This window comes from Mesorhizobium bavaricum (assembly GCF_056781655.1).
In genome coordinates this window covers 3,739,788-3,964,586 of record NZ_CM165566.1, presented here as the reverse complement: position 1 = coordinate 3,964,586, position 224,799 = coordinate 3,739,788, and the positions used below count along the sequence as shown (strand labels likewise).

Genomic DNA, 224,799 nt, shown 5'->3' with positions numbered 1-224,799 from the left:
TTGGCGTCCATACTCTTCCTTGCCGCGGGCGGTGCGGCCTGTCCCATCGCCGAGCCTTTTGGCGCGTGTCCCGAGACAAGATCGAGGTGCGCCGGGTTTATGGCGGGAAATGGGCAATTTCCTTGGCCTGACTTCTAGCGCAGGGGTTGTTCAGAAAGTGTTGCCAAAACGTCACAATCGCACGAGGCCAAAGCGGTGCGGCTTATATGCAACGCGGCTTGGATGCTCAGACACCCGGGCCACAGTCGCTCAACGAAAAAGGCCGGGCATTGCCCGGCCTTTTCATTCGACTTTCCAGAGGCTTAGAACTTGATCTTAAGGCCGCCCGAAATCGCCGTGACCAGATCGTTGCCGAAGTCGTAGCTGACTTCCTCGCCGGCCACATAGCCGTTCTCACCAGCCACCGTTCCCGAGTGGCCGCTGGTCAGCACGCCGATCGCGCCGGCCAGACGAACCTCGATGTTGGGCTTGGGCGTGTAGGCGACGCCGCCGCCCACGGTCCAGGTATCGGTCTGTGAGCCGTAGCCATGCGAAGTGCCGCGATCCCAGGAAAGCTGGCCAGCCGCACTCCACTCATCGTTGAACTTGTGGCCGATGCCGCCGGTGACGGTCCAGCCGTCACGATACATCAGGTCCAGCGAGGTGATCTGGCCTGAATGCAGGGCATCGCCGGTAACGCATAGCGCAGAGGGAGTGCCCTGGACGCAAATCGGAACACTCTGCAGCAGGCTCCAGTTGACCCACTTGAGCGAGCCGAAGGCGAGCCAGCCGGGCGCAATGCCTGACTGCAACTTCAGTTCGACCGTGTCCGGCATGTACTGCGTTGAGCCATAGATCGGCAGCACTGGCATGCCAACATGCGTCAGGTCCAGCGTGCCCGAGATATTGTCGAGCTTGACCCGCGAATTGTAGACGAGGCTGGCGCGCAGCGCGATCTCGGGGATTTCATAGGCAAGGCCGGCGCGCCAGCCCCAGCCAGTGCCCTTGAGATCAACACGACCGGTTCCCTGGAAACCCGGCACGAGCGGCGACACAAGGTCTTCCTTGAAGCCATAGACTTCCTGGTAGTAGACACCACCGATGAAGCGAAGCTGACCTTTACCGGCATCCATCTTGTAGGAACAGGTGCCGGCGTAGTTGTTGCTCTTGATGTCGGTTTCCATGTTGGACTCGGCACCGGCCCACAGACCCGGATTCGTGTGCGCGCCCCAAGGCTGGGAATAGTCGAACATACAGTCGACGCCTTTGACGAGCTCCGCCTTGGCGCCGATGCGCGGCACCCAGTAGCTCTTGCTGTCCTTTGCCGTGCTGCCCAGGAACGTCAAATCGCCGTCGCTTGGGTCGGTGTCCACGGCATTCTTGAGTTTGCGTTGCGGCATCACGAAGGTCGATTCGGCTTCCGTAGCGAAAGGTGCCGGATCAAACAGCAGGTCGATGTCGTAGCCGCCGCGCTCAATGCCGCCGGCATGCGCCGAGTTCATCGCCGTCCCGATCAAAGCCAGCGAAAAGCACCCCGCCCCCAGCAGTGCTTTCAGTCGCAAAATAGTCATGAATGTCCTCCCCGAATTCGAGTGCAGCCAGCTAGAACCAATTCAGGTTAACGGTGCAATAACGAATTTATGGGGCGTACATGTACATGTTTGCCAAGCGCATTTTCGACATAATGCAGCCGCTGCCGTTAGGCCGAAAAACACCCTCTGGCGCGTGTGTCGCCCTCAAAACGGGAGAAAAGCCAGCCTAAAGGGCTCAAAAAAAGCAGGTTTTGGGGTTCCAGGGCCCCATTGTTACATTATGGCAACAATGGGGCCAAAACTTTCCGTTTACGTCAAAATTAACGCAGCGGAATGCCTATTTTCGAGGCAAAAAACCCCGATTTCGAGACGGATCAAGCCCCACGAATCTTCCCTTCAACCCGCGTCGCGAACCCTGGTCAACGCCACCGACAGCCTGTCTTGCGCATCGCGATATTCGGTGAGCTTTTCACGCTCTGCATCGACGATTTCGGCCGGCGCGCTGGCGACGAATCTTTCGTTCGACAGCTTCTTGTGCAGGCGCGCGATTTCCTCGGTGACCTTGGCCAGTTCCTTCTGCAGCCGGGCCGCCTCGGCGGCGAGATCGATCAGGCTGCCAAGCGGCAGGCAGATCGTCGCCTCGTTGAGCACGATCTGCGCCGAGCCTTTTGGGGCGACATCGGCGAGCGAGATGTCGCCGACCCGCGCCAGCCGCTTGATCGCCGAGTCCTCGCGAACCAGCCGTTCGCGTGTCACGTCGTTGGCGCCGACCACGACGAGCGGCGCGATTGCCGCCGGCGGCACGTTCATCTCCGAGCGCACCGACCGGATGCCGGAGACGAGGTCGACCAGCCAGTTGATGTCGGCGGCGGCGTCAGCGTCCTCGAAGTCCGGCGCCGGCCATGCGGCATGACACAGCAGCGACGGCCGCTCCTTGCCTTCGCCAGCGGTCTGCGCCCACAGTTCTTCGGTCATGAACGGCATCATCGGATGCAAGAGCTTGTAGATCTCGTCGAGCACGAAGGCGACGCAGGCGCGGCTTTCGGCCTTGGCCGCCTCGTCCGTGCCCATGAACACCGGCTTCAGCAGTTCCAGATACCAGTCGCAGAACAGGTTCCAGACGAAGCGGTAGGCTGCGCCCGCCGCCTCGTTGAAGCGGTATGAGGTGATGCCGTCGGTGATCTCGCGCGCAGCCCGCGTCAGTTCGGTGAGGATCCAGCGATTGACCGCCAGCTTGGCGTCGTTCAGCCAGAAATCGTCATTGCGCGCGACCTCGTTCATCTCGGCAAAACGCGTCGCATTCCACAGTTTGGTGCCGAAATTGCGATAGCCGGCGATGCGCGCCGGGTCGAGTTTCACGTCGCGGCCTTGCGCCGCCATCACCGTCAGGGTGAAGCGCAAGGCATCCGCGCCGTATTCGTCGATCAGGTCGAGCGGATCGATGACGTTGCCTTTCGACTTCGACATCTTCTGCCCGTTCTTGTCGCGCACCAGCGCATGGACATAGACGGTGTGGAACGGCTCCTCGTCCATGAAATGCAGGCCCATCATCATCATGCGGGCGACCCAGAAGAAGATGATGTCGAAACCGGTGACCAGCACGTCGGTCTGGTAATACGTCTTCAGTTCGGGCGTCTCATCAGGCCAGCCCAATGTCGAGAACGGCCACAGCGCAGAGGAGAACCATGTGTCGAGCACGTCCTCGTCGCGGGCCAGGATCTCGCCCGGCTTGAAATTCTCGAGCTTGTCCTCGACCCAGGCCTTCCACGGTCCTTCGAGCGCCAGATAATATTCGATCGCAGCACCCAGCGCCTCTTCCTCGGTCTTCTCGACAAAGACGCGTCCGTCCGGCCCGTACCAGGCCGGAATCTGGTGACCCCACCACAGCTGGCGCGAGATGCACCAGGGCTGGATGTTTTCCATCCAGTCGAAATAGGTCTTTTCCCAGTTCTTCGGCACGAAATTCGTGCGGCCTTCACGCACCGAGGCGATCGCCGGTTTGGCGAGCTCAGCAGCATTGGCATACCACTGCTCGGTCAGAAACGGCTCGATCGGCACGCCGCCGCGGTCGCCATGCGGCACCGCGTGGCGATGCGGCTCGACCTTTTCCAGGAAGCCGCCTTCTTCCATCAGCTCGACGATCTTCTTGCGCGCGACGAAGCGGTCGAGGCCGTCGAGTTCATCCCAGACCGCCTCGCGCTCCGGCGTCACCTCGAGACCGGCAAGGAAATCCTCATTGTCCTTGAGGCTTACTGCCGCCTCGACGGTGAGGATGTTGATTGCCGGCAGCTTGTGGCGCTTGCCGACCTCGAAGTCGTTGAAGTCATGCGCCGGCGTGATCTTGACCGCGCCGGAGCCTTTCTCCGGATCGGAGTACTCATCCGCCACCACCGGTATCTTGCGGCCAACGATCGGCAGAACGATGTTCTTGCCGACCAGATGCCGGAAACGCTCGTCGTCCGGGTGCACGGCGACGGCCGTGTCGCCCAGCATCGTCTCGGGGCGTGTCGTCGCCACGGTGATGAAGGTTTTTGGGTTCTCCGGATCGAAGACCTGGCCCTCGATGGGATAGCGGAAATGCCAGAGATTGCCGTTGACCTCCTGCTGCTCGACCTCGAGATCGGAGATCGCGGTGAGCAGCTTGGGATCCCAGTTCACCAGCCGCTTGTCCTTGTAGATCAGCCCTTCCTTGTAGAGCGTGACGAACACTTCGAGGACGGCCTTGGACAGGCCCTCGTCCATTGTGAAGCGCTCGCGTGACCAGTCGGCCGAGGCGCCGAGGCGCTTCAGCTGATTGAAGATAGCGCCGCCGGATTCGGCCTTCCACTCCCACACTTTTTCGATGAACTGCTCACGCGTCAGGTCGCGGCGGTGGATCTGCTTTTCCATCAACTGGCGTTCGACCACCATCTGGGTGGCGATGCCGGCATGGTCCATGCCCGGCTGCCAGAGCACATTCTTGCCACGCATGCGCTCGAAGCGCACCAATATGTCCTGCAGCGTGTTGTTGAGCGCGTGGCCCATATGCAGCGAGCCGGTCACATTCGGCGGCGGGATGACGATGGTGAAGGCTTCCGCCCCCTCCTCGGCCCCGGCACCGGCGCGAAACGCGTCGGCCTCCTCCCAGACTTTGGCGATCTTCGGCTCGACGGTTTTTGCGTCGTAGGTCTTTTCAAGCATGGGAAAATGGTCCGCGCTGTCGGGATTTTTGCTGGTCCGGTGTAAATCGGAAGGTTTTGATCAAGTCAACCGCAAGGGCTGCCTCGGGTCACTACAGGCAAATAGGCGTGGCCCTGTTCATTTCAACGTAAGGCCGTGTCCGCACCCGGCACAAAACTTCGCCCTCGGCGTGCGGTATCGCTTTGCGCAGGCCGGGCAGCCAGGGTGGCGGTCGGAGTGGCGAACACGCAGGAGCCGAGATGTACGGCCGAGTGTGGCTCCGATGCATTCGCGACAGCGGTCGGTAGCCGGATACCTGATTTCTTTCCAAAGGCCATTCTTGGAAACGAACCGCCGACGCGAACTGATCCTGCCAACAGAAACGCCGCCTCACCGGCGGCGTTTCAAGGTTGATGGATATGCCGATATCGGAGGCTACTGCGCCCCGCGCGCCACGCGCTCGATTTCCTCGCGCACCAGCCTTTCGACCAGTGTCGGCAGATTGTTGTCGAGCCAATCCTGCAGCATCGGCCTCAGCATCTCTTCGGCCATTTCGTCAAATGTCTTCTTGCTGCGGCTGGCAAACGCATCGGAAAGCTCACCAAAGGCGGCGGCAACCTGCCGGCCGGTGTGCTCGGAGACGATTGCCGGACGCGGCGAATCGCTGGCGGCCACCGGTCGCACCACGCTTGCGTCTGGACGAGACGGCTCGACGGCTGCTTTCTCTGTCGGCTCGTCCGTTGGCGTCTCCACCGGCGGCAGGGCGACTGGCTTGAGTACCTCGCCCTTGTCCGGCACCGCCCTCGCCTGCTCGCCAACCGCGGCGATCTCGCGCCGCCAATCGGCAACGGGAGCATCGGCTAGAGGGCCTGCTGCCGGCGCGTCGGCCGTGGCCGGCAAGGTCGGCTCTGCGGTAACCCGGGCGCTGACCTCTGCAAGTGTCATGGATGGCTTTGCCGGAGCGGAATCGGGGCGCACCGGCGTTTCCATGCGCGCAATCACCGGCTCGGCGGCCGGCAATTGTGCCTGGACTTCCGCCAGCGTAATGGGCTTCTTGATCTCGGGGGCGGCATGCAGGTCGGCACGGAATGCCTCGACGTCGGCAACTGGGTCGGCGCTCGACGCCGGCTCCAGATCCTGGCGCAGCTCATCGGCGTCGCCCGGCTGCTTGCGGCCGCCGTCGCTGTCCTCGATGATCCTCCTGATGGAAGCCAGTATCTCTTCCATGGAAGGTTCGCGCTGTGCGCTGCTTGCCGTTGCCATCGTCACATCCGCCGCCCTTGTGACCCCTGTGGAGTTCCGCCCGGCAAAGCCGGAACGAATCATGACGACAGCGTAACCGACGGATCGCCGCACGAGAATCCCCAATCTGGGGACTTGTGGGATTTCAACAGATTAGAGCGCGATCCCGAACCAGGGTCAGCGAAACCAAAAGGCATACCAGAGCTGGAAGACGGAACTCCGAGCCGAACGCCGTCAGCGGCCGTCCGGCGTGCGCAGTCCGTACCACTTGTCCTTGACCGCGTTGTAGTGCTCTTCAGGCCTGTATTTCGTCACCTGCAAGCCGAGGCGGTCGACGGACAGGCGGCCGGTCGCCTGCAGGATGGCATAGCTCGCCACCACCACGTCATGTTCAAAGCTGGCCTGGTTGATCTCGGCGGTGATGACCGTCGCCTGTGCGTTGAGGACATCAAGCGTGGTGCGCTGGCCGACATTGCGTTCTTCGATGACGCCGCTCAGCGCAAGTTTCGCGGCCTCGATCACTTGCCTGTTGGCGGTGACTTGTTGCTGCGCGGCGGTGTACTCGGTCCAGGCGGCGGTCACCTGTTGCCGCACCAGGTCGCGGTTGACGTCGACCTCGATGCGAGCCTGGCTGAGCGATTCCTTGTCCTGGCGAACGATCGCCGAGGTACGGCCACCGGAATAGATCGGGATGCTCAGCGTTGCCCCGATACTGGCCGAATTGGTCGTACCGTCCTGCGTCGCGAAGGCGCCCGGCACGGTGTTGCGATAAGCGCTCGACACACCCGCGCTTGCGGAGAGCTGCGGCAGCAGCGCGCCTTCGGCCGACTTCACCGAAAACGCGGCGGCGTCGACCAGATGCTGGGTGGCAAGGATGGCGGGGTGCTCGTTCGCGGCCACCCCGACGGCGGCGGCGAGGCTCGACGGCAACAGCTTTCCCACCGGCGAAGCGGCTTTGAGCTTGCCGGGTTCGTCGCCGACGATCTGGCGGTAGCTCGCCGCACTTGACAGCGCCTGCGCCCGGGCGGCGCTCAGCGATGCCACAGCGGCAGCCCGCGAAGCGTCGGCCTGCGCGACATCGGTACGCGTGCCTTCACCAACCTCGAAGCGCGAACGCGCGGCGCGCGCCGTTTCGGTCAGGAATTGCAGGTTCTGCTCGGTCAGCACGGCGATCTGGCGGTCGCGAATCACGTTCATATACGCTTGGGCCGCGCTGAACAGGGTGTTCTCTTCCGTGTTGCGCAGGTTCTCGACCTGGGCACGGACTTGCGCTTCGGCGGCAGCGACATTGTTCCTGGTCTGAAAGCCGTCGAACAGCGTCTGATTGATCTGGACGCCAAAATTGCCGGTGGTCAGCGCCACGCTCTGGTTCGTGCCGTTAACGTGGCTGCTCGAGTAATCGATGTCCGCCGAGCCATTGATGGTCGGGCGCCAGCCCGACTTGGCGATGGCGACGCCCTCATCGGTGACACGGACGCCGGCGCGGGCCGAATTCAGCGTGGAGTTGTACTGATAGGCCTTTGCAAGGGCACCAAGGATGGTTTCCGCCGAGGCCGAGAAGGGAGAAAGCGCGGTCGCGGAAACGAGGACGGCGGCGAAAAGACTCTTGCGTAAAGGCAGGACCATGTATCCCTCATTCGTTTTCCATGGGAACCACGCCGCGCCAGCTTCTCCTCTGAGAGCCGGTGCCGCGTGTTCGATGTTCCCTGCTGCTCAGCCCCAAAGCACCCCCAGTTTGCGGATCAGCAACGATTTCAAATGCAAGCGACCATGACAACGCCGATCCTGCAAGGCAAAATCATTCAGAATTCGAAGGCACGGATACGTTCAAATCCCGGTAGTGGCTTAATTGCCGCATTAAACGCGCGTCTTCCGGTTACAACCCCCCCTGCTTTAAAAAAAAGTCGGGCCACGCCGGAATTGCCCTGCCCTTCGACGGCGACGAGTTGGCCGCCTTCGGCAAGCTGGTCGAGCAGCGGCGCCGGCACGTCCGCGACGCTGCCGCCGATGAAGATGACGTCATAAGGCGCCTGGGCGGCATGCCCTTGCGACAAGGTCCCCTGGACAACGGTCACATTGCCGCAGCCCAGCGACGAAAGCGTCGATCTGGCCGTTTCGGCCAGCGCCGAATCGCTTTCCAGCGCCACCACGGACTTGGCCAGCCGAGACAGGATGGCCGAGGCATAGCCAGTGCCGCAGCCTACATCGAGCGCCGAATTGGCCGGGCTGATCTCGGCCAGTTGGATAAGCTTGGCCAGCGGCGAGGCTTCCATGAGATAGCGCGCGCCGTCCGCGCCGGCGGCAATGCGGATATCCTCATCGATATAGGCGAGATCGCGCTGGTCGACGCCGACAAAGGCCTCGCGCGGCACGACAAGCATTGCGTCGAGCAGTGGCGCGCTGGTCACGTCGGTGGTGCGGACCTGACCATCGACCATCTTGACGCGAAGCTCGGAGAAATCAGCGCTCATGTTCCAACCAATCCGCTTGCCGCGCCAGAACCGCGGTTCATTACGATCGGAACTTCAGGCCCCAGCGCTGCTGCGCGGGGCCCGGGCATTGGAGGCCTCGCCCGGAATCGAACCGGGGTGCAAGGATTTGCAGTCCTCTGCGTAACCACTCCGCCACGAGGCCTCGTTGCTCCCGGCGTTCCACCCGGTTCCAATAGGTTGCGGCGAAAATGCCGTCAAGCGGCCACCGTGCATTCCGGACGGTTTCCTCTGCGCCAATCCGGGCAGCATCCCGTCAAATCGTCGGGGAGGACCTCACGGCGATACATTAGCGGATTGTTAAGCATGGCTCGCGCTCGGATGAAACCCATCCACGGCCCATACGTTCAGCACGGCGGGAGGCTAGCCATGCGTCCGACAATGGCGGCAAAAGACAAGAATGCGGCGTCCGGCCTGTCGCTGCCGCAGTGCGAAGAGCTTTTGCGCTATGCCATCGACCGCCTGTGTATCGGGAGTGCGAGCAGCCTGTCGCCGCACGACCGGGCGAAGCTCGCCTCAGCCGCGGCGATTCTCAAGCAGATCCGCGAAGCGTTGGAAGAGCACGCCGGCCGCTGAGCCCCTGCGCTATCGGCCCTCAATCCGGCCGGCGGCGCCGTTCCCACCAGACGACAAAACGGCGCCGGTGGCGGCGGACCAGGGCAAATTCATAGGACAGCACCAGCAATCCGAGCGGAACCATCCAGAAGCCGAGGATCGGCAGGAAACCGAGGATGCCGCCGATGGTCAGCACGATGCCGATGGTGATTCTGAGCCCGCGCGAGCGCGGCATCTTGAATTCACGTCCGAAAACCGAGATTTTCCGCGCCGGCATCTGATTGTCTTGTACTGTCATCGTCTCGAGATTGACCCGTTTTCACCGCTCAGGAACATCATGAACCAAAGCCGCAGCCGCGCTTTCGGTTCCGTACCCCTGCCAAGACGGCTAATATGAGGACATCCGCCAACGATTGCGAGAAACGCCTGAGCGAAAAAGCCTCGAAAAAATACGAAATGCTTCTTTGCAAAGCGGAAAAGGGTTTGCTATAGGCTGCGCCACTCACATGAGAGCGTCTGTTCCCCGGTAGCTCAGTGGTAGAGCAACCGGCTGTTAACCGGTTGGTCGCTGGTTCGAATCCGGCCCGGGGAGCCAATCTTTTCAAGGTGTTCAGAGTTTTCAGAAACAGCCGAAAATTGGCTGATCTACAGCATATCTACACAACTCGACTTCGCTAGGCCCGACTACGCGGGAATCGCTCGAAGGAGAGAAATCACCATGGAACGCGTTTTTGATAAGTTGATCGCGCTGCAGCAGACGCAGCCGAGATGGATCTGGCGCGCAGTCGCGGCGGGCTGGGCACTTCGCCTAGCCCGCAATCTGATGACGGGTCTCGCTATTGGCCTCGGGATAGCAATGGGCCGAGCGCTCGCCGGCTAAGCGGACCCCGGATGCGTCCAGCCCTCGGCCTCCAAGAAAAAAGACCGGCAATTTGCCGGTCTGAGCAGCAGATGGATTAGGGGAAAGCTGTTTCAGTGCGGCTCCCGTGAAACAAATCACGCCCGCAATCAAGTGGTGGGATGAAATAGCCGCATAAAATCAGGCTGTTACAGCAGACGTTCCCCGTGAAAACCCTTCAGCAGCGCCGGGATATGGCGACGAGGTGGTTGACGTGATCGGTTTGCGTGTCCCACCGCCCGCCATGCATCGCCGTCAGCTGATCGTTCAAAAGGTCGGCCGCTGCGGCGACGGCTTCGGCCGAGCCGGACTTCTTTTGCAGCGCGAACTCCTCGGCAGCGTCGAGCAGCGCGCTGATCCGGATACGCAGGCGTCTAGCGGCCTCCGGCGCCACGCGTTCAAGGGCATCGAGGCGCGCGTCGATGCTGGTCAACTTCATATTGTTCCCGTCGGGAACATTAACATGAGTGGCAGCATGGGCGATCGAACCGACAACGGAGAGCGCAGTGGCAGCGCCGAAGCCTGCGAGAAGGTTGCGGCGGTTCATGAGTGCCTCCTAACCATCACGAACTCAACCAGATGATCTATTTGCACGCGCCAATCGCCACCATGAAGCGCTGCCATACCTTCGGCGAGCCTCTCTGCGCTGATCTGGATTTTCCGGGCCGCCTCAACGCCTGCTTCGGTCTGCGATTTGATAGACGCGATAGTTTTTGGCAAGCCTTCGGCGCCTGCCCGAACATGGATTTCCGGCATTGTATTTGCTCCTGTTGTCGCGTTATGCGAGGCCGAGCGCTCATCCATGTTTGCAGCTCCCAACATGCAAATCACGCGAGATCAGCACGAACGTCTCGTCGTGGTCGACCACGATATTCCAATCGCCGCCGTGCACCTCTCTCATGATGCCGGCTATTTCGGCGCATGCCCGATCCAGTTGACCGGCGGCGGGCGGCAGCGCGGCCAGGGCACCAAACAAGGCGCGACGGGAAAATCTACCGATAATGTGGCTTTCCTCGGTGGCGGGCAAAGCTTCGCCGGCCGCCGGAACAGGGATGTTCGGCATTTGCTTTTCTCCATATAACGGTTTACGTTATGGATAACGCTAATCGTTACATATTTAATAGTCAAACGATTTTCGTTATGGGCAACGCTTAACGTTAGGATGAGCATGACACCGGCACAAAGCCGCGCAGCCAGGGGACTGGTTGATCTCTCGCAGCAGGAACTTGCCAACGCGGCGAGAGTCGGGCTCTCGACTGTTCGAAATTTCGAAGCAGGCCGATCGGTTCCCGTCGCCAACAATCTGGCTGCCATGAGGTCAGCGCTCGAATCGGCAGGCGTGATCTTCGTCGACGAGAATGGCGAAGGACCCGGCGTGCGATTGAGGAAGGGCAAGGCGTGACCGCCAAGACCAAGAACGGCAAGCCGGTGACACTGGACGAGATCGAGGCCGGCCTTGATCTCGTCGCCCGGCGGATGGAAAAGGCCGGCCGCGCCGAACTCTATCTGCCGATTTGGCGTGCACTGGTGCGCGAACGCGACAAGCGCGTCGGCGCTGAAACAATTTTTGCCGCCGCGAGAGCCCGACTATCAGGCTAGCAGCTGGCACCGTGAAGAAGCGCTGGCTTGAGGATTTTGCTCGGCAATCTGATGGACATCACAAGGGAACGGCGCGGTTCGATCGAGCATTCTATGTCCCGAGCCAGGTCTTGAAGTTGGCCACCAGCGCATCACGTTGAGGCGCTGTTGGGACTGTCGCCCCGAAGGTCGCCGCTTCGAACACCTTGCCGTTCATCAGGTAGCCATTGCCTCCCATGGTGAAGGCGAAAGCCGTGCTGATGCCGCCCGTTGTTGCAGTTGAGTATTCCGTCCCGCCATTAACCCGAAGGTAGACGAAACTGCCATCAAACCGCCACTCCGCAACGTAGGCCGTACCGACAGTGATTTCCGCGCTTGAAGCAGCGTATAGGGTAGTGCCGTTGAAAAGGTCGGCGTGAATCGTCTCGGGCGTGCCCGTGGTGTTCTGAAGATTGAGACCAAACTGAGCGTTGGAACATCCAAGGATCAGGTGATTGTGCGACGCGTTTGCGTCGTTCTGGGTGATCGCATCGGCGAGGAAGCTGGCGATCATGTAGCCGCCGGTTGACGTGATAAAATTGAGGCATTGACCCCCGAACAGGGTCATACTGGAACCATTAAAGTCCGCGCTGTTCCGATTATTCGGTCCCGCCAGGGTTGGGATCGGTTGCGCGGGGCCGGATGCGACGTCTAGGTTGCGGGCATTGCCGGTCTGGTCTTTGAGACTGTTTACACCGGTTGCGGTCGTGTAGCGCGTTCCGCCGATAAATGAGGTCAGGAGATCACGGCCCATCGACCAGGCAGCGGTCGGAGAAAGACCATCGAGCGCAAGGGCGGATGATCCACCGCCTGCCGCGCGCCTGGCGCCAAAGCCAGTCAGCTGATTGACCATGAGCATGATTAATCGTCCTTCAGCGCGTCGATGACGTAGAGCACGACGACACCGTGCAGCCTGGCGTCGATGGCCATGGTGTCGGACCCGTTGGCGGGATCTCGATGGATGCGGAACTGCACCAGATCACCGACCGCCGGAGAACCGGCTATGGTGATCGCCGAGCTCTCAGCGCCCTCGTACTTCATGTTCGTGGTGCCGCCCGTGTCGGTCACCACCTGGGCGGTTCCGAACGCGACATCGAGCGTGTCACCGTCCGAGATCGCAACAGCATCGAGGCCCCAGGCGACACCAAAATTCGTTGTCGTCGCGGCGTGTGACCAGACCGGAATGAAGGTCACCGTCCCTTCGTTCCAGCTCTTCGGCATCCGGATATCGAACTGCGCGAATTCCTGGGTCGAGGCATCGAAATCGAGCGTCGACACCATGTTCTTGTTCGACGACATTTCGGCTGTGCCCGCGGCCGCACCATTCGTCGTACGCGGGATCATCGCGGCGGCGGGCATCCAGATGGTTTGCTTGTTGATGTCGACCGCGACGTCATCAGCATTGACGACGATGCCTGTGCCGGCGCCCACCGCCAACGTTCTATCGGCAGAAAGATTTCCACCGCCGGTGAGGCCACCGCCGGAGATGATTTGCCGTGAGCTGGTGACGCCGGAGATCGAGATCGACGTGAAGGCGATTGCCGTCGTGTTGAGCGTGCCGCCGACGTTCGACGTGCAGAGCCAGAGCGTGTCGGCGTTGGCGGTGCCTTCCTCGACCGCCTGGAGGCTTCCAGGGTGCTCGTCGTAGGTGTCGAACTCGGTGGACCTGGCCGGCGAGACGCCGACGACATAGATGCCGTTCTGCTCCGGCGCCGACTGATCCTTGACTAACACCAGGTCGCCGGTGACGAGCGACACGCCGTCGAGCGTGTCGCCGTTGTTCAGCGCCGTCGCGATGGTGACGTTGGCCGTGGTGGCGACGCGGACCCTACCGCGCTTGCCCAGATTGAGCGCCAGGCCATCGACATAGGTCTTCGTCGCCTTCTCGGTGGCGACCTTGGCGTCGGAATTGGCGGCGAACGTGCCATCGGTCGAGATCGCGGCGCCGCTGTCCTTGATCAGCTTTCCGGTGGTCGTGTTGAACAGCGCTATGTTGTTGTTGACAGCGCTGGCCGGGCCGACGACGTCGCCGGCACCGCTACTGCTGCTGACCAGCGTCCATGTCCCGCCGGCATCGTAGTAGTAGAAGGCGTCTTCGTCGGCGGCATAGGCCTGCATGCCAGGCAGCGCGGGAATGAATTGCCATGAGCTATTGCAGAAGTTGGCGACCGCTTTGCCATGGCCGGTCCAGGTGCCCGTCGGCGAAGCGCCAAGCACGTATTGATCACCCTCGGCGGGTGAGCCGGGCGGTGAGGTATCGCCGATGGAGACGCAGCCGAACAGCGCGGCGCCGGCCTCGAGCTTGGAGATCGCCTCGTTGACCGTGACCGATCGGTTATTCTGCGACGACGCCATGAACGTGATGCCTAGGCGGTTTGAAATCGTCATCGGCTCGTCTCCGGCTTAGACAGTCCCGGAAACCAGATTGGTGCATGGCGCTTGGACGATGGTTTCGCTTCTGGTTTTGCGTCGGTCATCAATTCAAACCTTCTGCTTGGAGGAGAGACGGGCCGGGCAAGCAGGCGCCGGAAGCTGCGGCTATGAAGGCCATTTAGGCAATCCCTTCGGGGGCGGATGTCATTGCAGCCTCGTCGACGGTGCTTGAGGCGCGGCCAAGCGCCTGACTGCAGCCATGATGACAAAATCGATTTCATAACCTGCGAGGCGACGCCCGATCTTGGCCTCGACCTGCAATGCCACGTCTAGGATGGTGAGCTTTACCTGTTCAGTTATCTCAACGCCGCCGATCGTCATGCCACCGGCCTCGACGGTGCTTGGCGGCGGACGCGCGGCTTGGCGGCGGCCTCAAGTGTGGCGAGCCTGTCAGCCAGTTCGAGATGCCGACGGTATTCCGCGGTGCGCATAACGCTGATTGTTGCGGCAAGACCGCCTAGAACGTCGGCCATGGTGTCGACGGTTACGCCTTTCTTTAGGACAGCCACAGCACGCATCAATTCCTGCACTGATTGGTGCCTGTAGGAAAAATCAGCGTCATCGAGGGATAGCCTCTCGCCCTTCCGCCGGATGATGTCCGCATGGCGGATGATCGCGTGCGCTTCGTTCAACTCCGCCGTGTCGCTCATTCGCCTGTTCCATTCAGGGGCCTCGGGAAGCTTGCCAAATAGCGGTCGAGGTCGAACTCCGCCTCCTCAGCGGCGGGCCTTACCGCTTCACGCGGGCGCGACATAATCTCACGAGCCTTTGCGAGGACGCGGGCGCGGCGGGCCTCGGGATCCTCATCGCTTATGGATTGCTCTCCTCGCGATAAAGGCTCCGCCGCGCCGGCTCTCCCCTCCGGCACGAATGCCGCCGTCGGCGAGGCATAAAAGCCGCAAACGTGGCGACGTGTTTGCTCGGTCATGGCGGCTCACCAGGTCAGAACTTGCGCCCAGGCCACCGCGCTCGGCCGGCGAGGCGCAAAGGCCACATCAGCGAGCAAGCGCATGGCGATGGAGTCGGTCTGCCAGTAGGAACGGACCGGAGCGGCCACCGTTGCCGGCGAGCCGGGCGTGCTGATTGGCAGCGGGTCATCGCTCATGTGGATCGTCGCCGCCTCGGATACATCGAGGCTGAAGTCGTCGCCGAAACCGTGCGCCCATGACAGCGGGTCGATCGCGATGATATCGGTGTCTGCGACGGCAAGGCTCGGAACGAATGTCAGTTCTCGGTTGAGGTCTGGCGCCTTGATCTTGATGCGCCCAGCGCGCTTCGGCGACACGATGAAAACCACCTGGCCGGATCCCGCAGCGGTGACGGCATCGGACAGCGCTGCGAGATCGTATTCCATCGCCAGCCGATCGCCGCCTGCAAAGCCGCTCAGCGCCGAAACGCCATGCAGCATCCCGGCGTGTGTCTCGGCGTCGCCCGCCGCGGTGCTGAAATAGGCGCCGTCCAGCGTCGCAGCTGCATCCTCGCGGATCAACTGCCGTACCACGGCATCGCCGTTGGCGCGCTTGGCCAGATCGAGGCTGAGGCCGACGATGAAGCCGAACTTGCGCGGGTCGAGTTCGCAGTCGTCGTTTACCACGTACTTGCGGACCGGAATCGGATTACCCTCGCCGACCCAGGTCACCTCCGTCGACGGGGCACCCTCGCGCGCCGGCAGCTTCATCGTCCGCGCGGTGCCGAGCCGAACTTGAAGGCCCTGCGAAATAATCTGAGCCGCAGCCGAGAGCGGCGCCAGCGTGGCGAGGAAATCGCCGACGAGGTTCTGAGAAAGTTCCGCAGCCCAGCCACTGCCCGTGGTCGTACCGAGAGGAGCAGCGCCGCGCTCAACGATCTGTGAGACGATCTTATCGTCTGCATAGATCATCTTGGCGACGCCTTCGCGCTCGTACTTGTGAGGATGGGTTTGCGCGCGGGCCAGGGCAAAAAGTGATTTTTCAATGGCCGATGACCGCTGGCGGTCAGGCATGGAAATGAGGGCTTTCACTTGAGGGTTCTCCAAAATTATCAGGTCGGCGAATCATCGCAGATTTGAGAAAGGCGCGGCGTCACGCGTGACGCGGCCTGTGGATATCCACCACGGTCCAATCCTCCACGACAGCCTTCGTCGCGGGGATACATCGAGGCTGAAGTCGTCGCCGAAACCGTGCGCCCATGACAGCGGGTCGATCGCGATGATATCGGTGTCTGCGACGGCAAGGCTCGGAACGAATGTCAGTTCTCGGTTGAGGTCTGGCGCCTTGATCTTGATGCGCCCAGCGCGCTTCGGCGACACGATGAAAACCACCTGGCCGGATCCCGCAGCGGTGACGGCATCGGACAGCGCTGCGAGATCGTATTCCATCGCCAGCCGATCGCCGCCTGCAAAGCCGCTCAGCGCCGAAACGCCATGCAGCATCCCGGCGTGTGTCTCGGCGTCGCCCGCCGCGGTGCTGAAATAGGCGCCGTCCAGCGTCGCAGCTGCATCCTCGCGGATCAACTGCCGTACCACGGCATCGCCGTTGGCGCGCTTGGCCAGATCGAGGCTGAGGCCGACGATGAAGCCGAACTTGCGCGGGTCGAGTTCGCAGTCGTCGTTTACCACGTACTTGCGGACCGGAATCGGATTACCCTCGCCGACCCAGGTCACCTCCGTCGACGGGGCACCCTCGCGCGCCGGCAGCTTCATCGTCCGCGCGGTGCCGAGCCGAACTTGAAGGCCCTGCGAAATAATCTGAGCCGCAGCCGAGAGCGGCGCCAGCGTGGCGAGGAAATCGCCGACGAGGTTCTGAGAAAGTTCCGCAGCCCAGCCACTGCCCGTGGTCGTACCGAGAGGAGCAGCGCCGCGCTCAACGATCTGTGAGACGATCTTATCGTCTGCATAGATCATCTTGGCGACGCCTTCGCGCTCGTACTTGTGAGGATGGGTTTGCGCGCGGGCCAGGGCAAAAAGTGATTTTTCAATGGCCGATGACCGCTGGCGGTCAGGCATGGAAATGAGGGCTTTCACTTGAGGGTTCTCCAAAATTATCAGGTCGGCGAATCATCGCAGATTTGAGAAAGGCGCGGCGTCACGCGTGACGCGGCCTGTGGATATCCACCACGGTCCAATCCTCCACGACAGCCTTCGTCGCGGCACTGATCGCGTCACGATCGTCGGCCAGGTGCAACTGGAGGCGGCCGCTGCCGACCAGCACTGCGGTGAGGTTCGCTTCGTCGGTCCAAAACTCGATGTGCACCAAGCCGGCGGCTGCACGCTCGCGGCGGCGCCGCTGCCGATCGGCAGTGCCCCTTTCCGCTGCAACTCGCTTCAGCCGCTTGCCCACGTCACTCTTCGCCAGGCACGATTGCTGAAAATGTGAAGTCGCGGCTAATGCCGAGCCGCTCGAATTCCCCGGCCGCCGCCCTGGCCCTCAGGTCCTCGAGCTCCGCCTTCGCAGCCGCGTTATAGGCGTTCGAATACCGTCGCCGGGCCTCCCGTCGGCAAGCTTCGCTGCATCGCGTCGACGGCTTCCGCCGCCCGGCCTGCACCGCCTCGAAGGCCTTGCCGCAGACCGTGCAGGTGACAGTGACTAGCCGCCGAGGAACCGTCGGAAATAAATGATCGTTGGCCCCCGGTTGCGTCATGTGGATTTGTCTTTTCAGCAATCTTTTCAACGCTTTATCGATTGGCATGTCCGGCTCCTTGGCCACATCTGGAATCGTGCCGGTCAAGAAAAAAAACCTCCGAATGAGCCCCAAGCGAATGGAATAAAAACCGATCACGCCGAGCGCTTTGTCGACCTCGACCACCATCGGTTCAAGCCCGCCGACCACATCATCGAAGGTCGCGAACTTGCGCCAGCTAAGCCGGGAATACAGGCTCCCAGGGCCAGAGATTGCCAGCACTGCCGATCCGTCGACGGCGGCGGCAAAGATCTTGCTTCGGATGGCATGCAGTCGACCGTCATCCAGGCCGATGTATGCTCCATCCGCCACGATGGAGGCGGTATCGGGTGCCGCGTAGCAAAGGATCGCTGTCATGGCTGCCGCTGTCTTTGAATCTCGGCCGGCGTCATGCGCGAATGAGCGGCGGCGAGCAGGTCGCGGGCGGGGAGTTGCTGGTTCATCGCGCCGAGCCCGACCCGTATCTGCGGGCGTGGCGGCTCTCTTTTCCGGCCACGCAATGGATGATCCCCGCAGCCTGAGCTGTGTAGATGGGAAGCGGCTTTTCGTTCTTCAGTTCGTTTTCGAACCACTCGCGACCAAAGAACCCACGCTTCGCATAGATGTCGACAATTTGCCGATTGCTGCGTTCGATGTTCCGCGCATACCGATCATATTTCTCGGCGGTCCAACGATCCCGCTCGGCATCCGGCGGCGCCTCTATTTCGACTCCGTGGATCAGGATCGTGGACTTGGGATGAGCCAGCCGTAGGTCACCCGCCATCAAAATCAGCGATGCACCCGATGCACATACCTCGCCTGCCGTTACGGTCACGAAACCCGGACAGGCGCGAATCGCATGATAGATTTTCATCGATTCACTGAAGCCGCCGCCGTTGCTGTCGATGTCGATCTCGACAAACTGTGCGTCTGAATTTTCTCTGAGCGCGGCTTCGACGCTTTTGGCAAAAATACCCATGCCGGTCTTTTGATCCCGCTGGCCGATCGGCCCTTCGAGACCCATCCAAAGCGTGTCACCTCGCCGGATCGCGACTGGGGCGGTTGCTGCCAGCCGAGCCATGGTGCGCCGCGCCGCAGCGAGCCGGGGGCGTTTCATGGTCATCGCACCGCCCTAAACCGCAGTTTAGCGCTTCCGTCCGGCGAGGACTCGATCTCGACGATGACGTCGCGATACCCGGCCGCGACGGCGTTCGCGGCTGCCTCCGAAATTCCCGCGACGGTCGGCGCCAGAGCAGGAACGGATGATCCGGCTTTCCGCATGGCTTCGAGCGCGACAGACGCTGCCTGGCGACGTGGTCGGTCTTCAATCACTTGCAGCGAGCGGTCGGTCATGTGTTTAGCCCCCTCAGCAACAGGGCGCCGGCCATTTGGTCGGCGCCCTGCACGATGTTGAGCCCTTGGTGCTGAGGAACACGACAGCGCTGGTACTCGCGACGTTCACCGCCCTTGGCCTGAGCACGAATGCCCGGCCGGCCCAGGAGAGCGGCTATCTGCTTTCGGACGAGTCGCATCCACGCCCTCAATGATCGGCCGGCCGGGGATTTCATTTTCTAGCGCCCTCCAGCCAACTGCTGCCGAAGATGTCGAACCGTCAACAGCACCGCCTCCGAATGCTGCGCGGCCAGCGGCGCGGTAAGTCCATTCTGGATGGCGAAGCGGTGGATATCGGCAAGGGCGGTAGCGGCGAGCTCGACGAGCGCGATCGCGTCGGACATCTCGCCAGCTAATGCAGCTACAGGAAGCGCGACCCGCTCCATGAATTTCGGCTGGTAGGCCGCCCGCGCGTCATCGAGTGCCTGCCGAGCCTTGTTTGCATTCACGGTGAGGCGATCGACCTCGGCCTGCAGCTCGACCGATACTGCCCTGGGTTTCTGGAACCCAGCGGCGAAATCGGCCTTCTGGGACCGGTCCAATTGTTCCATGGCCTTGGCGCGATCGCCGCGGGCGCTGCGGTAAAGGGTTGCCGCGGCCTGGACGGATGCCGACGTCCCTAGCCGAAGCGAATCGCGTGCCGCCTCGATGCGGACCGCGATAGGGTTCGGATCAGCGTCGGCGGTCGGTTTGGAGTACATCATCTAGCGTCGGCTCCTCGGTTTCGCGAGTGCTACCACAATCGATTCCGTCGATTCGGTAACGCGTTACCGCCGCCTCGACGAACTCCTCGATCGCCGCCGCGATGGCGACCAGGTTCTTATCGTCCCAAGCCTTGAGGCGCTCGGTCTCGATCAGCCAATCGGCCAGTGCATCAAGATCCTTGATTTTGACTTTAAGGAGCGCTCCACCGCCGCCATAGAGCTCATCGTGGCGCCGCTTCCTCTCCTTCGGCGACAGAGCCATCGCCATCACTGGCGAGAACCAGGCGCCGCCGGCCACGGGGATCTCGGCGGGGTCGAACGGCGGCGGAGATTTGCGAGCGCGCGCGGTCATTCTGCCGACCCCAGTCCGAGCCGAGCGGCGGCTCGCAGCAACGGCGCGATGATTGAACGGCTCGCCGTCAGACATCGAAATCGGTCCCGTCCTTCGGCAGGGGGCGTCCGTCGCGGCCGATGCCGAACCGCTCCAGGTCGCCCGCAGCGGCCCTCGCCCTAAGGTCCTCTAGCTCCGCCTTGGCAGCGGCGTTGTAAGCGTTGGAATACCGGCGACGGGCCTCCTTTCGGCAGGCCTCACTGCATCTCGTCGACGGCTTCCGCCGGCCAGCCTGAACCGTCTCGAATTCCTTGTCGCAAACCGTGCAGGTGACCTTGACCAGCCTTCGCGGGACCTTGTGAAATAAATGGTCACGCGAACCCGGTTGCGTCAGGTTTCTCTGCCGTTTCATCAACATTTTCAAAGCCTTATCGAATGTCATGTCGGGCTCCTTGGTCACACTTCTCCGGAATCGGGCCGGTCAAGAAAAAAAACCCTCGCTGAGCCCCAAGCGGTTGGAGGCCCCATGACACGCCAGACATTTGACCCTCCCCCCTCCCTTCATGGCTTTGCCACTTTGCTGGCTTCGTCGCCGAAGATCTCGGGGTAGAGGTGGGGATTCGATAGCTGGAACTTTGTCGGCTGCTTCACTGCTGGTCTCACTGGCGCGGCGGCCGTCGTCAATGCAGCCTTAGGCCGCTCGTCGGGAAGTACCTTCCACTTCTGGTCGCCGAGGTATGTGGCAAAGCAGCAGATCAGCGTGCGGCCCGCCGACCTGTTCGTTTTCACAAACCGGCTGATTTCGCTGCCAGCCTCAATGCGATCTTCAGGCGAAAGCGCCAGCCAAGCTTTCAACGCATCTTGGCGACTGTCCGCAAAGCCTGTCGGCCAAGCACGTAGTGCACGCTCGAATTCTTTTTCGTCGTCTCGCGCGCTCTCTCTCTCAGTTCGTTTAACAGGGGTCGTTAACATTGGTGCCCGCTCATGCGTGGGCACCCCCTGCCCATCCAGGGTGGGCACCCCTGCCCGCTGGTGGGCACCCCCCTTTGAGGCAACTTCTGCGGCGACATCGTTCTCTTCAGGAACGAGATCGGTACTATAATTCGCGTCCGGCCGGTCGAGCACCACGCGATATTCGTGCGCTGCGTCTGCACCTGTGTCGCGGACAATGGTGCGATGCTGCAGGTACCCTGCCGCCACGAGGCGAGCGATCGAGCGCTGCACCGTGGCGCGTCCGCATCGCAACTCCCTTGCCATTTTGACCTGCGACCGACAGCACCACCCCCGATTGTCGGTATGGCGCCCAAACAGGGCCAGGAGCTGCAGGTCGCGCCCTTCTAGCAACGGGTCGGTGACCGCATCTGCAGGGATGATCGACAGTCGCGGCCGGCCAAGGCTCATGCTCGCCGCCCATTGGCTTCGCGGATGGCGGTAACAGCCTCGTGTGGCGTCAGCCCGAAGCGGCTTCTAAGCGCAGGAATGATCGGATGCTCGCAGCTAGAGGCGTTCGCCCGATACCACGCCGCCGCGACCTCAATTGCGGCGTTCGACTGGTGGCAAAGGCCGGTCGATTGACCGGCATCCGCTATCATGGCTGCACCCATCCGGTGAGGACGGCGACCACGAAGAGAATGGCGGCGCCTGCGACGAGGAGCGGAATGGCGCGCATTTAGGCCGCGACCTGGTCGCGCTCGGCGACCGCTTTTTCGATCACCGCGACGAGTTCAGCACGACGCCAACGATTTGTTGCCTCGCCGATCTTGATCGGCTTCGGGTATCGGCCCGAGTTCACACCGCGCCATAGCGTGCTGCGATGAATGGGGGATTGCTCACCGCCCAAGATGCGGCATGCCATCGGCTCGTCGACGAGTTCGGGAACGCTTTCCATCTTCTCTGCCTCACTTCGTTTCGTTGTGATGCGAGAAGGTTCGACGATTTTGGCAGGCTAAACCAAGGGCAAAACCTGCACATAAAACCGCCGATTTTATTTGTCTATTTTGCCCTTGACATAAGGATTGCCCGCCGTGGCTGCCGCTGCGATCAGTTGACCTGCTGAAGCATCATCTATTTGACCGGCGCGACGCAGGTGTATCCCCAGTTCTTTTTCTGTGAAGATGATCAGCGGATTGACGGCAAAGCAAAGGAACCGCGCGGCGGGGCTCCCAGTCTTCCCACGACCCGCCGGCTTGCCGCTCCACCACTCCCAGCGTCCCACTGCGAAGCTGACGAACTCTATAAATTCGGGCATATGGTGCGAGGCGAATTCATCGGCGCGATGGATGATCGCATTCATTTGCTCGGCAAGTTCCGCCTTTGCGATAATCTCCTGCAGGGCATTCGATGTCGCGCGCGGATCGAGCTCAAGCAGCAGCGCAAACGATCCTGGCGAAAGATTTGGGCGGTTGAGATCCGTTTTCAGACGCCGAGCGTCCTTTGCAATGCGGCGAATAATTTCCAGGTCTTGCTTCTGTGGTCTCCTGCCGCCGCGCGCGAGTTGCTCCAGGCAGGCGTTGGCCTGCAAAGTGAGCTGCGATGCAATCCACCTGCCCATCGTACCGCGAATGTCGTCCCGGTCGGCCAATTTGCGCTGTTTGCTCCATTCGTGAAGGTCGTTGGCAGCGGTCGGAACCGGGATCTGTGCCGCAAGCGCCTGCTGCTGTTGCTGATCATAGGAAAAGGTCCGCGCCGCGCTCATGCCCGGGCCTTCCGCGCCAGCGGCACAACCTTTGCATCGGCGTCAATTATCCCTCGCAATCGTTCGGCCCAAAGCTGCAGCGCCTCGCGCTTTTCGCGGGCATAGTCATACCTGGCGTACACGCGACTAGTGATCGACGCCTTCGTCGCAGAAATGTGGTTGAGCACGTGGCCGATGACAAACGGGGAAATTCCGACCTCTTCCATGTGCGTGGCAGCAGTGCGCCGCAGGTCGTGGGGCGTCCAGGGTGAGACACCCATGATGGTTGTGACGTTGCGTTTCGTTGCCTCCTCGCGCTTGACGGCTTTTGGCACAGAAGCGCCAGTGACAGCCACGCGCCCGCCTGGTGCGGGAAAGACGAATGGCGGCAGTTGCCTGTCCTTCCGTTCGGCCAATGCGGCCGCGTCATCCAGTTGCGCCGCGATGATCTCAATTGCCATGTCGGAAAGCGGCACCACATGCTCGCGCTTGTTCTTGGCCCGGGCCGGCGGGATCGTCCAGATGTGCCGATCGAGATCCAGCTCGTCGCGGACCATGCCGGAAATCTCCCCGACGCGCTGCCCGGTGACGAGGCAAAGGCGAAGAATGCGCCGGGTCGATTCCCTCATATCGGCGTCGAGTAACGCCTTCCACATGGTCTTTATCTCGTCGGCGGAAAGGACGCGGTCCCGCTCTGTCGTTTCGGTCGGCCGGCGCATGCCTTCCACAAGGTTGCTATCGAGGTCACCGCGGCCTCGCGCCCACCTGATCATTGCTCGAACATCTTCGAAGATCCGATTGGCCTCTACGTGGGCGCCGCGGTCCTTGACGGCGTCAATGCACTTGGTGATATCGCGCCGGTGCAGTTCAGCGAGTTTGATGGTGCCGATCAGGTCTGTGACGTTCTTCCGAAGCCGGCGAGCGATCTCACCGCCGGACCGTTTCGTAGAGGCCTGCCGGGCAACATAGTTTTCGACGAGATCCGCGACGGTCTGCGAGGCGGCCAGAGCCTTTTTCTCGGCAATCGGGTCGACACCATCGCCGACCTTGGCGCGTGTATCCTTGGCCCTCTGCCGTGCCCCTTTCTCGCTTCCGAGCGGCACCTCGGGATAGGTCCCCAACTTGAGCCATTGGCGCTTCGCTGGAGGTCCGTACACGGCATACCAGGAGCGTTGGCCGCCGCTTGAAACGCGAAGGACAAGGCCCTTTACGATGGTGTCGAAATAGTCGGTCTTGCGACCTGACAGCGATTTGGCTGACTGACAGAATTTGTCGGTGAGTTCGACGGTCGGCATTGCGTCCCCCGAGAAACCGGTTCGGCTTGATCTACAGCATGATCTACACAAAACCCTGCGCTTTGTCGATACACCACGCGACAAGCGGCGACGACGTGCGCCGACAGGAGCCTTGCCAAGCAACGGTTTCGGCTGTATCAGTGTGTCGCAAGTCGACGCGTGAAGATGCTTAGGAAAACCTCTGTTAACCGGTTGGTCGCTGGTTCGAATCCGGCCCGGGGAGCCAACATTTCTAAACACTTAGCGATGCAGCGAAAACGCCGATTTTGGTGATAGGTACGCTTGGCATGTTTGCCATGCGCAGGAATCACGCGGCCGAACGCAAATCTCGGAAGGATCGGAGAAAAGCTCGCACCGGCGAGTTGGCCTGCACTGTTGCCAGCAATGTAGGTTCGTCAGCCATGCACAACACACACCATGAATCCCGGAGCGTCACCCTGAACGAATTCTTGCTTTCCAAATCCTTCCTGCGACTATCGGTGGGTCCGTGCGACATGGAGGCGACATAGGAGGATATGCGAGGAGCGCTTTTCGGTGTCGTTGTGGTTGCTGCCTTGGCCGGTTGCTCGAACAGCGAGCCTCGGTATCAAGTCCGATCGCGGCCTATATGAATCCGGGCCAGCCGCAGCCGACAACCCTCTTGCTTGACAGACAGACCGCTCAGACTTGGTTCTTGGTCGCGCACCGCCACCGGTTAAATCACATGGTTGCCTCTTGTTGCACCAATGATGTTGAAATGAGGTTCTTCCGCGCCGTGGCGTTGGTTTCAGTCTTGGCCGGCTGCGCGCCCAAGGCTGACGACTCCGTCATCTACACGCTCTACAGAAGCTCCGCTGCCGCCGAAATGCGGATCCATGTGGCAACCTTCGATGCGATGGAGGCAGAGGCCTACAACCGCGAGAATTGTCAAGTTGCAGCCGTTCTGTTTCAGGCGCAACCGGGTGTCGTTGTCCATTATTGGTGCGAGAAAGGGCGATACAGAAAATAGAGAAGCCCGCCACATGAGGCAGCGGGCTCGAAAGTTGGCAGTATCTCCCCCGCCGTCTGCACCGGCGCGACCAAGACGCGGATTGAAGGCAATCCCGATCCGGTGCATGTCAGCACGTCGCATATCGAGCGCGCCAATCTCACGATGCGCATGGCCAATCGCCGCTTCACGCGCCTCACCAATGCGTTCTCAAAGAAGTTTGAAAACCATGTCCACATGGTCGCGATCTACGCGGTTTGGTACACCTTCATCACAAGACGCTGAAAATGACGCCAGCAATGGCCGCTGGCGTTTCCGCCACGCTCTGGTCAATGGACGATCTTTGCGAGAAGATGGATGCAGTTACGCCGAAGCCGGGGCCGCGCGGCCCTTACAAAACGAAAGCCGTCGCCTGATGCCTATAAAAGATAGCACTGGGAGGACCGCGTGAAACGCGCGTTACTATTTGGGCTCGCGGCCCAGCTAATCTTCATTGGCGCGATCTTTCTATTTTTTGATGATCTAATGCTGCCAATGACGCGGTCTCCGGTCATTGGCATTGTCGCATTGGGTTTGGGCGTCGCGAGCGCATTTTTCGCTTGGAGGGCGACCCCTCATTCGTCATGGCTGGTCAAAATCGGGATGTGGATTGCCGGCTTCCTTGCCATCTACGTGGTAATCCCCGTCATCGAAGTCGTCGCCGTGCTGATCATTCCGCTTATTTCAGACTGAGACACTACCCGAAAGTTTGAACCATTCCGCAGTGTCAGCATTGAAGCTATATTACGTCGCGGAGGCGAAGGGCGATGGATACGGTAACGTCTGCCATTATGGTGCTGTTGTCGTGCAGTCCCGATTTGATGCTATGCCGAGCGCCGGCAGCAAAGCCCATGGTCTTTTCGACCACGTCCCAATGCGAAGAAGCGCTGGCCGATCAGATATCGAGAGTTCCGCACGCTGGTCAAAAAACGGTTGGACGTTGCCAGGTGATCAGAGATGAGAAGGATGTCACGAAGTGGGGCGTCTCGCCGAATGGCGAGCTATTTTACGCCAGCGCGACGGACGTGATCGGGACAGTAGCCTCGACTGCAACCGCTGCCCCTGCAAAGAGCGGACCTGCGACAGTGCGCGTCACGCGTGGTAACGGTTCCGGCGCGGTGACCACGTCGTACACAGTCCTTAGCACCGGCTCAAAGTAAACGAGAGAAAAGCCCGTCACCATAAGGCAGCGGGCCATTGGTCAGGGGTGATCAGGAATTCTTATCGCCGTTTGGAATTGGTGCCGGTGCCTCTCTCACATCTCGCGGTGGCGGATCGACGTGTTCAGGCTCCGGCGACGATTCCTTTTCGGGACGACGGCCTGGTGTTTTCTTTGGGTCGGGGCTCGGCGGTTCTTTGATCTTGTTTGGCATCTCCATGTCCTCTCATCCCCTGAAACCGGATCGCTACTGTCTTGGTTCCCATAGCGCAGCCAAAAAGGCCGCCAAACGTGATGCAGCTCGTGCCGAGCCCTCGGCCGCGCGCTCGCCTTGATCGGGGGATAATGGCATGGGGGAAGATCGTAATTGTAGCAAGGCAATGGCCGACCTCGCTGCTATGCGAGCACGAGCGATATAAGAGCAGCCCGATCTTGAGGCTGCGCGGGGCTGCCGGTCCAAATGATCGATGAGGAAGCGATACGGACGGGAATGATTAAGCCAAAGGGTTTCGCGATTACACCATAGGCCAGCGCAATGACGCTGTTCACAACACAACGACAAGCGGTCGATTCCTTAGGGATGTCGCCACTCCAAAAGCCCGTCGCAGGTCGCTCCCGTGGCGGGCTTTTCAGGGTTTGGGGCTGGATTGCGGGCTTCCCGCATAGGCGAGGCCTCATGGGTCCAACCCTGTTGCGAAAGCTATTGCGATCGACCTCTCCGCGAAAACAGTTCGGCAGTGATTTCGTCTCTGTCCCCACCATGCCTGGCGATCATGGCCAGCGCTTCCTGGCGGCCAATGTTGCCGAGCTTCATGAGGTACGGAACCTCGAACGTTCTCTTGTTGAGGCGCCATTCTGGCACGTACCTCGTTGCTGCTTTTCGCGCTGTTGTTCCATCTTGACGCATCATTTTGACTCCTCTCCCTGATATGATGATGCCGTCGCGAATTCCGTGCCACGTCCCGCTTCGGAAGGGTATTCGAGGTTACATCTTTCGGCGGTAGCGCTTCATGCGCACGCGCTCTGGCCCTTGCATTGGAGGGAGCGCATGCTTCGCGCCAGCCAGGACAGCGTCCCCTCGAAGCCAGACTGGTCAGGCCCGGCGGCCGCCGCTGCTAGTCCCCTGGCAAATCGCTGTTGGCTCTTGCCGCCGATCTCCTTCGGTATCGCCAGCGCCTTGGACTTATCCTTGGGGTGAGAGCACCGTGCGCCAATGTTGTGTCCGGCTTAGGTCCGGCTGGCATACTTCACCTTGCCCCACTGGCTGCATTGAGGACACGAAGGACGGAGATAGGCCAACTTGTCGCCCGGAATATTTCCGGAACTGGTGATCGTCAGGCTACCGCCATTGAAACCCTCCAAGCTGTAGGATTCCCAGGTGCCGCTGAGGGGCTGATCGTCTTCTCGTAGCTTCAAATACCCGGTGCGACCGCATTCGCAAACCAGCTTTTCCCGTAAGACTGTTGAGAGCACTTAGGACTGACCTTGCGATGCGGCAAACAAGCCTGATACTACCATGAGCATCTTAAGCTTGCCGCCATTCATTGTGATGATTGCGGATAACGCTATCGGATAGCTATCGAAAGTCGGTTTCCATTCGCGATTACAGGCGGGATTTTCTTACGGGCACGCGGGGTCTTCTTATCGTCAGGCGAGCTTTTGTTACCGGAAGCGACTTGGTTTTGGCGACAGCCAAGCTTTTCTCTCTTTCCCTCTCTAGTTCCAACAAGCTGATGTACTCCGTATCAAAGGCCTCACTGTTCTTCCGGTCCTGGCTCCTGAGATAGAAATACGGCAGCGCAAATGCCAAAATCATGACTATGCCGATCGCACCTGCCATGTGACTGCTGCCGACAATCCAACAAAAAACAGCAACCACGCTGCCAGCTATCGCCGCCCCGGCCACACTTGCCCAGAAAGGATCATATTTAGGCGGCGGAGCAACAGAGTCTGCCCGTCGTCTGGCCTCGAAGCTAATGCGTGCAGCATCCAATCTGACAATTCCCGATATCGATTGCACTTTAGCAATTTCTGATGACACGGCAAAGCGCGCGCCATCGTCCAAAAGGCTGTATTCCGACAACTCTAGCGAGAGCGCTATAATTCAACACTCGGCGTCGTTTCCCTCAAAGCGCCGCCGGTAAAGGCTCGGCGCCCTTCTGGTTCGTTCAGTGTCAAAAGCAGGGCGCCGGGCTGCTTAGCCAGCGCTCCCCAGCCGTAGCCCGCACCGGTCCCGTCCCGGGCCATTGAATGAACGGCCTGCGATTTCTCGGATAGATTTTGGGAGAAGCGGCTTGACGATGCACTTATGGAGCGCCTCCGCTGCCTTCAGAACGCGCTTGATCTCAGCCTCTGAAAGTTGCCTGGCCCAGCTTTACTCCGCAGGTGTGTCTTCGGGCGGCGGCGTCAAAACTGTGATGTCCATTCTGGCGATCTTCGATGCGGCGGTGCCCTGCGAGTTAGAATCTGTGTCGCCCGTTTCTGCAACCATTGCCTTGGCGCGATGTCCTACGCTGTCGGCGCTTTTGCCCGGCGCAAATCCTTCGCCTGTTTCTGGCTTTGCCGCTTTCAATTGAGTTTCCGGTACCTGCCGATGCTGACTTGCAATAACCGAAACCATCGATCCCTCCTTTGGTGAGGCGCCATGGTATCTGGCATGGCTGTTGCGAGACTTACCATGCTGCGCTCAATGCCTTGCGCACGGCGGCGGCAAGGTTCCCGTCTGCTGCCCATTGCCGCAATGAGTACATCTTTCGGCGGTAGACCCTCATGCGGATGCGCTCTGGCTCTTGCATCACAGTGAGCGCATGTTTCGGCTCAGCCAGCACAGCGCCTCCTCGAGCCTTACTGGTCAGGCCCAGCGGCAACCGCTGTTAGTCCCCTAGCAAGTTGCTGGGCCGCCTGCCCCGGCAGAAGAAACGCGGCTCCCTTGCAGGTCTGTCAAAATTCTCATCCCGGCCTTGGCCGTCGTTTCGACTGGGGCCATTGCCCACGAGTGGTATACGGGGAAGACGGATCCCGTCACAGGCTTCGGCTGCTGCGGAGGGTCGGAGTGCGCACCGATCCCGGTATCTGAAGTCACCATGTATCCCCCGCGCAATCCAGCTGGGCAGCTCGATCCCTTGCGTTCCTTCATTCATGCTTCGAGAACATTAGCATTGGCGCATATATTTGCCAGCCGCGCCGTCCCCTCAAGCCCGCCGGTCAGACCCACGCTTTGATTAGGGAATTCGCCGGCAGCGACGACATCTGAGTTGCTTGGAATTGTAAGTAGCCAGCGCTACCGGACGCAAAAGAAATGGCCGGTGCGGGTAGATGCTTGGGTGAAGCGCGCCGCACCGGCCACTGCGATTGCGGGAAAAGCCCCCGCGCTGATAAGCTTATAACATATTAGAAGTCGCGCAATTAAGACTGAAGTCCTTGGTTTGCCGGCCCTAAAGACCCGCTTTCGCGGTGTGCGGACTTCGCGCAAAAACGACCGGCCATCTGCGTGATGACAGCACAAGAGTGAGCCACGACATCGTCACACAGCGGGTGTTGCGATCCCCTCGAGCGCGATGATTCTGGTGCTGGCGCAACGCTTGCGGATGTCGATAAGGCGGGCGTATTCCGGCGAATTGTACCAGCCCATCAATGACGCCATGTCGGGGAATTCGATAATAACCAAACGGTGTGGCTCCCAATCACCTTCAAGAACCTTGGTCGCACCGCCACGACCCAGGTATCGCCCACCGTAACGCTCCTCGGTGGCCGGCACATCCCGCCGGTATTCCTCGAACACCGCCGCGTCTTTTATGTCTACATCCGCGATCAGATAGGCGGCCATTTGTGCTCCTCCCTCTCAGCAGCGGCCGAACCTTTGCGCTCCGAGCTTTAGCCCCAGAGGCCACCCCGGATCGCCGCATGCTCCGCTCGCCCTGAGCGCGCCATCGCCCCCAGCAATGTTGGGAGTGGCGATTTCCGCTTCCTGCCCCCTACCCATTGTGACACCCCCCTTAGTCGAACGGCTTATATTAGCAGTCTCTTGACTAACGGGCCAGCAGCGTCAGAATCCTGTGCTTGGCGCGGCAGATCAATACCGGTGACAGGTTGCCGATCAGCGTCACCGTGGGCAAGCATATCGAATGGCGAGACGGTGGGGCAGATGGCTGGCAAAGAGGTGATCGCGGTCAAAGACTGGGCTTGCGCCATGAGTGACGAGCGCGGCCGTGTGGTCCTGACCATCAACCCGACTGAGGGCGAGTCAATCTTCGTTTTGATGACAATTTTCCAGGCAGCAAAAATGGCCCAGGAACTGCGGTCGCCGAAACTCGTCCACCTATCCCCTCAATGACACCAAGCGCCGGCACGAAGCCAACACAAGGGTGAAGGCTGCGGTAGCGCGGTTCATCCCGGCCGGATGGCCAGGCAGGATATCGGCACTATTAAACTCGCCAGGCGGCCTCACTCCACCCGGGTAAGAAGCGCGCGCCCTCCGAAATATGCGTCCGCATTCTGGATGACCAATTGTCCCATCGCCAAACGCGTCTCGTAGGTAAAGCTGCCGATATGAGGGGTGAGGACGACATTTTCCAGCCTCAGCAATTCCGCCGGTACGTTGGGCTCGTCGGCAAACACGTCGAGCGCCGCGGCGCCCAGACTGTTCGACTCGAGCGCTGCAACGAGGGCAGCCTCGTCCACGACGCTTCCGCGCGACACATTCACCAGCAAGCCGCCGGGACCAAGAGCATCGAGCACTCTGCGGTCGATCAAGCGAAACGTGCCTGCACCGCCCGGCACCGCAATGAACAGCACCTCGCAATACGCCGCGAGGGAAACCGGATCGGGAAAATACCGGTACGCGATGTCGCTCGCCGGCCTGGACTTGCAATAGGCGATCTCGGCGTCGAACACGGCGAGGCGCCTGGCGATGGCTTTTCCGATCCGCCCCATACCGACAATGCCGACCTTGCGGCCCCTTGCGCTCAGCGGAAGCCGCGACTGCAGCGGTGCCGACCATTGTCCCGCGCGTACCGCACGATCACCTGCCGCGATCAGGCGAGTTGCCGCGAGGAACAGCCCGATGGCGAGATCGGCGACGTCGTCGGTGAGAACGTCTGGCGTATTGGTCACGCTGATGCCCCGTCGGCGGACGGTCGCAAAGTCTATGGCATCGACACCCACACCGTACACGGTGATGAGTTCGAGCGCGGGCAAGCTGTCGATGAGGCGCGCATCGGCTCCGCGACCGCCGGTGGTTACCAGGCCGCGGATGGTATGGCCGTGTTCTCCAACCAGCGCTTCTAGTCCCGGGCTCTCGAAAGCGTTGTAGCACGTGAACCGGGCGCTGAGTTCAGCCATGGCGGCCGCGGGCTCGAGCTTCGACAGCACAAGGATTTCGGGAGCACGTCCAGGAGCGTTGGCCGGTTGCGAAGTATCGTGCGTCTGCATTGCAGCGTCCAGGACGTAAGAGGGCCGATCAGATGATCGCGAATGGCGTGCCGGGCGATCCGGTCGCCCCCACGATCGGCACCGGCGCGAACACATAGGCGAATTCGCTGATCCCGGTCGCCGCGATGGCATCGAGCGCAAGGCCTTCGTGCAGGTGGATGCCATGCTGCATGATCAAGTGCTGATGGCAGGGGTGGAACACATCCGGATCGACCGGCGGCACCACGTCCACGGCAAAATTGTCGGCTCCAACCAGTGATGGCTGGAACGGCGCTAGCCATTCAGCGGCCGCCAGCCCGAGGCCGGGCGCGCCGTCGTAGAAGGTCGCCGCCTCGGTCCGGAAGCGGCTGCCGTGCCCCGTACGCACCAGGATTGCGTCGCCGGGAGTCAGCGCCGCCTCGCTGAGGCCTTGCCGCTCAAGGCAGGCCTTGAGATCGGCGACGGTGATCTCCTCACCTGGATCGAGCACGCGCTGCTTGAGCGCCTGCACATCGAACAGGATGCCGCGGGTGAAGAAGATGGGGGCATTCTCGATCCCGAGCCGGCGCAGGCCGTAGGGCGACCAGATTTCGGAAAGCGGGGTGCCGTTGTAGAAGAGGATGTTGCCGTGATCGGACGCATCGCCGACTTGCCGGCCGAGATGGCCGAGCGCGTCCATGTGCGTGCCGATCTGGCCAATCTCGGTCGTCAGGAACTCGTCGTTCCAGACGGTTCGGCTGCGGGCGCCGTGCGGGCCGCCGGTCGGCCCGCCAGGCATGCGCAGGCCAAAGATGCGCCCCGGCGCGAGCGGGATCTGGGCATCGTAGCGATGACCGAGGGAAACGATCTCTCCCGTTCTGACCAAGGCGAGCGCCTCCATCACCTTGTGTGCCCCCTGCAGATTGCCGTTGCCGCGCTGGTCGTCCGCGCCCCAGCGCGAGGGGTACCAGTGCGCACCAAGCGCGGGACTGCTGTCGGCGGGTCCGTCGGATGGGTTGCCAGTCATTTGCTTACTCCCTCGGCAGGTGTGGCCGGCACATCGGTGCCGCTTCGCGCCGCGGCGTCGGCGGCAGTGCCAGCCACGGTCCGACGCTTGCTGGCGGTGACGGCCAGCCCCACCGCGATGATCAGCGTTGCGCCGTTGAACAGGGACTCGACGAAGAACGGGGCCCCCAGTTGGTTGAGACCGGCAACGGTGACGGCGAGCACCGCCACTGCGAGCACGGTGCCCCAAACGTTGACGCGGCCCGGCTTGATGGCTGTGGCACCCAGCAGCGCAGCCGTGAAGGCCGGAAGCAGGTATTCCTGGCCCACGGAGCTCTGGCCAACCTGCAACTGCGACTGCAGCACGATGCCGGCAAAGGCCGAGAGCACGCCGGCGGCGACGAGGGCCCCGGTGACGTATTTCTTTTCCGAGATACCGTTGAGCTGGGCGGCGCGCGGGTTCATGCCGAGGACATAGACGAAGCGGCCGACGGGCAGGAATTCGAGCACGATCCAGAGAATGATGGTGATGACCAGGACGTAGACCGCCGGCAGCGGTACGCCATAGACGACGCCGGACAGCGCGAGGAAGGAATCGGGCAGGTTCGCCAGCACCTGCTGACCGCCAGTGTACCACTGGTTTATGCCGAGCAAAACGGTACCCGTACCCAGCGTGGCGATGAAGCTGTCGATGCCGACCACGGTGACCAATATGCCGTTGATCAGGCCCACCAGTGCCCCGAGCAGCAGGATCAGCACCACGACCGCCGGCCAAGGAATGCCCATGCCCTGGAGCCCGATCGCCAGCACCTGGGCGATGCCGAGGACGAAGGCGACCGACAGGTCGAAGCGGTTGGCGGCGATGGGGATCATCGCAGCGAGCGCCACGATGGCCTGGATCGATTTGCTGCCGGCGAGCGCCTGAAAGTTGAAATAGGTGAGGAAAGTGTCGGGCTTGAGCACCGAGAACAGGGCGATGAGGGCAACGAGGACAATCAGCAGCCCCCATACCGAAACGAACCGGGTGGCCCGCGCCATCGCGCTTCCGCGCTGGGGAAGTTGTGCAGTCATGCTGTAGCCTCAAACGTTTCGGCGCCGGCTGCCAGTGCAGTCAGGCGTGACACCGTCAACTGGTCGCGAGGTATTTCGGCCGCCACCCGCCCGCGATTGAACACAAGCGCCCGGTGACACACCTTGGCTATCTCCTCGAAATCCGACGAGACCAGCAGCACTGCCATGCCCTTGGCGAGTGACCTCTGCATCAGAGCGTAGATCTCGGCTTTCGAGCCGACGTCGACGCCTGTCGTCGGTTCTTCGAGAATGAGCAGATCGACCGCCCCCTCCAGCCAGCGGGCAACGATGACTTTCTGCTGGTTGCCGCCGCTCAGCGTCGCGATGGCACGTTCCGGATCGGACGGGCGGATCGAGTAGCGGGCAACGACGGCGGCAGAACGGGCCCGCTCTCCCGCCGGATCGATCCAGCCTGAGGGCTTCATTCCGGTCAAGGTAGGGTTGAGGTAGAGGTTCTCGCGCACGCTGAGCGAGGCGGCCATGCTTTCCTCGCCGCGCTTGCTCGAGATGAACCCGATGCCGGCTGCCATTGCCTGCTCGGCGGTGGCCGGCGCGATCAAGCGACCGCCCAGGGTCACCGTCCCGGCATCGATCGGTCGATCGCCGAACAGAGCGCGGGCGATCGTGTCATGGCCGGCACCGCGCAGGCCGACCAGCCCGAGCGTCTCCCCGGCGGTCACGGAAAAGCTCACGGGCCCGGCGGGGCCAGACTGCAGCTCCGACACCGCGAGCAGCGGACGGACGGACGCAGGCGGTGGAGCGAGTTCGGTTTCGACCAGCTCCCGGCCGACGATCATCGCGACCAGCCGGTCGGGCACGGTATCCCTTACCTCGGCAGTCGCGACCTTGCGTCCGTCACGCAGCACCGTCACACGGTCGGCAATGCGAAACACCTCATCCAGGCGGTGCGAAACATAGATAATGCCGAGCCCGTTCGTCCTGAGGCGGGCGAGCGCCCCGAAAAGCCGGCCGACGTCGGCCTCTGGCAGGGACGCCGTCGGCTCGTCCAGCACCAGTACGTCGCAGCGGGTGGCCAGGGCGCGGGCGATCGCCACGATCGATTTTTCGGCGGCCGTCAGCGTTCCAACCCGAGCCTCGGGATCGATGTCGCTGGCCATTGCCGTCAGTGCCCGGCGCGCGGCCCGGTCGGTTTCGCGCCAGTCGATCAAGTAGCGGCGGCGGGAATAGCCGGCGGCGATCGCGACATTCTCGCCGACGCTCATGGTGTCCACGAGCCCGAGGTCCTGATGGATGAAGTTGATCGGCAGCCGCTCGCTGATGGGGTCTGCCAGGCGGCCTGCGATCCGGATGTCACCGCTGAGCGGTGGGTAAACGCCGGCAAGAATCTTGATCAGCGTCGATTTGCCGGCGCCATTCTGACCGAGCAGGGCGTGGATTTCGCCACGCCGCAGGTCGAAATCGACTCCGTCGAGTGCGAGCGTTCCGGTAAACGCCTTTGAAAGACCGGTGATTGAAAGCACCGGTTCGTCGCCCCGGTTTGGCGGGGATGGCTCAAACGGCATGTGCGGTACTCAGGCTGGCCGCGCGAACCTGCGGTCCGCGCCCGAAGAACTAGGAGGCGTCGTCCGGAGGAACGACGCCTCGCTTGTCGTTGCGGAGCAGTCTACTTGACGCCCCAGTTGCTCAGATAGTGTTCCTTGTAGCCGTTCGACGGCACGAAGTTGTTCTTGTCGCCGCCTTCCTTTTCGACGTTTTGCGGCGTCACCAGATAAGGCGGCTGCACGAAGCCGCTTGGCGCCTGCTTGTTGAAGGCGCGGTTGAACTCGTCGACCGCCTGATAGGCCTGCAGCTCGATGGGCTCGGATACCGTCACGGTCTGGTAAGTGCCCTTGCGGATTCGGTCATAGGCTGACCGGTTGCCGTCCGCGCCGACCAATTTGACGTCAGCCGCCTTAAGCCCGCCCGTCCGCAGCACCGGCACGGCGAAGTCGAAGTCGTTGTCACCCACGGACGTGATGTAAAGCGGCGTCCCGAAACGCTGAATCCAGCTCGTGGTCAGCTGCGGCATCCGTTGAGCCGCTTCGGAGGCCGGCGAGTTCGCATATTCGACGACCTGACAGGTCGTGCACTTGGCTATCTGGTCGCGCGTCGCCTTCGATTTGGTCTCGGCGATCTGGTACTCGTTGTGGGTCAGCACGACGACCTTTGCCTTCCCGTCGCTGTCGGCGATCGCCCAGTCAGCTTCGGCCGCGCCGATCTCGCGCGGATCTTCCTGGATGTTCACGAACAGTCCGAGATCAGGCTGCGGTCCGGGCAGCGAGGCGGCATGCATGCCGATCACCGTGATACCGGCCTTGTTGGCTGCTGCGATTGGATCCTTGAGGCTCGCCGCGTCGGCAAAGATCGCAATGCCGTTTGGCTTCAGCGCGATCGCCTGGTTGAACCCGGAGAGCCAGCTGGTCGGGCTGCCCTTGCCGTCGATAACGGTTACATCCCAGCCGAGCTTGGCTCCGGCTTCCTTCATGAACTGTCCATAGAGGTGCGAGATGTCATTCTGCTCGTCACCCGACAGAAACACCAGCTTCATGCCCTTGGCGGGAGCGGGCGCGCTGGTCGGCCCTTCCCAGGTGGTCTGCGGGCCGGCATATTTGGCGACCGCCGCCTTTGCATTCGCCACGGCGTCATCGGCGTGAGCCAGGCCGGCGAATCCCACTGCCTGCAGCGCCAGGAGGGCAACCCCTCCCCACCGCAGTGCCGGACCGCCTCGTCCAAAGCGCTTATGCATTTCGTTCTCCATCCCGTTGAACACCACCTGAGCACAGGGAAGCGATCCCGTGGGTGGTACCGGCACAACAATTGCAAATCTCCACACGGTACGCAACAACTTTTGCATCGATCTAAAAGCTTGACCGCAACCAAACCGGGTTCTATTGATCCAAAGGCGACCTTGTGCGATGGAAATTTATGGATCGATCCAAGACAATTCGAAAGGAAGGCCGCCTCTCGCCTTCTGCCAGCGCCGAGCAGCGCGTGACCCTCAGCGACATTGCGAAATTCGCCAACGTATCGCGGTCGACCGTGTCGCTGGTGCTCCGCGAGAGCCCGCTTGTGGCGGAGATGACGCGGGTCCGCGTGCTCGAGGCGATTGCCGACCTCGGCTACGTTTACAATCGAGGGGCTGCCTCGATGCGCTCGGGCCGCTCGCAGACGGTGGGGCTGGTCGTTGCCGAAATCACCAACCCCTTCTACGCCGAACTCACTGCCGGCATCGAGCGCGTGCTCGAGGAAGCAGGGCTGCTGACCTTCCTCGCGAACACCAATGACAGCACCGAGCGACAATCGCGCTTCATCCAGCGCATGCGCGAACAGGGCGCCGACGGCATCATCCTCAGCCCCGCCGAGGGAACCGACCGCAAGGTCATCGAGGAATTGCAGCGCTCGCGTGTACCGGTGGTGCAAATCCTCAGGCAGGTCGCCGGCACCGTGACGGATTACGTCGGCGCCGACTACCGACTCGGCACCGAACTCGCGACCGAGCATCTCATCGAGCGCGGACACACGAGGATCGCCTTCATCGGCGCCGACCGGCAGACCTCGGCTTCGGCCGAGCGCTTGACCGGGTTCACCAGCGCTCTCCGCCGGCACGGGCTGAATCCGGCCCATGTCATGCCCTGCCCGTCTTTGCGGGTTGAGGCCGCCGAGAGGGTCATGGCCCTGCTGGCCGGTCCCAATCGGCCGACGGCGCTACTCTGCCACAACGACGTCATCGCCCATGGTGCGCTCAGCGCGCTCTACCGACTCGACCTGGAACCGGGCCGCGACGTGGCCGTGATCGGGTTCGACAATGTCGCCGAATCGGCGATCAGTCGGCCGCCGCTGACCACGATTGCGGTCGGTACCAGCCATATCGGAGAGGTGGCCGCCCATCGACTGCTGCAGCGCATCGCTCATCCGACGGCAACGCCCGAACGGATCATCCTGCCACCGCGCCTCGTCATCAGGGCCACATGAGCAGCGAACCGGACGGACTTCCGCGCTGGCCGGTCACGCTGCTGACCGGCATGCTCGGCAGCGGCAAGACGACTTTGCTCCGACACATTCTCCTTGACCCGGCCATGCGCGGCACTGCCGTGCTCATCAACGAGATTGGCGAGATCGGGATAGATCATCACCTGATCGAAAGGATCGATGGCGAAACGGTCCTGATGCGCAGCGGCTGCCTGTGCTGCACCATGCGCGCCGACCTGCCGCAAAGCCTCAACGCCTTGCGGCGCCGCTGGCTGGGCGACGATCGCCTGGATCTGCGACGCGTGGTGATCGAGACAACCGGGCTGGCCGTGCCCGGGCCGATCTTGCGCGAGCTTGCGACGAACCCGCTGGTTGCCAGCGACTTCCCGCTCTCTTCGGTGGTTGCGACGGTCGATGCCCAGCACGCCTTGCGCCAGACCCGTTCCCGGGAGGAAGCCCGCCAGCAAATCGCCGTGGCCGATATCGTCGTCCTCACCAAAACCGACCTCGCGAACAAGGCGGCAGCAGCAGCCGTTCGCCGTGAAGTCGCGGGCCTCAATCCGCGCGCGCCTGTCATCGCTGTGACGTCAGGTGTCGTGGATGCAAAGCGTCTCATTGCCGACCATGATCGCAAGGAAGAAGACATCCGAGCGTGGGCCGCTGTCGATGGCACTCCCGCTCCGCTTCGCCATGTGACACATGCGCCGCACGCCGGCATCGGCACCCTGTCGCTCGAAGCCCGGGATCCGATCGCCTGGAGCGCACTCACCGCCTTCCTATCCGGCCTTGTGGGCGAATTCGCGCCAACCCTTCTGCGCTTCAAGGGCATTCTCAACGTGCTGGGGTCGGACTTGCCGGTGGTCGTGCACGGGGTCCATGATGCCTTCTACCCCGCCGAAACGCTGGAGGCTTGGCCGACGCAAGACCGCAATTCGCGTCTGGTCCTCATCCTCGACCGGATGGCCCGGCAGCGCGAGAAACTCTCCCGCCTGATAGGGTCGAGCGGTATCAACTGGTCCATCGCCGGTTGACTCGGCACAAGGGCAGCCGGCCGAAACGTCAGACTGCAAGATTGGCGACGCCCTCGAAGGCATGCTGGGCGCCTGCCCCTTGTGCGGGCTCGCAAATATGGTGGCGTACCCGGCCATTGAACAACTTCAGCAATTCGGCTGTGACGCCCCGGCTGACGGTCCGAACTTCCGACTGCAGCGACATGTGCAGTGTCGCCAAGTCCGGATAGTGGAAAGAGAGGACCAAGGGGCAGGACGGCACTCCGTCGTCATGCTCGACCTCGAACGAGACCGTAACGTTCTGGCATCCCGGAAACTTCGTCCAGAGTGGAATCAGACGCTCGTGGACGATGCTCCTGAACTCGGCCTCCCGGCCCGGGTGGATGGTACCTTCGAAGAACGCGTAACGAACCGTCATGCTGCTGCAGCCCCATGGACATTGCCCGCCGGCCGCCAAACCGCCAGGCCCGCCATCCGGGACAGGCCAGTCCTGCGAAGCGCAATCAAGGCACGCAGTAGCTTCTATCGCCCCCTTTGCCCGCCTGACAAGCCGGCGCCCGGTTCACGTTGACCGATGCGCACAAGTTCGCGCAAAGCCACCGGTCCGCTCGGCTCTGCCCTTGCTCGTCCGACCACGCTTCCGCATCCTCAGGCGCGCGTAGTGCCATTCTCCAGGCTACCAAAATGGCGTGCCGGTGGCGGCTGATCAGCACTTCGCCCTTGGCCTGACCCGCAACCCATTTCGATGATTCCGACCAGTGCGCGAACAAACGCAACCATATCGTTTGCCGTGATGGCTGCCTCGTCCGGACTTTGCCCAATGTGCTCGGCGGCTGCGCAACATGAGAGGCGAATGAGATCGTAGTGTAGATCCCTTTCATCCTCCGGCAACGCCGCCAATTTCATGGCTCGGCGATGAATCAACCGCAGCAATTGTTCGAGAGCTGTTCCGACACTCATGCGTTGGCCCCGCATCTGCTCAAGCGTCCCGCCGCTCCAACGGCGTGCATTGGAGCGTCGATGAGGAGGTGCTTCCTGTGGAAAGGCTGCATCACAGCCGTTAATATATCGTTTCTTGCTAATATAATGGGCTTCGCAGAAGCCGCTCTGCACAGGCCGGGCGGCGCCCGACGCCGTGGGGTTCACTGAACACACGGCCCCAAGGACGCGAAAGCAGGATCTCTTTTCATCGGTCACGCCGGCATGACCTGCGTCCATTTGCTGGCAGCCTTGCGAGGAAATCCTGCAGCGAGGCACGCCACCAATCTTGCTCGCCGCGCAGATATTTGACACCGGCGGTTAGGCCAGGCTTGACCAGGTTGAGTCGCGGGCCCTGGTTTCCCTACGTTCCCTGCCCTTCAGCACGCTTGATGTTGGCTGACCGACCGTTTCGGCTTCGGCTTCGGCTTCGGCTTCGGCTTGATTTCCTCTATCCGGACCTTGTCACCGATCTCCTTGGCCAGGTCGAAGGCTTTGGCTTTGTCGTTCGTTGACAGCACCGTGCGCCAATGCGGCTTCTCGAACACGCTGACGATGTAGGTTGTCATGGGTTTGTTCCTGCCGTTCGACACTCCATTATCTGCGTATTTGCTAAATTAGACAACGCTACTAGATAGCGTTCCACCGACCCGCGGAGGCGCCGTGGTGACCGACCTGTTGATGAGGATGACGTTCCAAAATCCAGCGGCGGCATCGTGAAAGACGGCGTGTGCCCCAGGCAAGCGATCACGAAGCGGTGACGGCCGTAACGAAGGCTCGGCAGGCTGCGAAGATTGGACGTGAGCGCCGCGCAAAGCATTTGCGGCGCCATCGGCCGCAGCTTCGGCGCGGATCTGCCAATCTTTCAAGGAATCCACGATCATGTTGAATAGACGTACTTTCTCCACCGCGCTTTTCGCCGGGGTGGCCACGAGCATACTGGCCGGCTCCGGCAAGACGCGGGCCCAGACGGAGCCCAAGGTTCGCAATGTCGTCCTGGTCCATGGCGCCTATGCGGATGGCTCGTGCTGGTCAGGGGTGGTTGGCCTGCTGCAGCAGGCTGGCTTCAACGCAACCGTCGTCCAGCACCCGCTGACCACGCTGGAGGCGGGCGTCGAGGCGACGCGCCGTGCGATCGCGCTCCAGGATGGTCCGACGATACTTGTCGGACACTCCTTTGCCGGCATGATCGTCACCGAGGCCGGGATGGATCCAAAGGTTTCCTCGCTCGTCTATGTCGCGGCGCGCGCTCCGGATGCGGGCGAAGATTACACGGCGCTTGCGAAGACTTTTGCAGCACCCCCCGCCTCCGCCGGCCTTGTCTGGACCGCAGGCTACGGCAAGCTCAGCGAAGAGGCTTTCCTGCGGGATTTCGCCGGCGGAATTCCTCGCGAGAAGGCGCGCATCCTCTATGCCGTCCAGGGGCCGATTTCGGACAGGCTTTTCACCGGAAAGACGACGCAGGCGGCCTGGCGCTCGAAGCCAAGCTGGTATGCCGTCTCGACCGAGGATCGCACGATCAACCCGGATCTCGAGCGCTTCATGGCAAAGCGCATGAACGCAAAGACCATCGAGGTGAAGGCAAGCCATTTGTCGCTGATCTCCCACCCGCATGAGATCGCCCAGCTGATCTCGCAGGCCGCCGGGCAGCTCGGCTAGCGAGGTTGGCTGGGTCTGGGGCGGCATGGAACTCAACCCTCAACAGACCGACCAAGGCCAGGGCGCCACGACATGGGCCGCTTGCAACCGAGACGGCCCGTGCCCGGTTCGTATCGGAAAAGGCGCAAGCGCCCCCGAGAAGACGTGCTTGCACGCGGATGGCCGCCGCGCGATGCTGGCGCGGAGGTGGAGGGAATCATGCGAAACATTCTGATGTCAGGGCTGCTGCTGGCGGCCGCATTCTCCACAAGCCCCGCCCATGCGCTGGACAGCAGCGGCACGCCCGTCGTCGTGACGCCACTGGCATCACGCACGACAACCGCTTCCGGTCAGCCGATCACGCTGCCGCAGAAAAACGTGCAGGTCCTGGTCTCGACTTTTGACATCGCGCCGGGTGCGACCTTGCCGGTCCACAGACACCCCTTCCCGCGCTACGCCTATGTCCAGGCCGGGACGCTGAAGGTCACCAATGTCGAGACCGGCAACAGCAACACCTACAAGACCGGGGATTTCATCATCGAAATGATCGGCCAGTGGCATCAGGCCACCAACATCGGCGACGGTCCGGTCAAGCTGCTGGTGATCGATCAGGTCGAGGAAGGCGCCAAGAATACGGAGTTGCGCCAGTAGCGGCCAAGGCCGATATCCGCGCCCCAATGGCCGAGGGTGCACGCCGTGCGTCACCGCACCGTCGCGCACAACCATCCGCCCCCGGGGCTCATCCCCAAGCACCGGCCATCTGCCGTGTCGTGGCGTTGAGCCGGTTGAAGGCGTTGATCAGCGCGATCTGGATGACCAGGGCGGCAAGAGCCTTTTCGTCATAGTGTCGGGCGGCTTCGTCCCAGACTTCGTCCGGCACCGCATCGGGCCGGTCGGCGAGCCGTGTGCCGGCCTCGGCCAGCGCCAGGGCCGCGCGTTCGGCATCGGTGAAGTACGGCGTCTCCCGCCATGCCGCCAGCGCAAAGATGCGCTCGTCTCTTTCGCCGGCCTTCTTCAGCTCGCGTGCATGCATGTCGACGCAGAGTGCACAGTTGTTGATCTGGCTGGCGCGCAGATGGATGAGCTTGCGCGTCACATAGGGCAATTCGGCCGCCTCGGTCGACTTGTCCAGCGCCAGCAGCGCCTGCAGCGCGCCGGGAATGATCACAACCGGATTCTTGATTCTTGCTTGCATGATCTTCTCCTTTGAAGTGTGTCGTCGGGCGTGTCTTGCCAAGCCCGGATGGCCGCGCATCCAGGTCTTTTGAGTTCGGCTAGCGAAATCAATAACCATTTGATTATTGATTAATCCATAACCCAATGGTTATTAGACTGTCAAGCAGGGAAAATTCGCCTGGCCCAAATGGCGGCGCGCTGTTCACGCTTTCGCGCCAACCGGCCTGATGCTAGGGCTGCGGCGACATCATCGATTGGATCGCCCCTTGACCAGAGAAACTCGCCTGCCGCTGATCGAAATCTGTGTCGAAGGCATTGACGGCTTGCTGGCCGCGCAGGCCGCCGGCGCGGATCGGGTCGAACTGTGCGCCAGCCTCGTTGAAGGCGGCATCACGCCGAGCCTCGGCACGGTACGCGCCGCCCTCGACCAGGCGACCGTGCCCTTTCACGTCATGGTGCGGCCGCGCGGCGGCGATTTTCTCTACAGCGACAGCGAATACGCCTCGATGCTCGCCGACGTCGCAGCACTGCGCGACCTCGGCGTGCCCGGCGTGGTGTTTGGCTGCCTGGACGCCGACGGCACCATCGACGAGGCGCGCATGGGTGAGTTGACGCAGGCTGCCGGCTCCTTGAACGTCACCTGCCACCGCGCCTTCGACATGACGCGCGACCCCGCCGAGGCGCTCGAAGCGCTGATCCGCAGCAAGGTCGGCCGTGTGCTGACCAGCGGCCAGCGCGATACGGCGGTCGAGGGCACAGCATTGTTGGCCGATCTGGTGCGGCAGGCCGGCGACCGCATCATCATCCTCGGCTGTGGCGGGCTTGATCTCGGCAACATCGCCGAGGTGCGCAGACAAACCGGCTTGTCCGAAATGCATTTCGCCGCCCTCAAGGACGTGCCGAGCGCCATGGATTACCGCAACCCGCATGTCGGCATGGGCGGCTCCGACCTCGACCGCGAATACCGCAACACCTTGACCGACACGGATCTCGTGGCGGCCACCATTGCGGCTGCGAAGGCATGAGCGCGACCCCTGCCCCGATCAGCCGTGTATCGGCCGAGGAAGAAGCAGCGATCCTGGCGCTCAACAACGAGCACGCGGCCGAACTGTCGTGGCTGGAGCCTGAACGGCTGTCCTTCCTGCTCCGCGAGGCATTTTACGCGCGCCGCATCGGCGATCTCGAAGCCTTCATCATGACCTTCGACCAGGATGCCAATTACGACAGCCCGAATTTCGTCTGGTTCCGCGAACGCTACCCCCGCTTCGTCTATGTCGACCGGGTCGTCGTGGCGGCACAAGCGCGCGGCCGTGGCCATGCCCGCCGGCTCTACCAGGATTTGTTCGGCCATGTTCAGCGCGCCGGCCATACGCTGGTCACCTGCGAGGTCAACATGGACCCGCCGAACCCTGCCTCGGACGCGTTCCACGCCGCGCTCGGTTTCGTCGAGGCCGGCGATGCGGTGATCCACGGCGGCAAGAAGGCGGTGCGCTACTACATCAGACGGATTTCCGTCTGATACGTCAGGCGATCTCCGCCTGACCCGCTGGCGCTGGCCACACAAAGAAGCCTTCGCCTGGAAACATCGCTGGACAACACCGCGCGGTGAAGCCGGTCTCCGACGGTATCTGCTCACGAAAAAGGGCCGATCGGCCTAACCGCGAAATCCAGTCCGCGGCCGCGACCTTTCCGGCGCCTTTGGATTATCCTGCGGGCAAGACGGCGGGATTCACCAGTTGCGGTTAAGCCATTCGCGCGCCGGCCGCTCGATGATGTAGTAGCTGCAGAACGCGCAGACAAAGACCCCGGCCAGCATCGGGATCGGCGCGCTGCCTTGCTCATAGACGAATTTGTAGAACGGCTGCTGCCACAGATAGAGCGAGTACGACCACAGCCCGAGCGTTGCCATCGGCCAGGACGACAGCAATCCGGTCAGATAGCGCGGGCTGAAATCGAGCGCGTTGACGGCCAGCGCCAGCAGCGGCACCGCGAAGAGATAGTGGATTGGTGTCGGCACCCGATCGAGGAAAAGCACTACGGCGCAGATCGATGCCGCGAGCGCCACATGCTTGCCCCCGAGCACCGCCGGCAGCCGGCCGTCGGCCTTGAGCAGGCAGATCGAAGCCGACAGCAGGATCGACGCGATATGCACATCGGTGCGCCAGTAGGTGGCTTCGTAGTCCATCCCCACGACCCAGTACGAGACAGCGCCGTTGGCCATGGCAAGCAAGGCCAGCGCCAGCAGCAGCACGACGACGCGGGAGCGGCTTGAGACGACGACGCTGATCAGCGCCAGGATGATGTAGGCGTGCTCCTCGATGCAAAGCGACCAGATATGGTCGAGCGCGCCTGCCCGCGTAACGAGGATGCCGGCATAATTGTAGGTGAATGTCAGCGCGGTCAGCGCCGCCTTCCATTTGAAGGCGATGAATGTGCCGGAGAGCGCAATCATCGCGACGACCACGAAGACCAGAAGTGCGGGATAGATTCGGGAGAAGCGGCGCTTGAAGAATTTCTTCAGCGGGTAGCGCTCGATGAACAGGATCTCGCCCATCAGCCGGCCGCTGAGCACGAAGAAGAATTCTACGCCCAGCACGCCCAGATTGATTCCGGGAACGGGAAAAAAATGGCCGATCAGCACCAGGGCGATCGACAGCCCGCGCCAGCCATCGAGATAGGCCAGTCTTGTCCTGGCCGCTCTCTCGGCGGTCGATCGGGGCAGAACCATGCTGGTCGCGGAAATTTCGGACATGCCGATCCCTTCGCATTGGACATGCGAAAGGGCATGGCGGTACACGCTCCAACCCCGTTCGCATTCCCGCCCGACCACATATTGCAGTGCGAGATAAATTTGTGCAAGTGCGAGATTGCCGCCGAAGCAGGTCCAAGGAAAGCATGTGCCGGAATTGCCTCAAGCAAAAAATGGTGATGGCAATTCCTTCAGGGACTGGACCGTTGCGGGTTGTCGCACGTGAAAAAGGGGCCGCTATGGCCCCTTTCCTTGCCCGCGACTGATGGTGTCAGGCGGTGGCGGCCGCCACGGCACGCTTTGCCATCACTACGATCAGATTGGCGCGGTAGTCCGCCGAGGCGTGGATGTCGGTCATAAGATTCTTCGCCGGCACCTTCACGCCTTCGAGCGCCGAGGCGGCGAAATTCTTGGCCAATGCCGCCTCGATCTCCTTCGAGCGGAAGACGCCGTCGTCGCCAGCGCCGGTGACGGCAACGCTGACGCCGTCCTTGCCCTTGGCCACGAACACGCCGACGATCGCATAGCGCGATGCCGGATTGCGGAATTTTTCATAGGCCGCCTTGGCGGGCGCCGTGAAGCTGACCGCGGTAACGATCTCGCCTTCCTTCAGCGACGTCTCGAACAGGCCCTTGAAGAACTTGTCGGCAGCGATCTGGCGCCTGTTGGTAACGATGGTGGCACCCAGTGCCAGCAGCGCCGCCGGATAGTCGGCCGCCGGATCGTTGTTGGCGATCGAGCCGCCGATCGTCCCCCGGTGGCGCACCGCCGGATCGCCGATCAGCGACGCCAGATGGGCAAGCGCCGGACAGGCCTTCCTCAGCTTCTCGTCCCTGGCGACCTCAAAATGCGTGGTGGCGGCACCGATGGTGACCGTCTTGCCCGACACCTTGACCCCCTGCAACTCCTTGATCTTCGACAGGTCGACAAGGTCCGAGGGCGCGGCGAGCCGTGTCTTCATCGCCGGGATCAGCGTCATGCCGCCCGAGAGCAGCTTGGCGTCACCCGTCTTGACCAGCTTGGCGGCATCAGCGAGCGAGGCGGCGCGGTGGTAATTGACCGAATACATGCTCGTTCCTCCTCAGTGTTTCGTCGCGGCGCGGATTGCCGCCCACACGGTGGACGGCGATGCCGGCATGGCCAGATCGTTGCTGCCGATGGCATCGGTGATGGCGTTGATCACCGCCGGCGGCGAGCCGATGGCGCCGGCCTCGCCGCAGCCCTTGATGCCGAGCGGATTGCCCGGGCATGGCGTGTTCGAGGTCGAAACCTTGAACGACGGTAGGTCGCCGGCGCGCGGCATGGTGTAGTCCATGTAGCTGGCGGTCAGCAACTGGCCGCTGTTGTCGTAATGGGCGCCTTCCAGCAGCGCCTGGCCGATGCCTTGCGCCAGTCCGCCATGCACCTGGCCCTCGACGATCATCGGGTTGATGATGTTGCCGAAATCATCGGCGGCGACGAACTGGATGATCTCGGTCATACCGGTTTCCGGGTCGACCTCGACCTCGCAGATGTAGCAGCCGGCCGGGAAGGTGAAGTTCGACGGATCGTAGAAGGCCGTCTCCTTCAGCCCGGGCTCCATGCCGCCCGGCAGATTGTGGGCGGTGTAGGCGGCGAGCGCCATCTGGAACCACGGCACGTTCTTGTCGGTGCCGGCCACTTTCAGCGCGCCGTTCTCGATGATGATGTCGCCTTCGTCGGCCTCGAGCAGGTGCGCGGCGATCTTCTTGGCCTTGGCCTCGACCTTGTCGAGCGCCTTGACGATGGCCGACATGCCGACCGCGCCCGAGCGCGAGCCATAGGTGCCCATGCCCATCTGCACCTTGTCGGTGTCGCCATGGACGATGGAGACGGAATCGAGCGGCACGCCGAAGCGCTCGTTGACCAGTTGCGCGAAGGTCGTCTCATGGCCCTGGCCGTGGCTGTGCGAGCCGGTCAGCACCTCGATCGTGCCGACGGCGTTGACGCGCACTTCCGCCGATTCCCACAAGCCGACACCGGCGCCAAGACTGCCGACAGCCGCCGACGGAGCGATGCCGCAGGCCTCGATGTAGCAGCTCATGCCGATGCCGCGCAGCAGCCCCTTCTTGGCGGCGGCGGCCTTGCGCTTGGCAAAGCCGGCATAGTCCGACGCCTTCATCGCCGCGTCGAGCGAAGCGGCATAGTCGCCGGCGTCGTAGCACATGATGACCGGCGTCTGGTGCGGGAACGAGGTGATGAAGTTCTTGCGGCGCAACTCTGCGGGTGAGACGCCGAACTGGCGCGCGGCCGTCTCCATCATGCGTTCCATGACGAAGGTTGCTTCCGGCCGCCCTGCCCCGCGATAGGCATCGACGGGTGCGGTGTTGGTGTAGATCGCCTTCACATTGGCGTGGATGGCGGGGATGTTGTACTGGCCCGACAGCAGCGTCGCGTAGAGGTAGGTCGGCGTCGCCGACGAGAACAGCGACATGTAGGCGCCGAGATTGGCCTTGGTTTCGACCTTCAGGCCAAGGATCCTGTGATCGTTGTCGAAGGCCATTTCGGCATGGGTGTGATGGTCGCGGCCATGCGCGTCGGTGAGAAAACTCTCGGTGCGGTCGGCCACCCATTTGACCGGCACGCCGGTCTTCTTCGACGCCCACAGGCAGACGATCTCTTCGGGATAGATGTAGATCTTCGAGCCGAAGCCGCCGCCGACATCGGGCGCGATGACGCGCAGCTTGTTTTCCGGCGCGACATTGTAGAAGGCGCTCATCACCAGCCGCGCGACATGCGGGTTCTGCGACGTCGTCCAGCAGGTATAGTGGTCCTCGGCCTTGTCGTAATGGCCAAGAGCCGCGCGCGGCTCCATGGCGTTGGGCACCAGGCGATTGTTGACGATATCCATCTTGACGACATGGGCCGCCTTCTTGAACGCCGCCGCCGTCTCGTCTGCGTTGCCGATGTCCCAGTCGAAGATCAGGTTGTTGTCGGCCTCGGGGTGGACCTGCGGCGCGCCCTTGTCCATCGCCTTCGAGGCATCGACGACGGCCTTCAGCTCTTTGTACGTGATCTCGACCGCCTCGGCGGCGTCGCGCGCCTGGCCCTTGGTCTCGGCCACGACGATGACGACGGCATCGCCGACATATCGGACCCGGTCGAACGCGAGCGGCGACCACGCCCCCATCTTCATCGGCGAACCATCCTTGGAGTGGATCATCCAGCCGCAGATGAGGTTGCCGATGCCGTCGGCCTTGAGTTCCTTGCCGGTCAGCACGCCGATGACGCCTGGCATGGCTTGAGCCTTCTTGACGTCGATCTTCTTGATCTGCGCATGCGCGTGCGGGCTGCGCACGAAGGCCGCGTGCTTCATGCCGGGAACCACCATGTCGTCGACATAACGGCCGGCGCCGGTGATGAATCTTTTGTCTTCCTTGCGCGCGACCCGAGCGCCAACACCTTCAATGCCCATCAGAAATTCCTCCCGAATGCTGAGATAGCGAATAGTGAGCAGCGACTAGCGAGTAGTGAAGGTGAGTTGGCGTTTGGTCAGACTGCTGACTATTCGCTACTCCCTATTCGCTACTCACTTCCCTCTCACGCCGCTTGCCTGGCTTTGCTCTTCGACCCCTTGGACATCGTCTTCGATGCGGCGAGGATCGCCTTGACGATGTTGTGGTAGCCGGTGCAGCGGCAGATGTTGCCTTCGAGCTCGGCGCGCACCGTGGCCTCGTCGAGGCCTTCGGGGTGGCGGTTGATCATGTCGGTCGCCGTCATGATCATGCCCGGCGTGCAGAAGCCGCACTGCAGCCCGTGATGTTCCTTGAAGGCGGCCTGCACCGGATGCAGATCTGCGCCATTGGCCAGGCCCTCGATCGTCACCACGGTCGAGCCCGAAGCCTGCACCGCGAGCATCGAGCAGGATTTGACCGCCTTGCCGTCGACATGGACGACGCAGGCACCGCATTGCGAGGTGTCGCAACCGACATGCGTTCCGGTAAGACCGAGATTCTCCCGAAGGAAGTGAACCAGAAGTGTTCGGTCCTCGGCAACGCCGCTGACCCGCTTTCCGTTCACCATCAACGAAACGTCCGACATGGTCCCTCCCTGGGTATCAACCTTGGTCATCACGCTGCCGACGCGGTGTTGGCGCCTCGGCCACGCGTTAGTCGTACACCGCACAACGGACAAAAAACAGCACGTCTAAAACTCGGCACATTGTACTTTCGGTCATGGCCGAGCCCAAACGTGCGGCCCCTGTCGCCCCATTGCCAAACCATGGATTGAGGACAACAATGTTGTCCGACGCCCGCGCGCCCGACGCGCATAAAACAGCGTCGGAGGAAATGCGGAGAACGCCGCTGGCCAGTTCACGGACGCGCTATGCATGCGGCCTGTCGGCGCTCACCACTGACGAGCCCGACATGGACGCGTTCGCCACGGCTATCGCGCTGGAAGCCGCGGCAATCGACGCCGGCTTTGCCCTGCTGTTCTTTTCCCAGAGCCTGGTCGAGGCCGACGCTCTTTCCCGGGCGCTCATGACCCACGCGCCTGCGCTCCACCACGCGGGCTGCTCGACCGCCGGCGAGATCACGCCCCAGGGCCTCGAGGACGGCCACGTGCTCGCCATGCTGCTTCCCTCCACCGCGTTCACCGCGGTCAGCGTAATGGTCGACAACCTGTCCTCGTCGGGCATGGACAGGATCACCAGCGAGGTCGAGGCTTTGCGGCGGTCGCTGCGCGCGCGCCTGGGCTATGACCGCACCAAAGGCACGTTCGCGCTCTGCTTCATCGACGGGCTTTCCTATGCCGAGGAAGCAGTGAGTTCGGCCATCCACTGGGGCCTCGACGACATACCGCTGCTCGGCGGGTCGGCCGGCGACGATTTGAAATTCGAGACGACGCGCCTGATCTGGAACGGCAAGGTCACCTCCGACAGCGCCATTATCGTGCTGGTCGCCACCGAAATTCCCTTCCATGTCTTCAAGACCGACAATTTCGTTCCCACCGATGAAAAGCTGGTGGTGACGGCGTCCGATCCCGATCACCGCATCGTGCGCGAGTTCAACGCCACCAATGCGGCGGAGGAATATGCCGCGTCCGTCGGCATCATCCCGCAGACGCTGACGCCGCTGAGTTTTGCCTCGCACCCGGTGGTGGTGAAGGTGGGTGGCGAATATTATTGCCGGTCGATCCAGAAGATGCACCCCGATGGCTCGCTGTCGTTCTTCTGCGCCATAGACGACGGCGTCGTGCTGTCGATCGCTCAGCCCAAGGACATGGTCGAATCGACGCGCGCCGCCCTTCGTGACGTCGAGGAGCGGCTCGGCGGCATCGACATGATCCTCGGCTTCGACTGCGTGCTGCGCCGGCTGGATGCGCGCAACCGCCAGGTCTTTCGCGACATCTCGGAGCTCTACCGGGTCAACAACGTCATCGGCTTCGGCACCTATGGCGAACAGTACCGGTCGATGCATTTGAACCAGACTTTTACCGGCATCGCCTTTGGCGAACGACAGGCGGCCGAATAAGATGCCGCTCAGGGACATAAACGATCTTGAAAAGCTGAAGAAGATCAACGCCGCACTGGTCAGCCGCGTCGAGCGCTCGATGGACCAGCAGGGCAATGCCTTCTCGCTGTTCCAGACCGCGATTTCGCTGGAAAATCGGGTGCGCACGCGCACCGAGGAACTGCACTCGACCTTGCGCCGGCTGGAACAATCCAACATCGACCTCAGCGCCGCCAAGGAAAACGCCGAACTGGCGAACCTGTCCAAGACCCGCTTCCTCGCCGCCGCCAGCCACGACGTGCTGCAGCCGCTGAATGCCGCCCACCTCTCGGTTTCGGCGCTCGCCGAAGTGCAGACCAGCGAAGAGGGCCGGAAGCTGGTGCGGCAGGTCGAGCGCTCGCTGGAGACGATGGAGGACCTGTTGCACACGCTGCTCGACATCTCCAAGCTCGATGCCGGCGTGGTGCAGCCCGACATCGGCGACGTCAGCCTGGAGGTGCTGTTCTCGTCGCTGCGCTCGGATTTCCAGCCGGTGGCGGAACTGAAGGGCCTGTCGCTGAAATTCCGGCCGGTCAATGCCGTGGTCCGCTCCGACCGCACGCTGTTGCGCCGCATCCTGCAGAACATTCTCTCCAATGCGCTGGGCTATACCCGCTCGGGTGGCGTGCTGGTCGGCACCAGGCATCGCGGCGACACCATCCGCATCGATGTCGCCGATACCGGCTGCGGCATTCCCGACGACCAGCGCGAAGCGGTGTTCGAGGAGTTCCACCGCGGCACCTCGTCGGCCAATGCAGAGCTGGACGGCGGCGGTCTCGGGCTCGGGCTTGCCATCGTGCGCCGCATGGCGAGCGCCCTCGGCCATCCCGTGACATTTTCATCGAAGGTCGGGCGCGGCACGATTTTCCACATCGATGTTCCCGTCGGCATCGGCGCCCCGGCCGACGCCATCGCCAGCGGCGCCGACACGGAACGGCCGCGCGGCTACGGCCTGTTCGGCACCAAGGTGCTGCTGGTCGAGAACGATGCCGAGGTGCTGCAGGCGATGACCTTCCTGCTCGAACGCTGGCAATGCCTGGTGCGGGCCGCGACCTCGACCGACGATGCGCTGGACATGCTTGGCGACACCGACTGGGTCCCCGACATCGTCATTGCCGACCAGCATCTCGACGGCGGCGACCTCGGCACCGCCACCATCGCCGAGGTCCGCGACTATCTCGGCCGCGCCGTGCCGGCGCTGATCGTCACCGCCGACAGTTCCGAAGCCGTCGCCAAGGCGGCGCGCGCCGGCGGCATCGAACTGATGCGCAAGCCGCTGAAGCCGGCACAACTGCGCGCGCTGCTGGCGCATTTGTTGGCCTAGCCCCCACCCCGGGAACGATGAAGATGTATTGGCGAGTTGAAGACGATATCATGAATTATCGCCTCCTTGTTGATGATGGAAGCGACTATGGATCACAAGACTTCTTAAGGATGGAAGGTACAAGGACGATCGACCCAGGGAGACTGGGCTTTCGCTTTGACGACGAGCGGCCACTTCCTATAGGAGACTTCGTGCCGGCCTCTCACCTTGGGGTCTTGTTTGCAAAACGTGAAATATTCGATCTGTTTGGCTCGGCTATTTCGCGAGGTCGGCACACCTTCTACACGGCAAGAACCGAAAAGTACGACCTAGAGATATATGTTCCGATGGAAGAAGTATATAGCCTCGACTTCTTGAGATCGTCTTATGAAACGTTTGACGACGGAGATATAAGCCAAATTTAAGATTTGAAAGTGAGCGAAGGATTTTATACGGATTTCGACGTCTTTCGACTGAAAGATAACTTCGGCACGAGGTTTCACATAATTGTTTCTGAAAAATTCAAGGAGCTATTTGACTCTAAAGGATTGACAGGATTGCGTTTCACCAAAGTTTGATTTTGTGTAACAGGCAATTACAGTGACAGCGCACTGTTGCCATGATCACCCCGGCCTCTTAATTCGCAATTCAAGAGAATAATGCAAATGGCGGATCGCAAAATGCCACCAAAAAACCCTGAAGTAGAATATGTTGCGGCTGCCATCCTGCACCTTGGACAGCTTGAGAATGGAGACAGCAAAAGCTCGAATGCGGCGCATGACCGCCTAATTCGAGCGATAAGGGAGATTAGAAAACAAAACGATCGGGGGCGATTGTTTCTATTGGAGAACTTGAAGCATACCGAAGAGAACGTCAGGCTTTGGAGTGCATCGCACTTGCTTCCATTGGAGGAAAGGGCAGCCCTTGCTGAACTAAACAACCTTGCAAGAGACGCGAATTCCCGGGTTGTCAGTTCGAGCGCCGATGTGACTATCGCGGAGTGGAAAAAAGGCACATTGGATATTGATTGGTTCATGAAGGAGGAATTACGGTGACAGTGCACTTTTTCTATGTCCCTTCCTGCCTGTCAGCATGGGTAAACTGACCGCATGGCCCGCCTTGCCGTATCGTCGTTCCCGGTCTGCCGCACCACGTGACGCCACGACGCTCTATCCCGACGCCTCTGTCGAGATCAATCCGGCAACGCCGGGCGCGGAAATCTACACCCGCTATCCCCACCCCGATATCAAGGTTGTCAACGGCGTCAAATACTTCCTGCACCGCGATCACCTGGCCTCGGTGCGGATGGTCACCGATGCCACGGGCAACATCGTCGAGCAGACCAACTACGCCAGCTATGGCGAACGCCTCAACACCGGCTTCCAGACGCAGAAGAGCTACATCGGCGAGCGCTTCGACCCCGAGACGGGGCTGCTCTATCTCAATGCCAGATACATGGATCCGCTGCTGGGGCGGTTTATTTCGCCGGATGATTGGGATCCGACCAAGCCAGGCGTCGGCACAAACAGATACGCGTATGCGCAGAACGATCCGGTTAATAGGAGTGATCCGAATGGGCATGCGACAGGCATAGCCGGCAAGGCGGCTCAAGACAGAGCGGCAGCTGCCAAACAGGCGGAGATATCTCGCGAACAAGACAGACAAGCGGACAAATTGGCGTCAGCGCTACGGCAGGCCGACGGTGATCTCAGCGTCCTAAATGGCGTTTCGCCAGAAGTTGCCCGTAAGGCCGTGGGGAAATACAACCTTAGTAGATCAGGAAGAGCAGATACGGCCGACGGCGTTTTTGGATTGCTTCCTACGCCGGGGCTCGCTTTGAACGTCGCGAGGGCCGGTTTCTTCACTCGCGCAATTGCCGAAGCTTCGGATGTTTCAGTAGAAGTCACTCCTGTCGAGTGCCGCTACCGGCGCAGCGCAGAAGGTAGGGCCAGGCAAAGGCGCCGTATACGGTACCAGGGTGCATACAGCATTTGAAAATGAAGTCAAAGCACTTGCCGATCCCAAACTTTCTACTGAAGTGTCTTACAAAGCGGGCTTGCCGGTTCCACGCGGAACCCCTGGCTCGGTACGCGTGGATGTTGTAGAGGGTCCCATAGCAAACCCCGGCGCTGCGTACGACTTGAAAACAGGCAATGCTTCCTTAGATTTGAATAGGGTGAATCAAATCCAAAATAATATGCCATCTCTACCGAACGGCTCACCGGTTCCGGTAAAGGAGATACGACCATGAATAAAAGAGATTTTACCTCGATTTTTAAGAAAATATTACCTGGATTAACCGGATATTTAATCTACAATGGATTGGTTTATAAGGATCCAGTCGAAGACTTGCTGCTGGCCATCACATATGACAGCTCATCTCACGATAAGAACTCATTTTATATCAATTATTTCTTCATACCGCTCTTTGTTCCAACCGAATCTTTGCACTTTGCATTCGGAGATCGTGCCGTCCCCCGGCCGGGAGTAACCGGGTGGTATTATGGTATGCCAAACCTGATCGAAGAAATCAGGCTATCGTTGCTTGCGCAAGCGTTGCCGTTTCTGAATGACATCAAGTCACCCGGCGATGCTGCCCGTACATTGAAATCAAGGTCGCAAGACAACCCGCATATCCGGAGAGCGATCGCTTTCTGCGCGGCGCGGGAGGGCAATGTTGACGAAGCCGTGCGAGAACTCGACGCGCTCATCATAAGTATAAAAATCCGCACAAGTTGGGAATTGGAAATAAAAGAGACAGCGGTACTACTGAGAGACAAACTTATTCACAGGCAAATTGAAGCAGATGAGCAACTTGACTCTTGGAGAGAGAAGACTATTCGAAATTTAAAACTGGAGAAAATAGTTGATATTTGAATTGTGAACTACGGCGACCGTGCACTTTTTACCGTGTGCCCCGCCCGGCCATCGTCGCGAATTACGGTGACAGCACTGGACTGCACCCCGTAGGTGAGACACGACAATTTCTGTGACAGGTTATCCTGGAGGATGACCCATGGCAGACAGAATGACGTTCAGAACGTTTCCGACGGCATTTAAGCTGGCGGCGATCAAGCGGCTTGAGGCGGGGGAGTCCGTGTTGCCTTTGGCGCGCGTCGCCCAATCATCGTCGCGCCTTCCCTCTCCACAAGGGGAAGGCTAAAGCCTCAAAACCCAGCCTGATCCCGAAACAATTCCGCATTGTCCAGCTTCGACACCTCGATCACCGCCTGCGTGCGGCTGTAGACATTGAGCTTGCGCAGGATTTCGGAGACGTGCGCCTTGACCGTGGTCTCTCCCACCTGCAGCTCATAGGCGATCTGCTTGTTGAGCAGGCCCTGGCGCAGCATCTGCAGCACGCGCAGCTGTTGCGGCGTCAGCGTTGACAGGCGCTGCACCATGTCGGCGCGGTCGATGCTGTCGGCGTCGGGCGTGCGGCCTTCGTAGGTTTCCGGCACATAGATCGCGCCCTCCATCACCGAGCGTATGGCGGCGGCGAGATCACTCTTGCGCGCCGATTTCGGAATGAAGCCGGCGGCGCCATAGGACAGCGCTTCGGAAATGATCTTCGGCTCCTCATGGCCCGAGACGATGACCACCGGCAGGCGCGGATAGCGGGTCCTGAGCTGCAGCAGCCCGTCGAAGCCGTGCACGTCGGGCATGCTGAGGTCGAGCAGCGCCAGATCGAACGGCTTGGCGCCAGCCAGAAGATCGAGCGCCTCGGTGATCGAGCGCGCCTCCACCGTGTCGACTTCCGGATAGGCCATCTGCACGGCGCTGTGCAGCGCCTCGCGAAACAGCGGGTGGTCGTCGATGATCAGGAACCGGGCGCGATCGTGGATTGCGGTCATGGGGTTCATTTCGGTTCAGGGGCGATTAATGCATGTCGCCCAAAAAGTGGCCCCGGTTTTGGGTGAACGACATGCATGAGACAAAGACCTAAAGCGCGGCGCCTCAATCCGTTTCAAACGCGACGCGCTTTAGAATAACCTCGCGACCATGGCCAGATTATTGCCAAATAGTATATCGCCATCTCCGTCGGAAAGCGCCGCCGGCGCTTTCTCGATTGCTCGGCCATCCAAATCGGTCGAATGTTCCGGCAACCAAGCAGAGACCCACATGACAGAATTCGTTCTCCCCTCTCCCGCAACCTCTTCGGTGGCCGTTGCAGGTTCGCCCGCGCGTTTTGCGGTGCGCCGCATCTACTGCGTCGGCCGCAACTACGCCGCCCATATTCGCGAATTCGGCAATGACGAGCGCGATCCGCCCTTCTTCTTCACCAAGCCGGCCGACGCGGTGGTCGATTCCGGCTCGGCGATCCCCTACCCGCCGCTGACGGCCAATCTGCACCACGAAATCGAACTGGTTGCCGCGATCGGCAGACCGGGTTTTCGCATTGGTCGCGAACAGGCGCTTGATCATGTCTGGGGCTACGGCGTCGGCATCGACCTCACCCGCCGCGATCTGCAGGATGAAGCCAAGAAGATGGCGCGGCCGTGGGACTGGTCGAAGGCGTTCGACCGCTCCGCGCCTTGCGGCCCGCTGGTCCCCGCTCAGAAATCCGGCCACCCGCAAAAGGGCCGCATCTGGCTCGCCGTCAACGGCAAGGTCAGGCAGGACGCCGACCTCGCCGAGCTGATCTGGCCGATCGCCGATATCGTGTCGATCTGCAGCGAGGCGATGGAGCTGGAACCCGGCGACCTGATCTTCACCGGCACGCCGGCCGGCGTCGGCGCGGTCGGTCCGGGCGACACGATGACTGGCGGCATCGACGGCATCGGTACGATCGAAGTGACCATCGGCCAACCGAAGTGAGCGCATGAGCGGCATCGTCCTGCACAACTACTATCGCTCCTCCACCTCCTACCGGGTGCGGATTGCGCTGGAGATGAAGGGGCTGAGCTATGACTACGTCCCGCACCACCTGCGCCATGGCGAGCATCTGGAGCCTGCCTATCTCGCGGTCAATCCGCAGGGTCTGGTGCCGGCGCTGATCTGGAACGACGGCACGCTGCTGACGCAATCGCTGGCGATCATCGAATTCCTCGACGAGACCAGCCCCGAACCACCGCTGCTGCCGAACGACGCTCTTGGCCGGGCGCGGGTCAGGATGCTGGCGCAGATGATCGCCTGCGACATCCATCCGGTGAACAATCTGCGCGTGCTGACCTCGCTGCGCACCCTGTTCGGCGCCGGCGACCAGGACATCACCAACTGGTTCCGCCACTGGGTGAACGAAGGCTTTCAGCCGCTTGAAAAGATCCTGGCGTCCTCGGCCGAGACCGGAGAATTCTGCCATGGCAACACACCGGGCCTGGCCGACATCTGCCTGGCCGCGCAGGTCACCAACAATGCCCGCTTCGGCGTCGATATGACGCCATACCCGACGATCGCGCGCATCAACGCCGCCTGCATGGCGCTGCCGGCTTTCCAGAAGGCGGCACCTGAAAACCAGATCGATGCCGAGTAAGATTTCATTTGCCGACGCGTAGCGTCAGCGCCTAACGCGACCGGCCACCATGTCTGGCGGAATCGATTTCCGCTTGACCCGACAGGGAATCGGCTATCGTTTCCCGCGGGCCGTCTGAAGGGTGGAGTTGCCAAATGAAAGCCGTCGTCTTCGAGAAATTCGGCGAAGCGCCGACGATCCAGACCGTTCCCGATCCGAAACCGGCTGCCGATGGCGTCGTCATCAAGGTCGAGGCGACCGGGCTGTGCCGCAGCGACTGGCATGGCTGGATGGGCCATGACGACAGCATCCGCCTGCCGCACGTGCCGGGCCACGAACTGGCCGGCATCGTGGTAGCCGCCGGCAAGCAGGTGACCCGCTGGAAGGCCGGCGAACGCGTCACGGTGCCGTTCGCCGTCGGCTGCGGCCGCTGCTTCGAATGCTCATCGGGCAATCACCAGGTCTGCGAGCATCAGACGCAGCCTGGCTTCACCGGCTGGGGTTCGTTCGCCGAATATGTCGCCATCGAACACGCCGACACCAATCTCGTGCGCTTGCCCGACGAGATGGAATTCGCCACCGCCGCCAGCCTCGGCTGCCGCTTCGTCACTTCGTTTCGCGCCATTGTCGACCAGGGCCGGGTGACGCCGGGCGAATGGGTGGCGGTGCATGGCTGCGGCGGCGTCGGCCTGTCGGCGATCATGATTGCCAGCGCCATGGGCGCCAATGTCATCGCCATCGACCTCACCGACGAGAAGCTTGAGTTCGCCAAGAAGATCGGCGCGGTCGCCACCATCAACGCGTCGAAAACGCCGAATGTGGTCAAGGCGGTCAAGCAGATCACCAATGGCGGCGCGCATATGTCGATGGACGCGCTCGGCCACCCCACCACCTCGTTCAATTCGATCGCCAATCTGCGCCGGCGCGGCCGCCATGTGCAGGTCGGCCTGATGCTGGGCGAGCACGCCCGCCCGCAGGTGCCGATGGACAAGGTGATCGCCTTCGAGCTCGAAATCCTCGGCAGTCACGGCATGCAGGCCTATCGCTACCAGGCGATGATGGAGATGATCCGCAACGGCAAGCTCAAGCCCGAACTGCTGGTCGGCAAGAAGATCAGCCTCGACGAGGCGCCGGCCGCCTTGATGGCCATGGGCGGCTTCGAGGGCATCGGCATCGGCGTGGTGACGAAGTTCTAGAGGCAAGGCAGTCAGAGCCAACCCCTACCTCGCGAACTTCTTCGCCCCGAACACGCACGCCACCACGCCGAGCGTGACGACGACCATCAGCGAACTGACCTGTTCATGCAGCAGCGTCGCCGCTAGCGCGAGGCCGAAGAACGGCTGCAGCAGCTGCAACTGACCGACGGCCGCGATGCCGCCTTGCGCCAGGCCGCGATACCAGAAGACGAAGCCGATCAGCATGCTGAACAGCGAGACATAGGCCAGACCGATCCAGGCGTTGGAGCCGACGCTGGCAAAGGACGGCGGCTGCGTCGCAAAGGTCAGCGCCAGCATGATCGGCAGCGACAGCGTCAGCGCCCAGCAGATCACCTGCCAGCCGCCGAGCTTGCGTGACAGCGCCGCACCCTCGGCATAGCCCAGGCCGCAGGCGACGATGGCGGCGAGCATCAGACCATCGCCGACCGGCGAGGCGGTCACGCCTTGCATCAGAGCAAAACCCGCGACGAGCGCGCTGCCCACGCACGAAAACAGCCAGAACGCCGGGCGGGGACGATCGCCACCGCGCAGCACGCCGAAGATCGCGGTCGCCAGCGGCAGCAGACCGACGAAGATGATGGAATGGGCCGTGGTGACGTGCTTGAGCGCCAGAGCCGTCAGCAAGGGGAAGCCGACCACCACGCCAAGTGCGACGATCACCAGCGACAGCAGATCCCCGCGCTCCGGACGTTTCTGCCGGAACACCAGCAGCATTGCCAGGCCAAGCAGTCCGGCAATCGCCGCGCGCGCCGTCGTCAGAAAGATCGGATCGAAATCCATCACCGCCACACGCGTCGCCGGCAGCGAGCCGCTGAAGATCAACACGCCGATGAATCCGTTCACCCAGCCGCCCGCGGTCTTGTCCATTCCAGGCTCCATTTGTTTCGCCCTCTATCGGGCCGACGCCTATGGTGCAGCCAGAGACAATGGAGTACAATTTTACAAAACTGTAATGGTCAACTAGGCAGTACGGATGACGGAAGTCGCGCTGGAAACCGAAGACACGCTCACCCTGATCGAGAGCGTGATGGCGACCATCCGCCAGCGAATTGCCGCGCGCAGCCTGACGCCGGGAGCGCGACTGCCGTCGATCCGCGCCTTCGCCAAGTCCATGCAGGTGTCCAAATCCACCGTGGTCGAAGCCTATGAGCGGCTCGCCGCCGAAGGCGCGATCCGGTCCCGGCCGGGCTCGGGGTTTTATGCCGCCGGATCGCTGGCGCCGCTGTCTCTGGCCGAGATTGGCCCCCGGCTCGACCGCGCCGTCGATCCGCTCTGGATCTCGCGCCAGTCGCTGGAGACAGGCGATGACATCCTGAAACCCGGCTGCGGCTGGCTGCCGGCCTCCTGGATGCATCAGGCAGGGTTGCGCCGGGCATTGCGCACCGTGGCGCGTGCCGACGATGTCGCGCTTGCCGACTACGGCACGCCGCTCGGCCTGCCGCCGCTGCGGCAACTGCTTGCGCGGCGCATGGCGGAGCACGGCATCGAAGCCTCGCCAGAACAGATCATGCTGACGGAATCGGGCACGCAAGCCATCGACCTGCTGTGCCGCTTCCTGATCGAACCCGGCGACACGGTGCTGGTCGATGATCCCTGCTATTTCAATTTTCACGCCTTGCTGCGCGCCCACAGGGCCAAGGTCGTCAGCGTTCCCTACACGCCGTCGGGACCGGATATCGACCTGTTCGCGCAGGCGCTCACCGAGCACCGGCCGCGCCTCTACATCACCAATTCCGCCATCCACAATCCGACCGGCGCGATCCTGTCGCCAGTCACCGCGCACCGCCTGCTCAAGCTCGCCGATCAGTCGGAATTGACCATCGTCGAGGACGACATCTTTGCCGATTTCGAACATGCGCCCGCCCCCAGGCTGGCGGCGTTCGATGGCCTGAGCCGGGTCGTCCAGATCGGCAGCTTCTCCAAGACGCTGTCGGCGTCGGTCCGCTGCGGCTACATCGCGGCGCCCCGCGACTGGATCGAGCGCCTGACCGACCTCAAGATCGCCACCACCTTCGGCGGCGGCCGGCTTGCGGCCGAACTGGTGCTGACGCTGCTGAAGGACGGCAGCTACCGCAAGCATATGGATCTGCTGCGGGCGCGGCTTTCGCGCGCCATGGGCGAGACGAGTGCCCGCCTGAAGGCAATCGGCATCACGCCCTGGATCGACCAGCCGGCCGGCCTGTTCCTGTGGTGCGGCCTGCCGGATGGCGTCGATGCGGCCGAAGTCGCCCGCCGCGCCCTAGCCGACAACATCGTGCTGGCGCCCGGCAATGCGTTCAGCCTGTCCCAGACAGCCAGCCGCTTCCTGCGCTTCAACGTTGCCCAATGCGCCGACGAGCGGATTTTCAAGGTGCTTGAGGCGGCGATGGCGAATTGATTGCGCACGGTTGTCGGTCAGCGGGCCGCACAGACCTCCCGCACGCAGTCGCGCAACCAGCGCTGTGCCGGATCGGCATCGAGACGCGGGTGCCAAAGCATGGAGATGGTGACCTCCACAGTGGCAACCGGTAGTGGAAAGCTGTGCATGCCGGCGCGCGCGCCTTCCGTGTGCCGCTCGGGCACGCTGGCGATCAGGTCGGACGCGCGCGCCATGGCAAGCGTGGCCGAAAAGCCGGAAACCATGCACACGACTGTCCGCTGGAGTCCAAGCCGCTCCAGGGCTTCATCGATCGGCCCTTTCTCGCGGCCCCGCCGCGAAACACTGATGTGGCGGCCGGCCGCGTAGCGCTCGGGCGTCACGACGCCCTCGCTCAAGGGATGGCCAGTTCGAACGGCACCGATGAAGCGGTCGCGAAACAGCGCCTGGATGCGCATCTCTGGTCCGGTTTCACCGGCGACGCCGATTTCCAGGTCAATCGCCGCCTCGCGCAGCGACGTGACATCCTTGTCGAACTTCGGCGCGAAACGCAGCCGCACGCAAGGCGCCTCCGCTTCGATGCGGGCGACAAGGCGCGGCGCGAACTCCTCGACGAAGCTTTCATTGGTGCGCAGCGTGAACGTCCTGGCGAGGCCCGAGAGGTTGAGGAGCTTGGCTGGGCGCAGCAGTGCCTCCGCATCCTGAACGACGCGACCAGCCTGCTGCTGCAACTCCTGCGCACGCGGTGTCGGAACCAGGCCGCGACCGGCGCGAACCAGCAGCGGATCGCCAGTCGCCGCGCGCAGCCGCGCCAGCGTCCGGCTCATCGCCGAGGGGCTGAGACCAAGACGATTGGCGGCGCGCGCCACGCTGCCTTCCGACAGCAGGATGTCGAGAGCGACGAGCAAGTTGAGATCGGGTGATGCCATCGGCGGACCATAGCATGGGATATGGCGTTTGGCGCATGAATAACATGCAAATGCTGCGCCTTCCGCCATATCACCCGACAGACTAGATCTCCGACAGCTCCGCATCTGGAGCCGATGGAAGGAGATCGCCTTGGCAATCGCTGAGCAAAATCGGGACGAGCGCGTATCGGCGCCGCCACAGATCCAATCCGCCCGCTGGGCGCTGGCAAGCCTGTCGCTTGCCACGCTGCTGTCGTCGCTGGGAACCAGCATTGCCAGCGTCGGCCTGCCGTCGCTGATGCAGAATTTCGGCGCTTCGTTCCAGTCGGTGCAATGGGTCGTTCTCGCCTATCTCCTCGCCATCACCACACTGATCGTCAGCGCCGGACGGCTGGCCGACATGTTCGGGCGCCGGCCGTTGCTGCTTGGCGGCATCGCGTTGTTCACGCTGGCATCGGTGCTCTGCGGCCTGGCGCCGACACTCTGGCTGCTGATCGCCGCGCGGGCCGTGCAGGGGCTTGGCGCGGCGCTAATGATGGCGCTGACGCTGGCTTTTGTGGCCGAGACGGTAAGCAAGGCTAAAACCGGCAGCGCCATGGGCCTGCTCGGCGCCATGTCCGCGATCGGCACGACACTTGGTCCGTCGCTGGGCGGGTTCTTGATCGCGGGCTTCGGCTGGCAGGCGATCTTCCTCATCAATGTCCCGCTGGGTGTGCTGACCTTCGCTCTCGCCTGGCGTTCCTTGCCGGCCGACAGCAAGGCGCGGACTGATCGAGGCAAGTTCGACGCCGTGGGCACCGCCCTGCTGGCCCTGACGCTGGCCGCCTATGCGCTGGCCATGACACTTGGCAGAGGCAATTTCAGCGCGCTCAACATCGCCCTGCTGATAGCGGCCGGCATCGGCGCCGTTCTGTTCGCCGCTGCGCAGGCGAACGTGAAAACCCCCCTGATCCAGCTTGCCAGCTTCCGCGATCTCCAGCTGACCGCCAGCCTGGCCATGAGCCTCATCGTCGCCACCGTGATGATGGCGACCCTGGTGGTTGCCCCGTTCTATCTGTCGCGCGGGCTCGGGCTCGATGCCGCAACGGTCGGCCTCGTGCTGTCGACCGGCCCGCTCGTCTCGACCCTGTCGGCGCTGCTGGCCGGACGCCTGACCGATCGCTTCGGAGCCCACAGGATGATGGTCGCCGGCTTGGCCAGCCTCGCCACCGGCACGTTCCTGCTGTCGCTCGCCATGACGGGACTCGGCATTGCCAGCTATGTCGTTCCGATCACCGTCACCTGCATCGGCTACGCGCTGTTCCAGACGTCCAACAACGCAGCTGTCATGACCGGCGTCGGCGCTGGCGAGCGCGGCGTCGTCTCAGGCCTGCTCAACCTTTCGCGCAATCTCGGCCTCATCACCGGCGCATCGCTGATGGGTGCTATCTTCGCCGTCGCATCGGCCGGGGAACGGCAAGGCATTGGCCAGGACATCCTGAGTTCAGAGGCCGCCGCCCGCGGAATGCAGGTCACCTTTCAGACGGCAACGGCGCTGGCGCTGGTCGCGCTGTTTCTTGCGCTGCTCGCGGCCCGCGCCGCTGGCCGCGCGGAGTCCAGAGTTTCGTAACGCACGACCTGATTGGCTGCAGGCAATCGAAGCGTGATGTCCAGTTGGACGCTGCTCAGAGGTTGTTTCCAAATTCGCTCTGGCGAGTCATATGATGGTGGTTTCGAGAACCGTAGCGCAGCGGACATTCGGTCCGTGAGCAACGGAAGCGCAGAAACCGCCATCAGATGGCCGCCAGAGTGGAATTTCCAAACAGGCTCTCAGGCCCCTGCCCGTTTGCGGCGCTCATAGAGCATGACCAGCGTTTCAGCCGTGAGCGCCGGCTTTTCCTCGCCTTCGATCTCGACGGTATTGGCCGCCTTCATCAGATACTGGCCGGGCCCCCTGTCCTCCATCGAAAGAAGAGTAGAGCGCAGCCTGATGCGCGCGCCGACCTTGACCGGCGCCAGGAAACGCACCTTGTCGAAGCCATAGTTGAATGCGGCCTGGGTATTCTCCGGCACGATGCCCATGCCGAGCGCCAGCGCGCCGATGATCGACAGCGTCAGGTAGCCATGCGCGATCGTCGTGCGGAACGGGCTTTGGCGTCGCGCCCTCTCGGGATCGACATGAATCCATTGATGGTCGCCTGTACATTCGGCGAACTGGTCGATGCGATTCTGGTCGACCGTCGTCCACTCCGACACGCCAAGCTCCTGCCCGGCCATCGTCCTCAATTGCGCGTAGGTCGGCGGCGTCTTAGGCCGTATTTCGTTCATTCTGGTTTCCCGATCGCTTCCAACGCCTCCGGACCACGAACTGGCAGCCCCTGTCAATTCGCTCGGTGCAAATCCGTTCCGCCAATTTCGGCCGCGATCGTGCCACTCCGCCCGGCGCAGTGGCAGGGCAAATCCGGATTTCCTGGCTTTTCAGGGGCTGCCGGCGGCAACAAACGCCGCCTTGGCCGGAGAACGCTACTTCTTGTCGTAGCCGGCGCGGATTTCCTCCATCGCCTCCTTGATGCGCGTGCGCAGGATGTCGACCGATTCGGTGCCGGATTTCTTGGCCAGTTCAGCCACTTCGCCGGCATTCTTCAACGCAGCCTCGAAGGATTTGCGGGCGAATTCGGTCTGTTTGGCCATCAATTCCTGCGGATTGCCCGGCGCTCTGTAGCTTTGCGCCATCTCGGTGATCTCGCGCAGCGTGTCCTGCAGCATCTCGCGCTGCCTGGACAACAGCGACGACGCTCCGGCAGCACCGGTTCGGGCTGATTTTTCCAGTGCCTCGAGGTTCTTGCGATGATGCGCGAGGATCGCCTCGACATCGACGTTGGGCACCTTCAAGTCGCGGCCAAACTTGCCGAACATGTCCATGAAGGAATCGGATTCCGGTTGCTTGGCCATGATCGTCTTCTCCCCTTGTCGCCGCCGATTGGGCTCCCTGACGGAGCATAGCACCGAAGTGCTGGCTGTCCATTCGAACGCAGTGGAATCGACCCAGGCTCGCGCTTCAGCCGACGAGGAACAGCCGCTCGGCGACATAGAGCACGACACCGGCAAGCCCGCCAATGATCATGCCGTTGAAGCGGATGTATTGCAGGTCCCTGCCGATGTTCATCTCGATCAGCCTCGTCAGCTGCGCGAGATCCCAGCGCTTGACCTGGTCGGCGATGAATTTCGACACGCCGCTCTTCTGGCTCTCCACGAACGAAGCCAGCGCCACCACGAAGCCCTGGTTCATGTCGGCCCTGATCTGTGCGTCGCTGGCAAGATGCCGGCCGACCTCGACGAACATGTTGGCGAGATGCGCACGGATGATCGAACTCGGGCGCCTTGGTATCCTGCTCGATGAACTGGCTGAGGCTCGCCCACATGTCGCCGGCCAGTCCCCTGACTTCCGGCCGGGCCAGGAAATCGCGCTTCAGCTTCTCGGCCCGTTTGGCATATTGCTTCGAGGTCCTGAGCTTTTCGATGAAGCCCAGAGCGAAACGGTCGAATTCGGCGCGCATCGGGTGGTCGGGATCGGCCCGCACTTCGTCGAGCAGCGAGCCGGCGGAAGCGACGATCTTCTTCAAAAGATAGGCGTCGGCGCGGAACAGGTTGAACAGCGATGGCAGCTCCTCGCGGATCTTCTCGCGCATTGTCGCCAGCGCCTGCTCGTCGTTGAGGAATCGGCCGATCACCTTGGTGAATTCGTCGAACAGTTTCTGGTGGCGGCGATCGTCGGTGAGCGCCGACAACAGCTCGGCGGCCAGCGGCGCCAGCGGCACCTTTTCGATTTGCTCGAGCATGCGGCTGGTGACGAAGCCACGCAGGCCGGATTGCTCGACGGCGGCGAGCGTCTGCGGCACCAGACGCACGACGAAGCGCGACAGGCCGGCGGCGCGTTCGGCATCGGCCAGCCAGTCGGCGACGAGCGCCGAAAAATCGACCTCGGCAAGCTTTTCACGCACCGGTTCCGGAGCGAGGAAGTTCACCTCGATGAAGCGGCCGAGATTGTCGGCAATGCGGCTCTGGTTCTCGGGAATGATGGCGGTATGCGGGATCGGCAGCCCCAGCGGCCGTCGGAACAGCGCCACCACCGCGTACCAGTCGGCCAGACCGCCGATGGTCGCGGCCTCGGCAAAGGCAGCGACGAAGCCGAGCCATGGATAGGCGTGCTCGAACGATTTGGCGACCGCAAACACCAGCACGCAAAGCGCCAGCGCCGCCGCTGCCACGAGTTTGGTACGCCGCAACGCGGAAAGCTTGGCGTCCGCGTCGGCATCGAAACGGACAGGCGCCAGGGAAGGAGCCGATTGGGACATGGAAGAGCCGCTCCTCGTCGATCTCGGGCCTATTTAGTGTTTCATCAGGCGAAATGCCCGTGACAGCCGAATTCGCTCCGCGTCTGGTCCGGCTGCGCACACAAAGTTGAGGAGGATATTCATCTATTGTGCCACGCCAGTCTGGAATTGTTCCAAGGTATAGGCCATATTCCGCTCAGGCTAATGTGGCGAATCCGAAATTTTCAAAGCCGCATCGGCAAGTTTTGAAATCTGGCGTGGTTGCACCGCACCAGTGCCTTGTGAGGACAAAATGCGGCTTACGCGCCAAACCAACTATGCCATGCGCATCCTGATGTATTGCGCGGCGAATGACGACCGATTGAGCCGCATCCCCGAGATCGCGGCCGCCTATTCGGTGTCGGAACTTTTCCTGTTCAAGATCCTGCAGCCGCTGGTCGAGCATGGTCTTGTCCAGACCGTGCGTGGCAGGAATGGCGGCGTCAAACTTGGCCGGACGGCCGAAGCCATCAGCCTGTTCGATGTCGTGCGCGTGACGGAAGAGAGCTTCGCCATGGCCGAATGCTTCGAGAACGATGCCGCCGAATGCCCGCTGGTCGACAGCTGCGCACTGAACTCGGCGTTGCGTGAGGCGCTGAACGCGTTCTTCGCCGTGCTCGCCCGCTACACGATCGCTGACCTCGTGGCAGCGCGGCCGAATGTGCGCAACCTGCTCGGCATCGACATGCTGGTGGAGCGCCGCGCACCCGCTGCCTGATTCCGGCCACCCCGCGTCTGGCTCGGTCAGTTGAAATTCAGGTCAGGCCGAGTTGAGAATGGTGGGGTCCGAGAACCGGAACGGAGCGTACGTTTGGGTACGTGAGTACCGGAAGCACAGGAAACCGCCATTCGCAGGCCGGCCTCACCTGAATATCAACTGACCGACGATTGCGGCAGCACGAACGGCACGTTGCCGGCCGGCAGCACGCCGACCCTGAGCCGGCAGTCGAACACTTTGTCGATCAGATCGTCGCTCAGCACATCCTGTGGCGACCCGGTGGCGGCGAGCCTGCCGCGATGCATGACGAAAATCCGGTCGGCAAACATGGCCGTGAGATTGAGGTCGTGCAGGATGGCGACCACGCCCCCGCCACGTCTGGCGAAGTCGCGGGCGATGTTCATGATGATCAGCTGGTGCTTGATGTCGAGGCTGGAAACCGGCTCATCGAGGAACAGATAGCGCGGCTTGCTGTCGAGCACCGGCGCCCAGACCTGGCACAGCACGCGCGCGAGTTGGACACGCTGTTGCTCGCCGCCTGAAAGCTCCTGGTAGAAACGTCCGGCAAAGCCGTCGAGATCGACGCGGGCCAGCGCCCGTTCCGGCAGCCGCGCATCCTCGCCCGGCAGGACGCCCGAGCGGCCGCCGACAAGCCCGAGCTTGACCACCTCTCGCACCGTGAATGGAAACGAAAGCGTCGTCGCTTGCGGCAGCACCGCTCGCTGGGTAGCAATCTCGACCGGTTTCATGGCCGAGAGATCGCGGCCGTTGAGGGCGACATATCCGGTATAGGCGAGTTCGCCGGACAGTGCCTTGAGGAAGGTCGTTTTGCCGGAACCATTGGGGCCAACGATGGCGGCGATCTCGCCGGGCCGCGCAGCGAAATCGACACCGGCAACGATACGCTTGCCGGCGATGTCAACCGAAACATCCCTTGCCTCGATCATCCAAGCCTCACAAATCCACAAATCTCATCCCCGAATCCTACAAATCAATGACGCCGCGCTTGCGCAGCAGGATCCATAGGAAGAACGGCGCACCGGCGATCGCGGTGACGATGCCGATCGGCAATTCGGCTGGCGCCACGATTGTGCGCGCGACGGCGTCAGCCAACAGCAGCAGCGACGCGCCAAGTAGCGCCGACGCCGGCAGCAGATAGCGATTGTCGGGACCGATCAGCAGGCGCAGCAGATGCGGCACGACGATGCCGACGAAGCCGATGCCACCGCTGACGGCGACGGAGGCGCCGACAGCGGCCGACACGCCGACGATGGCCGTGTATTTCAGCCGCTGCACCGGGATGCCGAGATGACCTGCGGTCGCCTCGCCCAGTGCCAGCGCGTTGAGGCCGCGGGCCAAAAACGGCATCGCCGCCAGCGCCAGCACGATGATCGGCCCAACGGAAGCGATCTTCGACCAGGTCGCGCCGCCGAGCGATCCGAGTTGCCAGAAGGTCAGGTCGCGCAACTGGCGGTCGTCGGCCATGAAGATGAGGATGCCGGTCAGCGCCATGGCGAGCGCCGCCAGTGCGATGCCGGCGAGCAGCATGGTGCCGACCGAGGTTTGTCCCCGTCGCGTCGCAACCTGATAGAGCACCAATGTCGTGGCGAGCCCGCCACAGAATGCCGCCAGCGGCAGCGCAAGCGTGCCGAGCATGGCCGTCACCGGCGCCAGCACCGTGGCGCCGAGCACGATGACGGCAACCGCACCGAGGCTGGATCCGGCCGAAACGCCGATCAGGCCAGGGTCGGCGAGCGGATTACGGAACAGCCCCTGCATGACCGCTCCGGAGACGGCAAGAGCAGCCCCGACCAGCATGCCAAGGATGACGCGCGGCAGGCGAATGTCGTAGACGATCAGGCTGTCGCGGGCGCTCAGCGCGGCGTTATCAGGCACGGTACCGAACAGCCAGTCGCTGATGACGTTGACGGCCGATGCGTCCGATGCTCCTGACGTGAGCGACAGCAATACGGCGATGACGAGCCCCAGGCACAACAGAAGGATGACGATGCGGGCGCGGCCGGAGCGGTCGCCTTCGGATGCACCCGCCATCACTTCGACCGGGCCGGCGATCGATTGATCGACCATGATCCGCCCCGCTCAATCCGTGACCTGCCCGCCATAGAGCGAGACGGCGAGGTCGTGGATGGCGTCGGCCGTGCGCGGCCCGAAGCCGAGCAGATAGGCACCGTCAATGCGGATCAGCTTGCGCGCGGCACCCGCCGGCGCCGAGGCGATCGACGGATTGGAGAACAGTTCGTCGTCCGATACCGGAGGCCCGGCATTGCTCATCATCAGGATCACGTCCGGCCTGGCGGTGATGATCGCCTCGTCGGACATCTGCTTGTAACCGGAAAAGCCCTCGACGGCATTGACCCCGCCGGCCAGCTTGACCATGCCGTCAGCGGCGGTCTCGTTGCCGGCGGCCAGGATCTTGCCGCCCTGTATCGACAGCACGAACAGGATGCGCTTGCGCTGGTTGATCGAGGCTGTCTGCTGTTCGGCGGCCGTGAGCTTGGCATCAAGCTCCCTGGCCAGCACCTCGGCCTTGGCATCGACGCCGAGCGCCTTGCCGACGGTGCGGACCTTCTCCAGGATGCCTTCGTGGCTATAGTGTTCCGGCACTTCGATGAACGGAATGCGCGTCTTCTTCAGCACATCGACGGCTTCCTTGGGACCGCTGCCGTGCAGAGCCAGGATGCCGGTCGGATTGACCGAGAGGACACCTTCCGGCGACAGCTGGCGCATGTAGCCGACATCAGGCAGCTCAAGTGCTGCGTTCGGGAACCGGCTGGTGGAATCGCGAGCCACCAGGTGCTTCTCCTCGCCGAGCGCATAGACGATCTCGGTGATCGAGCCACCAATGGCCGCTATCTTCGAGGGATCGGCAAAGACCGTCGCACCCTCGGTGGCGTTGCCAGGTTGCAGTTGGGCGAAAGCCAGGGAAAGACCGATCGCCGGCCCGAGCGCCAACCGGAGGACGGGCGCCAGTCTGGAAAAGGAAACCATTTCTGTAGTCCTCAGGCTGCGGTCGGGCTTGGGATGCGCGGCAGGTTCTCCGCCAGGAATCGCCAGTCGTCGCGCTCGCTCTCGCCCTCATGGCGCTTCCCGAAGAACTGGATGATCATCTTGCCGTCGGCGTCATAGACCTCGAGCGAGGTGACATGACCGTCCCTGGTCGGCTTGCGCACCGCCCAGACCTCGTGGATGTGGTCGGTTCGCAAATGCAGGTGGAAGCTTTCGTCCAGCACATTGATCCACGGCCCCATCGGCTTGATGGATTTGACCGGACCGGAATGGATCTGGATGCAGCCGCGATTGCCGACAAAGCACATGATCGGCATCTCGCCCTCGGCAGCATGATGGAACATGGCACGGACGGCATCGTTGTCGAGCAGCCAGGCATAGTCCTGGCCGACCATGCGCACCGCCTGGCGGCGGCTGAGCTTCAGCGTCTTCAGCATTCCGAAGAACTGGTGCACATCGGTCAGCCGGCTCCAGCGGTCGCGCAGGTCGTCGAGACTGGCGGTCGTATCCGCGTCATGGGCCTCGTCGTCGGAAATCTGCCCTGAAATGTCGACCGTCGGCTCCTGGTTCGACGATTCGAGCGCACCGACCAGCTTCTGATAGGCATAGAGGCTGGAAGCCGGCCGCAGATGCACCTTGTGCACCGCATCGCCGGCCGCGTCGAAGAACTGCAGGCTGCGGCGGATGTCGTCGCCATCGCGCTTTTCCACGGCAAAGCCGTGCGCCCAGACTTTCGGGAAGATGCGCAGGTCGATGTTCTCGCCGAGCACCATGGCATTGTGGTTGCCGGTGACGACCTTGTCATAGACACCGATCTTTTCGTGCACGGCGCTTTCATTGCGGGTCAGCGCCATGACCTCGCCGACGGCTTCGAGCCCGGTCAAAAGATCGTTGACGCGAGGCTCCATGCGAACGACGCCGTCGCCGCAATGCGCGGCGACCAACTCGGCCTCCGAAATCCCGAGCTGGGCGGCCAGATCACGCCCGCGCGCCTTCGGATTCTCTGTCCGCGCCCGCCGGATTTCATGCGGGGCGGGTTTTACACGCTGGTCCATGTCTCGTCCCTACTGCCTTGCCTTACTTGTTGAGAATGAGCTTGCCCTGACGGGTGATCTTCAGCCGGTAGAGCGCGCCGTGATGCTCGATGCCGATCTCGTGCTCGCCCTGGAACAGGGTGTTGCTGGAGAGGGTTCGCACCGCCACCGGAACCCGGTCGAAACGGGCGGAGGTATCGTCGGAACGGCGGACGCGATAGCGAAAATCATTGGGATTGTGCGTGTTCATCTGGATCGATCCCTTTCCTGTGCCGGGCGTCTGGCTAGGCGTTGCATAAATGCCGATTCATTTCTTGACTCGAATAATCATGTTTATTAGTCAGTGCAATACCGGAGCAAACGAGTCAAGATTTAAGACGCCGGATACGATCAAAAATGCCAGCCAGCCCCGGGCCAGCCAGCATCGAACCTGGACTTTGGAGTTGGGGCATGGGGTTGATGAATTGGGAATGGCGCGGCCGGTTTGACATCGGCCCGTCTGATCAGGGTCTTGGCGGGCGATCCGCGACAAGAGGAATGGCAGGCTTGCTGGCAAGCGTGGCGGCAGCCACTTTGCTGACGCCACCGGCCAGCGCCCAGCAGGCCACCCAGTTGACCGCCGAACAGCAGGCGGCGCAATCCCAGAAGGCGGAAGAGACAAAGCCTGCCCCGGCGGGCGCAACGCTGCTCGACAAGATCCTTGTGCTGAGCCGCACCGGCGAGACGGCGATCGAATCGCTGTCCTCCGCCAGCCATGTCGATCAGGAACAGCTCGATCGCCGCATGGCGACGACGCCGAACGAGATGCTGCTCGGTGTTCCCGGTGTCGCGGCACAGGCCGACGCCAGGCGCGTCAGCACCAGCATCAACATCCGCGGCTTGCAGGATTTCGGTCGCGTCGCCGTCATCGTCGACGGCGCGCGCCAGAATTTCCAGCGTTCCGACCACGGCACGCAGTCGACCTTCTATGTCGATCCCGAGCTCGTCAAATCCGTCGATGTGATCCGTGGCCCCGTCGCCAACACCTATGGCTCGGGCGCCATCGGCGGCGTCGTCTTCTTCGACACCAAGGACGCCGCCGACTTCCTCAAGCCGGATGAGACATGGGCTGGTTCCGTCACCGGACGCCATGAGAGCAACGGCAAGGGTTGGACCACCAGCGCATCCGGCGCCTACCGCCTCAACGAGAACTGGGACGTGCTGGGCAACATCGTCTACCGCAACTATGACGACTACAAGGATGGCGGTGGGGACACCGTCAAGGGCACCGGCTTCAATGTGCTGAGCGGCCTGCTCAAGACCACCATCCGGCCGACCGACAACAGTGAATTGAAGCTCGGCTGGGTCGGCTCAAGCGACAGCTGGAACGAAATCAGCGGCGGTGTGCCGGTGAATGACGTGGACCTGAAATCGAATACCTTCACCGCTCGCTACAACATCACTGATGAAGACAAGAGCTGGCTCGATCTCCACATCAACACCTCCTACAACAAGACAAATCTCGACCTGACCAGCCTTGTGCCCCAGAACCGGTTCGACCCCGTCACAGGCCTTCCCATTGTTTTGCCGGCGGGATCGCAATCCACGTTCGACGTCGGCACCACCGGTATCGACATCTGGAACACATCGCGCTTCGAAACGGGCGGGATCGCTCACGAACTGACCTATGGCGGCGACTGGGTGGGGGACAACGTCAAGACCGGCGGCACCGCCGGCGGCGACAGTTTCTACACGCCATCGGGCAAGCGCAGCGTGTCCGGCGCCTATGTCCAGGACAAGCTCACCTGGGAGTGGCTCGAAGTCATCGCCGGGCTGCGCTACGACAATTACAGCCTCAAGGATGACACCCACGAAACGTCAGGTGACAGAGTGTCGCCGCGCATTACCGTCGGCGTCTCGCCCTTTGAAAGTGCGGGCCTCGCCGGTCTGCAATTCTACGGCACCTATGCGGAAGGCTACCGGTCGCCCTCGCTGACGGAAACGCTGATCAGCGGCAACCATCCGGCCGGCGTCAGCTTCCCGTTCCTGCCCAATCCCAATCTGCGGCCCGAAACCGGCAAGACGACCGAATTCGGCGTCAACTACAAGCAGAACGATATCCTGGAGGCAGGCGACGCACTCCGCATCAAGGCGGCCTATTTCAACAACGATGTCGACGACTACATCGATGGCGTGACGCTGTCGCCGTTCGACCCGACCAGTGGCTGCCCGTTCGGCCCCGGTATCCCGATCTGCTTCCAGTATCAGAATTTCGCCAAGGCGAAGATCAACGGCTTCGAGATGGAAGGCATTTACGATGCGGCATGGGGCTACGCCGGACTTTCCGCCTCCATCATCAATGGTCACACCATATCCTATGACGGCGACCGGGCGGACCTCGCCAGCATCCCGTCTTCGCAAGTCACGGCCCAGATCGGCCTGCGCTTCCTCGAGGACAAGCTGACCGTCGGTGGCGAGGTGCAGTACAATGGCAAGCCGAAGGGCAATGCGGTGGCCAAGGACTATACGCTGGTCAACGCCTTCGCCAGCTATCATGCGACCGACAATCTGAAGGTCGATTTCCGCGCCGACAATCTGTTCGATGTCAAATACGCCAACCCGTTGAACGGCGGCACGACAGTTGCGGTCTATGAACCGGGCATAACGCTGAAGCTGGCGGCAACGATGCGATTTGGAGGCTGACGGCAATGATGCGCCTGATGACATCCCTTCGTCTGCTGACCTCGACGTTTGCGATGTCGCTTCCGATGGTTCCGGCGTGGGCACAAGGGTCCGCGCCGGTCCCCGCACTAACCCTCGAACTCAATGGTGCGCAAGCCTCCGACAAGGGCTGCCGCCTGACCTTCGTGGTCAACAACGATCTCGGCGCCGACCTCTCCAAGGCGGCGTTCGAGATCGCATTGTTCAACGAAGCCGGCGTCGTCGACCGGTTGACCGTCCTCGACTTCAAGGATTTGCCGGCCGGCAAGACCAAGGTGACGCGTTTCGACCTGGCCGGCACCGACTGCGCCAAGGTCAGCCGCGTACTGATCAACAGCGCGACGGAATGCGCCGGCACCGGCATCGAACCCAATGCCTGCATGCGCAAGCTGAAGACGGGCTCCAAGACCGGTATCGCTTTCGGCGTCTGAGGTGGGATTGCATCCTGCATTCCTGCAAAACACAGTGGCATGGCCTCTGGCCGGCTCCCATGCGTTGTCGTCTGGACCAAGCGATCTTGATTTGACAATTCTGCTAGGGTCGCTGCAGGTCTCGCCGCGAGACATGCCGGATATCAGCCCCTTCCCCGAAGCCAGCGCCGAGTTGGCTATCACGCCGACCGAGGCGCTTGCACCGCCACGGCCATCGGCCTGGAACCGCAAATGGACGGCGGCGATCGTCGTCTCCTGCCTGCTCCATGCCGCGGTGGCGGCGGCTTTTCTGATTTCGCCTTCACGGACATTCGATACCCCGGACGCCATGCAGTCCGAAGGCAGCGATCAATCCGGGGACAAGGTGGTCGGCAGCGCACTGGACCAGGACCCGGCAGTAATGAAGGTCATGCTGGTGCCGAACCCGCAACCGACCAAACCAGAGCCGGCAAAGGCAGCTAGGCCGACGCCACCAACCGAACCCTCCCAGCCCGCGAGGGAAGCGACAAAGCAGCCCGTCGAGCCTTTGCCGGAAGCCGTTAAACAACCTGCGGTGACGCCGGACATACTGGTGACCGGCGCCCCACGCTCCGATGACCAGAGCGTGGCTCCGAAGACCGAGACGCCGGCACAGCCGACTGTTCAGGCCGAAAGCACCGAGGCGCCTGCCGCCGTTCCAGACCAGCCACCGATCCCAAGCGCCAGGCCAAGTCCGGCAGCCCAATCGGATGACAAGCGCGGCACGGCGGACGGCCAGGACCGGTTGGCGCAGGCGGCCAGCAAGGGCAAAAAGCAGAAAGAGGCAGGCCGCGCCGCGGAAGACAGCTACCGCGGCGACGTCATCAGAAAGCTCAGCCGTGTCAATCGTGGCGTTCCGCCTTCAGTGCAATTGGCCGCTCGCAAGAATGCCGTTGTGACATTCGCCATAGGCAGCCGTGGCGGCATCGATGACCTGCGCATTCTGCAAAGCTCCGGATCGCCAAACTTCGATCAGGTTGTGCTCGGCATCGTCCGCAAGGCAGCGCCATTCCCGCCAATTCCATCACAAGCCGCAAGCAAGAGTTTGGTGTTCGAGGCCGAAATCGGCCCATTTTGAATGTGCACAGAACAAACTTGTTGCGGCGCCAACCATCAACATCTGCATGAAAGGAACCACCATGTACATCGCCATGAACCGCTTCAAGGTGCAGAACGGCTCGGAGGGTGACTTCGAAGCCGTCTGGAAGAACCGCGATTCCAGCCTTGCGGAGATGAAAGGTTTCCGGGAATTCCATCTGCTGCGCGGCCCGGTCAACGAGACCGAAGGCTACACGCTATTTGCCTCGCACACGGTGTGGGCGAGCCACGATGATTTCGTCGCCTGGACCAAGTCGGAGAATTTTCGCGCCGCCCACAGAAATGTCGGCACGACGAAAGTCCACTACCTCGGCCACCCGCAATTCGAGGGCTTTTCCGTCGTCGAGGGCGCATAAACTGGCCGGATCAAGCTCCGGCCAGTAGGCTCGCATTGCCACCCGCAGCGGTGGTGTCGACGCAGACGGCGCGTTCATGCGCGTAGGCCGCCGGGTTGAGCACCTCGCTGACCAGCGGCACGATCGGGCCCGAGCGATCGGCGATAACCTTGCGCACGATGCGCGCGGCCTCGAGCGTACCCGAGAAAGCGACCACGTCGACGCGCAGTGAGCGCGCTTCGACCGGATCAGGCCGGCCGTCGATGGCGGCCAGCGGCAGGCCCTTGCCGGTCAGTGCCGAGAGCGCCACCGGCGCGCCGGGCGCGACGGCCAGCACCGCATTGCCGGCGGCGAGCGCCTGGATCGTCTGCGCGAGCAGCGTGTCACCATCGGGGCCAAGGCACAGCACCCGTCCACGCGGTGACAGCGACAGCGTGTTAGCCTCGCCGGTCGGCCCGGGCAGGTCGACCTGGCCGAAGTCGATACCGGCGGCGGCGCCAATAGCTGCCGCGCCCTTGCCGCGCAGATGCTTTCTCAGGATGGCGACCCGGTCGGGCCGCGTCGACCAGCCGCCGAGCGTCGGATCGGGCAGATTGTCGGCAAGCTCGGTCGCCGTCACCTTGTGGCCTTCGGCGATATGCGTGCCGGCCTCCGGCCCCTTGCGGAAGCGGCGGAGATAGTGCGGACCGCCGGCCTTCGGTCCGGTGCCCGACAGCCCCTCGCCACCAAACGGCTGCGAACCGACGACCGCGCCGATCTGGTTGCGGTTGACATAGATGTTGCCGGCATGGATGCCGTCGACGAAATGCTGGACGCGGCCCTCGATGCGGGTGTGCAGGCCGAAAGTCAGGCCGTAGCCCTTGCGGTTGATCGCGGCGATGACCGCATCGATTTCGTCGGCATCGAACGTGGCGACATGCAGCACCGGCCCGAACACCTCGCGTTCCATGTCTTCGATGCCCTTCACCCGGAAGACATGTGGCGCGACGAAGCGGCCTTCCTTCGGCGCCTCGAGCTTGGCGATCAGCCGGCCCTGCAGCCCCATCTTCGTGCAGTAGTCGCGGATTGAAGTCTGAGCTTCGTCATCGATGACCGGGCCGACATCGGTCGAAATCCGCCAAGGATCGCCGATGCTGAGTGCCTCCATGGCGCCTTTCAGCATCTCCAGCATCTTTTTCTCGACATCCTTCTGCACGTAGAGCACGCGCAGCGCCGAGCAGCGCTGGCCGGCACTCTGGAAGGCCGAAGCCAGGATATCGCGCACCGCCTGCTCGGGCAGCGCTGTGGAATCGACGATCATCGCGTTCAACCCGCCGGTCTCAGCGATCAGCATGGCATCGGGCGCAGCCGTCTCGGCCAGCTGCTTCTCGATCAGTTTGGCGACCTCGGTCGAACCGGTGAAGCAGACGCCGGCAATGCGCGGGTCGGCGGTCAGCGGGCCGCCGACCGAGGGGCCGTCGCCGGGCAGAAGCTGGATAACGTCTTCCGGCACACCGGCCTCGCGCAGCATTTCGACGGCGCGGAAGGCGATCAGCGGCGTCTGCTCGGCCGGCTTGGCGATGACCGAATTGCCGGTGACGAGTGCCGCCGCGATCTGGCCGGTGAAAATGGCGAGCGGAAAATTCCACGGCGAAATGCAGACGATGGCGCCACGCGCCTGCGTGCCCGGTTCGGCATTGGCCGCCTCGGCGGCGTAGTAGCGCAGGAAGTCAACCGCTTCGCGCACCTCGGCGACACCGTCGGCCAGCGATTTGCCGGCCTCGCGCGTCGCCAGTGCGAAGAATTCGACGGCATTGGCCTCATAGAGATCGGCGGCGCGGTTGAGGATGGCGGCGCGCTCGGCGACGGGACGCTTGGCCCAGGCCGGCTGCGCCTCCACGGCGATGCGCACGGCGGTCGTCACCTGCTTGGCGGTCGCCTCGCTGACAGCGCCGACCACTTCGGATGGCTTGGCCGGATTGGCGATCGGCCGTTGCTTGCCATAGCCGGCGGCCCGCGTGATCGGCTTGGCATGCCAGCGGTCGGGGCCAGCAAACGCCGCCTTGGCCCTGTCGATCGCCGCCAGCGTCACCGTGTCGGTGATGTCAAACCCCTTCGAATTGCGGCGACCGGCGCCGAAGATCTGGGAAGGCCGGGCAATCGCCGGATTGGCTGCGGGCCCCTGGTCCTCGACCGTTTCGAGCGGATCGCGGGCGATGTCCTCCGGCTCGACCTCCTCATCGGTCAGCTGATGCACGAAGGAGGAATTGGCGCCGTTCTCAAGCAGCCGACGGACCAGATAGGCAAGCAGATCGGAATGCGCCCCGACCGGCGCATAGATGCGACAGCGCGTGCCTTCGGACCGGCGCACTGTTTCATGCAGGGCCTCTCCCATGCCGTGCAGGCGCTGGAACTCGAAGGAATCGCGGTCCCCGGCCATCGACAGGATCGCCGCGACGGTGTGGGCGTTGTGCGTGGCGAATTGCGGATAGATGCGGTCGGTCATCGACAGCAGCTTTTTGGCGCAAGCCATGTAGGAGACGTCGGTGTTGGCCTTGCGTGTGAACACGGGATAGCCGGTGAGCCCGAGCGTCTGCGCCCGCTTGATCTCGGTGTCCCAGTAGGCACCCTTGACCAGCCGCACCATGATGGTGCGGTCGTATTTCTTGGCCAGCGCATAGAGCCAGTCGATGGCAAAGGCCGCACGCGGCCCATAGGCCTGGACGACAACGCCAAAACCGTTCCAGCCGGCGAGTTCCGGCTCGGCCAGCACCCGCTCGATGACGTCGAGCGACAGATCGAGGCGGTCGGCCTCCTCGGCATCGATGTTGAGACCCATGCGCGAATGCCGCGCAGCGAGCGCCAGCGACAAGAGCCGGTCGGCCATGACAGGCAGCATCTCGCCCTTCTGCGCCACTTCGTAGCGCGGATGCAGCGCCGACAGCTTGACCGAAATGCCGTGGTTCTGGCGGATATCCGGGCCGTTGGAGCCGGCGTCGAGCGAGGAAATCGCGTCGGCGTAAGCCTTGTGATAGCGCAATGCGTCGGCCTCTGTGCGGGCCGCCTCGCCCAGCATGTCGAAGGAATAGAGATAGCCTTTCTGCGTCATCGGCCGGCCGCGCTTGACGGCCTCGGCAATGGTGCGGCCGAGCACGAACTGCTCGCCCATCTCGCGCATGGCGGCGGCCACCGCCTTGCGGATGACCGGCTCGCCCAGCCGGCGCACCATTGAGCGCAGCGTGCCTTCGATGCCGCCCTCGCCTTCATCGAGGACGCGGCCGGTCAGCATCAGCGCCCAGGTCGAGGCGTTGACGAAGATAGAGCTCGAACCGCCCGAATGCGCCGACCAGTCGTGCGGCGCGATCTTGTCGGCGATGAGGTCGTCCATGGTCTCGGTGTCAGGCACGCGTAGCAGCGCCTCGGCCAGGCACATCAACGCCACGCCCTCCTTGGTGGAGAGACCGTAGGCAGAAAGGAAAACTTCCATCAATCGTGGATCGGAAGAGCCGCGCACGGCCCGCACCAGATCGGCGGCGCGGGTCGAGATCGCCTTGCGGTCTTTCGCGGAAAGACCCGTCGCCTCGGCCAGTCGCTTTACCGCCTCGTCTTCGTCGGGCAGATAGTTGGCGCGGATCTGCTGGCGGATGGAATCTAGGGGCATGGCGGTCCTGCGGAGCGAGCATCAGGGAGCGGACCGGCGGTCACCGGACCGAATGGCGCAAGCTAGCACAGGTACGAATTTCAGTCGGTCCAAAGAAATCGACATGGTGGATCGTTCGATCTATCGTAGTGGCACAAAATTGGCATATGGACTGCGCTTTCGATGACAGAAGACCAATTGGACCGCATCGACCGGAACATCCTGTCGGCGCTGGCAAGCGATGGCCGGCTCTCCATGTCCGAACTGGCGGCAAAGGTCGGCCTGTCGAAGACGCCGGTGCAGGCGCGGGTGAAGCGGCTGGAAAAGGACGGCTACATCAGGGGCTATCAGGCAATCATCGACCGCGAGCGCATGGGTGAAGGCCATGTCGCCTTCGTCCAGGTGAAACTGTCGGACACCCGTTCCGCAGCACTCGATGCCTTTAACCGGTCCGTACAGGCGGTGCCCGAGATCGAGCAGTGCCACATGATGGCGTCGAGCTTCGACTATCTGCTAAAGGTCCGCACGCGGGACATCGCCGCCTATCGCCGGGTGCTTGGCGAGCGCATCTCCGCCCTGCCCCACGTAGCCCAGACCTCCACCTTCGTGGCGATGGAGACGGTGAAGGATCGGTAGATCACTCCGCCAGCGTCTTCAGAAACGCCACCAACGCCGCACGTTCACGGTCCGACAGGTCCAGCGGATGGATTTCGGATGTCCCCTCGACACTGGGCGCGGCCTTGGCGTAATGCGCGACCACCTCGTCAAGCGACGAAAACTGCCCGGCATGCATGTAGGGTGGACGCGTAGCGGCGCCGCGCAACGAGGGCGTCTTGTAGGCCCGGACCAGTTGCGGCGCATCCTTGACCATGAAACGCAGTTCTCCGCAGGCGCCGGCGTCGCCGTCGCGGAAGGCACCCAGGCAGTTGAACGGGTCGGCCTCGACCTGCGCCACCGCATCGATGCGGCCGCGATCCGGCGGCAGGTCCGCGACAGGCGGCACGCCGGTGTTGTGAAAGCTGTTATCGGTGAAAAGCGGCCCGTCGTGACAGGTCACGCAATTTGCCTTGCCGATGAACAGTTTCAAGCCAAGGATTTCCTCTTGGGAAAAGCCGGCATCGCCCTTCGGCTCGGCGCCGGTGACGAGATCCAGCGCAAAGCGGTCGAAGCGGGTCGGTGCCGGCTCGATCGACCTTTCGAAGGCGGCGATCGCCTTGCCGATATTGGCATAAACGCCGTTGATCGCGTCGCGCTGCGCACCGCTCATCGCGTTCCAGGCGGCCTTCTCGGCATCGTTTCCGAGCGGGCTGGCATTCAACGGCATGCCGGAAAAGTCAGGCAGCGGACCAAAGATGCGCTCATAGCGCTCGCCGAAGCGCGCCTTGATGTAATGCGCATAGGCGGCGCGGTTTCCTGCTTGCTCCAGCGGGTTTTCGAGCGGCGTCAGCGCTTGCGCCCACAGGCTGTCGCGACGGCCGTCCCAGAAGAACCAGGGATCGCGCGCCACGCCGGCCAGCGGCATGGTGCGCCGGTTGGTGTGGCCGACGCCGACCGCTTGCGGCAGGTCGTCCTGGAACTGCCGGTCGATCTTGTGGCAGGTCGAGCAGGAGACCGTGCCGTCGCGGCTCATCCCCTGGTCAAAGAACAGCGTCGAGCCGAGGGCGGCGGCGGCCGGCACATCGGCAAAACGATTGGTGGTGTCGGGCTTCAACGGCGGCAACGCCGACAGTCCCAGCGAGGCGATGGTCTTCTTCTCGGCGTCGGAAAAGTCAGGCTTGCCGCACCCGGCGAGGATGACGACCACCATCAGCGCCAGAAACCGCGGAAAGTGCCTCATCGATCGCTCACAGGACCACGTTGAACAGCACCGTGTCGGAACCGGCGGTGGCCGAAATGGCGAAATGCAGCTGCCACCAGCCGCTCATCGTGAATTTCACCCCTTCGATCCGATAGCGCCCGTCGCCGAGATAGTCGGTCGCCTGCGGGCTGGTAGGCAGGCCGTGATTGTGCAGTGGCATGCCGCCGGAGATCGCGATTGCCGCACCCTCCACTGGAACTCCCGCCTTTGTCTTTAGGGTCAGTAGCCAAGACTCAAGTTCACCCTGCCGCATGACGCCCCGCTCCGGCGAAAAACTGGCCACGAACAGCCCGTTGTTGGTATTCTTCGTCCGCGAGACATCCGGGCCGGCAGGCTGGGACGATCGCGGCGCCGTCAGATAGACGACCGCGAGAATGCCGGCCAGCAAGGCAGCCAGACCAAGACCCGCCAGAAGATAACGCCATAACGATGTCAAACCGGTTCCTCTTCTGCAGACAACGTTTTGCCGGACGGATCGCGTCCCGCCAGCCTGTGGGAAAACGCTGTGGCGGAAAAAACCCTGCTTGCCAAGCATGGCGCTGCCGGTGGCAAAAAGCTACAGCACCTCGATCACTGGAGGATTGTAGATGGCGGGAAACGGCGTCGCCTCGATCGGCGAATGCATGCTCGAACTGTCGGGCCAGACGGGCCCGGCCTGGCGCATGGGCTTTGCCGGCGACACGTTCAACACGTTGTGGGCGCTGCACGCATTGAGCGCTGAGCGGCCAGCAACCTATGTCTCGGCCTTCGGCGACGACCCGTTCTCGCAAGGCCAGATCGGCTTCTTCGCCGAAAACGGCATCGGCATCGGCTCCAGCCCGGTCATAGCGGGCGCGCGGCCCGGCCTCTATGCGATCACTTTGACCGGCGCCGAGCGTTCCTTCACCTACTGGCGCGGCGACGCCGCCGCCCGGCAGCTCGCCTCCGACCCGGCGGCATTGTCGAAAAACCTGGAAAATCAGGCGTTTGTGTACTTCAGCGGAATCACTTTGGCAATTCTGGACGATGCCGCACGCAAAACACTACTGGCGGCTGTAGCCAAGGCGCGGGCCGCAGGCTCGACTGTCGCCTTCGACCCCAATTACCGGCCACGACTTTGGCGCCGGCGCGAGGACGCGCAATCAGCGATCGCCGAAGCGCTTGCCGTCACCGACATCGCCTTGCCGACCTTCCCCGACGAGCAGATGCTGTTCGGCGATGCCACGCCGCAAGCGACCACTGAGCGGCTCGGGCAAACGGTCGGCGAGGTCGTCGTCAAGAACGGCGAGGCGCCGGCGCTGATTGCCGAAAATGGAACATTGCACGACGTGCCGGCGATCCATGTCGCAGCACCCGTCGACACGACAGGCGCCGGCGATTCCTTCAATGGCGCCTATCTGGCCGCACGCCTCGCCGGCCACGCCCCGGCAGATGCCGTCTTGCGCGCGCATCGCGTCGCCGCCGCCGTGGTTCAAGTGCGCGGCGCCCTGGCGCCGTTCGAGACATTGCGAGCGGCTTTCGATGGCTAAGGTCTGTTGAGATTCAGGTCAGGCCGAGTCGAAAATGGCGGTCTCCGAGAACCGGCGCGGAGCGTACTTTTCGTAGGTGAGCACCGGAAGCGCAGGAAACCGGCATTTGCAGGCCGGCCTCACCCGAATATCAGCAGACCTACGGAAGCCTGAACCGATATTCCGTCACATGATGGTAAATCGCGCCGGGCCACAGTGTCGCCTGCGGGAAATACGGCCGGTTCGGCGCATCCGGCCACACTTGCGGCTCCAGGCAAAAGCCGCAGAAAGCCTTGTAGTCTCGCCCTTCCAACCCCTTGCGCGGAGTCACGTACTGGCCGGTGTAGAGCTGGACCCCGGGCTCCGTGGTCCAGACCTCCATCTCGACACCGGAACTCGCCCCTTGCGTCCAGGACGCCTGCTTGAGCGGGCCGCGTGTCGGGGCGAGGCAGAAATTCTGGTCATAGGGCAGTTGTTCGCCTTCGGTCTCCATGCGCAGCGGCCGCGCCTGGCGGAAATCGAAGGGCGAGCCGTCGACCGGCTTGACCACGCCGGTCGGGATCATGTCGCCATCGACCGGCAGATAGGCGCCGGCATTCAGCATCATCCTGTGGTCGAGAATGTCGCCGGCCCCGCCATCATCGAGGTTGAAATAGGAATGCTGGGTGAGATTGCACAGCGTCGGCTCTTCGCAGGTCGCCGTCAGTTCGACGCTGAGCGTGCCGGGGATCTTCAGCCGGTAGGTGCAGGTGACGTCGAGCGCACCGGGAAAGCCCATCGTGCCGTCGGGATCATGCAGCGTCAGCGTGACGAAATCCCTGCCATGCAGCGAAACCGTCCACGGCCGGTGGAAATAGCCTTGCGAGCCGCCATGCAGCGTATGCTTGTCGAGGAAGTTGCGTTCGGTCTGGTAACGCTGGCCGGCGATGGTGAAGCGGCCGTCGCGGATGCGATTGGCATAGCGGCCGACGACCGCGCCGAAGAAGGCGGTGTCGGTCTCATAGGCTTCCAGACTGTCATAGCCGAGCACCAGCGGTGCATCGTGCCCGGTCAGCCGCAGATCCTGGACGATCGCGCCAAGCCCGATGATGTTGGCGGTGAGGCCGCCGCCCCTGATCGTGAAGCGACGCACCGGCTCGCCTGCCTGCGTCGTGCCGAAAACCTCGCCGTCCTTCATCGCCATGCCCGCAAACGTCAGTTGATCCAGAGGATTTCGGCTGGTTTTCTCACGCAAGATGGGCAGGCCATTGGCCTCCCCATCTCAGAATAGTCTATCAGAGGCCGAGGCCGCCAATGCAGACATATTTGGTGTCGAGGTAGTCCTCGATGCCCTGATGTCCGCCTTCCTTGCCGAGACCGGATTCCTTGACGCCGCCGAACGGCGCCTCCGGCGTGGTGATGAGGCCTTCATTGACGCCGACCATGCCGTATTTCAGCCCTTCCATGACGCGGAAGGCGCGGCCGAGATCGCCGGTGTAGAAATAGCAGGCGAGGCCGAATTCGGTGTCGTTGGCGAGCGCGATCGCTTCCTCTTCGGTCTCGAACTTGAACACCGGGGCGACCGGGCCAAAGATCTCTTCCTTCATGAAGCGCATCTCGGGCGTGGCGTTGGCGATGACGGTCGGCTGGAAGAACGAACCACCGAGCGCATGGCGCTTGCCGCCGGCAACGATCTTGCCGCCCTTGGCAGTGGCGTCGGCAATCAGCTCCTCGACCTTCTCGACCGCCTTCTCGTCGATCAGCGGTCCTTGCTGCACGCCGTCCTCAAGGCCGGAACCGACCTTCAGCCCGTCGCTGGCGGCAGCGAGCTTCTCGACGAATTTGTCATAGACACCCGCCTGGACCAGGAAGCGGTTGGTGCAGACGCAGGTCTGGCCGGAATTGCGGTACTTGGCGGTGATCGCACCGGCAACCGCACGCTCGAGATCGGCGTCGTCGAAGACGATGAACGGCGCGTTGCCGCCAAGTTCCATCGACACCTTCTTGACGGTGACCGACGACTTCTGGATCAGAAGCTTGCCGACTTCGGTCGATCCGGTGAAGGTGATCTTCGACACCAGCGGATTGGCGCAAATCTCGTCGCCGATCTCGCTGGCCGAACCGGTCAGGATGTTGATGACGCCCTTCGGGAAGCCGACTTCCTCGGCGAGCGCGCCCCAGGCCAGACCCGAGTACGGCGTCTGCGAGGCCGGCTTGACCACCGCGGTGCAGCCGGCGGCGAGTGCCGGGCCGAGCTTGCGGGCCAGCATCGAGGACGGGAAATTCCACGGCGTGATGGCGGCGATGACGCCGACCGGTTCCTTGGTCACCAGGATGCGGCGGTCGGCCCATGGCGATGGCACGACGTCACCGTAGGTGCGGCGGCCTTCCTCGGCGAACCACAGTATATAGGACGCGGCCGAGCCGATCTCGCCTTTGGATTCGAACAGCGACTTGCCCTGCTCGATGGTCAGCAGTTCGGCCAGCACATCCTGATTGTCCATCATCGCGTCATGCAGCTTGCGCAGCAGCTTCGAGCGCTCGAGCGCGGTGGTCTTGCGCCAGGTCTTGAAGGCTTCGGCGGCGGCCTCGATGGCGCGACGGGTCTCGGCCTTGCCCGACTTCGGCACGGTGCCGATCTTGAGGCCGGTGGCCGGGTTGTTAACGTCGACCGTCTGGCCGCCGTCGGCCTGCACCCATTCGCCATTGATGAGATTGGCCTGCCGCATGAAATGGCTGGTTTTCTGAAGCATGGTCTATCCTCCGTTTGGCGCACTGACGGGCCGGTCTGTGAAGTCTTCGGCGAGCGTGCGCATTGGACTGAAGCCGGCACGCCGGAGCCAGTGCTCTTTACCTAGGGCAAGGCCCGCAAGCAATCGCAAGATGGCATATAGGGGTTGGGCCAGCGCGAGACGAGGGCAAGATGGCATGAACGCGTCTCAAATACGCTACCCGAATACCTGCACGACCACCGTTAGCCAGAAAGCGGTGGTGACGGCGGCGCAGGCCGTGGCGATGGTCATCTGGTTCGACGCCAGCGCCTGGCCGGTGTTGAACTGGACAGCGATGAGATAGGAATTGATGCCGGACGGCAGCGCCGCGACCACGACCGCCACCTTGGCCGTCAAGGGCGGCAGGCCGAGCAGCCAGACGAAGGCAAGAACCAGCGCCGGCATCAGGAACAGCTTCAGCACCGAAAGCGCCAGCGCAGGCCGGACATTGCCGGAAATGCCGAAGCGGCGCAGGCTGAGCCCCATGGCGAAAAGCGCCACGGGCCCGGCCGTATCGGCCAGCGCATCGACCAGCCGCATGACAAGCTCGGGCAGCGGCACACCGCTGAGGCGCCATGCCAGCCCCGCCAGAATGCCGATGATCAGCGGATTGATGAACAGCCGTCTCAGGAAACTGCGGACGATGCGCAAGGGATGCATCGGCTCGCCACCGCCGCGGCCGAACATCTCGAACAGCACGATCGAAGCCATCATCATGATCGGCAGGTGCACGGAAACGAGCAGCGACAGCACTTCGAAGCCGCTCGGGCCGAATATGCCAAGGATGAAGGGAGCGCCGAGCAGCACGACATTGGAGTAGGCAGACGACACGCCACCGACGACCCCGGCGCGTGCATCCCGTCCGAAAATCCGCGTGGTGACGACATGGCCGGCGGCCCAGGTGATTGCCACTGCCGCAAAATAGGCGCCCCAAAGGGACCATGGCGCGACACCGTGGAAATCGGCATTCACCATGGTCTGGAACAACAGCAGCGGCATCGCCACGCTGACCGCGAAATCGGATATCCCCTCGCCGCTCGCCGGCTTCAGATAGCCGGTGAACCCGGCGAGATAGCCGAGCGCGACGAGGCTGAAGACGAAGAGGACGGTTTCGGTGAGCGGAGACATTTTTCCAGGGATAGGCGAGCCACGGTCGCGGCGCAATCGCGCCTGAATTTGATCATCGTCGGCTGGCAGCGTTATAGAGGGTTTGGATTATCAGGGCGGGCGCGGACGACAAATGGCCTTTGTCGAACCTTCAAAGCGTAATCTTGTCCGGCAGGCGTGGCTGACAGCTTTCGCCGCCGCCCTGTTTTGCCTTGCCGCGACAGCGCTTGAGGCCGCCGAAACGAAAAGCCTCAAGGGCGTGGCGCTGATCATCGGCCAGTCGAAATACGAACACATCGCCGCCCTCCCCAACCCGGCCAACGACGCGCGCGACATGGCCAAGATGCTGACCGACCTCGGCTTCGACGCGCGCAATGTCACCGACCGCGACGCCACCAAGCTGAAGCGGGACCTGGAGCGTTTCGCGGAGGATGCCGAAGGAGCCGATGTCGCCTTCATCTATTATTCCGGCCATGGCATCGAGGCCGGCGGCGAGAACTATCTGGTTCCGGTTGATGCCGGCGTGTCGTCTCTGAAGGATGCCGACGCGGCATTGGTGCCGATTTCCGCCGTCATGGACGCTTTGAAAAAGACCGTGCCGGTGACGATCGTGCTGCTCGATGCCTGCCGCACAAATCCGTTTCCGGCGGACGCCGTGGTGCGACGCGCGCCAACAGCCTCCGCCTCGCCCATTGGGGCTGGTGGGCTGGAACCGGTGCGTGGCGCCAAGGCGCTCGGCAACACGCCGGCGACAGACGAAAGCCTAGGCACCGTGGTCGGCTTTGCCGCCGAACCGGGCCGCCCGGCGCTCGATGGCGCCGCCGGGGAAAACAGCCCCTATGCGGCAGCCCTGCTGCGCCATCTGTCGGCAATGAAAGGCACCGAGTTCGGCTCGGTCATGCGCATGGTGACGGAGGAGGTCTATCTCGACACCAAGGCCAAGCAGCGCCCCTGGGTCAATGAGAGCCTGCGCCGCCTGCTCTATTTCGGCATTGCACCACTGGAACCGACCGGCGACGACGGGTTGATCACCGGCGAGCGGCGGCAGCTGCTGTTGACCATTTCCGACCTGCCCGACCCGAAGCGGGCGCAAGTTGAACTGGCCTCGCTGGAGGAAGGCGTGCCGCTCGACGCGCTCTATGGCGTGCTGAAGGCGCTCGGCACGGAAAAAATCCCCGAGGACCCGACAGATCTGCAAAAGGTGCTCGACGCCCAGGCCGAGCGCCTGAAAAAGATGATGTCCGAGCGCGCCGCGCTGCGCACCGACGATCCCGAAATCAAGCGCCTCGTCGCCTCCGCCGACAAGGCCATCGGCCAGGGCGCCATCGTGACCGCGCGCAAATTTCTCGATGACGCAGTCGGCCGGGTCGAGCAGACAAGCGATGCGGTCGATGAAGCCGAAGACCTCGTCAAGCAGAAGCGCCTTGCCGATGCCGCGATCTATGCCAGGCGCGCCGATGCCTCTGCGCTGGTCTTCGACTACAAGTCCGCAGCCAACGATTACGCCAAGGCGTTTTCGCTGGCCGAAAAATGGGACGACAAGCAGCGCTGGAACTATAAGAACCAGCAAGCCGAAGCGTTGAATGCTTTCGGCTATGCCACCGGCGATCTCGATGCGCTGCAGCACTCCATAGAGGCCTATCGCATCATCCTGAATTTCATTCCCAACGGCGAGCAGAATCGCGACTGGGCGATCACCCGCAACAACATGGCGGTGGTGCTGCAGACCATCGGCGAGCGCGAGACCGAAACCGCGCATCTCGAAGAGGCGGCGCAGATCTTTCGCGACTCCCTCATCGTGTTCGTGCGCGAGAAGGACGATCTCAACTGGGCCGCCGCGCAGAACAATCTGGCCAATGTGCTGTTGAAGATCGGTGAGCGCGAGAGCGACCCGAAGCGCCTGAATGAAGCTGTGGCGGCGATGCGCGCCACGCTGGAGAAGCGCCCGCGCGACAAGGTGCCGCTCGACTGGGCAGCTTCGCAGAACAATCTCGGCCTGGCGCTCTATGCACTATCCGAGCGCGAGGCCGCCGGCGAGCATCTGCCGCAAGCGGAGGTGGCCTACCGGCTGGCGCTGGAGGAATACACCCGCGAAAAAGCGCCGGTGGAATGGGCGATGGTCGAGAACAATCTCGGCAACACGCTCGTGTCGCTCGGCATCCAGCTCAACGACAAGGCGAAGATCAACGAGGCGGCCGATGCGTTCCGCGCCGCACTCGAGGTGCGAACCCGTGAAACCTTCCCGGTCTCGTGGGCGACCAGCCGGCTGAATCTTGGCAACGCGCTGAGCGGCGTCGCTCGCTTTGACCTGGGCACCGGCGCTCTCGAAGAGGCAGCGGCGGCCTATGACGATGCGCTGACGGTGTTTACCCGGCAGCGTTTTCCGATGGACTGGGCATCAGCCCAGAACAATCTCGGTTCGATCTACCAGACGCTTGGCCAGCGTAACCTCGATGCGGCCAAGCTCGAACAGTCGGCCGCGGCGTTCCAGGCTGCCCGACAGGTTTATGTCAGGCGGAAATTCCCCCTCGACTGGGCAATGAGCCAGTACAATCTCGGCAACACGATGCAGCTTCTTGGCGGTGTGACCGACAGGCCGGAACACTACGGCAAGGCCATTGCCGCCTATCGCGATGCGTTGCGCGAATACAAGCGCGAGACGAACCCTCGGCAATGGGCATTGGCCCAGGCCGGCGTCGGCTCGGCGCTGCACTGGCTAAGCATGAGCAATGCCGATCCCAAGACCTTGCTTGAGTCCATCGCCGCCCGCAGGGCAGCACTTGAGGTGCTAACCATCGAGGCGGCGCCCGTCGACTGGGCCAATGCCCAGAACGGCATCGGCATGAGCCTGCTCAACCTCGGCAATCTCCAGCGGACCGACAAATATCTCAGCGATGCCGAGGCGGCTTTCACGGCAACGCTGAAGGTGTTCACCCGCGAAAGCCAGCCGATGCAGTGGGCGTTCGAACAGAACAATCTCGGTGACATCCACTGGAACCGCGCCAGCTATGGCGGCGGCAAGGCCGAATATCAAAAGGCGATCGAATTCTTCGAGAACGCCAAGCAGGGCTTTACCGAAGCCGGCTACACGATGCCCATTCCATTGACTGACCAGAAGATCGATCTGGTGAAGAAGCAGATGGCGAAGAAGTAGGGCTCGGTCCGACCGCGCCTTGTCTTTCGGCTGGCTTTACCATCCCTATATGTCCAATCACCGGAACCCATTGCCGGGAACCGGAGAAGGATAGCCTATGATTCGATTTGTGCTGGCTTTGCTTCTGCTCGCCGTCCCGGCCGCGGCCCATGCAACGGACGCCGGCTGGGCGCTGTTGAGCGACGGCGGCCATGTCGTGCTGCTGCGTCATGCCATGGTCACCGGCACCACCGATCCGGCCAATTTCGACATCGACAGCTGCGCCACCCAGGTCAACCTGTCGGCGCGCGGCAAGCAGCAGGCGAGCAAGATCGGCGCCCTGTTTGCCGCTCGTGCAGCGCCCATCGAGCGCGTGCTGTCCAGCCGCTATTGTCGTTGCCTCGACACCGCACGCATCGCTTTCGAGGCCGAGCCGGAGCTCTTCGCGCCGCTCGACCTGTTGAAGGGCGACGAAACGCAGAAGGCGGCACAGATCGCGGCAATCATGAAGGAAATCCGCGCCTACTCCGGCTCCGACAATCTGGTCATGGTCACGCATCTGGAGGACATCTTGGCGCTGACCGGCGTTTCGCCGCGCGAAGGCGAAGCCGTGGTTGTCGAGCCGCAGGGCGACGGCCTGCGTGTGCTCGGCCGCGTAACGTTCTGACCTCGGCAGTGTTGCCGAAATGCCACCACTGTAAGAAGCCGCAAATTGACCACGACAATGCCGCTTGCGACAACCCGTCGCAGGGGCTATAGGCGCGCACCCGGTCACGAAAACCGAAGTGAGCACAACGGTTGGAGCTTTCGTCTCCGCCCGTGCAGGCGGCTTTGACCGCCCTGTATACGGCGCCGCTTTGGGGATTGGGATCGCGGGTGTAGCTCAATTGGGAGAGCGCCGGACTTGGTCCGGAGGTTGTGGGTTCGAGTCCCGTCATCTGCACAACGGATAGCTCAGTTGGGAAGAGCATCAGACTGTTAATCTGACTGTCGAAGGTTCGAATCCTTCTCCATTGGCCTGATAAGCCAGCACCCTGCCACGGTGTTATCTGAAAAACGGTCCGGGGACTGGAATGCTGAAGATCTGACGGACGGCCCAAGCCTTCGGGCGCGAGCCATCCTGAAAGTCTGACGCCATCGGCTCGCGGCCAGGCCCGCGGTGATGGTCAAGGCGCAGCGTCGCCGGCAAGGGAGGCCAAGGCCTCCGGCGTCCGCTTCGCTGCCCCGCGATCCGCTCCCGAAGGCCCGCCACGGATTGATGCCACCAGTCCCCGGATCATTCGTGCCCGGACATGACGCAAGAGACGATGTGAAACGAGAAACGAAGGGAAGATCGACGCATGACTTGACGCCTCGCATGGGGCCATGCCCGACAGGAGTAAGACAATGACCATTCTCGACAAGGTTCTTGGACGCGAGCGCGTCCTCGTTAGGGAAAACGAACGTGCCCTCACCCTCTACAAGGGTGAGATCAAGGCTGTCCTGCTGCCGGGCGAGCATTGGCTCGCCAACCGGCGCGGAAGCCTCGAGGTGTCGCGGCACGATCTGAAGAACCCGGAATTCGTTTCTGCATACGAGAAGGCGTTGTTCGACAAGCTCCCGGATGTGGCCGCGCGTCATTTCACCGTCGTTCGCACAGGGCGCACGGACGTCGCCGTCATCGAGCGTGACGGCAACCTGCACGCCGTTGTGGCGCCGGATCGCAAGCTGGTGCTGTGGACGGATGCCGGTCCGTGGAAGGTGACGGTGATCGACACCTCGGCCGACCTCGCCATCGATGCGGCGGTCATGCGCCGGCTCGGCCAGGCCCGGAAGGCGGATTTGATGTCCGTCCATCCGGTCGTCGACGGCCAGGCAGGACTGCTGTTCATCGACGGTGTCCTGGTCAGGACGCTGACGGCGGGCGTGCATGGCTTCTGGAACGTCGGACGCATGGTGCAGATCAAGGTCGTCGACCTCAAGCGCCAGTCGCTCGATGTCGCCGGGCAGGAAGTGTTGACCAAGGATCACGTCACGATCCGCGTCAACATCGCCGCCGAATACCGGGTTGTCGATCCGGTCAAGGCGGTGAGCACCGTGAAGGACTTCTCCGAGGCCCTCTACCGCGCCCTGCAGTATGCCTTCCGCAAGACGCTGAGCGCGCTGACGCTCGACCAGATCCTTGAAAAGAAGGTGACGGTCGACGAGGAGGCCGCGACCAAGGTCCGCGCCGATATGGCCGAGATCGGGGTGGAGGTCAGCGATATCGCCCTCAAGGATGTCATCCTGCCGGGCGAGATGCGCGAGATCCTCAACCAGGTGGTGTCGGCCGAAAAGCAGGCCGAGGCCAACATCATCCGCCGCCGCGAGGAGACGAACGCCACGCGTTCGCTGCTCAACACGGCCCGGGTGATGGCGGAGAACCCGGTGATGCTACGGCTGAAGGAGCTCGAAGCTCTGGAAACCATCGCTGGCAAGGTCGAGCGACTGACCGTCCACAACGGAACGGGCGGACTGCTCAACGACCTCGTCAAGCTCCGCGACAGCTGAGCTGACGTAACGTCAAAGGGAAGGGCCGCCGGGTCAACCGGCGGCCCTTCTTGCGTTTCTTGAGCACCCTACCCATCTGCCCCCGGCGTATCAGGCCTTTTCCTGTCGGGAAAAACCGATTAGACAGCGCCCAAACACATGCGGACAGATTCCGCCCGCAACCGAAGGAAAAGCCCCTTGTCCACCACGTTCGACAAAGTCGCCAAGATCATTGCCGACACCAGCGAGATCGATATCGACACCATCACGCCCGAGAGCCACACGATAGACGATCTCGGCATCGATAGCCTCGACTTCCTCGACATCGTCTTCGCCATCGACAAGGAATTCGGCATCAAGGTGCCACTGGAAAAGTGGACCCAGGAGGTCAATGACGGCAAGGCTTCGACCGACGATTACTTCGTCATGAAGAACCTGTGCGCCAAGATCGACGCGCTGGTCGCCGCCAAGAACGCCTGACGTCAGTTGAGCGCGCGACCTTGACGCGCTCTGCCGCCTGACCCACAAAGCCGCTCATGAGCAGCCCCCGCGACGTCGTCATCACAGGTATCGGCCTTGTCTCCTCGCTGGGAGAGGGTCCGGATGCCCACTGGCAGAAGCTTGCCCAGCCGGGCCTGCAGCCGGTGCTCGAAGCGGCGCGCTTTGCGCCCTACACCGTCCATCCGCTGCCGGAGATCGACTGGAACCTGCAGATCGCCAAGCGCGGCGACCAGCGGCAGATGGAAACCTGGCAGCGGCTCGGCACCTATGCTGCCGGCCTGGCGCTGGACGACGCCGGCATCAAGGGCAATGACGAGCTCTGCACGACCATGGACATGGTTGTGGCCGCCGGTGGCGGCGAGCGCGACGAAGCGGTCGACGCCGCCATTCTCGCCGCTTCGGAAAGCCGCAACGACCGCGACGTGCTGCTCAATGAGAAGCTGACCACCGAATTGCGGCCGACGCTGTTCCTGGCCCAGCTTTCCAATCTGCTCGCCGGCAACATCTCCATCGTCCACAAGGTGACCGGCTCGTCGCGAACCTTCATGGGTGAGGAAGGTGCGGGCGTCTCCGCCGTCGAGACGGCCGCCGCGCGCATCCGCTCCGGCCAGTCGACGCACATCCTGGTCGGCGGCGCCTTCCAGACCGAACATTCCGACATGCTGCTCGGCTATGAGCTTGCCGGCTATCTGCATCGCGGCCCGTGGAAGCCCGTCTGGCAAAGACAGGGTGCCGAGGGCGGCGGCGTTGTGTCGGGCTCCGGTGGCGCCTTCCTGGTGCTGGAGCAGCGCGAACACGCGACAAGTCGGGGCCGGAAAATCTATGCCGAGCTCGGCCCGGTCGTCTCCGGCCGCGCCAGGCGGTCACGGGGGGAACTCGATACCGAGATCGCCGCACTGCTCAGCCAAGCGGCATTGCCGAACGGCAAACTGCTTGCCCTGTCGGGCGCATCGGGCGCGCATGCCGCAACCAATGCCGAGAAAGCAGCACTCGATGCCAATCCGGCGATCGCCTCGCGCGGCTTCTCGACACTGACCGGGCATATGAAGGAAGCGCAGTTTCCGTTCGCCGTGGCGCTGGCCGCACTCGCCGTCGACCGCAAGGCCGCCTACCCTGTTTTTGATGCCGCAGCCGAAAAGCCGTTCGAAGGCGTTCCAGCAAGTGTCCTTGCAACGGCGATTGGCTATCACCAATTCGAGGGCATGGCGCTGGTCAACGTCGCCTGAGGCGGCGCTGCGCAATCCATGTTGTAACGATAAGAGGTCGAGGGCTCCCGGATGGCCAATCTGAACGATCACATGGGCAGGCCAATCGTCGCCGTCACCGGCATCGGCGTGGTGACGTCGCTTGGCGTCGGCAAGGCCGACAATTGGGCGGCGCTGACTTCCGGCAAATCGGGCATCCACCCGATCACCCGCTTTCCGGTCGACCATCTCAACACCCGCATCTCCGGCACCGTCGACTTCCTGGCGTCGAGTTCGAAAGGTGCCAGCCCCCTCACCTATGAGCTTGCCGAAACCGCCGCGCACGAGGCCGTGGCCGAAGCCGGTCTCAATTCCGGCGACTTTGGTGGTCCCCTGTTCCTGGCTTCGCCACCGGTCGAACTCGACTGGCACGAACGCTTCTCGCTCTATAATTCCGACAAACTGGATGCCGGCGCCGAAAGGCTGCTGCGGGTGGCGCGCGGGCTGAAGGCGACAGATATTTTCGAGACCACCCAGTTCGGTTCGATCGCCGACCGGCTCGCCGACCGCTTGGGCACGCGCGGCCTGCCGATCACGCTGTCGACCGCTTGCGCCTCCGGCGCAACCGCCATCCAGCTCGGCGTCGAGGCGATCCGCCGCGGCGAATGCGACCGGGCGCTGTCGATCGGCGCCGACGGTTCGGCGACCGCCGAGGCACTGATCCGTTTCTCGCTGCTGTCGGCACTATCGACCCACAACGACATTCCGGAAAAGGCATCAAAACCCTTCTCCAAGGACCGCGACGGCTTCGTGCTGGCCGAGGGTTCGGGCGCTCTCGTGCTGGAATCGCTCGAAGCCGCGCTGGCGCGCGGCGCCACTGTTCTCGGCATCCTGCGTGGTTGCGGCGAGAAGGCCGACGATTTCCACCGCACCCGCTCCAAGCCCGACGGTTCACCGGCGATCGCCGCGGTTCGTGCCGCCCTTGCCGATGCCGGCCTGAGCAAAGACGAGATCGACTACGTCAACGCCCATGGCACCTCGACGCCGGAAAACGACAAGATGGAACATCTGTCGCTGTCGACGGTGTTCGGCGAGCGGATCGGCTCGATGCCGGTCTCGTCGAACAAATCGATGATCGGCCACACGCTGTCGGCGGCCGGCGCCGTCGAGGCGGCGTTCTCGCTGATGACGATGCGCGAAAGCGTCATTCCGCCGACCATCAACTACGACAATCCGGACCCGGCGATCGTACTCGACGTGGTGCCGAACAAGAAGCGTAACGCCGAGGTTCGCACAGTTCTGTCGAACTCCTTCGGCTTCGGTGGCCAGAACACTTGCCTTGTCATGGCGCGGGAACCGGTCTAAGCGACCTTTTTCCGCCAATCAGAACTGACAGGCTCCATGCGCGCACTGCAACTTATCGAGGACCGCCGTCTTGAGACGGTGGACCTGCCGCTTCCACCACCGCCGGCACTCGGCGAAGTCACGCTGCGCATCAAGGCAGTCGCCTTGAACCACATCGATGTCTGGGGCTGGCGCGGCATGGCCTTCGCCAAGCGCAAGCTTCCGCTGGTCGTCGGCGCCGAGGCCTCAGGCGAGGTCGAGGCGGTCGGTCCCGGCGTTTCCAGCCTGCTGCCTGGGCAATTGGTGTCGATCTACGGCGCGCGCACCTGCGGCTTGTGCCGTGCCTGCCGCGAAGGCCGCGACAATCTCTGCGAACATGTTTCGGGCGTTCACGGCTTCCATCTCGACGGCTTCGCGCAGGAGAAGATCAACCTGCCGGCCCGCCTGCTGGTCCCCGCCCCGCCCGGCGTGACCGATATCGGTGCAGCGGTGGCACCCGTCACCTTCGGCACCGTCGAGCATATGCTGTTCGACAATGCCCGACTGCAGCCCGGCGAGACCATTCTTGTCCATGCCGGCGGCTCCGGCATCGGCTCGGCGGCCATCCAGCTGGCGAAGCGGATGGGCTGCACGATCATCACCACGGTCGGTTCGAACGACAAGATCGACAAGGCCAAGGCGCTCGGCGCCGACCACGTCATCAACTATCGAGACGACCGTTTCGAAGGCGTCGTGCGCAAGCTGACCAAGAAGAAGGGCGTCGATGTCGTATTCGAACATGTCGGCGCCGACACTTTTGCCGGCTCGATGCTGTGCCTGAAGCGCGGCGGCCGTCTGGTGACCTGCGGCTCCACCTCGGGCGTGTCGACGCAGATCAATTTGATGCAGCTGTTCCAGCAGCAGTTGAAACTGCTCGGCTCCTTCGGCTGCCGTATGGAGAACATGGCCAACGCCATGCAGAAAATGGCGGCGGGACAGGTCGCACCGGTCATCGACACCGAAGTCGGCTTCGACGAGATCGATGCCGCGCTGAAGCGCATGGAAAGCCGCGACGTGTTCGGCAAGATCATCCTGCGCGTCGGCTAGGGCCCTGACCTCAGTGTTCAAGAAGTTTCGCCGGGATCTCAAATTTCGCTATGGCAGGCAGCTGCGCCAGTTGAACTACTGGCTGGTTGCGCGCGCGGCGATGATGATCATCTCGATCCTGCGCCTGCTGCCGGCCGACAGGGCACTGAATTTCGCCGACCGCGTCGCACGCCGTATCGGCCCCTGGGTGGGGCGCCATCAGGTCGCCGTCGACAATCTGCGCAAGGCCTATCCGGAAAAGAGCGAAGCCGAGATCCAGGCCATCGCTTCCGACATGTGGGGCAACATGGCTCGCCTCGCCGCAGAATACATCTTCCTCGACGCCCTGTTCGACTACGATCCCGCAGCCACCAGCCCGGGACGCGTCGAGGTCCAGGGGATAGAGCATTTTGTCGAGATCGCCGCCGAAAACCAGCCGCATATCGTCTTCACCGGCCATCTCGGCAATTTTGAATTGTTGCCGGTGGCCGCCGCCACCTTCGGCATGAACATCACGGCACTGTTTCGTCCGCCCAACAACCCCTACCTCGCCGACTACATCCTTTCGACGCGCCGCTCGACCATGGGATCGCTGCTGCCATCGATGGCCGGCGCTTCGTTTGCATTGGCGGGGGTCCTGGAGAATGGCGGCAACATCGGCATCCTTGTCGACCAGAAATTCTCCAACGGCCTGGAGACGACATTCTTTGGCCGCCCCTGCCAGAGCAATCGGGTGCTGGGCACCCTTGCCCGTCACTACGACTGCGACGTCTATCCGGCGCGCTGCGTCAGGCTGCCGGGTAACCGCTTCCGGCTCGAGATCGAGGACAAGTTGACCTTGCCGCGTACCGCCGACGGCAGCGTCGATGTCCACGCCACCACCCAGCTTCTCGCCGACGTGGTCGAACGCTGGGTGCGCGAAGACCCCGGCCAGTGGATGTGGTTCCACAAAAGATGGGAGATCGGCGGCGGGCGGAGAAAGCGGCCCCCACAGCCGGCTTCGATTGCAAGCACCTGAGCCGATCCGCCGGCGGGAAAGCGAGTTCCGCGCCAGCCGACAATACTACGGCAAGCGAAACCGGGCTTCAGTTCGTCACCACAATCCGCGTGTTGCCGAAACCCACTTCCCGCACCATCGAATAGAAGGTTGCGGCATTGGCCGTGTGCAGCCGCACGCAGCCATGCGATGCCGGGCGGCCGAGCTGCCTGACGGCGCCCGTTCCATGGATGGCATAGCCGCCATGGAAGAACACGGAATAAGGCATCGGCGACATATGGTATTTGCGCGAATACCACATCCGGGCGGTACGCTGCGGACGATAGGTACCGCGCGGCGTGAAATAGCCGGGTCGCGCGGTGGACACGCTCCACCGGTAAACCGAAAAGCCATATCTGACCGTCATCGTCTGTGACGATACGTCTATGTTTGCAACGAGGCTGGCTGCCCAGCCCTGCCCCGCAGCACCGAACAGCATCGCGACAAACACGGCTGCCATGAGAACTGTCTTTTTCATGCGATCAAACCCCTTTGATTGCCCTTTACTTGCCTGCCATCACGTTGTTTTTCATCTTTTTAATGGCTGGTGACCGGGATAACACACACTCCTTGACCAATTCGCCAATGCGATGCAGCGAATTTGAACGATTTCCCGCGATAGTTGCCGCAACGACACGCCGCACGGATCTCATCACCAGCGGGCTTGCAAAACCGTTGATATCGCTGCTCAACTTGTCGCATGAACGAGCGACTCCTCAAGGCAATCGATGACCGGCGCGACGATGTCGTCGCGCTGACCGCAGACCTGATCCGTTTTCCCACCATCAACCCACCCGGCGAGGCCTACAGGCCATGCGCCGAGTTTCTCGGTGCGCGGCTGAAGAAGAGCGGCTTCGAGACCGAATTCATCCGCGCCGAAGGCACGCCCGGCGACACCGATCGCTACCCGCGCGTCAATGTCGTCGCCCGCTTCGACGGGCGGTCGCCCGGCGCCTGCGTCCACTTCAACTCGCATATAGACGTTGTCGAAGCCGGCGACGGCTGGACCGTCGACCCCTTTGCCGGGGTCGTCAGGGACGGCAAGGTCTACGGCCGCGGTGCCTGCGACATGAAGGGCGGCCTGGCTGCCTCGGTCATTGCCGCAGAAGCTTTCATGGAGGTGTTTCCCGACTTTCCCGGCGCCATCGAGATATCGGGCACTGTCGACGAGGAGTCCGGCGGCTTCGGCGGCGTCGCCCATCTGGCCAGGCTCGGCTATTTCTCGAAACCCAGGGTCGACCACGTCATCATTCCCGAGCCGCTGAACAAGGATCGCATCTGCCTTGGTCATCGCGGCGTCTGGTGGGCCGAGATCGAAACCAGGGGCGAGATCGCGCACGGCTCGATGCCGTTCCTTGGCGACAATGCCGTACGCCATATGGGCGCCGTGCTGCAGGCCTTTGAGGACGAGCTGTTCCCGGCGCTCGACCGCAAGATGACGCGCATGCCGGTCGTGCCAGAAGGCGCAAGGCGCTCGACCATGAACATCAACTCCATCCATGGTGGCCAGACCGAGGATTTCCGGCCCGGCCTGCCTTCGCCCAACGTGCCCGATTCCTGCCGGCTGACCATCGACCGCCGCTTCCTGCTCGAGGAGGATCTCGACACGGTCAAGGGTGAAGTGACCGGCATTCTCGACCGGCTGAGGCGCGAGCGGAAAAAATTCGACTACGAGATCCGCGACCTGATGGAAGTGCTGCCGCTGATGACGGAGCGCGACGCACCCGTGGTCAAGGCGGTGGCGCAAGGCATCATGGCAATCTTCGACCGCGAACCGGACTATGTCATTTCACCCGGCACCTACGACCAGAAGCACATTGCCCGCATCGGCCACATCTATGATTGCATCGCCTATGGCCCGGGCATCCTCGACCTCGCCCACCGGCCGGACGAATGGGTCGGGATCTCGGACATGATCGAATCGGCCAAGGTGATGGCGATCGGGCTCAACGTACTGTTGCGCGGCACAGCCGCAGGATAGCCGCGCATCGCGACAAGCTTCGACCTGCCTATGGCACTGCAACGGCAAAAACATTCCCAGCCATCCAGCCGGGCAGAACGAAACGCAATTTACTCCGTGGCAAAATCACGCTTCTATCGCCCGGGTTTGAGCACGTGTCTGAAACGCATGGGAGTTGCATGATGAGATTGTGGAAAACCATTCTGGCCGCTGCGGTGCTGTCGCTGGCCGCCGGAACCGCGGCATTCGCCTCGCGAACCGATCTCGTCATCGGCATTCCGCTCGAACCGCCGCACCTCGATCCGACCGCCGGTGCCGCCGCGGCGATCGACGAGGTTCTCTACGCCAATGTGTTCGAGGGCCTGACCCGCATCGGACCGAATGGCGAGGTGCTCCCGGATCTGGCTGAAAGCTGGACCATTTCCGATGACGGCAAGGTCTACACCTTCAAGCTTCACACCGGTGTCAAATTCCATGACGGCACCGATTTCGATGCCAGCGACGTGAAATTCTCGCTGGATCGCGCGCGCGCCGATAACTCGGTCAATGCGCAGAAGGGTCTGTTCGCGGCGATCGACAAGGTCGACGTCGTCGATCCGGCGACGGTCAAGGTAACGCTGAAGAACCCGCAAGGCTCCTTCCTCTACAATATGGGCTGGGGCGACGCGGTGATCGTGGCGCCGGAATCGGCCGACACCAACAAGGAGAAGCCGATCGGCACCGGCCCGTTCAAATTCCAGAGCTGGGCCAAGGGATCGTCGATCACGCTGGTCAAATCGGACAATTACTGGGGCACGCCGGCGTTCCTCGACAAGGCCGAGTTCCGCATCGTTCCCGATGCCGCGGCCTATGTGCCGGCACTGCTCTCGGGCGACATCCAGGCTTTCCCGTTCTTCGATGCCGACAGCGTCGCGCAGGTCAAGGACGATCCGCGCTTCAAAGTGGTGATCGGCGCAACCGAAGGTGAAACCCTCCTGTCGATCAACAACAAGAAGCCTCCCTTCGACAAATTGCAGGTCAGGCAAGCGATCTCCTACGCGCTCGACCGCAAGGCGATCATCGACGGTGCCTCGGCGGGCCTCGGCCAGCCGATCGGCTCGCACATGTCGCCGGCCAACAAGGACTATGTCGACCTCACCGGCCGCTATCCGCATGACGTTGCCAAGGCCAAGGAACTGCTGAAGGAGGCAGGCCTCGAGAACGGCTTCAAGGCAACGCTGAAGCTGCCGCCACCCTCTTACGCGCGGCTCGGCGGCGAGATCATCGCCTCGGAGCTTCGCGACGTCGGCATCGATCTCGAGATCGTCCCGGTCGAATGGGCGCAGTGGCTGGATCAGGTGTTCACCAAGAAGGACTACGACCTGACCATCGTCTCGCATACCGAGCCCAACGACATCGATATCTATTCGCGCAAGGATTATTACTTCAACTACGACAATCCGGCCTTCGACAAGGTGATTGCCGATTTGAACCTCACCTCCGACGAAGCCAAGCGCAAGGAACTGCTTGGGCAGGCGCAGAAGATCCTGGCCGATGATGCCGTGGTCGGCTTTCTCTTCGAACTGCCCAAGGTCGGCGTCTGGGACGCCAAGCTGCAGGGGCTGTGGGAAAACGCGCCGATCCAGGCCAATGACCTGACAAAGGTGAAGTGGAGCGAGTGAGGCTGTTGGCCAAAAGGCGACGCTTGCGCTCCTTCGCGTCCCCCTCGGAGGGGGGCGCCGCAGAACGATACCGTAGCCCGATCTTTGGGACCGGGAACGTAGCTGTTCTTTCACCTCCATGACCGCCTATCTCCTCAAGCGCCTTGCCATTGCGCTCGCCACGCTGGTGCTGGCCTCCATGGTGGTATTCGCCGTGCTGGAGATCCTTCCCGGCGATCCGGCGCGGCTGATGCTGGGCATGAACGCCAGTGCCGACCAGGTCGAGCTGCTGCGCAACCAGATGGGTCTCAACGCGCCGCTGCCTTGGCGCTATCTGCACTGGGCCGGCGGCTTGCTCAGCCTCGATTTCGGCCGCTCCTACACCTATTCGGTACCGGTCATCGATCTGGTGCGCGAAAGGCTTGCCGTCTCGCTGCCGTTGGCGCTGATCGCGCTGGCGCTCTCGACCCTCATCGCCATCCCGGTCGGCCTGTTTTCCGCCAGCCGGCGCGGACGCGCGGGCGACACGGTGGCGATGGGCGCCGCACAGCTTGGCGTCGCCGTTCCCAATTTCTGGTTCGCGCTGATGCTGATCTATGTCTTCGCCGTGTGGCTGCGGCTGGTCCCGGCCGGCGGCTTTCCCGGCTGGAGCGCCGGCGTCTGGCCGGCGCTGAAATCGCTGCTGCTGCCGGCAGTGGCGCTTGCCTTGCCGCAAGCGGCGATCCTGGCACGCGTTACCCGCTCGGCGCTGATCGAGGTGCTCAACCAGGACTATATCCGCACCGCCCGCGCCAAGGGCCTGCCCTATCGCGCCGTGTTGTGGCGGCACGCGCTGCGCAACGCCATGATCCCGGTGCTGACCATCCTTGGCCTGCAATTCGCCTTCCTGCTTGCCGGCACCATCATCATCGAGAATGTCTTCTACCTGCCCGGCCTCGGCCGGCTGGTGTTCCAGGCGATCACCCAGCGCGACCTGATCGTCGTCGAAAGCGTCGTCATGCTGCTGGTTGCCGCCGTCATAGCCGTCAACCTCCTCGTCGATCTTTCCTATGCGATCGTCGATCCGCGCTTGAGCGGCCGGCAATGACGCTGCACATCGACATCCCCGAGGAGACGTTCAGCAGCATCCTGGCCAAGGCGTTCAGGAACACCGCCTTCGTTACCGGTTTCGTCATCACCTTGCTGATCCTGGCGATGGCGATCGTCTCCTATGGCTGGACGCCCTACGATGTCACGAAACTCGTGATATCCGACAAGACGCAAGCGCCCTCGCTGGCGCACTGGTTCGGCACCGACCATTTCGGCCGTGACATCCTGTCGATGGTCATGGTCGGCGCCCGCAATTCGATTGCCGTGGCGCTGGTCGCGGTCGGCATCGGCATGGGTGTCGGCGTCCCGCTCGGCGCCTTTGCCGCGGCCCGCGGCGGCCTCGTCGACGAGGCGCTGATGCGGCTGAACGACCTCGTCTTCGCCTTCCCTGCGCTGCTGTCGGCGATCATGATCACCGCCATCTTCGGGCCGGGCGCCGTCAATGCCATCATCGCCATCGGCATCTTCAACATTCCGGTCTTCGCGCGCGTCGCCCGAGCCGGCGCGCTGGCGATCTGGCCGCGCGAGTTCATTCTTGCCGCGCGCGCCGCCGGCAAGAGCAGCACGCAGATCAGCATCGAACATGTGCTGCCCAACATCGCTACGCTGCTCCTGGTACAAGGCACCATCCAGTTCGCGCTCGGCATCCTGGCCGAAGCCGGGCTTTCCTATCTGGGCCTGGGCGCCCAGCCGCCAATGCCGAGTTGGGGCCGCATGCTGTTCGACGCGCAGACCCGCATGGTGGTGGCGCCATGGATGGCGATCTTTCCCGGCATGGCGATCGTGGTCACCGTGCTTGGGCTCAACCTCCTGGGCGACGGCATCGCCGACATCCTCGACCCGAAATCGCGGCGGCAGCGATGAGCCTGCTCGACATCGAGAACCTGTCGCTGACCATCGGCGACACGCCAATTCTGAGCGGTATCGACCTTTCCGTCGCGCCCGGCGAAGTGATGGGCCTGGTCGGTGAGTCCGGCTCGGGCAAGTCGATGACCGCGCTGACGATGATGCAGCTTCTGCCTTGGGCCGCGCGTGCCACCGGGCGCGTCACCTTCGACGGCATCGACATCCTTGCGGCTACCGAGGACCAGATGTGCGCGCTGCGCGGCGACGACATCGGCATGGTGTTCCAGGAGCCGATGACGGCGCTCAATCCGGTCAAGACCATCGGCGAACAGGTCGCCGAAGGCATACGCTGGCACACCAAAGCAAGCCGCGCCGACGCCGAGGAGCGGGCGCGAAAAATGCTCGATCGCGTCGGCCTGCCCTCGGCGAAATTCCCGCTGTCGCGCTATCCGCACGAACTGTCGGGCGGCCAGCGCCAGCGTGTCGTCATCGCCATCGCCTGTGCGCTGAAACCCAAACTGCTGATCGCCGACGAGCCGACCACGGCGCTCGACGTGGTGCTGCAGGCACAGATCCTCGACCTGTTGCGCGACCTCGTCGCGGGGAGCCGCATGGGCCTGCTCCTGATCTCGCACGACCTCGGGGTGGTAACCGAGATGGCCGACCGCATCACCATTCTGCGTCGTGGCGAGGTGATGGAAGCCGGAGACACGGCACGCACGCTGTCGCAACAACTCCACCCCTACACGCGCCAGTTGGCGCAAGCCTCGATGCATGTGCCGGCACGGGCAAGACCGCATGGCGTCGGATCGGGCCAACCCTTGCTTCAGGTCGAGGGCGTGACCCGCGACTATCCCGCCCGGCGCACCTCGCTGTTCAGGCGAGCAGCCTCGATTCGTGCCGTGGACGACGTATCACTGTCGATGGCGCCGGGCCAGTCAGTGGCGCTGGTCGGCCGCTCCGGCTGCGGCAAGTCAACGCTCGCGCGCATCATCCTGGCGCTGGACCGACCAAGCTCAGGCACGATCCGGTTTCGCGGCGAGACCATCACCGGCAAGAACGAAGCGGAACTGAAGCCTGCCAGACGCGATATGCAGGTTGTCTTCCAGGACCCCTATGGCTCCTTCGACCCGCGCCAGAAGGTTGAAAAACTGGTCGCCGAACCCCTGCATGTGCTGGACAAGAAGCCGACGCGCGCCGAGCGCCGCGAGATGGTGGCGGACGCGCTGCACGAAGTCGGCCTCGACCAGCGCGACATGGACAAATATCCGCACGAATTTTCAGGTGGCCAGCGCCAGCGCCTGTCGATCGCCCGCGCCATCATCACGCGCCCCAAGCTCCTCGTCGCCGACGAGCCGGTCTCGGCGCTCGACGTTTCGATCCGCGCCCAGATCCTCGACCTGTTCGCAGAGCTCAACCAGAAACTCGGCATCGCTTATCTCTTCATCACCCACGACCTGACCGTCGCCCGCGCCATCACGGACGAGGTGCTAGTCATGCATGACGGCAAGATCGTCGAGCGCGGCAACACGAACGAGGTGCTGGATCACCCGCAATCCGAAGCAGCCAAGGCGCTGGTCACCGCCGCTCCCGATTTGCACCGGGCGATTGCTCGACGAATGCAGGAGCAGGGTTAGCCCTTCAGATCATCTGGAATTTTCCGGTGGTCTTGAATCGCAGATAGGCCTCGATGCTGCGCGCCATATTGGGCAGCGTTTCGGGCAAGCTGTCGACGGCGAACCAGCCGACCGCGCTGCTCTCGTCGTCGGTGACGGCCGGCTCGCCTTCAAACGATCGCGTGTAGAACATCAGCGCGAAGAACTGGGCGCGATCGCCATTCGGAAACTGGAAGGTTTCATGGCGCGGGTCACAGCCAAACCCGAACGGCTCGACATCGCTGACGATCAACCCGGTTTCCTCGAGTACCTCCCGGATCACCACGGTCTCCAGGCCCTCGCCTTCCTCGGCACTGCCGCCGGGCAGGCCCCACAAGCCAAAATCGGTCCGTTTCTGCAGCAGGATGCGGCCATCGGCGCGTTCGATGACGATGCGCGCGCCCGGCATCAGCACCAGACGATCACCGATCAGCGCCCGCAACTGTCCCAGATAGCTATCGGCAAAGGTCACACAAACGGCCCTCAGCGCCGGCGATTGGTTCTGCCACGCAGCGCCTCAGCCTTCCGGCTTGACCACGTCGACCGGACTGATGTCGAGCAGGTCGAGCGTGCGGCGGAGCAGCCGCACCTCGCTCTCGGCCAGCTGCGAATCCGCCTTGGCGATCTCAGCCATGTGGCGGGCCAATTGCTTGCGCCGCTCAATGTCGAGGTCACGGAACAGCGCAATGGCCTGCGAGCCGTTGGTCTCGTAGCCGAACTCGTTGAGATATTCGATGACGCTGTCGATGCTGGTTTCGGCGATGCCGAAGGCGTCCTTGCAGATCCTCCGGAAGGCAACCATCTCACTCTCGCTGACCGACCCGTCGGCCAGGATCATGCGGAACAGCATCAGAAGTTCCGCTGACAAGACCGGATCGTCCGCCACCTTGCGCACGCCCGGGTCGCCGTCGAAGATCGAGCGTATCTGGTCCAGCAATGCGAATGCCATCAGGGGCCTCTTTCCGATTCAGATGCGTCGCATGATTCCGTCCAAGAGCGACGCGCTTGGATAGAGGTAGCGCGGAATCGGCCTTGCGCAAACAGGGCGGTCGTGGTCGAACGCCCGATATCTCAGCCGACCGGACATCTCCATATATCAAATGATCGACCTTAGCACTCATACCGTCGCCATGCTGGCGTTCGCCGGCTTTGCCGCGGGTTTTGTCGATTCGATCGCCGGCGGTGGCGGATTGATCACCATCCCGGCGTTGCTGCTTGCCGGTTTCTCGCCGGTCGAAGCGCTTGGAACCAACAAATTGCAGGGCATGTTCGGCTCCGGGTCGGCGACGATCCACTATGCGTCCAAGGGTCATGTCGACCTGCGCCGGCAATTGCCGTCAGCGCTGCTTGCGCTTGCCGGAAGTGCTGTCGGCGCCTTGCTGGCAACGATCGTGCCAGGCGATCTCTTGCGCGCCCTCCTGCCCCTGGTGCTGATCGCCATCGCGCTCTACTTCGCGCTCAAGCCAAACATGAACGACGTCGACCGCACTGAGCGCCTGTCGCCATTCCTGTTCGGAGTGACCCTGGTTCCCGCCATCGGCTTCTATGACGGCCTGTTCGGACCGGGCGCCGGCTCCTTCTACATGCTGGCCTTCGTCGCCCTTGCTGGATACGGCGTGCTCAAGGCGACAGCGCACACCAAGCTGCTCAATTTCGCCTCCAACATCGGCGGCTTCATCGTCTTCGCCGCTGTCGGTGTCGTCTACTGGAAGATCGGCCTGATGATGGGTGTTGCCCAGTTCCTTGGCGCCCGCGTCGGCGCCAGCCTGGCCATGCGCGTCGGCGCAAGACTGATCAAGCCATTGCTGGTGATCGTCTGCCTGGCGCTGGCCGTGAAGCTCCTGGCCGACCCGGCGAACCCGCTGCGTGTCATGATTGGTGTGTGATCACGCGCCCTGATAGAATGCCGCTGTTCGAATCATGTTGCGAGGAGCCAGACATGAATCTTAGCGCACCCACCCAGATCGTTTTTATCATTTCCGTTGTTATCGCCATCATCGGCGTTCTTGCCGCGCTTGGCGTTCTTGCGTTTATTCCACTCGCATCGGTGTGGATTGTTCTTATTGCTTTCATCGTGCTTGCCGGCGGCTGCTTGATGCGCGGCGCCTGACACGTTTCCCTTGAAGGGGGGACCATGAGCGCCCGGCCAAAAGCCGGGCGTTTTTGATTCTGGTCTGAGGTCTGCTAGATTTCTGTCCGTTGAAGGATGCCGATGCCAGTCGAGATGCAACGCCAGCAGGAACAGGACCGGTCGGTCGCCGGGCGGTTCGAGATGCGCCGGCGTCTTCCCAATCCTGCACTTCAAGGCACTATCACCGACATTTGCGGCTATCGCGAAATGGCGCCGGGCCATTTGCGCAATGTCGAATACGCATCGCTGACCGTGCCGCTGGTCATCAGCTTCGCCGAGCCTTTCGCCATCGGGCTCGGCAAGGCGCCGGGTGACAATGACCGCTTCGCCAGTTTCGCCGCCGGCCTCTATGCCGGACCGGTGGTGATCGAATCCTTCGGCGGCGCCTGCTGCGTTCAGGTCAACTTCACACCGCTTGGCGCACGCCGGTTCTTCCGCCGGCCGATGAGCGAACTGACCGACAGCATGATCGTCCTCGACGACGTGCTTGGCGCCGAAGGCATGGCGCTGCGTGAACGGCTCGGCAACGCGCCGGACTGGTCGGCGCGTTTCGATATCGCCGAAGCCTTCGTCGCCGCCCGTCTCGACCATGCCGCCGAAACGCCGCTCGAGATCGCCTGGGCCTATGACCGCATCATCACCTCTGGTGGCCGGACCCGCATCTCATCGCTTGCCGAAAGGCTGGGCTGGAGCCGCAAACATCTTGCCAGCGGCTTTTCCAATGCGATCGGTATCGGCCCCAAGACGCTGTCGCGCATCGTGCGCTTCAACCGGGCGCTCGGCCTGTCGAGGCAGTCGACTGCCGACTGGGCGGATATCGCCGCGGACTGCGGCTATGCCGACCAGGCGCATCTGGTGCGTGAGTTCCGCGACCTTGCCGGAGAAACGCCGACCGCACTTTCGGTCAGGTAACATTTCTTCAAGACGATGGAACGGCCTTCGACCAAAATTGGGATATCGACCAACCCGGATGAAGGAGTTTTCATGTCCACCACCACTGAAGCACCCCGCCTCTACCCCGCGTTGCGCTACAAGAACGCGGCAAGAATGATCGACTGGCTGTGCGATGCCTTCAGCTTCAGCGTCCGTGCCCGTTATGGCGAAGGCGATGTCGTGCACCATGCCGAATTGGTTTTCGGCTCTTCGATGATCATGCTCGGCACGGTGCGCGACGACGACTACGGCAAGATGGTGGGCGAGCCCGGCTCAGGCGGCGGCAAGTCGATCTACATTGCCGTCGACGACGCCGATGCCGCCTATGCCAAAGCCAGAAAGGCCGGCGCCACGATCATCCAGGAATTGACCAACCGCGACTATGGCAGCCGCGAGTTCATCTGCCGCGATCCGGAAGGCAGTGTCTGGTCGTTCGGCACCTACTGGCCGAAGGCAGGCGAAAAGGCGTAACCCTACCGGGCCAGCGCAAAAATCGCGTCGCAGTCGAGGTGGGTTTCCAACTCGGCTGCGACCTCGTCCAGCGCCCGCTCGACTTCGGCCCGATAGTCGATGCCGCCACCCTTGATACCGAGGCTTTCGAGGAATTTCCCGCGAAAGCCGTCGGCGCCGAACAGGCCATGCAGATAGGTGCCGACCACCTTGCCGTCAGCGGAAACGGCGCCATCCTTGACGCCATTGATGATCGCCGACGGTCGCATCATGTCCGGACCGGTGGTGCGGCCGAGGTGGATTTCGTAACCTTCGAGCGGTAGGTCGAACAGCACCGAGCGGGCGCTGACATTGCGCACTGTCTTTTCCGGTTCCATCACTGTTTCGACATCGAGCAGGCCGAGCCCTTCGGCCTCGGTGACGCTGCCTTCGATGCCGTCAGGGTCGCGCACTGTCCGGCCAAGCATCTGGAAGCCGCCGCAAATGCCGACGACATGGCCGCCCCGCTTGCGATGCGCGAGCAGATCGCCATCCCAGCCGTTCTCGCGGAATTTCAGGAGATCACCGATCGTCGACTTGGAGCCGGGGATGATCACCAGTCCGGCATCGGCGGGCAGCGGCTTTCCCGGCGGCACGAACACCACCTCGACCTGCGGTTCGGCCTTGAGCGGATCGAGATCGTCGAAATTGGCAATGCGGCCTAGCATCGGCACGGCAATCTTGAGCGCACGCGTCTCGCCGGACACCAGCCGTTCCAGCACCACCGAATCCTCCGAAGGCAAGCGTGCTGCCGCCCTCAGCCACGGCACGACGCCAAAACAGCGCCAGCCGGTGAATCCTGTGATCGACCTTAAGCCGTCGTCGAACAGCGAGACGTCGCCGCGGAACTTGTTGATGAGGTAGCCGACGATCATGCGCCGGTCTTCTTCCGGCAAGATCAGATGCGTGCCGGCGATCGAGGCGATGACGCCGCCGCGATCGATGTCACCGACCAGCACCACCGGCACGTCGGCGCGCGTCGCAAAACCCATATTGGCGATGTCGCGGCTGCGGAGATTGATCTCCGCCGGCGAACCGGCGCCCTCGACGATGACCAGATCGGCGCCCTCGCCAACCTTGCCCCAGGAGTCGAGCACGGCATCCATCAGCCGGCCCTTCAGCGCCTGATAGTCGCGAGCACGCGCTTCGCCAAACACCTTGCCCTGCACGATGATCTGGGCGCCGACATCGGTTTGCGGCTTGAGCAGCACCGGGTTCATATGCACCGATGGCGCCACACCGCATGCGATCGCCTGCAGCCATTGCGCGCGGCCGATCTCGCCACCACCGGCATTGTTGTCGCCGGGAATGTCGGCGACGGCGGCATTGTTCGACATGTTCTGCGGCTTGAAGGGACGCACCTTCAACCCACGCTTTTTTGCTGCGCGGCAGAGGCCGGCGACCAGCACCGTCTTGCCAACATCGGAGCCTGTGCCCTGCAGCATGATCGCCTTGGCCATCAGTTCCTGCCCTGAGTAGCGGTGCCGGTAATCGTGGATTTCGCCGCCAACGGCCCGCCGCGCCAGATGTAAAGCGCCAGCAATGGCTCTTCGGCCGTTCGCATGGCGTGGTTGACGTTGGAGGCGTGGTGGACGACCTCGCCGGCCGCGCGCCGGCGAAAGCCGCCCTCACCCATGCGCCATTCGGTCCCGCCGGTCAGCGGAATGTAGATTTCCTCGGCAACGTGATGGTGGTCGGGATAGACGATATCGGGGCCAAGGATCAGCAGGCCAGCGGCGACATCGTCGTTGGCGAAGTGGCCACGCGTGCCGAACATCTCCAGCCAGCCGTAATTGTCGATGAATGCCTTGCCGAAATCCGCCTCGCCATAGGTCTGTCCCCAGCAAAGATCGTTCCGGTGCTCCGCCAGCCATTGCACCAGCGGCTTGGCAGCCGGCGGCGCCAGTTCCACGGCGCGATCGAGGTGGCGCAGGCAGCCAAGCCGATGCGGCTCCAGCGCGCGAACTGACATGTCCCAGGCGATCCGCGCCACGGCATCGCGCACCAAGGTATCATCCACGGAAGCGAGATAGGCGTGGAACCGTTCCAGCAGCTCATCGAATTTTGTCGTCACATCTTGCTCCGGACATGCATTGGTGCACAGCCGCTCCGCGGAAGGTCGGGTTGCGCGGCGGCATCATTGGTCTAGATTGGTCTGCGCGAAAAGCCAAAAACGACAGGCCAGCGAGCTAGCTGGCCAGCACATAGGGAGCACGCCATGGACGCCGCGGTCGATGCGAGCACCAGCCAGTTCGAACTCAACGAGGAGCAGCGCGCCATCCAGGAGATGGCGCAGGCGTTCGCCGCCGACCGCGTCGCGCCAAACGCGCTCGACTGGGATCGCAGGAAACACTTTCCCGCCGACGTGATCCGCGAGACCGGCCCGCTCGGCCTCGGCGGCATTTACACCCGTGACGATGTCGGCGGTTCCGCGCTTGGCCGGCTCGACGCCGTGCTGATCTTCGAGGCGCTGTCGCAGGCCGATCCGGCCTTTTCATCGTTCATCTCGATCCACAACATGGTGGCCTCGATGATCGACCGTTTCGGCAATGAGGAGCAGCGCCAGCGCTTCCTACCCAAGCTCACCTCGATGGAGTGGCTGGCGAGTTATTGCCTGACCGAACCCGGTTCCGGATCCGACGCCGCGGCGCTGAAGACGCGCGCGGTGAAGAGCGGCGGCGACTATGTGCTGAACGGTACCAAGCAGTTCATCTCGGGCGCCGGCGACAGCGACGTCTACGCCGTCATGGTGCGCACCGGCGCCGACGGGCCGAAAGGCATTTCCACCATTGTTGTACCAAAAGATGCGCCCGGCCTTTCCTTCGGTGCCAACGAGCACAAGATGGGCTGGCACATGCAGTCGACCCGCCAGGTCATCTTCGAGGACTGCAAGGTGCCGTCGGAAAACCTGCTGTCGGGCGAAGGCGCCGGCTTCGGCATCGCCATGGCGGGGCTCGACGGCGGCCGGCTGAACATCGCCGCCTGTTCGCTGGGCGGCGCGCAATCGGCGCTCGACAAGGCGCTCTCCTACACCGCCGAGCGCAAGGCTTTCGGCTCCAAGATCAACCAGTTTCAGGCGCTGCAGTTCAGGCTGGCCGACATGGAGACCGAGCTGCAGGCGGCGCGCATCTTCCTCTATGCCGCCGCCTCGAAGCTCGACCGCAAGGCGCCGGATGCCGGCAAATGGTCGGCCATGGCCAAGCGCTTCGTCACCGACACCGGCTTCAATGTCGCCAACGATGCACTGCAACTGCTCGGCGGTTACGGCTATCTGCACGATTACGGCATCGAGAAGCTGGTGCGGGACCTGCGCGTGCACCAGATCCTTGAAGGCACCAACGAGATCATGCGCGTCATCATCGCGCGGGCGTTGATTGGCCGCTGACGCCAGAAGAACCCGGGAGAGAGACAATGACGACGATCGCCTTCATCGGCCTCGGCAACATGGGCAATCCAATGGCCGCCAACCTGGTCAAGGCCGGGCATGCCGTGCATGGCTTCGATCTGATGCCGGAGAATCTGGCGGTCGCGCGCGAGCATGGCGTCGTCATCATGGCCAACGCGCCGGCCGCGGTGAAGGACGCCGATGTGGTGATCACCATGCTGCCGGCCGGTAAGCATGTGTTGTCGGTCTATGAGGACATTGCCCCCAGGGCGAAAAAGGCCGCGTTGTTCATCGATTCCTCGACCATCGACGTCGAATCGGCGCGCAAGGCGCATGCCGTCGCCGCCAAACACGGCCTACGGTCCATCGATGCGCCCGTCTCGGGCGGCACCGGCGGCGCGGCGGCCGGCACGCTGACCTTCATGGCCGGTGGTTCCGACGATGCCTTCGCCGCCGCCGAGCCGATCCTGAAGCCGATGGCCGGGCGCATCGTCCATTGCGGCGGCGACGGCGCCGGACAGGCGGCCAAGATTTGCAACAACATGATCCTCGGCATTTCCATGATCGGCGTCGCCGAAGCCTTCGTGCTGGCGGAAAAGCTCGGCCTGTCGCATCAGGCGCTGTTTGATGTCGCCTCGACATCTTCCGGCCAGTGCTGGTCGTTGACCACCTATTGTCCCGTGCCCGGCCCTGTGCCGACATCGCCCGCCAACCGCGACTACAAGCCCGGCTTTGCCGCCGCACTGATGCTGAAGGACCTGAAGCTGGCGCAGGAAGCAGCACAAGGTTCCGGCGCGGTGACCCCGCTTGGTGCCGAGGCAGCCCAGCTCTATGCGCTGTTCAACGCTCAGGGGCATGCGGGCGCCGATTTTTCCGGCATCATTAATTTTCTGCGCGGCGCAAATCCATAAACTACTAAAATGACTGGGTTTTTTCGCACATCTTGAGAGAAACCCCGTGAAATTTAGGTTTGCTTAAGGTCTCGATAACCCCCCGGTAACGATGTCTCTATAAAACGGAATGCGAGGCGGACATATCGCGTTCGCCCGGCGCTCCGGATCAGGTCTCGCGTACCGGAGCCCGTAAGTTTCGCCAAGTGTTTGAGTAGCGAAGTGCCGTGCGTATCTGGCAAAAGCCGCGTTCCCGATGGAGCGCGGTTTTTGCGTTTCTGCGGATCTGTCTGCGCAACCTGGTTTTATATTCCGATTGCCGCATTCGGGATCGAGACATGATCTTCGTTGATCAGCACGATCGGTGCATCGGCTCCCTCGACCCTGACCACCAGCAGGCGCAGGCTCCACGTGCCGGCCGTCCGGACAGCGGTTGAGTACGCGGTGCCCTTGCCCGTGGCGCCATGGACCGGAATGCTGAACTGGGCGTCGCCCGCCCCATTCGCATTGACATTGAGATGGCCACCGACCCAGAAACTGTCGGCCACGCCATCACCGAGAGCGGTCTTGACGCGATCGTCGGCGCGTAGCTTGTCCATCGTCATGTGATAGGCATCGCTGCCTTTCAGGACGTAGGGGATGCCGCCGACCATCGCCGCACAGCCGCCGATGCTGACCACCCAGACGGCAAGGCCGGCGATTGCCCAGTTGCGTTGCGTCTTGCGGAACTGTTCCGCGTCGCGCCAGACGCGGTTCTGCCAGGCCCAGCGGCTGCCGCGCGCACCCAGCACGATGATCATGATGATGTTGACGACAGGGATCAGCGCCAGCAGGGCGATGAAGGTGCTGTTGCCGATACCCCAGATCCAGTTGAGGAAGAAGGCGCCCCAGTTCCAGCGGTCGAGTTCAGCCGGAATTTCGGCGGGCTGGTTGAGCGGTTGTCCGGCCATGATGTTCCCCATCGGCAGATGTGCCTGACAGGGTTCTAACGTATGACCTCGAAAAACGGGAATCGGTTTTTCTGGATCGGCCTTTCGTTGTCAGGCCTTGTTGGACAGCCGGCGAAAGTTCGCTTTCACCGCGCGGCTGGCCGGCTTCAGCGCGGCGCTGATCGACTGTTCGGCCGCGACGCCGTTCAGCAGCGACGGTGTGCGGCCGGAAAAGATTTCCGGCCAGAACCGCGACGCCGACTGCAGGAAAGACATCTGCGCCGCAAGCGCGCCTTCGGTCATTGCCACGGTCTTCTCGTTTACCGCACGCGCCGTCTCGGTGCCCCATGGCTGGCTGCTCCCGGCATCCATGGCCATCAACGGCAGCCGCATCATCGCCACCAGCGGCGCCAGCATCAGGTCACCGCCGATGCTGGCCGCCTCTTGCGTCCGTCGGCTGTTGCCGGTCTTTCTCATGAAATCAAACCCCTTTTCGCGGCCGAATCAGCCACTGCCCACACACTACGCGCTGGGGATGGTATTCGTTCCCAATGTTTCTCGAGGCCGGGCGTTCCTATCGAAAGAACGCCCGGTCAAGGGTCGTGCTCTACCGCTTGCGCAGATCCGCCTGTGCCAGATCCAGCGCCCTGGCGATACGATCACAGGCCATGTCGATCGTGTCGCGGGTCCAGATCAGTGGCGGCGACAGGATCATCGTGTCGCCGGTGGCGCGCAGCATCATGCCTTGCGCGATCGCGTGGTCACGGACGGTCACCGCCGCACTTCCCGCCGGCAGGAACCGCTCCTTGGTCGCCTTGTCCTTGACGATCTCGATCGCGCCCATCAGCCCGATCGAACGCACCTCGCCGACCAGATCATGCCCGGCAATGCGCTCCTGCAAGGCCTTGGCAAAATACGGACCGGTGTCGTTCCTGACACGGTCGACCAGCCCTTCCCGCTCGATGATTTCGAGGTTCTTCAGCGCCACGGCACAGGCCACCGGGTGACCGGAATAGGTGTAGCCGTGATTGAACTCGCCACCCTTCTCGACCAGCGTCGCGGCGATGCGGTCGCCGACCAGCAATGCCGACAGCGGCTGATAGCCAGAGGTCAGCGCCTTGGCCGTGGTGATGGTGTCGGGCTCGATGCCGAGCGTTTGTGCTGCGAACCACTCGCCGGTGCGGCCGTAACCCGTGATGACCTCGTCCAGCATCAGCAGGGCATCGTATTTGCGGCAGATGCGCTGCACTTCCGGCCAGTAGCTGACCGGCGGTATCTTCACGCCGCCCGCTCCCATCACCGGCTCGCCGATGAAGGCTGCAACCTTGTCGGCACCGGCTTCGAGGATCGCATCCTCGACGGCCTTTGCCGCCCGCAGGCCGAAATCATGATCGCTCTCGCCAGGCAGCGCCAGCTCATAGGCATAAGGCATCATCACATGGACGATGTTGGGCACCGCACCGCCGAGCTGCTTGTGCATGCCATCCATGCCGCCGAGCGAGGTGCCGGCAACGGTCGAGCCGTGATAGGCCATCTTGCGCGAGATGATGCGGTTCTTCTCCGGCTTGCCTTCCAGCACCCAGTAGTGGCGCACGAGACGCAGCGCCGTGTCGTTGGCTTCCGAACCGGACGAGCCGTAGAACACCTGGTTGACGTGCTTCGGCGCGATCTCAGCCAATTTCTTGGACAACAGCACCGGCGTCGGCGTCGAGCATTTGAAGAATGAGTTGTAGTAGGGCAATTCCTTCATCTGCGCGTAGGCGGCATCGGCCAGTTCGTCGCGGCCATAGCCGATGTTGACGCACCACAGCCCGGCCATGCCGTCGAGGATCTCAGCCCCTTCGGAATCGTAGATGAACGGCCCATTGGCATGGGTGATGATGCGCGAGCCGGCTTCGCGCAGTTCCTTGTGGTCGGTGAACGGGTGGAGATGGTGCGCGGCGTCGATCTGCTGAAGCTGCTTCAGCGAATAATTCTGATAGGTCATGAATCTGATCTTTCCTCTGGATTCTATCCGGCTGCGCCGGGGCGAATTCGTCAGAGGAAAGCAGGTGGCGAATATCCGATGCGGGCGCACAGCCGCAAAAGCTCGGCGCGCAGCGTGCGCGGTGACGGTGTCACCGCGACCCGGAATGCGCGAGCCGATATCCTGACGAGAGCCATGGACGGCACCTTAGAGCAATTCCGGTCAAAGTGTGAAACGGTTTTCACGCGAAAAGCGCGTAGCGCTTTCCCCAGGGAATTGCGTCAAGAGCAAAGGGCGGTCGAGGTGAACCACCCTTTGCGTCCGCGCCGCCTAGGGCTCATCTCAGGCCTTGCCGCTTAGCGCCCTTTGCAGGAAGACATATTTCATCGCCGTCTGCGCCGCCTGCGGCCGGCGGTCGCCGCGTCCACCATGTCCACCTTCGGTCTCCTCGAAGAACAGCGTCCGCGCATGGCCGGCCTCCTGCAGGCGGGCGGCCATCTTGCGCGCATGGCCGGGATGGACGCGGTCGTCCGCCGTCGACGTCGTCAGCAGCACCGGCGGATAGGCTGCACCGGCGTCGACATGCTGGTAGGGCGAGTAGGCCGAAAGCCACTTCGCATCTTGCGGTTTCGACGGATCGCCATACTCAGCCGCCCACGAGGCGCCGGGCGGCAATTCGGTGTAGCGCAGCATGTCGAGCAGCGGCACCTCGATGATGACGGCACCGAAAAGCTCGGGATGCTGCGTCAAGGAAACGCCGGTCAGCAGGCCGCCATTCGAGCCACCCTGGATGCCGAGCGAAGCGGCTGTGGCAATGCCACGCCTGACGACATCCTGCGCAACAGCGGCGAAATCGTCGAACCCGTTCTGGCGATTCCCTTGAGCGCGGCCTGATGCCAGGCCGGACCGAATTCGCCGCCGCCGCGGATGCAGGCCTGCACATAAGCATTGCCCTTCTCCAGCCACAGCCTGCCGCGCACGCCGGCATAGCCGGGCAGCAGCGGCACTTCGAAGCCGCCATAGCCATAGAGCAGCGTCGGCACTGGACCCTTCTGGTCGCGTCGCCGGACGACGAAATAGGGGATCATCGTGCCGTCCTTCGAGCGTGCCTCGAACTGTTCCGAAATCAGCGGAGAGGCATCGAAACGCGCCGGCTGCGACTTCACGGTGGCCAGCGTCTCGCCATTGTCATCCGACCAGATGATCGAGCTCGGAGTCAGGAAATCGGTGAAGGAGAAGGAAACGCTGGAGCCGAAATGTTCGGCATGGCTGAGGCCGACATTGCCGTTTTCGGGCAGCGCCACAGGCTTCAGCGCCCAGCTTCCATCGTTACGTTCGCAGACGACGACCTTGCCGCGCACATTGTCCATCAGGTTGATGAACAGACGGTCCTGCGTGCGGGCAATGCCGGCAATCGACACGCGATACGCCGGCTCCAGCAAAGTCTCCACCGGGCCGAGCGTGCCGGTCTCGACCCAACGCGCCAGGTCCAGCGAATAGAGGCCGTCGGGTTTGCACGATGTGCCATCGGGCGCCGTCCACGGGCTGCGCACGCCGAAGACGAGCTGATCTCTGAAGATCGCCGTATCGGTCATGTCGTCAGGCAGCGGCAAACGCTTGTTCTCGCCCGAAGGCAGCCGCAGGAAGATATTCGAGGCGAAGAAATCGAGCGTCCGAGCCAGGATCAGATAGCGTCGGTCGCCATCGAACTCGAGGGCGGCACCGACAGCGAGATCCTCCTTCTGCGCCTCGAAGATCGGTGTCGCGTCTTCCAGTTTGGTGCCACGCTTCCACAGCTTGATCACGCGCGGATAGCCGGACTGCGTCTTGTCGGCCTCTTCGAAGGCCGCCGAGACGATGACAGTGTCCTTGTCCAACCAGCCGAAGCCCGACTTCGAGGCCGGCGCGCGAAACCCGCCTTCGACAAAGGATTTGCTCTCGATATCGAATTCACGCATCTCGCTGGCGTCACCACCGTCCGGCGACATCGAGACCAGGCACAGGTTGAAGTCCGGATAGAGCCGGCTGGCGCCGCTGAACACCCACTTGATCCCATCCTTCGCCGCAAGCTCGTCGAAGTCGACGATCGTTTCCCAATCCGGCTTCTCGGTCTTGTAGGAAGCGACCGTCGTGCGGCGCCACACGCCGAGCACATTGGTCTTGTCCTGCCAGAAATTGTAGACATGTCCGGCAATGGCGGCGCCGACCGCGATGTTGTCCTCGGCCGTCATCAGGTCGAGGGCGGTCTGGAACGCCGCCTGATAGGACGGATCGCCCTGCAACTCGCCAACCGTGACCTCGTTCTGACCATGCACCCAGTCGAGCGACTCTTTGCTGGTCCTGTCCTCCAGCCAGAGGAACGGATCGTCGGTCAAAGGGGTGGAATTGGACGTATTGGTGATGGGCTTGGTCATGAGATCTCCGATAAACGCGTCGCTGTTGGCACTGCCAACATCGATATGCTTTGTCCGATATTCAATATGTTCAGCCGACGATTGAGGCTTTCCGTCGGCCAGTAAGGCTCGCAATCGCCAGTGCCAGACATAGCAGGCCGAGTGTGATCGGCAGGCCTCTTGCCCCCACAATGTCCATCGCAGTGCCCGCCAGTGGCGGCACGGCGATGCCGCCGACGCCCCACATCAAGGAGAAGGCCGCGTTGCCGGCAACCAGTGTCGAGCCGGTGAAGCGTTCGCCGAGCTCAATGATCGACATCGTGTAGATGCCGTAAGAGACGGCGCCCCAGACAAAGATCATCGGCCAGATCAGTGGCGTGTCGATGACGATCGGCAGGAGCAGGCAGCCGAGCACCGTGATCGCGACGCAGGCAAGCCGCACAAGACGCGACGAGAGCCTTTCCGCCAGCAGGCCGAGCGGCACCTGCATGGCGATGTTGCCGGCGATCATCACCGACAGCAGCGCCGACATGCGGGGCTCGGGGATGCCGTGATGGGTGCCGTAGACCGGTAGCAAGGCCAGCGCGCCCTGCTCGAAGCCTGCGGCCACGATCACGGCAAACAAAAGCAGCCACGCCAGCGGCACGAAGCCAAGCACGGAAACCCGATGCCCGGCCTCATCGACCTTGGGCAAGCGCGGCAGCACCGAGGCCAGACAGATGCCACACAACACGAAGGCGAAAATGCCGACGAGGAATGGCGGCCAGCCTTCCGTGCCGACGGCAAGCAGGCACAGCGGCCCAGCCGCAAAGCCGGCCGAGATGATCGTCGAATAGACGCCCATGACGCGGCCTCGCCGCGCCGGCGGCGCCAGCGCGATCACCCAGATCTCGCTCAGCACGTAGAGCGGGTTGGTCACCACGCCGATCAGCAAGCGCAGTGGAAACCACAAATAGACATTCTGCGTCCAGCCGATCAGCGCCAGCACGATTGCCGAAAGCGCCGCACAGGTGAGCGCCGTGCGCCCTGCCCCGAACCGGCGCGCCAGCGCCGGTATCAGCGGCGACGAGACGATGAAGCCGACCGGTGTCATTGCCGCCGACAGACCGATCATCGCCGGCGACACGCCCTGCCGCTGCAGGATGAAGCTCAGCAGCGGATAGGACAGCCCCTGCGCGATGGCGAACACCGAAACGGTGGCGATCACGCCAGTGATCGCAGCCCATTGCATTCCCATCTCGCTGTTGCCCGAACCGCTCGCGATCATGCGTTGCCGCTCCGGCGCACGGACGAGCGATACAGTGCGAACATCACCAGCAACGCGTCGAGGCCGGCGATCACGACCGGCAGGCCAAGCGGGCCGATGCCTTGCATGAGCAGGCCGGCGCCGGGCGGCCCGACGATGCCGCCGGCGCCCCACATCAGCGCAAAGGCGGCGTTGCCGGCGACCAGCACCGAGCCCTTGAACCGGCTGCCCAGTTCGACCAGCGCCATCGTGTAGACGCCGTAGCCGACCGCGCCCATCACCAGCAGCACGCCCCAGATCAGCGGCGTCATGATCAGCAGCGGCAGCAAGAGCGCGCAGGTGGCGGTCGCCAGCGCACAGACGATGATCATGGCGCGGCCGCCAAAACGCTCCGCCAGCAGGCCGAGAGGAATCTGCAGCAGGATGTTACCCAGCGAAAGCGCCATCACCAGCGAGGCAAGCACGGCTTCCGCCAGGCCGTAGCTGGAGCCGAAGACCGGGACCAGCGCATAGGTGCTCTGCTGGACCGCGGCCGAAACCAGAACGGCAAGCAGCAGTGCCGGCGCCACCCTGGCAAAGCCGACAAGGCCGCTGGCGGGCTGGCCGTCCTCCTCGAAACCGGTCAGCTTTGACGAGACGGCGCGCAGGATCACCGCACACAGCGTGAAGCCGGCGACACCGACCAGGAAGGGAGCCCAGCCCGACGTGCCCAGCAGGGTCAGCGCGAATGGCCCGGCCGCGTAACCGGCCCCCATCAGCGTGTTGAACACGCCCATGACCCGGCCCCGCCGCGATGGCGGCGCCAGCGACAGCGCCCAGACCTCGCCAAGGATGTAGAGCGGGTTGATGACCACACCAATGATGAAACGGATGACGAACCAGGCCACCCAGTCCTGCAGATAACCGATGGCCAGGAAGCAGATCGCGCCGATCAGCGAGCAGCCGACCGCCAGCGTGCGCGCGCCGACCAGCCGCACCGCGGCCGGCACGAAGGAAGCCGACAGGATCAGCCCGAGCGGCATCATCGCCGCTGACAGGCCGATCAGCGCCGGCGACATGCCCTGTTTCTGCATCAGCAGCGTGAACAGCGGCGAGCTCAGCCCTTGCGCCGCGCCGAACATAGCAAGTGCCGCGGTGACGCCGGCAAGCGCCGCCCACTGCGTTCCCGCTTCGCCTTCGCTCGAGCTGGTCGCGACCATGCTGCAATCCATGTGAAATGCTGGCCATCCGACCGGCGAGCCCGACTAGCTACTGGTTCGATCCGGGTAAAGGAAGGGCCGGTGGGCGAAATCCGCTTGCGCCAACGGGACGGTGCGGCCAAGCCGATCTCCTGGCCGCGCAACTGCCGTTCCGGCATGTCGCTTCCCTCGCCCTAGTGGTCGCCGCCTCCGCAATGGCCGGCCGGTCGCCGGTCCATTATGCCGCCCGCTATTGCATCGTACGAGGACCATCATGACCGCCGCCCTACAACCTGCAGAACCGGCATTGGCCACCGACCGCGCCCGTCGCGGCGGCCGCGCCGGAAAGCGCGCCGGCGGCTCGGCCGCGTTCGAGCAGCCGGCCTTCCGCCAGCTGAAAAACCCGCTGACACCGACCAGGCTGGTGTCGGACGACGAGCTGGAATCGATCCATCTCGCCTCCTTGCGCGTGCTGCGGGAAATCGGCGTCGATGTTCTGCATGACGAGGCCCGGCGCATCATGAAGGCGCACGGCGCCGACGTGCGCGACGGCAGCGAGCGGGTGCGCTTCGACAGCGACATGATCCTCGAGCTGGTGTCGCACTGCCCGTCGGAATTCACCATCCATGCGCGCAATCCCGCACACAATGTGCGCTTCGGCGGCAACAATGTGATCATTTCGATGATGGCGTCGGCGCCCAATTGCTCCGACATCGATCGCGGCCGCCGGCCAGGCAACCAGCAGGACTACCGCAACTTCCTCAAGCTTGCGCAGATGCACAACATCCTGAACTGCACGGGCGGCTATCCGGTCGAGCCGACCGACATCCATCCGTCCGTCCGCCACCTCGAATGCATCCGCGATCTCAGCGTGCTCACCGACAAGGTGTTCCATATCTATTCCCTCGGCAAGGAGCGCAACGTCGACGGCATCGAGATCGCCAGGATCGCGCGCGGCATCAGCCACGAGCAGCTGCTCGAGGAGCCGTCGGTCTTCACCATCATCAACACCAACTCGCCGCTCAAGCTCGATGTGCCGATGATGGAAGGCATCATCCAGATGTCGAGCAAGGGCCAGGTCGTTGTCGTCACGCCATTCACGCTGTCGGGCGCCATGGCGCCCGTGACCATCGCCGGCGCGCTGGTGCAGCAGAACGCCGAGGCGCTTGCCGGCATCGCCTTCGCGCAAATGGTGCGCAGGGGCGCGCCGGTGGGCTATGGCGGCTTCACCTCCAATGTCGACATGAAGTCCGGTTCACCGGCCTTCGGCACGCCGGAATACATGAAGGCGCAGCTCGTCGGTGGCCAGCTTGCCCGCCGCTACAACATCCCCTACCGCACCTCCAACACCTGCGCCGCCAACACGGTCGACGCGCAGGCGGCTTATGAGAGCGTGTTCTCGCTGTGGGGCGCCATTCAGGGCGGCGGCAATCTGATGATGCATGCGGCCGGCTGGCTCGAGGGCGGCCTGCGCTGCTCCTACGAAAAGACCATTCTCGACATCGACCTGCTGCAGATGGTGGCGGAGTTCCTGACCCCGCTCGACTTGTCCGAAGAGGCGCTCGGCTTCGACGCCATCCAGTCGGTCGGCCCCGGCGGCCATTTCTTCGGCACCCAGCACACGCAGGACCGCTACAAGACCGCCTTCTATTCGCCGATCCTGTCCGACTGGCGCAATTTCGAGACCTGGGCAGAAGCTGGCTCGCCGACAGCGCTCGAAAAGGCCAACAAGGTGTGGAAGGAGCGGCTGGCATCCTACGAAGAACCCTATTTGGACCCGGCCATCCGCGAAGAACTCAACGACTTCGTCGACAAGCGCCGGTCCGAGGGCGGCGCGCCGACCGATTTTTGATCGCCCGGCATCCGACTTTGGCATCGCGGCGCACCGCACACCAAACAACTGATTCAGTTTACGCAAAAACGGACCTATCTTGATGAAATCTCACGTAAAAGCGGTTGTTATCGGCGGCGGCGTCGTCGGCTGCTCGGTTCTCTACCATCTGGCCAAGGCCGGCTGGACTGACATCATGCTGATCGAGCGCTCGGAGCTCACCTCCGGCTCTTCCTGGCATGCGGCCGGCGGCTTCCATACCCTGAACGGTGATCCCAACGTCGCTAAGCTGCAGGCCTATACTGTGCAGCTCTACAAGGAGATCGAGGAACTCTCCGGCCAGTCCTGCTCGCTGCACCTGACCGGCGGCGTGATGATGGCTGACACGCCCGAGCGCATGGACTTCCTGCGGCTTGCCCACGCCAAGGGTCGCTATCTCGGCATGGACACCGAGCTGATTACCCCGTCCGAAGCCAAGGCAATGTTCCCGCTGATGGACGAAACCAATTTCGTCGGCGCCATGTGGGATCCGGTCGAAGGCCATCTCGATCCATCCGGCACGACGATCGCCTATTCCAAGGCGGCCAAGAAGCTGGGCGCTGAGATCGTGCTGCGCAACCGCGTCGTCGAGCTGACGCAGGAGGTCGACGGCACCTGGAACGTCGTCACCGAACAAGGCACGGTGAAGGCAGAGCATGTCGTCAACTGCGGCGGCCTGTGGGCGCGCGAGATCGGCCGCATGGTCGGCGTCGAACTGCCGGTACTGGCGATGGAGCATATGTACCTGCTCACCGAGCCGATGCCGGAGGTCGAGGAATTCAACAAATCGACCGGCCGCGAAATGATCGGCGTGCTCGATTTCAAGGGCGAGATCTACACCCGCCAGGAGCGCAACGGTATCCTGCTGGGCACCTATGAGAAGGCCTGCAAGCCGTGGTCGCCGGTCAACACACCGTGGGATTTCGGCCATGAATTGCTCCCCCCCGATCTCGACCGCATCGCGCCGTCGCTGGAAATCGGCTTCAAGCATTTCCCCGGCATCGAGAAGGCCGGCATCAAGCAGATCATCAACGGCCCCTTCACTTTCGCGCTCGACGGCAACCCGCTGGTCGGCCCGGTGCAGGGCTTGACCAATTTCTGGTGTGCCTGCGCCGTCATGGCCGGCTTCAGCCAGGGTGGCGGTGTTGGCCTGGCGCTGTCGAACTGGATGGTCCATGGCGATCCCGGCTTCGACGTCTGGGGCATGGATGTCACCCGCTTCGGCGAATGGGCCGGCTTGCGCTACACCAACGCCAAGGTGCGCGAAAACTATTCGCGCCGCTTCTCCATCCGCTTCCCCAATGAGGAACTGCCGGCGGCGCGTCCGGCGCAAACGACGCCGCTCTACGACACGATGCTGGCCAACAACGCTGTCATGGGCGACAGCTGGGGTCTCGAGACCCCGCTCTGGTTCGCGCCGAAGGGCAAGGAGCCGAAGGACGTCGTCTCGTTCCACCGCTCCAACGATTTTGGGCCGATCGGCGAGGAAGTGCGCGCCACGCGTGAGCGCGTCGGCGTCACCGAGATCGCCAACTTCGCCAAATACGAAGTGTCGGGACCGGGCGCGGAAGATTTCCTCAACCGGCTGATGACCAACCGCATGCCGAAGACCGGCCGTATCGTGCTGACGCCGATGATCAACGAATTCGGCAAGCTGATCGGCGACTTCACCATCGCCAAGGCCGGCGAAGACCGCTTCATGATCTGGGGCTCGTCCGCCGCGCAAAAATATCACATGCGCTGGTTCGAGAAGCATCTGCCGAAGGATGGTTCGGTGCGCATCCACCGTTTCGACCAGACACTGGTCGGCCTGTCGATCGCCGGACCAAAATCGCGCGACCTCTTGCAGAAGCTGGTCGACGTCGACATCTCGACCAGGGCCTTCCGCTTCATGGATTTCCGCGAGATGGCGGTCGGCGGCGCGCCCTGCCTGGTCAACCGCATCACATACACAGGCGATCTCGGCTACGAGATCTGGATGGCGCCCGCCTACCAGCGCCTCGTCTACAAGGCGATCAAGGACGCTGGTGAGGAATTCGGCCTCGTCGATTTCGGCATGCGCGCCTTGCTCTCCATGCGCCTCGAAAAGAACTTCCCGACCTGGTTCCGCGAGCTGCGGCCGATCTACGGACCGTTCGAAGGGGCGATGGACCGCTTCATCAAGCTCGAGAAGAACGACTTCATCGGCCGCGAGGCAGCCGCCAAGGAACACGCGGAGGGGCCAAAACTGCGCCGTGTCTCCTTCATCGTTGACGCCGCCGACGCCGATGTGATGGGGGACGAGCCGATCTGGGCCAAGGTCAGCAAGGACTACGGTACGGTGGAAAAGCCGCATGGCTACGGCGCACCGCGCTTCGACACGGGCGGCAAGGAAATTCGCGGCTCCAAGGCTGCGGAAGGCGCCTCCGCCGTGCGCGGTATCGTCGATGGCGACTGGCGTGTAGTCGGCTGGGTGACGTCAGGCGGCTATGCCCACTATGTGCAGAAGTCGATGGCCCAGGGCTACGTCCCGGCAGCGCTCGCCGAGGATGAGAGTGCAGGACTGTTCGAGATCGAGATCCTCGGACACCGGCGCCCAGCCCGCATCAATGTCGAGGCGCCTTTCGATCCGAGTGGCGAGAAGATGCGCACCTGAGGTTCGACCATGGACAATGGGGTGCCAAAGGGCAGCTTTGGCCGCCATCGCAAGATCCTGCCGTTCGAGCCTGGCTCGATCGAAGCGCTGCGCGAAGCCTCCCGCCAGAAGGCGGCTTCGCTCAACCAGCATGTGCTGGGGTATGGCGCGCAAGCGGAGGCCGAATGGGCCGCGGCAGGCATTGCCGCTCCAGACCTGCCGGCGATGCGCAAATACCGGCTGGACCGCATTCGCGCCGAGCTGAAGCGCCGCGACTATGCCGGCGCCCTGCTCTACGACCCCGTCAACATCCGCTACGCCACCGATTCCACCAACATGCAGCTGTGGGTGGCGCACAATCCGACACGGCATTGTTTCGTCGCCACAGAAGGGCCGGTGGTGCTGTTCGACTATTTTTCCTGCGAGCACCTGTCCGACCATTCCGGCGTCGTCGACGAGGTTCGCCCTGCCGTCTCGTGGATGTATCTTTATGGCGGCGAACTGACCGAACAGAAAGTGCGCCGCTGGGCCGCCAGTATTGCCGATCTGGTCAGGGAACATGGCGACGGCAACAGCCGCATCGCGGTCGATCACATCAACCCAGAAGGCCTCGAGGAACTCGCTCGCCTTGGTGTTTCGATCGGCAATGGCGAAGCGGTGATGGAAAACGCGCGGCTGATCAAATCATCAGACGAAATCCTCGCCATGCGCCGTGCAATCGTCGCCTGCGAGGCGGCGATGGGCGAGATGGAACAGGCTCTGCAGCCAGGGATTTCCGAGAACGAATTGTGGGCCGAGCTGCATCGCGGCAACATTGCGCGTGGCGGCGAATGGATCGAGACGCGGCTGCTGACGTCAGGTCCGCGCACCAATCCGTGGTTCCAGGAATGCTCGTCACGCAAGATTGAAGCCGGCGACCTCGTCGCCTTCGACACCGACCTGATCGGCCCCTTCGGCTTCTGCGCCGACCTGTCGCGCACCTGGCTGTGCGGCGATGAAAAGCCGACCAATGAACAGCGCGGCCTGTTCCGCATCGCCGCCGATCAGATCACCCACAACACCGCATTGATGCAGCCGGGCATCTCGTTCCGCGACCTTGTCGAGCGCTCGGCGGTGCCGCCCGGAGACTGCTTCCCGACCCGTTACGGCGTGCTCTATCACGGCGTCGGCCTGGCCGACGAATACCCGACCTTGCCGCATGCCAGCGACTGGACATCAGACACGCCGGACGGTGTCCTCGAACCCGGCATGGTGCTGTGTGTCGAGAGCTATATCGGCCGGCTTGGCGGGCGCGAGGGCGTCAAGATCGAGGAGCAGATCCTGATCACCGAAACCGGCAACGAGAAGCTTTCAACCTACCCTCTGGATGCGAGGCTGCTCGGCTAGTCCGGCAATGGCCTCGCGCAGCGCCCTGACCCTCTTTTCCGGTGTTGTTGCGGCGGTGATGAATGGCAGGCCTTTGCGCCGGCCCGTCCAGCCGACGACCCCAACCTTCTGCGCCGCCGGCTCGAAACGCTGCGCCAGCGCCCAGCTTTCGCAGTCGATGGCGGCAACATCCGCCTTGCCTTCGGCGACAGCGACGATCGAGCCACGATGACCGCCGCTTTCGCCGCACGTCGAGAAAATGTCCAGGCTTTCGCCGGCCGCTTGCAGGTCGCGCGTCAGCGCAATGATGCCCGACATGGAATCGAGGCTGTTGAAGGTGAAGCGCTTGCCGCGCATCAGGTCGAGCGGGATGAGAGCGCGGCCGTCCGCAGGCGATCGAACCTCCGGCCCCTCGCCTGCCCGCATCACCAGCGCGCTCGAATAGAGTTCGCCCTGCCCGCCTTCACAGTAGTCGTAGCTCGGCTGGCCGACCACCTGAACGTGCCTGGACAGGCCGAGTTCCATCGGTCCCCAGCAGGTCTGTGCGAACAGCAGCGCCGGATGCAGCCAAAGCTTGTGAAAATCGAGTTCATCCGGTGGCAATGTCGCCGGGTCCGGCGCGATCAGTTTTCCCTGGGCATCATGAATGCCGCCCGGCACCGGTGGCAGGTCGCCATTGCGGTGCACGATCGATTGTGGCGCGTTGATCCCCCTTTGCCGGAAGGCATCGCGCAACCGCCCCCATTGGGCGTCGACCTCGTCGCGCGCCTCCGGCCAGTCATACATCGGCAACGCCGCAACCAAATCGCTCATGCCGGAATCTGACCGTTATTTCTGGGATTGAAGGGACCGACCGCAGCCAGTCTAGCAGACCGCACCTGCTCGCCGCAAAGAACTCATTCCTTGGGCGGCTCAGCGGGCACCGGCGCACTGCCGAGCCCATTGATGCTGCGCGCCCTGATGCGTGGCTTGAACGCCCTGCCCGGCTCCGGCGCACGCCGCAGCACCGGATGCACGATCGGCTCTTTGGCCTTGAAGGCATAGGCTTTGATCAGCGCGAAATAGTTCGGATAGGCATAGCCATTGTTCATCCGCAGCCATTCGTCGCGGCGATCGCGAAACAGTTTCGGCAACCGGTACCAGGCCACGGTCGGACTTTTATGGTGGACGAAATGCAGATTGTTGTTGAGGAACAGGAACGACAGCGGCGAGCGTTCGACGATCACCGTGCGGCCTTCCGGATGTTCCGACCATTGATGCTCGGCAAAGGTTCGGATCGAGATCAGCGACTGGCCGAGCCAGACCGGCACCAGGATGTAGAGCCACAACGGAATGCCGAAGCCGAACTGGACCATCGGCACCACGATCGCGAGCCCGATCGCATGCAGCAGCCAGGCCTTGCGGATCACCTTGTCGCCGGCGATCATCTGCTTGGCGTCGTCGATGAAGAAGCCGACGCAGGACAGCCAGGGGCCGAGCACGAAACGGCCAGCCATTGTGTTGTTGATCTTGAGCAAGAATTTCATCGTCGGCGGCAGGTCATCATGCTGCCAGAGCGCCTGGTAGTAACTCTCGGGGTCATCCAGGGGATCGGTCAGCCGCTCGTCGGCATGGTGGCGCAGGTGAATGGTCTTGAAGCGGCGGAACGGCCAAACGAGGCCAATCGGCAGGAAGACGAAGGCTTCGTTGACCCGCGCATTGCGCGTCGGATGGCCGTGCAGCACTTCGTGCATGATCGAGGATTGCAATGCGGCGGTAAAGGCCAGGAAGGCGAGCGCCAGGATGGGATAAGAGGGCCAGAGCAGTAAACCGGTGGCAAACCAAATTCCGTAGCAGAAGAAAGCGAGAACCACGGTCGGCCATTCGATGGCCGGTACGCTACGCTGTCTGATGCTCTTGCCCGTCATGCTATCGACCACTGTCCCTCAGTCGCCGGAACCCCGATTGGTTCCTGACAGTATTGTGTCAGGAGAAGTGATTCCACTCAACGAGACAAAGTGCACAAACTGTTGCGATTGCGCATTTTTGACCGCATATGTTACACATTGTAAACAGACTTAGGGATTCATTTACGCCTGAAGCGCGCATTGAGAGGCTTTGGCGCAAATTTTTCCTCCCGATTCGCGGAGTCAGGTGATGGACAAGCGAGACCTGTCAGCAGTCTTTCGGGAGCGTCTGAAGCTGCTCCTGACACGCTCCGATCTCAACCAGTCGGCTTTCGCGACGGCGGTCGGCATCGACCGCTCGGCGCTTTCGCAACTCTTGTCTGGCGCCTCGACCCGCCTGCCCCGCGCCGAGACGCTGCTTAACATCGCAGCCGAATTCAAGGTGTCGCTCGACTGGCTTCTCGGCCTCAGCCAAGACGAGGGTCTCACCGGCGAAATCCGCGAGAGCCTGGAGATCGAGGAGGCGCCCGACGGCTTCGACCGCACGCTGCTGGCCAAATGGCACGCCGAGGCGGCCGGCACCAAGATCCGTTATGTGCCGGCCGGCATTCCCGATCTTCTGCGCACCGAAGCGCTGGTCGACTACGAAGCGGGCATCACCAACAAGAGCCGCCTGGCTCAGGCCGGCGAAACGCAATACCGCATCGACTACAACAGGCGGCCGGAAACCGACATGGAAGTCTGCATGCCGCGCCACACGCTGGAGATCTTCGCGCGCGGCCTGGGTGTTTGGGACCGTTTCCCGGAAGCCGACCGCCGTGCCCAGTTGCTGCACATGGCGACGCTGCTCGACGATCTCTATCCGACCTTCCGGCTGTTTCTTTATGACGGGCGGATGCGATATTCGATCCCCTACACCATCTTCGGGCCCTATCGCGCCGCCATCTATGTCGGCGACATGTATCTTGTGCTCAACGCCACCCAGCCGATCCAGACGCTGATCCAGCATTTCGACAATCTGATCCGCGCCGCCGATATCAATGCACACGAGGCGGCTGACTTCGCGCAGAAGCTGGCCGGAATGTCGTTCCCGTCAGGCACGGCCTGAGCTTCACCAATCCTGATCATTTGGACGGAAACCGGCATCCGCATCGGCGACGCCGCCACAGCTATTTCATTGACTACACATAAAGACTTCTTTATATCCTTATTCGAATTCGAAACATGAAAGCCAATCCGATGACGACGACCAACCCGATCGATGCGCTGCTGGCTGAGAAGGGCGTGCTGCTGGCCGATGGCGCCACCGGCACCAATCTGTTCGCCATGGGCCTGGAGGCTGGCGAAGCGCCGGAGTTGCTGAACGAGACGGCGCCCGACACCATCACCAGTCTACATCAGAATTTCGTCGATGCCGGCGCCGACATCATCCTGACCAATTCCTTCGGCGGCACCCGTCACCGGCTGAAGCTGCATCATGCCCAGGACCGCGCGCATGCGCTGAACAAGCGCGCCGCGGAACTCGCGCGTGCCGTCGCCGACAAGGCCGGCCGCAAGGTGATTGTCGCCGGCTCGGTCGGCCCGACCGGCGAATTGCTGGTGCCGCTTGGCGCCATGACATATGACGAGGCGGTCGAGGCCTTCGCCGAACAGATCGAGGGTCTCAAGGCCGGTGGCGCCGAAGTCGCCTGGATCGAGACCATGTCGGCTCCCGACGAGATCCGCGCCGCCGCGGAGGCCGCAATTCGTGTCGGCTTGCCCTACACTTACACCGGTTCCTTCGACACAGCCGGCCGCACCATGATGGGGCTGCTGCCGAAGGACATCCACGGCGTCACCGACGGGCTGTCGCAGGCGCCGCTCGGCGTCGGCGCCAATTGCGGCGTTGGTGCCTCCGACATCCTGGCCTCGCTGCTCGACATGACCCAGGCGAAGCCGGAAGCGACTGTCATCGTCAAGGGCAATTGCGGCATTCCAGAATTCCGCGGCACCGAGATCCACTATTCCGGCACGCCCGAACTGATGTCCGACTATGTCAGGCTCGCCGTCGATGCCGGCGCCAAAATCGTCGGCGGCTGCTGCGGCACCTCGTTCCAGCACCTTGCCGCGATGCGCAAGGCGCTCGACGCGCACACCAAGGCCGATCGTCCGACCGTCGAAAAAATCGTCGAGCGCATCGGTCCGATGCGCAACAAGGCGGCAACGGAAAACACCGCCGAGACCAGTGAAGCCCGCCGCGAACGTCGTCGCAGCCGGGCCTGACGCGATATTTCTTTTTCGATTATTCGCTGTTGTCGGCGTAGCTCGACTGCGCCGACTTGAAATCGGTGCCGGCACCTGCGGCTGTATCGCCGCGCATCGTCATCAACGCACCGGATGCGCTGGGGTCGGTGATCTGCTCCAGCATGACGCGAAAGCGGTCATTGTTCAGCGCTGACAAGGCGGTGTGACGTGCCTGGGCGACATCGTCGCTGATCCGCCTGGATTCTGCCGACGGCCCGGACGAAGCAGCCGATCCCAGTGCCGGCATATCTCGTGATATCGAGTTCGCAACAGTCCTGATCAGCAATTCCGGCTCCCTCAAGCCCAAACATGAGCCTCTCCGTAACAAGAGGAAATTGCGATCATGTACCGGAAATCCAACGCAATTTAACGATCCGCAAAAAAAGGGCCGGCAAGGGAATGAATCCCTCGCCGGCCTGCCTCACCCGCCCGTGGGTCGGTTTCCCGTATCAGAACGATCCCATCTGAAAGAAACCGGCCGTCATCACCACTACCGGTTACCGCCCAGCGCCGAGGCAAGGCGCACAAGCGAGAGGAACTCGGACCTGTACCCAAACGGGTCGGCTCCTCGAGCGGCAGTGGCAATCTCCATGATCTTGTCGTAACCGAACTTCGCGGTCGCATCCTCGTCACGCAGCTTCTGGCCGAAGGCCGCGACCGCCACGGAGAAGCGCTGGTCGGTACTGGCCTGGTCGAAGGACGAAACCTCATTCTCCGAGGTCACCGGCGTGGTGATCAGCTTCGAGACGTCCTCGTTGGGCAGCTTGTAGCGGATCTTGACGAAGGCATATTCACCCGCATTGGCGACGCCGCCATTGTCCACCGACGCCTGGCCGTAGCGCAGCGGATCGATCTGTTCGCCACCGCTGCCCTTCGGCGTGATCTCGTAGATCGCGGTGACCGAGTGGCCGGAGCCGATATCGCCGGCATCGACGCGGTCATTGTTGAAATCCTCGCGGTTCAAGGCCCGGGTCTCGTAGCCGATCAGGCGATATTCGGAGACCTTGTTCGGATTGAACTCGACCTGGATCTTCACATCCTTGGCAATGGTGAACAGCGTCGAGGAGGCATCCTCGACCAGCACCTTTTCCGCCTCGGCCAGTGTATCGATATAGGCGGCGGTGCCGTTACCGTTCTGGGCGATCGTCTGCATCATCTGGTCGTTCAGATTGCCACGCCCAAAGCCGAACACCGACAGGAAGACACCGGTCTTGCGCTCACTCTCGATCAACCGCTTCAGATCATCGTCGTCGGTCTGGCCGACATTGAAGTCGCCGTCGGTGGCGAGCATCACCCGGTTGACGCCGTCCTTGACGAAGGACTGCTGGGCAAGCTTGTAGGCCTCCTTGATGCCGGCCTCGCCGGCCGTCGAGCCGCCGGGCTGCAGATTGTCGATGGCATTGAGAATCTTGTCCTTCTCGGCAACCTTGGTCGGCATCAGCACGGTGCCGGCCTCACCCGCATAGGTGACGATCGAGATGGTGTCGTCGGCCTTCAGCTTGCTGACCAGCAGCCGGAAGGCCGATTTGAGCAGCGGCAGCTTGTCCGGCTCGTCCATCGAGCCCGACACGTCGATCAGGAAGACCAGATTGGCCTTCGGCTGCTCGGTCGGCTTGACGTCGAATCCCTTGATGGCGACATGCATCAGCTTGGTGTGCGTGTTCCACGGCGTCGGCATGACGCTGACGGTCGAGTTGAACGGCATCGAAGCCGAGTCCGGACCCTTCCAGTCATAGGGGAAGTAGTTGATCATCTCCTCGACGCGGACCGTATCGGCCTGCGGCACGAACCCTTCCTTCAGCGAACGCCGCACGAAGGAATAGGAAGCCGTGTCGACGTCGATCGAGAAGGTCGAGACCGGATCCTCGAGCGCGGCATGCACCGGATTGGTCTTGAAATCCTCGATGCGGTCGCGGTTTTGCTCTTGCGGCTGAACCTGGTCGGCCGGAGCCGTGGCTGGCTGCTGCGCCATCAGCTTGGACTCGGCCGGCGCGAGACTCCGCGACATGCTGGGCGCATTTAGCGCGACCTCACCTGTCGGGGCCGGTGCCGGGGGGGCAATGTTCACCTTTCCGGCGTGGGCGGCATCCTGTCGGGGAGCGCCCGTCGCCGCCTCCTTCTGTGCGCCGCCGATAGCAACGGTCGATTCGGATTTCGGCGGCGAGGCCGGCGCGACAAGCGCGTCTGTGGCGTCGCGGCTTTCCACGTCCGCGTCGGCCTTCTTGTCTTTCTCCAGCTCGGTGCGGGCCGGCTTGGGCTCGGCGGTCGTTGGCTTGAGGGTCGCCGGCTTGTCGGCCAGCGTCTCGGTGATCTTCTCGTCGCCGCCGAATTTGGGCGGCTGTTCCCTCAGCATGTGGAAGGTGGCGTATCCGGCGATCGGCAGGGCGACGAGCCCGGCAAGGGCCGGTGCGGCAATGAGTTTCTTGTGCATGATCTCGCTCCAGAGCTTTTGTGCTCGCTCTGTGAGACGAAGCCCGCCAACCGATCCTTGGGTGAGCGTCGAGATATTTTCCTGATCGTAGGCGCGCAGGGCGGCTTCGAAGGCACGTGCCTTCGCGCTCTCGCCCGGTGCCGGTGCTGCGATGTCGCGCAGTCTCTTGAGTTCGTTGTCGTCGACCATGGTCACACTTCCCCGGCCGAGCGCATCAGCGTCTTCAGCCGTTTCTTCGCTTCATGGATGTGCCAGGAAACCGTCGTCTCCGAGATCGCCATCGCCTCGGCGGCGGCTGAATGGCTCAAGCCCTCGCCATAAACCAGCAGCACCGCGTCGCGCTGCTTGTCCGGCAGTTGCCGTACCGCCGCCCACAACGCCTCGGCCGGATCTTCGGGTTCGACCGAAGCCTCGCTCGAGATCAGCGCGTGAACGCCGTAGGCCTCGGTCTTTGCCATGTCGCGGGCGGACTTGCGCATCATGTCGCGCGCGGCGTTCAGGGTCACGGAGTAGAGCCATGTCGTGAAAGCGCCGCCGCCGCGATAGTCGCGGATCGCCCGGCCGAGCCGGACGCAGACTTCCTGGGCGATGTCTTCGGCGTCGGCCTTCTTGCCGCACCAGCGATAGGCAGCGCGATAGACGAAGTCGTAGTGCCTTTCCAGCAATTTGCCGAAGGCCCCCCTGTCTCCGCCCTTCGCCCGCCCGATCAGTTCGGCGTCGGAGGCTTCGCTCTCATCCAGCATCATCGCCATCATTTGCCTGTTGGACGAAGGCTAATGGCGATTCCTTGGGGCAATGGAAAGATTTTTTTGGAAAGCGCGGGATGGTGGCCATCGATGCCCCCGCTTGACACATACATATCTCTGCGGTTATACGTCAATCAATAGCCACGGGGTTATCGATCCCAAATGACCAACGCTCACGACGTCCTTTTCAGAACGCTCTCCGATCCGACGCGTCGGGCGATCTTCGAGCGCCTATGCCGGGAAGGTGAGCAGACAGTCGGCGCTCTGACAGCTCAGTCGGGAGTCTCGCAACCGGCGGTGTCAAAGCATCTCGGCCTGCTGAGGCAGGCCGGGCTGGTGCGAGACCGCCATGAAGGACGGCAGACCCACTACACTGCCCAGCTCGCCGCGCTTTCCCCACTGATCGACTGGACGAACCAGATGAATGCATTCTGGCAGAGCCGGTTCGACGATCTCGAAGATCTGCTCAAAAGAATGGACCAATGACCAACATTGCGACCGAAACACGCTCCGTCATTGTCGAACGCGAGATCCCCTATCCGCCGGAAAAGATCTGGCGCGCGCTCACCCAACCGCATCTGATCGAGGAGTGGCTCATGAAGAACAACTTCAAGCCAGTCGTGGACCACCGTTTCAATCTCAGCGCAGACTGGGGCGGCGTCGACTGTCAGGTCCAGACAGTCGAGCCCAACAAAACGTTGTCCTACACATGGGACACCAAGGATCTGGAGAGTGTGGTCACCTGGACGCTCACCCCCACGAGCACGGGAACCCATTTGCGCATGGAGCAGACGGGCTTCCGGCCGGATCAGCAGCCTTACTACCGCGGCGCCACGGTCGGCTGGCAGAGGTTCCTTGCAGCCCTGGAACAGGTCCTGGCGCGGATAGATTGAGACCCCGCCCGCGTGCGGGTCGCGCTGGTCCGCTTCGGCTCGTTTGACAGGAGGTGCCCTTGGACTGGAACAAGTGGGTTCGGCAAATTCATCGCTGGCTGTCGATCATCTTTACGCTGACCGTCGTCGCCAACTTCGTCGCCATGGCATTGGGGCAGCCTCCCGCCTGGATTGTCTACTCGCCGCTCTTGCCGCTCTTCTTGCTGCTGTTCAGTGGCCTGTACATGTTCGTGCTGCCGTATGCCACCAAGGGACGCGGCGGGCAGCGTGCCGGCGGGTAGGAATGGGAAGAATGGCCAAGACGCAGGGGCAATCGACCAAAGTCGCAGCCAAGGCACCGATCCTGCTCTCGGGCGGCAACCCGCAAATCGCGAAGGGGGACGGCGACACCCCCGTGCAGGCCTACATCGCCGCAATGCCGGGTTGGAAGCGCCGCCTTGGCGAGCGCCTCGACGCGCTGATCGTGCGCAACGTGCCTGATGTACGCAAGGCCGTGAGATGGAACTCACCATTCTACGGCATCGAGGGCCAAGGCTGGTTCGTGACGTTCCATGTCCTGACCCACTACGTGAAGGTGACCTTCTTCAGCGGCATGTCGTTGCGACCGATCCCGCCCGGCGGCACGGTGAAGAGCAAGGAGGCGCGCTGGATCGACATCCGCGACGCCGACGCGTTCGACGAGGCGCAGATGGCGGACTGGATCAAGCAGGCCGCGGCCCTCCCCGGCTGGGTCCCGTAGCCGCGGCAGCGGACAGATTGAAGCCTGCCAGTGCAATTCAAAATCCCGCCCTGTCGACAGGGCGGCACCGAACGCGACAGAGGAGAAATAGCGATGAAGATCAAGCTGACCAGCGTCTATGTGGACAACCAGGAAAACGCCCTGCGCTTCTACACCGACGTACTGGGCCTTACCAAGAAGGCCGACTTCAGCAATGGGCCCTATCGCTGGCTGACCGTTGCATCCGCGGAAGAGCCTGATGGAACCGAACTGCAGCTCGCGCTCAACGACAACCCTGCGGCCAAGGTCTATCAGCAAGCCATCTTCAAGCAGGGCCAGCCGGCGGTGATGTTCTTCACCGACAACGTCAAGGGCGACTACGAGCGCATCAAGGCGAACGGCGGCGAGTTCACCATGCCGCCGACCGAGGTGACCGGCTCGACCATCGCCCAGCTGAACGACACCTGCGGCAACCTCGTCCAGATCACCCAGTTGGCGCGCTGGTAGGATGCAACCAGAACGCGTCGAGGCAGAGGAATTCGAGGTACCCAATGACTCCATCGGAACAGATCGACCAGTTGATCGCAGGATTGACGGACTGGCGTGGCAACACGCTCGCCGGCGTCCGCAAGGCCATTCTCGAAGTCGATGGCGAGATCATCGAGGAATGGAAGTGGATGGGAAGCCCGGTTTGGTCCCGCGACGGAATGATTGCCGTCGGCAACGCTCACAAGGACAAGGTGAAACTCACCTTTTCCCACGGCGCCAGCCTGCCGGATCCCGGCAAGCTCTTCAACGCAGGCTTGGACGGCAAAGTGTGGCGCGCGATCGATCTTTTCGAAGGCGATGAGCTTAATGAGCGTGCCCTGAAGGAGCTCGTCCGGGCCGCCATCGATTTCAACCAGGCCAAAAAGAAGAAGAAGGCACCTGCGGGTGCTCGGGCGAAGGCGTAGAAGTAGCATCATCGCCATTTTTCGAACTAGCGCTTGACTAAGGTGTGTCGAGATTCAGTCAGCTGAATATCAACACACCCTAGGCCGCCTGCCCCGCGACCCAGCCCGACGACCACGCCCACTGGAAATTGTAGCCGCCCAGCCAGCCCGTGACATCGACGACCTCGCCGATGAAGAACAGCCCCGGCACGGATTTCGCCTGCATCGTCTTCTGGTCAAGTCCGTTGGTGTCGACCCCGCCCAGCGTCACTTCGGCGGTACGGTAGCCCTCCGAACCGGCCGGCTTGATGCGCCAGTCGTTGACCGCGGCGGCGATGGTTTTGATCTGTGCGTCCGAAAGATCGGCGAGGTTGCAATCGATGCTGGTGCGCTCGGCGATCGACTGCGCAAGCCGCTTCGGCAGGTGATTTGCCAGCACAGTCTGTACCGCTTGCCGCCCGTTGCCTCGCTTGGCGGTGCGAATGAGATCCGCCACATCAACGCCCGGCAGCATGGCGATACGGATTTCGTCGCCCTCGCGCCAGTAGGACGAGATCTGCAGGATGGACGGTCCGCTGACGCCGCGATGCGTGAACAGCATCGCTTCGGAAAATCGCGTCTTGCCGCAGGCGACTTCCGCTTCGACGGCGTTGCCGGCCAGAGGCGCCAGCCGCTCGAGGGTTTTTGCGTCGAAGGTCAGCGGCACCAGCGCCGGCCGCGTTTCGACGATGGCAAGGCCAAACTGTTCGGCAAGCTCATAGCCGAAGCCGGTCGCCCCCATCTTGGGAATCGACTTGCCGCCGCACGCCACGACCAGGGACTGGCAGATGACCGTGCCGGTGGAGAGGGTGAGCGCAAACCCCTCCACGGTTTTGCGGACATCCCTCGCCTCGGTCGACAGTGCCAGCTCCACGCCCCTGCTCTGCATTTCCCCGACCAGCATGTCGATGATCTGGCGTGCGGAGCCGTCGCAGAACAATTGTCCCAGCGTCTTCTCGTGATAGGCGATGCGGTGGCGTTCGACGAGCGCGATGAAGTCGCGTTGCGTGTAGCGGCTGAGCGCCGAGATGCAGAAATGCCGATTGCCCGAGAGAAAGTTCTTCGGGCTGGCATGGATGTTGGTGAAATTGCACCGCCCCCCGCCGGAGATGCGGATCTTTTCGCCAGGCATCGCCGCGTGATCGAGGATCAGCACCGAACGGCCGCGCTTGGCCGTCTCCACGGCGCACATCATTCCAGCGGCACCCGCGCCGATGATCACGACATCATAGGTTTGCATCCTGCAGTCTCTACCCGTTCGGTACGACCGCAGGCAACGCTTCGACCGGCGTTTTTAGGTGTGTTAGATCAGCGTCTCGGCAAAGAGCGTCGTCAACCGCTTCCAGTGGCGCTCGGCACCTGCGGCATCGAAGACGCTGTGATCCGGCACGCACCAGCCATGCGCCACCCCGACATAGTTCTCGATGACATGATCGACTTCCGCAACCCGCAGCGCCTCGGCAAGCCGCGCCGACTGCTCCGGCGGGAAACTTCTGTCGACACCGGACGTGCCGACATAGACACGCGCCTTGATCGAGGCAGCCTTGCGATGCGGGCTGTCGGCGGCATCGCTGGCGAGATTGCCACCGTGGAAACTGGCCGCCGCCTTTATCTGCTCGGGATAGGTTGCAGCGGCGTTCAATGCCCGTGCGCCGCCCATGCAATAGCCGACAGTACCGATCGGCCCGGCAACACCTTCAGCAGCCAGCGCATCGAGGAATGCACCGCTGTCGCTGATGGTCATCGCCTGCGTGGTGCCGGTGACCAGCGCCATCAGCGCTGCCTTGGTCTTTTCCTCGGCAAAGGCGGTTTTGGCGTCGAACGGCCCGTAGGGCGCATTGCGGTAGAACAGATCCGGCACCAGCACCGCATAGCCTTCGCCCGCCAAGCGTTCCGCCATGCCATCGAGCGCAACGCGCGGCCCGAACGCGTCCATATACAGGATGACGCCGGCCTTGGCCGGGGACGTGTCTGCAGCGCGGAAAAGTCCTGCGCTGGCAACGCCATCCCTGGTCTTGATCTGAAGGTCTTGTTTCGTCATCGCCTACTCCGTTCGTCAGATCGCGATACATATCCGCGCGAGCCGCCAGAGCAAGGCATTCCCTGAACCTGGCAGTCAACATTTCGTGCAGGATCGCGTGACGACTACAGACCGGCGAATGCCGCCATATGAAAGGTCTGGACCTCCGGTGGATAGCGATAGGCCGTGCCATAGGGACAGGCATTGCGGTCGAGGCAGCCGCCACTCCGGCACGGTCCGCCATTCGTTCCCCGCACATGCGCCAGGCAGGACTGGTAGGCGAAACCTTGCGCGGAATATGCGTCGACCGGACAGGATTTCAGGCAAGGTTTTTCCGCACATGCGTCGCAAAGGTGGAGCACCGTCTCAGCGGCTTGAACCGGAAGTTCGTGCTCGAACAGCAGCGCACCACGATAGGCGTGCCACAGCCCATATTGCGGATGCATGAGGATGCCGAGCGGTGACGGCTTCAGCCCCTCCGCCCGCATCGCCCATTGCTGGAAAGGCAGATACGGCCTGTCGGATGGCGAAACGGCCCTCGCCCCGAATGTCTCCGCCACCGCCCCGATCACGTCGCGTGACCAGGTGTCGAGCGGATTGGCGATGGTCCGCGAATGCTTTTCCCGCCAGCGCATGAAATGCGGCCAGGGCGCGGCACCCGCCTGCCCGACCAGCAGGACGGCCTTGGCGGGAGCGCCTGAGGGACCAAGTGGTGGCGTTTCGCCCGGCGCAAAATTGAAGCCGCCACGACGAATAAGGCCGTTGGCGAGAAGCGCCGAAGCGATACGGTCGACGCTGCCGGCAGGCGCAATCATTCCTTCTTGACCGGATCGGAGAAAGCGCTCCGCCAGACTTCCTTGTGGATGATGTTGGCGACTTTAGCCCCGCCTGACTCGGGCTCCTTTCAAGTGAAGGCGTCGGGCATCGACCCCTTCTTCTTGGCGATGAAGTCCTTCAAGGCTTCGTCGATGCTCGGATCGAGATAGGGCGCCTCGTAGCTTTCCAGCCAGCGGCGGGCGAGTTCGTTGGCACGCTGCGGCGCGGTCTTTTCACCCTCGGCCAGCCACTGCTCGTAGGAATTGTTGTCGGCGATGTTGGAGCGGTAGAAGGCGGTCTGGAAATTAGCCTGGGTGTGGTCGCAACCGAGATAATGGCTGCCCGGGCCGACCTGGCGGATGGCATCCATCGCCTGGCCGTTTTCCGACAGGTCGACGCCTTCGGAAAACTTCTGCGTCATGCCGAGCTGGTCGATGTCCATCATGAATTTTTCATAGCAGGAGGCGAGGCCGCCCTCGAGCCAGCCGGCCGAATGCAGCACGAAGTTGGTGCCGGCCAGGATGGTCGAGTTCAGCGTGTTGGCGCTCTCATAGGCCGCCTGCGCGTCCGGAACCTTGGACGCGCAGAGCGAACCGCCGGTGCGAAACGGCAGGCCGAGGCGACGCGCGAGCTGTGCCGCGCCATAGGACACCAGTGACGGCTCCGGTGTGCCGAAGGTCGGCGCGCCCGACTGCATCGAGATCGAGGACGCGAAGGTGCCGAACAGCACCGGCGCACCCGGCCGGATCAACTGCGTGAACGACGCGCCGGCCAGCACTTCGGCCAGAACCTGCGTCAGCGTGCCGGCAACCGTCACCGGGCTCATCGCCCCAGCGAGGATGAATGGCGTCACGATGCAGGCCTGGTTGTGGCGCGAATAGACTTTCAGCGCGCCGAGCATGGTCTCGTCGAACACCATCGGCGAGTTGGCATTGATCAGGCTGGTCAGCACGGTGTTGTTTTCGACGAAGTCGTCACCGAACACGATCTTGGCCATGGCGACGGTGTCTTCGGCGCGCTCCGGCGCGGTCACCGAGCCCATGAACGGCTTGTCAGAATATTTGATGTGGCTGTAGATCATGTCGAGATGGCGCTTGTTGACCGGCACATCGACCGGCTCGCACACCGTGCCGCCCGAATGGTGGATCGACGGCGCCATATAGGCGAGCTTCACGAAATTCTGGAAATCCTCGATCGTCGCATAGCGCCTGACGCCATCGAGATCGCGCACGAAGGGTGGGCCATAAACCGGCGCGAAGACAGTGGCGTTGCCGCCGATCTGCACCGAGCGCTCGGAATTGCGGGCGTGCTGGGTGTATACGGAAGGCGCGGTCTTAAGCAACGAACGGCAGAGACCCTTAGGGAAGTGCACTCGCTCGCCCTTGACGTCGGCGCCGGCCTCTTTCCACAACTGCAATGCTTCCGCGTCGTCGCGGAAAATGATGCCGATCTCTTCGAGCACCGTATCGGTGTTCTTCTCGATCAGCGCCAGGCCTTCCTCGTCCAGCACCTCGTAGACGTTGATCTTGCGCTTGATGTAGGTCAGCTGGGTGCCGGGGCCGCCGCCCGAACGTGCCGCACGCCGGGCAGCCGCCCCGCCGCTGGCGCCGCGCCCGCGTCGCGCGTTTGACGCTTCCTGATCGACTGCCGCGTGTTCGCTCATGATCGCTCTTCCCTGAATTTGTTCTTGCCCGGAATCCATTGCGGCAGCGTATCGCCGCTTCTCGCCGGATCGTAGCCATGCACCCTATTCGAAACGGCCCGCCAGCGCCAACGCCTGTCGCAAAATCGACAAGAATTCCAAGAGAGTTACGGTCGCTTTCCTTTTGCGGGAAGTCGCAAATCAGCTATGGATACACGCCCCCAGCGGGTTAGGTATGAACGCGAATATTTTGTGCCTTGCGACGCAGTCGCGATGCCGGCAGGAGCTTGATACAAATGTCCGACGACGAGATCATCCTATCCGAACTTTCCGACGACGAGTTGGTGCAGCAGATGCACGACGATCTCTATGACGGGCTGAAGGAAGAGATCGAGGAAGGCACCAACATCCTGCTCGAGCGTGGCTGGGTGCCCTACAAGGTGCTGACGGAAGCGCTGGTCGAAGGCATGCGCATCGTCGGCGAGGATTTTCGTGACGGCATCCTGTTCGTGCCGGAAGTGCTGTTGTCGGCCAATGCGATGAAGGCCGGGATGTTCATCCTGCGCCCGTTGCTTGCCGCCACCGGCGCGCCGAAGCAGGGCAAGATGGTCATCGGCACCGTCAAGGGCGACATCCACGACATCGGCAAGAACCTCGTCGGCATGATGATGGAGGGTGCGGGCTTCGACGTCATCGACCTCGGCATCAACAACGCGGTCGAGAAGTATCTCGATGCGATCGAGCAGCATCAGCCCGACATCATCGGCATGTCGGCGCTGCTGACCACGACCATGCCCTATATGAAGGTCGTCATCGACACGATGAAGGAAAAGGGCATCCGCGACGACTATGTCGTGCTGGTCGGCGGTGCGCCGCTGAACGAGGAATTCGGCAAGGCCGTCGGCGCCGATGCCTATTGCCGCGACGCGGCGGTGGCGGTCGAGACCGCCAAGGACTTCATGAAGCGCAAGCACAATGTCCGCGCTTCGGCCTGAGAAAGGAAAAGGCCGCCCAATCATGGCGGCCGTTTCACTTGGGCAGAGCAAGCTAGCGCGAGGCTAGTTCGCGGCGGTGGCAACTCTCTTGCCAGCGTTCTGTGTGGCGTTGACCGTGTTTGCGGCATCCTTGCCGACGCCACGGATCGTGTTTGCACATGCCGAAACCAGCAGCGCACTGGCGAGCAGCGCAATGACTGCATATGTAGATGTTTTCATGGACGGTTTATCCCTCTCTCGATAGATTCACCCCACAGCAACGAAAGCCGGCTCAGCTGGTTCCATGGTCAAGACTCAAAAGAAGACACCAGACCAAGCGGACACGCTGCTCGTCATCGCCTGCGGAATGATTGCGCGCGAGGTGTTGGCCGTCAAGGAACAGCTCGGACTCAATCACCTGGAATTGACCTGCCTGCCGGCGGAATTCCATTTCTATCCGGACCGCATCGCGCCGGCCATGGACAAGGCCATCGAAAAAGCCAAAGCGGAGGGCTACCAACACATCTTCGTCGGCTATGCCGATTGCGGCACCGGCGGCCTGCTCGACCGTATCTGCGAGAAGCACGGCGTCGAGCGCATGGCCGGCCCGCATTGCTTTGCCTTCTATCAAGGCATGGAAGCCTATGCGAAAATCGCCGACGACGACATGATGTCCTTCTACATGACCGACTTCCTGTGCCGTCAGTTCGACGCCTTCTTCATGAAGCCGCTTGGCCTCGACAAGCACCCGGAGCTGATCAAGGACTATTTCGGCAATTACGAGAAGCTGATCTACCTCGCCCAGACAGACGATCCGGAACTCGACAAGGTCGCCGAAAATGCTGCAAAAATGCTCGGTCTGGCCTATGAACGCCGCGCGACGGGCTACGGCGACCTGACAGCGGGAATGGCGAGCGCCGCGGCCATCGCTGGTTAGGCAGCCCCCGCTTCCGTCCGCAGCCCCGCAAGCACATCGGCAAAGCTTGTCTTGCAGACGAAACCCAGCCTTTCCCTCGCCCGCGACGCGTTATAGACGCGGTCGATGGAGGAAAACATCGTCCAGCCGTTTCGCGCATAGAGCGCCGGGAATTCCGGAAAGTAGCGCGCGACCACCGACGGAGCGTCGGCGATCAATGCCGCGCAATCATCGGGCCGGAACGGCGTCGGCGCGCAGACGATGAAAATGTCGAACCCGAACTGCGGCGCCTTTTCCAGGGCGAGGACGTGGGCATCGGCCGCGTCCTCGACGGTCAACCGGCGAAACAGCAGTTCATTGGCCTTCGTGTTGGCATCCGACTGTTCGATCGCATGCGCCATGTCGTCGGCTTCGGGAAAGAAGCGGGCCGTGCGCAGCACCACCACCGGCAGCCCCTGCTGGATATGATAGAGGCGGCAGAGATGTTCAGCCGAAAGCTTGGTGACACCGTAGATGTTGCGTGGCTCGGGAGACATCGCCTCCGTCAGCCAGGCAGCCTTGCGCGCGCCACCTTTGAACCCATCGCGCACAGCCTGCGAAATCATCAGCGAGGTCGTCGACGTGAAGATGAAGCGGTCGACGCCGGACGCCACCGCCGCATCGAGCAGGTTGAGCGTTCCTTGCACGTTGGTGGCGACGAAATCGCTGTTGGCGCGGTTCTCGATATTGGGTTTGTGCAGCGCGCCGCTGTGGATGATGGCTTCGATCCGGTTGTCGCCGACCGTGCGCAGGACAAGGTCGCGATCGGCGATCGAGCCGACAATCTGGGTCTCCGCTGATGGAACGGGATCGAGGCCGGTGACATCGTGACCAAGCGCCCGCAGGCGCGGCGCCAGCGCACTGCCCAGCCAACCCGACGACCCCGTGAGCAAGATTCGCATTCGTCACACCATGATTTTTGAGCGTGGCGCTGTTAAGCACGGATGACAGGCGCCAGCGACCCGATAAGTTATGCTCCAGATGGCAGCGGCGCTGCTCCAGACATCAACAGGAGGCCTCCCATGACCCTTCGTCCACTGCTCGCCGCTATCGGTCTGCTCTGCTGCACCCTCCCCGCGCTTGCCGATGGCGAGGTGCAGAAACTCATCACCCCAGCCGACAAGACACGGCTCGACAAATATGGCGAGACACGCAAGACGGCGCTGGCCGAGGCGAAAGCAGGAGACCCTGCCGAGGTCAAACAGCTCGATGCCTTGCTGGCAAAACCGCTGGTGGCCTTCTCCGACAAGGATTTGACCGGCAACTGGCAGTGCCGCACCATCAAGGCCGGCGGACCTTTGCCGCTCGTCATCTATGGCTGGTTCAAGTGCAAGGTGACCGACGACGGTTCCGGCTGGCGCCTGGAAAAGATCAGCGGCTCGCAGCGCACCAAGGGCCGCTTCTTCGACGATGCCGAAAAGCGCGCGATCTATCTCGGCTCGGCCTATGTCAACAGCGACCCGGCAAAGCCCTATGGAAGTGGTCCGCAAACCGACCAGGTCGGCTACGCCTTCCGCAACAGCGCCAGCGAATGGCGCATCGAATTTCCGGCGCCCTATTACGAATCGAAGCTCGACATCCTCGAATTCAAGCGCTGATCCGGAAACCGCAATCACCAAGGATTAACCCGCACGCCCTAGCATCCCGCAAGCCAGGGCCGATACCGGCCGCATCTTGTCCAACGGCGCGTCGCGAACCATGGAACCCCTCAAGTCGAACATCGTCGTCGTAACCGAAGGCGGCCCACACATCTGGGCGGTCATCAACGCCATCATCGACCGGCTGGGTCCTGTCAGCGTTATCCTCGAAGCTCCTGAATCCAAGAAGCAATTGCTGCTCAGGCGCGCCCGCCGGCTGGGCTGGGCATCGGCCATCGGTCAGTTGGGCACAATGGTGCTGACGCGTCTGGGAAAGCGCTTCTTTGCGGGCCATGCGGCGCAAATGATCGCCGAGCAGGAGCTGGAGACGGAACCGAAGCCAGGACAGTCGATCACCCACGTTCCCTCCGCCAATGCGCCGGAATGCCTGGACGCCATCGCACGGATCCAGCCAGGCGTTGTGTTTCTCGCCGGTTGCCGCATGCTGACGCGGGAGACGCTGTCGAAAATCGCTTGCCCGGTCATCAACTACCATGCCGGCATCACGCCCAGATACCGCGGCATGAACGGCGGCTACTGGGCGCTGGCGACCGGTGATGCCGAAAACTTCGGCACCACCGTGCTGCTGGTCGATGCCGGTGTCGACACCGGGGGGGCGCTCAGGCAGGCGCGCGGCAAGCCCGAACGCGGCGACAGCATTTCAAGCTACGCACTACGCCAGGCAGCATTGTCGCGTGACATCTGTGTCGAGGCGGTCAGCGACGTGTTGGCCGGAAAACTCGCCACCATCGACCCCGGCCTGCCGTCGCAACAATGGTATCACCCGACGATCTGGTTCTACCTCTGGACAGGCCTCAGAACCGGCATCTGGTAGCGCATCCCAGTTCCGCAATCGCACGCAAAGCGCTGGCTTTTCCGATGCGTCGAACCTGCCGCCGGCACACGCCGCGAACGAATAAACGCACCTTTCATTTTACGACATCCAAATGCGTCGCTTTTGAATGCGCGCGCGTCGTCCCATAACAAGCGGCCCAACTGCGCTTCCGGCAATGCTCGTGCATCGAGGAGTGAGAATTCATGGCCGATCTGATCGTCGTCTACTGGCGCGACATCCCTGCCCAGGTCATCGTCAAGAAGGGCCGGCAGAACGCCAAGCGCGAACTGCCGCTACGCTTCACCGAGGCGATCGACATGTGCGCCATGCGTACCGGCGCCGGCGGTACCGACGACTATCTGGCCGAATGGCGCAAGGCCGATCCTGTTCCGGTCGGCGACGACCTCGAAGCCGAGGTCGAAAAGGCTTTCCAGGACATCGACACGAAGTACGACCGTGAGCGGCTGGTCGCTCTGGTCAAGGCGGGCGGCAAAGAAAATGTCTGAAAGCAACCCGGCGGTTACCCAGGCCACTCTGGTCAAGAAGGCAGCGCCGAAATCCGACTACAAGCCGGCCGACGTGTCGCCGCAGCGGCGCGTGCAGCGTTCCTTCGCGGTCAGGCTGTGGTCGATCAGGCACTCGCGCCTGCTCGAATGGTTCTACGCCAGATTCGCCGACATGTTCCTGCTGCTCCACCCCTTGTGGAAGGGCATCGGCTACGGTCGTGTCGAAGGGCCGATCAAATTTGTCGAGAAGCGCGTCAAGGGCTTCATGTTCGACTGCCGCATGTGCGGCCAATGCATATTGTCCTCGACCGGCATGTCGTGCCCGATGAACTGCCCCAAGCAATTGCGCAACGGCCCCTGCGGCGGCGTACGCGCCAACGGCAATTGCGAGGTCGAGCCTGACATGCCCTGCGTCTGGGTCAAGGCCTGGGAAGGCTCGCAGAACATGGTCCACAGCGACAGGATCCTGACCGTGCAGAAGCCGGTCGATCAGTCGTTGCGCGAAACCTCGGCCTGGCTGCGGGTAACCGCGCAGGCGGCCGCCGCGCGCGAAGCAGCCGCAGCCGCCAAGAATGGGGCGGCAAACACCGGGACATCGGCATGATCGGACGCCAACTCGACGAGAACCCGGCCGGCATCGATCTGCCGCTCGACCCCCTGCCCGGCCACACCTCGCGCGGCCGGCTGGAGCGCGTCCTGCGGCGCGGTGAATTCGCAGTGACGACGGAGCTTAATCCGCCCGACAGCGCTGATCCCGAGGACGTCTACAACCGGGCGAAGATCTTCGACGGCTGGGTCGATGCCATCAACGCAGTCGATGCGTCGGGCGCCAACTGCCACATGTCGTCGGTTGGCATCTGCGCACTTTTGACCCGAATGGGCTATGCGCCGATCATGCAGATCGCCTGCCGCGACAAGAACCGCATCGCCATCCAGGGCGACGTGCTGGGCGGTGCGGCAATGGGTGTCGCCAACATGCTGTGCCTGACCGGCGACGGGGTGCAGGCCGGCGACCAGCCCGGCGCCAAGCCCGTGTTCGACCTCGACTGCATGTCGCTCCTGGAAACCTGTCGCATCATGCGCGACAACGGCAAGTTTCTGTCCGGCCGCAAGCTGACCACGCCGCCGCAGCTTTTCCTCGGCGCTGCGATCAACCCGTTCGCACCGCCGATCGACTTCCGCCCGCATCGGCTGGGCAAGAAGATCGCCGCCGGCGCGCAATTCGTGCAGAGCCAGTATTGCTTCGACGTGCCGATGTTCCGCACCTACATGCAGAAGGTGCGCGATCTCGGCTACACCGAACAGTGCTTCATCCTGGTCGGCGTCGGACCGCTGGCCTCGGCCAAGACAGCCAAATGGATTCGCTCCAACGTGCCCGGCATTCACATCCCCAATTCGGTCATCAAGCGGCTGGAAGGCGCGCAGGACCAGAAGAAGGAAGGCAAACGGCTCTGCATCGACATCATCAACGAGGTGAAGGAAATTTCCGGTGTTTCAGGCGTCCACGTGATGGCCTATCGCCAGGAGGAATATGTCGCCGAGATCGTCGATGAATCAGGCGTTCTGAAGGGCCGCCAGCCATGGAAACGCGAGATCCGCCGCGACGACCAGATGGTCGCCGACCGGCTCGAGCACATACTGCACGACGACATTACCGAAACGCAGGTGGACATGGTGAAGACCGCGCACTGACGGTGCGGGCGACCACCCATTCGCTTGAACGAAACAAGACAACGATATAAAGAAATCTTTATATCACGGCGGAGAGAATTCATGACCCGGACCATCGTCGCCTCGGCGACACGAGAAATCATCATTGGCTTCGACCAGCCGTTCTGCGTGATTGGCGAACGCATCAATCCGACCGGTCGCAAGAAGCTGGCCGCCGAGATGATCGCGGGCAATTTCGAGACCGTGATCAGGGACGCGCTCGAGCAGGCAGCCTGTGGCGCCACCATGCTCGACGTCAATGCCGGCGTCACCTCGGTCAACCCGAACGAGACCGAACCCGGCCTGCTGGTGCAGACGCTGGAGATCGTCCAGGGCCTGGTTGACCTTCCGCTCTCGATCAACTCCTCGGTCACCGCCGCGATCGAGGCCGCCCTGAAGGTCGCCAAGGGTCGCCCGCTGGTCAACTCCGTCACCGGTGAGGAAGAAAAGCTCGAAGCCATCCTGCCGCTGGTCAAGAAATACAACGTGCCCGTGGTCGCCATCTCCAACGACGAAACCGGCATTTCAATGGACCCGGACGTACGCTTTGCCGTCGCCAAGAAGATCGTGCAGCGCTGCGCCGATTTCGGCATTCCAGCGCATGACGTTGTCGTCGACCCGCTGGTCATGCCGATCGGCGCGCTGGGCGATGCCGGCCGCCAGGTGTTCGCGCTGCTGCGCCGTCTGCGCGAGGAACTCAAGGTCAACACCACCTGCGGCCTGTCCAACATCTCGTTCGGCCTGCCTCATCGCCATGGCATCAACGCTGCCTTCATCCCGATGGTGATCGGCGCCGGCATGACGAGCGCAATCATGAACCCGGTGCGGCCGCAGGAAATGGAAGCCGTGCGCGGCGCCAATGTGCTGAACGGCACCGACGAGAACTGCACCAACTGGATCCGCACCTACAAGGACTACAAGCCGGCCGAAGGCGGCCAGGCGGTAGCCGCCCCGACGCAGGTCAACGCGCCGGGCGAAGGCGCCGGCAATGGTGGCCGCCGCCGTGGCGGCCGTGAAGCCCGGATGGGTCGGGGATAAGCGCGCAATCGTGAATTCACCTGCCAACATCACCGATCCGCTCGTGCTGTTCATGCCGTCCGGCAAGCGCGGGCGGTTTCCGGTCGGCACGCCGGTTCTGGATGCCGCGCGCCAGCTCGGCGTCTATGTCGAAAGCGTCTGCGGCGGACGCGCCACATGCGGGCGCTGCCAGATCGAAGTGCAGGAAGGCAATTTCGCCAAGCACAAGATCGTCTCCTCCAACGACCACATCACGCCCAAGGGCGCCAAGGAAGAGCGCTATGAGCGCGTCCGCGGCCTGCCCGAACGGCGCCGCCTCTCCTGCTCGGCGCAGATCCTCGGCGACCTCGTCATCGACGTGCCGCAGGACACGGTCATCAACGCGCAGACCATCCGCAAGGATGCCGACACCAGGGTCATCGCCCGCGATGCGGCAATCCGCATGTGCTATGTCGAGATCGAAGAGCCCGACATGCACAAGCCGCTCGGCGATCTCGATCGCCTGAAGATCGCGCTGATGCATGACTGGGGTCTGAAAAGCCTCGATTTCGATTTTTATCTGCTGCCGCAGGTGCAAGGCATCTTGCGCAAGGGCAACTGGACCGCGACCGCCGCCATCTACAAGGATGCCGACACCGAGACAGCGCGCGTCGTGGCACTGTGGCCCGGCCTCAAAAACGAGGCCTATGGCCTCGCCTGCGATATCGGGTCGACCACAATCGCCATGCATCTGGTGTCTCTGCTGTCGGGCCGCGTTGCCGCCTCGTCCGGCACCTCGAACCCGCAGATCCGTTTTGGCGAGGATCTGATGAGCCGCGTCTCATACGTAATGATGAACCCGGATGGCCGCGAAGGCATGACGGTCGCCGTGCGCGAAGCGATCTCCGGTCTTGTCGACAAGGTCTGCGCCGAAGGCAATGTCCAGCGCAACGACATCCTGGATTCCGTTTTCGTCGGCAATCCGATCATGCACCATCTGTTTCTCGGCATCGACCCGACCGAGCTCGGCGGCGCGCCCTTCGCGCTGGCCGTTTCGGGCGCGGTGCACATCAAGGCCTCCGATATCGGCCTGAAACTCAACCAGGGCGCCAGGCTCTACATGCTGCCTTGCATCGCCGGCCATGTCGGCGCCGATGCGGCGGCGGTGACGCTGTCGGAAGGCCCGCACCGCCAGGACGAGATGATGCTGATTGTCGATGTCGGCACCAATGCCGAGATCGTGCTTGGCAACCGGGCGCGCGTCGTCGCCGCCTCCTCACCCACCGGACCGGCCTTCGAGGGTGCGGAAATCTCCGGCGGCCAGCGCGCCGCGCCCGGTGCCATCGAGCGCGTACGCATCGACCCTGACACGCTGGAGCCGAAATACCGTGTCATCGGCTCGGAACTGTGGTCCGACGAGCCGGGCTTCCTCGACAGCGTGCAGGCGACCGGCGTCACCGGCATCTGCGGCTCCGGCATCATCGAGGTCGTGGCCGAGATGTATCTCGCCGGCATCATCTCGGAAGACGGCGTCGTCGACGGCGGGCTTGCCGCGCGCTCGCCGCGTGTCACCGCCAATGGCCGCACCTTCTCCTATGTGCTGAAGGAAGGCGAACCGAAGATCACCATCACCCAGACAGACGTGCGCGCCATCCAGCTTGCCAAGGCAGCACTTTATGCCGGCACCAAGCTGCTGATGGAAAAGCAGAACACCGAGCATGTCGACCGCATCCATTTCGCCGGCGCCTTCGGCTCCTTCATCGATCCGAAATACGCCATGGTGCTGGGCCTGATCCCGGATTGCGATCTCGACGAGGTTTCGGCCGTCGGCAACGCCGCCGGCGCCGGTGCCCGCATGGCGCTGCTCAATCGCGGCTACCGTCGCGAGATCGAGGACACGGTCAGCAAGATCGAGAAGATCGAGACCGCACTGGAACCGAAATTCCAGGAGCATTTCGTCTACGCCATGGCGTTGCCCAACAAGGTCGATCCCTTCCCGAAACTGTCGGCTGCCGTGAAACTGCCGCCGCGCAAGACGGTCAGCGAGGATGGCGTCGCCGGCGACGCCGCCCCGCGCCGGCGTTCGCGCGAAGGCCACGCCGCCCGGCGCGGCCGGGAATAGAAAGTACGGCGTTACAACGGATTCAGTACCGCGCCTGTGTTTCAATCTGCGGCAGACGCAAGTCAGACTGCGGCCTGACCTGCGGCAGGCTTTTGGCGCGTGACGGATTTAAGCAAACCGGTCAGCGGTTTTTCAACAATCAGATAGAGCGCCGCGGAAATCGCAATGCTTACAAAGGCAATCGACGCCGGCTGCCAGCTTGACGGAACTCCAAACCGAAGCATGATGCCGGTCACCACGACAGCCACCAGCACGTGCCAGATGTAGATCGAATACGAGGCATTGCCTAGAAATGTAAGCAAGGCCATGGGCCTGAACGGGCTCGCGCGCTCCGCAAAGACCGCTCCGGCAACGACCAAGGTCGCCGGAATGCCCCAACGCAAGACGCGGGGCATTTCAGGGTCAAGCATCTGGGCCGTCATCAGCAAGAGAAATCCGCCAACGAACAGGGCCAGCGCCAGCATAAGCTGGAGCCGAATATCCTTCATCCACAGCCGCCCGACGACAACACCGGCCGCGAACTCGAGCACGATGGGAGAGGTAAAGGCTCCGGGGTATCCTTGCAGCAGGAAAAAGTTCATTGCGACCATCGCCAGCATCGCGCCGATCAGCGCGCCAAAACGCTGCTTCTTGGCCAGCAAGAGCGACAAGGCGAAAACGATGTAAAACATCATTTCATAGCATAGCGTCCAACCTTGGATCACCACGGGATGAAGTGACCCGTTCTGCATCATTGGAAAAAACAACAGCGACCCGAAAAAATTAGCAGGGCTCAGCACGTGTCCGAAGAGAAACTGCGGCTTGACGAAAATCGCCAACGCAGTCAGCAACGTAGCTACCCAATAAAGTGGCACGATGCGAACAATTCGCTGCCACATGAAGCGCTGTGCACCGACAGGGCGATCGACCGTCGAGACCCACATGATGAAACCGCTAATTACAAAGAAGATGTCAACGCCTGCTGCACCAATCGCGAACGGGCCGTTGAACTGCTCGTTGATATGAAAACAGACTACTGCGGAAGCGGCAAATCCACGAAGATACTGAATACTATGGATTTCATTCACGCCTTTACCCTTAACACCCCTCCCACCAAAAATGTTGCACTGCACAATAGCGAATGTCTGCCGCCATTTGTCAACTCGGCAAACCTTAAGGTGGAATTGCGGCATTTCTTTTGATCGTTTATCACGCATCCGACGACAGGTCCGCCCCGGCGTCGATCAAACGCAATTTCATTTGTATGCAAATGTTTCCGGATCTGCCTGATCCGGAAACCGAAGCGTTGTTTTCGTGAAATCCGCTGGAAACATGCGCAGCGCATTTAAGCCCCATCGAAGGGCCGGCCGGAAATGTCTTCCTGCCGCGGTGACCTTCCGGAGGAAACCAAAATGTCGATGTTCGAAAGCCTCGGCCGCTATGGTGTGGCCATCAAGATTGCCCACGACAGGAAGAAGTCGATCCGGGCCATGAACAACCTGCCGGCGCATGTCCAGAAGGACATCGGTTGGCCGGCATCGCCGCCGAACGACCCGCAGGCGGCGCTCATCTCGCTGCTTCTGGGTACGGCGCGCTGATGACATTCGCCGAAAGATGCAAGCTGCTCGTCAGGCGTCGGAGCCCTCATGCGGCCCCGGCGCCTGGCAACCACCGGCTGCGCGCCGCGCTTCTGCCGCGTCGCTGACCAACGCGGCGCGGATCACACCACCGTGTAGACATAGCGTAAAACTTGACATTTTCGGCCACGGCACGATCATCGCAAATGAAAGGGAATTCTCTTAGTCGGCTGCAGCCGAAGTTCGTGTACCCGCATGCCAAGTTTCAAAAGCCACTTTGTATCGTTCGTGCTCCGGCACAGCCGCAAAAAGGCGTTTGCCAGCCCGGAAAACCTGCAGCGCTGGATCGCTGCCGCGCGCAAGACCGAGAACCACCAGCCGCCCGCCTCGCTGCGTCAGCGTCTCGACATCGCGGTGCATGCGGTCGATGGCTTCCCCGTCTATGAAATTGCCCCCAGGGCCGGCGAGCAGAAGCGGATTCTTTATCTGCACGGCGGCGCCTATGTCTTTGAAATCACGCCCTATCATTGGCACCTGATCGCCGACATGGCCGACCGGCTGGGTTACGGCATCACCGTGCCGATCTATCCCATCGCTCCCGAACATGATTTCCACGCCATGTTCGGCATGGTCGGCGACGTCTACCGCCAGATGCTCGAAGAGACGGAGGCTGAGGATATCGTCTTCATGGGCGATTCCGCCGGTGGCAACATGGCCGTGGTGCTGACCATGATGGCCGCGGAAGAGGCCGTGCCCCTGCCGTCGCGCCATGTGTTGATTTCACCCGGCCTCGACATGTCGCTTTCCAACCCGAAGCTGTTCGAGGCCGAACGCAATGATCCGTGGCTCGGCATACCAGGCGGCCTGGAGGCGATCCGGATGTACAGTGCCGGCATCGACCGCAACGACTGGCACATCAGCCCGCTCTATGGCGATCTGTCGGTATTGCCGAAAACGCTGCTGTTGACCGGCTCGCACGACCTGCTCAGTCCCGACAATCTGATCTTCGCCGAAAAGGCGCGTGCCGCCGGCGTCGAAGTCGATGTCGTCTATGAGGAAGGCATGTTCCACGTCTGGCCACTGATCGACATGCCGGAATCGCGCCGCGCCCGCCAGCACATCGTCGCGTTTCTGAGCGAGAGCCGCTCGCAGATCAGGCAAGACACAAGGTTCGAAGTGCCCTCCGCCGAGGCGGCGGAGTAGCGCTTTCTTCTCTCGGTCCGATGCTGAAGCAATTCCAGGAAATGTGAAAACGGCTTTCCGTCCGGAATTGCGTCAAACGGATCAGAACTTGCCGGTTTCCCGGAACACTTCGAAGGTGGCGCGGATATGGTCGGCGACGGCCTTGACCGGCGCGCTGGCGTCCGGCGCCACCACCATTGCCAGATTGTAGGTGCCGATGTCGGGCATGCCGTCCTTCGGGCAGAGTTCGACCATGTCGTTGCCGAGGAATGACTTCGGCAGCGGCGCCACGGCAAGATCGGACATGATCGCAGCGCGCTGTCCGGCCGTGTGGGCGCTCATATAGGCGATACGGTAGTTGCGGCCCTCGCGGCCAAGCGCGTCAAGTGCGCCCGCCCGCCAGGCGCAGCCCTCTTCCCAAAGCGATACCGGCAAGGGTTCGCGCAGATGCGCGCAGCCGCCCTTGGCGCCGGCCCAGACGATCGGCTCGGTGAGCAGCACCTCGGCGCCCAACGCGCTGGTCTTGTAGGAATTGGTCAAGAGCGTGATGTCGAGCGCCCGGTCGTCCATGCGCCGGCGCAAATTGCTGCTCTGGTCGATGGTGACATCGACGGCGATCGACGGATGCGATTGCGCGAAACGCTTCAGCACATGCGGCAGCACGCGCTCGCCATAATCATCCGGCGAGCCGAGCCGGACAACGCCGACAATCTCGGGAATGATGAACTTCGACACCACCTCGCGGTTGATCGACAGCAGCCTGCGGGCATAGCCGAGCAGCATTTCGCCATCCGTGGTCAGCGACACCGAGCGGGCGTCGCGCGCGAACACCGAGCGGCCAAGAATATCCTCCAGCTTCTTGATTTGCATGGAGACGGCCGACGGCGTGCGGAACACGGCATTGGCGGCAGTGGTGAAGCTGCCGGTCTCGGCAATCGCCACGAAAGTGCGCAAAACGTCGAGATCGAGCAGTGGCAGTGGATGATTGAGCGGGGCGTTCATGGGAATCGACCTTCAATTTTTCTGATACAAAGCATCATTCCATTTCGTTTGATTGAACATCAGATTGGGAGGATAGTCAACACCATCGAGGCAGGACGCATTGGAAGTGGCCCCGAAACGGCCACGAGACAAACCTGCAATCGACAGAAATGGGGTTGAAACACATCGCGTGCAACGCCTCACATCCAGGGTCGGACTGTTCGGCCCGCCACCAAAGGAGAATGAAATGTCTATCCTGTCGTCCATCGGTCGGATCGCGACCGAATTCAGCGCCGCCCGCGCCCGCTACCAGACCGAACGTGCCATCCACTCCCTGCCGATCGAATTGCAGAAGGATATTGGCTGGCCTGAAGCCGCCGACACCAAGTCCGGTCTTCGCAATGGCGTCGGATCCTGGGCTGGAGCAAAGTAGATCGTGTGTACCAAGTGCTGAAGGCCTGCTGCGCAGCCCGCCCGGCAGGCCTTCTCTGTTTTATTTGTATTCAAATGAGTTTTGAAGCCATGCCGCCAGCGCATGACGCATATGAGCAAGCCGCATAGCGACCATCTTCCCGATTAGTGCCTTGTAAATAATCGTAAATTTCGGGCATCCTGCCCAAATTTGTTGCAATCGGTGTCGCATTTCATATCAAGCGCTTCGCATTTGCGATTTAGTTTTACGCAGCACAAGCCTATATCAGCGTCAGCAAACGAGCTGCCCCACTCCATCAAGCGAAGGCGACCCGTCTGAGCAACCGAATGGAGATGATCATGAAGCTTTTTGCCCGCCTCTTCGCCCGCCGCGAAATGAACCTGACCACCGCTCTCGAGCGTCAGCGCCTCGCCAACACCATGCCCGGCCAGACCGGCGCGATGGCTGCGGCGCGCCTCGGCTTCGTCGCCTGAAATTTTTTGCAGGCAGCGCTTCCCTGCCGCTGCTTTAGAACTGTAACGCCGCCTGGCTCCGGCCAAGGCGGCGTTTTTGTTCCGCCGCAAGAGCGCAATTTGCCTGTCGCTTGAACAGTTGGGGGCTGCTTTCAGCTCTCGCTGCATGCCGATTGCCCATTTGCGACCCATGTCGCAAATTTAATCTCGTCCTGGCAGCGTAGCCGATTGACAAGAATAGTTTTTCCTGATGTCGCTATGCTATTCGCGACATCCTGTTCGCGCCATGGCTGTGTGAGGTTCCCTTGAACGCCGTCAAGCATCCGATCAAGCGATCGTTTGTATTCTTCCTTGTCCCCGATTTCACCATGATCGCTTTTGCGACCGCGCTCGACCCGCTGCGCTCGGCCAACCGCATGCTGGGCTATGAGGCCTATCGCTGGCGTCTCGCCAGCATCGACGGCAAGCCGGTGCGCGCCTCGAACGGGGTCGAATGCGCGGTCAACACCTCGCTGGAGGAAGAGCGCAAGAAGATGGCAGGCCCTGACCGGCCGAACATGGCCATCGTCTGCAGCGGCATCAATGTCGAGCGCTATCAGAACAAGTCGGCCTTCGCCTGGCTGCGCGAGGAGTACAATCGCGGCGTCGCCGTCGGCGGCCTGTGCACCGGCGCGCATATCCTTGCCGCCGCCGGCCTGCTGTCCAACAAGCGCTGCGCCATCCACTGGGAAAATCTGCCGGGCTTTTCCGAGGCGTATCCGAAGGCCAATGTCTTTGCCGACCTGTTCGAAATCGACCAGAACATCTACACCTGCGCCGGCGGCACCGCCGCACTCGACATGATGCTGAAGCTGATCGGCGACGATTTCGACGAGAACCTCGTCAACCGCGTTTGCGAGCAGGTGCTGACCGACCGCGTGCGCAGCCCGACCGACCGCCAGCGCCTGCCGCTGCGCGCCCGCCTCGGCGTCCAGAACTCGAAAGTGCTGACCATCATCGAGCTGATGGAGGCAAACCTGTCCGAGCCGCTGTCGCTGATCGAGATCGCCGACCATGTCGACCTGTCGCGCCGCCAGATCGAGCGGCTGTTCCGCACCGAGATGGGACGCTCCCCTGCCCGCTACTATCTGGAAATCCGGCTCGACCGCGCCCGGCATCTGCTGATCCAGTCGTCGATGCCGGTGGTCGAGGTGGCGGTCGCCTGCGGCTTCGTCTCGGCCTCGCATTTCTCGAAATGCTACCGCGAGCTCTATGCCCGCTCGCCGCAGCAGGAACGCGTCGACCGCAAGCAGCTGCTGGCCGCCTGATGCAATAGATTTGAACAGGATGGTGAGCGGCGACAAACTGGATCGGCGGCCGGTCGGCGAAACGGCACTGGCCGCCGGAACTCCGCCATCGCTTCAATAGTCGTTGCAATAACACTCCGCCGACGAGATGCGGTCGTTCCACTCGCTGCCACCGAAATCGCGGATCCTGCGCCTGATCTCGATCGAACGGCCCTCCATCCGAGAATCCTCATAGGCAACGAACGTGCAGCCACGGCGAACGATCACCGACGAGACGCGGTCGTTCCAGAACTGACCGCCGCGAAAGTTCACGGAATCCTCAGCCCCCATGCCGATAGACCGCCCGCGAAAATTTGCGTGCTCGAACATGATGCAGGCGGGCTCATCGTCGTATTGGGCACTGGCGCCATCGGCACAAAGCACGGACGCGACGGCAGTCAGGATGGCAAGACGTTTCATCTGGTGTTTCCTCGGTTCTAACCGCGGCGCCCCCCGCCGCGGGATCGCGCGGCCTCGCAAGTTTGCCATTGCTTCGGCCGGAGAGGCAAGCCTAGCGGCTGTCGAACATCCAGCTGCGGTTCCGCCACATTTTCTCTCCGACCAGGCAGTCGCTGGCGGGCTTGTCCTGCGCCAATACCACCGGCGGATGCGCGGCTTCTTCCGCCGCCCATTGCGGCGAGGCTGGACCGGCAAGCTCCAGCACCAGCTTGCGGCGGATGGCCTCGGGAAATTGCGTCCAGTCGTTGACCGGGATCATGAAGGCACCCGGACCGCCGATGACGCAGTCGCTGTAGTAGCGATCGAGATTGTTGACGTCGTAGGCGCCGGAAAAGCCGCCTCGGGTCATCAGCGGCAGTCCGTTGATGACGATGCCTCGCTTGATCAGCTCGTCGCGGGTGAGATTGACCGGCGCGCCCTGGTTGTTGGGACCGTCGCCCGAAATGTCGATGACCCGCTTCGTCCCCTGGTAGCCGCTTTCGGCGAAAAGATCGTAGCCGAACTCCAACGCGCCGGAGATCGAGGTGCGCCGCGCGCTGCCGGGCGGCTGGGCGGACAATTGCTCGACCACCCGCTCCGCATCAGCACGGCTGGCGATCACCGTCCACGGCACGATCACGCGCTGCCAGGTGGTGCCGGCCCATTCAACATAGGTGACGGCGATCTTGCCGTGGGCGCCATCGGCAATGGCCTGCAACACGTTGTCGTGCGTCAGCGCCGCTGCGTAGCCGTGACGCTGGATTTCGAGTTCATCCGGCGACATCGACAGCGAAACATCGACGGCCAGCACCAGCTCGACATCGACCGGTTCGTCGGCGAGACACACCGGCGTCAGCCAAAACAGCGCCAGCGCTGCCCCGCCCGAGAGGAAATGTCTTGCACAAGACAAAGCAGACATGCCGCAAGGGTAAGCGAGAATCGCCCGTTTAAAAAGAGAAAAGCCCGGCCACGAGCCGGGCTTTGCATGACGCTGTTTCGCGCCCCTTGAGCACTCAGCTGCGCGGCTTGAGATTTTCCGGGTCGTAGAGCGGCTTGTAGCCGACCGCGGCCACTTCGACCGGGTAGGTTTCACCGAAATACTCGATGGAGAGCTTGCGGCCTTCCTGGGCGTACGCCCACGGCAGATAGGCAAGACCGATGTTCTTGCCGATGGTCGGGCCATAGGCCATCGAGGTGGTGAACGACCGGCGGCCGAGTTCGTCGACCAGCGTTTCGCCCGTCTTCGGGTCCATTACCGGCATCGTGCCGACGGGATAGCGGGCAACGCCTTTCGCATCGACATTCTCGGTCATCACCAGCGTGCACAGCATGGCCGGCTGGTGCTCGCGGGCGCGGTATTCCACGTGCTTCGCCTTGCCGCAAAAGTCGTTCTCCTTGACCTTCGGACGGGCGAGATCGGCTTCGAGCAGATTGTACTCGGTCAGAAGGTCGGCGTTCTGCAGGCGCAGGCTCTTTTCCATGCGGCGCGTGTTGGCATAGGTCTCGACGCCAAAGGGCATCACGCCCGTCGAGCGCAAGGCATCCCAGACGGCCAGGCCGTCCTCGTAGCGCATATGCAGTTCCCAACCCTGCTCGCCGACGTAGGAGATGCGGAAAGCCGTGACGTCCCTGCCGCCGATCCTGACCGGCTTGATCGCCGCGAACGGGAAGTTTTCAATCGAGAGCCCGTCCGGAGTCTCGACCACCTTCTGCAAGGTCGCCCGCGCGTTCGGACCCCAAATGCCGATGGTAACGAATTTCTCGGTCACATCGGTGATGGTGACATCGAAACCTTTATCCTGCGCCGTGCGGCGCAAGTACTGGAAGTCGCGCGGGCCGGCATCCGCCCCGTCGATCAAACGACAGCGGTCGGCCATGCGGATGACGGTAAAGTCGGCGCGCACCATGCCTTCCTCGTCGAGGAAGTGGGTGTAGATGCCCTTGCCGATGTTGTTGTCGCCGCCGATCTTGGCCGCGCACAGCCATTCCAGCAGCGCGACATGGTCGGGACCTTCGATGTCATACATGGCGAAGTGCGACAGGTTGACGATGCCGCAATCCTCGCTCATGGCGAGGTGTTCGGCATTGGAGACGCGCCAGAAATGGCGGTTGTCCCACTCGTTCTCACGCACCGGCACGCGGTTGCCATACTTCTCCAAGAGATGCTCGTTGGCGGCATAGCCATGGGCGCGCTCCCAGCCGCCCAGTTCCATGAAATAGCCGCCGAGTTCCTTCTCGCGCTCCCAGAACGGCGAGCGCCGGATGTTGCGGCCCTTGGAGAAGGGTTCGCGTGGATGCACCGCCGGATTGTAGACCTTCATCGCCGTCTCGGTGCAGCGATCCCAGATGAACTGCTCGTTCGTCTGGTGCGGATAGAAGCGCGCATAGTCGATGGCGTGATGGTCGATCGCGGTGCGGCCGTCCGTCATCCAGTCGGCGATCAGCTTGCCCATGCCGGGCCCGTCCTTGACCCAGATGGCGACGGCGTACCACAGGCCCCTCACCTTCTGGCTTTCGCCCATCGACGGGCCGCCATCCGCCGTCACCTGCAGAAGACCGTTGAAGGAATGGCTCTCGTTGTAGCCAAGCTCGCCCAGGATCGGCGTCAGCTCCATGGCGCGTTCGAGCGGCCCCAGGATCTGCTCCATGTCGAGATCACGCTGCGAAGGCGAAAGCCGGGCCTGGTCTTTCTCCAAGAGGTCACGCGGATGGCAAAGGCGCGGATTGGTCTCTTCGTAGTAGCCCCATTCGATCTGCCCGCCTTCGGCGGTCTTGGGATCGCCGGTGTCGCGCATATAGGCCGAATTGCCCTGGTCGCGCAGCAGCGGCCAGCCGATCTCCTTGCCGGTGCCGGCGAACTCGTTGTACGGGCCGAAGAAGGTGAGCGGATGGTCGATCGGCATGACCGGCAGGTCTTCGCCGACCATCTCCGCGATCAGCCGGCCCCAAATGCCGGCGCAGACCACGACATAGTCGGCCTCGATGGTGCCGCGGTCTGTCACTACGCCGGTGATGCGGCCGTCTTTGACCACAAGCGACCTGGCCGGTGTGTTGGCGAAGGACTTGAGCTTGCCGGAGGCTTCCGCCTGGTCGACCAGCTTGCCGGCGACGGTCTGTGAGCGCGGTATGACGAGGCCGGCATCGGGATCCCACAGACCGCCCTGCACCATCCCTTCTTCGATCAGCGGAAATTTTTCCTTGATCTCGGTGGGCTCGATCAGCCGGGCGCGCGTGCCAAAAGCCTTGGCCGAGGCGATCTTGCGCTTGATCTCTTCCATGCGGCTGTCGTCTCCGACGCGAGCCACTTCGAGGCCGCCGATGCGCGCGTAATGGCCCATCTTCTCGTAGAAATCGATGGAGTAGAGCGTCGTCCAGCACGACAGGAAATCGTGGCTGGTGGTGTAGCAGAAGTCGGAGGCGTGCGCCGTCGAGCCGATGTCGGTCGGGATGCCTGACTTGTCGATGCCGACAATATCGTCCCAGCCGCGTTCGATCAGATGATGGGCGATCGATGCGCCGACAATACCGCCCAGGCCGACGATGACGACCTTCGCCTTTTTCGGAAACTCTGCCATTGCCCGCGACTCCAAAGTGATAAAGCGGGCGGACTATAGGGCGGAGCGGCGGGCCAGATGAAGCCTGTTTGCGACATCGGCAAAAAGCCGAGCGACCAGACGGCCGAATGGTTCACATCGGGCGCCTTGGCCGGTTCTCTTTTCGCTCGACAGATCCGCTCAGGCGAAGGCCCAGATGTCCTCGGCCTGGAAGCCGACCTGGTAGCCTGATGTCTTCAGCTTGACCACGACCTGGCCGATCTCGGCCGCCGGCAGAGCGCCGACCTCGACCTTGATCATGCCTGGGCGATAACGTTCGAGGTCGAGTTGTTCGAACACGATCCAGTCGGCACCCTCGCAATCGACGAGGAAGGCGTCGATATGGCTGATGCCGTTGCGGTCGAGCAGCGTCTGCAAGGTCTCCGACGGCACCTCGATGTCTCTGAGATGCGGCGCGAACTTGTTGAAATTGGCGTCGGCTTCGCCCCAGGCATTTCTGCCCGACATCAGATTGGTGTCGGTGACCGACGAGCACCCGATGAACTCGATGGGCAATGTGCCTGCCTCAAGTGCGGCGGCATCGAAGGTGTGGACGGTGATCGTGCCCTTGCTCTTCGTCACCGCCACCGGCTCGATGACGAACCGGCTCGTGTCGGGATAGTTGGCGCGCAGCCGCTTCTGATTGTACGGGATCGGCTCGACCAGCATGGCGCGTGCGCCAGCTATGCGGTGCAGCCACGGCGTGACGTCGTCGAACAGCGCGCCGTCGCAGGCGCCGACATTGACCATCTGGAACGGTCGTCCTGATCCGCCAAAGCGCGCCTTCAGCGCCGCCTTGGCCAGGAATTTCGTACCGCGCAGCGACGGCCCGCGATCGAGAAGCCCACTGGGAAGACCGAGCGAAAGGGCAATGCGCGCCAGGTTGGATACGGAACTCATGACTTGTCTCCGGAAATGACGTGCAGGGCGCGATGCTGGCCACGAACCACTGTCGCCCACAGCGCCGTCAGCGGCGTCGCCAGCAACAGGAAAGGCGGGATCAGATTGGGGAAGTAGATGCGGGTGTCGTGGATCGGGAAGACGACGAATTTCGCCAGCACGCCGAGAACCAGCGCCGCAAACAATATGCCGGCGCGGCGATCGAGACGGAAGCCGGCGCGGCCGGCCGCATACCAGCCGGCCAGTGCCAGCACCGACACGCCGACCCAGCTGTTCAAGCTGACAGCGCGCAGCAGTGATGTGGCAAACGCCCTGAGATAGGCGGTGACCGAGAAGGCCGGCTCGAACCCATCCATATTGTAGTGCTGCTCGATGCTGGAGAACCACAGATGCGGCCACCAGCCGGGATGATGGGCCCAGTGGGAAATGGCGAAATAGGCGACGAAGGACGCGGCAAAGCCGGCCAGCGCGCCCCACGCCTTCTGCCGGAGAGTGACCAGAAGCACGGCGAAAATCGCAAGGAAAACAATGTTGTCCGGCCGCGCCATGAAGGCAAGGAAGAGCAGGATTGCCGTTGCCGCCTCGCGGCCGCGGACATAGGCGTAGAGGCCGCCGAGGAACAGCGCCGAACACAACAGGTCAGGCGTCGAGGCGCGCGCCGCGTCGCCGAAGTCGGCCATGATCAGGACCGCGCCGACGATAGGCGCCAACGCCAGTGCCCGCTCCGAGCGCAGCCAGAGCAGCGTGATCGCGCCGAACAGCAGCACGGAGAACACCGACACCAACCGCATCGCCTCGACCGGCGACATCACCGAACTCATCGTCGACAGGATCTCGGCATAGAGAAACTTGATGCGGTACATGCCGAGCAGCGAATGAAAGTCGGCGGCATTCTCCGTCATATGGCTGCGGAAGCCGCCGCCATCATCGGTCAGCGTCTTGTAGTCGCCCGCCGACACGCCGGCCTTGACGGTGTTGTAGGCATAGTCATGCAGCGCCTGCGCATCGGGATAGGTGCCTTCCTCGGCGATGGCGAGGTAGGGCAGCATATCCCAGTTGGCGTCCGGCATAACCCATGCCGTGAACGCCGTCAGCAGGATGTAGAGCGCAAAGGCCGCCGCGCCGATGGGTGCTGCCAGCCGTGCATAGGTCCCCTCGCCCCACGCCAGTCCGGCCTCGGTGAGCCGGTCGAGTGGGTTTTTCGCTACAGGAGACTTGGTCAGCATCATCTTGCTCGGCGAGCTACGCTTTAACGGACTTGGCTTTTGACGAAATCCTTGACGATCGCCACGATGCCGCGCGACAGCAGGCTGTCGAAGGCATCGACGAAGCGGTCGACATGCTCACGCTGGCAGATCAGCGGCGGCTCGAGCCGGATGACGTTGCGGTTGTATTCGGTGAAGGCCACGAGCACGTCGTAGTCGCGCAACAGCAACGCCCCGACGAAGCCCGACAGCGACCCCTTCAGCTTGTCGTCGAGTACGCTGACGATCGGCCGCAGCACCATCGGCAAGGTCTGCGAGAAGTCGTGGAACTCCAGCCCGACCATGAACCCCTTGCCGCGTACATCCTTGATGATCTTAGGGTATTTGTCCTTGAGCGCCTGCAGCCGCTGCAGCAGGTAATCGCCGGTAGCGGCGGCGTTGTCGATCAGCCCCTCGTCATAGAGCACGTTGAGCCCCTCGATCGAGGTGACGCAGGCCTCGCCCATGCCGCCGAAGGTCGCCATCGCGTGGATCATCGCCGTCTTCGGCGTGCCATAGGCCTTCATGTAAACCTCGCGCCGCGCGATCATCGCGCCGACCGCCGCCTTGCCGGCGCCGAGCGACTTGGCCAGCGCCGTCACGTCCGGAATGACGCCGTAGTGCTCGAAGGCATAGAAGCGGCCCGAACGGCCATAGCCGCACTGCACTTCGTCGGCGACCCACAGGACGCCATACTGGTCGCACAGCGCGCGCAGTTTCTGCCAGTATTCGGCCGGCGCCTGGATGATGCCGCCGCCGCCCTGGATGGTTTCGAGCACGATGACGCCGACCTCCGGGTCGGAGCGGAACAGGCGTTCGACCGCTTCGATGTCGGCAAACGGAATGCGGACCGTATTCTGCGCCATCTTGAAGTCGGCGCGGTAGAGTTGGCCGTCGGTGATGCCCAGCACGCCCTTGGTCTTGCCGTGGAACGAATTCTCGGCATAGACGATTTTCGGCCGCTTCGGGCCGGCGGCGCGCTCGGCGAGCTTGACCGCCGCTTCCATCGCTTCCGAGCCGGACGAGCCGAGGAACACCATGTCGAGATCGCCTGGCGAGCATTTGGCGATGTTGTGCGCCAGCGCCGCCGCATACTGCGACATGAAGGCAATGGCGATTTCCTGGCGCTTCTCTTCCTGGAATTTTTTCCGCGCTTCCAAGATGCGCGGATGGTTGTGGCCGAACGCCAGCGAACCAAAACCGCCGAAGAAATCGAGGATCTTGCGGCCGTTCTGGTCGATATAGAACATGCCCTCAGCGCGCTCTATCTTGATCTTGTGGAAGCCGAGCAGCTTCATGAAATGCAGCTGGCCGGGATTGAGATGCGCCTTGAACAGGTCGGTCATCTCAGCGACGTCCATCGCCTTGGCCTGCTCGACGCTGATCAGGTTGGGCTTGGCGATGGTGACTGGCGACAGCGCCGGCGCGCTGACCATGGTGCGCGCGCTCGTCTGTTCGGGCTTGGCCATGACGGTCATTTCAATCTCCTGTCTGCGCGCATGACCGTGATCGTGCGCAACGAAAGCTGTTTTGCGAACCCGCTATTCGGCGGGCACTTGTTTGCTGGCGACGGCGTGACCGGCCCTTTTGCCGCGGTACTCGCTGTAGGCGGCGATCAGCATGTCCTCGTCGCGGTACTGCGGCACCCAGCCGAGCTGGCGCTCGGCCTTGGAGACGTCGAGCACGCATTCCTCGTCGGCGATCAGATACTGCTCAGGATCCATGATCGGCATGTTCAAGAGGTCAAGCAGATCGAGCGTGCGCTTCACCGCCCAACCGGGGGTCGGGATCAGCATCGATTTCGAACCGGCATGCCTGATCAGGTCGCCGAGCAGCTTCTTCACCGGCGGCGGGTTGAGCGAGCCGAGGTTATAGGCCTCGTTCGGCACCCCGGCCTTCCAGGCGGAACGCGCGGCCTCGGCGCAGTCGAACACCGAGATGAACTGATAGGGATTTTTGCCCGAGCCGATCATCGGCACCGGAAAATTCCAGTCGATCAGCTTGAACAGCTTTTCGAGAATGCCGAGCCGGCCGGGGCCGATGATCAGGCGCGGGCGAAACAGCGAGATCGACATGCCGCGCTTGCGCCATTCGGCCGCCAGTTCCTCTGTCTTCTGCTTCGACCAGCCATATTCGCCAAGCGGCGCCACCGGATGCTCCTCGGTCATCGGCTGGGTCACCGTGTGGCCATAGATCATGTCGGTCGTGTAGTGGACGAGCTTGGGCGCGCCGGCCTTGTCCATGGCCTGCATGATGTGCTCGGTGCCATGGAAATTGACCGGAAAGAAGAAATCGTGCCGCTTGGCGCGCACCTGGATCGGCGACAGCATCTTGGCCGACAGGTTGTAGACCATGTCGTCGGCCTTCAGCCCAACCGCGGCGACCGAGGCCAGGTCGGTGACGTCGCACTTAATGAAGCGGACGCTGCGGTAATGCGGTAGGTCGCTCCTGGCGATGTCGGCGACGACAACCTCTTCACCATCGGCCAGAAGTTTCGGGGCAAGGTGGCGGCCGACGAAACCGTCGCCGCCGAAAATCACATGTCTCATCGAATAGTCTCGCTGTGAATCTTGTGGGACGAAAGAGAAGCCGTTTCCGCCTCATGCCCGCGCCCACTCTGAGCAATGAGCACCGTGCCGACGCAGATGCAGGCGATGCCGGCTATGCGCCAGCCATTGAGATCCTCGCGGAAGACGAAATAGGCGAAGATGGCGACAGCGACATAAGCGAGGCTGAGGAACGGATAGGCGAAGGAAAGCTCGACCTTGGAGAGCACGTAAAGGTGCGAGGCCATCGAGATGACGAAGGTGCACAGGCCGAGGAAGACCCACGGGCTGAAGACGATCTGCAACAGCTTGACCAGGGGATTGACGCCCTCGAACGAGATCGGCCCAAGCGACATCATGCCTTGCTTCAGCATCAGCTGCGCAGCGGCATTGGTCATGACCGTAAAGAGAATGAAGACGATGTATTTCATGTGTTCCCAACCACCCCTTCATGCTTCCTATTACAAACCCGCAAACATTTCGTGAAGCCACAAGAATGTTTTCAATGGACTGTAGAGTTAGCGATGCGCTAACCAAGCTTATTTCAAATTTTATCTATTCCGCAGCCTCGACGTCACCGCGCCGCATGTCGAGGTTCTTTGCCGTCCGTGCCCAGAAACTCGACATGAAGGCGGGATCGCGGAGCCCCTCCAGCCGTGGCCATTCGGGAAAAGACGAGGCGAAGATGCCGGCACCCATGCGGGCGTCCTTGTAGGGATTGACGGCGCCGCCGGCCTCGATCGTGATGCGATCGAGCTCCCGCAGCAGCGCCAGCGTCGCCGCCCCTCTGTTGGGGAAATCCAGGGTCAGCGTGTAGCCCTGGCGCGGGAACGACAGCAGTGCCGGCGAGCGGATAGAGCCAAACCGCTTCAGCACCGTGAGGAACGACCCCTGCCCAGCCCGCCTTGCAGCCGCCAGCAGCGCCGGCACCGCCTCGCTCGCCGTCTCTTCCGGCACCACGCTCTGGTGCTGGAAAAGCCCTTTCGGTCCGTAAAGCCGGTTCCAGTCGCGCACACCGTCGAGCGGAAAGAAAAAACCCTGGTAGCCGACCTGGCGCGGCGTCGCAGACCTTCCCTTCTTCCACCGGTAGGCAGCATTGAAGGCGGTCAGGAACGGCCGGTTGAGGACATTGAACGGCGGCTGGACCGGCACCGAGAGATTGCCGCCGGCGCGCGAGGCGGCGTGCGAGCCGTGCTCGGCATGATTGCCGGTGAACAGCAGGCCACGGCCGCTGTTGCGGCCGCCGGCGAGCTGGTCGATCCAGGCGACCGCGTATTCATTGGCCTGGTCCGCCGCCTCCGCTAGCCCGAAAAATTCGCCGAGATCGCGAAACGGCGTCGCCGTCTCGACGATGTCGAGCGAAGGCACCCGCATCAACCGGATCGAGGCTGACAGGATGAGGCCAGTCAGCCCCATGCCACCGATCGTCGCTCGAAACAGCCGGGCATTGTCGGTCGCCGAACAGCGACGGGTCCTTCCGTCGGACCTGAGCAGCGTCAAGGTCTCGACATGGCAGCCGAACGTGCCGCGCCGATGATGATTCTTGCCATGCACGTCATTGGCTATGGCACCGCCGAGCGTGACGAATTGGGTGCCCGGAACAACCGCCGGGAAAAAGCCGTAAGGAGCAGCGTATGCGATGATGTCGGACAACAGCACACCGGCATCAGCTTCGAGCAGGCCTGTCTGGGCATTGAAGGCGTGGATCCGTTTCAGCGGCCGCATATCGACGATCGAGCCGGCCTCGTTCTGGCAGGAATCGCCGTAGGAGCGGCCGTTGCCATAGGCAAGCAGCGACGCCGGTTTCGCCTGACCGCCCTTTAACAGCGCAATGCCATCGTGGGCACCGATCGCGCGGGGCGCCGGCGGCGTGGCAAGGCCAAAGCTTGGGAAGTGTCCGGCAACCACGCCTACCAGCCCCCGAGGACCAGCATCACCGCGCCGATCAGCACCACGATCTGGCTGCGCCAGTCGCGGATGATGAAGACCACCGGGTCGTCATGCATCTCGTCGCGGCGCGCCAGGATCCAGACGCGCATGGTGAGATAGAGCACGATCGGCGCCAGCGGCCAGATCAGCCATGGATGCGGATAGAGCTCACGCACCGCGACACTGTCCATGTAGAGCGCCAGCACCAGCGCCGAGGAGAAGGCCGAGGCCATGCCGGCCTGGGCGACGATCTCCTGGTCTTCGGTGCGATAGCCACGGCCAGCAATGCGCTCACCGGGCGGGATGGCGGTGGTGCGCAGTTCGACGAAGCGCTTCACCAGTGCCAGCGACAGGAAGAAGAAGATCGAGAAAGCGAGCAGCCAGAACGAGACGTCGACGCCGGTCGCGGCCGCACCCGCCAGGACGCGGATCGTGTAGAGGCCGGCAAGCGTCAGCACGTCGACCAGGAGCATGCGCTTGAACGAGAGCGAATAGGCCGTCGTGACGACCATATAGCCGCTGAGCACCGCCAGGAATTCGAGCGATATCAGGGTGCCGGTGCCGATGCCGATCGCCAGCAGCACCGCGATTGCGCCAAGCCCGAACGGGATCGACAGCGCACCGCTGGCGAACGGCCTGTTGCGCTTGGTGGCGTGCTTGCGGTCGAGCGCGAGGTCGAAGAAATCGTTGACGATGTAGATGGCCGACGCCACCGCGCTGAACGAGACGAACGCCAGCAGGCATTCCCAGATCATGTTGGTGTTGAAGTATTCATGCGAGAGCACCATCGGTACGGCGATCAGCGAGTTCTTCAGCCACTGATGGACACGCAGCATCTTGACGATGGTCCGCAATGTCGGCTTCGGCACTGGCATCGCTTCGGCGCCATGTGCTGCCTGCCAGCGCGCGGCATGACGGTCGGGTGCCACGACGATTGCGGTGCGCGCCGCGTCGAAGACCGGGAGGTCGTGGCGACTGTTGCCGGCATAGTCGAAGCCGCCATCGCCATAGGCCGCGATCAGTGACGCGCGCTTCTTGCCGGAGGTGAGATTATCGGGTCCGTCGGTGGCCAGCACCTGGTCGAAAATGCCGAGGTGGGCAGCGATGGCGTCGGCGAACTTGCGCGGCGTGCCGGTCGCCAGCACGATCTTGCGGCCCTCGGCGTGCTCGGTCCGAAGGCGGCAAAGCAGCGCCTCGCGATAGGGCAGCGAGGCCGGATCGATGTCAATGCGTTGGGAAATCGCCTGCTTCAACCGGGCCGGCCCGCCGGCGGCCCAGAAAGGTATGAGGAAGATATAGAGCGGGTTCTTCTTGAGAAGGATGAACAGCCCTTCCCACAACAGGTCGGTCGCGAGCAGCGTGCCGTCTAGATCGACCGCAAGCGGTATTGCGTTCCTGTCCGACCGCGCATCCATGTCCGTCGTGCCCTGCCAGCGTGTGATCCGGAAAACCGGAATCTCGTTGCGCGCCGCGTTTCGGCGTCTTGAAGCTGGTATAGCCGGCAACGGCATAGCGAACGTTAAAACACCCGGCGCGGGCCGGTTCTTGCCACGGTATTTCCCCTGTCATCGTTAAGCAGCAATGACCGGAAACAATAAAAGGCCGGGCAAATACCCGGCCTTTTCCTGTCATGCCGTTGGAATTACTTGATGCGGGCGACACCGCCAGAGATCTCGACGGTTTCCGAGCCGGTGAGGGCTTCGAGGTCGCCATTGGGCAAGGTGACGAAGCAGCCGTTCGGGCAGAATTCAACGGTTTCGCCAGCGGCCAGCGCAAGGTCAGATTTGCTGCCGCCCTCGGTCACGATCAGCGTGCGGGTCTCGGCGTCCTTGTTGACCGCGCTGGCGGCATGCGTCGAGCCGATGGCGGCGGCCAGAGCGACGGCAGCGACGAGAGACTTCCACATGTTGCAATATCGGTGTTCCCACCGCCTCTGTTGCATTTCGCAAGGCATTCTCGCCTTTGCATGGGAGCTTATATGAGATGGAAGCTGAACCGCAACTGAATGCCGCATTCATGCCGCAATTGGCTTTGGAGGGCTGCGAGCGGGCGCTGCTGACTGTCAGGACAACCTAGTCGGGATCTGGCTTGCGCACCTTGCGTCCCGATTTGGCGAGTCGCTTCGCCTCGGCCGCGGCCTCTACCTTTGCCTGCTCCTGCTCGGCAAAATCGGCCTCGATCTTGTCGTCGTCGGTCGGCCAGGCCTCTGGCTTGCGGACCTCGACGACAGCGCGTGGCGTCGAGGGAATCTCGATATGCTCGCCGTTGAATTTCTCGAGCACGGCAAAGCGGATGTCGTTCTGCGCGATATTGCCGTTCATCACATCGGCCAGGAACACACGGATCTCGAATTCCAGTGCTGCCGCGCCGAAATTGGAAAACAGCACGAAAGGTTCCGGGTTCTTCAGCACCATGGGGTGGCTGCGTGCGATGTCCAGCAGGATGGCGTGAACCTGTTTGACGTCGCTGCCGTAGGCGACGCCGACCTTGATGTCGACCCGGCCAAGCTTGTTGCGATGCGTCCAGTTGCCGACGGCGTTGTTGATCAGGTTCGAATTGGGCAGGATCACCGACTGCCGCTGGAAGGTCTCGATCTCGGTGGCGCGCACGCTGATCTTCTTGACGGTGCCGCTGACATCGCCGGCGACGATCCAGTCACCGACCTTGAATGGCCGCTCGGCCAAAAGGATCAGGCCGGAGACGAAATTGGACACCACATTCTGCAGGCCAAAGCCGATACCGAGGGAAAGCGCGCCGGCGACCAGCGCAAGACTGGACAGGTCGATGCCTGCAGCCGATATGCCGACCAGTGCCGCCAGCGCAACACCGGCATAGCCGACGGCCAGCCGGATCGAATTGCGCACTCCGGTATCGACCTTGCCGCGCGCCATCACCGAGCCGTCGAGCCAGCCCTGGAACCAGCGCGTCAGGAAATAGCCGATGATGAAGACGACGATGCCGGAGAGGATGCCGGTGACCGAAATCGTCACCGAACCGACGGTGATCCCGGTTGCCAGCCGGTAGGCCCACGCCTCGATGTCGCCGGGCTGGAAACCCCACATCAACAGGATCAGCGGCAGGAAGACCAGCACGATCATCAAGTTGATGGCGACGCTGACCGCGAGGCCGAGTTGATCGAGGGCGGCGTCATCGTAGCTCGAATTGGTCGACAGCCAGCGCCCAACGGACGTGTCGGCGAAAGCGCCCTCCTCGCCGATCGCCCGCGCCGACAGGAAGCCGATATAGGAAGTGATGAGGATGGTGCCGGTGACCAACACTTGCACCGAGACAAAGATGGCAAGGCCAATATAGCCGAGCAAGGCCGCCGCGATGGTGAACAGACCGAGCGCGAGCGCCATGTAGCGTAGCCATGCCGGCCACGGACGCCAGCTTCCATCACGCGCCCTGAACGGCCGCAGCATCGCCATCAGGATCAGGATCACGCCAAAGATGATCGTGGCGCCGAAGCTCCGGGCAATGGTCAGCGACAGCGGCGAACCCATCTTGTCGTTGACGATGGACAGGAAATAGTTGACGCCGATGACCACTGCCATGGCGGTCGTCAGCCGCACCAGCCAGCGCGCCGGGCCGGTTTCGACGGGAATGAGCCGCCAGTTCGGCAGCCGCGGCTCGAGCGCCGCATTGGTCAGCCGGTTGACGCCGAACACCACAGCGATGACAGCCGCCAGCGCGTTCAGGAAGACCCCAATGTCGCCACGCAACACATTGTAATAGTTGAATAAGAACACCGTGGAGGCCAGGAATACGCTGACCGCCAGTGACGGCAGCAAGGTCGACCAGAACGCCACCGACAGGCGGCTGAGATAGGATGGTTCCTCGACCGTCGGATCGGCTTCGAACACCCGCCCGAACAGGCGCCTGCCACCAACCAGCAGCACCAGCGCCAAGCCGAGCGCCACGAAGGTCGCTGCCAGGATGGCCTTGAATTTGAACTTGAAGGCAAAGCTCAGCCAGGACGCCACTGCCTTGTACAGGTTGGCGTATTCGTCCCTGGCGTCCGAGAAGACCTCCGGGCTCAGGGCATCGGACAGCACGTAGCGCTTGGTCAAAAGGTTGCGGAACAGCGCGCTGCGCATGTTACCGATCTTGTCGATCAGCCCGCTGATGCGGATTGACAGGTTCTGCGCGCTGGCGACGACTGCGTTGATCTCGGCCTTTTCCGACGCCAGCGCCTGGCGTTCGCCGGTCACAATGTCGGGCTCCTGCGGCTGCCCCGCCGCTGGCGGCGGGCCTAGCGTCTCAATCCGATTGTTGATGTCGGTAAGGCGCGAACGAAACGCCAGCGCACTGGTGAGTGCCGCCCGCGACATGTCCTCCAGTTGGAGACGGATATCAACGAGTGAGGCATCGTCCTCACCGTCCTGCTGGATCTTCTTCTCGAGATCGTCGGTCTTGGCCGTCAGGCCCTGGATGACTTTCTGCTGATCGGTGATCAATCCGGCAGCGCCCTGACCGAGCGCTTGCGCCATCGCGTCAAACGAAGGCGGCGCCGAGACAACAAGCGCGAGGATCAAAATGAGGCGAAGCAATCGAAAAAGCATGATTTGTTGGCGACTCATGGGCGGCAAAGGCAATTTGAAAGCCTGTCCTTGATAAAGACGGCCATATCATGGGGCAAGCCATCGCGTCCGATCGCCGGCCTCATCCGATCGCTGATCCCATCCGATCAATAACCGAGGCGTCGGCCAGTCGAAAGGCAATGGCGCAATATTGGCTTTGCGGATGCGGCCTGCTCTATAGTCTGCCGCATCGCCCGAACCGGATGACACTGATGGCAGAGTACTCGGCCTTTTCGCTGCTCGCGAATGCGCTCAAGGGAAACAAGGACTGGAAGCCGGCCTGGCGCAAGCCGGATCCGAAGGCGTCCTATGATGTCATCATCATCGGCGGCGGTGGCCACGGGCTGGCAACGGCATACTATCTCGCCAAGGAACATGGCATCACCAATGTCGCGGTGCTGGAAAGGGGTTGGCTTGGGTCCGGCAATGTCGGCCGCAACACGACGGCCGTACGCTCGAACTATCTGCTGCCCGCCAACACCCGCTTCTACGAGCATTCGATGAAGATGTGGGAGAACCTGTCGCACGAACTCAATTACAATGTGATGTTTTCCCAGCGCGGCTGCCTGAACCTGGCGCACACGCCGGCTCAGTTCGACGATTATGCACGGCGCGGCAACGCCATGCGCCATCTCGGCGTCGATGCTGAATTGATGACGCCAGCGCAGATCAAACGCCTGATCCCGGCGCTCGATATCTCCGACAGCGCACGCTTCCCGGTGGTCGGCGGCCTGATGCAGCGGCGCGCCGGCACCGCCCGCCACGATGCGGTGGCCTGGGGTTATGCGCGCGGCGCCGACCGGTGCGGCGTCGACATCATCGAGAATTGCGAGGTCACCGGCTTCCTGCGCGATGGCGACCGCGTCACTGGCGTCACGACCTCGCGCGGAGACATCCGCGCCAAGAAAGTGGCCGTCGCGGTCGCCGGCAGCACCGGGCGTGTCATGCAGCTGGCCGGCGTCGAGACGATGCCGATCGAGAGCCATGTGCTGCAGGCCTTCGTCACCGAATCGCTAAAACCCTTCATCGACACCGTCGTGACCTTCGGCATGGGGCATTTCTACATGTCGCAGTCGGACAAGGGCGGCCTCATCTATGGCGGCGATATCGACGGCTACAACAGCTACGCCCAACGCGGCAACCTGCCCATCGTCGACGAGGTGATGAGCGAGATGCTGGCGCTGTTTCCCGGCCTTGCCCGCGTGCGCATGCTGCGCTCCTGGGGCGGTGTCTGCGACATGTCGATGGACGGCTCGCCGATCATCACTGCCGGTCCCCTGCCCGGCATGTATCTCAACTGCGGCTGGTGCTATGGCGGCTTCAAAGCAACGCCGGCTTCCGGCTGGTGCTTTGCCTGGACAATCGCCAAGGATCAGCCGCACGACCTCAACGCCCCCTTCACGCTCGACCGATTCCACCGCGGCCTGGTGATCGACGACAAGGGCCAGGGTGCCAACCCGCGGCTTCACTAGACCATGATCTGGAAAAGTGGAAACCGGTTTTCCGACAAGATCATGGTCAAACAAGAAGATACAATTCGATGCTGATCACTTGCCCCTATTGCGGCCCGCGCGACGTCATCGAGTTCACCTATCAAGGTGACGGCAACCGCGAGCGTCCCGACCCCGCCTCGCAGAATTTCGAAGCGTGGAACGCCTATGTCTACGAGCGGCTCAACCCGGCCGGCGACCACAACGAAATCTGGCAGCATTCCGGTGGTTGCCGCGCGCATCTGAGGGTCGTGCGCAACACGCTGACGCATGAGATTTTGAGCGTCGCCTTTATGCGCGGCGCTCATACCTCTACCGCGCGCCGCAAGGCGGAGGACAAGTCATGAGCCCGCGCCGCACCGACACCGGCGGCCGCATCGATCGGCTGAAAACCATCCGCTTCACCTTCGACGGTGCGGCCTACACCGGCCATGCCGGCGACACGCTGGCGTCGGCGCTGCTTGCCAAGGGCGTCACCCTCTACGGGCGCTCGTTCAAATACCACCGCCCGCGCGGCCTGCTGACAGCAGGTGTCGAAGAGCCCAACGCCTTGGTCACGGTGCTGAAGGGCGAGGTTCGCGAGCCCAACATTCCGGCGACCATGGTCGAGATCCATGACGGGCTGGTCGCCATCAGCCAGAACCGCTTTCCTTCGCTTGCCTGGGACATCAATGCCGTCAACCAGCTTGGCGGCAAGATCCTGTCGGCCGGCTTCTACTACAAGACCTTCATGGGACCGGTGGTCGGTCCGCTCAAAGGGACGCGCTTCTGGATGTTCTGCGAGCACTTCATCCGCCGCGCCGCCGGGCTCGGCAGCGCCGGATCGGCGAAGGATCCTGCCCGCTACGAACGCATGAACGCCTTTTGCGACGTGCTGGTGGTCGGCTCCGGCCCGGCCGGCCTGATGGCCGCCAAGGCCGCCGCCGATCAGGGCGCCCGCGTCATGCTGGCCGATCTCGAACCGCGCTTCGGCGGCTCGGCCAACTGGTCTGACGAAACCATCGATGGCGCGCCGGCCGCCGACTGGGCCCGCCGCACCGTCGCCCATCTCGAAGGCCGTGACAATGTCCGGCTTTTGCCGCGCACCACGGTCTGGGGCTATTACGACAACAACACGCTTGCGGCGTTGGAGCGGGTCAGCGACCACAAGGAACGGCCCGGCAAGGGTGAGCCGCGTCATCGCTACTGGGCGATCCGCGCCCGGTCCGTGGTGCTGGCCACCGGCGCCTTCGAACGGCCGCTGGTGTTCCCGGGCAATGACAGGCCGGGGGTGATGCTGGCGCATGCCGCCGAGCGCTACGCCAACGAGTTCGGCGTGCTGGCGGGCGAACGGATCGCGCTGTTCACCAACAATGACAGTGCCTATCGGGCGGCCGTTGCGTTGAAGAAGGCGGGTGCCGCGGTCGTCGCCATTGCCGACGTTCGGCCAGAGCTTTCGGCCGAGATGCGCAAGCTGGCCGCCGAGGCCGAGGCCGAGACCTTTGCCGGCCATGCCGTCGTCGCCACCGAGGGCGGCAAGGCACTGTCCGGCCTCAAGCTGCAGCGCTTCGACATGACCAATGGCATGCTCGCCGGCGACGCCCGCAGCATCCATGCCGATTGCCTGCTGATGTCGGGTGGCTGGTCGCCGACCATCCATCTGGCCAGCCAGGCCGGCGCCAAAGCGGAATGGAATGCCGCGCGGCAAGCGTTCCTGCCACCCAAGCCGACGCAGCAGCAGTGGATTGGCGCCGGCGCCTTCACCGGCAGTTTTTCCACCGCCGAGGCCATCGCCGAAGGCCGCGCCGCCGGCCTTGCCGCGGCCGGTGGAACGAGCACGCCGGCGGCGTTGCCCACCGTCGAAGCCGCACCCGGCGATCCCGATCCGGCGCCTGTGTTCGAGATCAGGGCGAAGGGCAAGAGCTTTGTCGATTTCCAACACGACGTGACTGCGGAGGATGTGCGGCTGGCGCATCGCGAAGGTTTCGTCTCGGTCGAGCACCTGAAGCGCTACACCACGCTTGGCATGGCGACCGACCAGGGCAAAAGCTCAAACGTCCCCGGCCTTGCGATCATGGCCGAAGCACTGGGCAAGCCGATCCCCGAGGTCGGTACGACGCGCTTCCGCCCGCCCTTTGCACCGGTGTCGATCGGCTCGCTGGCGGCCGAGCGCTTCGGCGATCTGAAACCCGAGCGGTTGACGCCGATGCATGACTGGCATCTCGCCAATGGCGCGACGATGTATTCCGCCGGCCTCTGGTACCGGCCGATGATCTACGGCCACGCTGGAGAGACGGTCGAGCAGGCCTATGTGCGCGAAGCCAAGGCGACGCGCGAAAGCGCCGGCATCGTCGATGTCTCGACACTGGGCAAGATTGCCGTGCAGGGGCCCGACGCCGCCGCATTCCTCGACCGCGTCTACACCAACATGTTTTCGACGCTGGCCGTCGGCAAGGCTCGCTACGGGCTGATGCTGCGCGAGGACGGCCTCGCCTTCGACGACGGCACCACCTGGCGACTTGGCGAGCAAGATTTCCTGATGACCACCACCACAGCTAACGCCGGCAAGGTCATGCAGCATCTGGAATATTTCCTCGACGTGATCTGGCCGGAGTTGAAAGTGCACGTCACCTCGGTGACCGACGAATGGGCGGGCGCCGCGATCGGCGGACCCAAGGCCAGGCAGATCCTCGCCTCTTGTGTCACCGGCACATCGGTCGACAATGCCTCACTGCCCTTCATGGGCATCGTGCGCGGCGAGATATCGGGCGTGCCGGTGATGATCTGCCGGCTGTCCTTCTCCGGCGAAATGGCCTTCGAGGTCTATTCCGGTGCCGGCTATGGCACCCATGTCTGGGAAACGTTGATCGAGGCCGGCAAGCCGTTCGGGATGGTCACCTACGGGCTCGAGGCGCTGGGCACGATGCGCATCGAAAAAGGCCATGTCACCGGCGCCGAGATCGACGGCCGCACCACGGCGCGCGATCTGCATCTCGACTGGATGCTGTCGAAGAAGAAGCCGTTCATCGGTTCGGCGATGATGGACCGCGAGGGCCTGATCGCGTCTGACCGTCTGGAACTGGTCGGCCTGATCGCGCTCGACAACCGGCCGCTCAATGGTGGTGCGCACATCGTCGAGCAGCTGGACGAGGCCGATCCGCACGGCTCGATCGGCCACATCACCGCCTGCTGCTATTCGCCGGCACTCGGCAAGCATATCGCGCTGGCGCTGGTCAAGGACGGCAAGGCGCGGCGCGGCACACGCGCCCATGTCTCCGATCCCTTGCGCAACCGGTTCGGACCGGTCGAGATCGTCTCCAATCACTTCTTCGATCCGGACGGGAGCCGCATGCATGGTTGAGCCCCAATCGCCACTTGAGCCGGAGTTTCACATCGGTTCGCACGGCAATTTCGAGCATGGCGTCGAGATCATCCTGACCGAGACGCGGCCCGACTCGATCGTGCAGCTCGCCGCCTGGCCGGGCGAAGAGAAGAAGCTGATCGCTGCCATCCGCACCGTTACCGGTCTTGCATTGCCCGATGGCGCCGGCGGCGGCCTGAGCGACGGCGTGAAGTCGGTGTTCGGCTTCGCGCCGGGAAGATTCACCGTCGCCGACGAGGCCGAAGGTCTGGCCGCGGCCTTTGCCAAGGTGGTGACGCCTGCCATCGGCACAGTGACCGACCTGTCGCATGGCCGCACCGCCATTCGCATCGCCGGACCGAAGGCCGAATGGGTGCTGGCGAAATTCTTCGCCATCGACTTCGCGCTGCCGGCCTTTCCGGTCGGTGCCGGCCGCTCGACCGCCCATCACGATGTCTTCGCCCAGATTCAGCGCACCGGCGCCGATCAGTTCGACCTCTATGTCTTTCGCTCATTCGCGCGCTCGTTCTGGAAGGCGCTCTGCCATGCCAGCGAAGAAGTCGGCTACGAGGTGCAGTAGGCGGCGCGGCCGGATGGCCGCACCGTTGCTGCTGGCATCAAGGCCAGCCGGTTCTGCCGCTAGAGAATCGCGCCGCAGGCGGCCATGATGGGAAACGTGGCCGCCAGACCGGCCCAAGGGGTATGAAAACCCCGTCTCAGACTCGGCACATTCGTTTGGTTCGAACATCCCCATGACCGCAGAAATATCCGCCGGCGCCACCGATCGCGCCGATGTGTCGGCCAGAGCCATGCTCTTGCTGCCGCTGACGGTCGCCTGCGGTGTCTTCATGACCAGCCTCGACCAGAATGTCGTGGTGACGGCCCTGCCCGGTATCGGCGAAAGCCTCGCCCGCCCGCCCAGCCAGCTCGGCCTCCTGATCACCGTCTATGTCGCCAGCCTGATCATCTCGATGCCGCTTGGCGGCTGGGCCGCCGACCGCTTCGGCCTGCGCAATGTCTATTGCTTTGCCTTGCTGGTGTTCGCCACCGCATCGGCGCTGTGCGGGCTGTCCGACAACATCTGGATGCTGGTCGGCGCACGCGCGCTGCAAGGGTTCGGCGGCGCGCTGATGGGCACGCTCGGCCAGGTCGTCATCCTGCAGACCTTTCCGCGCAGCCGCACGCTGAAGATCAACATGTATATCTCGCTTGCCGGCCAGTCCGGGCCGCTGGTCGGCCCGCTCGTCGGCGGCGCGCTGACCACCTACATTTCCTGGCGCTGGATCTTCTTTATCAACGTGCCGTTCGCGCTGGCGGCGGCCTTTCTCGCCGCCTCGCTGTTTCCGACAGTCACCAAGCCGGTGCGCACGCCGTTCGATTTTCCAGGCTTTCTGCTGGTCGGCAGCGGCATGGTCCTGCTGGTCTTCGGCATGGATTCGCTGGCCGCCAAGGACGCGGCCGGCGGCGTCATCGCCGGTGAACTGGCGCTGGCGCTAGTCATCCTGACCGTCGCCTCATTTTACTGCCTGCGCGTGCGCAATCCGCTGCTCGATCTCAAGCTCTTGCGCATCCGCACCTTCCGCATCTCGTTCCTGACCGGCGGCGGGCTGGACACGATCGGCCTCAGCTCGGTCGTCTTCCTGCTGCCGTTGATGTTCCAGCTCGGCTTCGGCATGAGCGCGGTGCAGGCGGGATCGCTGACCTTCGTTGCCGCGGTCGGCTCGGTCGCGATGCGGTTCTTCATGCCGCGCGTCCTCAACCGGTTCGGCTTCCGCCGCGTGCTGGTCTACAACACGCCGATCGTCGCCGCCATGGTCGCCGGCTTCGCCTTGATGCAGGCGACCACGCCGGTCTGGATCGTGCTTGCCTACATCTTCATCTTCGGCATCTTCCGCTCGGCGCAATGGGCGTCGACCGGCAACCTCGCCTATTCCGACATCGCACCAGAGCAGCTCGCCCGCTTCAGCGCGCTCTATTACATCCTGTGGCAGCTGGCGGTGGCGATCAGCGTCGGCCTCGCCGCTGCAGCACTGTCGTGTCTGGCCGGGGGCGGCCCGGCCGTCGCCGACGATTTCCGGATCCTGTTCGTCATCGAGGGCGTCATCACGCTCTGCGCCCTGCTCGCCTATCTCAAGCTGACGCCGCAGGACGGCGCCCATGTCAGCGGCCACGGCATGCAGATGAATACCGAATAGTGCATGTCGCCCAAAAGTGAGCAGCGGTTTGGGATAACGACATGCACAGGTGACGGCCAGCCGCCAGCGGGCCGCTTCACTCGCTGAACGTCACCCAGTCTTCCAGCGGTACGCGGTCGGTGCGGAAGGCATTTTCGGGCTTGGAAATGTCCTCAAGGCCGAGCGCCATGCCGCAGACGACGATTTCCTCGTCTGGAATGTTGAGCACCGGCCTGATCTGCCGGTGATAGGGCGCGAACGCCGCCTGCGGGCAGGTGTGCAGGCCCCTGCCCCGCGCCGCGACCATGATGTTCTGCAGGAACATGCCGTAGTCGATCCATGAGCCCTGGTTGAGCCGGCGGTCGATGGTGAAGATCATGCCGACCGGCGCGTCGAAGAAGACGAAGTTGCGGTCGTGCTGGGCGCGCATCTTGTCGACCTCCCGGCGGCCGATGCCGAGCGCGCCATAGAGGCCGAAGCCGTTGGCGCGGCGGCGGGTCAGATAGGGTTCGAAGAACTGGGTCGGATAGTAGCGGTACTCGTCCCAGTCGGCCTTTTCGGCGCGGATGCCGGAGTTGAGAATGGCATCGGTGATCTGCTGCTTGGTCTCGCCCTTGGTGACGTAGACCTTCCATGGCTGCATGTTTGTCCCGGACGGAGCGCGCGCCGCAACCGCCAGAATGGCGCGGATGGTGTCGTCATCGACCATGTCGGGCAGGAATGCGCGCACCGAGCGACGCGACAGAATCGCCTCGTCGACGATCTCGGCGTCATCCACGATTCGAGCCTTGTTCTCCAGCATGGGCCGTGCCTTACCCTTTGTCTCGATCGGACGTCCCCACTCGCCGCTCGCGGCCGAGCCTTTGCATGAACCGCCAAAATCGCGCAAGCGAATCTTGAGCATTGGTGAAAATCTGCTTGATTTTTTCACGAGCTTGTTTTCTCATGAAATTTGACTGGAACTTTTCATGAAGTGGCCGTTTTGCCTTCACCTACCGCAAGAACATGGCAGGGACCTGACGAACGTGTGCTGGCCAGCGATATCAGGGCGTTGCGCAAGACGCGTGGGCTGACGCTCGCGGAAATCGCCCTGAAACTTGGCCGTTCGGTCGGCTGGGTCAGCCAGGTCGAACGTGGCCTCTCGACACCATCGCTCAGCGACCTCAGAGCTTTCGCCGAACTGTTCGGCGTGCCGATCAGCCTGTTCTTCAGCCATGATGTGCCAGTCGAAAGCGAGCGCGGCGTGGTTGTGCGCGCCGGCAGGCGCCGTACGCTTGGCACAAGCGAATCCGGCCTGGTGGAGGAGCTTCTGTCGCCCGATCTCGGCGGTAGCTTCGAGATGGTGCGTTCGGTCTTCGCGCCGGGCGCGGAACTGAAAACCGAGGCGCGCCGGCCAACCGAGGAGGCCGGATACGTCGCATCCGGACTGTTCGACATCGAGATATCAGGCGTCTGGCACCGGCTTGGCGAAGGCGACTCCTTTCGCTTCGAAGGCAGGCCCTACCGCTGGCGCAATCCGGGTACCGAGCCGGCGGTTGTCATCTGGGTGGTTTCGCCACCGGTCTATTGAATGCATGTCGCCCAAAAGTGTGCGGTGGGATAACGAGCGCAACGCGCTTTAGGTTTGTTGGGGAGAAGAACATGGCCGGTTTGCCGAGCACGGCACGCGTGGTGATCATCGGAGGTGGTGCCGTCGGCACGTCCTCGCTCTATCATCTGGCCAAGGGGGGCTGGACCGACTGCGTGCTTTTGGAAAAGAACGAGTTGACCTCCGGCTCGACCTGGCATGCCGCCGGCAATGTGCCGACCTTCTCTTCGTCCTGGTCGCTGATGAACATGCAGCGCTATTCGACCGAGCTTTACCGCGGGCTGGCCGAAGCGGTCGACTATCCCATGAACTACCACGTCACCGGTTCGCTGCGCCTTGCCCATACGAACGAGCGCATGCAGGAGTTCCAGCGTGCCAAGGGCATGGGCCGCTATCAGGGTATGGACATCGACGTCGTCGGCGTCGATGAGATCAAGCGCCGCTACCCCTTCATCGAGACGCATGAGTTGAAGGGCGCGCTCTACGACCCGAGCGACGGCGATATCGATCCGGCGCAGCTCACCCAGGCGCTGGCCAAGGGCGCGCGCGACATGGGCGCCAGGATCATCCGCTTCTGCCCGGTCACCGGCGTGCGCCGCGAGAACGACGAGTGGGTGATCGAGACTGCGCAAGGCGAAATCCGCTGCGAGATCGTCGTCAATGCCGCCGGCTACCGCGCCGCCGAAGTCGGCAAGATGTTCGGCCGCGAGGTGCCGATGATGGTGATGAGCCATCAGTACATCTTGTTCGAGGAAATCCCCGAGCTGGCGGCATGGTCAAAGGAACAGGGCAAAAAACTGCCGCTGCTGCGCGACGTCGACACCTCCTACTATCTGCGCCAGGAAAAGAACGGCATGAATCTTGGCCCCTATGAGCGCAATTGCCGCGCGCACTGGGCGACCCACAACGACCCGATGCCGGAGGACTTTTCCTTCCAATTGTTCCCCGACGATCTCGACCGGCTGGAACATTATCTGGCCGATGCCGTCGCCCGCGTGCCGATCCTGGGCACGGCCGGCCTGTCCAAGGTCATCAACGGGCCGATCCCCTACACGCCGGACGGCAATCCGCTGATCGGCCCGATGCCTGGCGTTCCCAACGCTTTCGAGGCTTGCGTCTTCACCTTCGGCATCGCCCAGGGCGGCGGCGCCGGCAAGGTGCTGGCTGAATGGGTGACGCAGGGCCAGACCGAATGGGACACGTGGTCGTGCGATCCGCGCCGCTTCACCTCCTTCGCCGCGGCGCCGGACTACTGCGTCACCAAAGGCATGGAGATCTACGGCAACGAATACGCCATCCAGTTCCCGCGCCATGCCTGGCCGGAAGGCCGCGACCGCAAGCTGTCGCCGATTCATGATCGCATCAAGGCGTTTGGGGCCCGTTTCGATGCCTACAACGGCTGGGAGCGCGCCACCTGGTACGCGAAAGACGGCGACGACATCTCCGAGGAAGCGACACTGACCTTCCTTCGCGAAGGACCGTGGCATCATCGCGTCCGCGAGGAATGTCTGGCCGTCCGCGACGCGGCCGGCATCCTCGACCTGCCGGGCTTCTCGCGCTTCAACCTTGAAGGCCCCGGTGCCGCCGAATGGCTGAGCCTGCAGGTCACCGGACTGGTGCCGAAGCCCGGCCGCATCGGCCTCGTTTATTTCGCCGACGACAAGGGCCGCATCGTCACCGAAATGTCTGTCGTGCGTCACGACGAGAATCTGATGACGCTGATCACCGCGGCGGTTGCGCAATGGCATGATTTCGAGTGGCTGAAGTCGCGCATACCCAAGGACGCACCGTTCAAGCTGATCGATCGGACCGAGGAATTCTCCACCCAGATCCTGGCCGGCCCCAACTCGCGAAAAATCCTCGCCGATGTCTGTGACGCCGACCTCACTCTGCCATGGCTGACGCATCAGGAGACCAAGATCGCCGGCCGATGGGCGAAGCTTATTCGCGTTTCCTTCGCCGGCGAGCTCGGCTGGGAAATCCACACCCGGGTCGACGACACCGCCGCCATCTTTGACGCCATCTGCGCGGCAGGACAGCAGCATGGTCTGAAGCCATTCGGCATGTATGCGCTGGATTCGCTCAGGCTCGAAAAAGGCTACCGCACCTGGAAAGGCGACCTGTCGACCGACTATTCGATCCTCCAGGGCGGACTGGAGCGCTTTGTCAAATGGGACAAGCCCGACTTCCGCGGCAAAGCGGCCCTGCTGAACGAGAAGCAGCAGGGCGTGAAGAAGCGCTTCGTCACTCTGGTCGTCGAGAACCCCGGTGGCTGCGACGCCCCTTCTGTTTCCACACTCTGGCACGACGGCAAGATCGTCGGCGAGACGACATCAGGCGGCTGGGGTCATCGCATCGACAAATCGATCGCGCTCGGCATGCTGCGCGCCGATCTGGCGGAACCGGGCACGACGATCGAGGTCGAAATCTTCGGTGACCGTTTTCAGGCGGTTGTGCAGAAGGACGAGCCTTTGTGGGATCCGAAGAACGAGAGGTTGCGCGCATGAAGAAAATCATCCTGACGGATGGCGGCATGGGTCAGGAACTGGTCCGCCGCAGCAAATCCGAGCCGACGCCGCTATGGTCGGCCAGGGTGCTGATCGACGAGCCGGATCTGGTGCGCGACCTGCACGCGGAATTCATCCGTGCCGGCGCCCGCGTCATCACCATCAACACCTATTCGGCGACCCCCGAACGCCTGGCGCGCGAGGGCGCGGAAGACCTCTTCAAGCCTTTGCAGAAGCGCGGCATCGAATTGGCCAAGCAGGCCCGCGACCAGGCCGGCGATGCAGCGATCGCCGGCTGCCTGTCACCGCTTTTCGGCAGCTACGCGCCCGCGCTGACCATTTCATATCAGGATACGCTCGACATCTATCGCCGCATCGTTGCCGAGCAGGCTGATGGCGTCGACCTGTTCCTGTGCGAGACCATGGCGTCGGCCGAGGAAGCGCGCGCGGCGGTCACAGCGGCATCGGAAAGCGGCAAACCCATATGGGTATCTTGGACACTGGCCGATCACGGCAAGCCACGCCTGCGCAGTGGCGAGACAATAGCCGCCGCGGCAAGCGCGCTCGACGGCCTGACAGTCGCCGCGCGGCTGCTCAACTGCTGCCGGCCGGAAGCGATCGCCGCGGCTTTGCCTGAACTGATCGAACTCGGCGGCCCGGTCGGCGCCTATGCCAATGGCTTCACCTCCACCGAAGCGCTCAAGCACGGCGGCACCGTCGATGTGCTGCATGCTCGCCACGACCTCGGTCCAGACGCCTATGCCGACCAGGCGATTGGCTGGGTCGAGGGCGGCGCGGACATCGTCGGCGGCTGCTGCGAAGTCGGACCGCCACACATCGCCGCGTTGCGCGACCGGCTCGGACACGCCGGCTATGAAATTTCTGGAGGTATACATGCCTAGACCATCGTCGCGCATTTCGGGCATCGTGCCTTCGGGCAAGGACGGCTGGGAAGTCCACTCGGCCGCCTGGGCCCGCAAGGCGGCCGGCGAAGACATCATCATGCTGTCGGTCGGCGACCATGATTTCGATACGCCTTCGGAAACGATCGAAGCCTGCGTGGCAGCGGTTCGCGGCAGCAACCACCACTACACCCCGCTTCCCGGCCTGCCGCGCCTGCGCAAGGCAATGGCGGCAGCCTCGAGCGCCTGCACCGGCATTGAGACCACGCCGGATCAGGTCATCGCCACGCCGGGCGGCCAGGCCGCACTCTACGCGGCCGTGCAAGCTGTGCTCGACCAGGGCGACCATGCCATCGTGGTGGCGCCATACTACGCCACCTATCCCAACACGTTCAGCGCCGCCGGTGCCAGTTTCACCGTGGTCGAGACGCCGGCCGAGGATGGCTTCCAGCCGCACGCTGACATGATCCGCGCGGCACTTCGACCGAACACGCGCGCCATTCTGATCAACACACCGAACAACCCGACCGGTGCGGTCTATTCGCGCGAGCGGCTGGAGCAACTGGCTGAGGTCTGCAGGGAACATGACCTCTGGCTGCTGTCGGACGAGGTCTACTGGACACTGGGCGGCGGCGAGCACGTCTCGCCGCGCTCGCTGCCCAGCATGGCCGAGCGCACACTGGTCATCAATTCCATGTCGAAGAGCCACGGCATGACCGGCTGGCGCATGGGTTGGCTGACAGGCCCCAGCGAGATGATCTCGCTGCTGATCAATCTCAATCTGGTGACGACCTATGGCTTGCCGGCCTTCATCTCGATTGCCTGCGCCGAGGCGCTCGAGAACCGTTATGGCGTCAAGGAGATCGCCGAGCGCTACGCCGCGCGCCGCACCGTCCTGCTCGACGCCGTGCGTGGCATGAACGATGTGACCGTGCGCGGTTCCGAGGGCGGTATGTACGTCATGCTCGACATATCAGCGGTCGAACCCGACGACGAGAAATTCGCGTGGGCCTTGCTCGACAAGGAAAGGGTTGGCGTGATGCCCGGCTCCAGCTTCGGCGAGGCCGCCGCCGGTCACATTCGCATCAGCCTCTGCCAGCCGGAGCCCGTGCTGCAAGAAGCAGCGCTTCGGCTGCGCCGTTTTGCTTCCAGCTATCGCCGCGAGGCCGCATGACCGCCAAGGCCATCCCCACCAAGGCAAGAGCCGTCATCATTGGAGGGGGCGTCTCCGGCTGTTCGGTCGCTTACCATCTGGCCAAGCTCGGCTGGACCGACATCGTGCTGCTGGAACGCAAGCAGCTGACGTCGGGTACGACCTGGCATGCCGCCGGCCTGATCGGCCAGTTGCGCGGTTCACAGAACATGACGCGGCTGGCGAAATACTCCGCCGACCTCTACGTCAAGCTGGAAGCCGAGACCGAGGTTGGCACCGGCATGCGCCAGGTCGGCTCGATCACCGTGGCGCTGACCGAGGAGCGCAAGCACGAGATCTACCGGCAGGCGTCGCTTGCCCGCGCCTTCGATGTCGATGTCCGCGAGATTTCACCCAAGGAAGTCAAGGAGTTGTACCCGCATCTCAATGTCTCCGACGTCGTCGGTGCCGTGCACCTGCCGCTCGACGGCCAGTGCGACCCTGCCAACATCGCCATGGCTCTGGCCAAGGGCGCGCGTCAGCGCGGTGCCACCATCGTCGAGAATGTGAAGGTCACCAAGGTCCATGCCAAGGCCGGCCGCGTCACCGGCGTGTCGTGGGCGCAAGGCCAGGAGCAAGGCACCATCGAGGCTGACATCGTCGTCAACTGTGCCGGCATGTGGGCGCGTGAGCTTGGCGCCCAGAACGGCGTCACCATCCCGTTGCACGCCTGCGAACACTTCTACCTCGTCACCGAGCCGATCCCCGGCCTCACTCGGCTGCCGGTGCTGCGCGTGCCCGACGAGTGCGCTTACTACAAGGAAGACGCCGGCAAGATGATGCTCGGCGCCTTTGAGCCGGTGGCGAAGCCATGGGGCATGGACGGCATTCGCGAGGATTTCTGCTTCGACCAGTTGCCGGAGGACATGGAGCATTTCGAGCCGATCCTCGAAATGGGCGTCAACCGCATGCCGATGCTGGCGACGGCCGGCATCCACACCTTCTTCAACGGTCCCGAGAGTTTTACGCCCGACGACCGCTACTATCTCGGTGAAGCGCCGGAGCTGTCCGGCTACTGGATGGCGACAGGCTACAATTCGATCGGCATTGTCTCGTCCGGCGGCGCCGGCATGGCGCTGGCGCAGTGGATCAATGACGGCGAGGCACCGTTCGATCTGTGGGAAGTCGACATCCGCCGTGCCCAACCGTTCCAGAAGAACCGCCGTTACCTCAAGGAGCGCGTCTCGGAAACGCTCGGCCTGCTCTATGCCGACCATTTCCCTTATCGGCAGATGGCGACGTCGCGCAATATCAGGCGCTCACCGCTGCATGAGCATCTGAAGGCGCGTGGCGCCGTGTTCGGTGAAGTCGCCGGCTGGGAGCGCGCCAACTGGTTCGCGCGTGAGGGACAGGAGCGCGAATACCGCTATTCATGGAAGCGCCAGAACTGGTTCGACAACCAGCGCGAGGAGCATCTGGCGGTCAGGAACAAGGTCGGCCTGTTCGACATGACCTCGTTCGGCAAGATCCGCGTCGAGGGCCGCGACGCCTGTGCCTTTCTGCAGAAACTCTGCGCCAACGACATGGATGTGGCACCGGGCAAGATCGTCTACACCCAAATGCTCAACCAGCGCGGCGGCATCGAGAGCGACCTCACCGTGTCGCGGCTCTCCGAGACGGCGTTTTTCCTCGTCGTCCCTGGCGCGACTTTGCAGCGCGACCTCGCCTGGCTGCGCAAGCATCTAGTAGACGATTTCGTGGTCATCACCGACGTGACGGCGGCCGAAGCCGTGCTCTGCCTGATGGGACCGGACTCGCGAAAGCTGATCCAGAAGGTCAGCCCGAACGATTTCTCCAACGAAGCCAACCCGTTCGGGACTTTCCAGGAGATCGAGATCGGCATGGGCCTGGCCCGCGCCCACCGCGTCACCTATGTCGGCGAACTCGGCTGGGAGCTCTATGTCTCGACCGACCAGGCAGCCCATGTCTTCGAGGCGATCGACGAGGCTGGCGCGGATGTCGGCTTGAAGCTCTGCGGCCTGCACACGCTGGATTCCTGCCGCATCGAAAAAGCCTTCCGGCATTTCGGCCACGACATCACCGATGAGGACAATGTGCTGGAAGCAGGCCTTGGCTTTGCCGTGAAGACGGCCAAGGGCGACTTCATCGGTCGCGATGCGATCCTGCGCAAGAAGGAGACCGGATTGAAGCGCCGGCTGGTCCAGTTCCGGCTGAAGGACTCGCAGCCGCTGCTGTTCCACAACGAGGCGATCCTGCGCGACGGCAAGATCGTCGGCCCGATCACCTCCGGCAATTACGGCCATCATCTCGGCGGCGCCGTCGGGCTGGGCTACGTACCGTGCCAGGGCGAAAGCGAAGCGGATGTGCTGGCCTCATCCTACGAGATCGAGATCGCCGGCGAACGTTTTGCCGCGGAAGCGTCGCTGAAGCCGATGTATGATCCGAAGTCGGAGCGGGTGAAGATGTAGCGCCTTACCCTTCTCCCCATGAAACGGGGAGAAGGACGCCAATCCGTCAAAACCGCTCCAGCTTCGCCCGCACTTTCGCCAGAAACGCGGCCCGCGTCCGCGGCGTCGAAGCATCCATCAGATAGTGCGCGAGAAAGAAGGTCCGGCACCGCGTCGCGCACAGCGCCCGCATGCCGCGCAGCAGGGTCTTGCGTCCGGGCTGGCCGACGACGACACTCCACCAGGTCGGCGCGCCGCAGGTGGTGATGACACCGACCTTGGTCACATGCGTCATCAGCGATTTGATGCGCCCCTTGCCCACCGGCAGCTTGAAGGCGACGTCCGTCGCCCACACCCGGTCGAGCCAGCCCTTCAGCATCGCCGGCAGCCCGTACCACCAGGTCGGATAGACGAACAGGATCGCTTCGGCCCAGTTGAGCAGCTCGAAATGCGGCTTCAGCGCCGGATCCTGCGGCGCCTGGTCATTGTAGGAACGCCGCTCGTCGCAGCCCATCACCGGATCGAATTTCTCGGCATAGAGATCGAGCAGCCGCACCTCCCAGCCCCTCGCCTTCAGCACTTCGACGGCAGTGTCGCGGATCGAAGCGCAAAAACTTTCCGGCACCGGATGGCAGTAGACCACCAGCGCGCGCATCAGAAGGCGTCCATGCTGGCCGCGACCTTGACCATGAAGGCCTTGCGCGTCTCGATGGTCGACAGGTTCATCGCATAGTGCGCGAGATAGCTCACCGGCGCGCCCGGCTTTACCGTGGCGCGCAGCATGCGCTTGATCAGCTTGCGTGGCGGGTCGCCCATCAGCATGGCGCGGAACCGGCTGCCGCCATAGGTGGTGACCGCCGCGACCTTGACTATGTTGTGCAGCGATGGCTGCACCTTGCCATTGACCAGCTTGAACGACACGCCAGGTAGGAAGACGCGATCGAAGAAGCCCTTCAGGATCGCCGGAAAGCCGTAGTTCCAGACAGGATAGGAAAGCACCAGCGCATCGGCCCGCAGCAGGCGCTCGACATAAGGCGCCACCGTGTCGGCGGGGCCGCGCTGATTGTGATAGTCCAGCCGTTCCTGGCGCGTCAGCCGCGGATCGAAATCCTCGGCGTAGAGATCGCAATCATCGACCGTATGGCCCGCTGCCGTCAGCCGCTCGACGATCATCCGGTGCAGGCCGGCGTTGAAGCTGGCCTCGACCGGATGAGCATGGAGGACGAGGATGTTCATCAGCCTGCCTTTTGCAGCCCCTTGAACAGGAAGGTCCGGCCCGAACGGTAGTCGTAATCCGGGTTTTCCCAGGCGATCATCTTGCCGGGGTTGAGCAGGCCTTGCGGATCGGTCTCGCGCTTGAAGGCAAGCTGCACCGCGTCCGTCTGCTTCATGCCGCCCTCTTCCAGAGTGTAGCGGTGCGGGTTGAAGATCGGGCAGCCATTCTCCTCATGCAGGCGCACGATCTCGTCGAGCCGCGCCTCTGTGGTGAACTTCACCAGCGGCAGGCCGAAGCAGGTGATGTTGCCGTCCAGCCGAACGAATTCGAGATGCGAGAACACCTCGCCGGGGAACATCGCATCCATCTTCTCGACCAGCGCCAGCTGGTTGGGAAAGGGATAGAGCGATTGCAGATAGGTGATCGAGGGGTCGACGCGCAGCGCCCTGAGCGTGGTGTGGTTCCAGGCCAGCTCATAGGCCGGCGGCAGGCCCTTCTTATCCTCCGGCGTTGCTGTGGCGGCATTGAAGATCACCTCGCCACCGGCACGGCGGGTGAACGCAAGGAAGGCGTCTAGCCCATGCTGCGCCACCATGACGACACAGATGCTTAGCCCATCGCTCAGGAACTTCTGGTGCCGCTTGAAATAGAGCTGCGGCACGGGAGCCGCGATCGGCGTGATCAGCTTGGTAAGGATGCCGTCCTGGCAAGCCAGCGCATTGCCATAGCGGGCCGCGTCCATGAAGACGTCGAAGCCGACGATGACATCGATCCAGTCGTAAGCTGCGGTCAGCGGCATCTCGACTTCAGTAATGATGCCGTTGGTGCCATAGGCGTGGGTTACCTTGTGCAGATCCTCGCCGGTGAGTTCGAGCGCTTTCGGCTCGGCCTCCATGGTCACCACGCGCAGCCGCAGGACATTGCCGAAATCGCGCAGGCCGCCGAAATTGATCGAGCCGACGCCGCCCGAACCCCCGGCGATGAAGCCACCGATCGAGGCGGTGTTGTAGGTCGACGGCGACAACCGGAGTTCCTGTCCCGAATGCGCCCGCGTTGCCTTGTCGATGTCGGCCAGAACTGCGCCCGGGCCGGTCACCACACGACCCGGCGCGATCGACTTGATCTCGTTCATCTCGGCAAGGTTGAGCACCACGCCGCCCGAAAGCGGCATCGCCTGGCCGTAATTGCCGGTGCCACTGCCACGCGGCGTCACCGGCACGCCATGTCGGTGACAGGCGGCAAGCACGCGGATCAGTTCGGCCTCGTTCTTCGGCGTGACGATCAGGTCGCCGGTGACATGATCGAGCTGCTGCTTCAGCACCGGGCTGTACCAATAGAAGTCGCGGCTCTTCTGCTGGACGATGGCTGGATTGTCGTCGAGCTTCAGCCCGTCGAGATCGCGTTTGAGCGCCGAAACGTCCATCATTCCACCATCAGTCCATCGAGTTCGGCATAGTCGGGCAGTTGCCGGTCGATCGCGCGCCCGGCGCGCACGACGATGCGATCCGATTCGGGCCGCGACAGCAATTCCGTCCAGTTCCGGGCCTTGAACACGATGAAGTCGGCATCGCCGCCAGCAGCAAGCGTGCCGAAACCGTCGAGCCGCATCACCTTGGCCGGTGTCGCGGTGACCGCTTGCGGCCAATCGGCGACAGGATGATCGAAATGCAGGATGCGCGTCGCCATGCGGTAGACCTCCAGCATGTCGAGATCGCCATAGGCATAGAAAGGATCACGCGTGTTGTCGGAAGCAACCGCCACCGGAATGCCCCTGGCCTTCATTTCGTGCAGCAGCGTCACGCCGCGCCAGCGCGGCGTGGTGTGGTCAGCCCGCCGGTCCTGCAGATAGAGGTTGCACATCGGCAGCGACACGATTGCGAGCCCGGCCTTCGCCACCTTGTCCAACGTGTCGAGCACCTCGAGGTCCGGCTGGCGCGCCAGGGAACAGCAATGGCCGACGAGGATGTTGCCCTCGAAACTGTTCCAGAGTGCCGCCTCGGCGATCTTCTTCAGCGAGATCGCGGCGATGTCATCCGTCTCGTCGGCATGGAAATCGAGATCGAGGCCATGCTTGATCGCCTGCCCGAAGACGTGGTCGAGCAGCTCTTCCAGATCCGGCACCATATAGGTGACGACACCAAGCACACCCTTGGCCGCGGCAACCCTTTTTGCCAGCCTGTCGAACCATTTCCTGTCGCGCACGCCCTCGATGCCGATCAGGCATGCGCCCTGCAATTCGATCCGGCCGCGCCATGTCTCACGCATCGTCTCGAATACGGGCCAGGAGATTTCCTCCTGCGGCGCGACGCTGTCGAGATGGGTTCGCAGCGCCCTGGTGCCATGCGCGTAGGCCGAGCGCAGCGAGAAATCCATGCGCCGCGCCACGTCCTCGGCGCTCCAGCGGGCGGCGCGGTCGGCACCGGTGGCATTTAGCGCTCCCATGAAGGTGCCGTCGGGATTGGGTTTTCGCGGCCAGATATGACCCTTGTCGATGTGAGTGTGGCAGTCGACGAAGCACGGCAGGATGATACGTCCGCCGAGGTCGACTGCGTTCACCGCGACTGCTGTACGGCCATGTGCGGCAATGCCTGCGATTTTTCCGTCAGCGACGGCGATGTCGGCAAGCGCAAAGCCATCGCTGTCGACGGTTGCGACAAGGCCGAGCGTCAGGGACGCGTGCAGCCGGGCGTTGGTGAGGCGGTATGAACCTGTGTTCGGTACCAAGAAACTAGCGCTCCTGCTTCAGCGCGCTTTCGTGCCAGCGCCTTAGAATGAGATGCGAAATCAGCGACAGCACAAGGAAGATCAGGATGCCGGTGATCGAGATCAGGAACAGCGCCGCGAACAGTCGCGGCGCATTGAGCCGGTAGCCGGCCTCGATGATGCGCGAGGCAAGCCCGGACGACTGGCCGGTCGTGCCGGCGACGAACTCGGCCACCACGGCGCCGATCAGTGACAGGCCGCCGGCGATCTTCAACCCGCCGAGGAAATACGGCATTGCCGCCGGTAGTCGCAGATACCGCAACTGTTGCCAGCGCGTCGCGCCGTTGAGCTTGAACATATCGCGCAGATTGCGGTCGACGGAGTTGAGGCCGAGCGTGGTGTTGGACAGGATCGGAAAGAAGGCGACGATCCAGGCACACAGCAGAAGCTTCGTCGTCTGGTTGTCGACATAGATGTTGATCAGCGGAAAGATCGCCACGATCGGCGTCACCTGCAGCACGATGGCGAACGGGAAGAACGACATCTCGACCCATTTCGATTGCGCGAACAGCACCGCCAACCCGACCCCGCCGACAACAGCGAGAAGCAGGCTGAGGAAGGTGATGCGCAAGGTCACCAGCAGCGAGGAGAACAGCAGGCCGGCATCGTTGTAGAGTGTGAACAGCACGACGCCGGGGCGCGGCAGGATGTATTGCGGGATTTCGTTCCACACGCAGATGCGATCCCACAGCCAGATCGCCAGGATCATGATCGCCAGTGGCAACACCCAGCGGCCGACCCGCTCGAGCCGCTCCTGGCGCACGCGGCGCGCTTCCTCGGGGTCGAGTTTGAGGACGCCCTCGTCAATGGCCGTCATGATGCACGCCCGCCGTTGAATTGATGGCCTTGACCAGCACATCGGAAGCTTGCCGGCAAAGTGCCGCGTAGTCGGGCGAGGTGCGAAACGCCTCGTCGCGCGGATAGGCCGCCTCGATCGCGAGTTCGTCGAACACCCTGCCCGGCCGCGCCGCCATGACGACGACGCGGTTGGAGAGAAACACGCTTTCGAAGACGCTGTGGGTGACGAAGACGACGGTGAAGCGCTCGTCCTGCCACAGCTCCAGAAGGTCATTGTTGAGCTTGAAGCGGGTGATCTCGTCGAGCGCGGCGAACGGTTCGTCCATCAACAGCACGCGCGGCTTGGTCACCATCGCGCGCGCGATCGAGACACGCATCTTCATGCCGCCCGACAGTTCGCGCGGCACCGCGTCTTCGAAGCCGGTCAGGTGAACCCGCGCCAGCATTTCCGTCACCGCCGGTGCCGCCTTGGCACGGGAAACCCCTTTCAGCCTGAGCGGCAGCCAGACATTGTCGAAGACGCTGGCCCAGGGCAGCAGTGTCGGCTCCTGGAACACGAAGCCGATGTTCGAGCGGTCAAGCGAGCCGCCACCGCGCCAGTCGAGCACGCCGGAGGTCGGCGTCGACAGGCCGGCGATCAGCCGCAGCGCCGTCGACTTGCCGCAACCTGACGGTCCGAGCAGGCTGAGGAAATCGCCTTCCCGGATCGTCAGATCGACATCGCTGAGCGCTGTCACGCCGTTGGAAAAGACCTTGCCAACGCCACGCAGCGCCAGCAATGTCGGAGCGACATCCGACGCGCTCGCCGGCGCTTGCGCCACATTCTCCTGCATCATGCCGGAACCGGACTATTTCTTCAGGTCGAGCCCGACGCCCTTGTTGACGAAGGTCAGAGTGTAGGCCTTCTTGATGTCGATACCGGCTGGCGTGACCTTGGCTTTGACCATTTTATCGTAAAAACTCTGAATGCGCGCGTCGGTCATGGCGCCGATGCCGAGCTTCTCCGTGTCGCCTGAATCGGCAAGGCCGAACTTCTTCATCTGCTCGATCGAGAACGCGATCTGCTCGTCGCTCATGTCGGGATTGTCTTTCTTGATCATGTCGTTGGCAGCCTTGTTGTCGCCGTACAGATATTTGTACCAGCCCTTGGCCGAGCCATCGACGAAGCACTGGACTACCTCCGGCTTCTTGTCGATCGTGTCCTGCATCACCTCGATCGTCGTCGAGTAGGTGTCCCAGCCATAGTCGGCAAGCAGGAACTGGTTCGGTACGAAGCCGCCTTCCTTCTTGACCGCGAACGGTTCTGACGTGACATAGCCCTGCTGGATCGACTTCTTGTTGGCGAGGAAGGGAGCGGTGTTGTAGGTGTAGGGCGCGCGTTTGGCGGCGTCGAAGCCGAGTTCGATGACCATCCACTGGAAGAAGGTCTGCACACCCTCGTCGCCCAATATGTACTGGTCGGCGTTCTTCAGATCTTCCCATTTGTCGAGCCCCTCGCCGGGGTGGGACATCATGACCTGCGGGTCCTTCTGGAAATCCGCCGCCACCACGCGCATCGGAATGCCTTGCTGGACGGCGTCGAAAGCCGACAGCAGATTGCCGCCCATGTAGAAATCGATCTTGCCGGCCAGCAGCATCGGCCGGCCGCTGACCTGCGGACCGCCCTGCATGATGGTGACGTCGAGGCCGCAGGCGGCGTAGGTGCCGTCAGCCACTGCCTGATAATATCCGCCATGTTCCGGCTCAGCCAACCAGTTGGTGCCGAAGGTGACTTTTTCATTCGCCGCGGCGCCCAGCGTGCTGGCCGCCAGCAGGGCTAGCACCGCCACCGAGATCTTCTTTTTTCCGTACATCGACACCACCTTTTGTTTGCTCCGGCGCGCCACGCGCCAGGCTCGACACCAAAGATTCAAGAAGCAAGACACATGCCACCGGCGCCTTGCACCGGGGCCGCCCGCTTGCACCACAGCCATCTGCGAAAGCCGGACGGGTCGTGCTGCACCGGAGGCATCGTGCCTATTTTTTGAACGCCTGTCCACAATCGCCCCGGCGACATGCACCGCCATCTTGAAGGGACAGTGCATCCGGTCCTAGGCTACCTGCAAACCGGAGATTGCCATGTTCAAGTTCCTCACCCCCAAGTCGATCAAGCCACCCTTTGCCCGCTACAGCCATGGTGTCGAGGTGCCAGCCGGCAAGCGGCTGGTACTGTGCTCGGGCCAGGTCGCCATCACGGCGGACGACCAGATACCGGAAGACGCCGGCGCGCAGGCCGAGCTTTGCTTCCGCAACATCGCCGCGGTACTCGGCGAGGCCGGGCTCGGTCTGCAGGACATCGTCCGCATCAACACCTATGTCACCGACCGCGCGCACCTGCGGCCGTATATGGATGTCCGCGACCGGCTGTTTTCCAGCCCGGCGCCGGCCTCGACACTGATGATCGTCTCCGGTTTCGCGCGGCCCGAATTCAAGGTCGAGGTCGAGGCCATCGCGGCTGGGTGATCGACAGGCCGCCCTTGCCGCGCTAGGTCTGGCCTAATCATCGAAGAGGCATGACATGACTGTTGCGAAGAAGCGCGTGTGGTGGGGCGACTACCGCACAACCGAATACGCCTCGATCGATCCAGAGGCGACGGTCGCCGTGCTGCCGCTGGCGGCCATCGAGCAGCATGGCCCGCATCTGCCGGTTTCGACCGACACCTCGATCATGAACGGCATGCTCGACACGGTGATTGCCCGCCTGCCCGACGATCTCGACATCCGCATCCTGCCGGTGCAGGCGGTAGGCAAATCGAACGAACATCTTCACGCACCGGGCACCCTCACCCTGCCGGCAACGACGCTGGTCGAGGCCTGGACCGAACTTGGCCTGTCGATCGCGCGCGCCGGCGTGCGCAAGCTGGTCGTCGTCAATTCGCATGGCGGTAACGAAGAGATCATGGGCATCGTCACGCGCGAACTGCGCGTGCGCGAAAACATGCTGGCAGTGAAGACCAGCTGGCAGCGCTTCGGCCGCCCGGCCGGCATGTACACCGAACTTGAGGACCGCCACGGCATCCATGGCGGCGATGTCGAGACGTCGCTGATGCTGCATTTCCGGCCGGATCTGGTCGATATGGGCAAGGCCGACACTTTCGTTTCCAATGTCGCGAAGGCCGAAAAGGAATTTTCGCTGCTGCGCCACACCGGCACCCATGCCTTTGCCTGGATTGCCAGCGACCTCAATCCGAATGGCGTGGTCGGCGGCGCCAGCATCGCGACGGCCGAGAAAGGCCGGCTGACCGCCGAACATCAGGCCGACGGTTTCATCGAGCTGCTGCGCGATGTGCGCAAGGCGAAGCTCGCCGACTGGCTGAAGTAGCTGGTTCTAATTGTCGATCGTCAGTGCAAAGGGTGTTCCCTCGAAAGCGTCGGCGCCGCGCCCGATCGCCTCGATCGCCTCGATCATGCGGCCGTTACGGTCGAGCAACACATCGGCCACCGCAATGAGTCGAGGATTGGGTGTCGCTGATGGCGACAGCGCCCGCAGCGTCCGCGCCAGTTCGGCTTCGTCGCGTTTCGGCGCCAGTGCGGCGACGATGATATAGGCCGAAGCGGTCGAGCGGCTGATGCCGGCATAGCAATGCACGACCATCGGCTTTGCCCGGTCCCACCGGCGCGCGAAATCGAGCAGGTTGCGGACATGCTCCTCGCCCGGAATGGTCATCCCGTCCTGCGCCACCGCGATGTCGTGCATGACCAGATGCAGATGGTTTTCCGGGGCGATCGAAGCCGGGCGGACCACCTCCGTCCCGGCGGCGAGCAGCGACAGTATGCGGTCGGCGCCGGTCCTCGCAACCGTTTCCTCGACCTTTGCCAGCGAGCAGACATGGATCATTGTTTAGAACCCTTCGATTGATCCTCGCGCCGCGACGCCCATTCGGCAAGAGCGGATTCGAGCCGCTGCCATTCCTCCTGACTCCCCGGCAGGCCGGCCCGCAGGATACCCGGACGGTCGGTGAAATGGCGAAGCAGGATGCCGCGCTCGCCAAGCGCGGAAAACAGATCGGCGGCATCGGGCATGCGAAGGTAACGGAACAATGTGGTGCCGCCCGCGACAGGAGCGCCGAAGCGGCCGAACAGCCCATCGAGCCGCGCCGATGCATCCGCAAGGGATGCCCGCATCGCGTCCTGCCAGCCGATATCGGCAAGCGCGCGGATGCCGTACTCCAGCGCCGGGCCGGCGACGGCCCATGGTCCGAATTGCGTGTCCACCCGGTCGACCGTCGCTGCATCGGAAAGCACAAAACCGAGCCGCAGCCCGGCCAGGCCAAAGAACTTGCCGAACGACCGCAGCACCACGATGCCGCCCTGGCCGACATCGCCGGCGAGGCTGTGTTGGCGTGGGCCGACGTCCATGAACGCCTCGTCGACTACCAGCAGCCCGCCCTTGGCGCGCATCCCTGCAGCCAGCGCCAGCAGCCGGTCGCGCTCGATGATGCGCCCATCCGGATTGTTCGGATTGACGACGATGGCAAGGTCGGCTTTTGCCAACACCTCGAAAACGCCGACCTCCGCCACCTCATGTCGCGCGATCGCCGCTGCCCGCGCATGTTCGGCGTAGGTCGGCCCCAGCACCAGCGCCTTGCCAGGCGCGATCAGCGATGCGACGCGCGGCAACAGGATCTGCGTGCCGGGTGCCGCCGCCACATTGGCTGGCGAAGGCGCGCCATAGGCGCGCGCCGCGACCTCGACCAGCTCGCGGGCGCGCTCGGCTTCCGGCAACCGCGACAGGATGGTGGCGGGCAGGTCGAAAAGCGGGTAGGAGTGCGGATTGATACCGGTCGAGAGGTCGACGAAAGGCTGAGGTGCGTTGGGGAAAAGCACCCTCGCCCGACCTAGACTTCCACCATGGTCCACCGCCGCCCCATCAAGAAGCTTCATGTCAGTCCTGATCGCTTTCCTGTCATTGGCCGTCGAATTCGTCCTGGGCTATCCGGACTGGCTGTTTCGCGCCATCGGCCATCCGGTGACGTGGTTCGGCAGGCTGATATCCTTTCTCGACCGCAGGCTCAACCGCGCCACTGATCCCGACGCACTGCGTCGCAAGCGCGGTGTTCAGGCGCTGCTGGTCATCGTGCTGGTGCCGGCGGCGATCGGGCTCGGCGTGCAGGTCCTGCTCTGGTTCATTCCCATGGGATTGATCATTGCCGCTCTTTTGGCGACATCGCTTCTGTCGCAGAAGAGCCTTTACGAGCATGTCGAGGCTGTGGCGGACTCACTCGACACAGGTGGCCTCGCTCTGGGCCGCGTTGCCGTCTCGCGAATCGTCGGCCGCGATCCGGAAACGCTGGACACGGCCGGTGTCTGCCGCGCGGCGATCGAGAGCCTGGCCGAGAATTTTTCTGACGGCATCGTTGCCCCCGCCTTCTGGACCGGCGTCGGCGGACTTGCCGGCGGCGCCGCTTACAAGGCCGCCAACACCGCCGATTCGATGATCGGCCACCGCACCCCGCGCCACGAGGCCTTCGGCTGGGCGGCGGCGCGCTTCGACGATTGGATCAACCTGCCGGCATCGCGGCTGACGGCGCTGCTGATCGTGCTGGCTGCATTCCTGGTCAAAGGCGCAGATGCGAAAAATGCCTGGCACGCGGTGTGGCGGGACGCGATAAAACACCGCTCGCCCAATGCCGGCTGGCCGGAAGCGGCGATGGCCGGCGCGCTCGGCCTGGCGCTCGCCGGACCACGCAGCTACGGCGGCGTGCTGGTCGACGACGTTTTCATGGGCGAAGGCGGCCGGCGCGAAGCCGACAGCATCGACATAAGGCAGGCGCTGAAACTCTATCGCGTCGCCGACTATCTGCTGATCGCGGTGTTCGGTTTGGTCTCGGTCGTCGTCATTGTGGTGTGACGCATCGAGGCGCCGTTCAGAACTCGATCCCCTGCTGCGCTTTCACGCCCGCGGAAAAATGGTGCTTGGTCACGCCCATTTCGGTGACAAGATCGGCCGCCTCAACCAATGCCGGTTTGGCGTTGCGGCCGGTGACCACGATATGCAGGCCCTCCCGTCGTGCTTTCAGCGCGGCAACCACTTTGTCGAGTTCGAGATAATCGTAGCGCAGCGCGATGTTCAGTTCGTCGAGCACCAGCAGGCTGATCGACCGATCGGCCATCAGCTCGAGCACTTTGGCCCATGCGGCTTCGGCCGCGGCAATGTCGCGCTTCAGATCCTGTGTCTCCCAGGTGAACCCCTCGCCCATCGCGTGCCAGACGACGCGGTCGCCAAAGGCGGCGAAGGCATCTTTCTCGCCGGTGTGCCACTTGCCCTTGATGAACTGGACGACGCCGACACGCTTGCCGTAGCCGAGCATCCGCAGCGCCAGGCCGAAGGCGGCGGTGGTCTTGCCCTTGCCCGGCCCGGTGTTGACGATCAGCAGCCCCTTCTCGACCGTCTTGCTCGCCACCTCGGCGTCCTGCACCGCCTTGCGCTTGGCCATCTTGGCGCGGTGGCGTTCCTCGTCCCGGTCTTCGATGGGCTTGTCGTCGGTATCGGTCATCTCATTTCACCTTGAGTGGCAGCCCCGCCACCATCAGCAGCACCGTATCGGCGACAGCGGCCACCTGCTGGTTGAGACGGCCGGCGGCATCGCGAAAGCGGCGCGCCAGTGCGTTGTCCGGCACGATGCCTTGGCCGACTTCATTGGATACCACGAACCAGGACCCGCGCGGCCGCGACAGCACTTCAGCCAGCCGACGGTATTCCAGATCGAGGTCGTGTTCGGCCAGCATATGATTGGTCAGCCACAGTGTCAGGCAGTCGACAAGCACCGGCTGATTGTCCGGCAGGGCCTCAAGCGCGCCTGCGAGATCGAGCGGTGCGTCGATGGTCGTCCACCCTTCACCGCGCCGCGAGCGGTGCAACGCGATGCGCTCACGCATCTCGTCATCATAGGCTTGCGCAGTGGCGATATAGGCCCACGGCGGCGGCAAGGTCGTCGCCAGGGTTTCGGCATGCGCGCTCTTGCCGGAGCGCGCACCACCGATGATGAAGGTCAGCTTGCTGCGATCAGGCAAAGCTGTCGCGCAGGCTGGTCGCGGTACCGGTGAAGCGGCCGCGCACCACGCCGACGACCGCGCCGAGAACCAGCCAGAACACCAGATTGGTCACCGTCACCGCCACCACAAACTGATGATGCAGACCCTCCGGGATCGGGGTCTCGAAACTGTCGGGCTGCGGTGCGCCGACAATATGCGGCGCAATGATCAGCAACACGGCCAGGATCACAAGCGGCAGCGACTTGCGGAACGCGATCAGGCCGATACCCGCCGCGGTCGCCGCCACGGTTGCCCACCACCAGATCTGGCGCTGCGTGAGATCGGCAGCCGGCATCGCCGGCAATTCCGGCGGCAGGCCGAGGCCGGGCGCCAGCGTGAACACGGCAAAGCCGGCCAGGCCCCAGAACACCCCCTGGCGCCAGTTGCGGATGCCGCCGGCGAATTCGGAAACCGCGACCAGGATCAGTGCGAAACCGATGCCAGTGACGATATTGGCAACCACGCTGAAGGCGAAACGCTCGAAACCGTCGGCCGGTGCCCAGCCTTCGTCTTCCGCTGCCGGAGCGACTGCTTCCGCCGGCGCCGGGGCGGCAGAGCTCATGGCGTTCCCCGCCGGGGCGGCTGTGCTCATGGCATTGGTATCCGTTGCGGCCGGAGCGGCATGGTCATGGTGATGGCCGCCGCCGGCCTGCTCGTAGACTTCCGCCTTGAGGATCAGCGGCACGGTGGCAAAGGCCTGCATGCAGGCGAGAACGACGCCAGCCACGAGCCCTGCGATCGCCGCGATGAACACGACGTTGCGAAACAGGTTCATGATGTCAAATTCCTCGTCAGTGGCAGGGAAACGCCATCGAATGGCGATAGTCGTGAGCCGCATTGTGGACCGCATCGATATGCGAGAAGCCGACAAAACCGACCACGAAGATGCCAAGCAGCGCCACGAGCGCAAGCTGCATGAAGCGCGACTGCGAGGAGACGGAGGCGCCGAGGGAGACGGAAGCGGTAGTCATGTCTTGTCCTTTCGCCCTCCACCCGAGGGCATAGAAGTCAGTTTCCTGTCGCCGGCAGGTCTCCTGGCTCGCGGATCAGCGCCCTTCCCCACCTTCCCGAAGAAAACCTTCAGTGGCATATGGAGAGGACTATCGCACACAGTTGCGGGGGCAGCCACGGCATTGGGCAAGACATTCGCCCGCACCGCATTCCCTCTTGGCTCCAAACGGAACCGACGACAGCGCGACTATAGGGAAAATCGCCGCGACCGGCAAACCAAATTCCGACAATGCATGTCGCCGAAAGTGCGGAGCGGTTTTGGGATCACGACATGCATGATGCAAGAATGCATTGTCGCCGAAAGTGCACAAATCGGGCACCGGCCCAACAATTGACAATTCCCGTGGCCGGGTGTCGGCTAGCAACTCTAGAGGAAGCCAGCCATGCAGCCCATTGCCAGCGACCGCGATCCCTACAACGGCTTGACCCGGGCCGAACCGACGCTGCCATCATCGGCCTATTGGGATACGGGCAGCTATCAGCGCGACCTCGACGCCATTTGGTACAGAAGCTGGCTGCTCGTCTGCCGCGAGGCAGACCTTGCGCAGCCGCTTTGCTTCCGCACCTTTCGCGTCGGCACGCAGGAAATCGTCGTGCTGCGTGACGAGACCGGCGAACTGCGCGCCTTCCACAACACTTGCCGCCATCGCGGTTCGCAGCTTTGCCAGGAGAGCGAAGGCCGGCTGAAGGCGCGGCTGATCACCTGCCCCTATCATGCCTGGTCCTATTCGCTGCGCGGCGATCTCGTGCGCGTTCCGTCGAAATCGCTGCCGGACGGTTTCGACAAGGCCGATCACCCGCTTTATCGCGTGGCACTGTCGGTGTGGCGCGGTTTTGTCTTCGTCAATCTCGCCGAAGACGCCGCCGGCTCGGCGGAATCATCCTTCGATCCGGCGTCCGGCAGTCTCGCCAACTGGCCGCTGGAACCGCTGGTGACCGGCCATGCGTTGCGCAAGGTGATGAACTGCAACTGGAAGATCTTTTGGGAAAACTTCAACGAGTGCCTGCATTGTCCGGGCGTCCACAAGGATCTGTCGCGGCTGGTGCCGATCTATGGCCGCGGCCTGATGGGCCGGCACGACGATCCCGATTGGGCTCGCCACGCCGATAATGACGCACCGGAGTTTTCCGGCGGTCTGCGCGCCGGCGCCGAGACCTGGTCGCGCGACGGCCAGGCGCACGGGCCGGTCTTTGCCGGCCTGACACCTGCCGAGCGCGCCGCCGGCCAGACCTACGCCACCAACCTGCCGTCGATGTTCGTCGTGGGGCATGTCGACTATGTCAGGACCGTGCGGCTGGTGCCGCTCGGCCCCGAGCAGACCGAGCTTGTCGCCGAATGGCTGCTTGTGCCCGAAGCGCTTGAGGCAACCGATATCGACAACATCGTCGCCCTCGGCAAACAGGTGCTGGAGGAGGATGCGGCGATCTGCGAGGTCAACCAGAAAGGCCTGCGCTCGACGCGCCACGAAGCCGGTGTGCTGATGCCCGAGGAATATGATCTGCACCGCTTCCACAACTGGGTCCGCGAGCGGCACGCAGCCGTTCCCTCCAAGCCTTGAAGATCACAGCGATTTCGGCAGATACCGCCAGGTCACGAAGCCGCAAATCGCCGCCAGCAGGCCGAGCGTGACGAACACCGAGCCCAGCCCGAAGAACGCCAGCACGACCGAATAGACCAGCGGCGGCGTCAGTTCGGAAAAGTCGAGATAGGTGCGGTAGACCGCCGCCATCTGCGACCTTTCATAAGATCGCACCGAGCGCATGAAGGCGGTCGAGCCCAGAGCGTCGAGCGCAATGGTGAAGAAAGCGCCGCAGAGCAAGAAGGCACCGGTGAGCAGCGGCACGGTTTCGCCGACCGCACCCGCCGCCAGCAGCATGGCCGACATGGCGAAATAGGCAAATGTCATGGTCCGCCGGCCACCAAAGCGCTTTCCCGCCTTGCCCCAGAAGATGGCCATGAACAGCAGCGCATTGCCGGCCGAAACCAAAAGGCCGCCGGCCAACTTGCCCTCGCCGGTGATGACCATGAACAGCGGCCCGTAGACGAAGAACGTCGTCCAGAAACAGGAGCGACCGAAGGCAATCAGCCAGGCCAGCCGCAACCTGGGCTGGGCGACAAAGCGACCGATATTGGCGAGCGGATTGGCCGGCCGCGACTTGCCCGGGCGGATCGACGGGTTGTCGCCCAGCCGGTAGGTCCAGAACAGCACCAGCAAGGCCATCGCGAACACCGCCACCGCGCCATGCGCGGCATAGATGCCGAAGCGCGTGTAGAGGAAGATGCCGAGCGTCGGTCCGCCGGTCCAGGCGAACATCGACCACGCCATGCGCAGCGATTCGGCCTGCATGAAGTCGGTCTTGCGGATGTGGTCCATGATGTAGAGGTTAAGCGTGATCGACAGCGCGCTGGCGCCCATCACCCGGCACAGCATGCCGGCCAGTTGCCCGGCAAGCGTGTGGGTGACGAAGAACAGCGAGCCGATGGCCAGCAGGCAGGCGCCTGCCGTGTAGACCCAGCGCCGGGCAAAGCGGCGGATCAGCATCGGCATGAACAGCGTCACCGACAGGCCGAGCATCGCCACGATGGTGTAGAGGATCGAGACGATCTGCTCGTTGTGGAGGATCTCGTAGGCCTGGATCGGGATGACGCTCGACACCGTGGCCCGGGCGAAGGATTCAACCGCATAGAGCGACGCGAAGGTGCGCGCATCCGCGGCCTTGAGGGCCGGTAGCCAGATCGGATGGCGCACATGGGTGGACATTGCTTCCCCAAAGCAGAATCACCGGGCCAAATCTGCCGTGGTGATCCCGGCGCCAATAAGAGGAAACCGACGCCTATCCGGCAAAAAGCGAAGTCGGCCAAAGGCTTTCCGGCACTGGCCTAAAGCGGCGCCTGATCCAGCATCTGCCGAAGCGTCCGGCCTTCTTTTGTCCCGGGCAACCGTGATAGTCGTCGTGCGGGGCTGAATCAGAATACGAGACCATGAGCATCCACACACCGACCGCACCCGTTCAGGATCGACCGAAGCGCATCGTCGCCATCGACATCGTGCGCGGCATCGCGCTCATCGCCATGGCGAGCTACCATTTCACCTGGGATCTGGAATTCTTCGGCTACACCGATCCCGGCCTCACCGCCTTCGGCTGGTGGAAGATCTACGCGCGTTGCATCGCATCGACCTTCCTGTTCCTGGTCGGCGTCAGCCTGTACCTCGCCCATGGCCGAAAAATCCGCTGGAACGGCTTCTGGAAGCGTTTCGCCATGGTCGCTGGAGCGGCGATCGCGATTTCGGTCGCCACACGCATCGCCACCCCGGACGGTTTCATTTTCTTCGGCATATTGCACGAGATCGCAGTGGCCAGCTTGCTCGGCCTGCTGTTCCTGCGGCCACCGGCGCTGCTGACGTTGCTTGTGGCGGCGCTGGTCATCGCCGCGCCCGTCTATCTGCGCTTCGAGGCCTTCGACCATCCCTGGCTGTGGTGGATCGGCCTCTCGGCGATCAATCCGCGATCCAACGATTATGTGCCGCTGTTTCCGTGGTTCGGCGCCGTACTTGCAGGCATCGCGGTGACGAAACTCGCCGCCGCTTCGGGCCTGCTTGCCCGGCTTGCCGAATTGGCACCCGGTCGCTGGGCCAACCCGCTGGTCTTCATCGGCCGCCACAGCCTGGCCTTCTACCTGATCCATCAGCCACTGCTGATCGGCTGTGTGTGGCTGTTCGTACAAGTGATGCCGGCCAAGGTCGAAACCCCGCAGGTGAACTTCCTGAAGACGTGCCAGTTGTCTTGCGAGCAGTCGCGCGACACCGAATTCTGTTCGAGCTACTGTGTCTGCATGCTCGATACGCTCGAGGGTGAAGCCTCACTTGATCGGCTCTACAACAACGACCAGACTGCCGAATGGAAGGCGCATATATCCGATCTCGCCGGCATGTGCACCGCCAAGACCGACGACAAGATGACGGAGGAAGGGGTCAAATGACCGAGAACCAGCCGAAGGCAGGGCTCATACCGTGGCCGCCGCTAATCTACATCGCCGCCATCGCCATCAGTATCGCACTCGGCCTGCTTTATCCCTTGCCCTGGATCGGTGACCTCTTAGGCGATATCCTGTTCGCCGCCGGCTGGGTGGCCCTGTTCGGCGTCGCGGCACTCTGGTTCACCGCCATCCGCACCATGATCCGGGCCAAGACAACACTTAACCCCAACGCGGTGCCCGATCATCTGGTCACCACAGGTCCTTTCGGCATCACTCGCAATCCGATGTATCTGGCCAACACGCTGCTGTTGATCGGCGTCGCCTTTGTCTCCGGGATCGCATGGTTCCTGCCGCTGGCATTCATCGCGGCTTATGCCACGCAAAAGGTCGCCATCGAGGGCGAGGAAAAGGTGCTGGCAGCGAAATTCGGCAAGAAATACAGGGACTACGCCAAAAGAGTGCGGCGCTGGATTTAAGCATGCGTTACGTATTGACGCCGAGCTCGACCAACCGCTCGACACAGGATTCCTCAGCCTGGTCGAGTTCGGCCAGCGTCTCTTCGAGGTCGCGGCGCTTCTGCCTGAGATCCTCGCGCTTTTCCTCGATGCGCTTGATCATCAGCTTGAGTTGACCGACCTCGCCGGGCGGCTCCTTGTACATCTGGATGATTTCGCGGATCTCGTTGATCGAGAAGCCGAGCCTTTTTCCCCGCATGATCTGGCGAATGAGGTGACGGTCGGACGGGCGAAACAGCCGCGTGCGGCCGCGCCGCACCGGCTGCACCAATCCCTCGTCCTCATAGAATCGCAGCGTCCGCGTCGACACATCGAATTCGCGGGTCAGCTCGGTAATCGAATAATATTCCCGCATTGTCACTCCCACTCGCCGGAACCCCGGGCGATTGCCATGCGGCGTCGCCTTCTGTCCCGAACCAAACCCATGCTGGAATCAACACGGCGCCCCGCGCAAGCCTCGCACGGCATTTACGTAAAAGTCAATTGAGGGCGCCTTCACGGCACCCCGAACCACCACGTGGCAATGCCGAGAAAGGCAAAGAAGCCGACGACATCGGTGACCGTGGTGACGAAGACCGCCGAAGCGACCGCCGGATCGATCTTGAAACGGTCGAGGAGCAGCGGGATCAGGATACCGGCCAAGGCGGCCGCGAACATGTTGATGATCATCGCCGCCGCGATGATGCCGCCCAGATTGTTGTCGTGGAACCAGATCGCAGCGACGATGCCGATCAGGATGGCAAAGACGATGCCGTTGATGAAGCCCACGCCCATCTCGCGGCGAATGATGCGGCCGGCATTGTAGATGTCGATATCCTTGGTCGCCAGCGCCCGCACGGTGACGGTCATCGTCTGCGAGCCGGCATTGCCGCCCATGCCGGCCACGATCGGCATCAGCACCGCGAGCGCCACGATATGCTCGATCGTGCGGTCGAACAGGCTGATCACCGACGCCGCCAGGAATGCGGTCAGCAGATTGATCAACAGCCAGGGAACGCGCGAGCGCGAGGTGGAAAAGACACTGTCGGACAGCTCTTCGTCGCCGACACCGCCCATGCGCATCAGATCTTCTTCGGCCTCCTGTTGGATAACGTCGACGACATCATCGATGGTCAGCACGCCGACCAGCCGCTCGTTCTCGTCGACGACGGCGGCCGACAAAAGGTCGTACTGCTCGAATTCCCGCGCCGCCTCTTCCTGGTCCATGGTGGCGGGAATGGCGTGTCGCGTCTCATGCATGACCTCCCCGACCTTGACCGCGCGCCTGGTGCGCAGGATCTGGTCGAGGTCGATAGCGCCGAGCAGCTTGAAGGTCGGATCGATGACGAAGATCTGACTGAAGCGCTCAGGCAGGTTCTTGTCCTCGCGCATGTAGTCGATGGTCTGGCCGATCGTCCAGAACGGCGGCACCGCGACGAACTCGGTCTGCATGCGCCGCCCGGCCGTCTCTTCCGGATAGTCGAGCGAGCGGCGCAGCCTGATCCGTTCGGTGAACGGCAGCTGCGACAGGATCTCGTCCTGGTCTTCCTTTTCAAGGTCTTCGAGAATGTAGACCGCGTCGTCGGAATCGAGTTCCTGCACGGCCTGGGCGATCTGCGCATTGGGCAGATTGTCGACGATCTCCATACGGATCGCCTCGTCGACCTCGGTCAGCGAAGAAAAGTCGAAGTCGGCGCCCAACAACTCAACCAGCACGCGGCGCTGTTCGGGGTGCAGCGCCTCGAGCAGGTCGCCGAGCTCAGACTGGTGGAGGTGGTCGACTTCATGCTTGAGCGTGAGCGTGTCGCGGTCGGCGATCGCCGCACCGATCTGGGCAAGGAAGGACGAAAGGACGGCGCCGTCCTCGCCATAGATATCGGCGTGGGCGTCGTCAGCGGCCCTGGCGCCGGTCGTCCGTTCGTCCTGGCCTTCCACCGGCGCCTCCCGCCATCGCAATCCCGGAAAAGGTGCGTCTCAGGTCTAGAGCATCGGCCTCAAAAGTGGAAACCGGTTTTTGCGAAAATCCGACGCTCATTCCAGAGATAGCGCGGCAGCATGAATCGATTTGGTAATTTGCCGCTCTAACGCACGGAATATCAAATGAAATGCGCGCGCTCCTACCTGGCTTTCTTCACGGGAAAGACGGCATTGCCATGCCCAGTCTGACAATGCCTGCCCTGTCAAAACCAACGGGATATCGGTTCAGGTGGCGCGACAGCGCATGTCGCTGGGGAAAGAGCACCCTTGTCCGGTTGCGGCGATTGTCATGGCACAGGGTCCGGATATCAGCCGGATCCGCCCCATGTCCGCAACCGGTCCAGAACGGAAGCCCTTGAGCGCAAGGTCGGCGACAACGAAAGAGGCCACATCAGGACAGCAACGCGTTCGCGTCGTTGTCGCCGAGCGCAATCCGCTTGTCATATCGGCGCTGCGCGAAATGCTGGAATGCGACGGACGCTTCGAATTGCTGAGCGCCGTGCAGAGCGGCAAGCAACTCCTGGATCTGGCGGTGAAGACCAAGTTCGATGTCGCGGTCATCGGCTGGAGGCTCGCTGACATGGACGGCGCGGACGTTCTGGCCGAGGTTCAGAGCCGCAAGCTCGATGTGCGCATTACGGTGTTCTCCAATGACCACGACATCGGCATCTTGAAGCAGTGCGTGCGGCTTGGGGCTCAAGGCTACTGCTTCCAGTTCGACGACCCGCATATCATCTTCGAGACGATCCTGGCGGTCGCGCACGGCCGCATCTGCATCCCCTACATCGACATCAACAAGGTCAACGACACGCCCTTGGCGCAGCTGACGGTTCGCGAGCGCGAACTGCTGGCGGTGCTTTCCGACGGCTGGACCAACCTTCAGATCGCGACGCGCACCGGAATTTCCGAGAATACGGTGAAATACCACCTCAAGAATCTCTACGACAAGCTTGACGTCCGCAACCGGGCGATGGCCGTCGCGCTCTATTCGAGCGAAAAGCGTCGCAGTCCCAGGCTGCCTATCGGGTAGGTCGACCGGGTAGGCCTGGTGGGTAGGCTCGTCCCACCCGCGCGCGGCGAGAACTTACCCACCAAGGTGTTGTTGCCCCTCGCCGTCGAGACGACACTCCCTCCACAAATCTCTAACTTCGGAGGAGTTTCGCGCATGGCTGGGTTCACCCACCTTTTTATTCCAGGACCCACCAACATTCCGGAGCAGGTCCGGCAAGCGATGAACCTCCCGATGGAGGATATGCGCGCCGCATCGTTCCCCGATTTCACGCTGCCGCTGTTCGAGGACATCAAGAAAGTCTTCAAGAACGAGACCGGCCGCGTCTTCATCTACCCGTCGTCGGGGACCGGCGCCTGGGAGGCGGCGATGACCAACGTGCTCAGCCCTGGTGATCGCGTGCTGATGTCGCGCTTCGGACAGTTCTCGCATCTGTGGGTCGACATGGCCGAGCGGCTCGGCTTCGAGGTCGACGTGATCGACTGCGAGTGGGGAACCGGCGTGCCGCTCGACCTCTACGCGGAAAGACTGAAGGCGGACAAGGCACACAGCATCAAGGCAGTCTTCTGCACACAGAATGAGACCGCGACCGGCGTCACCAGCGATGTCGCCGGCTGCCGCGCCATACTCGACGCGGCGAACCATCCTGCCCTTCTCTTTGTCGACGGCGTGTCGTCGATTGGCTCGATCGACTTCCGCCAGGAGGAATGGGGTGTCGACTGCGCCGTCAGCGGCTCGCAAAAAGGCTTCATGCTGCCGGCCGGCCTCGGCTTCCTCTCGGTCAGCAAGAAGGCGCTCGTCGCTTCCAGGGTAGCGACCCACCGGCGCTGCTTCTTCTCGTTCGAGGACATGATCCGCGCCAACGACGCCGGTTATTTCCCCTATACGCCTGCGACGCAACTGCTGCGCGGCCTGCGCGCCTCGCTCGATCTGATCGCCGAGGAAGGGCTCGACAACATCTTCGTCCGCCACCATCGCCTCGCGGAAGGGGTGCGCAAGGCGGTCGACGCCTGGGGCCTGAAGCTCTGCGCGAAGGCGCCGAAATGGCACTCCGACACCGTCAGCGCCATTCTGGTGCCGGAAGGCATCGACAGCGCCGACGTCGTCAAGCGCGCCTACCAGACGTACCGGACCTCGCTCGGAGGTGGTCTCAACAAGGTGTTCGGCAAGGTCTTCCGCATCGGCCATCTCGGCTGGCTGAACGAGGTGATGGTGCTCGCCTCGCTGTCGGCGGCGGAAATGGCGCTGCTCGATTGCGGCGTCCGGCTGGCGCCGGGCTCGGGCGTCGGCGCCGCCATCCAGCACTTCCGTGCCTCGGCTGGGGTACCTGTCGCCGAGGCGGCGTGAGGAGAACGCGATCATGAGCCACACGATCAACCATTTGAAAAAACTCCGGCTGCAGCGAAGCGAACTCGCGGTTCCCGGCTCCAGTCCCGAGATGATCGATAAGGCGGCGAACAGCGCCGCCGACTTCGTCTTCCTCGACATCGAGGACGCGGTGGCGCCGCCGGACAAGGAACGCGCCCGCAAGAACATCATCCAGGCGCTCAACGACATCGACTGGCGCGCCAAGGGCAAGACCGTTTCGGTGCGCATCAACGGCCTCGACACGCACTACATGTACCGCGACGTGGTTGACGTGATGGAAAAGGCCGGCGACCGGCTGGACACCATCCTGGTGCCGAAAGTCGGCGTTCCGGCCGACCTCTATATGGTCGAGGCCATGATCAACCAGATCGAGATGGCCAAGGGCTACAAGACCCGCGTCGGCCTCGAAGCCCTCATCGAGACGGCGCTCGGCATGGCCAATGTCGAGGCGATCGCCGCTACGCCCGGCCGCCTGGAAGCGATGCATTTCGGTGTCGCCGACTATGCTGCCAGCAACAAGGCGCGCACCGTCAACATCGGCGGCCTCAATCCCGACTACCCAGGCGACCAGTGGCATTTCGCCCTGTCGCGGATGACGGTTGCCTGCAGGGCCTACGGCCTGCGCGCCATCGACGGGCCGTTCGGCGATTTCTCGGACCCTGAGGGCTACACGGCGGCGGCAAGGCGCGCGGCGGCACTTGGCATCGAAGGCAAATGGGCGATCCACCCCTCGCAGATCGCGCTAGCCAACAGCGTGTTCTCGCCGCCGGAAAAGGAAGTCGTCCGCGCCAGGCGCATCCTGGAAGTGCTCAAGGAAGCGGAGGCGCTCGGAAAGGGCGCCGCGGCGCTCGACGGCAAAATGATCGACGCGGCGTCGGAACGCATGGCGCGCAATGTGCTGGTGGTCAACGAAGCCATCGAACGCGCCGGCCAATTTGATAGTCAAGAACAGCCGAACGCCGCCGCGCACTGAAGGTTTTTGGGAGGACGAGATGGACATTCACGAATACCAGGCCAAGGAACTGCTTGCCCGCCACGGGATTCATGTTCCGCGCGGCGGCCTCGCCTACAGCCCCGAGCAGGCAACCTATCGGGCGCGTGAGATCGGCGGCGGCAAGTGGGTGCTCAAGGCGCAGGTTCATTCCGGTGCCCGCGGCAAGGCCGGCGGCATCAAGCTCTGCGCCAATGACGAGGAGATTTCCAATGCGGCCGAAGCAATGCTCGGCCGCAAGCTGGTGACCCAGCAGACCGGCCCGCGCGGCAAGCTGATATCGCGGCTCTATCTCGAGGAGGCCGTCGACATCGCGCAGGAGCTCTATGTCGGCTTCGTTCTCGACCGCAAAGAGGAGCGCGTCATGATCGTGGCGTCGGCCGCCGGCGGCATGGAGATCGAGGACATCGTCGAGCGGGCGCCGGATTCCATCATCCGGACCACGGTCGATCCGGGAGTCGGCATGCAGCGCTTCCAGGCGCGGGAAATCGCCTTCGGGCTCGGCCTGGATCAGAACCTGATCGGCAAGGCAACCGAAACCATCTTCAGCTGCTACCAGGTGTTCCGCGACTACGACGCGTCGATGCTGGAGATCAATCCTCTGGTGGTGACCCGCGACGGCAACCTCGTCGCGCTCGACGCCAAGATGTCGTTCGACGAGAACGCTTTGTTCCGGCGGCCGGAAATCTCCGAGCTGCGCGACAAGAGCCAGGAAGACCCGCGCGAAACCTTCGCCAGCGACCGCGGCCTCTCCTATGTCGGCCTCGACGGCAACATCGGCTGCATCATCAACGGCGCCGGCCTCGCCATGGCGACGATGGACATGATCAAGATCGCCGGCGGCGAGCCGGCCAACTTCCTCGACATTGGCGGCGGCGCCTCGCCCGAGCGGGTCGCGAAATCGTTCCGCGCCGTGCTCGGCGACAAGAATGTCGAGACCATCCTGGTCAATATCTTTGCCGGCATCAACCGTTGCGACTGGGTCGCCGAGGGCGTCGTCAAGGCGATCCGCGAAGTCGGGGTCAACGTTCCCCTGGTGGTGCGGCTTGCCGGCACCAAGGTCGAGGAAGGGCGCCGCATCCTGGCCGATTCCGGCGAGGCGGTGATCGTCGCTGAAACGCTGGCGGAAGCCGCCGAAAAAGCCGTCGCCGCCTGGCGTTCGGCAACGCTCAAAAAAGCAAGCTGAGGGAGCTGAAAAATATGGCAATCCTGCTCAACCGCGGCACGCGGGTCATCGTCCAGGGCTTCACCGGCAAGATCGGCAGCTTCCATGCCGAAGACATGAAGCGCTACGGCACCAAGCTCGTCGGCGGCGTGACGCCCGGCAAGGGCGGCCAGAAGCATCTCGGCCTGCCGGTCTTCAACACCGTCAAGGGCGCCGTTCGCGAAACCCGCGCTGAAGCCAGCATCGTCTTCGTGCCGCCGCCTTTCGCCGCCGACTCGATCATGGAAGCCGCCGATGCCGGCATAAAGCTTTGCGTCTGCATCACCGACGGCATCCCCTCGCAGGATATGATGCAGGTGAAGCGCTACATGCTTCGCTACCGTTTCGAGGACCGCATGCGGCTGATCGGGCCGAACTGCGCCGGCGTGATCACGCCCGGACAGGCACTGATGGGCATCATGCCGGGCAGCATTTATCTCCCCGGCCGCGTCGGCATCGTCGGCCGCTCGGGCACGCTCGGCTATGAGGCCGCCTCGCAGATGAAGGCGCTTGGCATCGGTGTCTCCACCAGCGTCGGCATCGGCGGCGATCCGATCAACGGCTCGTCCTTCAAGGACATGCTGAAGCTGTTCGAACAGGACGACGAAACCGATGCCGTGGTCATGATCGGCGAGATCGGCGGACCGCAGGAGGCGGAAGCCGCGATCTGGGCACGCGACAACATGCGCAAGCCGCTGATCGCCTACATCGCCGGGCTTTCCGCGCCGAAGGGCCGGCGCATGGGCCATGCCGGCGCCATCATCTCGGCCTTCGGCGAGTCGGCGCAGGAAAAGGTCGAAATCCTGAAAGAGGCCGGCGTCGTCATCGTGCCGACGCCATCGTCCTTCGGTGAGGTCGTGGCCGATACTTTGGCCGGGATGAAGAAGGCGGCGTGATGGCCGACCGGGCGAAGGGCGCATAGCGCAAAATGTGCAGTCTGTTTCGGGTTGGCGGATGCATCGCGGCCCATCGATCGGCAGGAAATTCGATGAAACCGCGTTTGATTGTCACCCGGAGATGGCCGGCCCCCGTTGAAGCGATCCTCGCCGAGCGCTTCGACACGACGCTCAATGCCAGCGATACGCCGCTGAGCCCTGCCGCAATGACATCGGCATTCGCGCATTTTGACGCGATCCTGGCAACGGTCAGCGACCGCTTACCTGTTGCGGTGTTTCCTAAGAACGCCGCCCGCACCCGGATCATCGCAAATTTCGGCGTCGGCTTCAGCCATATCGATGTCGCGGCAGCCCGCGACCGCGACATCGTGGTGACCAACACCCCGGGCGTGCTGACCGATTGCACCGCCGACCTCGCCCTCAGCTTGCTGTTGGCTGTCGCGCGTCGGACTGGTGAGGGCGAGCGGCAGGTGCGGGCCGGAGAGTGGCGGGGCTGGTCGCCAACCCATATGGCCGGCGCGAAGGTGTCGGGCAAAACCTTGGGTATTGTCGGAATGGGGCGCATCGGCAAGGCGACAGCCAGGCGCGCGCATTTCGGCTTCGGGATGAAGATCGTGTTCTTCAATCGGTCCCCGGTCGATGACGACGAGACGCGCGCCATGGGCGCGGTCCAGATGCCAACTTTGGAAGATGTGCTCGCAGCATCCGATTTCGTGTCGCTGCACTGTCCGGGCGGCGCGGAAAACCGCCATCTCATCAATGCTCGAAGCTTGCGGTCGATGAAAAGCGACGCGTTCCTGATCAACACGGCGCGCGGCGACGTCGTCGACCAGGATGCCCTGATCGGTGCACTGGAAAGGCGCGAGATCGCTGGGGCGGGTCTCGACGTCTTTGCCGACGAGCCGACCGTTCCGGAGACGCTGAAGCAGTTGGAGAACGTAGTGCTGTTGCCCCATCTCGGGAGTGCGACCGAGGAAACGCGGGTGGCAATGGGCATGAAGGTGGTGGAGAACCTGACCGCCTTCTTCGAGGGTCGCCCGGTGCCCGACCGGGTCGCCTGACAGCAGGCGCCGCCCTCGATTCAGAGGGCGGTTACAGCGGCATCGGCGCGACGAAGCAGGAAACGGGTTTGGAACAGAGCAGACGCATCAACTTTCGTGAGGACGAGCGCAGCCTTTTGTTGCGCTTGCTGCTTCAGGTCGCAAGCGCGCGTGAGCCCGAGATCGCCGCCGTTCTGGCCGGACGCAGGTCGCTCGTCTCCCTCGCCGCGGAGCAGCGCATCCCGGCGCTTCAGGCGAGCGGCGTATGGTTCCAGTTGCTGACGATAGCAGACGAGCTGCTTGCCATGCGGGCACGCCGCGAACTCGAACAAGGCGCGGGTGTCGACGAAGTGCCCGGGTCCTTCGCCAGCGTGATCGCGCAGATGGCGGCGAACGGCCACTCGGCGCCGGAAGTCCAGGCGACGCTCGATGAGCTTTGCGTCGGCCCGACCATGACCGCGCACCCGACGGAGGCCAAACGCGTCACGGTGCTGGAGATCCACCGCCGCATCTATCGCAAGCTGACCGAGCTCGACCAGCCGCGCTGGGCGCCGCGCGAACGCTCCCTGTTGGTCACCGATCTGGAAAGCGAGATCGAGCTTCTGTGGATGACGGGCGAGCTGCGGCTGGAGCGGCCGACGGTCGAGGGCGAAATCGCCTGGGGCCTGCATTTCTTTCGCGAAGTCATCTTCGAGGCAACGCCGCAACTCTATGGCAAGCTTCAGGACGCCTTCGAGCGTCACTATCCGGGAGAGCCGATCAGAATTCCCTCATTCATGCGCTATGCCTCGTGGATCGGCGGCGACCGCGATGGCAATCCAAATGTGACTGCCGCAGTCACCGCCCATGCCATGGCCGAATACCGCAACACCGCCATAGGCTGGTATCTGACGCAGGTGCAGCGGCTGGTGACGGTGCTCAGCGCCAGCTCCAACGTCATCGACCTGCCGGCCAGCTTCAAGCCAGTGCTGCAAACGGCCCTTGAGAAAACCGGACTGGCGCACGTGATCGCCGCCCGCAATCCCGACGAACCGCTTCGCCAGTTCGCTTCGGCCTTGTTTGCCCGTTTGGAGGCCACGCGAGACGGCGGTCCGGCGGCATATCTCTCGGCAGAGGCGTTTCGGGCTGATCTGAATGGGCTATCTTCCGTTCTCGAAGCGATCGGCGGTCGCGCGGTAGCCAAGCGTTTCATCCAGCCTCTGCTTTGGCAAGTCGGAAGCTTCGGTTTCCGTACGGTCTCGCTCGACATCCGGCAGAACTCCACGGTCGTCAACCGGGTGCTGGCCGAGCTGTTTGCGCTGGCAAATCCCGCCGATCCGGTCGCAGCCGGCACGCCGCAATGGTCGGCGCGCATTCGCACAGCCATCAGCCAGGGCGAGCGGCTGGAGATCGACGCAGGCCGGCTCTCGCCTGAAGCAGGTGAACTGCTTTCGACATTCTCCGTTATCCGCGATCACATCTCCAACTCGGATGCTGACGCAGTCGGCTCTTTCGTTCTCAGCATGACCCGCTCGGCCGACGATCTGCTCGCGGTCTATCTGCTGGCGCAATATTGCGGACTTTCAACCGCGCCCGCTGGCGGCGGCACAATCAGGCTGCGGATCGTGCCGTTGTTCGAGACCATCGCCGATTTACAGGCCGCACCGGGCATCCTCAATGGATTGCTCGGCGTTTCACTGGTGAGGCGGACGGTGCGGGACTTCGGCGCGCGCCAGGAAATCATGCTTGGCTATTCAGATTCCAACAAGGACGGAGGTTTCCTGGCTTCCAATTGGGAACTGGCAAAAGCGCAAACGCGCCTCGCTGCGGTCGGGCGCAAGAACAACGTCAGGATCAGTTTCTTTCACGGTCGCGGCGGCTCCGTCAGCCGTGGCGGCGCGCCGACCGGCCGGGCGATCGCCGCACAACCGGAAGGCACTGTCACCGGAACCATGCGGGTGACGGAGCAGGGCGAGGTCGTATCGTCGAAATTCGCCAATCGCGGCACCGGCCTCAACCAACTCGAGGTTCTCGCCGCTGGCGTGCTGGCCCACGGTGTCGGATCGCCCGGCGACGTCGAGCCGAAGGAAACGCCGGAGTTCGACGAAGCGCTGGAAGCGCTGGCTGGCATGTCGCAGGCTTCCTACGCCAGATTGATGGCCGAGCCCGGTTTCCTCGATTATTTCAACCAGGCAAGCCCGGTCGCGGAGCTGGCGCTCCTGAAAATGGGCTCACGGCCGGAGCGTCGTTTCGGCGCCAGCGGCATTGCTGACCTGCGCGCCATTCCATGGGTGTTCGCCTGGAGCCAGAACCGTCATCTGTTGACCGGCTGGTATGGCATCGGCAGCGCGCTTAGCTCTTTCGTCGCTGTGCGCGGCGAGGCCGGGCGCGAACTTCTGGCTCGCATGTTCGAGCACTCGCGCTTCTTCCGCTTGATCGTCGACGAGGCCGAGAAGACGCTTTACCAGTCCGACATGGAGATCGCGGGGCTCTACGCCCGCCTGGTGTCCGACAGCGACGCGGCCCGACGAATCTACGCCCGCATCGCCGCCGAATACGAGTTGACGCGACGCCTGATTGGTGACCTCACGGGAGGCGATCTTTCCGCGCGCTTTCCGATGTTCAAGCGGCGTTTCGACAATCTGCGGCGACAGATGGACGACATTCACCGACTGCAGGTCGATCTGCTGCGTGAAGTTCGGGCAAATACCGGCACGGCGGATCAAAAGCGGGCGACCGACGCTCTGCTTGTGTCGATCAATTGCATCTCGGCCGGCCTTGGCTGGACGGGATAGGTCCGGCTTTTGCCGAGCGACCTACGAGTCGGCGCAGGAAAAGGTCGAAATCCTGAAAGAGGTCATCGTACCGACGCCATCCTCCTTCGGGGAAGTCGTGGCCGATACTCTGGCCCGGATGAAGAGGCCGCCTGATTGCCACGATCACGCCGGGCTTCCGGGGCAACTGAAAAAACGAAGCGGCGGCGGGTCTGAATGACGCGCTGCCGCTGCCGTTTCGATCCTCGGGAAGCCTTGTGACCACGACGTGCCGTCGCTTGCCGACCCGGCTCGCCAGAAGCAATCTGTCAGGGAAATTTTGGTGCGGTCGAGAAGACTCGAACTTCCACGGGTTGCCCCACAGCGACCTCAACGCTGCGCGTCTACCAATTCCGCCACGACCGCACGTGGTAGGAGCCGGAACCGACCGGCTCGCGGCGTGTAGCAAATCGTTTCCGGCGAAACAAGTGCGCGGAACGCAATAATCTCCACCGATTGGCACAACGCTCCACAGGATTGGAATGTTGGGCCGGAACTGGACGTTTCGGCCTGATATCGCCATATGGAAGGCAAATGCATGTCGCCCGAAAGTGCAAGGCGGTTTTGGGATCACGACATGCATAAACGAAAAAACGAAAAGCCATGCCAGAACGCAGCCAGATTGCCACGTCGTTCCTGCCGCTTCCCGGTTCAGCACCGGTCGAATGGCGCATCGAGCCCGGCCTCACCGCCTATCCCGATGCGCTGGCCTTCATGGAGACGCGGGCCGAGGCGATCCGAAGCGGCGCCGCCGGCGAGATGGTCTGGCTGGTCGAACATCCGCCGCTCTACACGGCCGGCACCAGCGCCCGCAGCGAGGACCTGATCGACGCCAACCGCTTCCCGGTGTTTTCGGCAGGACGCGGCGGCGAATACACCTATCATGGGCCGGGTCAGCGGGTCGCCTATGTGATGCTCGACCTGAAGCGGCGGCGCGAGGATGTCCGCGCCTTTGTCGCCGCGCTCGAACAATGGATCATCGGCACGCTCGCCGCCTTCAACGTGCAGGGCGAGCGCCGCGAGGACCGGGTCGGCGTCTGGGTGGTGCGGCCGGATCGCCCTGCCCTGCCGGATGGCTCACCGGCCGAAGACAAGATCGCCGCAATAGGCATCCGGTTGCGCCGCTGGGTGAGCTTTCACGGCATCGCCATCAATGTCGAACCGGATCTCGACCATTTCGGCGGCATCGTGCCGTGCGGCGTGCAAGACCACGGCGTCACCAGCCTCGTCGATCTCGGCCTTCCCATTGCGATGGCCGACCTCGACCTGGCCCTGAAATCCGCCTTCGAGGACGTGTTCGGTCCTGCCACGGCTTTGCCTGTCGAGGCCGCCCGCAAAGCCGGTTGAAGCTTTCTGATCCGGACAAGCTCAAATAAGCTGCGCGGACGCCCACAAGACGCCATAGCCATGGATGGCGAACACCGCCAGCAGCGCGCCGGCGATGACGAGGCGGTCGACGGTGCGGATTGGCTTCAGTTCGTGGCGCGGCTTGACCCCGCTGCTCATCGTCAGCAGGCTGAGGATTGAAAAGACCGCGCCCGCCGCGAGCAGAAAGCCGGGGGAAAAGCCGGCCTGCCGGCCAAGCGCAAGGAAGGCCGAAAGCAGAGAGAACGAGGCCACCGCCAGCACGATCGGCCCCGGGCAGATCTGGCGCAGCACCTGGCCGCCATCGAACTTCCAGACCGGCACCAGATTGGCGATGTTGAACAGGGCAGCAAAGCCCGCCAGCGCCGCCAGCAGCGTCGCCGCCAGGCGATGTCCCTCCGCCCCGGCAAAGGTGCTGGCGGCGATGACAACCGGCACCAGGAAGGCAGAAAAGCCGGCGCCCATCAACGCCACGAAGGCCACTTCGAAACGGCTGTCATACGGCCGCCCGCCAATGGCGATGCCGCCGAGCAGCGGGATGAAGATCATCCGCGCCTTGCTGTGACCCATCAGGCGAAACGCCGCCATGTGTCCGAGCTCGTGCAGGGCCACCACCGATGTCAAGATCGCGGCCAGCGCAAGCCCGCCGGGATGAAGACCGAAGAACGGCCACAGGATCAATGCCGACAGCGCGGCGAAGCCGACCTGGCTGAGCGGATGCTCGAACCAGCCGCCCTTGCGATACTGCCCGGTCCTTGCCCAGCGCTGCAGCTTGGAGAGTTCACGGCGCATGGCGAAATAGCGAAACACCAGGAAGGCTAAGCCGCGATAGCGATCGGTCTGGCCAAGCGTGACCCGCGTGCCGCTGCCTTCGGAAACGAGCTCGGTGGTCTCGCGGAAATCCTTCCAGAACGAGGTGTCGAGCGCGGTATCTTCGATAACCCGCATCGAGAACCGGTTGCCCTCGACAACGTCATCAAACTGCGACTTGCGCTCGATCGGCTTGCCGTCGCGTCCTTCCCAGGACAGCATGATGCGGGCCATGCCCTCCGCGTCCAGCGCCTCTGCCGAAAGAATCTCACCGGACCAGCCGGCGTCACTGCCGAGCGGCCACAGCGCCTGCCAGAGGCGCTGCCGGTCCATCGCTACCACGCGGCTGAGCCTGATCGTGCGCAAACCAAGCGGCACGGTCATCAAGAGAAAGATCAGTCCGAGATTGCTGGCCACGAGGATGACCGTGACGATGGGCGACACGCGACGCTGCTCCCTGTCCTGGAAGGCACACCCTAACGTCGCGGCGGCAAGAAAGGCTTAACGGCGGAACCGCTTCCCGATTGCGAGCCATCCGCATCAGCGCCGCAATGGAGGCATGGCGCCAAGGTCGAAGCCCCCTCTCCCCGTTCCTCACGGGGAGAGGGTTAAGGTGAGGAGTGGCGCGCCCGAGGGACGCTTACGTTCGCGCCACGTCCTCAACGCCAATTCACATGGCTCCGATCCAGATCGCCATGGAAATGAGAAAAGTGCTCATGCAAACCAGCGAGATGACATCCTGAACCAGATCGGTCATAACTCTCTCCTGTTGTTGATATGTTCGCAATTTGTTCTAATTTTGTTCGAATGTCAACGATCGGAATCCGGCTGTATCCCGAATTTCCGGGCGATCAGATCGGCAGGGTTAAGAAAAGGTTGAAGAGCGTGCGATGGGCCAACCGAATGGAATCACGCTCTGAAGGCGGGCTGTCCGCGAGCCCGCCAGGTCCTGTCCAGGTTGAGGTCAGCCCGAGCCGAGCGGCACCACTTTGCCATCGGCCAGTGTGACGCGCCGGTCCATGCGCGATGCCAGTTCGTGATTGTGGGTGGCGATCAGCGCCGCGAGGCCCGATTGCTTGACCAGCGCCGCCAGTGCCTCGAACACATAGGAGGCGGTGACCGGGTCGAGATTGCCGGTCGGCTCGTCGGCCAGCAGCACCAGCGGCGCATTGGCAACCGCACGGGCAATGGCGACTCGCTGCTGCTCGCCGCCGGAAAGCTCGGACGGACGGTGCGACGCGCGCTTGCCGATCTGCATATAGTCGAGCAGCTGTGCGGCGCGCTCGGACGCCTCCTTGCGGCTCAGCCCCTTGATCAGCTGCGGCATCATGATGTTTTCCAGCGCCGAGAATTCCGGCAGCAGGTGATGGAACTGATAGACGAAGCCGACATCGTTGCGGCGGATCGCCGTGCGCTCGTCATCGGAGAGCCGCCCGCAGGCACGGCCGGCCAGGATGACGTCGCCGGCGTCGGGACGTTCCAGCAGGCCGGCAGTGTGCAGCAGCGTCGACTTGCCGGTGCCTGACGGCGCCACCAGCGCCACCATCTCGCCGCGCTTCAGCGAGAAATCGGCGCCGTTGAGAATGGTGAGCTTGCGCGGCCCCTGGACGTAGTGCCGCTCGACGCTCTTCAGCTCGATAATGGCCTCGGCCATCATTCATACCTCAAGGCTTCGACGGGATCGAGCCGGGCGGCTCGCCACGCCGGAAACACCGTTGCCAGGAAGGACAACCCGAGCGCCATCAGGATGACATAGGTCGTCTCGCGCGGATCCATCTTCGCCGGCAGCTGGCTGAGGAAATAGAGCTCCGGGTTGAACAGAACCTTGCCGGTCATCCAGGAAAAGAACTGGCGGATGGATTCGATGTTGGTGCAGATCAACACGCCGAGCAGCACGCCGGCGATCGTGCCGGTCACGCCGATCGCCGCCCCCGTCATCAGGAAGATGCGCAGGATGGCGCCACGCGACGCCCCCATGGTGCGCAGGATGGCGATGTCATGCCCCTTGTCCTTCACCAGCATGATCAGGCCCGAAATGATGTTCAGCGCCGCCACCAGCACGATCAGCGTCAGGATCATGAACATGACGTTGCGCTCGACCTGCAGGGCGGAAAAGAAGGTCTCGTTGCGCTGGCGCCAGTCGACGAGGTCGATCGGCCGCTGTGCGGCCTCCTCCACCTTCGGCTTCAGCGCGTCGACGTCGTCGGGATTGTCGACATAGATCTCGATCGTCTGCGCCCGGCCGTCCATGTTGAAATAGAGCTGCGCCTCCGAAAACGGCATGTAGACGATGGAACTGTCATATTCCGACATGCCGACCTCGAAGATCGCTGCGATCTTGTAGCCCTTCATGCGCGGCGTCGTACCGAGCGGCGTCACATCGCCGTCGGGCGAAATCAAGGTGATGGTATCGCCGAGCGCCAGGCCGAGATTCTCGGCCATGCGCTTGCCGATGGCGACGCCCTCGCCAGTGTCGAAATCGGCGAGCGAGCCCTGCTTGACGTTGCTGGAGACGATGGCGATCTTGCCGAGATCCTCGCCGCGGATGCCGCGCACCAGCGCGCCGGTTCCGCCGCCGACATTGCCCTGCGCCAGCACCTGGCCGTCGATCAGCGGGATGGCGTATTTGACGCCGGGCACGCCGTTGATTCGGCCGGCGACCTGCGCATAGTCCTCAAGCGGCGAATCGAGCGGCTGCACGATCAGATGGCCGTTGACGCCGAGAATGCGCGTCAACAGCTCCGCCCGGAAGCCGTTCATCACTGCCATCACCACGATCAGCGTGGCGACCCCCAGCATGATGCCGAGGAAGGAGATCGAGGCGATCACCGAGATCACCGTCTCCTTGCGCCGCGAGCGCAGGTAGCGCCAGGCAACCATGCGCTCGAAGATGGAAAAGGGCCCGGCGCCCACCGTTCTTGCCGCCGCCACGTCGCTCATGCGGCGACACCGAAGCGTTTTTTCGCAGCGGCGATCGGCAGCGTCTCGCGCTCGCCGGTCTTGCGATTCTTGATCTCGATTTCGCCGCCAGCCACGCCGCGCGGCCCGACGATGACCTGCCAAGGCAGGCCGATCAGATCGGCGGTGGCGAACTTGCCACCCGGCCGCTGGTCGGTGTCGTCGTAAAGCACATCCTTGCCGGCGGCGACGAATGCGGCATGCAACTCGTCGCAGACGCGGTCGCACTCGGCGTCGCCCGCCTTCATGTTGATCAGTCCGATGTCGAACGGCGCCACCGCTTCCGGCCAGATGATACCGTTGTCGTCATGGCTGGCCTCGATGATCGCCGCGACCAGGCGCGACGGGCCGATGCCGTAGGAGCCGCCGGAGACGAAATGATCCTTGCCGTCAGGCCCGGTCACCTTGGCGCCCATCGGCTTGGAGTATTTGTCGCCGAAATGGAAGATGTGGCCGACCTCGATGCCGCGCGCCGAAACCTTGTCGGTGTCGCCGATCTTCTCCCACGCCGCTTCGTCATGCATCTCGTCGGTGGCGGCGTAAGGCGTCGTCCATGTCTTGACGATGTCGCCGATCTCGGCGTCGTTGGCGAAGTCGGTCTTCTCGCCGGGCACATCGAGCGAAAGATAGTCGCGATGGCAGTAGACCTGGCTCTCGCCGGTATCGGCAAGGATGATGAATTCATGGCTGAGATCGCCGCCGATCGGTCCGGTGTCGGCCCGCATCGGAATCGCTTGCAGACCCATGCGGGTGAAGGTCCGGAGGTAGGACACGAACATCCTGTTGTAGGCCGCCTTTGCACCCTCGAAGTCGAGGTCGAAGGAATAGGCGTCCTTCATCAGGAATTCGCGCGAACGCATGACGCCGAAACGCGGCCGCACTTCGTCGCGGAACTTCCACTGGATGTGGTAGAGATTGAGCGGCAGGTCCTTGTAGGACTTCACATAGGCGCGGACGATCTCGGTGACCACTTCCTCGTTGGTCGGACCATAAAGCATGTCGCGGTCCTGACGGTCCTTGATGCGCAGCATCTCCTTGCCGTAATCGTCATAGCGGCCGCTTTCGCGCCACAGATCCGCCGACTGGATGGTCGGCATCAGGATTTCCAGCGCACCGGCGCGGTTCTGCTCCTCGCGGATGATGCGGCAAACCTTGTCCAGTACCCGCTTGCCGAGTGGCAGCCACGAAAAACTGCCCTGCCCCTGCTGGCGGATCATGCCGGCGCGCAGCATCAGCCGGTGCGAGACGATTTCGGCCTCGCGCGGGTTTTCTTTGAGGATAGGCAGGAAATAGCGCGACAAACGCATGGACTGGTCCGTGAGTGAGGATGGCCGCGCGGGAATCGGCGCGACACGGGCTGCTTGCCCCGGCTTCATAGCCATTTCATGGCGGAATGGAAACCCGGACGCATCGGCCCGAAAATCGGAAACCGGTTTTTGGAAAGGCACGATGCGTGGGGGCGAAACTGTTGGAGCCCCATTGTGCGTCCCGCGGACGCGCGGCGCTCCAAGGCGCCGCAGTGCCGCGGCGTCTTACTGGTCGTTTCCCAAGCAAAGCCTGCCACACTATTGTGCAGTGCAGCACGAGAATGCCTGTTTCGAGGCAAAATTCTTCGTGACATTTTCATTCGCCTTAGGCTAGTGTGCCCCGATAACCGAGAGGGTAGAGAAAAATCTGCTCTCCTACGCGGTCAAAGTCTTGGGAGGATGCGATCTAGGCGCGGTTACTCGCTGCCGCCGGAAACCGGAAACAGATCGGACGCGTTTAAATTGCAAGGCCTCGTGCCTTGCATTTTTTTTGTGCAAACATCTGGTTAGCACCAAAAACTGACAAACCACTTGACCTTGCGTCAGCCGGCGCAAGACCAGAATCGCCGCGGCCTCAGGCGATGTCGTGTCGACTCGAATGCGCTGAAGCGCAGGCCTGAAAACGGTCTATTTCGTTGGGGTCTGGCTGAATTCCGGAATGATGTGCGGGACCTCGTCGAGGCTATATCCCAAGCCTTTCGTCAGGCCATAGAAAATGCCCATGAGAACCGCCGTGGCGACGGTGGTGCGCAGGACGGCGCGCAGCATGTGCGGCCCGCGCGGCGCACTTGGAACCGTGCCCAGCGTGACATTGTGATCGTCCTCCTGTGTCCTGACGCTGAACGGCAGCACGACGAACAGCACGATCCACCAGGTGGCGAAGAATAGTGCGGTGAACGAAACCCAGCTCATGATTGCTCCAGTTCGATCAGCGTACCGAAGAAATCCTTCGGATGCAGGAACAGCACTGGCTTGCCATGCGCACCTAGCCTCGGGTTGCCGTCTCCCAGCACCCGCGCGCCGGCAGCCTTGAGCTGATCGCGCGCGGCCAGGATGTCGTCGACCTCATAGCAAAGGTGGTGCATGCCGCCGGAAGGGTTCTTCTCCAGGAAGGCGGCGATCGGCGAGCCCTCGCCCAACGGCTCCAGAAGTTCGATCTTGGTGTTGCCGACATTGACGAACACCACGGTGACGCCGTGCTCCGGCAGTACCTGCGGCTCCGTCACTTCGGCACCGAGCGTGTTGCGATAGGCGGCAACGGCAGCAGTCAGGTCCGGCACCGCAAGCGCGACATGGTTCAGGCGTCCGAGCATATCCGAGCTTTCCCTCCCGGGTCCAATGGCTGGCGTCATACGTCAAATCGACTGATATCAACAGCCTTTCACGAGGCGCGCACTGTCGCACTTTGATGAGCAGTCTTCGAACTCCCTCGAACGAGCAGAGGGATTTCAAAATCACGACCCAGGCTATTCCGATCGACAACTGCGAAGTACAAACGGCAATGTTCGACACCCACCCTGCTCGCCCACGCGTTTTCACGTTCAGCCTTGGCTCCTTCAAAGTTGCCGCTTTGCTCGATGCCGTCGATGTTCGCGACAACCTTGCGTCGGCCCTGGCACCTGGACAGTCGCCAACCGCAGTGCATGAACTCGCCGTCTCGAACTTCATCGACCGCGATCGCTACGAACACTGCTTCATCCCAACGCTGATCGACACCGGTTCCGAAAAGATCCTGTTCGACACCGGATGCGGAGACGCGGACAGTTCACTCCTGGAATGCCTGCAGGACCTTGGGCTCGGACCGGGTGACATTGATGTGGTGATTATCACCCACGGGCACCCGGATCACATCGGAGGGCTCGTGAAGAATGGCGAACCCGTTTTTCGACGGGCACGCTATGTATTCGGCGCAGCGGAATTCAGCTTCTGGACCGGGGGAAATGCAGTGCGCGAGGCCAGGTTGGCCAACCGTGATCTATTCAGACGAATCTGCAGCAGCCTTACAGACCAGGTGACATTCATAGCGCCAGGAGATGAGGTTGTGCCAGGCATTACCGCCATCGACGCGGCCGGTCATTCCCCCGGGCTCCTGGCGTTTCTCGTCGAAAGCGACGGCCAGCAATTGCTCATCTGGTCGGACGCCTTCCTGCATTATGTCGTGTCAGTCCAACGGCCGGAGTGGCGTGCTGATCTGGATGACGACAAGGACCAAGCCGTCGAAACCCGCAAGCGACTGCTCAACATGGCCGTAGAGCGACGTCTGCTGGTCGCCGGCCATCACATGCCATTTCCGGGTCTGGGCTATATCGAATCGGTGGACGGTTCTGTTCGCTGGCTTCCCGTCAGCTACCAGTTGAACGTCTAGGGAACGGCTGCCACCCTCACCGCGTGACGAACACAGTTACCAGCGGTTTCTTGCCCCAAGCTTCGTTGGCGGCGCCGCGCACGGCGCGCCGTACCGCCTCTTGCACCAGGTCGAGATCCTTTCGGCGCTGACGGGGGATCGAATCCACCGCGCCGACCGCCGCATCGATCATCAGATCCTCAAGCGTCTCACCGCCGGCATCGGCTTCGGCGACACCGATGGCGACCAGATCAGGGTCACCGGCAAGTTCATATTTGTCGTCGAGCACGACATTAACCGCGACATGGCCGGCAAAGGACAGTTTGCGCCGGTCGCGAATGCCCATCGCCTGATCGGTCCCGATCAGGTTGCCGTCCTTGTAGATGCGGCCGAACGGCACCTGGTCGATTATGGTGGCAGGACCGGGCGCAAGCCTCAGCATATCGCCGTCGCGCACCTGCGCCACCTGGCCGATGCCGGAGGTAGACATCAGCGACCCCTGCGCCACCAGATGCGCTGCCTCGCCATGCACGGGAACGCCGATCTGCGGCCGCACCCATTCGTACATCTTGCGCAATTCGCTGCGCCGTGGGTGGCCGGAGACATGCACCAGCGCATCGCCATCCTCTATGATCTTGATACCGAGGTCGATCAGGCGGTTCTTGATCTCGAGGATCGCCTTCTCATTGCCGGGAATCGTGCGCGAGGAAAACACCACAGTGTCGCCGGCCGTCAGCGACACCGACTTCATCTCTTCGCGCGACAGCTTGGCAAGTGCTGCCAAAGGCTC

General features: G+C 62.8%; 221 protein-coding genes, 5 tRNA genes, 4 pseudogenes and 1 riboswitch (2 of these 231 running past the window's edge). Of the genes and pseudogenes, 105 read left to right on the top strand and 125 right to left on the bottom strand.

Annotated elements, in window-relative coordinates; genetic code table 11:
• From ilvD to AC1RZR_RS19440, 7 genes are all read right to left on the bottom strand, one after another.
• Positions 1-11, bottom strand: the 5' portion of a protein-coding gene (gene ilvD / locus AC1RZR_RS19470; protein WP_481825651.1) for a dihydroxy-acid dehydratase. Its footprint begins 1,714 nt before the window's first position; only the first 11 of its 1,725 coding nucleotides appear in the window; it begins with the start codon at positions 9-11; its stop codon lies off the left edge, out of view.
• Between the two features lie 291 nt (positions 12-302).
• Entirely contained in the window at positions 303-1,550 is a 1,248-nt protein-coding gene (locus AC1RZR_RS19465) for an outer membrane protein transport protein (protein ID WP_477279107.1), read from the bottom strand.
• 357 nt (positions 1,551-1,907) lie between these two features.
• Complete coding sequence (locus AC1RZR_RS19460; protein ID WP_481825650.1) at positions 1,908-4,691, bottom strand: valine--tRNA ligase; 2,784 nt, start codon at positions 4,689-4,691, stop codon at positions 1,908-1,910.
• A gap of 414 nt (positions 4,692-5,105) precedes the next feature.
• On the bottom strand, positions 5,106-5,933 hold the full coding sequence (locus tag AC1RZR_RS19455; RefSeq protein ID WP_477279103.1) for a PopZ family protein: 828 nt from the start codon (positions 5,931-5,933) through the stop codon (positions 5,106-5,108).
• A 213-nt stretch (positions 5,934-6,146) separates the two neighbouring features.
• Entirely contained in the window at positions 6,147-7,538 is a 1,392-nt protein-coding gene (locus tag AC1RZR_RS19450; protein WP_477279101.1) for a TolC family outer membrane protein, read from the bottom strand.
• Between the two features lie 176 nt (positions 7,539-7,714).
• On the bottom strand, positions 7,715-8,383 hold the full coding sequence (locus AC1RZR_RS19445) for a protein-L-isoaspartate O-methyltransferase family protein (RefSeq protein WP_481825649.1): 669 nt from the start codon (positions 8,381-8,383) through the stop codon (positions 7,715-7,717).
• 89 nt (positions 8,384-8,472) lie between these two features.
• Positions 8,473-8,546: transfer RNA gene (locus tag AC1RZR_RS19440), tRNA-Cys, on the bottom strand.
• Positions 8,547-8,782: 236 nt separating this feature from the next.
• On the opposite strand from AC1RZR_RS19440, the gene AC1RZR_RS19435 reads away from it, so the two are divergent.
• Positions 8,783-8,977 carry a hypothetical protein gene (locus AC1RZR_RS19435; protein ID WP_481825648.1) on the top strand — a complete coding sequence of 65 codons (195 nt, stop codon included), beginning with the start codon at positions 8,783-8,785 and terminating at the stop codon, positions 8,975-8,977.
• A 19-nt stretch (positions 8,978-8,996) separates the two neighbouring features.
• Here AC1RZR_RS19435 and AC1RZR_RS19430 read toward each other — a convergent pair whose 3' ends face one another.
• The gene (locus AC1RZR_RS19430; RefSeq protein WP_477271832.1) at positions 8,997-9,233 is read right to left on the bottom strand and encodes a hypothetical protein; all 237 of its coding nucleotides are present in this window, start codon (positions 9,231-9,233) and stop codon (positions 8,997-8,999) included.
• Positions 9,234-9,476: 243 nt separating this feature from the next.
• On the opposite strand from AC1RZR_RS19430, the gene AC1RZR_RS19425 reads away from it, so the two are divergent.
• Positions 9,477-9,551, top strand: a tRNA-Asn gene (locus tag AC1RZR_RS19425).
• 123 nt (positions 9,552-9,674) lie between these two features.
• Positions 9,675-9,836: a hypothetical protein gene (locus tag AC1RZR_RS19420; protein WP_481825647.1), complete on the top strand. Its 162-nt coding sequence runs from the start codon at positions 9,675-9,677 to the stop codon at positions 9,834-9,836.
• A 196-nt stretch (positions 9,837-10,032) separates the two neighbouring features.
• Here the strand turns inward: AC1RZR_RS19420 and AC1RZR_RS19415 are convergent, their stop codons facing one another.
• From AC1RZR_RS19415 to AC1RZR_RS19405, 3 genes are read right to left on the bottom strand one after another with little or no spacing between them, the layout of a single operon-like run.
• Positions 10,033-10,401 carry a hypothetical protein gene (locus AC1RZR_RS19415; RefSeq protein ID WP_481825646.1) on the bottom strand — a complete coding sequence of 123 codons (369 nt, stop codon included), beginning with the start codon at positions 10,399-10,401 and terminating at the stop codon, positions 10,033-10,035.
• Positions 10,398-10,658, bottom strand: coding sequence for a hypothetical protein (locus AC1RZR_RS19410; RefSeq protein WP_481825645.1), 261 nt, complete (start codon positions 10,656-10,658; stop codon positions 10,398-10,400). Before AC1RZR_RS19410 ends, AC1RZR_RS19415 begins: the two co-directional genes overlap by 4 nt.
• Positions 10,651-10,917 carry a hypothetical protein gene (locus AC1RZR_RS19405; RefSeq protein WP_481825644.1) on the bottom strand — a complete coding sequence of 89 codons (267 nt, stop codon included), beginning with the start codon at positions 10,915-10,917 and terminating at the stop codon, positions 10,651-10,653. The genes AC1RZR_RS19410 and AC1RZR_RS19405 overlap by 8 nt, the downstream gene beginning before the upstream one ends.
• A gap of 105 nt (positions 10,918-11,022) precedes the next feature.
• Here AC1RZR_RS19405 and AC1RZR_RS19400 point away from each other — a divergent pair, with 105 nt between their 5' ends.
• Together AC1RZR_RS19400 and AC1RZR_RS19395 are read left to right on the top strand one after the other, a co-directional pair.
• Positions 11,023-11,256 carry a helix-turn-helix domain-containing protein gene (locus AC1RZR_RS19400; protein ID WP_481825643.1) on the top strand — a complete coding sequence of 78 codons (234 nt, stop codon included), beginning with the start codon at positions 11,023-11,025 and terminating at the stop codon, positions 11,254-11,256.
• Positions 11,253-11,453 carry a hypothetical protein gene (locus tag AC1RZR_RS19395; protein WP_481825642.1) on the top strand — a complete coding sequence of 67 codons (201 nt, stop codon included), beginning with the start codon at positions 11,253-11,255 and terminating at the stop codon, positions 11,451-11,453. The genes AC1RZR_RS19400 and AC1RZR_RS19395 overlap by 4 nt, the downstream gene beginning before the upstream one ends.
• A 91-nt stretch (positions 11,454-11,544) precedes the next feature.
• On the opposite strand, the gene AC1RZR_RS19390 is transcribed toward AC1RZR_RS19395, so the two are convergent.
• The 17 genes from AC1RZR_RS19390 to AC1RZR_RS19310 form a co-directional block, all read right to left on the bottom strand.
• A complete protein-coding gene (locus tag AC1RZR_RS19390; RefSeq protein WP_481825641.1) occupies positions 11,545-12,330 on the bottom strand; it encodes a hypothetical protein in 786 nt (261 codons plus the stop codon).
• A gap of 2 nt (positions 12,331-12,332) precedes the next feature.
• Positions 12,333-13,859 carry a DUF2793 domain-containing protein gene (locus AC1RZR_RS19385; protein WP_481825640.1) on the bottom strand — a complete coding sequence of 509 codons (1,527 nt, stop codon included), beginning with the start codon at positions 13,857-13,859 and terminating at the stop codon, positions 12,333-12,335.
• Between the two features lie 189 nt (positions 13,860-14,048).
• Entirely contained in the window at positions 14,049-14,225 is a 177-nt protein-coding gene (locus AC1RZR_RS19380) for a hypothetical protein (RefSeq protein WP_481825639.1), read from the bottom strand.
• The gene (locus AC1RZR_RS19375) at positions 14,222-14,554 is read right to left on the bottom strand and encodes a hypothetical protein (protein WP_481825638.1); all 333 of its coding nucleotides are present in this window, start codon (positions 14,552-14,554) and stop codon (positions 14,222-14,224) included. The genes AC1RZR_RS19380 and AC1RZR_RS19375 overlap by 4 nt, the downstream gene beginning before the upstream one ends.
• Positions 14,555-14,838: 284 nt before the next feature.
• The gene (locus tag AC1RZR_RS19370; RefSeq protein ID WP_481825637.1) at positions 14,839-15,903 is read right to left on the bottom strand and encodes a hypothetical protein; all 1,065 of its coding nucleotides are present in this window, start codon (positions 15,901-15,903) and stop codon (positions 14,839-14,841) included.
• A 33-nt stretch (positions 15,904-15,936) separates the two neighbouring features.
• Positions 15,937-16,905: a hypothetical protein gene (locus tag AC1RZR_RS19365; RefSeq protein WP_481825636.1), complete on the bottom strand. Its 969-nt coding sequence runs from the start codon at positions 16,903-16,905 to the stop codon at positions 15,937-15,939.
• A gap of 61 nt (positions 16,906-16,966) precedes the next feature.
• A complete protein-coding gene (locus AC1RZR_RS19360) occupies positions 16,967-17,221 on the bottom strand; it encodes a hypothetical protein (protein WP_481825635.1) in 255 nt (84 codons plus the stop codon).
• 1 nt (position 17,222) lies between these two features.
• On the bottom strand, positions 17,223-17,918 hold the full coding sequence (locus AC1RZR_RS19355) for a hypothetical protein (protein WP_481825634.1): 696 nt from the start codon (positions 17,916-17,918) through the stop codon (positions 17,223-17,225).
• Between the two features lie 82 nt (positions 17,919-18,000).
• Positions 18,001-18,663 (bottom strand): ATP-dependent Clp protease proteolytic subunit, encoded by a 663-nt coding sequence (locus AC1RZR_RS19350; protein WP_481825633.1) that lies wholly within the window; start codon positions 18,661-18,663, stop codon positions 18,001-18,003.
• The gene (locus AC1RZR_RS19345; RefSeq protein ID WP_481825632.1) at positions 18,660-18,893 is read right to left on the bottom strand and encodes a hypothetical protein; all 234 of its coding nucleotides are present in this window, start codon (positions 18,891-18,893) and stop codon (positions 18,660-18,662) included. The genes AC1RZR_RS19350 and AC1RZR_RS19345 overlap by 4 nt, the downstream gene beginning before the upstream one ends.
• A gap of 218 nt (positions 18,894-19,111) precedes the next feature.
• On the bottom strand, positions 19,112-19,636 hold the full coding sequence (locus tag AC1RZR_RS19340) for a hypothetical protein (protein ID WP_481825631.1): 525 nt from the start codon (positions 19,634-19,636) through the stop codon (positions 19,112-19,114).
• On the bottom strand, positions 19,605-20,063 hold the full coding sequence (locus AC1RZR_RS19335; RefSeq protein ID WP_481825630.1) for a hypothetical protein: 459 nt from the start codon (positions 20,061-20,063) through the stop codon (positions 19,605-19,607). Before AC1RZR_RS19335 ends, AC1RZR_RS19340 begins: the two co-directional genes overlap by 32 nt.
• Positions 20,056-20,427: an FmdB family zinc ribbon protein gene (locus tag AC1RZR_RS19330; protein WP_481825629.1), complete on the bottom strand. Its 372-nt coding sequence runs from the start codon at positions 20,425-20,427 to the stop codon at positions 20,056-20,058. Before AC1RZR_RS19330 ends, AC1RZR_RS19335 begins: the two co-directional genes overlap by 8 nt.
• A gap of 101 nt (positions 20,428-20,528) precedes the next feature.
• Positions 20,529-21,368, bottom strand: coding sequence for a helix-turn-helix domain-containing protein (locus AC1RZR_RS19325; protein WP_481825628.1), 840 nt, complete (start codon positions 21,366-21,368; stop codon positions 20,529-20,531).
• Between the two features lie 268 nt (positions 21,369-21,636).
• Positions 21,637-21,855 (bottom strand): helix-turn-helix transcriptional regulator, encoded by a 219-nt coding sequence (locus AC1RZR_RS19320; protein WP_481825627.1) that lies wholly within the window; start codon positions 21,853-21,855, stop codon positions 21,637-21,639.
• Between the two features lie 96 nt (positions 21,856-21,951).
• Positions 21,952-22,662, bottom strand: a complete 711-nt coding sequence (locus AC1RZR_RS19315; protein ID WP_481825626.1) for a hypothetical protein — start codon at positions 22,660-22,662, stop codon at positions 21,952-21,954.
• Positions 22,659-23,936 (bottom strand): tyrosine-type recombinase/integrase, encoded by a 1,278-nt coding sequence (locus tag AC1RZR_RS19310; protein ID WP_481825625.1) that lies wholly within the window; start codon positions 23,934-23,936, stop codon positions 22,659-22,661. Before AC1RZR_RS19310 ends, AC1RZR_RS19315 begins: the two co-directional genes overlap by 4 nt.
• A 736-nt stretch (positions 23,937-24,672) precedes the next feature.
• Between AC1RZR_RS19310 and AC1RZR_RS19305 the strand changes: the two genes are divergently transcribed.
• The 3 genes and pseudogenes from AC1RZR_RS19305 (at position 24,673) to AC1RZR_RS19295 (ending at position 25,635) form a co-directional block, all read left to right on the top strand.
• Complete coding sequence (locus tag AC1RZR_RS19305; RefSeq protein WP_481825624.1) at positions 24,673-24,924, top strand: hypothetical protein; 252 nt, start codon at positions 24,673-24,675, stop codon at positions 24,922-24,924.
• Between the two features lie 45 nt (positions 24,925-24,969).
• Positions 24,970-25,319: pseudogene (locus AC1RZR_RS19300) on the top strand (IS1 family transposase); the annotation flags it as partial.
• Between the two features lie 31 nt (positions 25,320-25,350).
• A complete protein-coding gene (locus AC1RZR_RS19295) occupies positions 25,351-25,635 on the top strand; it encodes a hypothetical protein (protein ID WP_477271836.1) in 285 nt (94 codons plus the stop codon).
• A 1,166-nt stretch (positions 25,636-26,801) separates the two neighbouring features.
• Here AC1RZR_RS19295 and AC1RZR_RS19290 read toward each other — a convergent pair.
• From AC1RZR_RS19290 to AC1RZR_RS19275, 4 genes are all read right to left on the bottom strand, one after another.
• Positions 26,802-27,011 carry a hypothetical protein gene (locus AC1RZR_RS19290; RefSeq protein ID WP_477271838.1) on the bottom strand — a complete coding sequence of 70 codons (210 nt, stop codon included), beginning with the start codon at positions 27,009-27,011 and terminating at the stop codon, positions 26,802-26,804.
• Positions 27,012-27,704: 693 nt separating this feature from the next.
• Positions 27,705-28,166, bottom strand: a complete 462-nt coding sequence (locus AC1RZR_RS19285; protein WP_481825623.1) for a hypothetical protein — start codon at positions 28,164-28,166, stop codon at positions 27,705-27,707.
• 309 nt (positions 28,167-28,475) lie between these two features.
• On the bottom strand, positions 28,476-28,721 hold the full coding sequence (locus tag AC1RZR_RS19280; RefSeq protein WP_481825622.1) for a hypothetical protein: 246 nt from the start codon (positions 28,719-28,721) through the stop codon (positions 28,476-28,478).
• Positions 28,722-29,624: 903 nt separating this feature from the next.
• Positions 29,625-29,927 (bottom strand): DUF1330 domain-containing protein, encoded by a 303-nt coding sequence (locus tag AC1RZR_RS19275; protein WP_477271846.1) that lies wholly within the window; start codon positions 29,925-29,927, stop codon positions 29,625-29,627.
• Between the two features lie 318 nt (positions 29,928-30,245).
• On the opposite strand from AC1RZR_RS19275, the gene AC1RZR_RS19270 reads away from it, so the two are divergent.
• Positions 30,246-30,434: a hypothetical protein gene (locus AC1RZR_RS19270; RefSeq protein ID WP_477271848.1), complete on the top strand. Its 189-nt coding sequence runs from the start codon at positions 30,246-30,248 to the stop codon at positions 30,432-30,434.
• A 110-nt stretch (positions 30,435-30,544) separates the two neighbouring features.
• Here the strand turns inward: AC1RZR_RS19270 and AC1RZR_RS19265 are convergent, their stop codons facing one another.
• The 5 genes from AC1RZR_RS19265 to AC1RZR_RS19245 form a co-directional block, all read right to left on the bottom strand.
• On the bottom strand, positions 30,545-31,531 hold the full coding sequence (locus tag AC1RZR_RS19265; protein ID WP_481825621.1) for a 2-hydroxyacid dehydrogenase: 987 nt from the start codon (positions 31,529-31,531) through the stop codon (positions 30,545-30,547).
• Between the two features lie 28 nt (positions 31,532-31,559).
• Positions 31,560-32,516, bottom strand: a complete 957-nt coding sequence (locus AC1RZR_RS19260; protein WP_481825620.1) for a cyclase family protein — start codon at positions 32,514-32,516, stop codon at positions 31,560-31,562.
• Positions 32,513-33,532, bottom strand: coding sequence for an ABC transporter permease (locus tag AC1RZR_RS19255; RefSeq protein ID WP_481825619.1), 1,020 nt, complete (start codon positions 33,530-33,532; stop codon positions 32,513-32,515). Before AC1RZR_RS19255 ends, AC1RZR_RS19260 begins: the two co-directional genes overlap by 4 nt.
• Before the next feature lie 29 nt (positions 33,533-33,561).
• Positions 33,562-35,088, bottom strand: coding sequence for a sugar ABC transporter ATP-binding protein (locus AC1RZR_RS19250; RefSeq protein WP_481825618.1), 1,527 nt, complete (start codon positions 35,086-35,088; stop codon positions 33,562-33,564).
• A 101-nt stretch (positions 35,089-35,189) separates the two neighbouring features.
• On the bottom strand, positions 35,190-36,311 hold the full coding sequence (locus AC1RZR_RS19245; RefSeq protein WP_481825617.1) for a substrate-binding domain-containing protein: 1,122 nt from the start codon (positions 36,309-36,311) through the stop codon (positions 35,190-35,192).
• Between the two features lie 245 nt (positions 36,312-36,556).
• On the opposite strand from AC1RZR_RS19245, the gene AC1RZR_RS19240 reads away from it, so the two are divergent.
• Both AC1RZR_RS19240 and AC1RZR_RS19235 read left to right on the top strand, forming a co-directional pair.
• Entirely contained in the window at positions 36,557-37,537 is a 981-nt protein-coding gene (locus AC1RZR_RS19240; protein ID WP_481825616.1) for a LacI family DNA-binding transcriptional regulator, read from the top strand.
• The gene (locus AC1RZR_RS19235) at positions 37,534-38,565 is read left to right on the top strand and encodes a CobW family GTP-binding protein (protein WP_481825615.1); all 1,032 of its coding nucleotides are present in this window, start codon (positions 37,534-37,536) and stop codon (positions 38,563-38,565) included. Before AC1RZR_RS19240 ends, AC1RZR_RS19235 begins: the two co-directional genes overlap by 4 nt.
• A gap of 28 nt (positions 38,566-38,593) precedes the next feature.
• Here AC1RZR_RS19235 and AC1RZR_RS19230 read toward each other — a convergent pair whose 3' ends face one another.
• The 3 genes from AC1RZR_RS19230 to AC1RZR_RS19220 form a co-directional block, all read right to left on the bottom strand.
• Entirely contained in the window at positions 38,594-38,962 is a 369-nt protein-coding gene (locus AC1RZR_RS19230) for a hypothetical protein (protein WP_477271864.1), read from the bottom strand.
• Positions 38,963-39,192: 230 nt separating this feature from the next.
• Positions 39,193-39,504 (bottom strand): hypothetical protein, encoded by a 312-nt coding sequence (locus AC1RZR_RS19225; protein ID WP_477271866.1) that lies wholly within the window; start codon positions 39,502-39,504, stop codon positions 39,193-39,195.
• Positions 39,505-39,902: 398 nt separating this feature from the next.
• Positions 39,903-40,091: a hypothetical protein gene (locus AC1RZR_RS19220; protein WP_481825614.1), complete on the bottom strand. Its 189-nt coding sequence runs from the start codon at positions 40,089-40,091 to the stop codon at positions 39,903-39,905.
• Positions 40,092-40,401: 310 nt separating this feature from the next.
• On the opposite strand from AC1RZR_RS19220, the gene AC1RZR_RS19215 reads away from it, so the two are divergent.
• Positions 40,402-41,181, top strand: a complete 780-nt coding sequence (locus AC1RZR_RS19215) for an alpha/beta hydrolase (RefSeq protein WP_481829082.1) — start codon at positions 40,402-40,404, stop codon at positions 41,179-41,181.
• Positions 41,182-41,379: 198 nt separating this feature from the next.
• Positions 41,380-41,811: a cupin domain-containing protein gene (locus tag AC1RZR_RS19210; RefSeq protein WP_477271870.1), complete on the top strand. Its 432-nt coding sequence runs from the start codon at positions 41,380-41,382 to the stop codon at positions 41,809-41,811.
• An 88-nt stretch (positions 41,812-41,899) separates the two neighbouring features.
• Here the strand turns inward: AC1RZR_RS19210 and AC1RZR_RS19205 are convergent, their stop codons facing one another.
• On the bottom strand, positions 41,900-42,355 hold the full coding sequence (locus AC1RZR_RS19205) for a carboxymuconolactone decarboxylase family protein (RefSeq protein WP_477271872.1): 456 nt from the start codon (positions 42,353-42,355) through the stop codon (positions 41,900-41,902).
• Positions 42,356-42,563: 208 nt separating this feature from the next.
• Here AC1RZR_RS19205 and AC1RZR_RS19200 point away from each other — a divergent pair, with 208 nt between their 5' ends.
• Positions 42,564-43,361 carry a copper homeostasis protein CutC gene (locus tag AC1RZR_RS19200; RefSeq protein ID WP_481825613.1) on the top strand — a complete coding sequence of 266 codons (798 nt, stop codon included), beginning with the start codon at positions 42,564-42,566 and terminating at the stop codon, positions 43,359-43,361.
• Positions 43,358-43,855 carry a GNAT family N-acetyltransferase gene (locus AC1RZR_RS19195; protein ID WP_481825612.1) on the top strand — a complete coding sequence of 166 codons (498 nt, stop codon included), beginning with the start codon at positions 43,358-43,360 and terminating at the stop codon, positions 43,853-43,855. The genes AC1RZR_RS19200 and AC1RZR_RS19195 overlap by 4 nt, the downstream gene beginning before the upstream one ends.
• 210 nt (positions 43,856-44,065) lie before the next feature.
• Here AC1RZR_RS19195 and AC1RZR_RS19190 read toward each other — a convergent pair whose 3' ends face one another.
• From AC1RZR_RS19190 to AC1RZR_RS19175, 4 genes are all read right to left on the bottom strand, one after another.
• Positions 44,066-45,088: an acyltransferase family protein gene (locus AC1RZR_RS19190; protein ID WP_481825611.1), complete on the bottom strand. Its 1,023-nt coding sequence runs from the start codon at positions 45,086-45,088 to the stop codon at positions 44,066-44,068.
• 268 nt (positions 45,089-45,356) lie between these two features.
• Positions 45,357-46,154 carry an FAD binding domain-containing protein gene (locus AC1RZR_RS19185; RefSeq protein ID WP_481825610.1) on the bottom strand — a complete coding sequence of 266 codons (798 nt, stop codon included), beginning with the start codon at positions 46,152-46,154 and terminating at the stop codon, positions 45,357-45,359.
• Positions 46,155-46,166: 12 nt separating this feature from the next.
• A complete protein-coding gene (locus AC1RZR_RS19180) occupies positions 46,167-48,518 on the bottom strand; it encodes a xanthine dehydrogenase family protein molybdopterin-binding subunit (RefSeq protein WP_481825609.1) in 2,352 nt (783 codons plus the stop codon).
• A 125-nt stretch (positions 48,519-48,643) separates the two neighbouring features.
• The gene (locus AC1RZR_RS19175; RefSeq protein WP_477271884.1) at positions 48,644-49,144 is read right to left on the bottom strand and encodes a (2Fe-2S)-binding protein; all 501 of its coding nucleotides are present in this window, start codon (positions 49,142-49,144) and stop codon (positions 48,644-48,646) included.
• Between the two features lie 248 nt (positions 49,145-49,392).
• Between AC1RZR_RS19175 and AC1RZR_RS19170 the strand changes: the two genes are divergently transcribed.
• From AC1RZR_RS19170 to AC1RZR_RS19145, 6 genes are all read left to right on the top strand, one after another.
• On the top strand, positions 49,393-50,577 hold the full coding sequence (locus AC1RZR_RS19170) for an FIST N-terminal domain-containing protein (protein ID WP_481825608.1): 1,185 nt from the start codon (positions 49,393-49,395) through the stop codon (positions 50,575-50,577).
• 1 nt (position 50,578) lies between these two features.
• Positions 50,579-51,919 (top strand): hybrid sensor histidine kinase/response regulator, encoded by a 1,341-nt coding sequence (locus AC1RZR_RS19165; RefSeq protein ID WP_481825607.1) that lies wholly within the window; start codon positions 50,579-50,581, stop codon positions 51,917-51,919.
• 50 nt (positions 51,920-51,969) lie between these two features.
• Complete coding sequence (locus AC1RZR_RS19160) at positions 51,970-52,323, top strand: hypothetical protein (protein ID WP_481825606.1); 354 nt, start codon at positions 51,970-51,972, stop codon at positions 52,321-52,323.
• A 240-nt stretch (positions 52,324-52,563) separates the two neighbouring features.
• Positions 52,564-52,953, top strand: a complete 390-nt coding sequence (locus tag AC1RZR_RS19155) for a hypothetical protein (RefSeq protein WP_481825605.1) — start codon at positions 52,564-52,566, stop codon at positions 52,951-52,953.
• 37 nt (positions 52,954-52,990) lie between these two features.
• The gene (locus tag AC1RZR_RS19150; RefSeq protein WP_481825604.1) at positions 52,991-53,893 is read left to right on the top strand and encodes an RHS repeat-associated core domain-containing protein; all 903 of its coding nucleotides are present in this window, start codon (positions 52,991-52,993) and stop codon (positions 53,891-53,893) included.
• 252 nt (positions 53,894-54,145) lie between these two features.
• On the top strand, positions 54,146-54,775 hold the full coding sequence (locus AC1RZR_RS19145; RefSeq protein WP_481825603.1) for a hypothetical protein: 630 nt from the start codon (positions 54,146-54,148) through the stop codon (positions 54,773-54,775).
• Positions 54,776-55,065: 290 nt separating this feature from the next.
• Here the strand turns inward: AC1RZR_RS19145 and AC1RZR_RS19140 are convergent, their stop codons facing one another.
• Entirely contained in the window at positions 55,066-55,749 is a 684-nt protein-coding gene (locus AC1RZR_RS19140; protein WP_481825602.1) for a response regulator, read from the bottom strand.
• A gap of 268 nt (positions 55,750-56,017) precedes the next feature.
• Here AC1RZR_RS19140 and AC1RZR_RS19135 point away from each other — a divergent pair, with 268 nt between their 5' ends.
• The 3 genes from AC1RZR_RS19135 to AC1RZR_RS19125 all read left to right on the top strand — a co-directional run bounded on the left by AC1RZR_RS19135 (position 56,018) and on the right by AC1RZR_RS19125 (position 58,543).
• Positions 56,018-56,713 (top strand): fumarylacetoacetate hydrolase family protein, encoded by a 696-nt coding sequence (locus AC1RZR_RS19135; protein ID WP_481825601.1) that lies wholly within the window; start codon positions 56,018-56,020, stop codon positions 56,711-56,713.
• 4 nt (positions 56,714-56,717) lie between these two features.
• Positions 56,718-57,368, top strand: coding sequence for a maleylacetoacetate isomerase (gene maiA, locus AC1RZR_RS19130; protein ID WP_481825600.1), 651 nt, complete (start codon positions 56,718-56,720; stop codon positions 57,366-57,368).
• Positions 57,369-57,502: 134 nt separating this feature from the next.
• The gene (locus AC1RZR_RS19125; RefSeq protein ID WP_481825599.1) at positions 57,503-58,543 is read left to right on the top strand and encodes a zinc-dependent alcohol dehydrogenase family protein; all 1,041 of its coding nucleotides are present in this window, start codon (positions 57,503-57,505) and stop codon (positions 58,541-58,543) included.
• A gap of 24 nt (positions 58,544-58,567) precedes the next feature.
• Here AC1RZR_RS19125 and AC1RZR_RS19120 read toward each other — a convergent pair whose 3' ends face one another.
• Complete coding sequence (locus AC1RZR_RS19120; protein ID WP_481825598.1) at positions 58,568-59,431, bottom strand: DMT family transporter; 864 nt, start codon at positions 59,429-59,431, stop codon at positions 58,568-58,570.
• A 106-nt stretch (positions 59,432-59,537) separates the two neighbouring features.
• Here AC1RZR_RS19120 and AC1RZR_RS19115 point away from each other — a divergent pair, with 106 nt between their 5' ends.
• Entirely contained in the window at positions 59,538-60,941 is a 1,404-nt protein-coding gene (locus AC1RZR_RS19115) for an aminotransferase-like domain-containing protein (protein WP_481825597.1), read from the top strand.
• Positions 60,942-60,958: 17 nt separating this feature from the next.
• Here the strand turns inward: AC1RZR_RS19115 and AC1RZR_RS19110 are convergent, their stop codons facing one another.
• Positions 60,959-61,849, bottom strand: coding sequence for a LysR family transcriptional regulator (locus tag AC1RZR_RS19110; RefSeq protein WP_481825596.1), 891 nt, complete (start codon positions 61,847-61,849; stop codon positions 60,959-60,961).
• A 130-nt stretch (positions 61,850-61,979) separates the two neighbouring features.
• Here AC1RZR_RS19110 and AC1RZR_RS19105 point away from each other — a divergent pair, with 130 nt between their 5' ends.
• Entirely contained in the window at positions 61,980-63,437 is a 1,458-nt protein-coding gene (locus AC1RZR_RS19105; protein ID WP_481825595.1) for an MFS transporter, read from the top strand.
• Between the two features lie 200 nt (positions 63,438-63,637).
• On the opposite strand, the gene AC1RZR_RS19100 is transcribed toward AC1RZR_RS19105, so the two are convergent.
• From AC1RZR_RS19100 to AC1RZR_RS19090, 3 genes and pseudogenes are all read right to left on the bottom strand, one after another.
• Positions 63,638-64,135: a MaoC family dehydratase gene (locus tag AC1RZR_RS19100; RefSeq protein ID WP_477271919.1), complete on the bottom strand. Its 498-nt coding sequence runs from the start codon at positions 64,133-64,135 to the stop codon at positions 63,638-63,640.
• Between the two features lie 195 nt (positions 64,136-64,330).
• The gene (locus AC1RZR_RS19095) at positions 64,331-64,759 is read right to left on the bottom strand and encodes a phasin family protein (RefSeq protein ID WP_477271921.1); all 429 of its coding nucleotides are present in this window, start codon (positions 64,757-64,759) and stop codon (positions 64,331-64,333) included.
• Positions 64,760-64,865: 106 nt separating this feature from the next.
• Positions 64,866-66,162 (bottom strand): annotated as a pseudogene (locus AC1RZR_RS19090) (DUF445 domain-containing protein).
• Between the two features lie 271 nt (positions 66,163-66,433).
• Between AC1RZR_RS19090 and rirA the strand changes: the two are divergent.
• Complete coding sequence (rirA, locus tag AC1RZR_RS19085; protein ID WP_258594224.1) at positions 66,434-66,898, top strand: iron-responsive transcriptional regulator RirA; 465 nt, start codon at positions 66,434-66,436, stop codon at positions 66,896-66,898.
• A 155-nt stretch (positions 66,899-67,053) separates the two neighbouring features.
• Here the strand turns inward: rirA and AC1RZR_RS19080 are convergent, their stop codons facing one another.
• The 5 genes from AC1RZR_RS19080 to hemP are packed head-to-tail and all read right to left on the bottom strand — an operon-like array spanning position 67,054 to position 71,209.
• Positions 67,054-67,845 (bottom strand): heme ABC transporter ATP-binding protein, encoded by a 792-nt coding sequence (locus AC1RZR_RS19080; protein WP_481825594.1) that lies wholly within the window; start codon positions 67,843-67,845, stop codon positions 67,054-67,056.
• Between the two features lie 37 nt (positions 67,846-67,882).
• The gene (locus AC1RZR_RS19075) at positions 67,883-68,986 is read right to left on the bottom strand and encodes a FecCD family ABC transporter permease (RefSeq protein WP_481825593.1); all 1,104 of its coding nucleotides are present in this window, start codon (positions 68,984-68,986) and stop codon (positions 67,883-67,885) included.
• Positions 68,987-68,998: 12 nt separating this feature from the next.
• The gene (locus AC1RZR_RS19070; protein WP_481825592.1) at positions 68,999-69,907 is read right to left on the bottom strand and encodes a heme/hemin ABC transporter substrate-binding protein; all 909 of its coding nucleotides are present in this window, start codon (positions 69,905-69,907) and stop codon (positions 68,999-69,001) included.
• Positions 69,908-69,918: 11 nt separating this feature from the next.
• Positions 69,919-70,980, bottom strand: coding sequence for a hemin-degrading factor (locus AC1RZR_RS19065; RefSeq protein WP_481825591.1), 1,062 nt, complete (start codon positions 70,978-70,980; stop codon positions 69,919-69,921).
• Positions 70,981-71,002: 22 nt separating this feature from the next.
• Positions 71,003-71,209, bottom strand: a complete 207-nt coding sequence (hemP, locus tag AC1RZR_RS19060) for a hemin uptake protein HemP (RefSeq protein ID WP_477271934.1) — start codon at positions 71,207-71,209, stop codon at positions 71,003-71,005.
• A 200-nt stretch (positions 71,210-71,409) separates the two neighbouring features.
• Between hemP and AC1RZR_RS19055 the strand changes: the two genes are divergently transcribed.
• The 4 genes from AC1RZR_RS19055 to hmuQ all read left to right on the top strand — a co-directional run bounded on the left by AC1RZR_RS19055 (position 71,410) and on the right by hmuQ (position 75,562).
• Positions 71,410-73,641, top strand: coding sequence for a TonB-dependent hemoglobin/transferrin/lactoferrin family receptor (locus tag AC1RZR_RS19055; protein WP_481825590.1), 2,232 nt, complete (start codon positions 71,410-71,412; stop codon positions 73,639-73,641).
• A 5-nt stretch (positions 73,642-73,646) separates the two neighbouring features.
• Positions 73,647-74,090 carry a hypothetical protein gene (locus AC1RZR_RS19050; RefSeq protein WP_481825589.1) on the top strand — a complete coding sequence of 148 codons (444 nt, stop codon included), beginning with the start codon at positions 73,647-73,649 and terminating at the stop codon, positions 74,088-74,090.
• 91 nt (positions 74,091-74,181) lie between these two features.
• Positions 74,182-75,186 carry a TonB family protein gene (locus tag AC1RZR_RS19045; RefSeq protein WP_481825588.1) on the top strand — a complete coding sequence of 335 codons (1,005 nt, stop codon included), beginning with the start codon at positions 74,182-74,184 and terminating at the stop codon, positions 75,184-75,186.
• A gap of 61 nt (positions 75,187-75,247) precedes the next feature.
• On the top strand, positions 75,248-75,562 hold the full coding sequence (hmuQ, locus tag AC1RZR_RS19040) for a heme-degrading protein HmuQ (RefSeq protein ID WP_481825587.1): 315 nt from the start codon (positions 75,248-75,250) through the stop codon (positions 75,560-75,562).
• 10 nt (positions 75,563-75,572) lie between these two features.
• Here hmuQ and putA read toward each other — a convergent pair whose 3' ends face one another.
• Positions 75,573-79,181: a bifunctional proline dehydrogenase/L-glutamate gamma-semialdehyde dehydrogenase PutA gene (gene putA / locus AC1RZR_RS19035; protein ID WP_481825586.1), complete on the bottom strand. Its 3,609-nt coding sequence runs from the start codon at positions 79,179-79,181 to the stop codon at positions 75,573-75,575.
• A 162-nt stretch (positions 79,182-79,343) separates the two neighbouring features.
• Between putA and AC1RZR_RS19030 the strand changes: the two genes are divergently transcribed.
• Complete coding sequence (locus AC1RZR_RS19030; protein ID WP_027029407.1) at positions 79,344-79,796, top strand: Lrp/AsnC family transcriptional regulator; 453 nt, start codon at positions 79,344-79,346, stop codon at positions 79,794-79,796.
• A gap of 1 nt (position 79,797) precedes the next feature.
• Here AC1RZR_RS19030 and AC1RZR_RS19025 read toward each other — a convergent pair whose 3' ends face one another.
• Positions 79,798-80,997, bottom strand: a complete 1,200-nt coding sequence (locus tag AC1RZR_RS19025; RefSeq protein ID WP_481825585.1) for a cytochrome-c peroxidase — start codon at positions 80,995-80,997, stop codon at positions 79,798-79,800.
• Between the two features lie 7 nt (positions 80,998-81,004).
• On the bottom strand, positions 81,005-81,454 hold the full coding sequence (locus AC1RZR_RS19020) for a FixH family protein (protein ID WP_481829081.1): 450 nt from the start codon (positions 81,452-81,454) through the stop codon (positions 81,005-81,007).
• Positions 81,455-81,605: 151 nt separating this feature from the next.
• Here AC1RZR_RS19020 and AC1RZR_RS19015 point away from each other — a divergent pair, with 151 nt between their 5' ends.
• Positions 81,606-82,526: a sugar kinase gene (locus AC1RZR_RS19015; protein WP_481825584.1), complete on the top strand. Its 921-nt coding sequence runs from the start codon at positions 81,606-81,608 to the stop codon at positions 82,524-82,526.
• 139 nt (positions 82,527-82,665) lie between these two features.
• Here AC1RZR_RS19015 and AC1RZR_RS19010 read toward each other — a convergent pair whose 3' ends face one another.
• The 3 genes from AC1RZR_RS19010 to AC1RZR_RS19000 form a co-directional block, all read right to left on the bottom strand.
• Positions 82,666-83,688 carry an aldose epimerase family protein gene (locus AC1RZR_RS19010; protein WP_477271949.1) on the bottom strand — a complete coding sequence of 341 codons (1,023 nt, stop codon included), beginning with the start codon at positions 83,686-83,688 and terminating at the stop codon, positions 82,666-82,668.
• 91 nt (positions 83,689-83,779) lie between these two features.
• On the bottom strand, positions 83,780-85,237 hold the full coding sequence (locus AC1RZR_RS19005; protein WP_481825583.1) for an NAD-dependent succinate-semialdehyde dehydrogenase: 1,458 nt from the start codon (positions 85,235-85,237) through the stop codon (positions 83,780-83,782).
• 195 nt (positions 85,238-85,432) lie between these two features.
• Entirely contained in the window at positions 85,433-86,383 is a 951-nt protein-coding gene (locus AC1RZR_RS19000; protein ID WP_481825582.1) for an AEC family transporter, read from the bottom strand.
• Positions 86,384-86,495: 112 nt separating this feature from the next.
• Between AC1RZR_RS19000 and AC1RZR_RS18995 the strand changes: the two genes are divergently transcribed.
• The 10 genes from AC1RZR_RS18995 (at position 86,496) to AC1RZR_RS18950 (ending at position 97,115) form a co-directional block, all read left to right on the top strand.
• Complete coding sequence (locus tag AC1RZR_RS18995; RefSeq protein ID WP_481825581.1) at positions 86,496-89,516, top strand: caspase family protein; 3,021 nt, start codon at positions 86,496-86,498, stop codon at positions 89,514-89,516.
• Between the two features lie 97 nt (positions 89,517-89,613).
• Positions 89,614-90,162: a histidine phosphatase family protein gene (locus AC1RZR_RS18990; protein ID WP_477271957.1), complete on the top strand. Its 549-nt coding sequence runs from the start codon at positions 89,614-89,616 to the stop codon at positions 90,160-90,162.
• A gap of 205 nt (positions 90,163-90,367) precedes the next feature.
• Positions 90,368-90,438 (top strand) — tRNA-Gln (locus tag AC1RZR_RS18985).
• A tRNA-Asn gene (locus AC1RZR_RS18980) sits at positions 90,439-90,512 on the top strand. It abuts the tRNA gene before it with no gap.
• A 369-nt stretch (positions 90,513-90,881) separates the two neighbouring features.
• Positions 90,882-92,024, top strand: a complete 1,143-nt coding sequence (locus AC1RZR_RS18975; RefSeq protein WP_477271959.1) for a slipin family protein — start codon at positions 90,882-90,884, stop codon at positions 92,022-92,024.
• Positions 92,025-92,201: 177 nt separating this feature from the next.
• Positions 92,202-92,483, top strand: a complete 282-nt coding sequence (locus tag AC1RZR_RS18970; RefSeq protein WP_006335407.1) for an acyl carrier protein — start codon at positions 92,202-92,204, stop codon at positions 92,481-92,483.
• Positions 92,484-92,539: 56 nt separating this feature from the next.
• Positions 92,540-93,730: a beta-ketoacyl-ACP synthase gene (locus AC1RZR_RS18965; RefSeq protein WP_477271962.1), complete on the top strand. Its 1,191-nt coding sequence runs from the start codon at positions 92,540-92,542 to the stop codon at positions 93,728-93,730.
• Positions 93,731-93,781: 51 nt separating this feature from the next.
• Entirely contained in the window at positions 93,782-95,053 is a 1,272-nt protein-coding gene (locus AC1RZR_RS18960; protein WP_477271964.1) for a beta-ketoacyl-ACP synthase, read from the top strand.
• A 36-nt stretch (positions 95,054-95,089) separates the two neighbouring features.
• On the top strand, positions 95,090-96,118 hold the full coding sequence (locus AC1RZR_RS18955; RefSeq protein WP_481825580.1) for a zinc-binding dehydrogenase: 1,029 nt from the start codon (positions 95,090-95,092) through the stop codon (positions 96,116-96,118).
• Positions 96,119-96,131: 13 nt separating this feature from the next.
• Positions 96,132-97,115, top strand: coding sequence for a lipid A biosynthesis lauroyl acyltransferase (locus AC1RZR_RS18950; RefSeq protein ID WP_481825579.1), 984 nt, complete (start codon positions 96,132-96,134; stop codon positions 97,113-97,115).
• Positions 97,116-97,182: 67 nt separating this feature from the next.
• On the opposite strand, the gene AC1RZR_RS18945 is transcribed toward AC1RZR_RS18950, so the two are convergent.
• Together AC1RZR_RS18945 and AC1RZR_RS18940 are read right to left on the bottom strand one after the other, a co-directional pair.
• Positions 97,183-97,611: a L,D-transpeptidase gene (locus AC1RZR_RS18945; RefSeq protein WP_477271970.1), complete on the bottom strand. Its 429-nt coding sequence runs from the start codon at positions 97,609-97,611 to the stop codon at positions 97,183-97,185.
• Positions 97,612-97,636: 25 nt separating this feature from the next.
• Positions 97,637-97,825, bottom strand: coding sequence for a hypothetical protein (locus AC1RZR_RS18940; protein ID WP_481825578.1), 189 nt, complete (start codon positions 97,823-97,825; stop codon positions 97,637-97,639).
• An 8-nt stretch (positions 97,826-97,833) separates the two neighbouring features.
• On the opposite strand from AC1RZR_RS18940, the gene AC1RZR_RS18935 reads away from it, so the two are divergent.
• From AC1RZR_RS18935 to AC1RZR_RS18915, 5 genes are all read left to right on the top strand, one after another.
• Positions 97,834-99,114, top strand: coding sequence for an acetylornithine deacetylase/succinyl-diaminopimelate desuccinylase family protein (locus tag AC1RZR_RS18935; RefSeq protein ID WP_481825577.1), 1,281 nt, complete (start codon positions 97,834-97,836; stop codon positions 99,112-99,114).
• Between the two features lie 161 nt (positions 99,115-99,275).
• Positions 99,276-100,754, top strand: coding sequence for an ABC transporter substrate-binding protein (locus AC1RZR_RS18930; protein WP_481825576.1), 1,479 nt, complete (start codon positions 99,276-99,278; stop codon positions 100,752-100,754).
• Positions 100,755-100,872: 118 nt separating this feature from the next.
• Positions 100,873-101,820: an ABC transporter permease gene (locus AC1RZR_RS18925; RefSeq protein WP_481825575.1), complete on the top strand. Its 948-nt coding sequence runs from the start codon at positions 100,873-100,875 to the stop codon at positions 101,818-101,820.
• Positions 101,817-102,686: an ABC transporter permease gene (locus tag AC1RZR_RS18920; protein WP_477271978.1), complete on the top strand. Its 870-nt coding sequence runs from the start codon at positions 101,817-101,819 to the stop codon at positions 102,684-102,686. The genes AC1RZR_RS18925 and AC1RZR_RS18920 overlap by 4 nt, the downstream gene beginning before the upstream one ends.
• Positions 102,683-104,305: an ABC transporter ATP-binding protein gene (locus AC1RZR_RS18915; protein ID WP_481825574.1), complete on the top strand. Its 1,623-nt coding sequence runs from the start codon at positions 102,683-102,685 to the stop codon at positions 104,303-104,305. The genes AC1RZR_RS18920 and AC1RZR_RS18915 overlap by 4 nt, the downstream gene beginning before the upstream one ends.
• A 4-nt stretch (positions 104,306-104,309) precedes the next feature.
• Here the strand turns inward: AC1RZR_RS18915 and AC1RZR_RS18910 are convergent, their stop codons facing one another.
• Together AC1RZR_RS18910 and AC1RZR_RS18905 are read right to left on the bottom strand one after the other, a co-directional pair.
• Positions 104,310-104,795, bottom strand: a complete 486-nt coding sequence (locus AC1RZR_RS18910) for an NUDIX domain-containing protein (protein WP_481825573.1) — start codon at positions 104,793-104,795, stop codon at positions 104,310-104,312.
• Between the two features lie 45 nt (positions 104,796-104,840).
• Complete coding sequence (locus AC1RZR_RS18905) at positions 104,841-105,272, bottom strand: TerB family tellurite resistance protein (protein WP_379096634.1); 432 nt, start codon at positions 105,270-105,272, stop codon at positions 104,841-104,843.
• A gap of 151 nt (positions 105,273-105,423) precedes the next feature.
• Here AC1RZR_RS18905 and AC1RZR_RS18900 point away from each other — a divergent pair, with 151 nt between their 5' ends.
• The 4 genes from AC1RZR_RS18900 to AC1RZR_RS18885 all read left to right on the top strand — a co-directional run bounded on the left by AC1RZR_RS18900 (position 105,424) and on the right by AC1RZR_RS18885 (position 107,858).
• On the top strand, positions 105,424-106,209 hold the full coding sequence (locus tag AC1RZR_RS18900) for a TSUP family transporter (RefSeq protein WP_477271985.1): 786 nt from the start codon (positions 105,424-105,426) through the stop codon (positions 106,207-106,209).
• A gap of 53 nt (positions 106,210-106,262) precedes the next feature.
• Complete coding sequence (locus AC1RZR_RS18895; protein WP_023812274.1) at positions 106,263-106,433, top strand: hypothetical protein; 171 nt, start codon at positions 106,263-106,265, stop codon at positions 106,431-106,433.
• Positions 106,434-106,535: 102 nt separating this feature from the next.
• A complete protein-coding gene (locus AC1RZR_RS18890; protein ID WP_481825572.1) occupies positions 106,536-107,366 on the top strand; it encodes a helix-turn-helix domain-containing protein in 831 nt (276 codons plus the stop codon).
• 72 nt (positions 107,367-107,438) lie between these two features.
• A complete protein-coding gene (locus AC1RZR_RS18885; protein WP_481825571.1) occupies positions 107,439-107,858 on the top strand; it encodes a VOC family protein in 420 nt (139 codons plus the stop codon).
• A gap of 2 nt (positions 107,859-107,860) precedes the next feature.
• Here AC1RZR_RS18885 and AC1RZR_RS18880 read toward each other — a convergent pair whose 3' ends face one another.
• Both AC1RZR_RS18880 and AC1RZR_RS18875 read right to left on the bottom strand, forming a co-directional pair.
• On the bottom strand, positions 107,861-109,336 hold the full coding sequence (locus AC1RZR_RS18880; protein ID WP_481825570.1) for a cobyric acid synthase: 1,476 nt from the start codon (positions 109,334-109,336) through the stop codon (positions 107,861-107,863).
• Positions 109,336-109,950 carry a dimethylsulfonioproprionate lyase family protein gene (locus AC1RZR_RS18875; RefSeq protein ID WP_481825569.1) on the bottom strand — a complete coding sequence of 205 codons (615 nt, stop codon included), beginning with the start codon at positions 109,948-109,950 and terminating at the stop codon, positions 109,336-109,338. The genes AC1RZR_RS18880 and AC1RZR_RS18875 overlap by 1 nt, the downstream gene beginning before the upstream one ends.
• A 144-nt stretch (positions 109,951-110,094) precedes the next feature.
• Between AC1RZR_RS18875 and AC1RZR_RS18870 the strand changes: the two genes are divergently transcribed.
• A complete protein-coding gene (locus AC1RZR_RS18870; protein ID WP_481825568.1) occupies positions 110,095-111,261 on the top strand; it encodes an isobutyryl-CoA dehydrogenase in 1,167 nt (388 codons plus the stop codon).
• A 26-nt stretch (positions 111,262-111,287) separates the two neighbouring features.
• Complete coding sequence (gene mmsB, locus AC1RZR_RS18865) at positions 111,288-112,172, top strand: 3-hydroxyisobutyrate dehydrogenase (protein ID WP_477271998.1); 885 nt, start codon at positions 111,288-111,290, stop codon at positions 112,170-112,172.
• 284 nt (positions 112,173-112,456) lie between these two features.
• Here mmsB and AC1RZR_RS18860 read toward each other — a convergent pair whose 3' ends face one another.
• From AC1RZR_RS18860 to AC1RZR_RS18830, 7 genes and pseudogenes are all read right to left on the bottom strand, one after another.
• Positions 112,457-113,101: a cytochrome c oxidase assembly factor Coa1 family protein gene (locus AC1RZR_RS18860; protein WP_481825567.1), complete on the bottom strand. Its 645-nt coding sequence runs from the start codon at positions 113,099-113,101 to the stop codon at positions 112,457-112,459.
• 90 nt (positions 113,102-113,191) lie between these two features.
• Positions 113,192-113,557: a hypothetical protein gene (locus tag AC1RZR_RS18855; RefSeq protein ID WP_481825566.1), complete on the bottom strand. Its 366-nt coding sequence runs from the start codon at positions 113,555-113,557 to the stop codon at positions 113,192-113,194.
• 130 nt (positions 113,558-113,687) lie between these two features.
• A complete protein-coding gene (locus AC1RZR_RS18850) occupies positions 113,688-115,067 on the bottom strand; it encodes an aspartate aminotransferase family protein (protein WP_481825565.1) in 1,380 nt (459 codons plus the stop codon).
• A gap of 50 nt (positions 115,068-115,117) precedes the next feature.
• Entirely contained in the window at positions 115,118-115,243 is a 126-nt protein-coding gene (locus tag AC1RZR_RS18845; RefSeq protein WP_477272006.1) for a capsid protein, read from the bottom strand.
• A gap of 145 nt (positions 115,244-115,388) precedes the next feature.
• Positions 115,389-117,460: pseudogene (locus tag AC1RZR_RS18840) on the bottom strand (prolyl oligopeptidase family serine peptidase).
• A 70-nt stretch (positions 117,461-117,530) separates the two neighbouring features.
• Complete coding sequence (locus AC1RZR_RS18835) at positions 117,531-118,706, bottom strand: MFS transporter (protein WP_477272010.1); 1,176 nt, start codon at positions 118,704-118,706, stop codon at positions 117,531-117,533.
• Positions 118,703-119,884 (bottom strand): MFS transporter, encoded by a 1,182-nt coding sequence (locus AC1RZR_RS18830; protein ID WP_481825564.1) that lies wholly within the window; start codon positions 119,882-119,884, stop codon positions 118,703-118,705. Before AC1RZR_RS18830 ends, AC1RZR_RS18835 begins: the two co-directional genes overlap by 4 nt.
• A gap of 253 nt (positions 119,885-120,137) precedes the next feature.
• On the opposite strand from AC1RZR_RS18830, the gene AC1RZR_RS18825 reads away from it, so the two are divergent.
• The 3 genes from AC1RZR_RS18825 (at position 120,138) to AC1RZR_RS18815 (ending at position 125,733) form a co-directional block, all read left to right on the top strand.
• Complete coding sequence (locus AC1RZR_RS18825) at positions 120,138-121,715, top strand: trimethylamine methyltransferase family protein (RefSeq protein WP_477272014.1); 1,578 nt, start codon at positions 120,138-120,140, stop codon at positions 121,713-121,715.
• A gap of 82 nt (positions 121,716-121,797) precedes the next feature.
• Complete coding sequence (locus tag AC1RZR_RS18820) at positions 121,798-124,368, top strand: GcvT family protein (protein ID WP_477272016.1); 2,571 nt, start codon at positions 121,798-121,800, stop codon at positions 124,366-124,368.
• A gap of 9 nt (positions 124,369-124,377) precedes the next feature.
• Entirely contained in the window at positions 124,378-125,733 is a 1,356-nt protein-coding gene (locus AC1RZR_RS18815) for a M24 family metallopeptidase (protein WP_481825563.1), read from the top strand.
• Here AC1RZR_RS18815 and AC1RZR_RS18810 read toward each other — a convergent pair.
• Both AC1RZR_RS18810 and AC1RZR_RS18805 read right to left on the bottom strand, forming a co-directional pair.
• Positions 125,698-126,525 (bottom strand): phosphate/phosphite/phosphonate ABC transporter substrate-binding protein, encoded by an 828-nt coding sequence (locus AC1RZR_RS18810; protein ID WP_481825562.1) that lies wholly within the window; start codon positions 126,523-126,525, stop codon positions 125,698-125,700. The two genes, AC1RZR_RS18815 and AC1RZR_RS18810, sit on opposite strands and share 36 nt — an antisense overlap.
• An 83-nt stretch (positions 126,526-126,608) precedes the next feature.
• Positions 126,609-127,619 (bottom strand): fatty acid desaturase, encoded by a 1,011-nt coding sequence (locus AC1RZR_RS18805; RefSeq protein WP_481825561.1) that lies wholly within the window; start codon positions 127,617-127,619, stop codon positions 126,609-126,611.
• Between the two features lie 229 nt (positions 127,620-127,848).
• Between AC1RZR_RS18805 and AC1RZR_RS18800 the strand changes: the two genes are divergently transcribed.
• On the top strand, positions 127,849-128,706 hold the full coding sequence (locus AC1RZR_RS18800; protein ID WP_481825560.1) for a helix-turn-helix domain-containing protein: 858 nt from the start codon (positions 127,849-127,851) through the stop codon (positions 128,704-128,706).
• A gap of 131 nt (positions 128,707-128,837) precedes the next feature.
• Positions 128,838-129,860, top strand: a complete 1,023-nt coding sequence (gene bmt / locus AC1RZR_RS18795) for a betaine--homocysteine S-methyltransferase (protein WP_481829080.1) — start codon at positions 128,838-128,840, stop codon at positions 129,858-129,860.
• Between the two features lie 19 nt (positions 129,861-129,879).
• Here the strand turns inward: bmt and AC1RZR_RS18790 are convergent, their stop codons facing one another.
• The 3 genes from AC1RZR_RS18790 to AC1RZR_RS18780 form a co-directional block, all read right to left on the bottom strand.
• On the bottom strand, positions 129,880-130,167 hold the full coding sequence (locus tag AC1RZR_RS18790) for a hypothetical protein (protein ID WP_477272026.1): 288 nt from the start codon (positions 130,165-130,167) through the stop codon (positions 129,880-129,882).
• A 204-nt stretch (positions 130,168-130,371) separates the two neighbouring features.
• On the bottom strand, positions 130,372-132,501 hold the full coding sequence (locus AC1RZR_RS18785) for a vWA domain-containing protein (protein ID WP_481825559.1): 2,130 nt from the start codon (positions 132,499-132,501) through the stop codon (positions 130,372-130,374).
• Between the two features lie 2 nt (positions 132,502-132,503).
• On the bottom strand, positions 132,504-133,064 hold the full coding sequence (locus AC1RZR_RS18780) for an RNA polymerase sigma factor (RefSeq protein WP_477272030.1): 561 nt from the start codon (positions 133,062-133,064) through the stop codon (positions 132,504-132,506).
• A gap of 156 nt (positions 133,065-133,220) precedes the next feature.
• Here AC1RZR_RS18780 and AC1RZR_RS18775 point away from each other — a divergent pair, with 156 nt between their 5' ends.
• From AC1RZR_RS18775 to AC1RZR_RS18750, 6 genes are all read left to right on the top strand, one after another.
• Positions 133,221-133,544, top strand: coding sequence for an ArsR/SmtB family transcription factor (locus AC1RZR_RS18775; RefSeq protein ID WP_379096560.1), 324 nt, complete (start codon positions 133,221-133,223; stop codon positions 133,542-133,544).
• Entirely contained in the window at positions 133,541-133,951 is a 411-nt protein-coding gene (locus AC1RZR_RS18770; RefSeq protein WP_481825558.1) for an SRPBCC family protein, read from the top strand. The genes AC1RZR_RS18775 and AC1RZR_RS18770 overlap by 4 nt, the downstream gene beginning before the upstream one ends.
• Positions 133,952-134,010: 59 nt before the next feature.
• Positions 134,011-134,232 (top strand): hypothetical protein, encoded by a 222-nt coding sequence (locus AC1RZR_RS18765; protein WP_481825557.1) that lies wholly within the window; start codon positions 134,011-134,013, stop codon positions 134,230-134,232.
• An 11-nt stretch (positions 134,233-134,243) separates the two neighbouring features.
• Positions 134,244-134,690 (top strand): DUF1801 domain-containing protein, encoded by a 447-nt coding sequence (locus tag AC1RZR_RS18760; protein WP_481825556.1) that lies wholly within the window; start codon positions 134,244-134,246, stop codon positions 134,688-134,690.
• A 93-nt stretch (positions 134,691-134,783) separates the two neighbouring features.
• Entirely contained in the window at positions 134,784-135,176 is a 393-nt protein-coding gene (locus AC1RZR_RS18755) for a VOC family protein (protein WP_481825555.1), read from the top strand.
• Positions 135,177-135,220: 44 nt separating this feature from the next.
• On the top strand, positions 135,221-135,622 hold the full coding sequence (locus tag AC1RZR_RS18750; RefSeq protein ID WP_477272041.1) for a DUF1801 domain-containing protein: 402 nt from the start codon (positions 135,221-135,223) through the stop codon (positions 135,620-135,622).
• Between the two features lie 79 nt (positions 135,623-135,701).
• Here the strand turns inward: AC1RZR_RS18750 and AC1RZR_RS18745 are convergent, their stop codons facing one another.
• The 4 genes from AC1RZR_RS18745 to AC1RZR_RS18730 all read right to left on the bottom strand — a co-directional run bounded on the left by AC1RZR_RS18745 (position 135,702) and on the right by AC1RZR_RS18730 (position 140,139).
• Positions 135,702-136,880, bottom strand: a complete 1,179-nt coding sequence (locus AC1RZR_RS18745) for a BaiN/RdsA family NAD(P)/FAD-dependent oxidoreductase (RefSeq protein WP_477272043.1) — start codon at positions 136,878-136,880, stop codon at positions 135,702-135,704.
• A gap of 63 nt (positions 136,881-136,943) precedes the next feature.
• The gene (locus AC1RZR_RS18740) at positions 136,944-137,681 is read right to left on the bottom strand and encodes a dienelactone hydrolase family protein (RefSeq protein ID WP_477272045.1); all 738 of its coding nucleotides are present in this window, start codon (positions 137,679-137,681) and stop codon (positions 136,944-136,946) included.
• Between the two features lie 104 nt (positions 137,682-137,785).
• Entirely contained in the window at positions 137,786-138,475 is a 690-nt protein-coding gene (locus tag AC1RZR_RS18735) for a hypothetical protein (RefSeq protein WP_481825554.1), read from the bottom strand.
• A gap of 89 nt (positions 138,476-138,564) precedes the next feature.
• A complete protein-coding gene (locus AC1RZR_RS18730) occupies positions 138,565-140,139 on the bottom strand; it encodes a trimethylamine methyltransferase family protein (RefSeq protein WP_111547485.1) in 1,575 nt (524 codons plus the stop codon).
• 275 nt (positions 140,140-140,414) lie between these two features.
• On the opposite strand from AC1RZR_RS18730, the gene AC1RZR_RS18725 reads away from it, so the two are divergent.
• On the top strand, positions 140,415-141,113 hold the full coding sequence (locus AC1RZR_RS18725) for a corrinoid protein (RefSeq protein WP_027029468.1): 699 nt from the start codon (positions 140,415-140,417) through the stop codon (positions 141,111-141,113).
• Positions 141,114-141,176: 63 nt separating this feature from the next.
• On the opposite strand, the gene AC1RZR_RS18720 is transcribed toward AC1RZR_RS18725, so the two are convergent.
• Positions 141,177-141,332: an entericidin domain-containing protein gene (locus tag AC1RZR_RS18720; RefSeq protein ID WP_111547486.1), complete on the bottom strand. Its 156-nt coding sequence runs from the start codon at positions 141,330-141,332 to the stop codon at positions 141,177-141,179.
• A 64-nt stretch (positions 141,333-141,396) separates the two neighbouring features.
• Here AC1RZR_RS18720 and AC1RZR_RS18715 point away from each other — a divergent pair, with 64 nt between their 5' ends.
• Positions 141,397-142,029 (top strand): DUF1638 domain-containing protein, encoded by a 633-nt coding sequence (locus tag AC1RZR_RS18715; RefSeq protein WP_481825553.1) that lies wholly within the window; start codon positions 141,397-141,399, stop codon positions 142,027-142,029.
• Here AC1RZR_RS18715 and AC1RZR_RS18710 read toward each other — a convergent pair.
• Positions 142,026-142,949: an NAD-dependent epimerase/dehydratase family protein gene (locus tag AC1RZR_RS18710; protein WP_481825552.1), complete on the bottom strand. Its 924-nt coding sequence runs from the start codon at positions 142,947-142,949 to the stop codon at positions 142,026-142,028. The two genes, AC1RZR_RS18715 and AC1RZR_RS18710, sit on opposite strands and share 4 nt — an antisense overlap.
• Positions 142,950-143,069: 120 nt before the next feature.
• Here AC1RZR_RS18710 and AC1RZR_RS18705 point away from each other — a divergent pair, with 120 nt between their 5' ends.
• From AC1RZR_RS18705 to AC1RZR_RS18675, 7 genes are all read left to right on the top strand, one after another.
• A complete protein-coding gene (locus tag AC1RZR_RS18705; RefSeq protein WP_477274981.1) occupies positions 143,070-143,645 on the top strand; it encodes a DUF4893 domain-containing protein in 576 nt (191 codons plus the stop codon).
• Positions 143,646-143,745: 100 nt separating this feature from the next.
• Positions 143,746-144,519: a formyl transferase gene (locus tag AC1RZR_RS18700; protein WP_477274979.1), complete on the top strand. Its 774-nt coding sequence runs from the start codon at positions 143,746-143,748 to the stop codon at positions 144,517-144,519.
• 203 nt (positions 144,520-144,722) lie between these two features.
• Complete coding sequence (locus AC1RZR_RS18695) at positions 144,723-145,025, top strand: virulence factor (RefSeq protein WP_379096521.1); 303 nt, start codon at positions 144,723-144,725, stop codon at positions 145,023-145,025.
• Positions 145,018-145,629 (top strand): methylenetetrahydrofolate reductase C-terminal domain-containing protein, encoded by a 612-nt coding sequence (locus AC1RZR_RS18690; RefSeq protein ID WP_477274975.1) that lies wholly within the window; start codon positions 145,018-145,020, stop codon positions 145,627-145,629. The genes AC1RZR_RS18695 and AC1RZR_RS18690 overlap by 8 nt, the downstream gene beginning before the upstream one ends.
• On the top strand, positions 145,626-146,717 hold the full coding sequence (locus tag AC1RZR_RS18685; protein ID WP_481825551.1) for a methylenetetrahydrofolate reductase: 1,092 nt from the start codon (positions 145,626-145,628) through the stop codon (positions 146,715-146,717). Before AC1RZR_RS18690 ends, AC1RZR_RS18685 begins: the two co-directional genes overlap by 4 nt.
• Positions 146,718-146,798: 81 nt before the next feature.
• On the top strand, positions 146,799-147,773 hold the full coding sequence (locus tag AC1RZR_RS18680; protein WP_481825550.1) for a methyltetrahydrofolate cobalamin methyltransferase: 975 nt from the start codon (positions 146,799-146,801) through the stop codon (positions 147,771-147,773).
• The gene (locus AC1RZR_RS18675; protein WP_481825549.1) at positions 147,724-149,853 is read left to right on the top strand and encodes an ASKHA domain-containing protein; all 2,130 of its coding nucleotides are present in this window, start codon (positions 147,724-147,726) and stop codon (positions 149,851-149,853) included. The genes AC1RZR_RS18680 and AC1RZR_RS18675 overlap by 50 nt, the downstream gene beginning before the upstream one ends.
• A 62-nt stretch (positions 149,854-149,915) precedes the next feature.
• Here the strand turns inward: AC1RZR_RS18675 and AC1RZR_RS18670 are convergent, their stop codons facing one another.
• Positions 149,916-151,049: an acyltransferase family protein gene (locus tag AC1RZR_RS18670; RefSeq protein ID WP_481825548.1), complete on the bottom strand. Its 1,134-nt coding sequence runs from the start codon at positions 151,047-151,049 to the stop codon at positions 149,916-149,918.
• A gap of 195 nt (positions 151,050-151,244) precedes the next feature.
• Between AC1RZR_RS18670 and AC1RZR_RS18665 the strand changes: the two genes are divergently transcribed.
• On the top strand, positions 151,245-151,430 hold the full coding sequence (locus AC1RZR_RS18665) for a hypothetical protein (protein ID WP_477274968.1): 186 nt from the start codon (positions 151,245-151,247) through the stop codon (positions 151,428-151,430).
• A gap of 234 nt (positions 151,431-151,664) precedes the next feature.
• Positions 151,665-152,612: an alpha/beta hydrolase gene (locus tag AC1RZR_RS18660; protein WP_481825547.1), complete on the top strand. Its 948-nt coding sequence runs from the start codon at positions 151,665-151,667 to the stop codon at positions 152,610-152,612.
• An 81-nt stretch (positions 152,613-152,693) separates the two neighbouring features.
• On the opposite strand, the gene AC1RZR_RS18655 is transcribed toward AC1RZR_RS18660, so the two are convergent.
• Complete coding sequence (locus tag AC1RZR_RS18655) at positions 152,694-153,593, bottom strand: LysR substrate-binding domain-containing protein (protein WP_013531163.1); 900 nt, start codon at positions 153,591-153,593, stop codon at positions 152,694-152,696.
• 226 nt (positions 153,594-153,819) lie between these two features.
• On the opposite strand from AC1RZR_RS18655, the gene AC1RZR_RS18650 reads away from it, so the two are divergent.
• From AC1RZR_RS18650 to AC1RZR_RS18640, 3 genes are all read left to right on the top strand, one after another.
• Positions 153,820-154,005 (top strand): hypothetical protein, encoded by a 186-nt coding sequence (locus AC1RZR_RS18650; RefSeq protein WP_481825546.1) that lies wholly within the window; start codon positions 153,820-153,822, stop codon positions 154,003-154,005.
• Positions 154,006-154,343: 338 nt separating this feature from the next.
• Positions 154,344-154,478, top strand: coding sequence for a hypothetical protein (locus AC1RZR_RS18645; RefSeq protein WP_013894968.1), 135 nt, complete (start codon positions 154,344-154,346; stop codon positions 154,476-154,478).
• A 347-nt stretch (positions 154,479-154,825) separates the two neighbouring features.
• Positions 154,826-155,764: a GlxA family transcriptional regulator gene (locus tag AC1RZR_RS18640; protein ID WP_379096501.1), complete on the top strand. Its 939-nt coding sequence runs from the start codon at positions 154,826-154,828 to the stop codon at positions 155,762-155,764.
• Positions 155,765-155,857: 93 nt separating this feature from the next.
• Here AC1RZR_RS18640 and AC1RZR_RS18635 read toward each other — a convergent pair whose 3' ends face one another.
• The 12 genes from AC1RZR_RS18635 to AC1RZR_RS18580 all read right to left on the bottom strand — a co-directional run bounded on the left by AC1RZR_RS18635 (position 155,858) and on the right by AC1RZR_RS18580 (position 170,994).
• Entirely contained in the window at positions 155,858-156,202 is a 345-nt protein-coding gene (locus AC1RZR_RS18635) for a peptidase inhibitor family I36 protein (protein ID WP_481825545.1), read from the bottom strand.
• 91 nt (positions 156,203-156,293) lie between these two features.
• A complete protein-coding gene (locus AC1RZR_RS18630; RefSeq protein WP_481825544.1) occupies positions 156,294-157,139 on the bottom strand; it encodes a DUF1194 domain-containing protein in 846 nt (281 codons plus the stop codon).
• Between the two features lie 94 nt (positions 157,140-157,233).
• The gene (locus AC1RZR_RS18625; RefSeq protein WP_481825543.1) at positions 157,234-159,795 is read right to left on the bottom strand and encodes a GcvT family protein; all 2,562 of its coding nucleotides are present in this window, start codon (positions 159,793-159,795) and stop codon (positions 157,234-157,236) included.
• Between the two features lie 159 nt (positions 159,796-159,954).
• On the bottom strand, positions 159,955-160,713 hold the full coding sequence (locus AC1RZR_RS18620) for an FkbM family methyltransferase (RefSeq protein ID WP_481825542.1): 759 nt from the start codon (positions 160,711-160,713) through the stop codon (positions 159,955-159,957).
• Positions 160,710-161,939, bottom strand: a complete 1,230-nt coding sequence (locus tag AC1RZR_RS18615; protein ID WP_481825541.1) for a hypothetical protein — start codon at positions 161,937-161,939, stop codon at positions 160,710-160,712. Before AC1RZR_RS18615 ends, AC1RZR_RS18620 begins: the two co-directional genes overlap by 4 nt.
• 23 nt (positions 161,940-161,962) lie before the next feature.
• Positions 161,963-163,393, bottom strand: coding sequence for an aspartate aminotransferase family protein (locus tag AC1RZR_RS18610; RefSeq protein WP_481829079.1), 1,431 nt, complete (start codon positions 163,391-163,393; stop codon positions 161,963-161,965).
• A gap of 105 nt (positions 163,394-163,498) precedes the next feature.
• Positions 163,499-164,506 carry an NAD-dependent epimerase/dehydratase family protein gene (locus AC1RZR_RS18605; RefSeq protein ID WP_477274953.1) on the bottom strand — a complete coding sequence of 336 codons (1,008 nt, stop codon included), beginning with the start codon at positions 164,504-164,506 and terminating at the stop codon, positions 163,499-163,501.
• Complete coding sequence (locus tag AC1RZR_RS18600) at positions 164,503-164,934, bottom strand: EamA family transporter (RefSeq protein WP_477274951.1); 432 nt, start codon at positions 164,932-164,934, stop codon at positions 164,503-164,505. The genes AC1RZR_RS18605 and AC1RZR_RS18600 overlap by 4 nt, the downstream gene beginning before the upstream one ends.
• A gap of 124 nt (positions 164,935-165,058) precedes the next feature.
• Positions 165,059-166,411 (bottom strand): FAD-binding oxidoreductase, encoded by a 1,353-nt coding sequence (locus AC1RZR_RS18595; RefSeq protein ID WP_477274949.1) that lies wholly within the window; start codon positions 166,409-166,411, stop codon positions 165,059-165,061.
• Between the two features lie 2 nt (positions 166,412-166,413).
• Positions 166,414-167,847: a UbiA family prenyltransferase gene (locus AC1RZR_RS18590; protein ID WP_481825540.1), complete on the bottom strand. Its 1,434-nt coding sequence runs from the start codon at positions 167,845-167,847 to the stop codon at positions 166,414-166,416.
• Positions 167,848-168,074: 227 nt separating this feature from the next.
• Entirely contained in the window at positions 168,075-168,338 is a 264-nt protein-coding gene (locus AC1RZR_RS18585; RefSeq protein ID WP_167392187.1) for a hypothetical protein, read from the bottom strand.
• 166 nt (positions 168,339-168,504) lie between these two features.
• Complete coding sequence (locus AC1RZR_RS18580; protein ID WP_477274945.1) at positions 168,505-170,994, bottom strand: mechanosensitive ion channel family protein; 2,490 nt, start codon at positions 170,992-170,994, stop codon at positions 168,505-168,507.
• A 230-nt stretch (positions 170,995-171,224) separates the two neighbouring features.
• On the opposite strand from AC1RZR_RS18580, the gene AC1RZR_RS18575 reads away from it, so the two are divergent.
• The 5 genes from AC1RZR_RS18575 (at position 171,225) to AC1RZR_RS18555 (ending at position 178,037) form a co-directional block, all read left to right on the top strand.
• Entirely contained in the window at positions 171,225-172,484 is a 1,260-nt protein-coding gene (locus AC1RZR_RS18575; protein ID WP_477274943.1) for a sarcosine oxidase subunit beta, read from the top strand.
• 68 nt (positions 172,485-172,552) lie between these two features.
• Positions 172,553-172,849, top strand: coding sequence for a sarcosine oxidase subunit delta (locus tag AC1RZR_RS18570; RefSeq protein ID WP_477274941.1), 297 nt, complete (start codon positions 172,553-172,555; stop codon positions 172,847-172,849).
• The gene (locus AC1RZR_RS18565; RefSeq protein WP_477274939.1) at positions 172,846-175,842 is read left to right on the top strand and encodes a sarcosine oxidase subunit alpha; all 2,997 of its coding nucleotides are present in this window, start codon (positions 172,846-172,848) and stop codon (positions 175,840-175,842) included. Before AC1RZR_RS18570 ends, AC1RZR_RS18565 begins: the two co-directional genes overlap by 4 nt.
• Positions 175,835-176,422 (top strand): sarcosine oxidase subunit gamma, encoded by a 588-nt coding sequence (locus AC1RZR_RS18560; protein WP_477274937.1) that lies wholly within the window; start codon positions 175,835-175,837, stop codon positions 176,420-176,422. The genes AC1RZR_RS18565 and AC1RZR_RS18560 overlap by 8 nt, the downstream gene beginning before the upstream one ends.
• A gap of 172 nt (positions 176,423-176,594) precedes the next feature.
• Positions 176,595-178,037 carry an MFS transporter gene (locus tag AC1RZR_RS18555; protein ID WP_481825539.1) on the top strand — a complete coding sequence of 481 codons (1,443 nt, stop codon included), beginning with the start codon at positions 176,595-176,597 and terminating at the stop codon, positions 178,035-178,037.
• A gap of 76 nt (positions 178,038-178,113) precedes the next feature.
• On the opposite strand, the gene AC1RZR_RS18550 is transcribed toward AC1RZR_RS18555, so the two are convergent.
• Positions 178,114-178,818 carry a nitroreductase gene (locus tag AC1RZR_RS18550; RefSeq protein WP_477274934.1) on the bottom strand — a complete coding sequence of 235 codons (705 nt, stop codon included), beginning with the start codon at positions 178,816-178,818 and terminating at the stop codon, positions 178,114-178,116.
• A 171-nt stretch (positions 178,819-178,989) separates the two neighbouring features.
• On the opposite strand from AC1RZR_RS18550, the gene AC1RZR_RS18545 reads away from it, so the two are divergent.
• The 5 genes from AC1RZR_RS18545 (at position 178,990) to AC1RZR_RS18525 (ending at position 186,634) form a co-directional block, all read left to right on the top strand.
• Entirely contained in the window at positions 178,990-179,586 is a 597-nt protein-coding gene (locus AC1RZR_RS18545) for a helix-turn-helix domain-containing protein (protein WP_481825538.1), read from the top strand.
• Positions 179,587-179,657: 71 nt separating this feature from the next.
• Complete coding sequence (locus AC1RZR_RS18540) at positions 179,658-182,111, top strand: GcvT family protein (protein ID WP_481825537.1); 2,454 nt, start codon at positions 179,658-179,660, stop codon at positions 182,109-182,111.
• Positions 182,108-183,013: a homocysteine S-methyltransferase family protein gene (locus AC1RZR_RS18535; RefSeq protein WP_477274928.1), complete on the top strand. Its 906-nt coding sequence runs from the start codon at positions 182,108-182,110 to the stop codon at positions 183,011-183,013. The genes AC1RZR_RS18540 and AC1RZR_RS18535 overlap by 4 nt, the downstream gene beginning before the upstream one ends.
• Positions 183,006-184,187, top strand: a complete 1,182-nt coding sequence (locus tag AC1RZR_RS18530; protein WP_481825536.1) for a pyridoxal phosphate-dependent aminotransferase — start codon at positions 183,006-183,008, stop codon at positions 184,185-184,187. Before AC1RZR_RS18535 ends, AC1RZR_RS18530 begins: the two co-directional genes overlap by 8 nt.
• A complete protein-coding gene (locus AC1RZR_RS18525) occupies positions 184,184-186,634 on the top strand; it encodes a GcvT family protein (RefSeq protein ID WP_481825535.1) in 2,451 nt (816 codons plus the stop codon). The genes AC1RZR_RS18530 and AC1RZR_RS18525 overlap by 4 nt, the downstream gene beginning before the upstream one ends.
• Before the next feature lie 46 nt (positions 186,635-186,680).
• Here the strand turns inward: AC1RZR_RS18525 and AC1RZR_RS18520 are convergent, their stop codons facing one another.
• Genes AC1RZR_RS18520 through AC1RZR_RS18490 form a run of 7 tightly spaced genes read right to left on the bottom strand, consistent with a single transcriptional unit; the run spans position 186,681 to position 193,243 of the window.
• Positions 186,681-187,268, bottom strand: a complete 588-nt coding sequence (locus AC1RZR_RS18520; protein WP_379096438.1) for an NAD(P)H-dependent oxidoreductase — start codon at positions 187,266-187,268, stop codon at positions 186,681-186,683.
• The gene (locus tag AC1RZR_RS18515) at positions 187,268-187,849 is read right to left on the bottom strand and encodes an NAD(P)H-dependent oxidoreductase (protein WP_477274920.1); all 582 of its coding nucleotides are present in this window, start codon (positions 187,847-187,849) and stop codon (positions 187,268-187,270) included. The genes AC1RZR_RS18520 and AC1RZR_RS18515 overlap by 1 nt, the downstream gene beginning before the upstream one ends.
• The gene (locus AC1RZR_RS18510; protein WP_481829078.1) at positions 187,849-189,252 is read right to left on the bottom strand and encodes an FAD-binding oxidoreductase; all 1,404 of its coding nucleotides are present in this window, start codon (positions 189,250-189,252) and stop codon (positions 187,849-187,851) included. Before AC1RZR_RS18510 ends, AC1RZR_RS18515 begins: the two co-directional genes overlap by 1 nt.
• Positions 189,252-190,553, bottom strand: a complete 1,302-nt coding sequence (locus AC1RZR_RS18505) for a cytosine deaminase (protein WP_481825534.1) — start codon at positions 190,551-190,553, stop codon at positions 189,252-189,254. Before AC1RZR_RS18505 ends, AC1RZR_RS18510 begins: the two co-directional genes overlap by 1 nt.
• Positions 190,554-190,557: 4 nt before the next feature.
• Positions 190,558-191,409, bottom strand: coding sequence for an ABC transporter permease (locus AC1RZR_RS18500; protein ID WP_481825533.1), 852 nt, complete (start codon positions 191,407-191,409; stop codon positions 190,558-190,560).
• The gene (locus AC1RZR_RS18495; RefSeq protein ID WP_477274914.1) at positions 191,396-192,226 is read right to left on the bottom strand and encodes an ABC transporter ATP-binding protein; all 831 of its coding nucleotides are present in this window, start codon (positions 192,224-192,226) and stop codon (positions 191,396-191,398) included. The genes AC1RZR_RS18500 and AC1RZR_RS18495 overlap by 14 nt, the downstream gene beginning before the upstream one ends.
• A 12-nt stretch (positions 192,227-192,238) precedes the next feature.
• Positions 192,239-193,243, bottom strand: a complete 1,005-nt coding sequence (locus AC1RZR_RS18490; RefSeq protein WP_481825532.1) for an ABC transporter substrate-binding protein — start codon at positions 193,241-193,243, stop codon at positions 192,239-192,241.
• A gap of 265 nt (positions 193,244-193,508) precedes the next feature.
• On the opposite strand from AC1RZR_RS18490, the gene AC1RZR_RS18485 reads away from it, so the two are divergent.
• Positions 193,509-193,892, top strand: a complete 384-nt coding sequence (locus AC1RZR_RS18485; protein WP_477274910.1) for a RidA family protein — start codon at positions 193,509-193,511, stop codon at positions 193,890-193,892.
• Positions 193,893-193,947: 55 nt separating this feature from the next.
• Complete coding sequence (locus AC1RZR_RS18480) at positions 193,948-194,751, top strand: creatininase family protein (RefSeq protein ID WP_477274908.1); 804 nt, start codon at positions 193,948-193,950, stop codon at positions 194,749-194,751.
• A 6-nt stretch (positions 194,752-194,757) separates the two neighbouring features.
• On the opposite strand, the gene AC1RZR_RS18475 is transcribed toward AC1RZR_RS18480, so the two are convergent.
• Entirely contained in the window at positions 194,758-195,267 is a 510-nt protein-coding gene (locus AC1RZR_RS18475) for a tyrosine phosphatase family protein (protein WP_481825531.1), read from the bottom strand.
• On the bottom strand, positions 195,264-196,313 hold the full coding sequence (gene cobD, locus AC1RZR_RS18470) for a threonine-phosphate decarboxylase CobD (RefSeq protein WP_481825530.1): 1,050 nt from the start codon (positions 196,311-196,313) through the stop codon (positions 195,264-195,266). Before cobD ends, AC1RZR_RS18475 begins: the two co-directional genes overlap by 4 nt.
• Here cobD and cbiB point away from each other — a divergent pair.
• Positions 196,312-197,280 (top strand): adenosylcobinamide-phosphate synthase CbiB, encoded by a 969-nt coding sequence (gene cbiB / locus AC1RZR_RS18465; protein ID WP_481825529.1) that lies wholly within the window; start codon positions 196,312-196,314, stop codon positions 197,278-197,280. The two genes, cobD and cbiB, sit on opposite strands and share 2 nt — an antisense overlap.
• A gap of 16 nt (positions 197,281-197,296) precedes the next feature.
• On the opposite strand, the gene cobO is transcribed toward cbiB, so the two are convergent.
• From cobO to AC1RZR_RS18445, 4 genes are read right to left on the bottom strand one after another with little or no spacing between them, the layout of a single operon-like run.
• Positions 197,297-197,926, bottom strand: a complete 630-nt coding sequence (gene cobO, locus AC1RZR_RS18460) for a cob(I)yrinic acid a,c-diamide adenosyltransferase (RefSeq protein WP_477274900.1) — start codon at positions 197,924-197,926, stop codon at positions 197,297-197,299.
• A gap of 1 nt (position 197,927) precedes the next feature.
• The gene (gene cobU, locus AC1RZR_RS18455) at positions 197,928-198,443 is read right to left on the bottom strand and encodes a bifunctional adenosylcobinamide kinase/adenosylcobinamide-phosphate guanylyltransferase (RefSeq protein ID WP_477274898.1); all 516 of its coding nucleotides are present in this window, start codon (positions 198,441-198,443) and stop codon (positions 197,928-197,930) included.
• Complete coding sequence (locus AC1RZR_RS18450; RefSeq protein ID WP_481825528.1) at positions 198,436-199,239, bottom strand: CbtA family protein; 804 nt, start codon at positions 199,237-199,239, stop codon at positions 198,436-198,438. The genes cobU and AC1RZR_RS18450 overlap by 8 nt, the downstream gene beginning before the upstream one ends.
• A 16-nt stretch (positions 199,240-199,255) precedes the next feature.
• On the bottom strand, positions 199,256-199,435 hold the full coding sequence (locus tag AC1RZR_RS18445) for a CbtB domain-containing protein (protein ID WP_095087280.1): 180 nt from the start codon (positions 199,433-199,435) through the stop codon (positions 199,256-199,258).
• Between the two features lie 36 nt (positions 199,436-199,471).
• A riboswitch (cobalamin riboswitch) is annotated at positions 199,472-199,667 on the bottom strand.
• 191 nt (positions 199,668-199,858) lie between these two features.
• On the opposite strand from AC1RZR_RS18445, the gene AC1RZR_RS18440 reads away from it, so the two are divergent.
• Positions 199,859-201,034 (top strand): aromatic ring-hydroxylating oxygenase subunit alpha, encoded by a 1,176-nt coding sequence (locus AC1RZR_RS18440; protein WP_481825527.1) that lies wholly within the window; start codon positions 199,859-199,861, stop codon positions 201,032-201,034.
• 3 nt (positions 201,035-201,037) lie between these two features.
• Here AC1RZR_RS18440 and AC1RZR_RS18435 read toward each other — a convergent pair whose 3' ends face one another.
• Entirely contained in the window at positions 201,038-202,237 is a 1,200-nt protein-coding gene (locus AC1RZR_RS18435) for an MFS transporter (protein ID WP_481825526.1), read from the bottom strand.
• A gap of 221 nt (positions 202,238-202,458) precedes the next feature.
• Between AC1RZR_RS18435 and AC1RZR_RS18430 the strand changes: the two genes are divergently transcribed.
• Both AC1RZR_RS18430 and AC1RZR_RS18425 read left to right on the top strand, forming a co-directional pair.
• A complete protein-coding gene (locus AC1RZR_RS18430) occupies positions 202,459-203,457 on the top strand; it encodes a heparan-alpha-glucosaminide N-acetyltransferase (RefSeq protein ID WP_481825525.1) in 999 nt (332 codons plus the stop codon).
• Positions 203,454-203,930, top strand: a complete 477-nt coding sequence (locus AC1RZR_RS18425; protein ID WP_379096379.1) for a methyltransferase family protein — start codon at positions 203,454-203,456, stop codon at positions 203,928-203,930. Before AC1RZR_RS18430 ends, AC1RZR_RS18425 begins: the two co-directional genes overlap by 4 nt.
• Before the next feature lie 7 nt (positions 203,931-203,937).
• Here AC1RZR_RS18425 and AC1RZR_RS18420 read toward each other — a convergent pair whose 3' ends face one another.
• Positions 203,938-204,324: a MerR family transcriptional regulator gene (locus AC1RZR_RS18420; RefSeq protein WP_006203215.1), complete on the bottom strand. Its 387-nt coding sequence runs from the start codon at positions 204,322-204,324 to the stop codon at positions 203,938-203,940.
• 140 nt (positions 204,325-204,464) lie between these two features.
• Positions 204,465-205,883 (bottom strand): magnesium transporter, encoded by a 1,419-nt coding sequence (gene mgtE / locus AC1RZR_RS18415; protein ID WP_379096359.1) that lies wholly within the window; start codon positions 205,881-205,883, stop codon positions 204,465-204,467.
• Between the two features lie 397 nt (positions 205,884-206,280).
• Between mgtE and AC1RZR_RS18410 the strand changes: the two genes are divergently transcribed.
• The 8 genes and pseudogenes from AC1RZR_RS18410 to AC1RZR_RS18375 form a co-directional block, all read left to right on the top strand.
• The gene (locus AC1RZR_RS18410) at positions 206,281-206,955 is read left to right on the top strand and encodes a LuxR C-terminal-related transcriptional regulator (RefSeq protein WP_481825524.1); all 675 of its coding nucleotides are present in this window, start codon (positions 206,281-206,283) and stop codon (positions 206,953-206,955) included.
• 135 nt (positions 206,956-207,090) lie between these two features.
• Complete coding sequence (locus AC1RZR_RS18405) at positions 207,091-208,281, top strand: aminotransferase class V-fold PLP-dependent enzyme (protein WP_477274884.1); 1,191 nt, start codon at positions 207,091-207,093, stop codon at positions 208,279-208,281.
• A 13-nt stretch (positions 208,282-208,294) separates the two neighbouring features.
• Positions 208,295-209,275: an HpcH/HpaI aldolase/citrate lyase family protein gene (locus AC1RZR_RS18400; protein WP_481825523.1), complete on the top strand. Its 981-nt coding sequence runs from the start codon at positions 208,295-208,297 to the stop codon at positions 209,273-209,275.
• Between the two features lie 19 nt (positions 209,276-209,294).
• A complete protein-coding gene (locus tag AC1RZR_RS18395) occupies positions 209,295-210,479 on the top strand; it encodes a malate--CoA ligase subunit beta (protein WP_184873480.1) in 1,185 nt (394 codons plus the stop codon).
• Between the two features lie 14 nt (positions 210,480-210,493).
• A complete protein-coding gene (gene sucD, locus AC1RZR_RS18390; protein WP_184873479.1) occupies positions 210,494-211,393 on the top strand; it encodes a succinate--CoA ligase subunit alpha in 900 nt (299 codons plus the stop codon).
• A 92-nt stretch (positions 211,394-211,485) separates the two neighbouring features.
• Positions 211,486-212,454, top strand: a complete 969-nt coding sequence (locus tag AC1RZR_RS18385; RefSeq protein WP_481825522.1) for a 2-hydroxyacid dehydrogenase — start codon at positions 211,486-211,488, stop codon at positions 212,452-212,454.
• A gap of 68 nt (positions 212,455-212,522) precedes the next feature.
• Positions 212,523-215,207 carry a phosphoenolpyruvate carboxylase gene (locus tag AC1RZR_RS18380; protein WP_481825521.1) on the top strand — a complete coding sequence of 895 codons (2,685 nt, stop codon included), beginning with the start codon at positions 212,523-212,525 and terminating at the stop codon, positions 215,205-215,207.
• Positions 215,208-215,232: 25 nt separating this feature from the next.
• Positions 215,233-215,334, top strand: a pseudogene (locus tag AC1RZR_RS18375) (succinate--CoA ligase subunit alpha); the annotation flags it as partial.
• 172 nt (positions 215,335-215,506) lie between these two features.
• Here AC1RZR_RS18375 and AC1RZR_RS18370 read toward each other — a convergent pair.
• A tRNA-Leu gene (locus AC1RZR_RS18370) sits at positions 215,507-215,591 on the bottom strand.
• A 237-nt stretch (positions 215,592-215,828) separates the two neighbouring features.
• Here AC1RZR_RS18370 and lipB point away from each other — a divergent pair.
• The gene (gene lipB, locus AC1RZR_RS18365) at positions 215,829-216,572 is read left to right on the top strand and encodes a lipoyl(octanoyl) transferase LipB (RefSeq protein ID WP_481825520.1); all 744 of its coding nucleotides are present in this window, start codon (positions 215,829-215,831) and stop codon (positions 216,570-216,572) included.
• Positions 216,573-216,593: 21 nt separating this feature from the next.
• Here the strand turns inward: lipB and AC1RZR_RS18360 are convergent, their stop codons facing one another.
• The 6 genes from AC1RZR_RS18360 to mce all read right to left on the bottom strand — a co-directional run bounded on the left by AC1RZR_RS18360 (position 216,594) and on the right by mce (position 222,978).
• Positions 216,594-217,844, bottom strand: coding sequence for a site-2 protease family protein (locus AC1RZR_RS18360; protein ID WP_481825519.1), 1,251 nt, complete (start codon positions 217,842-217,844; stop codon positions 216,594-216,596).
• 520 nt (positions 217,845-218,364) lie between these two features.
• Entirely contained in the window at positions 218,365-219,057 is a 693-nt protein-coding gene (locus AC1RZR_RS18355) for an ABC transporter ATP-binding protein (protein ID WP_184873474.1), read from the bottom strand.
• On the bottom strand, positions 219,054-220,340 hold the full coding sequence (locus AC1RZR_RS18350; RefSeq protein ID WP_481825518.1) for a lipoprotein-releasing ABC transporter permease subunit: 1,287 nt from the start codon (positions 220,338-220,340) through the stop codon (positions 219,054-219,056). Before AC1RZR_RS18350 ends, AC1RZR_RS18355 begins: the two co-directional genes overlap by 4 nt.
• The gene (proS, locus tag AC1RZR_RS18345) at positions 220,337-221,665 is read right to left on the bottom strand and encodes a proline--tRNA ligase (protein ID WP_481825517.1); all 1,329 of its coding nucleotides are present in this window, start codon (positions 221,663-221,665) and stop codon (positions 220,337-220,339) included. Before proS ends, AC1RZR_RS18350 begins: the two co-directional genes overlap by 4 nt.
• Before the next feature lie 627 nt (positions 221,666-222,292).
• On the bottom strand, positions 222,293-222,577 hold the full coding sequence (locus tag AC1RZR_RS18340; protein ID WP_481825516.1) for a DUF1467 family protein: 285 nt from the start codon (positions 222,575-222,577) through the stop codon (positions 222,293-222,295).
• Positions 222,574-222,978 carry a methylmalonyl-CoA epimerase gene (gene mce / locus AC1RZR_RS18335; RefSeq protein ID WP_481825515.1) on the bottom strand — a complete coding sequence of 135 codons (405 nt, stop codon included), beginning with the start codon at positions 222,976-222,978 and terminating at the stop codon, positions 222,574-222,576. Before mce ends, AC1RZR_RS18340 begins: the two co-directional genes overlap by 4 nt.
• Positions 222,979-223,166: 188 nt before the next feature.
• Here mce and AC1RZR_RS18330 point away from each other — a divergent pair, with 188 nt between their 5' ends.
• On the top strand, positions 223,167-224,030 hold the full coding sequence (locus AC1RZR_RS18330) for an MBL fold metallo-hydrolase (RefSeq protein ID WP_481825514.1): 864 nt from the start codon (positions 223,167-223,169) through the stop codon (positions 224,028-224,030).
• A gap of 16 nt (positions 224,031-224,046) precedes the next feature.
• Here the strand turns inward: AC1RZR_RS18330 and AC1RZR_RS18325 are convergent, their stop codons facing one another.
• Positions 224,047-224,799 carry the end of a ribonuclease J gene (locus AC1RZR_RS18325; protein ID WP_379096315.1) on the bottom strand. Its footprint extends 918 nt past the window's final position, so the window shows 753 of its 1,671 coding nt (coding positions 919-1,671); its start codon lies beyond the right edge, outside the window; it ends in the stop codon at positions 224,047-224,049.

Coding starts and splice junctions, on each gene's coding strand:
- AC1RZR_RS19465 (WP_477279107.1), bottom strand. CDS start 1,550: ATGACTATTTTGCGACTGAAAGCACTGCTGGGGGCGGGGTGCTTTTCG.
- AC1RZR_RS19460 (WP_481825650.1), bottom strand. CDS start 4,691: ATGCTTGAAAAGACCTACGACGCAAAAACCGTCGAGCCGAAGATCGCC.
- AC1RZR_RS19455 (WP_477279103.1), bottom strand. CDS start 5,933: ATGGCAACGGCAAGCAGCGCACAGCGCGAACCTTCCATGGAAGAGATA.
- AC1RZR_RS19450 (WP_477279101.1), bottom strand. CDS start 7,538: ATGGTCCTGCCTTTACGCAAGAGTCTTTTCGCCGCCGTCCTCGTTTCC.
- AC1RZR_RS19445 (WP_481825649.1), bottom strand. CDS start 8,383: ATGAGCGCTGATTTCTCCGAGCTTCGCGTCAAGATGGTCGATGGTCAG.
- AC1RZR_RS19435 (WP_481825648.1), top strand. CDS start 8,783: ATGGCGGCAAAAGACAAGAATGCGGCGTCCGGCCTGTCGCTGCCGCAG.
- AC1RZR_RS19430 (WP_477271832.1), bottom strand. CDS start 9,233: ATGCCGGCGCGGAAAATCTCGGTTTTCGGACGTGAATTCAAGATGCCG.
- AC1RZR_RS19420 (WP_481825647.1), top strand. CDS start 9,675: ATGGAACGCGTTTTTGATAAGTTGATCGCGCTGCAGCAGACGCAGCCG.
- AC1RZR_RS19415 (WP_481825646.1), bottom strand. CDS start 10,401: ATGAACCGCCGCAACCTTCTCGCAGGCTTCGGCGCTGCCACTGCGCTC.
- AC1RZR_RS19410 (WP_481825645.1), bottom strand. CDS start 10,658: ATGGATGAGCGCTCGGCCTCGCATAACGCGACAACAGGAGCAAATACA.
- AC1RZR_RS19405 (WP_481825644.1), bottom strand. CDS start 10,917: ATGCCGAACATCCCTGTTCCGGCGGCCGGCGAAGCTTTGCCCGCCACC.
- AC1RZR_RS19400 (WP_481825643.1), top strand. CDS start 11,023: ATGACACCGGCACAAAGCCGCGCAGCCAGGGGACTGGTTGATCTCTCG.
- AC1RZR_RS19390 (WP_481825641.1), bottom strand. CDS start 12,330: ATGCTCATGGTCAATCAGCTGACTGGCTTTGGCGCCAGGCGCGCGGCA.
- AC1RZR_RS19385 (WP_481825640.1), bottom strand. CDS start 13,859: ATGACGATTTCAAACCGCCTAGGCATCACGTTCATGGCGTCGTCGCAG.
- AC1RZR_RS19380 (WP_481825639.1), bottom strand. CDS start 14,225: ATGACGATCGGCGGCGTTGAGATAACTGAACAGGTAAAGCTCACCATC.
- AC1RZR_RS19375 (WP_481825638.1), bottom strand. CDS start 14,554: ATGAGCGACACGGCGGAGTTGAACGAAGCGCACGCGATCATCCGCCAT.
- AC1RZR_RS19355 (WP_481825634.1), bottom strand. CDS start 17,918: ATGACAGCGATCCTTTGCTACGCGGCACCCGATACCGCCTCCATCGTG.
- AC1RZR_RS19350 (WP_481825633.1), bottom strand. CDS start 18,663: ATGACCATGAAACGCCCCCGGCTCGCTGCGGCGCGGCGCACCATGGCT.
- AC1RZR_RS19345 (WP_481825632.1), bottom strand. CDS start 18,893: ATGACCGACCGCTCGCTGCAAGTGATTGAAGACCGACCACGTCGCCAG.
- AC1RZR_RS19340 (WP_481825631.1), bottom strand. CDS start 19,636: ATGATGTACTCCAAACCGACCGCCGACGCTGATCCGAACCCTATCGCG.
- AC1RZR_RS19335 (WP_481825630.1), bottom strand. CDS start 20,063: ATGTCTGACGGCGAGCCGTTCAATCATCGCGCCGTTGCTGCGAGCCGC.
- AC1RZR_RS19325 (WP_481825628.1), bottom strand. CDS start 21,368: ATGAGCCTTGGCCGGCCGCGACTGTCGATCATCCCTGCAGATGCGGTC.
- AC1RZR_RS19320 (WP_481825627.1), bottom strand. CDS start 21,855: ATGGAAAGCGTTCCCGAACTCGTCGACGAGCCGATGGCATGCCGCATC.
- AC1RZR_RS19315 (WP_481825626.1), bottom strand. CDS start 22,662: ATGAGCGCGGCGCGGACCTTTTCCTATGATCAGCAACAGCAGCAGGCG.
- AC1RZR_RS19310 (WP_481825625.1), bottom strand. CDS start 23,936: ATGCCGACCGTCGAACTCACCGACAAATTCTGTCAGTCAGCCAAATCG.
- AC1RZR_RS19305 (WP_481825624.1), top strand. CDS start 24,673: ATGAGGTTCTTCCGCGCCGTGGCGTTGGTTTCAGTCTTGGCCGGCTGC.
- AC1RZR_RS19290 (WP_477271838.1), bottom strand. CDS start 27,011: ATGATGCGTCAAGATGGAACAACAGCGCGAAAAGCAGCAACGAGGTAC.
- AC1RZR_RS19280 (WP_481825622.1), bottom strand. CDS start 28,721: ATGGTTTCGGTTATTGCAAGTCAGCATCGGCAGGTACCGGAAACTCAA.
- AC1RZR_RS19275 (WP_477271846.1), bottom strand. CDS start 29,927: ATGGCCGCCTATCTGATCGCGGATGTAGACATAAAAGACGCGGCGGTG.
- AC1RZR_RS19270 (WP_477271848.1), top strand. CDS start 30,246: ATGGCTGGCAAAGAGGTGATCGCGGTCAAAGACTGGGCTTGCGCCATG.
- AC1RZR_RS19265 (WP_481825621.1), bottom strand. CDS start 31,531: ATGCAGACGCACGATACTTCGCAACCGGCCAACGCTCCTGGACGTGCT.
- AC1RZR_RS19260 (WP_481825620.1), bottom strand. CDS start 32,516: ATGACTGGCAACCCATCCGACGGACCCGCCGACAGCAGTCCCGCGCTT.
- AC1RZR_RS19255 (WP_481825619.1), bottom strand. CDS start 33,532: ATGGCGCGGGCCACCCGGTTCGTTTCGGTATGGGGGCTGCTGATTGTC.
- AC1RZR_RS19250 (WP_481825618.1), bottom strand. CDS start 35,088: ATGCCGTTTGAGCCATCCCCGCCAAACCGGGGCGACGAACCGGTGCTT.
- AC1RZR_RS19245 (WP_481825617.1), bottom strand. CDS start 36,311: ATGCATAAGCGCTTTGGACGAGGCGGTCCGGCACTGCGGTGGGGAGGG.
- AC1RZR_RS19235 (WP_481825615.1), top strand. CDS start 37,534: ATGAGCAGCGAACCGGACGGACTTCCGCGCTGGCCGGTCACGCTGCTG.
- AC1RZR_RS19230 (WP_477271864.1), bottom strand. CDS start 38,962: ATGACGGTTCGTTACGCGTTCTTCGAAGGTACCATCCACCCGGGCCGG.
- AC1RZR_RS19225 (WP_477271866.1), bottom strand. CDS start 39,504: ATGAGTGTCGGAACAGCTCTCGAACAATTGCTGCGGTTGATTCATCGC.
- AC1RZR_RS19220 (WP_481825614.1), bottom strand. CDS start 40,091: ATGACAACCTACATCGTCAGCGTGTTCGAGAAGCCGCATTGGCGCACG.
- AC1RZR_RS19210 (WP_477271870.1), top strand. CDS start 41,380: ATGCGAAACATTCTGATGTCAGGGCTGCTGCTGGCGGCCGCATTCTCC.
- AC1RZR_RS19205 (WP_477271872.1), bottom strand. CDS start 42,355: ATGCAAGCAAGAATCAAGAATCCGGTTGTGATCATTCCCGGCGCGCTG.
- AC1RZR_RS19200 (WP_481825613.1), top strand. CDS start 42,564: ATGCTAGGGCTGCGGCGACATCATCGATTGGATCGCCCCTTGACCAGA.
- AC1RZR_RS19195 (WP_481825612.1), top strand. CDS start 43,358: ATGAGCGCGACCCCTGCCCCGATCAGCCGTGTATCGGCCGAGGAAGAA.
- AC1RZR_RS19190 (WP_481825611.1), bottom strand. CDS start 45,088: ATGTCCGAAATTTCCGCGACCAGCATGGTTCTGCCCCGATCGACCGCC.
- AC1RZR_RS19185 (WP_481825610.1), bottom strand. CDS start 46,154: ATGTATTCGGTCAATTACCACCGCGCCGCCTCGCTCGCTGATGCCGCC.
- AC1RZR_RS19180 (WP_481825609.1), bottom strand. CDS start 48,518: ATGGGCATTGAAGGTGTTGGCGCTCGGGTCGCGCGCAAGGAAGACAAA.
- AC1RZR_RS19175 (WP_477271884.1), bottom strand. CDS start 49,144: ATGTCGGACGTTTCGTTGATGGTGAACGGAAAGCGGGTCAGCGGCGTT.
- AC1RZR_RS19170 (WP_481825608.1), top strand. CDS start 49,393: ATGCGGAGAACGCCGCTGGCCAGTTCACGGACGCGCTATGCATGCGGC.
- AC1RZR_RS19165 (WP_481825607.1), top strand. CDS start 50,579: ATGCCGCTCAGGGACATAAACGATCTTGAAAAGCTGAAGAAGATCAAC.
- AC1RZR_RS19160 (WP_481825606.1), top strand. CDS start 51,970: ATGAATTATCGCCTCCTTGTTGATGATGGAAGCGACTATGGATCACAA.
- AC1RZR_RS19155 (WP_481825605.1), top strand. CDS start 52,564: ATGGCGGATCGCAAAATGCCACCAAAAAACCCTGAAGTAGAATATGTT.
- AC1RZR_RS19150 (WP_481825604.1), top strand. CDS start 52,991: ATGGGTAAACTGACCGCATGGCCCGCCTTGCCGTATCGTCGTTCCCGG.
- AC1RZR_RS19145 (WP_481825603.1), top strand. CDS start 54,146: ATGAATAAAAGAGATTTTACCTCGATTTTTAAGAAAATATTACCTGGA.
- AC1RZR_RS19140 (WP_481825602.1), bottom strand. CDS start 55,749: ATGACCGCAATCCACGATCGCGCCCGGTTCCTGATCATCGACGACCAC.
- AC1RZR_RS19135 (WP_481825601.1), top strand. CDS start 56,018: ATGACAGAATTCGTTCTCCCCTCTCCCGCAACCTCTTCGGTGGCCGTT.
- maiA (WP_481825600.1), top strand. CDS start 56,718: ATGAGCGGCATCGTCCTGCACAACTACTATCGCTCCTCCACCTCCTAC.
- AC1RZR_RS19125 (WP_481825599.1), top strand. CDS start 57,503: ATGAAAGCCGTCGTCTTCGAGAAATTCGGCGAAGCGCCGACGATCCAG.
- AC1RZR_RS19120 (WP_481825598.1), bottom strand. CDS start 59,431: ATGGACAAGACCGCGGGCGGCTGGGTGAACGGATTCATCGGCGTGTTG.
- AC1RZR_RS19115 (WP_481825597.1), top strand. CDS start 59,538: ATGACGGAAGTCGCGCTGGAAACCGAAGACACGCTCACCCTGATCGAG.
- AC1RZR_RS19110 (WP_481825596.1), bottom strand. CDS start 61,849: ATGGCATCACCCGATCTCAACTTGCTCGTCGCTCTCGACATCCTGCTG.
- AC1RZR_RS19100 (WP_477271919.1), bottom strand. CDS start 64,135: ATGAACGAAATACGGCCTAAGACGCCGCCGACCTACGCGCAATTGAGG.
- AC1RZR_RS19095 (WP_477271921.1), bottom strand. CDS start 64,759: ATGGCCAAGCAACCGGAATCCGATTCCTTCATGGACATGTTCGGCAAG.
- rirA (WP_258594224.1), top strand. CDS start 66,434: ATGCGGCTTACGCGCCAAACCAACTATGCCATGCGCATCCTGATGTAT.
- AC1RZR_RS19080 (WP_481825594.1), bottom strand. CDS start 67,845: ATGATCGAGGCAAGGGATGTTTCGGTTGACATCGCCGGCAAGCGTATC.
- AC1RZR_RS19075 (WP_481825593.1), bottom strand. CDS start 68,986: ATGGTCGATCAATCGATCGCCGGCCCGGTCGAAGTGATGGCGGGTGCA.
- AC1RZR_RS19070 (WP_481825592.1), bottom strand. CDS start 69,907: ATGGTTTCCTTTTCCAGACTGGCGCCCGTCCTCCGGTTGGCGCTCGGG.
- AC1RZR_RS19065 (WP_481825591.1), bottom strand. CDS start 70,980: ATGGACCAGCGTGTAAAACCCGCCCCGCATGAAATCCGGCGGGCGCGG.
- hemP (WP_477271934.1), bottom strand. CDS start 71,209: ATGAACACGCACAATCCCAATGATTTTCGCTATCGCGTCCGCCGTTCC.
- AC1RZR_RS19055 (WP_481825590.1), top strand. CDS start 71,410: ATGGGGTTGATGAATTGGGAATGGCGCGGCCGGTTTGACATCGGCCCG.
- AC1RZR_RS19050 (WP_481825589.1), top strand. CDS start 73,647: ATGATGCGCCTGATGACATCCCTTCGTCTGCTGACCTCGACGTTTGCG.
- hmuQ (WP_481825587.1), top strand. CDS start 75,248: ATGTACATCGCCATGAACCGCTTCAAGGTGCAGAACGGCTCGGAGGGT.
- putA (WP_481825586.1), bottom strand. CDS start 79,181: ATGCCCCTAGATTCCATCCGCCAGCAGATCCGCGCCAACTATCTGCCC.
- AC1RZR_RS19030 (WP_027029407.1), top strand. CDS start 79,344: ATGACAGAAGACCAATTGGACCGCATCGACCGGAACATCCTGTCGGCG.
- AC1RZR_RS19025 (WP_481825585.1), bottom strand. CDS start 80,997: ATGAGGCACTTTCCGCGGTTTCTGGCGCTGATGGTGGTCGTCATCCTC.
- AC1RZR_RS19015 (WP_481825584.1), top strand. CDS start 81,606: ATGGCGGGAAACGGCGTCGCCTCGATCGGCGAATGCATGCTCGAACTG.
- AC1RZR_RS19010 (WP_477271949.1), bottom strand. CDS start 83,688: ATGGCGATGAAGGACGGCGAGGTTTTCGGCACGACGCAGGCAGGCGAG.
- AC1RZR_RS19005 (WP_481825583.1), bottom strand. CDS start 85,237: ATGCTTCAGAAAACCAGCCATTTCATGCGGCAGGCCAATCTCATCAAT.
- AC1RZR_RS19000 (WP_481825582.1), bottom strand. CDS start 86,383: ATGTCTCCGCTCACCGAAACCGTCCTCTTCGTCTTCAGCCTCGTCGCG.
- AC1RZR_RS18995 (WP_481825581.1), top strand. CDS start 86,496: ATGGCCTTTGTCGAACCTTCAAAGCGTAATCTTGTCCGGCAGGCGTGG.
- AC1RZR_RS18990 (WP_477271957.1), top strand. CDS start 89,614: ATGATTCGATTTGTGCTGGCTTTGCTTCTGCTCGCCGTCCCGGCCGCG.
- AC1RZR_RS18975 (WP_477271959.1), top strand. CDS start 90,882: ATGACCATTCTCGACAAGGTTCTTGGACGCGAGCGCGTCCTCGTTAGG.
- AC1RZR_RS18965 (WP_477271962.1), top strand. CDS start 92,540: ATGAGCAGCCCCCGCGACGTCGTCATCACAGGTATCGGCCTTGTCTCC.
- AC1RZR_RS18960 (WP_477271964.1), top strand. CDS start 93,782: ATGGCCAATCTGAACGATCACATGGGCAGGCCAATCGTCGCCGTCACC.
- AC1RZR_RS18955 (WP_481825580.1), top strand. CDS start 95,090: ATGCGCGCACTGCAACTTATCGAGGACCGCCGTCTTGAGACGGTGGAC.
- AC1RZR_RS18945 (WP_477271970.1), bottom strand. CDS start 97,611: ATGAAAAAGACAGTTCTCATGGCAGCCGTGTTTGTCGCGATGCTGTTC.
- AC1RZR_RS18935 (WP_481825577.1), top strand. CDS start 97,834: ATGAACGAGCGACTCCTCAAGGCAATCGATGACCGGCGCGACGATGTC.
- AC1RZR_RS18930 (WP_481825576.1), top strand. CDS start 99,276: ATGAGATTGTGGAAAACCATTCTGGCCGCTGCGGTGCTGTCGCTGGCC.
- AC1RZR_RS18925 (WP_481825575.1), top strand. CDS start 100,873: ATGACCGCCTATCTCCTCAAGCGCCTTGCCATTGCGCTCGCCACGCTG.
- AC1RZR_RS18920 (WP_477271978.1), top strand. CDS start 101,817: ATGACGCTGCACATCGACATCCCCGAGGAGACGTTCAGCAGCATCCTG.
- AC1RZR_RS18915 (WP_481825574.1), top strand. CDS start 102,683: ATGAGCCTGCTCGACATCGAGAACCTGTCGCTGACCATCGGCGACACG.
- AC1RZR_RS18905 (WP_379096634.1), bottom strand. CDS start 105,272: ATGGCATTCGCATTGCTGGACCAGATACGCTCGATCTTCGACGGCGAC.
- AC1RZR_RS18900 (WP_477271985.1), top strand. CDS start 105,424: ATGATCGACCTTAGCACTCATACCGTCGCCATGCTGGCGTTCGCCGGC.
- AC1RZR_RS18895 (WP_023812274.1), top strand. CDS start 106,263: ATGAATCTTAGCGCACCCACCCAGATCGTTTTTATCATTTCCGTTGTT.
- AC1RZR_RS18890 (WP_481825572.1), top strand. CDS start 106,536: ATGCCAGTCGAGATGCAACGCCAGCAGGAACAGGACCGGTCGGTCGCC.
- AC1RZR_RS18885 (WP_481825571.1), top strand. CDS start 107,439: ATGTCCACCACCACTGAAGCACCCCGCCTCTACCCCGCGTTGCGCTAC.
- AC1RZR_RS18880 (WP_481825570.1), bottom strand. CDS start 109,336: ATGGCCAAGGCGATCATGCTGCAGGGCACAGGCTCCGATGTTGGCAAG.
- AC1RZR_RS18870 (WP_481825568.1), top strand. CDS start 110,095: ATGGACGCCGCGGTCGATGCGAGCACCAGCCAGTTCGAACTCAACGAG.
- mmsB (WP_477271998.1), top strand. CDS start 111,288: ATGACGACGATCGCCTTCATCGGCCTCGGCAACATGGGCAATCCAATG.
- AC1RZR_RS18860 (WP_481825567.1), bottom strand. CDS start 113,101: ATGGCCGGACAACCGCTCAACCAGCCCGCCGAAATTCCGGCTGAACTC.
- AC1RZR_RS18855 (WP_481825566.1), bottom strand. CDS start 113,557: ATGAGAAAGACCGGCAACAGCCGACGGACGCAAGAGGCGGCCAGCATC.
- AC1RZR_RS18850 (WP_481825565.1), bottom strand. CDS start 115,067: ATGACCTATCAGAATTATTCGCTGAAGCAGCTTCAGCAGATCGACGCC.
- AC1RZR_RS18845 (WP_477272006.1), bottom strand. CDS start 115,243: ATGGCTCTCGTCAGGATATCGGCTCGCGCATTCCGGGTCGCGGTGACA.
- AC1RZR_RS18835 (WP_477272010.1), bottom strand. CDS start 118,706: ATGATCGCGAGCGGTTCGGGCAACAGCGAGATGGGAATGCAATGGGCT.
- AC1RZR_RS18830 (WP_481825564.1), bottom strand. CDS start 119,884: ATGGTCGCGACCAGCTCGAGCGAAGGCGAAGCGGGAACGCAGTGGGCG.
- AC1RZR_RS18825 (WP_477272014.1), top strand. CDS start 120,138: ATGACCGCCGCCCTACAACCTGCAGAACCGGCATTGGCCACCGACCGC.
- AC1RZR_RS18820 (WP_477272016.1), top strand. CDS start 121,798: ATGAAATCTCACGTAAAAGCGGTTGTTATCGGCGGCGGCGTCGTCGGC.
- AC1RZR_RS18815 (WP_481825563.1), top strand. CDS start 124,378: ATGGACAATGGGGTGCCAAAGGGCAGCTTTGGCCGCCATCGCAAGATC.
- AC1RZR_RS18810 (WP_481825562.1), bottom strand. CDS start 126,525: ATGAGCGATTTGGTTGCGGCGTTGCCGATGTATGACTGGCCGGAGGCG.
- AC1RZR_RS18805 (WP_481825561.1), bottom strand. CDS start 127,619: ATGACGGGCAAGAGCATCAGACAGCGTAGCGTACCGGCCATCGAATGG.
- AC1RZR_RS18800 (WP_481825560.1), top strand. CDS start 127,849: ATGGACAAGCGAGACCTGTCAGCAGTCTTTCGGGAGCGTCTGAAGCTG.
- bmt (WP_481829080.1), top strand. CDS start 128,838: ATGACGACGACCAACCCGATCGATGCGCTGCTGGCTGAGAAGGGCGTG.
- AC1RZR_RS18785 (WP_481825559.1), bottom strand. CDS start 132,501: ATGGTCGACGACAACGAACTCAAGAGACTGCGCGACATCGCAGCACCG.
- AC1RZR_RS18780 (WP_477272030.1), bottom strand. CDS start 133,064: ATGGCGATGATGCTGGATGAGAGCGAAGCCTCCGACGCCGAACTGATC.
- AC1RZR_RS18775 (WP_379096560.1), top strand. CDS start 133,221: ATGACCAACGCTCACGACGTCCTTTTCAGAACGCTCTCCGATCCGACG.
- AC1RZR_RS18770 (WP_481825558.1), top strand. CDS start 133,541: ATGACCAACATTGCGACCGAAACACGCTCCGTCATTGTCGAACGCGAG.
- AC1RZR_RS18760 (WP_481825556.1), top strand. CDS start 134,244: ATGGCCAAGACGCAGGGGCAATCGACCAAAGTCGCAGCCAAGGCACCG.
- AC1RZR_RS18755 (WP_481825555.1), top strand. CDS start 134,784: ATGAAGATCAAGCTGACCAGCGTCTATGTGGACAACCAGGAAAACGCC.
- AC1RZR_RS18750 (WP_477272041.1), top strand. CDS start 135,221: ATGACTCCATCGGAACAGATCGACCAGTTGATCGCAGGATTGACGGAC.
- AC1RZR_RS18745 (WP_477272043.1), bottom strand. CDS start 136,880: ATGCAAACCTATGATGTCGTGATCATCGGCGCGGGTGCCGCTGGAATG.
- AC1RZR_RS18740 (WP_477272045.1), bottom strand. CDS start 137,681: ATGACGAAACAAGACCTTCAGATCAAGACCAGGGATGGCGTTGCCAGC.
- AC1RZR_RS18735 (WP_481825554.1), bottom strand. CDS start 138,475: ATGATTGCGCCTGCCGGCAGCGTCGACCGTATCGCTTCGGCGCTTCTC.
- AC1RZR_RS18730 (WP_111547485.1), bottom strand. CDS start 140,139: ATGAGCGAACACGCGGCAGTCGATCAGGAAGCGTCAAACGCGCGACGC.
- AC1RZR_RS18725 (WP_027029468.1), top strand. CDS start 140,415: ATGTCCGACGACGAGATCATCCTATCCGAACTTTCCGACGACGAGTTG.
- AC1RZR_RS18720 (WP_111547486.1), bottom strand. CDS start 141,332: ATGAAAACATCTACATATGCAGTCATTGCGCTGCTCGCCAGTGCGCTG.
- AC1RZR_RS18715 (WP_481825553.1), top strand. CDS start 141,397: ATGGTCAAGACTCAAAAGAAGACACCAGACCAAGCGGACACGCTGCTC.
- AC1RZR_RS18710 (WP_481825552.1), bottom strand. CDS start 142,949: ATGCGAATCTTGCTCACGGGGTCGTCGGGTTGGCTGGGCAGTGCGCTG.
- AC1RZR_RS18705 (WP_477274981.1), top strand. CDS start 143,070: ATGACCCTTCGTCCACTGCTCGCCGCTATCGGTCTGCTCTGCTGCACC.
- AC1RZR_RS18700 (WP_477274979.1), top strand. CDS start 143,746: ATGGAACCCCTCAAGTCGAACATCGTCGTCGTAACCGAAGGCGGCCCA.
- AC1RZR_RS18695 (WP_379096521.1), top strand. CDS start 144,723: ATGGCCGATCTGATCGTCGTCTACTGGCGCGACATCCCTGCCCAGGTC.
- AC1RZR_RS18690 (WP_477274975.1), top strand. CDS start 145,018: ATGTCTGAAAGCAACCCGGCGGTTACCCAGGCCACTCTGGTCAAGAAG.
- AC1RZR_RS18685 (WP_481825551.1), top strand. CDS start 145,626: ATGATCGGACGCCAACTCGACGAGAACCCGGCCGGCATCGATCTGCCG.
- AC1RZR_RS18680 (WP_481825550.1), top strand. CDS start 146,799: ATGACCCGGACCATCGTCGCCTCGGCGACACGAGAAATCATCATTGGC.
- AC1RZR_RS18675 (WP_481825549.1), top strand. CDS start 147,724: ATGGTGGCCGCCGCCGTGGCGGCCGTGAAGCCCGGATGGGTCGGGGAT.
- AC1RZR_RS18670 (WP_481825548.1), bottom strand. CDS start 151,049: ATGCGTGATAAACGATCAAAAGAAATGCCGCAATTCCACCTTAAGGTT.
- AC1RZR_RS18665 (WP_477274968.1), top strand. CDS start 151,245: ATGTCGATGTTCGAAAGCCTCGGCCGCTATGGTGTGGCCATCAAGATT.
- AC1RZR_RS18660 (WP_481825547.1), top strand. CDS start 151,665: ATGCCAAGTTTCAAAAGCCACTTTGTATCGTTCGTGCTCCGGCACAGC.
- AC1RZR_RS18655 (WP_013531163.1), bottom strand. CDS start 153,593: ATGAACGCCCCGCTCAATCATCCACTGCCACTGCTCGATCTCGACGTT.
- AC1RZR_RS18650 (WP_481825546.1), top strand. CDS start 153,820: ATGTCTATCCTGTCGTCCATCGGTCGGATCGCGACCGAATTCAGCGCC.
- AC1RZR_RS18645 (WP_013894968.1), top strand. CDS start 154,344: ATGAAGCTTTTTGCCCGCCTCTTCGCCCGCCGCGAAATGAACCTGACC.
- AC1RZR_RS18640 (WP_379096501.1), top strand. CDS start 154,826: ATGATCGCTTTTGCGACCGCGCTCGACCCGCTGCGCTCGGCCAACCGC.
- AC1RZR_RS18635 (WP_481825545.1), bottom strand. CDS start 156,202: ATGAAACGTCTTGCCATCCTGACTGCCGTCGCGTCCGTGCTTTGTGCC.
- AC1RZR_RS18630 (WP_481825544.1), bottom strand. CDS start 157,139: ATGTCTGCTTTGTCTTGTGCAAGACATTTCCTCTCGGGCGGGGCAGCG.
- AC1RZR_RS18625 (WP_481825543.1), bottom strand. CDS start 159,795: ATGGCAGAGTTTCCGAAAAAGGCGAAGGTCGTCATCGTCGGCCTGGGC.
- AC1RZR_RS18620 (WP_481825542.1), bottom strand. CDS start 160,713: ATGAGTTCCGTATCCAACCTGGCGCGCATTGCCCTTTCGCTCGGTCTT.
- AC1RZR_RS18615 (WP_481825541.1), bottom strand. CDS start 161,939: ATGCTGACCAAGTCTCCTGTAGCGAAAAACCCACTCGACCGGCTCACC.
- AC1RZR_RS18610 (WP_481829079.1), bottom strand. CDS start 163,393: ATGGTCAGCGCGCCGGCGCTGTCGCCAGTCACCATCGCCAAGCCCAAC.
- AC1RZR_RS18605 (WP_477274953.1), bottom strand. CDS start 164,506: ATGAGACATGTGATTTTCGGCGGCGACGGTTTCGTCGGCCGCCACCTT.
- AC1RZR_RS18600 (WP_477274951.1), bottom strand. CDS start 164,934: ATGAAATACATCGTCTTCATTCTCTTTACGGTCATGACCAATGCCGCT.
- AC1RZR_RS18590 (WP_481825540.1), bottom strand. CDS start 167,847: ATGGATGCGCGGTCGGACAGGAACGCAATACCGCTTGCGGTCGATCTA.
- AC1RZR_RS18585 (WP_167392187.1), bottom strand. CDS start 168,338: ATGTGGAAGTCTCTCGTCGCTGCCGTCGCTCTGGCCGCCGCCATCGGC.
- AC1RZR_RS18580 (WP_477274945.1), bottom strand. CDS start 170,994: ATGCTTTTTCGATTGCTTCGCCTCATTTTGATCCTCGCGCTTGTTGTC.
- AC1RZR_RS18575 (WP_477274943.1), top strand. CDS start 171,225: ATGGCAGAGTACTCGGCCTTTTCGCTGCTCGCGAATGCGCTCAAGGGA.
- AC1RZR_RS18570 (WP_477274941.1), top strand. CDS start 172,553: ATGCTGATCACTTGCCCCTATTGCGGCCCGCGCGACGTCATCGAGTTC.
- AC1RZR_RS18565 (WP_477274939.1), top strand. CDS start 172,846: ATGAGCCCGCGCCGCACCGACACCGGCGGCCGCATCGATCGGCTGAAA.
- AC1RZR_RS18560 (WP_477274937.1), top strand. CDS start 175,835: ATGGTTGAGCCCCAATCGCCACTTGAGCCGGAGTTTCACATCGGTTCG.
- AC1RZR_RS18555 (WP_481825539.1), top strand. CDS start 176,595: ATGACCGCAGAAATATCCGCCGGCGCCACCGATCGCGCCGATGTGTCG.
- AC1RZR_RS18550 (WP_477274934.1), bottom strand. CDS start 178,818: ATGCTGGAGAACAAGGCTCGAATCGTGGATGACGCCGAGATCGTCGAC.
- AC1RZR_RS18540 (WP_481825537.1), top strand. CDS start 179,658: ATGGCCGGTTTGCCGAGCACGGCACGCGTGGTGATCATCGGAGGTGGT.
- AC1RZR_RS18535 (WP_477274928.1), top strand. CDS start 182,108: ATGAAGAAAATCATCCTGACGGATGGCGGCATGGGTCAGGAACTGGTC.
- AC1RZR_RS18530 (WP_481825536.1), top strand. CDS start 183,006: ATGCCTAGACCATCGTCGCGCATTTCGGGCATCGTGCCTTCGGGCAAG.
- AC1RZR_RS18525 (WP_481825535.1), top strand. CDS start 184,184: ATGACCGCCAAGGCCATCCCCACCAAGGCAAGAGCCGTCATCATTGGA.
- AC1RZR_RS18520 (WP_379096438.1), bottom strand. CDS start 187,268: ATGCGCGCGCTGGTGGTCTACTGCCATCCGGTGCCGGAAAGTTTTTGC.
- AC1RZR_RS18515 (WP_477274920.1), bottom strand. CDS start 187,849: ATGAACATCCTCGTCCTCCATGCTCATCCGGTCGAGGCCAGCTTCAAC.
- AC1RZR_RS18510 (WP_481829078.1), bottom strand. CDS start 189,252: ATGGACGTTTCGGCGCTCAAACGCGATCTCGACGGGCTGAAGCTCGAC.
- AC1RZR_RS18500 (WP_481825533.1), bottom strand. CDS start 191,409: ATGACGGCCATTGACGAGGGCGTCCTCAAACTCGACCCCGAGGAAGCG.
- AC1RZR_RS18495 (WP_477274914.1), bottom strand. CDS start 192,226: ATGATGCAGGAGAATGTGGCGCAAGCGCCGGCGAGCGCGTCGGATGTC.
- AC1RZR_RS18490 (WP_481825532.1), bottom strand. CDS start 193,243: ATGTACGGAAAAAAGAAGATCTCGGTGGCGGTGCTAGCCCTGCTGGCG.
- AC1RZR_RS18485 (WP_477274910.1), top strand. CDS start 193,509: ATGTTCAAGTTCCTCACCCCCAAGTCGATCAAGCCACCCTTTGCCCGC.
- AC1RZR_RS18480 (WP_477274908.1), top strand. CDS start 193,948: ATGACTGTTGCGAAGAAGCGCGTGTGGTGGGGCGACTACCGCACAACC.
- AC1RZR_RS18475 (WP_481825531.1), bottom strand. CDS start 195,267: ATGATCCATGTCTGCTCGCTGGCAAAGGTCGAGGAAACGGTTGCGAGG.
- cbiB (WP_481825529.1), top strand. CDS start 196,312: ATGTCAGTCCTGATCGCTTTCCTGTCATTGGCCGTCGAATTCGTCCTG.
- cobD (WP_481825530.1), bottom strand. CDS start 196,313: ATGAAGCTTCTTGATGGGGCGGCGGTGGACCATGGTGGAAGTCTAGGT.
- cobO (WP_477274900.1), bottom strand. CDS start 197,926: ATGACCGATACCGACGACAAGCCCATCGAAGACCGGGACGAGGAACGC.
- AC1RZR_RS18450 (WP_481825528.1), bottom strand. CDS start 199,239: ATGAACCTGTTTCGCAACGTCGTGTTCATCGCGGCGATCGCAGGGCTC.
- AC1RZR_RS18445 (WP_095087280.1), bottom strand. CDS start 199,435: ATGACTACCGCTTCCGTCTCCCTCGGCGCCTCCGTCTCCTCGCAGTCG.
- AC1RZR_RS18440 (WP_481825527.1), top strand. CDS start 199,859: ATGCAGCCCATTGCCAGCGACCGCGATCCCTACAACGGCTTGACCCGG.
- AC1RZR_RS18435 (WP_481825526.1), bottom strand. CDS start 202,237: ATGTCCACCCATGTGCGCCATCCGATCTGGCTACCGGCCCTCAAGGCC.
- AC1RZR_RS18430 (WP_481825525.1), top strand. CDS start 202,459: ATGAGCATCCACACACCGACCGCACCCGTTCAGGATCGACCGAAGCGC.
- AC1RZR_RS18425 (WP_379096379.1), top strand. CDS start 203,454: ATGACCGAGAACCAGCCGAAGGCAGGGCTCATACCGTGGCCGCCGCTA.
- AC1RZR_RS18420 (WP_006203215.1), bottom strand. CDS start 204,324: ATGCGGGAATATTATTCGATTACCGAGCTGACCCGCGAATTCGATGTG.
- AC1RZR_RS18405 (WP_477274884.1), top strand. CDS start 207,091: ATGGCTGGGTTCACCCACCTTTTTATTCCAGGACCCACCAACATTCCG.
- AC1RZR_RS18400 (WP_481825523.1), top strand. CDS start 208,295: ATGAGCCACACGATCAACCATTTGAAAAAACTCCGGCTGCAGCGAAGC.
- AC1RZR_RS18395 (WP_184873480.1), top strand. CDS start 209,295: ATGGACATTCACGAATACCAGGCCAAGGAACTGCTTGCCCGCCACGGG.
- sucD (WP_184873479.1), top strand. CDS start 210,494: ATGGCAATCCTGCTCAACCGCGGCACGCGGGTCATCGTCCAGGGCTTC.
- AC1RZR_RS18385 (WP_481825522.1), top strand. CDS start 211,486: ATGAAACCGCGTTTGATTGTCACCCGGAGATGGCCGGCCCCCGTTGAA.
- lipB (WP_481825520.1), top strand. CDS start 215,829: ATGCCAGAACGCAGCCAGATTGCCACGTCGTTCCTGCCGCTTCCCGGT.
- AC1RZR_RS18355 (WP_184873474.1), bottom strand. CDS start 219,057: ATGATGGCCGAGGCCATTATCGAGCTGAAGAGCGTCGAGCGGCACTAC.
- AC1RZR_RS18350 (WP_481825518.1), bottom strand. CDS start 220,340: ATGAGCGACGTGGCGGCGGCAAGAACGGTGGGCGCCGGGCCCTTTTCC.
- proS (WP_481825517.1), bottom strand. CDS start 221,665: ATGCGTTTGTCGCGCTATTTCCTGCCTATCCTCAAAGAAAACCCGCGC.
- AC1RZR_RS18340 (WP_481825516.1), bottom strand. CDS start 222,577: ATGAGCTGGGTTTCGTTCACCGCACTATTCTTCGCCACCTGGTGGATC.
- mce (WP_481825515.1), bottom strand. CDS start 222,978: ATGCTCGGACGCCTGAACCATGTCGCGCTTGCGGTGCCGGACCTGACT.
- AC1RZR_RS18330 (WP_481825514.1), top strand. CDS start 223,167: ATGTTCGACACCCACCCTGCTCGCCCACGCGTTTTCACGTTCAGCCTT.